The sequence below is a fragment of the Thalassobius vesicularis genome (assembly GCF_004799325.1).
Classification (GTDB): Bacteria; Pseudomonadota; Alphaproteobacteria; order Rhodobacterales; family Rhodobacteraceae; genus Thalassobius; species Thalassobius vesicularis.
Window position 1 is genome coordinate 110,780 of the sequence record NZ_SSMD01000003.1, and the last position, 227,230, is coordinate 338,009.

211 protein-coding genes and 9 tRNA genes (2 of these 220 cut by a window edge) are annotated in these 227,230 nt (G+C 63.8%); 95 read left to right on the forward strand and 125 right to left on the reverse strand.

What is annotated here, in order from left to right:
- Positions 1–884: the 5' portion of a LysR family transcriptional regulator gene (locus E7681_RS07050; protein ID WP_136338923.1), read on the reverse strand. The gene continues 22 nt to the left of window position 1, outside the view; 884 of the gene's 906 nt are visible here — the first part of the coding sequence; the start codon lies at positions 882–884; its stop codon lies off the left edge, out of view.
- 169 nt (positions 885–1,053) lie between these two features.
- Between E7681_RS07050 and E7681_RS07055 the strand changes: the two genes are divergently transcribed.
- The 8 genes from E7681_RS07055 (at position 1,054) to E7681_RS07090 (ending at position 10,740) form a co-directional block, all read left to right on the forward strand.
- A complete protein-coding gene (locus E7681_RS07055; protein WP_136338578.1) occupies positions 1,054–4,476 on the forward strand; it encodes an indolepyruvate ferredoxin oxidoreductase family protein in 3,423 nt (1,140 codons plus the stop codon).
- A 144-nt stretch (positions 4,477–4,620) separates the two neighbouring features.
- A complete protein-coding gene (locus E7681_RS07060) occupies positions 4,621–5,433 on the forward strand; it encodes a glutamate racemase (RefSeq protein WP_136338579.1) in 813 nt (270 codons plus the stop codon).
- A gap of 186 nt (positions 5,434–5,619) precedes the next feature.
- Positions 5,620–6,066, forward strand: a complete 447-nt coding sequence (ccmE, locus tag E7681_RS07065) for a cytochrome c maturation protein CcmE (RefSeq protein WP_136338580.1) — start codon at positions 5,620–5,622, stop codon at positions 6,064–6,066.
- A 236-nt stretch (positions 6,067–6,302) separates the two neighbouring features.
- Complete coding sequence (locus tag E7681_RS07070; protein ID WP_136338581.1) at positions 6,303–6,914, forward strand: holin-associated N-acetylmuramidase; 612 nt, start codon at positions 6,303–6,305, stop codon at positions 6,912–6,914.
- The gene (locus E7681_RS07075) at positions 6,905–7,402 is read left to right on the forward strand and encodes a holin family protein (RefSeq protein ID WP_136338582.1); all 498 of its coding nucleotides are present in this window, start codon (positions 6,905–6,907) and stop codon (positions 7,400–7,402) included. The genes E7681_RS07070 and E7681_RS07075 overlap by 10 nt, the downstream gene beginning before the upstream one ends.
- Positions 7,403–7,480: 78 nt before the next feature.
- The gene (locus E7681_RS07080; protein WP_136338583.1) at positions 7,481–9,445 is read left to right on the forward strand and encodes a heme lyase CcmF/NrfE family subunit; all 1,965 of its coding nucleotides are present in this window, start codon (positions 7,481–7,483) and stop codon (positions 9,443–9,445) included.
- Positions 9,442–9,894, forward strand: a complete 453-nt coding sequence (locus tag E7681_RS07085) for a cytochrome c-type biogenesis protein (RefSeq protein WP_136338584.1) — start codon at positions 9,442–9,444, stop codon at positions 9,892–9,894. The genes E7681_RS07080 and E7681_RS07085 overlap by 4 nt, the downstream gene beginning before the upstream one ends.
- A gap of 69 nt (positions 9,895–9,963) precedes the next feature.
- Complete coding sequence (locus E7681_RS07090) at positions 9,964–10,740, forward strand: enoyl-CoA hydratase-related protein (protein ID WP_136338585.1); 777 nt, start codon at positions 9,964–9,966, stop codon at positions 10,738–10,740.
- A gap of 43 nt (positions 10,741–10,783) precedes the next feature.
- On the opposite strand, the gene E7681_RS07095 is transcribed toward E7681_RS07090, so the two are convergent.
- The 3 genes from E7681_RS07095 to gltX all read right to left on the reverse strand — a co-directional run bounded on the left by E7681_RS07095 (position 10,784) and on the right by gltX (position 14,565).
- Entirely contained in the window at positions 10,784–11,587 is an 804-nt protein-coding gene (locus tag E7681_RS07095; RefSeq protein ID WP_136338586.1) for a calcium-binding protein, read from the reverse strand.
- A 186-nt stretch (positions 11,588–11,773) separates the two neighbouring features.
- Positions 11,774–13,072 carry a citrate synthase gene (gltA, locus tag E7681_RS07100; protein WP_136338587.1) on the reverse strand — a complete coding sequence of 433 codons (1,299 nt, stop codon included), beginning with the start codon at positions 13,070–13,072 and terminating at the stop codon, positions 11,774–11,776.
- A 92-nt stretch (positions 13,073–13,164) separates the two neighbouring features.
- The gene (gene gltX, locus E7681_RS07105; protein WP_136338588.1) at positions 13,165–14,565 is read right to left on the reverse strand and encodes a glutamate--tRNA ligase; all 1,401 of its coding nucleotides are present in this window, start codon (positions 14,563–14,565) and stop codon (positions 13,165–13,167) included.
- Positions 14,566–14,658: 93 nt separating this feature from the next.
- Here gltX and E7681_RS07110 point away from each other — a divergent pair, with 93 nt between their 5' ends.
- The gene (locus E7681_RS07110) at positions 14,659–16,650 is read left to right on the forward strand and encodes a ComEC/Rec2 family competence protein (RefSeq protein ID WP_136338589.1); all 1,992 of its coding nucleotides are present in this window, start codon (positions 14,659–14,661) and stop codon (positions 16,648–16,650) included.
- Here the strand turns inward: E7681_RS07110 and lexA are convergent.
- From lexA to E7681_RS07140, 6 genes are all read right to left on the reverse strand, one after another.
- Positions 16,644–17,336 (reverse strand): transcriptional repressor LexA, encoded by a 693-nt coding sequence (lexA, locus tag E7681_RS07115; RefSeq protein ID WP_136338590.1) that lies wholly within the window; start codon positions 17,334–17,336, stop codon positions 16,644–16,646. The two genes, E7681_RS07110 and lexA, sit on opposite strands and share 7 nt — an antisense overlap.
- A gap of 154 nt (positions 17,337–17,490) precedes the next feature.
- Positions 17,491–18,663 carry a molybdopterin molybdotransferase MoeA gene (locus E7681_RS07120; protein WP_136338591.1) on the reverse strand — a complete coding sequence of 391 codons (1,173 nt, stop codon included), beginning with the start codon at positions 18,661–18,663 and terminating at the stop codon, positions 17,491–17,493.
- Entirely contained in the window at positions 18,660–19,136 is a 477-nt protein-coding gene (gene moaC / locus E7681_RS07125; RefSeq protein ID WP_136338592.1) for a cyclic pyranopterin monophosphate synthase MoaC, read from the reverse strand. The genes E7681_RS07120 and moaC overlap by 4 nt, the downstream gene beginning before the upstream one ends.
- Positions 19,136–19,954 (reverse strand): indole-3-glycerol phosphate synthase TrpC, encoded by an 819-nt coding sequence (gene trpC, locus E7681_RS07130; RefSeq protein ID WP_136338593.1) that lies wholly within the window; start codon positions 19,952–19,954, stop codon positions 19,136–19,138. The genes moaC and trpC overlap by 1 nt, the downstream gene beginning before the upstream one ends.
- Positions 19,951–20,976, reverse strand: a complete 1,026-nt coding sequence (gene trpD, locus E7681_RS07135; RefSeq protein WP_136338594.1) for an anthranilate phosphoribosyltransferase — start codon at positions 20,974–20,976, stop codon at positions 19,951–19,953. The genes trpC and trpD overlap by 4 nt, the downstream gene beginning before the upstream one ends.
- Positions 20,973–21,554 (reverse strand): anthranilate synthase component II, encoded by a 582-nt coding sequence (locus tag E7681_RS07140; protein WP_136338595.1) that lies wholly within the window; start codon positions 21,552–21,554, stop codon positions 20,973–20,975. Before E7681_RS07140 ends, trpD begins: the two co-directional genes overlap by 4 nt.
- 149 nt (positions 21,555–21,703) lie before the next feature.
- Between E7681_RS07140 and E7681_RS07145 the strand changes: the two genes are divergently transcribed.
- Positions 21,704–23,059 (forward strand): divergent polysaccharide deacteylase family protein, encoded by a 1,356-nt coding sequence (locus tag E7681_RS07145; RefSeq protein ID WP_246032421.1) that lies wholly within the window; start codon positions 21,704–21,706, stop codon positions 23,057–23,059.
- Here the strand turns inward: E7681_RS07145 and E7681_RS07150 are convergent.
- From E7681_RS07150 to fabI, 6 genes are all read right to left on the reverse strand, one after another.
- Positions 23,056–23,631, reverse strand: coding sequence for an rRNA large subunit pseudouridine synthase E (locus E7681_RS07150; RefSeq protein WP_136338596.1), 576 nt, complete (start codon positions 23,629–23,631; stop codon positions 23,056–23,058). The two genes, E7681_RS07145 and E7681_RS07150, sit on opposite strands and share 4 nt — an antisense overlap.
- Positions 23,632–23,722: 91 nt before the next feature.
- Positions 23,723–25,234, reverse strand: coding sequence for an anthranilate synthase component I (gene trpE, locus E7681_RS07155; protein WP_136338597.1), 1,512 nt, complete (start codon positions 25,232–25,234; stop codon positions 23,723–23,725).
- 11 nt (positions 25,235–25,245) lie between these two features.
- On the reverse strand, positions 25,246–27,087 hold the full coding sequence (locus E7681_RS07160) for a peptidyl-prolyl cis-trans isomerase (RefSeq protein WP_136338598.1): 1,842 nt from the start codon (positions 27,085–27,087) through the stop codon (positions 25,246–25,248).
- Between the two features lie 41 nt (positions 27,088–27,128).
- Positions 27,129–28,319 (reverse strand): aminotransferase, encoded by a 1,191-nt coding sequence (locus E7681_RS07165; RefSeq protein ID WP_136338599.1) that lies wholly within the window; start codon positions 28,317–28,319, stop codon positions 27,129–27,131.
- A 120-nt stretch (positions 28,320–28,439) separates the two neighbouring features.
- Positions 28,440–28,946 (reverse strand): xanthine phosphoribosyltransferase, encoded by a 507-nt coding sequence (gpt, locus tag E7681_RS07170; protein ID WP_136338600.1) that lies wholly within the window; start codon positions 28,944–28,946, stop codon positions 28,440–28,442.
- Entirely contained in the window at positions 28,946–29,767 is an 822-nt protein-coding gene (gene fabI, locus E7681_RS07175) for an enoyl-ACP reductase FabI (protein WP_136338601.1), read from the reverse strand. Before fabI ends, gpt begins: the two co-directional genes overlap by 1 nt.
- 167 nt (positions 29,768–29,934) lie before the next feature.
- Between fabI and pdxH the strand changes: the two genes are divergently transcribed.
- From pdxH to E7681_RS07195, 4 genes are all read left to right on the forward strand, one after another.
- Positions 29,935–30,540 carry a pyridoxamine 5'-phosphate oxidase gene (gene pdxH / locus E7681_RS07180; RefSeq protein ID WP_136338925.1) on the forward strand — a complete coding sequence of 202 codons (606 nt, stop codon included), beginning with the start codon at positions 29,935–29,937 and terminating at the stop codon, positions 30,538–30,540.
- A 115-nt stretch (positions 30,541–30,655) separates the two neighbouring features.
- Complete coding sequence (locus E7681_RS07185) at positions 30,656–31,195, forward strand: cold-shock protein (protein ID WP_136338926.1); 540 nt, start codon at positions 30,656–30,658, stop codon at positions 31,193–31,195.
- An 86-nt stretch (positions 31,196–31,281) separates the two neighbouring features.
- The gene (locus E7681_RS07190) at positions 31,282–31,668 is read left to right on the forward strand and encodes a DUF192 domain-containing protein (RefSeq protein ID WP_342777050.1); all 387 of its coding nucleotides are present in this window, start codon (positions 31,282–31,284) and stop codon (positions 31,666–31,668) included.
- Positions 31,669–31,734: 66 nt separating this feature from the next.
- Positions 31,735–31,811 (forward strand) — tRNA-Pro (locus tag E7681_RS07195).
- 63 nt (positions 31,812–31,874) lie between these two features.
- On the opposite strand, the gene E7681_RS07200 is transcribed toward E7681_RS07195, so the two are convergent.
- Positions 31,875–32,099 carry a hypothetical protein gene (locus E7681_RS07200; RefSeq protein WP_168733171.1) on the reverse strand — a complete coding sequence of 75 codons (225 nt, stop codon included), beginning with the start codon at positions 32,097–32,099 and terminating at the stop codon, positions 31,875–31,877.
- Between the two features lie 259 nt (positions 32,100–32,358).
- On the opposite strand from E7681_RS07200, the gene E7681_RS07205 reads away from it, so the two are divergent.
- Positions 32,359–36,039 (forward strand): vitamin B12-dependent ribonucleotide reductase, encoded by a 3,681-nt coding sequence (locus tag E7681_RS07205; RefSeq protein ID WP_136338604.1) that lies wholly within the window; start codon positions 32,359–32,361, stop codon positions 36,037–36,039.
- Between the two features lie 229 nt (positions 36,040–36,268).
- Here E7681_RS07205 and E7681_RS07210 read toward each other — a convergent pair whose 3' ends face one another.
- Entirely contained in the window at positions 36,269–36,724 is a 456-nt protein-coding gene (locus E7681_RS07210) for a disulfide bond formation protein B (RefSeq protein WP_136338605.1), read from the reverse strand.
- Complete coding sequence (locus tag E7681_RS07215) at positions 36,721–37,299, reverse strand: YqaA family protein (RefSeq protein ID WP_136338606.1); 579 nt, start codon at positions 37,297–37,299, stop codon at positions 36,721–36,723. Before E7681_RS07215 ends, E7681_RS07210 begins: the two co-directional genes overlap by 4 nt.
- A 108-nt stretch (positions 37,300–37,407) precedes the next feature.
- Between E7681_RS07215 and E7681_RS07220 the strand changes: the two genes are divergently transcribed.
- Positions 37,408–37,493 (forward strand) — tRNA-Leu (locus E7681_RS07220).
- 71 nt (positions 37,494–37,564) lie between these two features.
- Here E7681_RS07220 and E7681_RS07225 read toward each other — a convergent pair.
- The 5 genes from E7681_RS07225 to E7681_RS07245 form a co-directional block, all read right to left on the reverse strand.
- Positions 37,565–38,941 (reverse strand): multicopper oxidase family protein, encoded by a 1,377-nt coding sequence (locus tag E7681_RS07225; protein WP_246032422.1) that lies wholly within the window; start codon positions 38,939–38,941, stop codon positions 37,565–37,567.
- Positions 38,942–39,031: 90 nt separating this feature from the next.
- On the reverse strand, positions 39,032–40,039 hold the full coding sequence (locus E7681_RS07230) for a glycosyltransferase family 4 protein (RefSeq protein ID WP_136338607.1): 1,008 nt from the start codon (positions 40,037–40,039) through the stop codon (positions 39,032–39,034).
- 15 nt (positions 40,040–40,054) lie between these two features.
- Positions 40,055–41,044, reverse strand: a complete 990-nt coding sequence (locus tag E7681_RS07235; protein WP_136338608.1) for a glycosyltransferase family 2 protein — start codon at positions 41,042–41,044, stop codon at positions 40,055–40,057.
- A gap of 8 nt (positions 41,045–41,052) precedes the next feature.
- Positions 41,053–41,976, reverse strand: coding sequence for a glycosyltransferase family 2 protein (locus E7681_RS07240; protein WP_136338609.1), 924 nt, complete (start codon positions 41,974–41,976; stop codon positions 41,053–41,055).
- A 9-nt stretch (positions 41,977–41,985) separates the two neighbouring features.
- Entirely contained in the window at positions 41,986–43,224 is a 1,239-nt protein-coding gene (locus E7681_RS07245; protein ID WP_136338610.1) for an oligosaccharide flippase family protein, read from the reverse strand.
- A 211-nt stretch (positions 43,225–43,435) separates the two neighbouring features.
- Here E7681_RS07245 and E7681_RS07250 point away from each other — a divergent pair, with 211 nt between their 5' ends.
- Positions 43,436–44,677: a polysaccharide biosynthesis/export family protein gene (locus tag E7681_RS07250; protein WP_136338611.1), complete on the forward strand. Its 1,242-nt coding sequence runs from the start codon at positions 43,436–43,438 to the stop codon at positions 44,675–44,677.
- 7 nt (positions 44,678–44,684) lie between these two features.
- On the opposite strand, the gene E7681_RS07255 is transcribed toward E7681_RS07250, so the two are convergent.
- The 3 genes from E7681_RS07255 to E7681_RS07265 form a co-directional block, all read right to left on the reverse strand.
- Positions 44,685–47,150: a hybrid sensor histidine kinase/response regulator gene (locus tag E7681_RS07255; RefSeq protein ID WP_136338612.1), complete on the reverse strand. Its 2,466-nt coding sequence runs from the start codon at positions 47,148–47,150 to the stop codon at positions 44,685–44,687.
- A 7-nt stretch (positions 47,151–47,157) separates the two neighbouring features.
- A complete protein-coding gene (locus E7681_RS07260) occupies positions 47,158–47,679 on the reverse strand; it encodes a putative pterin-binding protein (RefSeq protein WP_246032423.1) in 522 nt (173 codons plus the stop codon).
- A gap of 124 nt (positions 47,680–47,803) precedes the next feature.
- Entirely contained in the window at positions 47,804–49,219 is a 1,416-nt protein-coding gene (locus E7681_RS07265) for a WecB/TagA/CpsF family glycosyltransferase (protein ID WP_136338613.1), read from the reverse strand.
- A 267-nt stretch (positions 49,220–49,486) separates the two neighbouring features.
- Between E7681_RS07265 and E7681_RS07270 the strand changes: the two genes are divergently transcribed.
- From E7681_RS07270 to E7681_RS19265, 5 genes are all read left to right on the forward strand, one after another.
- The gene (locus E7681_RS07270; RefSeq protein ID WP_136338614.1) at positions 49,487–50,101 is read left to right on the forward strand and encodes a response regulator transcription factor; all 615 of its coding nucleotides are present in this window, start codon (positions 49,487–49,489) and stop codon (positions 50,099–50,101) included.
- Between the two features lie 123 nt (positions 50,102–50,224).
- Positions 50,225–51,697, forward strand: a complete 1,473-nt coding sequence (locus tag E7681_RS07275; RefSeq protein ID WP_246032424.1) for a GumC family protein — start codon at positions 50,225–50,227, stop codon at positions 51,695–51,697.
- The gene (locus E7681_RS07280) at positions 51,694–53,004 is read left to right on the forward strand and encodes an O-antigen ligase domain-containing protein (RefSeq protein ID WP_136338615.1); all 1,311 of its coding nucleotides are present in this window, start codon (positions 51,694–51,696) and stop codon (positions 53,002–53,004) included. The genes E7681_RS07275 and E7681_RS07280 overlap by 4 nt, the downstream gene beginning before the upstream one ends.
- Before the next feature lie 618 nt (positions 53,005–53,622).
- A complete protein-coding gene (locus E7681_RS07285; protein WP_246032425.1) occupies positions 53,623–55,884 on the forward strand; it encodes a Hint domain-containing protein in 2,262 nt (753 codons plus the stop codon).
- 329 nt (positions 55,885–56,213) lie between these two features.
- On the forward strand, positions 56,214–59,603 hold the full coding sequence (locus E7681_RS19265; RefSeq protein ID WP_136338616.1) for a Hint domain-containing protein: 3,390 nt from the start codon (positions 56,214–56,216) through the stop codon (positions 59,601–59,603).
- Positions 59,604–59,607: 4 nt separating this feature from the next.
- Here E7681_RS19265 and E7681_RS07295 read toward each other — a convergent pair whose 3' ends face one another.
- Both E7681_RS07295 and E7681_RS07300 read right to left on the reverse strand, forming a co-directional pair.
- The gene (locus E7681_RS07295; RefSeq protein ID WP_136338931.1) at positions 59,608–60,186 is read right to left on the reverse strand and encodes a nucleotidyltransferase family protein; all 579 of its coding nucleotides are present in this window, start codon (positions 60,184–60,186) and stop codon (positions 59,608–59,610) included.
- A 103-nt stretch (positions 60,187–60,289) separates the two neighbouring features.
- The gene (locus E7681_RS07300; RefSeq protein WP_136338617.1) at positions 60,290–61,600 is read right to left on the reverse strand and encodes an HlyC/CorC family transporter; all 1,311 of its coding nucleotides are present in this window, start codon (positions 61,598–61,600) and stop codon (positions 60,290–60,292) included.
- 67 nt (positions 61,601–61,667) lie between these two features.
- On the opposite strand from E7681_RS07300, the gene E7681_RS07305 reads away from it, so the two are divergent.
- The gene (locus tag E7681_RS07305) at positions 61,668–62,471 is read left to right on the forward strand and encodes a metallophosphoesterase family protein (protein ID WP_136338618.1); all 804 of its coding nucleotides are present in this window, start codon (positions 61,668–61,670) and stop codon (positions 62,469–62,471) included.
- Here E7681_RS07305 and E7681_RS07310 read toward each other — a convergent pair.
- The 3 genes from E7681_RS07310 to E7681_RS18795 are packed head-to-tail and all read right to left on the reverse strand — an operon-like array spanning position 62,438 to position 65,023.
- The gene (locus tag E7681_RS07310) at positions 62,438–63,376 is read right to left on the reverse strand and encodes a site-specific tyrosine recombinase XerD (RefSeq protein WP_136338619.1); all 939 of its coding nucleotides are present in this window, start codon (positions 63,374–63,376) and stop codon (positions 62,438–62,440) included. The two genes, E7681_RS07305 and E7681_RS07310, sit on opposite strands and share 34 nt — an antisense overlap.
- Positions 63,373–64,884, reverse strand: coding sequence for a hypothetical protein (locus E7681_RS07315; protein WP_136338620.1), 1,512 nt, complete (start codon positions 64,882–64,884; stop codon positions 63,373–63,375). Before E7681_RS07315 ends, E7681_RS07310 begins: the two co-directional genes overlap by 4 nt.
- Positions 64,874–65,023, reverse strand: a complete 150-nt coding sequence (locus tag E7681_RS18795) for a hypothetical protein (protein WP_168733172.1) — start codon at positions 65,021–65,023, stop codon at positions 64,874–64,876. The genes E7681_RS07315 and E7681_RS18795 overlap by 11 nt, the downstream gene beginning before the upstream one ends.
- Before the next feature lie 120 nt (positions 65,024–65,143).
- On the opposite strand from E7681_RS18795, the gene E7681_RS07320 reads away from it, so the two are divergent.
- The 7 genes from E7681_RS07320 (at position 65,144) to E7681_RS07350 (ending at position 73,239) form a co-directional block, all read left to right on the forward strand.
- Positions 65,144–65,692 carry a shikimate kinase gene (locus E7681_RS07320; RefSeq protein ID WP_136338621.1) on the forward strand — a complete coding sequence of 183 codons (549 nt, stop codon included), beginning with the start codon at positions 65,144–65,146 and terminating at the stop codon, positions 65,690–65,692.
- Positions 65,689–66,801, forward strand: a complete 1,113-nt coding sequence (aroB, locus tag E7681_RS07325) for a 3-dehydroquinate synthase (RefSeq protein ID WP_136338622.1) — start codon at positions 65,689–65,691, stop codon at positions 66,799–66,801. Before E7681_RS07320 ends, aroB begins: the two co-directional genes overlap by 4 nt.
- 42 nt (positions 66,802–66,843) lie before the next feature.
- Complete coding sequence (locus E7681_RS07330) at positions 66,844–68,595, forward strand: sensor histidine kinase (RefSeq protein ID WP_136338623.1); 1,752 nt, start codon at positions 66,844–66,846, stop codon at positions 68,593–68,595.
- Positions 68,592–69,827, forward strand: coding sequence for a sigma-54-dependent transcriptional regulator (locus tag E7681_RS07335; RefSeq protein ID WP_136338624.1), 1,236 nt, complete (start codon positions 68,592–68,594; stop codon positions 69,825–69,827). Before E7681_RS07330 ends, E7681_RS07335 begins: the two co-directional genes overlap by 4 nt.
- A gap of 254 nt (positions 69,828–70,081) precedes the next feature.
- Entirely contained in the window at positions 70,082–71,089 is a 1,008-nt protein-coding gene (locus E7681_RS07340; protein WP_136338625.1) for a DctP family TRAP transporter solute-binding subunit, read from the forward strand.
- Between the two features lie 79 nt (positions 71,090–71,168).
- Positions 71,169–71,858: a TRAP transporter small permease gene (locus E7681_RS07345; RefSeq protein ID WP_136338626.1), complete on the forward strand. Its 690-nt coding sequence runs from the start codon at positions 71,169–71,171 to the stop codon at positions 71,856–71,858.
- 4 nt (positions 71,859–71,862) lie between these two features.
- Positions 71,863–73,239, forward strand: a complete 1,377-nt coding sequence (locus E7681_RS07350; protein ID WP_136338627.1) for a TRAP transporter large permease — start codon at positions 71,863–71,865, stop codon at positions 73,237–73,239.
- A 97-nt stretch (positions 73,240–73,336) separates the two neighbouring features.
- On the opposite strand, the gene tpiA is transcribed toward E7681_RS07350, so the two are convergent.
- From tpiA to E7681_RS07375, 5 genes are all read right to left on the reverse strand, one after another.
- Positions 73,337–74,089 (reverse strand): triose-phosphate isomerase, encoded by a 753-nt coding sequence (tpiA, locus tag E7681_RS07355; protein WP_136338628.1) that lies wholly within the window; start codon positions 74,087–74,089, stop codon positions 73,337–73,339.
- 82 nt (positions 74,090–74,171) lie between these two features.
- Positions 74,172–74,534 carry a TfoX/Sxy family protein gene (locus tag E7681_RS07360; RefSeq protein WP_136338629.1) on the reverse strand — a complete coding sequence of 121 codons (363 nt, stop codon included), beginning with the start codon at positions 74,532–74,534 and terminating at the stop codon, positions 74,172–74,174.
- Positions 74,534–74,884, reverse strand: coding sequence for a HesB/IscA family protein (locus tag E7681_RS07365; protein WP_136338630.1), 351 nt, complete (start codon positions 74,882–74,884; stop codon positions 74,534–74,536). Before E7681_RS07365 ends, E7681_RS07360 begins: the two co-directional genes overlap by 1 nt.
- A 28-nt stretch (positions 74,885–74,912) precedes the next feature.
- Positions 74,913–75,275, reverse strand: coding sequence for an SUF system Fe-S cluster assembly protein (locus tag E7681_RS07370; RefSeq protein ID WP_136338631.1), 363 nt, complete (start codon positions 75,273–75,275; stop codon positions 74,913–74,915).
- A gap of 95 nt (positions 75,276–75,370) precedes the next feature.
- Entirely contained in the window at positions 75,371–76,126 is a 756-nt protein-coding gene (locus E7681_RS07375; protein WP_136338632.1) for an enoyl-CoA hydratase-related protein, read from the reverse strand.
- A gap of 111 nt (positions 76,127–76,237) precedes the next feature.
- Between E7681_RS07375 and tgt the strand changes: the two genes are divergently transcribed.
- The 4 genes from tgt (at position 76,238) to E7681_RS07395 (ending at position 82,213) form a co-directional block, all read left to right on the forward strand.
- Positions 76,238–77,368: a tRNA guanosine(34) transglycosylase Tgt gene (gene tgt / locus E7681_RS07380; protein WP_136338633.1), complete on the forward strand. Its 1,131-nt coding sequence runs from the start codon at positions 76,238–76,240 to the stop codon at positions 77,366–77,368.
- Positions 77,369–77,699: 331 nt separating this feature from the next.
- On the forward strand, positions 77,700–80,105 hold the full coding sequence (lon, locus tag E7681_RS07385) for an endopeptidase La (RefSeq protein ID WP_136338634.1): 2,406 nt from the start codon (positions 77,700–77,702) through the stop codon (positions 80,103–80,105).
- 122 nt (positions 80,106–80,227) lie between these two features.
- Positions 80,228–80,302: transfer RNA gene (locus E7681_RS07390), tRNA-Val, on the forward strand.
- Between the two features lie 165 nt (positions 80,303–80,467).
- Positions 80,468–82,213, forward strand: a complete 1,746-nt coding sequence (locus E7681_RS07395; RefSeq protein WP_136338635.1) for a sugar phosphorylase — start codon at positions 80,468–80,470, stop codon at positions 82,211–82,213.
- On the opposite strand, the gene E7681_RS07400 is transcribed toward E7681_RS07395, so the two are convergent.
- Together E7681_RS07400 and E7681_RS07405 are read right to left on the reverse strand one after the other, a co-directional pair.
- Positions 82,214–83,434: a glycosyltransferase family protein gene (locus E7681_RS07400; RefSeq protein WP_136338636.1), complete on the reverse strand. Its 1,221-nt coding sequence runs from the start codon at positions 83,432–83,434 to the stop codon at positions 82,214–82,216.
- A gap of 5 nt (positions 83,435–83,439) precedes the next feature.
- Positions 83,440–84,216 carry an HAD-IIB family hydrolase gene (locus E7681_RS07405; protein WP_342777053.1) on the reverse strand — a complete coding sequence of 259 codons (777 nt, stop codon included), beginning with the start codon at positions 84,214–84,216 and terminating at the stop codon, positions 83,440–83,442.
- 67 nt (positions 84,217–84,283) lie between these two features.
- On the opposite strand from E7681_RS07405, the gene E7681_RS07410 reads away from it, so the two are divergent.
- The 4 genes from E7681_RS07410 (at position 84,284) to E7681_RS07425 (ending at position 85,157) form a co-directional block, all read left to right on the forward strand.
- Positions 84,284–84,359 (forward strand) — tRNA-Val (locus tag E7681_RS07410).
- Positions 84,360–84,717: 358 nt separating this feature from the next.
- A tRNA-Asp gene (locus E7681_RS07415) sits at positions 84,718–84,794 on the forward strand.
- Positions 84,795–84,829: 35 nt separating this feature from the next.
- Positions 84,830–84,906 (forward strand) — tRNA-Asp (locus tag E7681_RS07420).
- Positions 84,907–84,935: 29 nt separating this feature from the next.
- The gene (locus tag E7681_RS07425; RefSeq protein ID WP_136338638.1) at positions 84,936–85,157 is read left to right on the forward strand and encodes an RND transporter; all 222 of its coding nucleotides are present in this window, start codon (positions 84,936–84,938) and stop codon (positions 85,155–85,157) included.
- 61 nt (positions 85,158–85,218) lie between these two features.
- Here the strand turns inward: E7681_RS07425 and E7681_RS07430 are convergent, their stop codons facing one another.
- Positions 85,219–85,959 (reverse strand): hypothetical protein, encoded by a 741-nt coding sequence (locus tag E7681_RS07430; protein WP_136338639.1) that lies wholly within the window; start codon positions 85,957–85,959, stop codon positions 85,219–85,221.
- 82 nt (positions 85,960–86,041) lie between these two features.
- Here E7681_RS07430 and E7681_RS07435 point away from each other — a divergent pair, with 82 nt between their 5' ends.
- Positions 86,042–86,911 (forward strand): glycosyltransferase family 2 protein, encoded by an 870-nt coding sequence (locus E7681_RS07435; protein WP_136338640.1) that lies wholly within the window; start codon positions 86,042–86,044, stop codon positions 86,909–86,911.
- Here E7681_RS07435 and E7681_RS07440 read toward each other — a convergent pair.
- Both E7681_RS07440 and E7681_RS07445 read right to left on the reverse strand, forming a co-directional pair.
- A complete protein-coding gene (locus E7681_RS07440) occupies positions 86,908–87,774 on the reverse strand; it encodes an alpha/beta fold hydrolase (protein ID WP_136338641.1) in 867 nt (288 codons plus the stop codon). The genes E7681_RS07435 and E7681_RS07440 overlap by 4 nt on opposite strands.
- Positions 87,775–87,839: 65 nt before the next feature.
- Positions 87,840–89,213 carry a M20/M25/M40 family metallo-hydrolase gene (locus tag E7681_RS07445; protein ID WP_136338642.1) on the reverse strand — a complete coding sequence of 458 codons (1,374 nt, stop codon included), beginning with the start codon at positions 89,211–89,213 and terminating at the stop codon, positions 87,840–87,842.
- A 142-nt stretch (positions 89,214–89,355) separates the two neighbouring features.
- Between E7681_RS07445 and hemA the strand changes: the two genes are divergently transcribed.
- From hemA to ispG, 3 genes are all read left to right on the forward strand, one after another.
- On the forward strand, positions 89,356–90,585 hold the full coding sequence (hemA, locus tag E7681_RS07450; protein WP_136338643.1) for a 5-aminolevulinate synthase: 1,230 nt from the start codon (positions 89,356–89,358) through the stop codon (positions 90,583–90,585).
- 110 nt (positions 90,586–90,695) lie between these two features.
- Positions 90,696–91,856 carry a helix-turn-helix domain-containing protein gene (locus tag E7681_RS07455; protein WP_136338644.1) on the forward strand — a complete coding sequence of 387 codons (1,161 nt, stop codon included), beginning with the start codon at positions 90,696–90,698 and terminating at the stop codon, positions 91,854–91,856.
- A gap of 69 nt (positions 91,857–91,925) precedes the next feature.
- A complete protein-coding gene (gene ispG / locus E7681_RS07460) occupies positions 91,926–93,059 on the forward strand; it encodes a flavodoxin-dependent (E)-4-hydroxy-3-methylbut-2-enyl-diphosphate synthase (protein ID WP_136338645.1) in 1,134 nt (377 codons plus the stop codon).
- On the opposite strand, the gene E7681_RS07465 is transcribed toward ispG, so the two are convergent.
- The 3 genes from E7681_RS07465 to E7681_RS07475 are packed head-to-tail and all read right to left on the reverse strand — an operon-like array spanning position 93,056 to position 95,622.
- Positions 93,056–93,562: a hypothetical protein gene (locus E7681_RS07465; protein ID WP_136338646.1), complete on the reverse strand. Its 507-nt coding sequence runs from the start codon at positions 93,560–93,562 to the stop codon at positions 93,056–93,058. The genes ispG and E7681_RS07465 overlap by 4 nt on opposite strands.
- Positions 93,552–94,301 (reverse strand): DsbA family protein, encoded by a 750-nt coding sequence (locus E7681_RS07470; protein WP_136338647.1) that lies wholly within the window; start codon positions 94,299–94,301, stop codon positions 93,552–93,554. The genes E7681_RS07465 and E7681_RS07470 overlap by 11 nt, the downstream gene beginning before the upstream one ends.
- Position 94,302: 1 nt before the next feature.
- The gene (locus tag E7681_RS07475; protein WP_136338648.1) at positions 94,303–95,622 is read right to left on the reverse strand and encodes a M48 family metalloprotease; all 1,320 of its coding nucleotides are present in this window, start codon (positions 95,620–95,622) and stop codon (positions 94,303–94,305) included.
- 59 nt (positions 95,623–95,681) lie between these two features.
- Between E7681_RS07475 and E7681_RS07480 the strand changes: the two genes are divergently transcribed.
- From E7681_RS07480 to E7681_RS07510, 7 genes are all read left to right on the forward strand, one after another.
- The gene (locus E7681_RS07480) at positions 95,682–96,830 is read left to right on the forward strand and encodes a pyridoxal phosphate-dependent aminotransferase (protein WP_136338649.1); all 1,149 of its coding nucleotides are present in this window, start codon (positions 95,682–95,684) and stop codon (positions 96,828–96,830) included.
- Between the two features lie 99 nt (positions 96,831–96,929).
- On the forward strand, positions 96,930–98,150 hold the full coding sequence (locus E7681_RS07485; protein WP_136338650.1) for an N-acetylmuramoyl-L-alanine amidase: 1,221 nt from the start codon (positions 96,930–96,932) through the stop codon (positions 98,148–98,150).
- A gap of 115 nt (positions 98,151–98,265) precedes the next feature.
- The gene (locus tag E7681_RS07490; protein WP_136338651.1) at positions 98,266–100,812 is read left to right on the forward strand and encodes a penicillin-binding protein 1A; all 2,547 of its coding nucleotides are present in this window, start codon (positions 98,266–98,268) and stop codon (positions 100,810–100,812) included.
- A gap of 87 nt (positions 100,813–100,899) precedes the next feature.
- Positions 100,900–102,027, forward strand: coding sequence for a peptide chain release factor 2 (prfB, locus tag E7681_RS07495; RefSeq protein WP_136338652.1), 1,128 nt, complete (start codon positions 100,900–100,902; stop codon positions 102,025–102,027).
- A gap of 73 nt (positions 102,028–102,100) precedes the next feature.
- On the forward strand, positions 102,101–103,510 hold the full coding sequence (locus tag E7681_RS07500; RefSeq protein ID WP_136338653.1) for an amidase: 1,410 nt from the start codon (positions 102,101–102,103) through the stop codon (positions 103,508–103,510).
- A gap of 71 nt (positions 103,511–103,581) precedes the next feature.
- Positions 103,582–104,364, forward strand: a complete 783-nt coding sequence (locus E7681_RS07505) for a DUF2189 domain-containing protein (protein WP_136338654.1) — start codon at positions 103,582–103,584, stop codon at positions 104,362–104,364.
- Positions 104,365–104,502: 138 nt separating this feature from the next.
- Entirely contained in the window at positions 104,503–104,796 is a 294-nt protein-coding gene (locus E7681_RS07510) for a hypothetical protein (protein WP_136338655.1), read from the forward strand.
- Positions 104,797–104,848: 52 nt separating this feature from the next.
- Here E7681_RS07510 and ilvN read toward each other — a convergent pair whose 3' ends face one another.
- The 4 genes from ilvN to E7681_RS07530 all read right to left on the reverse strand — a co-directional run bounded on the left by ilvN (position 104,849) and on the right by E7681_RS07530 (position 109,667).
- Positions 104,849–105,409: an acetolactate synthase small subunit gene (gene ilvN, locus E7681_RS07515; RefSeq protein ID WP_136338656.1), complete on the reverse strand. Its 561-nt coding sequence runs from the start codon at positions 105,407–105,409 to the stop codon at positions 104,849–104,851.
- Positions 105,410–105,474: 65 nt separating this feature from the next.
- A complete protein-coding gene (locus E7681_RS07520; protein ID WP_136338657.1) occupies positions 105,475–107,229 on the reverse strand; it encodes an acetolactate synthase 3 large subunit in 1,755 nt (584 codons plus the stop codon).
- A gap of 369 nt (positions 107,230–107,598) precedes the next feature.
- Positions 107,599–108,246: a response regulator transcription factor gene (locus E7681_RS07525; RefSeq protein WP_136338658.1), complete on the reverse strand. Its 648-nt coding sequence runs from the start codon at positions 108,244–108,246 to the stop codon at positions 107,599–107,601.
- Positions 108,243–109,667, reverse strand: a complete 1,425-nt coding sequence (locus E7681_RS07530) for a cache domain-containing protein (RefSeq protein ID WP_136338659.1) — start codon at positions 109,665–109,667, stop codon at positions 108,243–108,245. The genes E7681_RS07525 and E7681_RS07530 overlap by 4 nt, the downstream gene beginning before the upstream one ends.
- A 250-nt stretch (positions 109,668–109,917) precedes the next feature.
- On the opposite strand from E7681_RS07530, the gene E7681_RS07535 reads away from it, so the two are divergent.
- The 3 genes from E7681_RS07535 to E7681_RS07545 all read left to right on the forward strand — a co-directional run bounded on the left by E7681_RS07535 (position 109,918) and on the right by E7681_RS07545 (position 114,426).
- Positions 109,918–111,000 (forward strand): TRAP transporter substrate-binding protein, encoded by a 1,083-nt coding sequence (locus tag E7681_RS07535; protein WP_136338660.1) that lies wholly within the window; start codon positions 109,918–109,920, stop codon positions 110,998–111,000.
- Between the two features lie 124 nt (positions 111,001–111,124).
- A complete protein-coding gene (locus tag E7681_RS07540) occupies positions 111,125–112,051 on the forward strand; it encodes a TRAP transporter small permease subunit (RefSeq protein WP_136338661.1) in 927 nt (308 codons plus the stop codon).
- Positions 112,052–112,071: 20 nt separating this feature from the next.
- Positions 112,072–114,426, forward strand: a complete 2,355-nt coding sequence (locus E7681_RS07545) for a TRAP transporter large permease (RefSeq protein WP_136338662.1) — start codon at positions 112,072–112,074, stop codon at positions 114,424–114,426.
- A 68-nt stretch (positions 114,427–114,494) separates the two neighbouring features.
- Here E7681_RS07545 and E7681_RS07550 read toward each other — a convergent pair whose 3' ends face one another.
- The 4 genes from E7681_RS07550 to E7681_RS07565 all read right to left on the reverse strand — a co-directional run bounded on the left by E7681_RS07550 (position 114,495) and on the right by E7681_RS07565 (position 116,910).
- The gene (locus E7681_RS07550) at positions 114,495–115,304 is read right to left on the reverse strand and encodes an arginyltransferase (RefSeq protein ID WP_136338663.1); all 810 of its coding nucleotides are present in this window, start codon (positions 115,302–115,304) and stop codon (positions 114,495–114,497) included.
- Positions 115,305–115,390: 86 nt separating this feature from the next.
- Positions 115,391–115,834, reverse strand: coding sequence for an RDD family protein (locus E7681_RS07555; protein ID WP_168733173.1), 444 nt, complete (start codon positions 115,832–115,834; stop codon positions 115,391–115,393).
- Positions 115,835–115,892: 58 nt separating this feature from the next.
- Positions 115,893–116,330: a DUF2852 domain-containing protein gene (locus E7681_RS07560; protein WP_136338664.1), complete on the reverse strand. Its 438-nt coding sequence runs from the start codon at positions 116,328–116,330 to the stop codon at positions 115,893–115,895.
- Between the two features lie 112 nt (positions 116,331–116,442).
- Positions 116,443–116,910 carry a YbaK/EbsC family protein gene (locus E7681_RS07565; RefSeq protein ID WP_136338665.1) on the reverse strand — a complete coding sequence of 156 codons (468 nt, stop codon included), beginning with the start codon at positions 116,908–116,910 and terminating at the stop codon, positions 116,443–116,445.
- A 78-nt stretch (positions 116,911–116,988) separates the two neighbouring features.
- Between E7681_RS07565 and E7681_RS07570 the strand changes: the two genes are divergently transcribed.
- Positions 116,989–119,769, forward strand: a complete 2,781-nt coding sequence (locus E7681_RS07570; RefSeq protein WP_136338666.1) for a bifunctional [glutamate--ammonia ligase]-adenylyl-L-tyrosine phosphorylase/[glutamate--ammonia-ligase] adenylyltransferase — start codon at positions 116,989–116,991, stop codon at positions 119,767–119,769.
- Positions 119,770–119,772: 3 nt separating this feature from the next.
- Positions 119,773–120,042, forward strand: a complete 270-nt coding sequence (locus E7681_RS07575; protein WP_136338667.1) for a hypothetical protein — start codon at positions 119,773–119,775, stop codon at positions 120,040–120,042.
- A gap of 22 nt (positions 120,043–120,064) precedes the next feature.
- On the opposite strand, the gene eda is transcribed toward E7681_RS07575, so the two are convergent.
- Positions 120,065–120,706: a bifunctional 4-hydroxy-2-oxoglutarate aldolase/2-dehydro-3-deoxy-phosphogluconate aldolase gene (eda, locus tag E7681_RS07580; RefSeq protein ID WP_136338668.1), complete on the reverse strand. Its 642-nt coding sequence runs from the start codon at positions 120,704–120,706 to the stop codon at positions 120,065–120,067.
- A 7-nt stretch (positions 120,707–120,713) separates the two neighbouring features.
- Positions 120,714–122,513, reverse strand: a complete 1,800-nt coding sequence (gene edd, locus E7681_RS07585; protein ID WP_136338669.1) for a phosphogluconate dehydratase — start codon at positions 122,511–122,513, stop codon at positions 120,714–120,716.
- 123 nt (positions 122,514–122,636) lie between these two features.
- Here edd and E7681_RS07590 point away from each other — a divergent pair, with 123 nt between their 5' ends.
- Genes E7681_RS07590 through E7681_RS07600 form a run of 3 tightly spaced genes read left to right on the forward strand, consistent with a single transcriptional unit; the run spans position 122,637 to position 127,077 of the window.
- Positions 122,637–125,306 carry a CHAT domain-containing tetratricopeptide repeat protein gene (locus tag E7681_RS07590; RefSeq protein ID WP_136338670.1) on the forward strand — a complete coding sequence of 890 codons (2,670 nt, stop codon included), beginning with the start codon at positions 122,637–122,639 and terminating at the stop codon, positions 125,304–125,306.
- 41 nt (positions 125,307–125,347) lie between these two features.
- Positions 125,348–126,541, forward strand: coding sequence for an RSP_2647 family RNA methyltransferase (locus E7681_RS07595; protein WP_136338671.1), 1,194 nt, complete (start codon positions 125,348–125,350; stop codon positions 126,539–126,541).
- Positions 126,538–127,077, forward strand: coding sequence for an RSP_2648 family PIN domain-containing protein (locus E7681_RS07600; RefSeq protein ID WP_136338672.1), 540 nt, complete (start codon positions 126,538–126,540; stop codon positions 127,075–127,077). The genes E7681_RS07595 and E7681_RS07600 overlap by 4 nt, the downstream gene beginning before the upstream one ends.
- Here E7681_RS07600 and E7681_RS07605 read toward each other — a convergent pair.
- The 5 genes from E7681_RS07605 to E7681_RS07620 all read right to left on the reverse strand — a co-directional run bounded on the left by E7681_RS07605 (position 127,070) and on the right by E7681_RS07620 (position 131,673).
- Positions 127,070–127,756, reverse strand: a complete 687-nt coding sequence (locus E7681_RS07605; protein ID WP_136338673.1) for a M48 family metallopeptidase — start codon at positions 127,754–127,756, stop codon at positions 127,070–127,072. The genes E7681_RS07600 and E7681_RS07605 overlap by 8 nt on opposite strands.
- Positions 127,757–127,981: 225 nt before the next feature.
- Complete coding sequence (locus E7681_RS07610) at positions 127,982–129,166, reverse strand: vWA domain-containing protein (RefSeq protein WP_136338674.1); 1,185 nt, start codon at positions 129,164–129,166, stop codon at positions 127,982–127,984.
- 3 nt (positions 129,167–129,169) lie between these two features.
- Complete coding sequence (locus E7681_RS18800; protein WP_168733174.1) at positions 129,170–129,337, reverse strand: hypothetical protein; 168 nt, start codon at positions 129,335–129,337, stop codon at positions 129,170–129,172.
- On the reverse strand, positions 129,334–130,710 hold the full coding sequence (locus E7681_RS07615; protein ID WP_136338675.1) for a DUF2927 domain-containing protein: 1,377 nt from the start codon (positions 130,708–130,710) through the stop codon (positions 129,334–129,336). The genes E7681_RS18800 and E7681_RS07615 overlap by 4 nt, the downstream gene beginning before the upstream one ends.
- A 114-nt stretch (positions 130,711–130,824) precedes the next feature.
- The gene (locus E7681_RS07620) at positions 130,825–131,673 is read right to left on the reverse strand and encodes an AAA family ATPase (protein WP_136338676.1); all 849 of its coding nucleotides are present in this window, start codon (positions 131,671–131,673) and stop codon (positions 130,825–130,827) included.
- 516 nt (positions 131,674–132,189) lie between these two features.
- Here E7681_RS07620 and dksA point away from each other — a divergent pair.
- Both dksA and E7681_RS07630 read left to right on the forward strand, forming a co-directional pair.
- Positions 132,190–132,636 carry an RNA polymerase-binding protein DksA gene (gene dksA, locus E7681_RS07625; RefSeq protein ID WP_425471377.1) on the forward strand — a complete coding sequence of 149 codons (447 nt, stop codon included), beginning with the start codon at positions 132,190–132,192 and terminating at the stop codon, positions 132,634–132,636.
- Positions 132,637–132,708: 72 nt separating this feature from the next.
- On the forward strand, positions 132,709–133,881 hold the full coding sequence (locus tag E7681_RS07630) for an FAD-dependent oxidoreductase (RefSeq protein ID WP_136338678.1): 1,173 nt from the start codon (positions 132,709–132,711) through the stop codon (positions 133,879–133,881).
- A gap of 84 nt (positions 133,882–133,965) precedes the next feature.
- Here E7681_RS07630 and xth read toward each other — a convergent pair whose 3' ends face one another.
- Positions 133,966–134,772, reverse strand: a complete 807-nt coding sequence (gene xth, locus E7681_RS07635) for an exodeoxyribonuclease III (protein WP_136338679.1) — start codon at positions 134,770–134,772, stop codon at positions 133,966–133,968.
- A 173-nt stretch (positions 134,773–134,945) separates the two neighbouring features.
- Positions 134,946–135,269, reverse strand: coding sequence for a HesB/IscA family protein (locus tag E7681_RS07640; RefSeq protein ID WP_136338680.1), 324 nt, complete (start codon positions 135,267–135,269; stop codon positions 134,946–134,948).
- 85 nt (positions 135,270–135,354) lie between these two features.
- On the opposite strand from E7681_RS07640, the gene E7681_RS07645 reads away from it, so the two are divergent.
- The 7 genes from E7681_RS07645 (at position 135,355) to E7681_RS07670 (ending at position 141,978) form a co-directional block, all read left to right on the forward strand.
- Positions 135,355–136,542, forward strand: coding sequence for a deoxyguanosinetriphosphate triphosphohydrolase (locus tag E7681_RS07645; protein ID WP_136338681.1), 1,188 nt, complete (start codon positions 135,355–135,357; stop codon positions 136,540–136,542).
- A gap of 94 nt (positions 136,543–136,636) precedes the next feature.
- Entirely contained in the window at positions 136,637–138,382 is a 1,746-nt protein-coding gene (gene argS / locus E7681_RS07650) for an arginine--tRNA ligase (RefSeq protein ID WP_136338682.1), read from the forward strand.
- Between the two features lie 63 nt (positions 138,383–138,445).
- Positions 138,446–139,318 carry an SPOR domain-containing protein gene (locus E7681_RS19095; RefSeq protein ID WP_246032426.1) on the forward strand — a complete coding sequence of 291 codons (873 nt, stop codon included), beginning with the start codon at positions 138,446–138,448 and terminating at the stop codon, positions 139,316–139,318.
- A complete protein-coding gene (gene nagZ, locus E7681_RS07655) occupies positions 139,294–140,304 on the forward strand; it encodes a beta-N-acetylhexosaminidase (RefSeq protein WP_246032427.1) in 1,011 nt (336 codons plus the stop codon). The genes E7681_RS19095 and nagZ overlap by 25 nt, the downstream gene beginning before the upstream one ends.
- 5 nt (positions 140,305–140,309) lie before the next feature.
- On the forward strand, positions 140,310–141,095 hold the full coding sequence (locus E7681_RS07660) for a segregation and condensation protein A (protein WP_136338684.1): 786 nt from the start codon (positions 140,310–140,312) through the stop codon (positions 141,093–141,095).
- Positions 141,088–141,729, forward strand: coding sequence for an SMC-Scp complex subunit ScpB (gene scpB, locus E7681_RS07665; RefSeq protein WP_136338685.1), 642 nt, complete (start codon positions 141,088–141,090; stop codon positions 141,727–141,729). Before E7681_RS07660 ends, scpB begins: the two co-directional genes overlap by 8 nt.
- A 66-nt stretch (positions 141,730–141,795) precedes the next feature.
- Complete coding sequence (locus E7681_RS07670) at positions 141,796–141,978, forward strand: hypothetical protein (protein ID WP_136338686.1); 183 nt, start codon at positions 141,796–141,798, stop codon at positions 141,976–141,978.
- On the opposite strand, the gene E7681_RS07675 is transcribed toward E7681_RS07670, so the two are convergent.
- The 10 genes from E7681_RS07675 to E7681_RS07720 all read right to left on the reverse strand — a co-directional run bounded on the left by E7681_RS07675 (position 141,953) and on the right by E7681_RS07720 (position 149,824).
- Positions 141,953–143,113 carry an MFS transporter gene (locus E7681_RS07675; protein ID WP_136338687.1) on the reverse strand — a complete coding sequence of 387 codons (1,161 nt, stop codon included), beginning with the start codon at positions 143,111–143,113 and terminating at the stop codon, positions 141,953–141,955. The two genes, E7681_RS07670 and E7681_RS07675, sit on opposite strands and share 26 nt — an antisense overlap.
- Before the next feature lie 77 nt (positions 143,114–143,190).
- On the reverse strand, positions 143,191–144,267 hold the full coding sequence (locus tag E7681_RS07680) for a 2'-deoxycytidine 5'-triphosphate deaminase (RefSeq protein WP_136338688.1): 1,077 nt from the start codon (positions 144,265–144,267) through the stop codon (positions 143,191–143,193).
- A 99-nt stretch (positions 144,268–144,366) separates the two neighbouring features.
- The gene (locus tag E7681_RS07685; protein WP_136338689.1) at positions 144,367–145,167 is read right to left on the reverse strand and encodes a crotonase/enoyl-CoA hydratase family protein; all 801 of its coding nucleotides are present in this window, start codon (positions 145,165–145,167) and stop codon (positions 144,367–144,369) included.
- Positions 145,168–145,365: 198 nt separating this feature from the next.
- A tRNA-Pro gene (locus E7681_RS07690) sits at positions 145,366–145,442 on the reverse strand.
- A 70-nt stretch (positions 145,443–145,512) separates the two neighbouring features.
- Positions 145,513–146,400, reverse strand: a complete 888-nt coding sequence (locus tag E7681_RS19100; protein ID WP_246032428.1) for a MerR family transcriptional regulator — start codon at positions 146,398–146,400, stop codon at positions 145,513–145,515.
- Positions 146,401–146,418: 18 nt separating this feature from the next.
- Positions 146,419–146,721, reverse strand: coding sequence for an integration host factor subunit alpha (gene ihfA / locus E7681_RS07700; RefSeq protein ID WP_136338690.1), 303 nt, complete (start codon positions 146,719–146,721; stop codon positions 146,419–146,421).
- A 93-nt stretch (positions 146,722–146,814) separates the two neighbouring features.
- The gene (locus E7681_RS07705; RefSeq protein ID WP_136338691.1) at positions 146,815–147,789 is read right to left on the reverse strand and encodes a beta-ketoacyl-ACP synthase III; all 975 of its coding nucleotides are present in this window, start codon (positions 147,787–147,789) and stop codon (positions 146,815–146,817) included.
- A 4-nt stretch (positions 147,790–147,793) separates the two neighbouring features.
- Positions 147,794–148,894, reverse strand: a complete 1,101-nt coding sequence (plsX, locus tag E7681_RS07710) for a phosphate acyltransferase PlsX (protein ID WP_136338692.1) — start codon at positions 148,892–148,894, stop codon at positions 147,794–147,796.
- A gap of 23 nt (positions 148,895–148,917) precedes the next feature.
- Complete coding sequence (gene rpmF / locus E7681_RS07715; RefSeq protein ID WP_136338693.1) at positions 148,918–149,124, reverse strand: 50S ribosomal protein L32; 207 nt, start codon at positions 149,122–149,124, stop codon at positions 148,918–148,920.
- 145 nt (positions 149,125–149,269) lie between these two features.
- Positions 149,270–149,824 carry a DUF177 domain-containing protein gene (locus tag E7681_RS07720; RefSeq protein WP_136338694.1) on the reverse strand — a complete coding sequence of 185 codons (555 nt, stop codon included), beginning with the start codon at positions 149,822–149,824 and terminating at the stop codon, positions 149,270–149,272.
- A gap of 101 nt (positions 149,825–149,925) precedes the next feature.
- On the opposite strand from E7681_RS07720, the gene E7681_RS07725 reads away from it, so the two are divergent.
- The 3 genes from E7681_RS07725 (at position 149,926) to E7681_RS07735 (ending at position 153,087) form a co-directional block, all read left to right on the forward strand.
- Positions 149,926–150,381 (forward strand): outer membrane protein assembly factor BamE, encoded by a 456-nt coding sequence (locus E7681_RS07725; protein ID WP_136338695.1) that lies wholly within the window; start codon positions 149,926–149,928, stop codon positions 150,379–150,381.
- Positions 150,382–150,460: 79 nt separating this feature from the next.
- On the forward strand, positions 150,461–151,192 hold the full coding sequence (locus tag E7681_RS07730) for a GNAT family N-acetyltransferase (protein WP_136338696.1): 732 nt from the start codon (positions 150,461–150,463) through the stop codon (positions 151,190–151,192).
- Positions 151,193–151,275: 83 nt separating this feature from the next.
- Entirely contained in the window at positions 151,276–153,087 is a 1,812-nt protein-coding gene (locus E7681_RS07735) for an ABC-F family ATP-binding cassette domain-containing protein (RefSeq protein WP_136338697.1), read from the forward strand.
- A gap of 100 nt (positions 153,088–153,187) precedes the next feature.
- On the opposite strand, the gene E7681_RS07740 is transcribed toward E7681_RS07735, so the two are convergent.
- The 7 genes from E7681_RS07740 to E7681_RS07770 all read right to left on the reverse strand — a co-directional run bounded on the left by E7681_RS07740 (position 153,188) and on the right by E7681_RS07770 (position 158,996).
- Complete coding sequence (locus tag E7681_RS07740) at positions 153,188–153,943, reverse strand: SDR family NAD(P)-dependent oxidoreductase (RefSeq protein WP_136338698.1); 756 nt, start codon at positions 153,941–153,943, stop codon at positions 153,188–153,190.
- A gap of 54 nt (positions 153,944–153,997) precedes the next feature.
- A complete protein-coding gene (locus E7681_RS07745) occupies positions 153,998–155,068 on the reverse strand; it encodes an AbrB family transcriptional regulator (RefSeq protein WP_136338699.1) in 1,071 nt (356 codons plus the stop codon).
- 188 nt (positions 155,069–155,256) lie between these two features.
- A complete protein-coding gene (locus E7681_RS07750; RefSeq protein WP_136338700.1) occupies positions 155,257–155,940 on the reverse strand; it encodes an SGNH/GDSL hydrolase family protein in 684 nt (227 codons plus the stop codon).
- A 320-nt stretch (positions 155,941–156,260) separates the two neighbouring features.
- Positions 156,261–156,334, reverse strand: a tRNA-Gly gene (locus E7681_RS07755).
- A gap of 47 nt (positions 156,335–156,381) precedes the next feature.
- Entirely contained in the window at positions 156,382–156,768 is a 387-nt protein-coding gene (locus E7681_RS07760) for a potassium channel family protein (RefSeq protein ID WP_136338701.1), read from the reverse strand.
- Complete coding sequence (locus E7681_RS07765; RefSeq protein ID WP_136338702.1) at positions 156,765–157,409, reverse strand: DsbA family oxidoreductase; 645 nt, start codon at positions 157,407–157,409, stop codon at positions 156,765–156,767. The genes E7681_RS07760 and E7681_RS07765 overlap by 4 nt, the downstream gene beginning before the upstream one ends.
- A gap of 69 nt (positions 157,410–157,478) precedes the next feature.
- Positions 157,479–158,996, reverse strand: a complete 1,518-nt coding sequence (locus tag E7681_RS07770; RefSeq protein ID WP_136338703.1) for a class I adenylate-forming enzyme family protein — start codon at positions 158,994–158,996, stop codon at positions 157,479–157,481.
- A 64-nt stretch (positions 158,997–159,060) separates the two neighbouring features.
- Between E7681_RS07770 and E7681_RS07775 the strand changes: the two genes are divergently transcribed.
- Positions 159,061–159,684: a helix-turn-helix domain-containing protein gene (locus tag E7681_RS07775; protein ID WP_136338704.1), complete on the forward strand. Its 624-nt coding sequence runs from the start codon at positions 159,061–159,063 to the stop codon at positions 159,682–159,684.
- A gap of 26 nt (positions 159,685–159,710) precedes the next feature.
- On the opposite strand, the gene E7681_RS07780 is transcribed toward E7681_RS07775, so the two are convergent.
- Both E7681_RS07780 and E7681_RS07785 read right to left on the reverse strand, forming a co-directional pair.
- Complete coding sequence (locus E7681_RS07780; protein ID WP_136338705.1) at positions 159,711–159,824, reverse strand: entericidin EcnA/B family protein; 114 nt, start codon at positions 159,822–159,824, stop codon at positions 159,711–159,713.
- A 3-nt stretch (positions 159,825–159,827) separates the two neighbouring features.
- A complete protein-coding gene (locus E7681_RS07785; RefSeq protein WP_136338706.1) occupies positions 159,828–161,639 on the reverse strand; it encodes an extracellular solute-binding protein in 1,812 nt (603 codons plus the stop codon).
- 307 nt (positions 161,640–161,946) lie between these two features.
- Here E7681_RS07785 and E7681_RS07790 point away from each other — a divergent pair, with 307 nt between their 5' ends.
- The gene (locus E7681_RS07790; protein ID WP_136338707.1) at positions 161,947–162,720 is read left to right on the forward strand and encodes a 3-hydroxybutyrate dehydrogenase; all 774 of its coding nucleotides are present in this window, start codon (positions 161,947–161,949) and stop codon (positions 162,718–162,720) included.
- Between the two features lie 82 nt (positions 162,721–162,802).
- Positions 162,803–163,843 carry a patatin-like phospholipase family protein gene (locus E7681_RS07795; protein WP_136338708.1) on the forward strand — a complete coding sequence of 347 codons (1,041 nt, stop codon included), beginning with the start codon at positions 162,803–162,805 and terminating at the stop codon, positions 163,841–163,843.
- Positions 163,844–163,847: 4 nt separating this feature from the next.
- Here E7681_RS07795 and E7681_RS07800 read toward each other — a convergent pair whose 3' ends face one another.
- From E7681_RS07800 to E7681_RS07820, 5 genes are all read right to left on the reverse strand, one after another.
- Positions 163,848–164,777: a calcium/sodium antiporter gene (locus E7681_RS07800; RefSeq protein ID WP_136338709.1), complete on the reverse strand. Its 930-nt coding sequence runs from the start codon at positions 164,775–164,777 to the stop codon at positions 163,848–163,850.
- Positions 164,778–164,874: 97 nt separating this feature from the next.
- On the reverse strand, positions 164,875–165,585 hold the full coding sequence (locus E7681_RS07805) for a DUF502 domain-containing protein (RefSeq protein ID WP_136338710.1): 711 nt from the start codon (positions 165,583–165,585) through the stop codon (positions 164,875–164,877).
- Positions 165,586–165,672: 87 nt separating this feature from the next.
- A complete protein-coding gene (locus E7681_RS07810; RefSeq protein WP_136338711.1) occupies positions 165,673–166,584 on the reverse strand; it encodes a pseudouridine-5'-phosphate glycosidase in 912 nt (303 codons plus the stop codon).
- Positions 166,581–167,465 (reverse strand): PfkB family carbohydrate kinase, encoded by an 885-nt coding sequence (locus tag E7681_RS07815; RefSeq protein WP_136338712.1) that lies wholly within the window; start codon positions 167,463–167,465, stop codon positions 166,581–166,583. The genes E7681_RS07810 and E7681_RS07815 overlap by 4 nt, the downstream gene beginning before the upstream one ends.
- Before the next feature lie 48 nt (positions 167,466–167,513).
- Entirely contained in the window at positions 167,514–168,323 is an 810-nt protein-coding gene (locus E7681_RS07820; RefSeq protein WP_136338713.1) for a DUF4198 domain-containing protein, read from the reverse strand.
- Between E7681_RS07820 and E7681_RS07825 the strand changes: the two genes are divergently transcribed.
- The 3 genes from E7681_RS07825 to tsf all read left to right on the forward strand — a co-directional run bounded on the left by E7681_RS07825 (position 168,304) and on the right by tsf (position 171,337).
- Entirely contained in the window at positions 168,304–169,419 is a 1,116-nt protein-coding gene (locus E7681_RS07825; protein WP_136338714.1) for a HupE/UreJ family protein, read from the forward strand. The genes E7681_RS07820 and E7681_RS07825 overlap by 20 nt on opposite strands.
- A gap of 199 nt (positions 169,420–169,618) precedes the next feature.
- Positions 169,619–170,383: a 30S ribosomal protein S2 gene (gene rpsB / locus E7681_RS07830; RefSeq protein ID WP_136338715.1), complete on the forward strand. Its 765-nt coding sequence runs from the start codon at positions 169,619–169,621 to the stop codon at positions 170,381–170,383.
- Positions 170,384–170,461: 78 nt separating this feature from the next.
- On the forward strand, positions 170,462–171,337 hold the full coding sequence (gene tsf, locus E7681_RS07835) for a translation elongation factor Ts (RefSeq protein ID WP_136338716.1): 876 nt from the start codon (positions 170,462–170,464) through the stop codon (positions 171,335–171,337).
- Positions 171,338–171,765: 428 nt separating this feature from the next.
- Here the strand turns inward: tsf and E7681_RS07840 are convergent, their stop codons facing one another.
- The 3 genes from E7681_RS07840 to E7681_RS07850 all read right to left on the reverse strand — a co-directional run bounded on the left by E7681_RS07840 (position 171,766) and on the right by E7681_RS07850 (position 175,294).
- A complete protein-coding gene (locus E7681_RS07840; RefSeq protein ID WP_246032430.1) occupies positions 171,766–172,521 on the reverse strand; it encodes a helix-turn-helix transcriptional regulator in 756 nt (251 codons plus the stop codon).
- 196 nt (positions 172,522–172,717) lie between these two features.
- Positions 172,718–173,971 carry an NAD(P)/FAD-dependent oxidoreductase gene (locus tag E7681_RS07845; RefSeq protein WP_136338718.1) on the reverse strand — a complete coding sequence of 418 codons (1,254 nt, stop codon included), beginning with the start codon at positions 173,969–173,971 and terminating at the stop codon, positions 172,718–172,720.
- A 102-nt stretch (positions 173,972–174,073) separates the two neighbouring features.
- Complete coding sequence (locus E7681_RS07850) at positions 174,074–175,294, reverse strand: acyl-CoA dehydrogenase (protein ID WP_136338719.1); 1,221 nt, start codon at positions 175,292–175,294, stop codon at positions 174,074–174,076.
- 116 nt (positions 175,295–175,410) lie between these two features.
- Here E7681_RS07850 and E7681_RS07855 point away from each other — a divergent pair, with 116 nt between their 5' ends.
- Complete coding sequence (locus tag E7681_RS07855) at positions 175,411–176,319, forward strand: LysR family transcriptional regulator (RefSeq protein ID WP_136338720.1); 909 nt, start codon at positions 175,411–175,413, stop codon at positions 176,317–176,319.
- Positions 176,320–176,458: 139 nt separating this feature from the next.
- Here E7681_RS07855 and phoB read toward each other — a convergent pair whose 3' ends face one another.
- The 10 genes from phoB to E7681_RS07905 all read right to left on the reverse strand — a co-directional run bounded on the left by phoB (position 176,459) and on the right by E7681_RS07905 (position 185,896).
- Entirely contained in the window at positions 176,459–177,151 is a 693-nt protein-coding gene (gene phoB / locus E7681_RS07860; protein ID WP_136338721.1) for a phosphate regulon transcriptional regulator PhoB, read from the reverse strand.
- Positions 177,152–177,161: 10 nt separating this feature from the next.
- Positions 177,162–177,878 carry a phosphate signaling complex protein PhoU gene (gene phoU / locus E7681_RS07865; RefSeq protein ID WP_136338722.1) on the reverse strand — a complete coding sequence of 239 codons (717 nt, stop codon included), beginning with the start codon at positions 177,876–177,878 and terminating at the stop codon, positions 177,162–177,164.
- Between the two features lie 11 nt (positions 177,879–177,889).
- Positions 177,890–178,687 (reverse strand): phosphate ABC transporter ATP-binding protein PstB, encoded by a 798-nt coding sequence (pstB, locus tag E7681_RS07870; RefSeq protein WP_136338723.1) that lies wholly within the window; start codon positions 178,685–178,687, stop codon positions 177,890–177,892.
- A 15-nt stretch (positions 178,688–178,702) separates the two neighbouring features.
- The gene (gene pstA / locus E7681_RS07875) at positions 178,703–180,025 is read right to left on the reverse strand and encodes a phosphate ABC transporter permease PstA (protein ID WP_136338724.1); all 1,323 of its coding nucleotides are present in this window, start codon (positions 180,023–180,025) and stop codon (positions 178,703–178,705) included.
- Positions 180,022–181,428, reverse strand: a complete 1,407-nt coding sequence (gene pstC / locus E7681_RS07880) for a phosphate ABC transporter permease subunit PstC (RefSeq protein ID WP_136338725.1) — start codon at positions 181,426–181,428, stop codon at positions 180,022–180,024. The genes pstA and pstC overlap by 4 nt, the downstream gene beginning before the upstream one ends.
- A gap of 73 nt (positions 181,429–181,501) precedes the next feature.
- Entirely contained in the window at positions 181,502–182,557 is a 1,056-nt protein-coding gene (locus tag E7681_RS07885) for a substrate-binding domain-containing protein (RefSeq protein WP_136338726.1), read from the reverse strand.
- Positions 182,558–182,779: 222 nt separating this feature from the next.
- Positions 182,780–183,820, reverse strand: coding sequence for a sensor histidine kinase (locus tag E7681_RS07890; RefSeq protein WP_136338727.1), 1,041 nt, complete (start codon positions 183,818–183,820; stop codon positions 182,780–182,782).
- 19 nt (positions 183,821–183,839) lie between these two features.
- Complete coding sequence (locus E7681_RS07895) at positions 183,840–184,367, reverse strand: gamma carbonic anhydrase family protein (protein ID WP_136338728.1); 528 nt, start codon at positions 184,365–184,367, stop codon at positions 183,840–183,842.
- Complete coding sequence (gene gmk / locus E7681_RS07900; protein WP_136338729.1) at positions 184,364–185,002, reverse strand: guanylate kinase; 639 nt, start codon at positions 185,000–185,002, stop codon at positions 184,364–184,366. Before gmk ends, E7681_RS07895 begins: the two co-directional genes overlap by 4 nt.
- A 3-nt stretch (positions 185,003–185,005) precedes the next feature.
- The gene (locus tag E7681_RS07905; protein ID WP_246032431.1) at positions 185,006–185,896 is read right to left on the reverse strand and encodes a YicC/YloC family endoribonuclease; all 891 of its coding nucleotides are present in this window, start codon (positions 185,894–185,896) and stop codon (positions 185,006–185,008) included.
- 210 nt (positions 185,897–186,106) lie between these two features.
- On the opposite strand from E7681_RS07905, the gene E7681_RS07910 reads away from it, so the two are divergent.
- A complete protein-coding gene (locus E7681_RS07910; RefSeq protein ID WP_246032447.1) occupies positions 186,107–186,784 on the forward strand; it encodes a PAS domain-containing protein in 678 nt (225 codons plus the stop codon).
- 217 nt (positions 186,785–187,001) lie between these two features.
- On the opposite strand, the gene E7681_RS07915 is transcribed toward E7681_RS07910, so the two are convergent.
- Positions 187,002–188,372: a class II 3-deoxy-7-phosphoheptulonate synthase gene (locus E7681_RS07915; RefSeq protein WP_136338731.1), complete on the reverse strand. Its 1,371-nt coding sequence runs from the start codon at positions 188,370–188,372 to the stop codon at positions 187,002–187,004.
- Between the two features lie 172 nt (positions 188,373–188,544).
- Between E7681_RS07915 and E7681_RS07920 the strand changes: the two genes are divergently transcribed.
- From E7681_RS07920 to E7681_RS07950, 7 genes are all read left to right on the forward strand, one after another.
- Complete coding sequence (locus tag E7681_RS07920; RefSeq protein ID WP_136338732.1) at positions 188,545–189,546, forward strand: GlxA family transcriptional regulator; 1,002 nt, start codon at positions 188,545–188,547, stop codon at positions 189,544–189,546.
- A gap of 194 nt (positions 189,547–189,740) precedes the next feature.
- The gene (locus E7681_RS07925; RefSeq protein ID WP_136338733.1) at positions 189,741–190,940 is read left to right on the forward strand and encodes an ABC transporter substrate-binding protein; all 1,200 of its coding nucleotides are present in this window, start codon (positions 189,741–189,743) and stop codon (positions 190,938–190,940) included.
- A 93-nt stretch (positions 190,941–191,033) separates the two neighbouring features.
- Positions 191,034–191,816 (forward strand): ABC transporter ATP-binding protein, encoded by a 783-nt coding sequence (locus E7681_RS07930; RefSeq protein ID WP_136338734.1) that lies wholly within the window; start codon positions 191,034–191,036, stop codon positions 191,814–191,816.
- Positions 191,817–191,901: 85 nt separating this feature from the next.
- Positions 191,902–192,729, forward strand: coding sequence for an ABC transporter ATP-binding protein (locus E7681_RS07935; protein WP_136338735.1), 828 nt, complete (start codon positions 191,902–191,904; stop codon positions 192,727–192,729).
- A 3-nt stretch (positions 192,730–192,732) separates the two neighbouring features.
- Positions 192,733–193,191 (forward strand): hypothetical protein, encoded by a 459-nt coding sequence (locus tag E7681_RS07940; protein WP_136338736.1) that lies wholly within the window; start codon positions 192,733–192,735, stop codon positions 193,189–193,191.
- On the forward strand, positions 193,191–194,201 hold the full coding sequence (locus E7681_RS07945) for a branched-chain amino acid ABC transporter permease (RefSeq protein ID WP_136338737.1): 1,011 nt from the start codon (positions 193,191–193,193) through the stop codon (positions 194,199–194,201). Before E7681_RS07940 ends, E7681_RS07945 begins: the two co-directional genes overlap by 1 nt.
- Entirely contained in the window at positions 194,198–195,499 is a 1,302-nt protein-coding gene (locus E7681_RS07950) for a branched-chain amino acid ABC transporter permease (RefSeq protein WP_136338738.1), read from the forward strand. Before E7681_RS07945 ends, E7681_RS07950 begins: the two co-directional genes overlap by 4 nt.
- Before the next feature lie 63 nt (positions 195,500–195,562).
- Here E7681_RS07950 and E7681_RS07955 read toward each other — a convergent pair whose 3' ends face one another.
- The gene (locus E7681_RS07955) at positions 195,563–195,919 is read right to left on the reverse strand and encodes a hypothetical protein (RefSeq protein WP_136338739.1); all 357 of its coding nucleotides are present in this window, start codon (positions 195,917–195,919) and stop codon (positions 195,563–195,565) included.
- A 119-nt stretch (positions 195,920–196,038) separates the two neighbouring features.
- Entirely contained in the window at positions 196,039–197,589 is a 1,551-nt protein-coding gene (locus tag E7681_RS07960) for a helicase HerA-like domain-containing protein (RefSeq protein WP_136338740.1), read from the reverse strand.
- Positions 197,590–198,011: 422 nt separating this feature from the next.
- Between E7681_RS07960 and E7681_RS07965 the strand changes: the two genes are divergently transcribed.
- Positions 198,012–198,617 carry an invasion associated locus B family protein gene (locus tag E7681_RS07965; protein WP_136338741.1) on the forward strand — a complete coding sequence of 202 codons (606 nt, stop codon included), beginning with the start codon at positions 198,012–198,014 and terminating at the stop codon, positions 198,615–198,617.
- A gap of 69 nt (positions 198,618–198,686) precedes the next feature.
- On the opposite strand, the gene E7681_RS07970 is transcribed toward E7681_RS07965, so the two are convergent.
- The 4 genes from E7681_RS07970 to E7681_RS07985 are packed head-to-tail and all read right to left on the reverse strand — an operon-like array spanning position 198,687 to position 202,919.
- The gene (locus E7681_RS07970; RefSeq protein ID WP_136338742.1) at positions 198,687–199,895 is read right to left on the reverse strand and encodes a beta-ketoacyl-[acyl-carrier-protein] synthase family protein; all 1,209 of its coding nucleotides are present in this window, start codon (positions 199,893–199,895) and stop codon (positions 198,687–198,689) included.
- On the reverse strand, positions 199,892–200,152 hold the full coding sequence (locus E7681_RS07975) for an acyl carrier protein (RefSeq protein ID WP_136338743.1): 261 nt from the start codon (positions 200,150–200,152) through the stop codon (positions 199,892–199,894). Before E7681_RS07975 ends, E7681_RS07970 begins: the two co-directional genes overlap by 4 nt.
- Before the next feature lie 35 nt (positions 200,153–200,187).
- Positions 200,188–201,279 (reverse strand): UDP-3-O-(3-hydroxymyristoyl)glucosamine N-acyltransferase, encoded by a 1,092-nt coding sequence (lpxD, locus tag E7681_RS07980; protein WP_136338744.1) that lies wholly within the window; start codon positions 201,277–201,279, stop codon positions 200,188–200,190.
- A gap of 32 nt (positions 201,280–201,311) precedes the next feature.
- Positions 201,312–202,919 carry a L,D-transpeptidase family protein gene (locus tag E7681_RS07985; RefSeq protein ID WP_136338745.1) on the reverse strand — a complete coding sequence of 536 codons (1,608 nt, stop codon included), beginning with the start codon at positions 202,917–202,919 and terminating at the stop codon, positions 201,312–201,314.
- Positions 202,920–203,240: 321 nt separating this feature from the next.
- On the opposite strand from E7681_RS07985, the gene mepK reads away from it, so the two are divergent.
- Positions 203,241–203,810: a peptidoglycan L,D-endopeptidase MepK gene (gene mepK / locus E7681_RS07990; protein ID WP_136338746.1), complete on the forward strand. Its 570-nt coding sequence runs from the start codon at positions 203,241–203,243 to the stop codon at positions 203,808–203,810.
- 168 nt (positions 203,811–203,978) lie between these two features.
- Here the strand turns inward: mepK and E7681_RS07995 are convergent, their stop codons facing one another.
- Both E7681_RS07995 and E7681_RS08000 read right to left on the reverse strand, forming a co-directional pair.
- Positions 203,979–204,632, reverse strand: coding sequence for a cytochrome b/b6 domain-containing protein (locus E7681_RS07995; protein ID WP_136338747.1), 654 nt, complete (start codon positions 204,630–204,632; stop codon positions 203,979–203,981).
- Positions 204,625–206,262, reverse strand: a complete 1,638-nt coding sequence (locus E7681_RS08000; protein ID WP_136338748.1) for a tetrathionate reductase family octaheme c-type cytochrome — start codon at positions 206,260–206,262, stop codon at positions 204,625–204,627. Before E7681_RS08000 ends, E7681_RS07995 begins: the two co-directional genes overlap by 8 nt.
- Before the next feature lie 176 nt (positions 206,263–206,438).
- Between E7681_RS08000 and E7681_RS08005 the strand changes: the two genes are divergently transcribed.
- Positions 206,439–207,173: a glutamine amidotransferase gene (locus E7681_RS08005; protein WP_136338749.1), complete on the forward strand. Its 735-nt coding sequence runs from the start codon at positions 206,439–206,441 to the stop codon at positions 207,171–207,173.
- Here the strand turns inward: E7681_RS08005 and E7681_RS08010 are convergent.
- Positions 207,154–208,146 carry an LLM class flavin-dependent oxidoreductase gene (locus E7681_RS08010; protein WP_136338750.1) on the reverse strand — a complete coding sequence of 331 codons (993 nt, stop codon included), beginning with the start codon at positions 208,144–208,146 and terminating at the stop codon, positions 207,154–207,156. The genes E7681_RS08005 and E7681_RS08010 overlap by 20 nt on opposite strands.
- A gap of 57 nt (positions 208,147–208,203) precedes the next feature.
- Complete coding sequence (locus E7681_RS08015; protein ID WP_136338751.1) at positions 208,204–209,106, reverse strand: patatin-like phospholipase family protein; 903 nt, start codon at positions 209,104–209,106, stop codon at positions 208,204–208,206.
- Between the two features lie 126 nt (positions 209,107–209,232).
- Here E7681_RS08015 and E7681_RS08020 point away from each other — a divergent pair, with 126 nt between their 5' ends.
- Positions 209,233–209,580, forward strand: coding sequence for a CidA/LrgA family protein (locus E7681_RS08020; RefSeq protein WP_136338752.1), 348 nt, complete (start codon positions 209,233–209,235; stop codon positions 209,578–209,580).
- The gene (locus tag E7681_RS08025) at positions 209,573–210,295 is read left to right on the forward strand and encodes an LrgB family protein (RefSeq protein ID WP_136338753.1); all 723 of its coding nucleotides are present in this window, start codon (positions 209,573–209,575) and stop codon (positions 210,293–210,295) included. The genes E7681_RS08020 and E7681_RS08025 overlap by 8 nt, the downstream gene beginning before the upstream one ends.
- A gap of 5 nt (positions 210,296–210,300) precedes the next feature.
- Here the strand turns inward: E7681_RS08025 and E7681_RS08030 are convergent.
- From E7681_RS08030 to iscR, 13 genes are all read right to left on the reverse strand, one after another.
- Positions 210,301–210,377, reverse strand: a tRNA-Arg gene (locus E7681_RS08030).
- Positions 210,378–210,442: 65 nt separating this feature from the next.
- Positions 210,443–211,663, reverse strand: coding sequence for a cysteine desulfurase (locus E7681_RS08035; protein WP_136338754.1), 1,221 nt, complete (start codon positions 211,661–211,663; stop codon positions 210,443–210,445).
- Positions 211,664–211,666: 3 nt separating this feature from the next.
- Positions 211,667–212,242: a YIP1 family protein gene (locus tag E7681_RS08040; protein WP_168733176.1), complete on the reverse strand. Its 576-nt coding sequence runs from the start codon at positions 212,240–212,242 to the stop codon at positions 211,667–211,669.
- A complete protein-coding gene (locus E7681_RS08045) occupies positions 212,239–212,730 on the reverse strand; it encodes a YIP1 family protein (RefSeq protein WP_136338756.1) in 492 nt (163 codons plus the stop codon). Before E7681_RS08045 ends, E7681_RS08040 begins: the two co-directional genes overlap by 4 nt.
- Positions 212,730–214,019 carry a Fe-S cluster assembly protein SufD gene (gene sufD / locus E7681_RS08050; RefSeq protein ID WP_136338757.1) on the reverse strand — a complete coding sequence of 430 codons (1,290 nt, stop codon included), beginning with the start codon at positions 214,017–214,019 and terminating at the stop codon, positions 212,730–212,732. The genes E7681_RS08045 and sufD overlap by 1 nt, the downstream gene beginning before the upstream one ends.
- Positions 214,019–214,774 carry a Fe-S cluster assembly ATPase SufC gene (sufC, locus tag E7681_RS08055; RefSeq protein ID WP_136338758.1) on the reverse strand — a complete coding sequence of 252 codons (756 nt, stop codon included), beginning with the start codon at positions 214,772–214,774 and terminating at the stop codon, positions 214,019–214,021. The genes sufD and sufC overlap by 1 nt, the downstream gene beginning before the upstream one ends.
- Before the next feature lie 61 nt (positions 214,775–214,835).
- Positions 214,836–215,150, reverse strand: a complete 315-nt coding sequence (locus tag E7681_RS08060; RefSeq protein ID WP_136338759.1) for a heavy metal-binding domain-containing protein — start codon at positions 215,148–215,150, stop codon at positions 214,836–214,838.
- A 1-nt stretch (position 215,151) separates the two neighbouring features.
- A complete protein-coding gene (locus tag E7681_RS08065; RefSeq protein WP_246032432.1) occupies positions 215,152–215,361 on the reverse strand; it encodes a hypothetical protein in 210 nt (69 codons plus the stop codon).
- A 4-nt stretch (positions 215,362–215,365) separates the two neighbouring features.
- Positions 215,366–215,701, reverse strand: coding sequence for a DMT family protein (locus tag E7681_RS08070; RefSeq protein WP_136338760.1), 336 nt, complete (start codon positions 215,699–215,701; stop codon positions 215,366–215,368).
- Between the two features lies 1 nt (position 215,702).
- A complete protein-coding gene (locus E7681_RS08075) occupies positions 215,703–215,909 on the reverse strand; it encodes a hypothetical protein (protein WP_136338761.1) in 207 nt (68 codons plus the stop codon).
- The gene (sufB, locus tag E7681_RS08080) at positions 215,902–217,425 is read right to left on the reverse strand and encodes a Fe-S cluster assembly protein SufB (protein ID WP_136338762.1); all 1,524 of its coding nucleotides are present in this window, start codon (positions 217,423–217,425) and stop codon (positions 215,902–215,904) included. The genes E7681_RS08075 and sufB overlap by 8 nt, the downstream gene beginning before the upstream one ends.
- A gap of 27 nt (positions 217,426–217,452) precedes the next feature.
- The gene (locus E7681_RS08085; protein ID WP_136338763.1) at positions 217,453–218,496 is read right to left on the reverse strand and encodes a cysteine desulfurase family protein; all 1,044 of its coding nucleotides are present in this window, start codon (positions 218,494–218,496) and stop codon (positions 217,453–217,455) included.
- 85 nt (positions 218,497–218,581) lie between these two features.
- A complete protein-coding gene (gene iscR / locus E7681_RS08090; RefSeq protein WP_136338764.1) occupies positions 218,582–219,043 on the reverse strand; it encodes a Fe-S cluster assembly transcriptional regulator IscR in 462 nt (153 codons plus the stop codon).
- Between the two features lie 169 nt (positions 219,044–219,212).
- Between iscR and E7681_RS08095 the strand changes: the two genes are divergently transcribed.
- Genes E7681_RS08095 through E7681_RS08105 form a run of 3 tightly spaced genes read left to right on the forward strand, consistent with a single transcriptional unit; the run spans position 219,213 to position 220,701 of the window.
- Positions 219,213–219,869, forward strand: coding sequence for an alpha/beta hydrolase (locus tag E7681_RS08095; protein WP_136338765.1), 657 nt, complete (start codon positions 219,213–219,215; stop codon positions 219,867–219,869).
- Positions 219,870–219,881: 12 nt separating this feature from the next.
- A complete protein-coding gene (locus E7681_RS08100) occupies positions 219,882–220,127 on the forward strand; it encodes a hypothetical protein (RefSeq protein WP_136338766.1) in 246 nt (81 codons plus the stop codon).
- Entirely contained in the window at positions 220,120–220,701 is a 582-nt protein-coding gene (locus E7681_RS08105) for an HD domain-containing protein (RefSeq protein WP_136338767.1), read from the forward strand. The genes E7681_RS08100 and E7681_RS08105 overlap by 8 nt, the downstream gene beginning before the upstream one ends.
- Before the next feature lie 63 nt (positions 220,702–220,764).
- Here the strand turns inward: E7681_RS08105 and mfd are convergent, their stop codons facing one another.
- On the reverse strand, positions 220,765–224,220 hold the full coding sequence (mfd, locus tag E7681_RS08110; RefSeq protein WP_136338768.1) for a transcription-repair coupling factor: 3,456 nt from the start codon (positions 224,218–224,220) through the stop codon (positions 220,765–220,767).
- Positions 224,171–224,770 carry a component of SufBCD complex gene (locus E7681_RS08115; protein WP_246032433.1) on the reverse strand — a complete coding sequence of 200 codons (600 nt, stop codon included), beginning with the start codon at positions 224,768–224,770 and terminating at the stop codon, positions 224,171–224,173. Before E7681_RS08115 ends, mfd begins: the two co-directional genes overlap by 50 nt.
- 110 nt (positions 224,771–224,880) lie before the next feature.
- On the opposite strand from E7681_RS08115, the gene hemB reads away from it, so the two are divergent.
- From hemB to E7681_RS08130, 3 genes are all read left to right on the forward strand, one after another.
- The gene (gene hemB / locus E7681_RS08120; RefSeq protein ID WP_136338769.1) at positions 224,881–225,885 is read left to right on the forward strand and encodes a porphobilinogen synthase; all 1,005 of its coding nucleotides are present in this window, start codon (positions 224,881–224,883) and stop codon (positions 225,883–225,885) included.
- Positions 225,886–226,024: 139 nt separating this feature from the next.
- Entirely contained in the window at positions 226,025–226,585 is a 561-nt protein-coding gene (locus tag E7681_RS08125) for a lipid-binding SYLF domain-containing protein (protein WP_136338770.1), read from the forward strand.
- Between the two features lie 232 nt (positions 226,586–226,817).
- Positions 226,818–227,230: the beginning of a calcium-binding protein gene (locus E7681_RS08130; protein WP_136338771.1), read on the forward strand. Its footprint extends 2,470 nt past the window's final position; only the first 413 of its 2,883 coding nucleotides appear in the window; it begins with the start codon at positions 226,818–226,820; its stop codon lies beyond the right edge, outside the window.

Consider the following 227,230-nt stretch of genomic DNA (forward strand, 5'->3'; position numbering starts at 1 on the left):
ACTTGTTTACGATACGAGATGATTTCGTCCTGCACGAAGTCCCGGAAGGCCGCGATCCGCTTGGAGTGCCGCAATTCCTCGGGGTAGGCCAGAAAAACGGGGACTTCGATGGATTGCACGTCGGGCAGCACCCGCACGAGATTCGGAAAATCCTGCAGCAGATAGTCGGGCAGAACGCCAATCCCGAGGTGGTTGATGACCGCCTGAAGCACCCCGAAATAGTTGTTCACCGTCAGGGTCGAGTGGATTTCATAGGTCATCAGGTGCTGGACAAGGTTCGCCCCGGCCCCCACCTGCGCCGAGTTGGGGTTCTGGCAGATCAGGCGGTGGGTGCTGATCTCCTCGATGGTTTCGGGGGTGCCGTGGCGCTCCAGATATTCGCGCGAAGCATAGAGAAGCATGCGAACCGACATCAGGCGCTTGCGGATCAGGTCGGCCTGGCTGGGCTCTTTCATGCGGATGGCGACGTCGGCCTCGCGCATGGGCAGATCCAGAACGCGCTCTTCCAGCATCAGGTCGATTTTCAGATCGGGGTACTTTTCGTAAAGCGCGGGCAGGCGCGGGGCCAGCCAGAGCGAGCCGAAGCCGGTGGTCGTGGTCACGCGCAATTCGCCGAAGACTTCTTCTTCGCTGTCGCGGATCCGTGCGGCGGCGGCGTCCAGACGCTTGGTCATGGCGCGCGTGGCGTCGAACAGCAGCTCGCCCTGCTCGGTGAGAATCAGTCCGCGGGCGTGGCGGTGAAACAGGGTGGTGTTCAGGCTTTCCTCAAGCGCGCGCACCTGCCGGCTGACGGCGGATTGCGACAGATGCAGCGTGTCCCCGGCATGAGTCAGGCTGCCGGCATCCGCGACCGCGTGGAATATTCTTAGTTTGTCCCAATCCATCTCGGCAACTTTCGATTCGAGCAGCCCCAATACACGAAACACATTGTTCTCACAGGGGCCAGCATCGCTTAACGTGGCGCTATGTCAATTTTTTCTCTTTATAGGTCAGATTTTATGACCTAAAATTGCCCTATACTTGAGCAAGACATCCGACGATGGGAGACGCGGAATGACCAGCCAGAAAGTGACGTTGAACGATCGGTTCGACCTGACGAAATCGCCGGTGCTGCTGAACGGCACGCAGGCTCTGGTGCGGCTGATGCTGATCCAGAAAGAGCGCGACCGCCAGGCCGGACTGAATACCGCGGGCTTGGTGACGGGCTATCGCGGCTCGCCTCTGGGTGCGGTAGACATGCAGATGCAGCGCGCTGAAAAGCAGCTGAAAGTGGCAGACGTCCGGTTCCAGGAAGGGCTGAACGAAGATCTGGCCGCCACCGCGCTGTGGGGCAGCCAGCAGGCCGAGCTGCGCGGCGAGGGCAAGTTCGACGGCGTGTTCGGCCTGTGGTACGGCAAGGGCCCCGGCGTGGATCGCACCGGCGACGTGATGCGTCACGCCAACATGGCGGGCAGCTCGCAATTCGGCGGGGTGCTGATGGCGATGGGGGATGACCACACCGGCGAGTCCTCGACCGTGCTGCACCAGTCGGAATGGGCGATGGTGGATGCCTATATGCCCGTGGTCAGCCCGGCCGGCGTGCAGGAGATTCTGGATTACGGCGTCTATGGCTACGCGCTGTCGCGATTCTCGGGGCTGTGGGTCGGTCTGAAGACGATGAAGGACACGGTCGAGGCGACGGCGGTCGTTGATGGCCGCGCCGACCGGATGAACCTGGTGATCCCCGAGTTCGAAATGCCCGAGGGCGGGCTGAACATCCGCCTGATGGACACGCCCGTCGCCCAAGAGGCGCGGATGATCGAGTACAAACGCTTTGCCGCCGAGGCGTTCAGCCATGCCAACAAGATGGACAAGCGCATGTGGGGCAAGCCCGGCGCCAAGATCGGCTTTGTTGCGGCAGGCAAGAACTGGCTGGACCTGGTCCACGCGATGGCGCTGCTGAACATCGACGAGGCCGAGGCCGAGCGTCTGGGCATCACCACCTACAAGGTCGGCCAGACCTGGCCGCTGGATATGCGCGGCTTCCACGACTGGGCCGAGGGGCTGGACCTGATCATCGTGGTCGAGGAAAAGCGCAAGCTGATCGAGGTGCAGGTCAAGGAAGCGATCTTTGACGACCGCAAGGGCCGCCGCGTCTGGGGCTGGCACAAGGGGGGCGGCGCGGGCTCGATGCATGGGCCCGAGCTGTTCCAGACCAAGTTCGCACTGGACCCGATCCTGATCGCCGAACGTCTGGGCGCGATCCTGATCGAAGAAGGCCGCGGCACCGACGGGATCAAGGCCGGCATGGCCGCCCTGTCCGAGGCGCGTCGCAACGACAACGCGCAGGAAATCGCCAGCCGTGTTCCGTATTTCTGCTCGGGCTGTCCGCATAACAGCTCGACCAAGGTGCCCGAGGGCAGCCGCGCCTATGCGGGTATCGGCTGTCACTACATGGTGCAGTGGATGGACCGCTCGACCCTGGGCTTTACGCATATGGGCGGCGAGGGTGCGAACTGGATCGGCGAGGCGCCGTTTTCCAAAACCGGCCACGTGTTCCAGAACCTGGGCGACGGGACGTATAACCACTCGGGCATCCAGGCGATCCGGGCCGCCGTCGCGGCGGGCACCACGATGACCTACAAGATCCTGTTCAACGATGCTGTCGCCATGACCGGCGGCCAGAAGAACGAGGGCGGGCTGTCGGCCTATCGCATCGTCAACGAGGTCAAGGCGATGGGCGTGCAGAATATCGCCGTCGTCTATGACGAAAAGGAAGAGGTGGACCTGAACGCCTTCCCCTCGGGGGTGGAAAAACACGAACGGGCCGAGCTGGCCTCGGTTCAGGATAAATTCAGCAAAATCAAAGGCGTATCGGTCATTGTTTACATCCAGACCTGCGCCGCCGAGAAGCGCCGCCGCCGCAAGCGGGGCAAGTTCCCCGATCCGGATCGCCGCGTGTTCATCAACACCGACGTCTGCGAAGGCTGCGGCGATTGCGGCGTGCAATCCAACTGCGTCTCGATCGTGCCGGTGGAAACGGAACTGGGCCGCAAACGGGCAATCGACCAGTCCAGCTGCAACAAGGATTTCAGCTGTCTGAACGGGTTCTGCCCCAGCTTCGTGACGCTGGAAGGGGCCAAGGTCAAAAAGGCCGAGACCGCGCAACTGGATCTGCCGCACCTGCCGCAGCCCGATCTGCCCGCGATCAACGGCACCTATAACGTGGTGATCACCGGCGTTGGCGGCACCGGCGTGGTGACCATCGGGGCCGTGATGGCGCAGGCTGCTCAGATCGACGGCAAGGGCGCTGGCATGATGGAGATGGCGGGCCTGGCCCAGAAGGGCGGCGCGGTGCACATCCATTGCCGTCTGGCGAATGCGCCTGAGGATATCAGCGCCGTACGTGTCGCCACCGGCGAGGCGGATGCGCTGATCGGTGGCGATCTGGTGGTCTCGGCCGGTGCGAAAACGCTGGGCCTGACGCGGACCGGGCGCACCGGGGGCGTGGTCAACAACCACGAGATCATCACCGGCGATTTCACCCGCAATACCGAGTTTGCGCTGCCTTCCGACCGGTTGGAGCTGCAGCTGCAGGCGCGTTTGCAGGACAAGGTGATGCTGTTCGATGCGTCCGAGCTGGCTCGGGTCACGCTGGGCGACTCGATCTTCTCGAACATGATGATCTTCGGCGCGGCCTGGCAGCGTGGGCTGGTCCCGCTGAGCTATGAGGCGATCACCCAGGCGCTGGAGTTGAACGGCGCCGCGGTCGAGCGCAACATCCGCGCCTTTGAGATCGGTCGCTGGGCGGCGCTGCACCCGGCGGACGCGGCGGCGATGCTGTCGCCCAAGGTCGTGGCCAAGCCCAAGTCGCTGGACGAAAAGATCGGCTACCGCGAGATGCACCTGACCGCCTATCAGGGCAAGCGTCTGGCCAAGAAATTCCGCAAGCTGGTGGACCAGTTCGACGACCCGCGCCTGAAAGAGGCAGTGGCGAAGGGCTACGCCAAGCTGTTGGCCTACAAGGATGAATACGAGGTTGCCCGCCTGCTGCTGGAGACCGAGTCGAAAGCCCGCGAAGCCTTTGACGGTGACTTCACCATGAAGTTCCATCTGGCCCCGCCGATCCTGTCGAAAATGGGCGCAAATGGCCGCCCCGAGAAGAAGGAATTCGGCCCCGGCATGATGCGCTGGTTCGGTCTGCTGGCCAAGATGAAGGGCCTGCGCGGCACGCCGCTGGACCCGTTCGGCCGTACCGAGGAACGCAAGATGGAGCGCGCGCTGATCAAGCAGTACGAGGCCGACATGGCCGAAGTGCTGCAACGCCTGACGCCCGAAAAGCTGGACACCGCGGTCGCGCTGGCCGGATTGCCGCTGCAAATCCGCGGGTTCGGGCCGGTCAAACAAACGAACGAGGCCAAGACCGCCAAGCAGCGCGAGGCCCTGCTGGCACAGCTGCGCAGCTCGGGTGCCCCTACGGCACAAGCGGCTGAATAACGGGGGCGCTAGGCCCCAAAGCAGTGATGGATTTCCCGTCCAAAGCCGCGTAAAGGCTTTGTCCGACTCCTTGGCGTGCCTATAGTCGCGCCGAGGGGTTCGGATACCACCCGCGTTCGCGCGGCAAAAAGAAGGCCGAGGCACATGGCAGTAGGGATTTTCGACAGCGGTCTGGGCGGGCTGACGGTATGGAACGCGGTGCACAAGCGCCTGCCGGACGTGCCGCTGGTCTATTTCGGTGACAACGCCCATGCGCCCTATGGCGTGCGCGATGCCGATGACATCTTCAACCTGACCACGGCTGCCGTGGAACGGATGTGGGATGCGGGCTGTGATCTGGTCATTCTGGCGTGCAACACCGCCTCGGCCGCCGCACTGCGCCGGATGCAGGAAAGCTGGATTCCCCGGGAAAAACGGGTACTTGGCGTGTTCGTCCCGCTGATCGAGGCCTTGACCGAGCGCAAGTGGGGCGACAACTCTCCGCCGCGCGAAGTGGCGGTGAAACACGTCGCGCTGTTCGCCACGCCGGCCACCGTGGCCAGCCGCGCGTTCCAGCGCGAACTGGCGTTCCGCGCGATCGGCGTGGACGTCGAGGCGCAGGCCTGCGGCGGTGTCGTGGACGCGATCGAAGAGGGCGACCTGATCCTGGCCGAGGCGCTGGTGCGCAGCCATGTCGATGCTTTGAAACGGAAAATGCCGCATCCCGAAGCGGCGATCCTGGGCTGCACGCATTACCCGCTGATGCAGGACGTGTTCCAGGATGCCCTGGGCGCGAATGTGGACGTCTACAGCCAGGCCAACCTGGTCGCGGAATCGCTGGCCGACTACCTGCAGCGTCACCCCAAGATGATCGGCCCCGGCACCGAAAGCCTGTTCCTGACGACGGGCGATCCGCGCAAGGTCTCGGCCCGGGCGACGCAGTTCCTGCGCAGCAAGATCGAGTTCCAGTCGGCGTGAGCCAGACCTGACTTCGGTCAAGGCGACGGGGGCGGGGGCGTGACAGAACGGGCGCGTCTTCGGCCGCAGGCTGACAAATGGGCGCACCCCCGCAGGACTTGCATCGTGCGTCGTGAATGTTACCTCTGTGTGGCGGAAGATCGGGCCCCGTGTCTGGTTTTTCCTCTAACCCTTTGGGAGGATTGAATGAAAACTCTGAAGAAGAAACGCCGCATTCAGGTGATCCTGGTGGCTGTGGTGGCGCTTCTGCTGGCGACGGGGCTGATCGGATACGGCCTGCGCGATGGTATCAACTTTTTCCGCTCGCCCAGCCAGGTGATCGCGGAACCTCCGAAGGCGACCGAGACGTTCCGACTGGGCGGTCTGGTCGAGGACGGCAGCCTGCAACGCGGACAGGGCGAGGTGATCCGGTTCAGCGTGACCGATGGTGGCGGCTCGATCCCTGTCACCTACAAGGGTGTACTGCCGGATCTGTTCGCGGAAAACCAGGGCATGATCGGCACCGGGAAATACGTGAACGGCGTGTTCGAGGCGACGGAAATCCTGGCCAAGCACGACGAGAATTACATGCCCAAAGAGGTCATGGACGCGCTGAAAGAGCAGGGCATGTACAAGGAAGCCAAGAACGACTGAGCGCCCGTTCCGGGGGTTTTGTGGGGTTCTGGCCGCAAATCACAGGGATTGCCCGACGGGGCGGTCCCTTTTTTCATTTCCGGCGGTTGGTGGGCGGAGATGGCGGGATATTTTTGAGTATTTTCAATCAGAAAGAAGACAAGGTTGAGGTGAAGGAGCGGGCGGCGTGCGTTCGGGTGCGGGGGTGTTAACCTTTGCGGCTCAGTCTGGTGGGCAGATCAGGCAAGAGGTGGCGCATGCAGACGGTCCGGGAGATTGCAGAGCAGATTGTGGCCCGCGAAGGTGGGTTTGTGAATGACCCGGACGATCCGGGTGGGGCGACGAAATACGGGGTGACGCTGGCGACGATGCGGCGGCTGGGGCTGGATCTGGACGGCGACGGGCGGGTCGGCGAGGGCGATGTGCGGGCGCTGACGCGTGCGCGGGCCGTCGGCATTTTCATCGAGCAGTATTATGAACGGCCGGGGATTGCGGCGTTGCCCGAGGGGCTGCGGGCGAGCGTGTTCGACATGTATGTGAACGCGGGCGGCAATGCGGTGAAGATCTTGCAGCGGGTGTTGCGCGAGATGGGGCAGGCGGTGGCGGTGGACGGGGTGATCGGGCCGCAAACCGTGCGGGCGGCGCAATGGGCGTCCGGGGTGGCGCCGGGGCATCTGGTGGATGCTTACGGGATTGCGCGGCGAAATTATTACTTTGCGATTGCGGATGCGCGGCCGGCGTCGCGGAAGTTCGCAAGGACTCGGGCGGGCGGCAAGGGCGGGTGGATTCGGCGGGCAGAGGAGTTCATCGACCCGCGCTATCACCTGAGTGAGGCCGAGTTTGCGCGGAGGGTTGCGGGATGGGTGTGATGACGCATGTGCTGGACCTGGTGTTCGGCGACGGGCGCAATGCGCTGCGCGAGACTGCCGAGGTGTTTCGCGAGAATGCCGAGGCCGGGGCGGGGCGCGAGCTGGCGTTGCGGCAGGCGGCTCTGGCGCAGTTCGGGGCCGAGTTCGCGGTGCCTCGACGGGGTGTTTTTGACCGGGTGGTGGATGGGCTGAACCGTTTGCCGCGGCCCGGGCTGGCGCTGGGGACGCTGGGCCTGTTCGTGGCGGCGATGGTCGATCCGGTGTGGTTTGCCGCAAGAATGGAGGGAACCGCGCTGGTGCCCGAGCCGCTGTGGTGGCTGTTGGGGGCCATCGTCAGCTTTTATTTCGGGGCGCGGCATCAGGCCAAGGGGCAGGAGTTTCAGCAACGCATGTTGCAGGGCGTCGCGCAGATGCAGGCGCCGCCGCCCGAGAACGCCGCGCTGGAGGACTGGCGGCAAGGCGTGACGCCCGAGGTGCTGGGGCGCTGAGCGACCCCGCGACATTGTGATCAACGGTATAGGTCGAATCCGATTGGACGGGTTCGGCCTAAGCTTTATAACGGCCCCATGATTACAGAGCTTGGCCACTTCGCCCTTATCCTTGCCTTCCTGGTTGCCTGCGTTCAGGCAATCGTTCCCCTGATCGGCGCGCAAAAACGCTGGCCGGGCTGGATGGCCGTCGCAGAACCCGCGGCGAACCTGCAATTCCTGCTGACGGCGTTTTCCTTCGCCGCGCTGACCTATGCCTTTGTCACCTCGGACTTTTCGCTGCGTCTGGTGGTGCTGAACTCTCACTCGGCGAAACCGATGCTGTACAAGGTGTCGGGTGTCTGGGGGAACCACGAGGGCTCCATGCTGCTGTGGGTGCTGATCCTGGCGCTGTTCGGCGCGATGGCGGCCTGGTTCGGGGGCAACCTGCCGCCGACGCTGAAGGCGCGGGTGCTGTCGGTGCAATCGGCGATCGCGGTGGCGTTCTTTGGGTTTATCCTGTTCACCTCGAACCCGTTCCTGCGGGTGGGTGTGCCGCCGTTTGACGGGCAGGACCTGAACCCGCTGCTGCAAGACCCCGGTTTGGCGTTTCACCCGCCGTTCCTGTACCTGGGCTATGTGGGCCTGAGCATGGCGTTCTCGTTCGCCGTGGCGGCGCTGATCGAGGGGCGCGTGGACGCTGCCTGGGGGCGCTGGGTGCGGCCCTGGACGCTGGCGGCCTGGGTGTTCCTGACCATCGGTATCGCTCTGGGGTCGTGGTGGGCCTATTACGAGCTGGGCTGGGGCGGTTTCTGGTTCTGGGACCCGGTCGAGAATGCCAGCTTCATGCCGTGGCTGATCTCGGCGGCGCTGCTGCATTCGGCCATCGTGGTGGAAAAACGCGAAAGCCTGAAAAGCTGGACCATCCTGCTGGCGATCATGGCGTTCGGCTTTAGCCTGATCGGCACGTTCATCGTGCGTTCGGGCGTGATCACCAGCGTGCATGCCTTTGCCAACGACCCCGAGCGGGGCGTGTTCATCCTGTTCATCCTGGCGTTCTTCATGGGCGGCGCGCTGACGCTGTTCACGGCGCGGGCGACGGCGATGGAATCCAAGGGGATTTTCGGCATGATCAGCCGCGAAAGCGGGCTGGTGCTGAACAACATCCTGCTGGCCGTCAGCTGCTTTGTCGTGTTCATCGGCACGATCTGGCCGCTGATCGCCGAGATCGCCTTTGACCGCAAGCTGTCGGTCGGGGCGCCGTTCTTCAACATGGCGTTCACGCCGTTCATGCTGGTGCTGGGTCTGGTTCTGCCGATCGGTGCGATGATGCCGTGGAAACGCGCGGTGCTGGCGCGCTCGATCCGGCCGCTGCTGCCGGCGCTGGCGTTGGCGTTGGCCCTGGGCGGGCTGGCCTGGGCGGTGCAATCGGGCCGCACGCTGCTGGGGCCGGTGGGCGTGTTCCTGGGCGCGTGGCTGGTCATGGGTGCCGCGATTGACCTGTGGAGCCGTACGGGCCGCACCGGCCGCGTTGCGCGCCTGTGGCGTCTGCCGCGGGCTGACTGGGGCAAGGCCGTGGCGCATAGCGGGCTGGGCATCACCATGCTGGGCATCGCTGGCCTGATGGCGTGGGAGCAAGAGGACATTCGCGTCGTCAAGCTGAACGAGCCGTGGGTCGTCGCAGGCTATACGCTGGAACTGACTGAGGTGAACCGCGTGCAGGGGCCGAACTATATCTCGACCATGGGCACGATGAAGCTGTCGAAGGATGGCAAGGCGATCTCGACCCTGCACCCCGAGAAACGCCAATACCCGGTGTCGCGCATGCCGACGACCGAGGCGGCCATCGACAACGGGGTCCTGCAGGATGTCTACGCCGTGATCGGTGACCCGCAAGACGGCGGCGGTTACGCGGTGCGTATCTACTACAAACCGCTGGCGAACTGGATCTGGGGCGGGGCAATCCTGATGGCCCTGGGCGGGTTCCTGAGCCTGTCCGACCGCCGCTATCGCGTGGCCGCCGGCGCGCGCAAATCCGCAGCCGCAGGGGTGCCCGCAGAATGAAACGCCTGATCCTGACCCTTGCCCTGATCGCATCGCCCGTCTGGGCGGTGCAGCCGGACGAAATCCTGAGCGACCCGGTGCTGGAAGCGCGGGCGCGCGAGGTTTCTAAAGACCTGCGCTGCCTTGTGTGCCGGAACGAGAACATCGACGACTCGAACGCCGATCTGGCCCGCGACCTGCGCCTGCTGGTGCGCGAACGGATCGTTGCGGGGGACTCGAACGATGAGGTCAAGCAGTACCTGGTGGACCGCTACGGCGAATACGTGCTGCTGAAGCCGCTGACCGGCGGCGTCAACGGTGTGCTGTGGGCCGCGGGCCCGGCTATGTTGCTGCTGGCCCTGGGCATCGGCGGGCTGTACCTGCGCCGCCGCCAGAAGGGCACCGACGCCCCCGTCGAGGCGCTGAGCGAGGACGAGCAGAAGCGCCTGAAGGAAATCATGGGCGAGTGACGCGCGGTTTTCCTTTACCTGACCGCGTGGTCGGTTATTCTGCGCGCGAACAGGAACGGGAGGCCCCTCATGGACTATCAGACCATCACGCTGGACATCACCGACGGCGTGGCCGTGCTGCAGCTGAACCGCGCGGACAAGTATAACGCCCTGAACACCCAGATGCGGGCCGAGATAGCCGTGGCCGCGCAAGAGGCCGCGAAAACGGCGCGCGTGCTGGTGCTCACCGGGGCGGGCAAGGCGTTCTGCTCGGGTCAGGACCTAAGCGACCGGGGTACCGCCGCCAATGTCGATCTGGAGCGCACGCTGCGCGACGAATACATGCCGATGCTGAAGGCGATCTACGATTGCCCGATCCCGACGATCTGCGCGGTGAACGGCCCCGCAGCGGGGGCAGGGGCGAACCTGGCGCTGGCCGCCGATGTGGTGATCGCAACCGAAAGCGCCTATTTCATGCAGGCCTTCACCCGGATCGGGCTGATCCCCGACGCGGGCGGCACCTATTGGATGACCCGCAACATGGGCAGCGCCAAGGCGATGGGCGCGGCCCTGTTCGCCGACAAGATCAGCGCCAAGCAGGCGGATGACTGGGGCCTGATCTGGGAAGCGGTGCCGGATGCCGAGTTCGAGGCGGTCTGGAAAGCCCGCGCCGCGCATCTGGCGAACGGGCCGACGCTGGCTTATAGCCACGTCAAGGCCGCGATCCGGGGCAGCTGGGACAACACGCTAGAGGCTCAGCTGGGCGTCGAAGGGCGTAGCCAGGGCACCTGCGGCCAGAGCCGGGACTTCAAGGAAGGCGTTCTGGCGTTTCTGGAAAAGCGGACCCCGAAATACGAAGGGCGCTGAACGCGCCCTTCATTTTCGTTTCAAAAGGTGGGTCTGACCGGGGTCAGACCGCCTGGAACATCACGTCGCTTGCGAAGAACGGACCACCGTCGCCGTTCACACGCGCGACCAGCTGGCCATCCGCATAGACCAGACGGGTGTTGCCGTCATTGGCCAGCGTGATCTGCGGCAGCGAGCTGCCCGCCAGATAGCGCACGACGATCACGTCATCCTCTTCGTCGAAGTCGGTGACGGTGACGGCCTCGTCCTCGCCACGCACCCATTCGCCGATGAAGATGCGGTCTTCGCCTTCACCACCGGTCACGGTGTCCTGCGCGCCTGCGATGAACAGGTCGTTGCCGTCGCCGCCATCCAGGGTGTTGCCCTCGTCATCAGGGTTGCCCTCGTAGGGGTGGCTGAACAGGTCGCCGTTGGTCAGGTTGGGCAGGTCTTCGGGTTGCAGATCGTTCACGAAGATCTGCGAGCCGATCAGCACATCGTCGCCGCTGCCGCCCTGAAGCGTGTCGACGCCGTCGCCGCCCAGCATGATGTCGTTGCCGACACCGCCCTGAACCAGATCGTCGCCTTCGCCGCCCACCAGCAGGTCATCGCCGGTATAGCCGCGCAGCGTGTCGTCGCCATCGTTGCCAAAGATCGAGTCGCCACCCTGATAGCCAGTGATCAGGTTGTCTTCGTCGCCGCCTTCCAAAATCTCGGGGTCGCTGGTGCCGTCAATCACGACAACATCGCTGGGATCCGGATCGGGATCCGGGTCCGGATCGGGATCAGGTTCTTCGACCGAGGTGTCGTCTTCGAGAACCAGAAACAGCATTCCCAGCGCGGCCAATCCAAACAAAGCAAAAAACATCCATGCCTCCACCGTGCAAAATCAAGCACTTAGTAAACGCCTAGAAACGGTTTCTAGCAAGATAATTGGTTAATTTATGGTTAAGGCCGGGAAAATCCCCGCGCAATTCCGGTATTGTTCCGGGACTTGCAACAAAAAACGCCGCCCCCGAGGGGACGGCGTTGTCTTGCCCTAGGGACAAGAGAATCAGGCGCGATCTTCGACGTCGACGTAATCGCGGTAGGTTTCGCCCAGGTACAGCTGACGCGGACGGCCGATTTTCATCTGCGGATCCGAGAACTGCTCTTTCCACTGCGAGATCCAGCCCACGGTCCGCGACATCGCGAAGATCGGGGTGAACATCGAGGTCGGGAAGCCCATCGCCTCGAGGATGATGCCCGAGTAGAAGTCGACGTTCGGGAACAGTTTCTTCTCGATGAAGTAGGGGTCGTTCAGAGCGATGTGCTCCAGCTCTTTGGCGACCTGCAGCAGCGGGTTGTCTTCGACGCCCAGCAGCTCCAGCACTTCGTCGGCCGATTCCTTCATCACGGTCGCGCGCGGGTCCATGTTCTTGTAGACGCGGTGACCAAAGCCCATCAGACGGAACGGATCGTTCTTGTCCTTGGCGCGGGCGATGAATTCGGGGATGCGATCGACGGTGCCGATTTCCTTCAGCATCTCCAGGCAGGCCTGGTTGGCGCCACCGTGGGCCGGACCCCACAGGCAGGCGATGCCGGCAGCGATACAGGCGAACGGGTTCGCGCCCGAGGACGACGCCAGACGCACGGTCGAGGTCGAGGCGTTCTGCTCGTGGTCGGCGTGCAGGGTGAAGATACGGTCCATGGCGCGGGCCAGGATCGGGTCAACGTGGTAGGGCTCTGCCGGAACCGAGAAGCACATGTGCAGGAAGTTCGCGGCGTAATCCAGGTCGTTGCGCGGATACACGAAGGGCTGGCCGATCGAGTACTTGTACGCCCAGGCGGCGATGGTCGGCATCTTGGCGATCAGGCGATGCGCCGCGATTTCACGCTGCTTCTGGTCGTTGACGTCGGTCGAGTCGTGGTAGAAGGCCGACATTGCGCCAACCACGCCCACCATGGTGGCCATCGGGTGCGCGTCGCGGCGGAAACCACGGAAGAAATACTGCATCTGTTCGTGCAGCATGGTGTGGCGGGTGATCGTGGTCTCGAAGGTTTCCAGCTGGGTTGCGGTCGGCAGTTCGCCGTACATCAGCAGGTAGCAGACTTCGAGGTAGTGCGACTTGGCCGCCAGCTGGTCGATCGGGTAGCCACGGTGCAGCAGGATGCCCTCGTCGCCATCGATGTAGGTGATGGTCGAGTCGCAGGCCGCGGTCGAGGTGAAGCCCGGATCGTAGGTGAACACGTGGCCTTGCGCATAGAGCTTGCGAATGTCGAGGACCTCGGGGCCGACGGTCGGGGTCAGGATCGGCAATTCCAGCGTCTTGTCGTCAAGGGTCAGTTTAGCGGTTCTGGTGCTTTCAGTCATAGTGTTCCCTTCGTCACTGGCCTCATGCGCGCACCGCACGGGCGTTGGTAGTCCAACAGGCTTTCGGTGGTCGGCGGGGCCGTGTCCTACCTTCAGGCCGTTGCATCGGTCAGCCGGGCGATCGTTTCCTCGCGCCCAAGGACCAGCATCATATCGAAAACGCTCGGGGTTACACTACGCCCGGCTAGGGCCGCTCTCAAGGGGCCAGCAAGCTGTCCGAACTTGATTCCCTGCGCTTCCGCGACCTGATTGGCGGCTGCCTCCAGATCATCTCGCGCCCAGCTAGCATTTTGCAAGTGCGGCGTCAATTCTTTCAGTATACCACGGGATACATCATCCAGCGATTTGGCCGCCTTTTCGTCCGGCGAAATTGGCCGTTCAATCAGCGCAAATGTAGCTTTTTCAATGAGTTGCGGGAATGTCTTGGAGGCCGCCTTGAGGAAGGGCAGAGCCGCCGCCAGCCGCGTTTTTTTAGTGTCGCTCAACGGATCACTGCCGCTTACGTCAAGATATGCCAGCAACTCTTGCAGCAGTGCGGCATCGTCGGCCACCGAGAGGTGCTGCCCGCAGATATTTTCCAGTTTCTTGAAGTCCAGACGGGCGGGCGATTTGCCGATTCCCGACAGGTCGAACCAGTCCTTGGCCTGCGCGTCGGTAAAGAACTCGTCGTCGCCGTGGCTCCAGCCCAGACGGGCCAGGTAATTGCGCATCCCGGCGGCGGGGTAGCCCATCGCCTGGTATTCCTCGACCCCCAGCGCGCCGTGGCGTTTGGACAGTTTCTTGCCGTCCGGCCCGTGGATCAGCGGGATGTGTGCCCAGACCGGCACGGTCCAGCCCATCGCGGTGTAGATCATCATCTGGCGCGCGGCGTTGTTCAGGTGGTCGTCGCCCCGGATCACGTGGGTGACGCCCATGTCGTGGTCATCGACCACAACGGCCAGCATGTAGACCGGCGTGCCGTCCGAGCGCAGCAGGATCATGTCGTCCAGCTGGTCGTTGCGGATGGTCACGTCGCCCTGCACCTGGTCGCGGATCACCGTCTCGCCGTCCTGCGGGGCCTTGATGCGGATCGCATAGGGGCCGTCCGGGTGCGTCGACGGATCGGCATCGCGCCACGGGCTGCGGAACAGGGTCGAGCGTTTCTCGGCCTGTGCGGCCTCGCGGAAGGCCTGGATTTCCTCTTGGGTCGAGAAGCACTTGTAAGCCTTGCCTTGCGCCAGCAGCTCCAGCGCGACCTCGGCGTGACGGGGCGCGCGGTCGAATTGGCTGATCACCTCTCCGTCATGGTCCAGCCCCAGCCAGTCGAGGCCCTTGAGGATCGCCGCCGTTGCTTCGGGGGTCGAGCGTTCGCGGTCGGTATCCTCGATCCGCAGCAGGAACTTGCCGCCGCGACCGCGGGCGTAAAGCCAGTTGAACAGCGCGGTGCGGGCGCCGCCAATATGCAGATAGCCGGTGGGCGAGGGGGCGAAGCGGGTGACGACGTCAGAGCACATGCGGGTCTTAACCTTTCGGTAACCATGAGGGGGTTAGCGTTGCCGCCTGTCTAGCGGCCCCTCGGAGAGAGGACAAGGATAAGGACGGGCGCGATGCGCATTCCGGTCATCAGCGATGTCCTGCTGGGACAGCGCCTGCACCTGTTCCCCTGGGGGCCGGTGTGCATGGCGCTGGGGATCGGCCTGTATTTCCAGATGCCGGTTGAGCCGGACGCCCGGTTGATCGTTATTCTCGGTGCGCTGGCGCTGTGCGGGCTGGTCGGCGGTTGGCGGCTGGGCCCCGAGGTCTCGCCTTTGTTCTGGGCGGTGGGGCTGCTGGCGCTGGGGCTGTGCCTGGCGACGGCGCGCACGCAGATGCAGGCGGGGCCGGTGCTGGGCTTTCGTTACTATGGGCCGGTGCAGGGGCGTGTGATCGCGGTGGACAGATCCGGCTCGGACGCAGTGCGGATTACGCTGGATCGGATGGTGCTGTCCCGCGTCCAACAGGTGCCGCGGCGCGTGCGCCTGTCGCTGCATGGCGACTGGGGACAGCCCGCGCCGGTGCCGGGGCAGGTGGTGCAGCTGACCGGCCACCTAGCCCCCCCGAATGGCCCGACCGAGCCGGGGGGCTTTGATTTCCGCCGTCACGCCTGGTTCCAGCAGGTCGGTGCGATGGGCTATACCCGCAATCCGGTGGTGCTGTGGCAGGACGGCCCGGGCGGAGTTGCCGCCCTGCGCGCCCATCTGTCCGCCCGCATCCAACGCGCCCTGCCGGGGCGCGCCGGGGCCTTTGCGGCGGCGGTGATGACCGGCGATCGCGGCGGCATGGGGCAAGAGGTGCTGACGGCGCTGCGCCGCTCGAACCTGGCGCATTTGCTGGCGATTTCGGGCCTGCATATGGGGCTGCTGGCGGGCGTGGTCTTTGCGGCACTTCGGCTGATGCTGGTGGCGCTGCCGTGGCTGGGCCTGCGCCTGCCGGTCAAGAAAATCGCGGCGGGGGGCGCGCTGATCGTTGCGGCGGGCTATCTGGTCCTGTCCGGCGGCAGCATCGCGACCGAGCGCGCCTTTGTCATGGTCGCCGTCATGCTGGTGGCACTGATCTTTGACCGTCGCGCGCTGTCGCTGCGCGCCGTCGCGGTGGCCGCGCTGATCGTACTGGCCCTGCGCCCCGAGGCGCTGCTGTCCCCCGGTTTCCAGATGTCCTTTGCCGCGACGACCGCGCTGGTGGCAGTATTCGGCGCGATCCGCGACACCGGCTGGCGGATCGGCCCGCGCTGGATGCAGCCGGTGCTGGCGGTCGTGATTTCCTCGGTCGTGGCGGGGATGGCCACGGCCCCCTTTGGCGCGGCGCATTTCAACATGCTGTCGCAGTTCGGGCTGGCGGCGAACCTGCTGTCGGTGCCGCTGATGGGTATGCTGGTGATCCCGGCGGGCGTGGTGGCGATGGTGCTGATGCCGCTGGGGCTGGAGGCGTTGGCACTCTGGGTGATGGGGCTGGGGCTGGACTGGATCTTGGGCGTCGCCGAATACATCGCGGGGATGGAGGGTGCCGTCCGCATGGTGCCAACGCCCGGCAGCCCGGTTCTGCCGGTAATGACGCTCGGCGGGTTGGTCCTGTGCCTGTGGCAGGGGCGCGGTCGCTGGTTAGGGCTGGCGCCGATGTTCATCGCCCTGCTGATCTGGGCCGAGACGCAACGCCCGCTGCTACTGATCTCGGACCAAGGCGCGCTGGTCGGCCTGATGACCGATCAGGGTCGCGCGCTGGATCGCAGCCGGGGGCAGGGCTTCGTCGCCCGCAGCTGGCAGGAAAACGACGGCGGTCCTGCAGACCAAACTGCAGCCGCCGCGCTTTGGCCCGACACTCCCAAGGTCGCCGGCCTGCATCTGCGTGTGCTACGAGGGAAAAAGGCACAATCGGCAAGCTGCTCAGCGGATGAATGGCTGATCTCAGACCAGCCCTTGCCACCAGATTTACCTTGCCGCACCACCGATATCGCCGAATTGCGCCACACCGGCGCCCAGGCGCTCTATCGCCGTCAAGATCAACTCATCCACCGCAGCGTCCGGTCCGAGACCGGCTGCCGCCCGTGGATCCGTTGTCAGTAGGTCCGGATCAGCCCCACCAGCCGACCCTGCACCTTCACCATATCCTCAGGGAAAACGCGGGTCTCATAGGCGGGGTTCGCCGCCTCCAGCGCGATCGAGTTGCCACGCCGGTAGAACCGCTTCAGCGTCGCCTCGTGATCCTCGACCAGCGCCACGACGATATCGCCATTATCGGCCGCCGAAGTCTCGCGGATGATCACCACATCGCCATCGTTGATCCCGGCCTCGATCATCGAGTCGCCCTTGACCTCCAGCGCGTAATGTTCGCCCCGGCCAGACAGCATCTGGTTCGGCACGGCCACGTGATGCGACACATGGGCAATCGCTTCGATCGGCACACCGGCGGCAATCCGCCCCATCACCGGCAGCTCCACCGCCTGCACCACATCGACGGGCAACGCCGAAGGCAGCACGCTGTCGGGACGGTCTCCGTCGATCACGCGCGGCACGAACCCGGCCTCGCCGCCCAGTGCCTCGGGCAGTTTCACGATCTCGATGGCCCGCGCCCGATGCGCCAGACGGCGGATGAACCCGCGCTCCTCCAGCGCCGTGATCAGCCGGTGGATCCCGGATTTGGAGCGCAGATCCAGCGCCTCCTTCATCTCGTCGAACGAGGGCGGCACCCCGTCGCGCTGCATCCGTTTATGGATGAACTGCAACAGATCCAGTTGTTTTTTGGTCAGCATAGGCCACCTCCAATCCCGTCCGGTTTGGATTTGTTCTACGCATGTTCCCGTTTTGTGTCAACATATCCCCGCAAACCCGGTCTTCTTCTTTTTGAAAATATCCCGGGGGTGTGGGTGAAAATCCCGGATTTTCACCCGAGGGGGCAGCGCCCCCTTAGATCGGCAGGTACTCGACCAGGTCGCCGGTCTGGCGCGCGCCGTCTTCGGGCGGGCGGATGACCAGGGCGTTCGCCTCGGCCAGTACAGACAAAAGCGAGCTGTCCTGACGCTCGAACACCGTCATGCGTCCGTTCTCGACCCGTCCGCGCATATAATGCTCTCGCGGGCCGTTCGAGGGGATCGCGGCCGCCAGCGGGGCGGACTGGCGCGGGCGGGCGGCGGGGGGCAGGCCCTGCAGCGCGTCGACCACCGGCAGCACGAAGACATTGCCGCAAACCATCGCCGACACCGGGTTGCCCGGCAGTCCGATCATCAGCGCCTCGCCCATGCGGCCGGCCATCAGCGGTTTGCCGGGGCGCATCTTCACCTTATAAAAACTCTGCTGCATCCCCAATTCTTGCGCGACCTGGCCGACGATGTCGTAATCCCCGACCGAGGCCCCGCCGATGGTGATCACCAGATCGGCGCCCTCGGCCAGTTCGAACACGGTTTCCACGGACGCCGGATCATCCTTGGCAATCGGCAGGATCCGCGTCACAGCCCCGGCGCGGTCGAACAGCGCCTTCAGGCCAAAGGTGTTCGAGACGATGATCTGGTCGGGGCCTGGGGTGTCGCCGGGCATGACCAGCTCGTCCCCGGTCGAGATCAGCGCGATGTCAGGGCGGCGATAGACCGTCACTTCGGGGATGTTCATGGCCGCCAGCAGGGCCACCTCGTTGGGCGACAGGGTGCGCGGGGCGGTCAGGGTGAAACCGGCGGCGAAATCGTTTCCGGCGGGGCGGATATTGGCGTTGTCGCCGGGGTCACGCTCGATCGTGATGGTGTTGACGAAGCGGTCCACGTCTTCCTGGATCACCACGAAATCCACGCCTTCGGGAACCGGTGCGCCAGTGAAGATGCGCACGGCCTCGCCCGGGCCGACGAAACCGTCAAAGCCACGGCCAGCGGCGGATTCGCCGATGATCTTGAACTTGGCACCGACGGCGACCTCATCGGCGCGCACGCCGTAGCCATCCATCGCCGAGCCCGCAAAGGGCGGCTGAGTCCGAACGGCGGTGGCATCCTCGGCCATCACCCGGCCAACGGCCTGCGCCAGCGGCACGGTTTCGGTGCCCAGCGGGGTGACCAGGGAAAACAGATGCTCCAGCGCCTCGGAAACGGTGATCATTGTGCCTCGTAACGTCCTGATTTTCCGCCGTCTTTCAAGGTGACGCGGATGCCGCCGATCTCCATCGCCTTATCGACGGCCTTGCTCATGTCATAGACCGTCAGCGCGGCGGTGCTGACGGCGGTCAGCGCCTCCATCTCGACGCCGGTCTGGCCGGTGGTTTTCACCGTGGCCTCGATCCGGACGCCGGGCAGGTCGGGGTCCAGCGTCAGTTCGACCGCGACCTTGGTCACGGGCAGAGGGTGGCACAGTGGGATCAGGTCGGGCGTTTTCTTGGCGCCCATGATGCCGGCCAGCCGGGCCACGCCCAGAACGTCACCCTTTTTCGCGCGACCTTCGGCAATGATATCATAGGTTTGCGGGGCCATCTTGATCCAGCCCTCGGCCGTGGCGATGCGCGAGGTGACGGCCTTGTCGGACACGTCGACCATATGGGCGTCGCCCTTGGCGTCGAAATGGGTCAGGCCCGACATCACATTTGCCCCGGCATCAAGGGGTTGGCCAGCAGCGCGCGGGTGGCGGCGGCCACGTCGTCCTGACGCATCAGGCTTTCGCCGATGAGGAAGCAACGCGCGCCGTAGCGGGCGATGTCGCGCAGATCCTCGGGGGTGAACAGGCCGGATTCCGAGACCAGCAGACGATCCGCCGGGGCCAGACGGGCCAGACGGCGGGTGGTGTCCAGCGAGGTCTCGAACGTTTTCAGATTGCGGTTGTTGACGCCGATCATGCGCGATTTCAGCTTGGCTGCGCGCTCCAGCTCGGCCTCGTCATGCACTTCGATCAGGGCGTCCATGCCCCAGTCGGTGGCGGCGTCTTCCAGTTCTTGCGCCTGGGCGTCGCTGACGCTGGCCATGATGATCAGGATGCAGTCGGCCCCCAGCGCGCGGGCTTCGGCGACCTGGTAGGTGTCATACATGAAATCCTTGCGCAGCGCGGGTAGCGAGGTGGCGTTGCGCGCAGCGGTCAGGTAGTCCTTGGCGCCCTGAAAGCTGGGGGTGTCGGTCAGCACGGACAGGCAGGTCGCGCCGCCGTCCTCGTAGGCTTTGGCCAGCACGGGCGGATCGAAATCCGGACGGATCAAGCCCTTGGAGGGGCTGGCTTTTTTCACCTCGGCGATCAGGCCATAGCCTTCACGAGAGGCGGTAAAGAGCGCATCGGCAAAGGGGCGGACGGGGCTGGCCTCGCGGGCGGCCTCCTCGACGGCGGACAGGGGTTTGGCGGCCTTGTCGGCGGCCACTTCTTCCAGCTTGTAAGCCTTGATCTTGTCCAGAACGGTGCCGGTGTCGGTCATGCGCTTGCCTCCGAGGTGATGCGGGCCAGGGCCTCGATTTTCTGTTTGGCGGCGCCGGAATCGATGCTTTCGCGGGCCATTTCGACGGCGTCCTTCAGGTCTTCGGTCTTGCCGGCCACTTTCAGCGCGGCAGCGGCGTTCAGCAGCACCGCGTCACGATAGGCGCCGGGGGCGCCGTTCAGCAGCGCGCGGAAGGCATCGGCGTTTTCCGACGGATCACCGCCGACGATCGCCTCGAACGGGTGAACGGGCAGGCCGAAATCGTCGGGATGCACCTCGAAATCAGCGATGCTGCCGTCGGTGTCCAGTGCCGAGACCCAGCTGACGCCGGTGATGGTCAACTCGTCCGTGCCGTCCGAGCCATGTACCAGCCACGCGCGTTCCGAGCCGAGACGGCCCAGCGTTTCGGCCATCGGGCGGATCAGGGCGCGGGAAAACGCGCCGGTCAGCTGGCGCTTGACGCCCGCCGGGTTGGTCAGCGGCCCGAGGATGTTAAAGATGGTGCGGGTGCCCAGCTCGGCCCGGACGGGGCCGACATGGGCCATCGCGGGGTGGTGCATGGGGGCCATCATGAAGGCGATGCCACACTCGGCCAGCGCCTTTTCGACGACCTTGGGGCCGACCATGACGTTGACGCCCATCTGGCCCAGAGCGTCCGCCGCCCCGGATTTGGACGACAGGTTGCGGTTGCCATGCTTGGCGACCGGTACGCCCGCGCCTGCGACAACAAAGGCCGTGGCGGTGGATATATTCAGCGTGCCCTTGCCGTCGCCGCCAGTGCCAACGATGTCCATCGCGCCTGCGGGGGCGGCGACCTTGTGGCACTTGGCGCGCATCACGGCGGCGGCGGCGGCGTATTCGTCCACCGTTTCACCACGGGTACGCAGGGCCATCAGGAAACCGCCGATCTGGCTGGGCGTGGCCTCGCCTTCGAAAAGGATGGAGAAGGCTTTTTCAGCCTCGTCTCGGGTCAGGGGGCGGTCGGCGGCAGCACCGATGAGGGGTTTCAGCGCGTCGCTCATGCCGGGACTTTCATCACGTTGAGGAAGTTTTGCAGCATCTGGTGGCCATGCTGCGAGCGGATGGATTCGGGGTGGAACTGCACGCCGTGGATCGGCAATTCACGATGTTGCAGGCCCATGATTGTGCCGTCCTCTAGGTGGGCGGTGACCTCAAGGCAGTCGGGCAGGGTGGCGCGGTCCACCACCAGCGAGTGATAGCGCGTCGCCTCGAACGGGCTGGGCAGCCCTGCAAACACGCCTTTGCCGGTGTGATGGATGGTGCCCATCTTGCCGTGGACGATTTCGTGGCAGCGCACGACCTTGCCGCCGAAGGCCTGACCGATGGTCTGGTGGCCCAGGCACACGCCCATCAGCGGGGTCTTGGTTTCAGCCGCGGCCTGGGTCAGCGCCAGGCAGATACCGGCCTGATCCGGATCGCAAGGACCGGGCGACAGCAGGATGCCGGCGGGGTTCATCGCCATCGCGGCCTGCACATCCAGCGCGTCATTGCGTCGTACAACCACATCTGCGCCCAATTCGCCCAGATAATGCACAAGGTTGTAAGTGAAACTGTCGTAGTTATCGATCAAGAGCAGCATCGGGGCGGTCTTTTCCCTGTGGCAGTCGGTTTTCGGGGCTGGAGGCGCCCCCTCTGGTCGCGGTATACTTGTTCAGGGTTGGCCGGGACCGTCAAGGGGCAGGGTGCCAATCGCGACAAAGAGATGAGAAGAAACAAGAGGGCAGCAGCGTGGCAAAAGGCGTCTTTCGCGGGTTCGTGACGGGGATGATCGTGTCGGGATTGGGCATTGGCGCGATGTCGCTGATGTACCCGTTGCGCGATGGCCCCGCCCCGAAAACCGGCGCGGTCGAGGTGCCTGCGGGCTCGGATTTCGAGGGGAAGCGCGAGGACACCCAACCGACGCTGCCCGGAGGCGAGGCCGCGCCCAAGCCGGCCGAGGCCCCCAAGATCGAGCCGCCCGCGACCGAGGCCGGCAACCCGGTCAACGAGGACGCCACCCAACCCGCCAGCAAACCCGAAACCGGAGAACCCGAGGGCACGCTGACGCCGCCTGCCGATGCCGCGCCCCCCGCCGAAACGGGCAGGGACGACACTGCGCCCAGCCCGGTGACCGAGGTTGACCAGCCCGCAGCGCCCGCGGGCGACGACGCGCGGATCTCGACCGATCCGGCGCAGCCTGCGGCCCCCGAGGCGCCCGAGGAAAAGGCTTTCCCCGAACAGGACAAGGCCGCGGATGTCAGCCCCGGTGCTGAAGACGGCGCACCGCCCGTGCCGCCCCAGCGCGCCGAGCCGCTGCCCAGCGTGACAGACGAAGAGCCCGAGGCCGAGCGCCCGCGCATCGGCACTCCCGCAGGCTCGCTAACCGATAAGGACGAGCCCGCCCAAGTGGTGACCGAGGACACGACCCCGCCGATCCGCGCCAACGCCGTCGCCTTTGAAAATCCCGAAGCCAAGCCGCTGATGTCGGTGATCCTGCTGGATGACGGCACCGGCAGCGTCGGGGCCGAGGCGCTGGCCGCCTTCCCCTATCCGCTGACCTTTGCCGTCGACGCCTTCGCCCCGGACGCGCCTGACCGTATGGCCCGCTACCGCGCCGCCGGGTTCGAGGTGATGGCCCTGCTAGACATGCCGCAGGGCGCCACGCCCGCCGATGCCGAAACCCTGCTGCGCGGCGCGCTGAACAAGCTGCCCGAAACGGTCGCCGTGATGGAAGGCGATGCCACCGGCCTGCAAGAGACCAAGCCCGTCTCGGACCAGCTGGCCGCGATCCTGACGGAAACCGGCCACGGCCTGGTGCTGTTCCCCAAGGGGCTGAACACCGCCCAGAAACTGGCCGCCAAGGAAGGCGTGCCCTCGGCCACCGTGTTCCGCGATTTCGACGGTAAGGAGCAGGACGCCCAGGTCATCCGCCGGTTCCTGGACCAGGCTGCCTTCAAGGCTCGGCAAGAGGAAAACGGCGTCATCATGCTGGGTCGGATGCGGCCGGACACGATCTCGGCCCTGTTGCTGTGGGGATTGCAGGATCGCGCCTCCAGCGTGGCGCTGGCGCCGATCTCGGCACTGTTGCTGGCGCAAAAACCCTAAGCGTCGCGCCAGGTGCCGCTGTCCAGCCCGTCCAGGGTCCAGTCGCCTATGCGATAGCGGATCAGCCGCAGGGTGGGAAAGCCCACCGCCGCCGTCATCCGCCGCACCTGGCGATTGCGGCCCTCGGTGATGGTCAGCGCGATCCAGCCATCCGGCACCGATTTGCGAAACCGCACCGGCGGCACGCGCGGCCACAGCCCGGCCGGTTCCTCGATCCGCTCGGCCTGCGCGGGTCGCGTCATGCCATCCTTCAGCATCACGCCGCGCCGTAACTGCTCCAGCGCCTCGTCGGTGATCTCGCCCTCGACCTGCACCCAATAGGTTTTCGAGGTCTTGGCCTTCGGATCGGCGATCCGCGCCTGCAGCCGCCCGTCATCGGTCAGCACCAGCAACCCTTCGCTGTCACGATCCAGCCGCCCGGCGGCATAGACGCCCGGCACGTCAATGAATTCCGACAGCGTACGCCGCGCGGACCCTTCGGTGCCCTTGTCGGTGAATTGCGACAGCACATCGAACGGCTTGTTGAACAGAATGACCCGAGGCCGCGCGCCCGAACCTGTCTTCTTGCGCATCGTCCCTGTCCTTCTTCTTTTCCCAAATATCCCGGGGGGAGCGTTGAAAATCACAGATTTTCAACGTGGGGGGCAGAGCCCCCCGACGCCCTCAGTCGTTGCCCGACCGCACGAACCGCGCGGCATCGGCGGCCGCACGCCGGATCGCGTTGGATTTGTGCACGGTCTCCATGTACTCCGCCTCGGGATTAGAGTCGTAGACGACCCCGCCACCGGCCTGGATATACAGCTTTTCGTCCTTCACGATGGCCGTACGCAGGGCGATGCACATGTCCATATCGCCGCCCGCGCTGAAATAGCCGACACCGCCGCCATAGACGCCGCGTTTTTCCGGCTCCAGTTCGTCGATGATTTCCATCGCGCGGACTTTGGGCGCGCCGGACACAGTCCCCGCGGGCATCCCGGCAAAAAAGGCCGACAGCGCGTCCTGATCCTCGGCCAGTTCACCCACCACGTTCGAGACGATGTGCATCACGTGGCTGTAACGCTCGATGATGAATTGCTCGGTCGGGCGGACGGTGCCGATCTTGGCGACACGGCCCACATCGTTGCGGCCCAGGTCCAGCAGCATCAGGTGCTCGGCCAGTTCCTTCTGGTCGGCCAGCAGGTCCAGCTCCAGCGCCTTGTCCTCTTCGGGGGTGGCGCCGCGCGGGCGGGTGCCGGCGATTGGGCGGATGGTGACCTGACGGTCGAACACGCGCACCAGAATCTCGGGGCTGGCACCGATCACCTGGAAGCCGCCGAAGTTGAAATAGAACATGAACGGCGACGGGTTGGTCCGGCGCAGCGAACGATAGAGCGCAAACGGCGGCAGCGGGAAATCCTGCGTCCAGCGCTGCGAGGGCACGACCTGAAAGATATCGCCCGCGCGGATATAGTCCTTGGCCTTGTCGACCGCGTCCATATAGCCCTGCTTGGAGAAGTTCGAGACCGGCGCGCCGGCCTCGTGCGCCTGGCCCAGATCGCGGCTGGCCTGGGGCAGGGCGCGTTCCAGATCGCGCACCGCATCCATCACGCGCTCGGCGGCCTGGGCATAGGCGGCGCGGGCCGATTGGCCGTCGCTGACCCAGGCGGGGCTGACCACGGTCACCTCGCCCTTGACGCCGTCCAGCACCGCCACGACAGACGGCCGCAGCATCAGCGCATCGGGCAGGCCCAGAGGGTCGGGGTTGACGTCGGGCAGATGCTCGACCAGGCGGATCATGTCATAGCCCAGATAGCCGAACAGGCCGGCAGAGGCGCCGGGCAGATCCTCGGGCAGGTCGATCTTCGACTCGGCGATGATGCCGCGCAGGGCGGCCAGCGGGTCGGTCGTATCCTTGACGAAGGCCTCGGGGTCGAACCGCGCGGTCCGGTTCAGCCAGCTTTCGGTGCCGTGGCATTTCCAGACCAGATCGGGCTTCATCCCGATGATCGAGTAACGGCCGCGCACTTCGCCCCCGGTCACTGATTCCAGCATGAAGGCGTCCTTTTGGGCGCCAGCCAGTTTCAGCATCAGCGAGACGGGCGTATCCAGATCGGCGGCCAGGCGGGCGTAAACGACCTGGTTCTTGCCCGCATCATAGGCGCGGGAAAAGTCGTCAAAGGCGGGCGTCAGTTCCAAGGGGCCGCTCCTTACTGGAAATTCGCGTGGACCGCGTTGATTGCGGCCTGATCCAGCGTGATCCCGGCGCGGGCCTGAATCTCGGACGCGTAGGCCGCGTAAAGGTCCTGCGCCAGCGAGGCGGCAACATCCTGCGACAGCTGCTTGCGGATCATCTGGACATCCGGGTTGTCGGCATCGGGCGCCAGCACGTCGTCAAGGCGTACGATGGTCACCAGCAGGTCACCGGCCACGACCGCGACATCGCCCTTGTTCATCTCGAACACCTTGGTCAGGAAGCCCGCCGGAGCGCCGGTCACGAATTGCTGACGCGTCACGCCGGTTTCGACCTGCGCGGTCAGGCCAAGCGCGGCCATGTCGCCGGTGGTGGCCAGTTGGGTGACCAGATCGTCGGCCAGCGCCTTCAGCGCGGTCGAGGTCTGCTCGGCCTTCCAGCCTTCGATCACGGCGTCGCGGACCTCGTCCAGCGGTTGCAGGCGCGGATCAACGATGCCTTCCATGCGCAGCGCGGCGATGCCGCCGTCGTCCAGTCGGATCACCTGCGGATAGTCGCCCTCGGCCACGGCCTCGGCCGCATCGCGGAACGCGGCGAAACCGTTCACCGGCGCATCCGCATCGGCGTGCCAGTCCAGCGTTGCCAGCTGCATATGCGCCTCGGTCACCAGTTCTTCGAGCGTTGCGCCACCGGCCAGCAGGTCGTCGATCTGCTCGGTCACGGTTTCGATCTGGCGGCGCGCGCGGTCGGCGGCCAGGTCATCGCGGATTTCCTGACGGGCATCCTCGAGCGAGGTTTCCTGCGCGGCCAGAATGCCGTTCACGCGGAACAGGGCCGGGCCCAGGTTGGTGTCAAACGGGCCGACAACATCACCAACAGCGGCGTTGAAGACCGCGCCACCGGCGGCGTCCAGCTCTTCCTTGGTGACGTCGCCCAGGTCGATGTCCGACAGTTGCAGGCCACGCTCGGTCACGATGGCTTCGAAATCGGTCTCGCCGGTTTCAATCCGCGCCTTGGCGGCCGATGCGGCCTCGGTGTCGGCAAAGGCCAGACGTTCGACTAGGCGACGCTCGGGGCGCATGTACTCGGCCTTGTTCGCCTCGTATTGCGCGACGACAGAGGCGTCGTCCACCTCGACCTTGTCCAGCAGCATGTCGGGGGTCAGCCAGACATAGGTCAGCTTTTTCATCGCCGGGGTGGTGAAATCGGCCTTGTGATTGTCGTGATAGGCGATCAGCTGCTCTTCGGTCGGGTCCAGCAGCACGACGGGCATCGTGTTGGCATCCAGCACGGCCCAGGTAAAGTTGCGGCGCTCGGCGATGAAGCCCATCAGTGTGTCCAGATAGGTTTCCGGCATCGAGGCCCCGGCGATGATCGCGCCCTGCAGCAGCGAGCGGGCGGATTCGCGGCGCATCTCGTCTTCGAATTCGCTTTCCGACAGGCCGGTCTGCGACAGCGCGAACTTGTAGCTTTCGCGGTCGAACTTGCCGTCCGGCCCCTTGAAGCCGGGGATTTGCAGGATCTGGCGGCGCAGGATTTCGTCGCCCATGGACAGGCCGATCTGCCGCGCTTCGTTATCCAGCGCGGCGGCGCCGATCATCTGGCCCAGAACACCCTTGTCGATGCCGCGCGCCTGCGCGTCCGCCAGCGACAGGCGCTGACCGGTGCGGGCTTCGATGTTGCGCAGCTCTTCTTGCAGGGCGCGACCGTATTGCTGAACGCTGATCTTTTCTTCGCCGACGGACCCCACGGTCCGCACGCTGCCCGAAAGGTTGATCACCCCGAAGCCGCCAAGGCCCAGAATGAGCATCGCCATCAGGATCCAGATCAGAATTTTGGTCGTTCCACCGCGCGCCATGTGCTTCCCTTTTCCGGGTCAATTTCATTCGTCGTGCGTGTCTACGACGAGACCCCGCGCGGGGCAAGGGCTGCAAGGCGCTCAAACAGCTGTGTGATCCCTGTGCGATCAATATTGGCAAAGGCAATCCGCAGCTGACGCTCGCCTGCCGGGTCGTCCGAGGGCATGAACATGGTGCCAGGCAGGGCAAGAACCGCGGCTTCGTCCACCATGTCCTGCGCCAGTTGCAGGGACGAGCGGCGGAACGGGTGCTGGACATAGGCGAAATAGGCGCCGGCCCCCAGCAGTTTCCAGCCTTTCTCCTCTAGCTTGGGGAAATGCTCTTCGATCGCGGCGCGGCGGTCCAGGATCTCGGCGCGTTCACCGGCCAGCCATTGGCGCAGGTTGCGCATCCCCCACAGCGCCGCGTGCTGCGCAAGCTGGTTGGGGCAGATCGTGACGGTATCGAGGAATTTCTCGACCTCGGCCAGACGCGCCGGGCTGGAGATCATCGCCCCCACGCGGTGGCCGGTCAGACGATACGCCTTGGAGAACGAGTAGAGCTGAATCACCGTGTCATCCCAGTCGGGGTCGGAGAACAGATCATGCGGGGCGCCGTCGCAGCTGTGGAAATCGCGATAGGTCTCGTCCACGATCAGCGCGATTCCGGCCGTGCGGGCCACGTCGCGGAAGGCGGCGATCAGCTCGGGCGGGTATTCCGCGCCGCCCGGATTGTTGGGCGTGACCAGCACGATGGCGCGGGTGCGCGGTGTGATCAGCGCCTGTGCGACGTCCGGGTCGGGCAGCAATCCCTGGCCGGTGGGCAAAGCGACGGCGCGCACGCCGGTCATGTCCAGCCACATTTTATGATTGAAATACCAAGGGGTTGGCAGGATAACTTCATCCCCTTCGGTGGTCAGCGTGACCAAGGCCGCGCAAAAGGCCTGATTGCAGCCCGAGGTGATGCAGACGTTTTCCGCCTCGATCTGGCCGCCGTAGCTGGCGCTGAACTGGCTGGCCACCTCGGCGCGCAGATCGGGCAGGCCCAGCACCGGCCCATACAGATGCGCCGAAGGCAGGTTCAGCGCGGTGTCGGCAATCGCCTCGCGCAGGGCCAGCGGGGGCTGTTCCACGGGGGCAGCCTGGCTGACATTGATCAGCGGTTTCTCGGGGCTGAACGTCTTGCCCGCGATCCAGCGCCGCGCCTCCATCACCGGAGAGGGGAAGGTCGTGGCGGTCCGCGAAATGGTCATCTTATGCTCCTGATCTATCGGAGGGCCGGGTATTGCGATCAGTTAGAGCAATGAAAAAACGGGCGTGCAATCGCTTTCGCCCGTTTTTCTGTCTTGTCTTGTGTCGGAGCGTTGGTCCGGTCAGTCCTTGCCGCGGTAGGGCTCGACATATTGCAGGGCCATGTCCCACGGGAAGAAGATCCACGTGTCCTGGCTGACTTCGGTGATGTAGGTGTCCACCTGCGGACGGCCCTTGGGCTTGGCGTAGACGGTGGCGAAATGCGCCTTGGGGTACATCGCGCGCACCAGTTCCAGCGTCTTGCCGCTGTCCACCAGATCGTCGATCACCAGAATCCCGGTGCCGTCGCCCATCAGGCCCGCGTCGGGCGCTTTCAGCACCTGTGCCTCGCTTTGTGACTGGTGGTCGTAGGATTTCACGCTGATCGTGTCGATGGTGCGGATGTCCAGCTCGCGCGCGATGATCATCGCGGGGGCCATGCCGCCACGGGTAATCGCGACGATGGCCCGCCAGTCCCCATTGTCCGGCCCGTTGCCGTCCAGACGCCATGCCAGCGCACGGCTGTCGCGGTGGATCTGGTCCCAGCTGATGTGGAAGCCTTTTTCGTGGGGCAGGCGGGTTTCGGCCATCAGTCCTTCCTTCCGGTCACAACGTCGATATCGGGGGCATCCACGGCTTTCATGCCGACCACGTGATAGCCCGCATCCACATGCAGGTTCTCGCCGGTTACGCCGCTGCCCAGGTCGGACAGCAGGTAAAGCGCCGATTTGCCCACGTCGTCAATGGTCACGTTGCGGCGCAGGGGCGAGTTCAGCTCGTTCCACTTCAGGATATAGCGGAAATCGCCGATGCCGCTGGCGGCCAGCGTCTTGATCGGGCCGGCGCTGATCGCGTTGACGCGGATGCCGTCCTTGCCCAGATCTTCGGCAAGGTACTTCACCGATGCCTCAAGTGCGGCCTTGGCCACGCCCATGACGTTATAATGCGGCATGACCTGCTCGGCGCCGTAATAGGTCAGCGTCAAGGCGCTGCCGCCCTCGGTCATCAGTTTCTCGGCGCGCTGCATCACGGCGGTGAAGCTGTAGCAGCTGATGTCCAACGTCATCAGGAAGTTGTCGCGCGAGGTTTCGACATAGCGGCCGCGCAGCTCGTTCTTGTCGGAAAAGCCGATGGCATGGACCAGGAAGTCCAGCTTGCCCCACTTGGCCTGGATCTCGGCAAAGGCCGCGTCGATCGAGGCCGGGTCCGACACGTCGCAATCGATCAGCGTGTCGACGCCCAGTTGGTCGGCCAGCGGAACGACGCGCTTGCGGAAAGCATCGCCCATATAGGTAAAGGCCATCTCGGCGCCCGCGTCGGCGCATGCCTTGGCGATGCCCCAGGCGATCGACTTGTCGTTCGCCAGCCCCATGATCAGACCGCGCTTACCGGCCATCAGTTGATTTGACATATCGCATTCCCTGACGTGCTTATCTGGTTAAGAGTGCTTTAGGGGATTGCCTCTTGCGCTTCAAGTGCAGCCTTTACGCCGCGTCTGGACGCAGGGGTAGAATACACCATATCGGGTGGGCAGGATGCCACGCACCGTTAACGATGATCGAGAAGCAGGAACGACAGATGACCGACAGGACCGGAATTTTCGCAGGGGATGACCCGTTCGAGATCGCCCGCCGCTGGCTGGCCGAGGCTGAACAGACCGAGGTGAACGATCCCAATGCGATCGCGCTGTCGACGGTTGACGCCAACGGGCTGCCCAATGCGCGCATGGTTTTGCTGAAGGAAATCGAGGACGCGGCCTTTGTTTTCTACACCAATTACGAAAGCGCCAAGGCCCAAGAGATCGAGCAGGATGGCAAGGCCGCCTTTGTGATGCATTGGAAATCCCTGCGCCGCCAAATCCGCGTGCGGGGCACCGTCACTCGCGAGGAAGGGCCCCAGGCGGACGACTATTACAAGTCGCGCTCGCTCAAAAGTCGGCTGGGCGCGTGGGCGTCCAAACAGTCGCGCCCGCTGAGTTCGCGCACCGCGCTGATGGCCGAGGTTGCAAAAATCACCGCGCAACATGGACCGAACCCGCAGAGACCATCCTTTTGGGGAGGTTACAGAATCACTCCGGTTGAGATTGAGTTCTGGGCAGACGGGGCGTTTCGGCTGCACGACAGGTTTGTCTGGCGGCGAGAAGGGCCTGAATCAATCTGGGAAATTACACGTCTAAACCCCTGACACTCACGTGACGCGAAATGCAACCGGTTGAAAAAAGTCAATTTTTGACTTGCGGCGGGGGCATGATATGTATCACTAATGTCATGGGGATGACGTTCAAGTGGGTACCAACGCTGTGAATACTGAGACTGACGGCGCTCGTAGGGTACACGGGCACGTTAAATGGTTTGACCCTGTTAAAGGGTTTGGTTTCGTGGTCGCCGAATCCGGCGGGCCTGATATCCTGCTTCATGCAAACGTGCTTCGCAATTTTGGGCAAAGCTCGGTTGCGGATGGCGCATTTATCGAGATTTCCGTTCAGGAAACGGGTCGGGGTGTACAAGCCACAGAGGTACACCGTGTCGATCCGCCGAAACCTGGCGAAGGGTCTGCGCTTGCGGATTTCGAGGAAATCGATCCCGAACTGATCCGCAACGCTCCGCTAGAGCCGGCGCGGGTGAAATGGTTCGATAAGGCAAAGGGATTCGGCTTTGCCAACGTGTTTGGCTTGGGCGAAGACGTGTTCGTGCATATCGAAGTGCTTCGGCGCTCGGGTCTGTCCGATCTTCAACCCGGAGAGGCCGTTGGCCTGCGGGTGATCGACGGCAAACGCGGACGCATGGCCACCGAGATCTTGGCCTGGGAAGCAGCGCTGAAATTCACGGTCGACGCGTGATGTCGGTGGGGCGGCACCTGATTGCTGCCCTGCTGGTCATTGCCGGGCCAGGGTCTGCACTGGCTGGCGCTTGCCGAACAGATATCGTGGACTTGTCCGGCGACTGGGGACACGCCCAGTTCCGCGTCGAGCTGGCCGACGATGCCGAGGAACGGGCGCAGGGCCTGATGCACCGAGAGGCGATGCCGCGCGGTAGCGGAATGCTGTTCGTTTATCCGCGCCCGCAGCCCGTGGCTTTCTGGATGCGCAATACGCTGATCCCGCTGGACATGATTTTCATGGATGAAACCGGCACCGTCACGGCGCTGCACGAGAACGCGCAACCCGGCGACGAAACACCTGTGCCGGGGGGCACGCAGGTGCGTTTCGTGCTGGAGATCAACGGCGGCATGGCCCAGATGTTGGGCCTGAAACCGGGCACACGGATGCGTCACCCCGCGGTGCCGCAGGCGATTGCGGCCTGGCCCTGTTGACTGGGTGCAAGCGGCACGATTTTAGCTTTTCAATCCGGCAACAGGTCTGTATGTGGTGCTTCGGTCCGGGGCGTAGCGCAGTCTGGTAGCGCATCTGTTTTGGGAACAGAGGGTCGGGAGTTCGAATCTCTCCGCCCCGACCATTTTCTGAAAATCACGATTTCAATGGCCGCGCCGGTTACGATCTGGCGCGACGATTCGGAGTGCTACCGCATCTTGTGGCAGGGCTTGATGAAATAACCACCAATAGATAAATTTGTTAATCTTTTGATTTGCTGCATCGCCGCAAGTTCATGTTGCGACTGCAGAAATTCCGCTAAAGCTGCCGGTTTGTTGGGAAAATCGAGGATATCCACAAACATGCCCACAGGGTGGCTTGCTGTGACGTTAACCAATTGAATCACCCGCTGTTCGCCGGGGGTGCCGGTCAACAGCAAAAACCCGGAAAATTCGAAAAAATGGCGTTGACCCTTTAGGGGTACCTGCTTCAAATTGTGGGGGCCGACCAAAACGTCCACAACATATAGTGGGCTGTGGGCAGGGGACAGAACTTAGCAAGATCAGGGGCATCAGGCCCCGACGGGCCGGACCGCACAGGCGCCGGACGGGGTTGCTTTGCCTGCCGTTTTGAAGAGGCCCGGGTGCAACGACATCCGGTCGAGGGAGAAGCTGAATCATGGGGCAGCGCAAATGAAGATTGAACGCAAATTCACCAAGGCCGGGCAGGACGCATATTCCGAGCTGGATTTCCGCACCACCGCGTCTGAAATCCGCAATCCGGACGGCACCATTGTTTTTCGCCTGGACGAAGTCGAAGTGCCGACCAGCTGGAGCCAGGTCGCATCGGACGTGATCGCTCAGAAATACTTCCGAAAGGCCGGCGTTCCGGCGCGTCTTAAGAAGGTGAAGGAAGCGGGCGTGCCCGAGTTCCTGTGGCGCTCGGTTCCGGCCGCCAAGGGCGCGGAAACCGGCGGTGAGACCAGCGCCAAGCAGGTGTTCGACCGTCTGGCCGGCGCCTGGGCCTATTGGGGCTGGAAGGGCGGCTATTTCTCGACCGAGGAAGACGCGCGCGCCTATTACGACGAGATGCGCTTCATGCTGGCCACGCAAAAGGCCGCGCCGAACAGCCCGCAGTGGTTCAACACCGGCCTGCACTGGGCCTATGGCATCGACGGCCCGTCGCAGGGCCACTACTACGTCGATCACCAGTCCAAGACCCTGACCAAATCCGCCAGCGCCTATGAGCATCCGCAACCCCATGCGTGCTTCATCCAGTCGGTGGCCGATGATCTGGTCGGCGAGGGCGGCATCATGGACCTGTGGGTCCGCGAGGCGCGCCTGTTCAAATACGGCTCGGGCACGGGCACCAACTTCTCTAGCTTGCGTGCCGAGGGCGAGCGTCTGTCGGGCGGCGGCAAGTCGTCGGGCCTGATGGGCTTCCTCAAGATTGGTGATCGCGCCGCTGGCGCGATCAAGTCGGGCGGCACCACCCGTCGCGCGGCCAAGATGGTGATCTGCGACGTCGATCACCCCGATATCCAGGACTTCGTGAACTGGAAGGTGAAGGAAGAGCAGAAAGTCGCCAGCATCGTTGCAGGCAGCAAGATGCACGAGGCCAAGCTGAACGAGATCTTCGACGCGATCCGCGCCTGGGACGGCTCGTCCGAGGATGCCGTCGATCCGGCCAAGAACGAGACCCTGAAAACCGCGATCCGCAGCGCCCGCAAGGTGCAGATCCCTGAAACCTACGTCAAACGGGTGCTGGACTACGCGCGTCAGGGCTATGAAAGCATCGAATTCCCGACCTACGACACCGATTGGGATAGCGAAGCATACGCCTCGGTCTCGGGCCAGAACTCGAACAACTCGGTCCGCGTCACCGATGCCTTCCTGAAGGCGGTCAAGGACGATGCCGATTGGGAGCTGCTGCGCCGCACCGATGGGGCCGTCGCAAAGACCGTCAAGGCGCGTGATCTGTGGGAAGACATCGGCCACGCCGCTTGGGCCTGCGCCGATCCGGGCATCCAGTTCCATGACACCGTCAACGCCTGGCACACCTGCCCGGAAGACGGTGAAATCCGCGGCTCGAACCCGTGCTCGGAATACATGTTCCTGGACGATACCGCGTGCAACCTGGCCTCGATGAACCTGCTGACTTTCCTGAAGGATGGAGAGTTCCAGGCTGACGACTACATGCACGCCACCCGTCTGTGGACCGTGACGCTGGAAATCAGCGTGATGATGGCGCAGTTCCCGTCCAAGGAAATCGCTCAGCTGTCCTATGACTTCCGCACGCTGGGTCTGGGCTACGCCAACATCGGCGGTCTGCTGATGAACATGGGCTTTGGCTATGACAGCAAAGAGGGTCGCGCCCTGGGTGCCGCGCTGACCGCGATCATGACCGGCGTGGCCTACGCGACCTCGGCCGAGATGGCGGGCGAGCTGGGCGCTTTTGACGGCTACGAGCGCAACAAGGCGCACATGCTGCGCGTGATCCGCAACCACCGGACGGCCGCCTATGGCGCCTCCGAAGGCTACGAGAAACTGGCCGTGAAGCCGGTGCCGCTGGATCTGGCCAATGTGCCCGATCAACGTCTGGCCGAGCTGGCTATGACCAGCTGGGACGAGGCGCTGAAGCTGGGCGAAAAGCACGGTTACCGCAACGCGCAGGTCTCGGTCATCGCGCCGACCGGCACGATCGGTCTGGTCATGGATTGCGACACCACCGGGATCGAGCCCGACTTCGCGCTGGTGAAGTTCAAGAAGCTGGCCGGTGGCGGCTACTTCAAGATCATCAACCGCTCGGTTCCTGCCGCGCTGGAGAAGCTGGGCTATTCCAGCGCCCAGATCGAGGAAATCGTCAGCTACGCCGTCGGTCACGGCACCCTTGGCAACGCGCCGGGGATCAACCACGCCAGCCTGATGCAGCACGGGTTCACCGAGACCGAGCTGGACAAGGTGGAACGCTCGCTGGCCTCGGCCTTCGACATCCGTTTTGTGTTCAACCAGTGGACCCTGGGCGAGGAATTCTGCACCAACGTGCTGAAAGTCCCCGCCGCCAAGCTGGCCGACCCGACCTTTAACCTGCTGACCCACTTGGGTTACAGCAAGAAGGACATCGAGGCCGCCAACGACCACGTCTGCGGGACGATGACGCTGGAAGGCGCGCCCTTCCTGAAGGAGGAGCACTACGCGATCTTCGATTGCGCCAACCCCTGCGGCAAGAAGGGCAAGCGCTACCTGTCGGTGAACAGCCACATCGACATGATGGCCGCCGCGCAGTCGTTCATCTCGGGCGCGATTTCCAAGACGATCAACATGCCGAACTCGGCCACGATCGAGGATTGCCAGGCCGCGTATGAACGCAGCTGGCAGATGGGCATCAAGGCGAACGCACTGTACCGCGACGGCTCGAAGTTGTCGCAGCCGCTGGCTGCCGCCCTGATCGAGGATGACGACGACGCTGCCGAGGTGCTGGAAACCGGCACCCCGCAGGAAAAGGCCGCCGTTCTGGCCGAAAAGATCGTCGAGAAGATCGTGGTCAAGGAAATCGTCCGCGCGCATCGCGAAAAGCTGCCCGAGCGCCGCAAGGGCTACACCCAGAAGGCCGTGGTCGGCGGGCATAAGGTTTACCTGCGTACCGGCGAATACGGCGACGGTACGCTGGGCGAGATCTTCATCGACATGCACAAGGAAGGGGCCGGTTTCCGGGCGATGATGAACAACTTCGCCATCGCCGTGTCCGTGGGCCTGCAATACGGCGTGCCGCTGGAGGAGTTCGTGGACGCCTTCACCTTCACCAAGTTCGAGCCGGCCGGGATCGTGCAGGGCAACGACTCGATCAAGAACGCGACCTCGATCCTGGACTACATCTTCCGCGAGCTGGCCGTGTCCTATCTGGACCGCACCGACCTGGCCCATGTGAAACCGCAGGGCGCCTCGTTCGATGACCTGGGTCGTGGGGTCGAGGAAGGCGTGTCGAACGTCGAAGAGCTGAGCGAAACCGCTGCCACCCGCAGCCTGGAGATGCTGAAGCAGATCAGCTCGACCGGCTACCTGCGCAAGCGCCTGCCGCAAGAGCTGGTGGTGCTGCAGGGCGGCCAATCTCTGGGCGGCGTGGCTTTCGGGCGCGATCCCGAAGCGGCGTTGCAGACGCTGGTGCCCGAGACGATGGGCACCGGGACGGGCGGTGCGATGCTGGCGGGCTCGACGGCGGTCAGCTCGGGCGCGGTGTCGATGGACGCGCGCACCAAGGCCAAGATGCAGGGCTACGAGGGCGAGGCTTGCGGCGATTGCGGCAACTACACGCTGGTGCGCAATGGCACCTGTATGAAGTGCAACACCTGCGGCGCAACGTCGGGCTGCAGCTAAGGATGGTGGCCGGTCCCTCGGGGCCGGCCCAAATTCTTTCAAAGAATTTGGTCAAGAATTTTAAAAATTCTTGACCGCGACGACCACCAAGGACGGTGCAAACTGTCAACGGAACTCGGGGCGGGTGCGCTCGTCCCGGCGACGCTCAGGCCGCAGGCATAAAACACCGAGCGGTATCAATGATCGAGCTTGAGCGGCGAAACTGGCCCCCCTTGCGGGGGCCTTTTCTTTAGCGGCGGGCGCGGGCGGCCATGATCCAGATGACCATCAGCCCGAACGAGAAAATCGCGTTCCAGCTGGCCATCGAGATGCCGAACAGCTCCCATGCCACCTGATCGCACAGCACGATCTTGGGGCCGTCCATCGCCAGAAGGTTATTGGCATCCATCCCGCCCGAACCGGTGCAGCTGGTGGGGCCTTGCCACCAGGCGCGCTCGACCCCCGTATGGTAGACCCCCAGCGCGCCGGTGATACCGGCCGCCAGCGCGCCCAGCCAGCACAGGGCCCGCGATGCCGTTGCCAGGGCGATCACCCCGATCAGGATCGCCGCCGCATGGGGCCAGCGTTGCCACAGGCACATCTCGCACGGGGCGTAGCCGAGGAACTGGAACACGAATGCCCCGCCCAAAAGGCCCGCAGACCCGGCCGCTGCTAAGGAAATCAGTGTTTTACGGTCAAGGATCATAGGAATTTCACCAGATAGAAGCCGCCCAGCAGGATGACGACGAAGAGGGTGAACATCAAGCCCAACCGCTTTTCGATGAAGTCACGAATTGGTGCGCCGTATTTCCACAAGAGCGCGGCGACCACGAAAAACCGCAGGCCACGTGCGAGGATCGAGGTCACGATGAATACGCTCAGTGGCAGGCCGGTCCAGCCGGACATGATGGTGATGACCTTGAACGGGAAGGGGGTCACCCCGGCGATCAGCACCGGCCAGAAGCCGAAGTCGTTGAAGCGGGTGTTGAACTCGGCCATGGCGTCGGCCTTGCCCATGGTTTCCAGAATGGGGCGGCCGATTTGTTCATAGAACTGCGCGCCGATCAGGTAGCCCAGCAGCCCGCCCGCCACAGAGGAGACAAGCGCCACGCTGGCAATCAGCCAAGCCCGGCGCGGGGCGGCCAGAATCATCGGGATCATCAGCACATCCGGCGGGATCGGGAACACCGACGCCTCGATGAACGAGATTGCCGCCAGCACCCACAAGGCGCGGGGATGGTCGGCCATGGACATGGTCCAGCGGTATAGCGAATGCAGCATGTGCAGGGTCCTGTTGCTTGCCCCCGTTACGCCACGGACACGCCGCGCCGTCAACCGCGCTTTTGCCTCTGGACGGGGCGCAAACGGTTGGGTAGAGGTGTGCGACGTGCCCAAGTGGCGGAATGGTAGACGCAGGGGATTCAAAATCCCCCGGCCTAACGGTCATGTCGGTTCGAGTCCGACCTTGGGTACCACCTTGAAAGACAAGGTATATCCCGCACGTTTGCGAAGTTTTCCTCGTGAAACCCGATGCTTTGCACCGCCCTCAGGCGACGTTGATCCATGTGGTCATGCCGCTGGCCGCATGGGCCAGCATGTGGCAGTGAAACAGCCATTTGCCCGGATTGTCGGCGGCAAAGGCGATCTCGAGCGGTTGGTTCGGGACGCTCAGGATGGTGTCGCGCAGGGGGCCGAGGCTGCCGTCGGCGTGCACTTCGCGGAAATGTGTGCCGTGCAGGTGCATCCCGTGCGGAAAAACCGTGCGGTTGATCAGTTTCAGGCGCACCGGTTCGCCGATCGAAAGCTTCGCAAACGGGGTGTCGGATAGCCCGGCCTGACCAGCCAGCGCCCAGAACTGGCCGCGTTCGATCATCTCGCGAAAGCTCAGGCGCTCGCCCTGATAGACGGCGCTTTCCATGCCAGCCATGGCACCGCCTTCCATTACCATCTCCAGCTTGCGGGCATCGGCCAGCGCGGGCAGCTCCATCCGCGGATTGGGCGGCAAGGCCGAGGGGGCGGGCCGCGCCGCGCGCGCCGACTGGCCGCTGACCGTGACATCGGCCAGCAGCTGCCAGTTGTCTTCCTGCATCCACATCAGCAGCCCGGCCTCTTGGGCGACAATGTCCACGATCAGGTCGATGCGTTGCGCCGGTGCCAGCGTGATCACGTCCGTCACCGGAACCGGAGCGTCCAGCGGCATGCCGTCCAGCGCGATGGCCCAGCCGGTCATCCCCTCAAGCCGCAGATCGAAGATCCGCGCGTTGGCGGCATTGATCAGGCGCAGCCGCAGCCGTTCGTTCTGTTGGGCGGTCAGGGTGAAATCGTAGCGCCCGTTCACGCCGACCAGATTGCCGGTGCGGCCGCCGTGGCTCATCATCATGGGGTGGTTGAAGGGTTCGGCAAAGCCGCCCGTGGCCGGGTCCAGCAGCCAGTCGTCCAGCACCAGCACCTCGTCCCGGTCCACGTCGAGGGCGTCGGGTTCCTCGACGATCAGGGCACCGGACAGGCCGCGCGCGACCTGCTCCATCGAGTTGGTGTGGGCATGGTACCAGTAGGTCCCGGCATCGGGCAGGGCGAAGTCATAGTCGAAGGTGCCCCCCGGCGGCACCGCGTCTTGCGTCAGGCCCGCCACGCCATCCATCGCGTTGTCGATGCGAATGCCGTGCCAATGGACCGAGGTCGGCACGTCCAGTTCGTTCACCAGCTGGCGGGTGATCCGATGACCCTGCCGCGCCCGCAGGACCGGCCCGGGGACCGAGCCATCATAGGACCAGACCTGGGTCGCGCCGTAGCCTTCGGGTGCCAGTTGGACGTCTGCCTTGCGGGCGATCAGGGTCTCGGGGCTGGCCAAAGCCGGGCGTGCGACCGTCGCTGCCGCCATCGCCGCGCAAAATCCCCGTCGCGTCATCGAAAATTGCGTCATTTCGGGGACTCCATCCGCTTGTTGCCTGTCGCGAACATAAGCGAGGATGGAGGCGGCGTCACTACGACTCAGCCGCCTTGAGGGATCAAATCAGGCCGCCAGTTGGGTATCGTCCGATGTCAGAACCGCGTGCAGCATTTGCTGCCAATTCTGTGCAAAGTCGCGTTCCAGTTCGGCCGGGTCAGGGCGGGCCGGTACGGCGATGTCGCCCTGCAACAAGGCGGTCAGCGCCTCGGTCCATGCCTCAACCGTGAACGACTGGACCGGGATCGCGCCAGCGGCGACCTGATCCTTCAGCCCATCCTGAGGCGAGACCAGCACGGGCCGTCCTGCCATGCGTCCCTCCAGTGCGACCAGACCATAGGCCTCCCAGCGGGAAGGCATCGCCAGGGCGTCGACGCTGGCCATCGCGGCCACCGGATCGGCGGCATGACCGGCAAAGGTGATGCGGCGATCCCCAGCGGCCAGATGTTTCAACTGCTCGGTTTCCGGCCCTTCGCCGAAGAACATCAACTCGGCGTTCGGGTCTTTGACCGCGCGGAAGGCCGAGATCAGCAGGTCAAACCCCTTCTGGCGGTCGTGCCGCCCGATGGCGCCGATCCGGCGGGGGGTGCTGGCCGCGGGGGCGGGCAGGGCGGCAAACCGCTCCAGCCCCACCATCGGCGGGATGACGGTCAGCTTGCCCAGATCCACCAACCGACGGCGGAACATCCAACGCGCCTGCGCATGGCTGACGGCGACCTGATGGTCGAACAGCGAATAGCCGATGCGCAGCAGGCTGAAGAACCGCTCGCGGTTGGGCACGTTCAACGCGGTGAAGCTTTGGGTGTAGCTATGCTCGACATGGATCAGCGGCGTGCCCGGATGCACCGCCCGCAAAGAGATCAGAGAGGGCAGCGTGCGCCAGCTGATCGACAGATGAGAGACGATCACATCGGCCTGAATCCGGCGCATCGACAGCGCGCCGCGTTTGACCGGGCGCATAATGTGCTGCGCGGTGCGGTTCATTTCGGGGTCGGCGCAGATATGCTCCAGCAGGCGCATCACGCCGCCGGCATTGGTGTCGTCGATCAAGTGAACGATGGTGGGGCGGTGCATGGCAAAAATCCTCAATCAAACTTCGGACGCGGTGTGGTCGGTCAGGCCCAGACGTTTGCGCACGGTGCGCGTGCCCAGCCCGACCAGCAGCAGCGAGGCGGCCAGCGTGATCAGCGTCTTGGCCGGTTCTTCCAGATAGGGTCGCAGCGAGGTGGTGTTGGACAGGCGCATCAATCGGCGCGCGGTCGAGCCGTCCAGATCGCTGATCGCGCGGCGCGCCAGATAGCGCAGCTGATAGGCCCGCGCCGCCGGGGAGTGCGTGGCGAAAAACGTGGGGTCCAGCGGGGTCAACTTGTGGATCATCCGTTCCCACGACTGCAACTGTTGCGCGGTGTTGGCCGACAGCCCACCCGGATTGACGCGGTACAGTGTCAGATCGCCGGGGACGCCCTCGATATCCCAATCGGTGGTTAGTGCCAGGCGCAGCCAGCATTCGATGTCCTCGGACTGGCGAAACGTTTCGTCGAAGACCCAGTCGCGTTCTGTTTCGTGCAGCGGGCGCCAGGCGATCGCGGCCAGGGTCGAGCGGCGCAGAACAGGCGCCGATCCGTTGCCGATCGGGTTCCGCTTGAGGATATGCGCGGCGGTCACATCCGTCAGGCGCGGGCGTTGCCGGTGGCGTGTGGGGCTGCCATCCGCGGCGATCAGGCGCGAGCCAGAGTAGCTGAGCCCGACCGAGGGGTTGGCTTCCAGATGCGCGACATGGGCGGCCAGCTTGGTCGGCATCCACAGGTCATCCGCGTCGCAGAACCCGATATAATCCCCCCGTGCGGCCGCAATGCCGGAATTGCGTGCGCCTGCCAGGCCACGGTTTTTCTGGTGAATAACCCTGACGCCCGGTTTTTGCGCCAGCGTGTCGGCCAGGGCAGGGGTCGCGTCGGTCGAGCCATCATTCACGATGATGATCTCGTAGTCGTCATAGGTCTGGGCGCGCAGCGCGGCGATGGTTTGCGACAGGGTAGCGGTGACGTTGTAGGCGGGGACAACAATGGAGGCTTTGGGCATATCGGGTCTCAGTGGCTGAAAAGGGCGCGGCGGACAGAGCGCGGCAGGAACGGGGCGGCCATCGACGCCAGCGCCGTCACCAGCCCCCGTCGTGCAGGGGAACAGAACCCGCGCGGGCTGATCCACAGGCCGCGCAGCGACAGGCGCAGCGCCTCGGCCCGGCCTAGATCCAGCCGCAGGGCGCGACGCGCCAGGTAGCGAAGGTAGATCGCCTCGGTCATGGGCGAAGCGGCATAGCCATAGCGGCGGGCGGTTTTCAGAACCCGCGCCCGGCTGGATCGCATGGCCGGCAGGTCCGAGGACAGCCCGCCATGGGACGTGCGATACCAGACCTGCACGCTGTCCATGGCCCGCAGCTCGACGCCCGCGCCGACGGCGCGGATCAGCCAGTCCAGATCTTCGTTATGCACGAAGCTGGGATCGAAGCCGCCGGAGATCAGGAAGACCTCGCGCCGAACGGACAGGTTGGACAGAGTGCAGACCGGGTTTTCGCCCATCAATTGGGGAATGCTCAGCGGGCCGTCGGGCAAGTTCGACAGAGTGCGTGCATCGGTGGTGTTTCGCGAAAAGAACGCAACTTTGCCAAAGGCCCCGTCGCAGCCCAGGGGCGCCATGGTCAGGGCGACCTCGGCCAGTTTGGTGTGCACCCACAGGTCATCGGCATCACAAAAGGCCAGGATCTCGCCCCGTGCCCTGTGGAAGGCCGCGAAATTGCGCGCATCGCTGGGGCCGTTGCCGGGGTGCCCCATCAGCCGGATCCGCGCATCGCGCGAGGCCCACTGGGCAACCATTTCGCGCGTCGCATCGGTCGAGCCGTCATCGACGACCAGCGCCTCCCAGTCCGGGCAGGTTTGCGCGATCAGGCTGCTGAGGGTGTCGCCGATCGTGTCGGCGGCGTTGAAGGCGGGGATGATGATCGAAAAACGGGGCATGGGAAGCTCTCAGGCGGTGACCATAGGGCGGGAGAAGGCAAAGATCAGGGCGGGCAGCGAGGCGATCGTCAGGACCACCGAGGTCAGGACCACATAGCCGATGGCAATCGGCATCAGCCCGTGCGGCGCCATCACGACGGTGTTCAGAACCAACAGAACGGTCAGCAGGGTGGTGACGGTGAACTCGGTCTGCGGGCGATCGTTCGAGCGCAGCCAACCTGCGGCCGAGGTCCACAGCAGCGTGGGAATGGCGGCTAGGCACAGAACCGAGACGATCCCGGCGTGATCCGCCCAATCCGCCCCCAGCAGCAGCGGCACATAGATCGGGGCCAATGCGGCCTGGGCCAGAACGACGGGCGTGATCAGCCCCATGCTCAGCAGTACGCCTTGGCGAAGGGCACCAGCGCGGTCGGTGGCGTTGCACAGATGCGGGAACAGCACGTTGGCAAACGCGACCGAGAACGAGCTGGCGATGCTCAGGCCTGCGTTGAACGCCATGAAGTAGACGCCCAGGGCTTCGGTGCCCAGAAGCAGGCCCACGACCAGCTTGTCGGCCTGCATCCGCAGTGCCTTGACGATTTCGACCCCGAGGACCGCCCAACCATAGGAGAGAAAGGGACCAAGCTCGGCCGGACGGACCTCGGGGTTACGCCGCCAAGGCTGGAGGCGGCGCATGGCAATTAGCCAGTAGGGGGCGGTCAGCAGACGCGGCAGGATCAGCGCAAGCGCCGAGGGCCAGGCCAGCGTCAGGACGACCGCCAGAATATTCGACAGCACGATCTGGCTGCCAGCGATGGCGGCGGTGCGGCTGAGTTTGCCCGCCCGCATCGCCAGACCGGCCTGAACCAGCCCACCGGGCATGAACAGGTATTCCCCGGCCAGGAGCAGGATCAGCAGCGGCACCAGTGGTTCAGCGGTGGCCATCCAGACGGCCCCGGCCACCAGCGATTGCAGGCCAAACAGGCCCAGACACCAGACCCAGAAAATGCGATGTGCTGCGGCGCAGGTTGCCTCCAGCCGGTCGGCGGGGGCGGCGATGATACGCTGGATCACACCGTTTTCGGTAAACGCTTTCAGGATGTCAGCCGCGGCCAGCGCGGTGGCGGCCAGCCCGATCTGCCCCACATCCAGACTATGTGCCACGGCCACGACCACGAACAGCCGAGATCCCTTGGCGGCGATTTCAGAGGCTCCATAAGCCGCCAATGAGCGGGCCAGATGGCCAAGGGGGGAAAACTGCGTGTTCATGATCGTAACCGTGCTTGGGGTGTTTCCAACCTATCCGCGTGCCCTCTGGATTGCTTCTGCGCGGAGGGCTTGATGGGGCGGGTGTTCGGGTGATGTCCTATCCAACCGGACACATTCCATAACCGCTTGCCGGTTGGGGCGTGACGCCTGTTGCCTTGTCAGGGCCCCCCGCACTAAACTACAGAAAAGCCACGAGCAGACCGGAGCCTTCATGCCCAAATCCCGCATACCGACGACTCTGGCCGGGTTTGGGCTTGCCCTTCTTGGGGCCTGTGGTGCGGTCGTTCCCCCCGGAAATATCGAGCCCGTGGCCCAGGGTGGTGCCTATCAGGCGCAGTACCGCGAACCACCTGCGCGGGTGCCTGACGCGCCGCTCTTGGTCTCGGCCCGGATGAATGCGGAACGCTGCATGACACCGCTTGGCGGGCATCTGGGCGACGGGCCAGGCAGCCGTCTGGCCAAGGGCGCGCATCTGGCGACTCGCTCTCTGATGGGCGAATGGCTCAGCCGGGGCGATCTGGTCGATATCCGCGTGGATTCCGACGAAACGCTCAGCGGCCCTTACGTTGTCTCGCGTGATGGCACGCTGAAGTTGCCGTTCCTGAAACCGATCCCGGCGCAAGGCCGCAGTCCCGCGCAGGTCGAGGCGGATCTGGGCCGCGCCCTGATCGAAGAAGGCTTCTACGACGCCCTGCCGCGCCTGTCTGTGCGGATGACCGACTTCGCCTCGGTCTCTGTTGGGGTGAAAGGCGCGGTGTTCGAACCCCACGCGGTCGAGATCGGCGGCACCTCGGGTGACAGGGTGGATTCGGCGCGGCAAGCGGCGCTTGGCTCCTCGACTGAGGGGCGCAATCTGTCCGTTGCGATCCGGGCCGTGGGCGGTGTGCGTCCCGATGCCGACCTGTCGGCGGTCAAGTTGACCCGCGCGGGGCGGACCCATGTTCTGGACCTGCGCGATCTGTTCGACGGCCAGACCGGCGAGGACATCATGCTGCTGACTGGCGATCAGATCGAAGTGCCCAGCCGCGGCTGTTTCCAGGACGAGTTGATGAAACCCGGCCCGCTGTCGCCGCCGGGGATCAGCCTGTACCTGTCGAACCTGACGCAGCCGGCCTCGAACAACGCGTCCTCGGCCATCGGTCGAGAGGTCCGCGAAGTGCCCTATGGCACCCGCTACATCCAGGCCGTCGTCGATGCCAACTGTGTCGGTGGTGCGCGGGCGACCAGCGCCAACCGCTCGGCCATTCTGGTGTCGCGCAACCCGATCAGCCAGGTCTCGACCGTGATCGAACGGGACATCGAGCCGCTGCTGCGCCGTGCGGACCGGGACGATTACGATCCCTACCTGCTGCCGGGCGATGCCGTGGCCTGCTACGACAGCAATGTCACCAACGTGGCCGAGGCCGCGCGGGTGCTGGGCATCGTGGGTGCTGTGTTCCTGCTTAACAACTAAGGGCCGATCAGGCGTCCGACCAGATCTGGCGCACCTCTGCGATGTGGCGTTCCAGTACGGCGCGCTCTGCCCGCTGTTCGGCGGCCTGTTCCAGACGGATCAAACCGTTGCGCAGGTCCAGATTGCCAAAGGCCGCCGCACTGCCCGCCACCATGTGGCTGCGCGCGGCGATCTCGGCATGATCCTCGGGCAGGGTTTCAAGCCAGTCCAGCAACTCATCGGTTTCGCGCTCGAACCTGTCTTGCAGCTCGGACAGCACGCCGGGTTGGGGCGAGTTGCTGGCAGGGTTTGCGGGAGCATCCTCGCTCAGCGGGTCCAGCACGTTGAGCAGATCCTGCTGCTGGTAGGGTTTGCCGACAAAGCCCGTCATGCCAGCCTGCGTGATGCGTTCCCGCATTTCAGGTAAGACGTTCGCCGACAGGGCGATGATTGGCACGTCATGGCTGGCGCCACCCCCGGCGCGTATCCGCCGCGCGGCTTCCAGCCCGTCCATCACCGGCATGCTGATATCCATGAAGATCGCGTCGAACCGGGTTGCCGCGGCCGCATCGACGCCTTCCTGACCGTTATGTGCCACGCTGACGGTATGTCCCAACAGCGCCAGATGCTCTTGCAGGATTTGCAGGTTGATCTCGTTATCCTCGACCGCCAGTACTTGCAAAGACCGCGAGCCCGACCGCACCGAATCGTATGCCACGCGGGTTTCGGGTTCCGCTGTTTGGGCGAAATCCAGGCGGACCCAGAACACGCTGCCTTCGCCCGGCTCGCTTTCGACGCCGAGCTCGCCGCCCATGCCATGCACAAGGCGCTGCACGATTCCCAGACCCAGTCCCGTGCCCCCGGCACTGCGCTGGTACGAGGCATCAACGGTTTGGAAGTCGTTGAAAATCCGCGCCTGATCCGCCTCCGCGATGCCGATCCCGGTGTCGATGACCCGGAACTCGATCCGCGCCGTCTGCGGGGCGGGGGCGTCCAGACACTCGGCCTCCAGCGTGATCTGGCCGCCATGGGTGAACTTGATCGCGTTGCCCACAAGGTTCAGCAATACCTGCTGCACCTGCGCCGCGTCGGCCATCACCCAGCCCGGAGGTTCGCCTTCCCAACGGCTGCTTAGGGTGTTGCGGTTGGCCGCGGCATACCCGCTTTGCGAGGCGACGATGTCCTGCAACATCGCGCCCAGATCGGTCGGCGCCCGCCGGACCGAGTGTTTGCCGGCCTCGTAGCGGGCGATGTCCAGCACCGCGTCCACATGCGCCATCAGCTGCCGCGCCGAGATTTGCATGTTCTGCGCAAACCGGGTCTGCCGGTCGTTCAGCTTGGTGCCCTCCAACAGGGACAGGTTGCCCAGCACACCATTCAGCGGCGTACGGATTTCATGGGTCATCACCGCAAGAAAATCAGCCTTGGCCTTTTCACCGGCCAGCGCATGGTCGCGCGCCTCGACCAGCTCCTGCTCGGCGGCTTTCACGCTGGTGATGTCGCGCAGGAACCCGATGACGATACGGTCTTTGCCGCTGCCCGCGCTTTCCAGCGCCAGTTCGCAGGGGAACACCTCTTCGTTGGCGCGCATCGCGCGCAGTTCGATCCGCCCGTGGCCGACGACGCGGGTTTCGCCGGTCAGGTTCATGCGGGCGATGCCTTCGCGGTGGCGGTTGCGCAAATCCGGCGGGATCAGGAAATCGGCCAGCGGCAGTCCCAGAACCTGATCCAGACTGTAGCCGAATATCTTTTCCGCGGCTTTGTTGAAATCCAGCACCCGGCCCTGATAATCCGACACGATCACCGCATCCAGCGAGGCGTTCACCACCGTGTTCAACCGCGTATACGCCGCCTCCAGCTCGCGCTTGGAGCGTTCGGTCTGCTGGCCCATCCAGTGCGAATAATATGCCAGCAGCCCCAGCGCCGCGATCAGCGAGGTGGTGACAAAGGCCAGCCGCATCAGCGACACCGAGATCGACTCGCGCTGATTGTCAGAAAGTTTGGCAAAATAGTACAATCCCGAGGTCGACAGGTGGCGCACATCATTCGAAAGCGCCTCGGCGTCGGTCTCCAGTTGCAGCATTTCCGCCTCTGTGGCGCTGTCCAACCGGTCGATCAGATCGACGTTACCGTCCAGAAACACGCGGATATTCGCCAAGGCCTGGTTGAACTCGGCCGTATTGCGCAAGTCCTTGTATAGGGAACCTGTCTCAAGCGTCGTGATCCGGCTGTAGAAGATGTCGAACCCGCGCTGAATCTGGTCGCGCGACACCGAGCGGGCCGCCAGCGCGTGGTCCAACGACCGTTCAAAGGACAGGTATTCCACCTCGGCCTGCGACAGGGTCCATTGCACGTTGTCCGAGTTCGCGGATTCCAACAGGTCCAGATCGCGCGATACCGCCTGGGTCAGCGACACGATCGCCATAATGCACAACAGTGCCGCCGTCAGCAGCACCGTGTATCCCTGTCGTCGTAAGGTCCAGCCTTTCCGCATGACGCGCTCAGTCGTGCACGACGATCCGGTCCAATTGCCAGATACTGCGCGAGTAAATCACCTCGGTCCGGAAATCCGACGAGGAATCATAGGGATAGACGATCCAGAGCGGCCCCTTGTTGCGCACCGACATCTCTTCGCCGTTCTGCAGGTAGGCGATGATCGGCCCGCCCGGGGCAGCATCCGTCACGGGGATTTCAACGGCGTAATCGTTGATCGCGGTCGCGCGCAGATGGCTGCCCTGGGCATCGATCGCCTTCAGGAACGTGTCCAGCGAGACGCCGACGAACGTCTTCTCACCCGTGGTCCAGATCGTCGTGGTCCGGATCTGGGTCGCGGGCAGGTCTTGCAGCATCTCCAGATCAAAGCGCGCCGCACCCTCTGCGTTTGTCTCGCCAATCTTGCCCGTCACCGTTAAGATGACATTACCACTCGGCTGCGCCATCTCGGCCAGCAGGGGGGCGCTTGTCAGCCCCAGCACAGTGGCCACGATCATCATCGCACGCATCCCGGCACGCAGTAGAGACATCGGCGGAAACTCCCTTTGATAGAAACCAACGCTGGTGGTTATCGCACACGGCGGTCAAACTGTGAGGCAGTCAATAGGATATAAATATACCCAAACGGATATATTAGTACGCCAAAAGGATGGGTCAGTAGGCACCCCGGCCGCTGACCACGACGCGGAAGGTCAGCGTCAGCAGCAGCAGGTAAGGCAGAACCGAGCGCGAGCGGGCAAAGGCGATGTCCATGTCCACCATCTTGTCAAAGCAGATGTCGGCGCGGCCGGACACTTGCCACAGGCCGGTCAGGCCCGGACGGACGCTCAGCCGTTCCAGGGCCGCGCTTGGGTAGGCGGCCACTTCCTCGGGCAGGGCGGGGCGAGGGCCGACCAGCGACATTTGCCCCATCAGGACGTTGATGATCTGCGGCAGTTCGTCCAGCGAGCTGCGCCGCAACAGGCGACCCACGCGCGTGATTCGGGGATCATTGCGCGACTTGAAGCAGATGCCGCCCCGGTCCGAGCTTGCCAGCAGCGCCGCCCGCCGTTCCGCCGCATCAATGTACATCGAGCGGAATTTCATCATCCGGAAACCGCGGCCATCCTTGCCCACGCGAATCTGCGAGAAGAACACGGGCCCGCGGCTGTCCAGCTTGATCGCCAGCGCCACCAGCAGGAACAGCGGGGTCAGCAGGGTCAGCCCGGCCAGGCTAAAGGTGAAATCCATGGCCCGCCGGATCGGCGTGACCTCGGGGGTGCGGCTGGCCATCGCAGCCCCGGCCGCGCGCGCCATGAAGGTCGCGTTGCCGACCAGATAGCGGTGTGCCATGCGGCGCGGCTCCATCGCCAGGCGCCACAGCCATTCGCACCGCGCCTTGCGCACCAAAACCGGAGCGCGTTTGACATTGCCCGCCAGGAAATCCAGCAGCGCACCGACGGCCAGTTGCAGACGCGGGGCCAGGCGGTGGCGGTTGCGGGTCAGCCACAGCTCTTGCAGGGGCACGCCCAGGGCAACCAGCAGGATATCCGCGCCCGAGTCGTTGATCCGTGCAACGGCGACGGTTTCGTCGGCGGCGTCCTCATATCCATTCATCGTTCCCGCGATCCGCAGGCCGGGGATGGACAGGCACAGCTTGTCCGCGGCGGCCTCGGCGGTGCCGGGTTTGCCCCCCATCAGGAACACCGACAGCCCGCGCCGGGCCGCTTCGCGCAGCAGGGTCGGGGTGAAATCGGTGCCGTTCAGGTTCTCGGTCAGTTTGTGGCCAGACAGGCGGGCGGCCAGATCGATGCCCAGCCCGTCGGGCAGGATCACATCGGCACGGGACACCGCATTCGCATAGTCCTCATTCTTCGCCCGGATGTTGGCGCAATGTGCGTTCATAAAGAACACCTGCTGCGTTTGCGTCGCATCCAGCAGGTGGCCCACCGTGGTTTCGGTTCCTGCGTCCACGATCTGCATACCCATCACCGGCAGCGTCGGCAGCGGGGTGCGTTTCGTTGCAACGGTTGCGAAACGGTCGGTTTCAGTGGCTTCAGGCCGAAAGGCACGGACGGGGTAGTTCAGCATGACAAGCACCAGATACTTGAGGGTGAGTGGATTAACCGTAGAAACACCGCTCAGGCCCTTTTGGTCCACCGCGAGGCCGGACAGGATCGGCGTACGGGGGGATGCTGTCCCGTTCGTCAGGTGGGGTCAGTGGCATCATTTCGATACCGCATCAATCCGTACGGATATATAATTGGCCCGAATGGGGCGGGCGTCAGTTTTCGTATCTCCTTGAGTTTTCAGACCACTGACGCTTTAATCCATCATAGATAGAGAGGGCAGACCAAATTGCGCATCCTGATTGCCGACGACCACGAGTTGCTGCGTGACACGCTTGTTGCGTTCCTGCATGCCGAAGGCGGGCTGGAGACCGAGACGGCTGCCACCTTTGACGAGGCTTGCGCCCGCATCCGCACGTCCGACCGGTTCGATCTGGTCCTGCTGGATTACAAGATGCCGGGCATGAACGGTCTGGACAGTTTGCGCCAGGCGTTGACCCTGAACGGCGGGCAGCGTGTTGCCCTGATCTCGGGCGAGGCGACGCGCAAGATCGCCGAACAAGCGCTGGAGGTCGGCGCGGCCGGCTTCGTGCCCAAGACGCTGCCGGCGAAATCTCTGGTCAACGCGATCAAGTTCATGGCGATGGGCGAACAATACGCCCCCATCGCCTTCATGACCGCGGACGAGGCAGGCCCCACCGGCCCCTTGGCCGAAAAGCTGACCACCCGTGAAATGCAGGTGCTGCAAGGGCTGACCGAGGGCAAATCCAACAAGGAAATCGCCCGCGATCTGGACCTGACCGAGCCGACGATCAAGCTGCATATGAAAACCCTGTATCGCAAGCTGGACGTGGCCAACCGCACCCAGGCGGCCATCGTCGCCCGCGACGCCGGGCTGTTCTGACCGGGCGATGGCGGTGCACACCCGTTCGGATAGGCCCGCATCCGTTTCCACCTTTCCCTGATACCCCGGCGCAGCATCGGCTGTTCAACTTTTGCGCTACTCCTTCGGAAAAGGAGAGTGCTCATGGTATCCCAGTCCCGCCCGGTTACGGTCCCCTCGACCCCTTGGTACGCGCTGTGGCGCTCGCCCTTGGGCAAGTTGTCCCTGCGCCGCCTTCTGCGGGGCGGGAGGCTGAACGATGCCGGGCGCCTGCCGCGCTACGCGGGCATCCTGATGCTGGGCGCTTCGGCGATCTGGGCACCGATCCTGGGCTACCTGGGCTCGGCCCCCGTGCGCTATGCCTCGGACATGTCGCTGATCCTGCCGGGGGCAGGGGTGTCGGCCTCGGTGAACCTCAGCGAGATCGGGCAGGCGTCGTCCTACGCGACCTCGGCGTTTTCCAGCAATTCGATCAGCCCGACCGAGACCTACAAGCGCCTGATCGCCGCCGACCGCATCCTGTCCGCCGCCGCAGCGTCGATGAAGATGCAGACCCGCGATTTCGGCGCGCCGCGCATTACGCTGGTCGACCAGACCGGCCTGATCCACCTGCAGATGACCGGCAATTCGCCCCAGGATGCGCAGCAGCGCGGCCAAGCCGTCCTGCACGCCTTTTTCACCGAGCTTGACCGCCTGCGCGCCGACGAACAGCAAACCCGCGAGGGCGGCGGTTTGGGCGCGATCCGCGAATACCATGCCTCGGTTCAGGCGACGCGCGACGCGATTGCCAACCTGCAGCGCGAAAGTGGGCTGTACACCGCCGAGCAATACAAAGAGCAGGTCGCCGCCACCGACCGGCTGCGCGCCGACACCGACTCCCTTCAGGCCGAGCTGGACAAACGCACCGGCGCCGTCACCAAGCTGAGCGAGAAGCTGCGCCTCGGCCCGGATCAGGCGGCAGCGGCGCTGAAGCTGTTTGCCGATGCCGAATACCTGGCGCTGGTGCAGCAGATGTCCGACAGCGCGGCCGAACTTGCCGGCCTCAGCGCCCGTTTCGGCACCCGCCATCCCGAGGTCAGCCGCGCCACCGCCGCCTACCAGACCGAGCAGGCGAAATCCCTGGCGCGCGCCGTCACCCTGACTGAGCTGCCGATCGAGGTGCTGGAGCGTATCGACCTGGCCCCCGATGGCGCCCGCGCCGAATTGCTGGCCGAACTGGTGCGCCAAGAGACCGAGCGCGCCGGTCTGGCCGCGCAGGTCGCTGGCATGACCGCCCGCCTGAACCACGAGGATAGCCGCGTCAAACACCTGGCCCCGCTGGCCGCCCGGCTTGAGGATCTGCAACGCGATTTCGCCGTGGCCGAAGCGGTCTTTGCCTCGGCCATCGCGCGCCGCCAGTCGACCAAGTCGGACATCTACGCCTCGTACCCTCTGGTGCAGGTGCTGGAGGACCCGACCATGCCCGAGCGTCCCAGCTCTCCGAACCGCAAGCTGGCCTTGCTGGCGGGTATCGCGGCGACGTTTTTCCTGCTGATCAGTCTGGCGCTTGGCTGGGGTCGTGGGGCGATTATCGGATTGATCCTGGCCCCGCGTCCGACCCCCGAGGCGCCGAAATGACCCCGCAAAACCCGGCCGAGCGTATGGTTTGGCGTGCTATGACCTGGACCTGGCCGTTCTACGCGTTTGGCGCGCTCTATGTCGTGGGGCCGGTGCTGGGCTGGCTTCTGGCCGGGCTGGCCGGGCTGGCGCTGTACCTTGGCCCGGCGATTCGCCCCGATCTGCGCGCCACGGGGTCTATCCCCGGTATCGTCTGGCTGTGGATGCTGGGCATGGGCGCGATGCTGGTGGCGCTGTGGTTCGGGCACCTGAACTGGGATCTGGGCACGAAAGCCTCGATCAAGTCCTCCATCGGTTGGGCCAAGGGCTGGGCCTTGCTGCCGCTGTTCATCCTGGCCGGGGCCGTGCTGCCCATCCGTCGCGCGCTGATCGTGCGGGCGCATTGCGTTGTGGGGGCGTGGACGCTGGCGCTGGCCCCCCTGATGCTGGCCGCCCCCTATGTCGGCCTGCCCGAAAGCCTTTATACCTCGCCGCTGAAGGCCGTAGGCGGGCCGGGGCCTGAATATTTCCGCGTCTACCTGTTCACCTGGGATCCGGCCAGCTGGACCCCGCGTTGGCAATTCTACGCGCCGTGGTCGCCCTTTGCGGCGCTGCTGGGCGTGCTGGCCGTGCTTTTCGCGCTCGAGGAAAAGAACCGCCGTTGGATGCTGATTGGCGTGGGCGGGGGGCTGCTGATGATCCTCGCCTCGAAATCGCGGATGGGTCTGGTCGGGCTTATCGCCTGCACGCTAGGGCCACGGATGCTGTCGCTGATCGCCCGCGCCTGGGCGTGGCAGCTGGCGGCGGGGCTGACCGCCTCGATGGCGGTGTTCGGAACCTGGGTGCTGCAAAAGGCGCAGGACGGTGTGCATGCGTTCTCCAGCGCTCGGGCCGACAGCTCGCGCGTACGGGCCACGTTGCAGCGCATCGCCTGGGAACGCTGGCAGGGCGAGGCGGTCTGGTTCGGCCACGGCCGGGTCGAACCCGGCCCCCACCTGGTGGAATACATGCCCATCGGCAGCCACCACACCTGGTACGGCCTGCTATTCGTCAAGGGCCTGACCGGCGCGCTGGCGCTGGCGGTGCCGCTGCTGGCGCATCTGGGCGTGGTCCTGCACGACGCCGCGCGCAACCCGCGCGGATGGCTGCCGCTGGGCATCATGATGACGATCGTCCTGCTGTCGATGGGCGAGAATCTTGAGATCGAGGCCTACATGATCTGGCCCTCGCTGATCGTTCTGGGCCTGCACCTGCGCGAGATGGCCTCGGACCGCGAAACCGCCCCGCAGAGTGATTCGCTTGCCCAAGGGACCGCTCGCGCGATTTGACATCAGCGATCTGGTAATGTTCGGAATGGAACCTGATTGGTTCCATTTCCGAGACGACAGCCGTGCGCCCCGTGCCAATTCGGGCGAAAATGTGTCAGACGTTGGGCCGGGTGCTCGGCGGCCGGATTGTTTCACCAACGGCGACAAATTCCGACACCTTCGCGCAGATTTCACACAACTCACGCTGAATTTCCCAAGATTTTCGCAAAATCCTCTGCATTTTCGCACCAAGATCGCAGGGGATTATTTCCATTATTGTCGCCACCTGTCCGCGCGATTGGCAAAATCTGGCACAAGTTTGGCATTTGTGTGGAAATCCTGTCTTTTTCGGGGCCGAACCTGTGAGATACTTTTCACACAAGCCCGACTGGGGGGCGATTTTGGCCGGGGGCGGCCAATCACACCGTTGCGCATCGGATGATGCGAAGCTGCCGAATTGCTTTCGAACTGGGGGAAACCGGTCCAAAGCATCAGGATGATCGGGGCGGAACGCAGGTTCCTGCGCCTTCCCCCGTTTGCTTCGTTTTCGCTGGATGACTGCGGTCTGCACGGATCGGGCAGCGCGCTCGTCCGCTTGGCCAAGGGGCCGGGTCGCGCTGTGGGCGAAAGGGGTTTGAAATGGCTGATTTGTTTCTGGATTGGGCCGCGATCGGGGCACCGGGATCGACTGTTCCCGGCACGACCAGCGTGGACACCGGCGGCGTCAACGTGACGGTCGGCTTTGAAACCGTGCAGCCGGGCGCCGAGGGGTACATCATGGACACCTCGACCTATGTCGGCCCCGAGGAACCCTTTGACAGCTCCGTTCTGAAACTGCTGGGCGACGGCGGCGAGGGCGACACCTCGGTCGTCACCCTGTCCTTCGATTCCGCGAACGAGGAGTTCGGCGACGACGTGCAGAACGTCAGCTTCCGCATTCAGGACATCGACACCGGCACGGATCCGTTTACGATGCCCGGCAGCTCGATGGCCGATGTCGTCACTATCCGCGCCTATGATGCCGAAGGGAACCTAATCCCCGTCACCCTGACCCCGGGGGGCGGAATTTCCGTCAGCGGCGGCACCGCGTCCGGCATCGGCGGCAATGTGGCGCCGACGGACGTCAACGGCTCGCTTCTGGTCAATATCGCGGGCCCCGTGTCGCGGATCGAGATCGAGTATGCCAATAACGGCGACGGCGGGCAGATGGCCTATGTCACCGACGTGCATTTCCAGACCACCGACGCCTGCGATGACCCGGACGATCCGGGCACCCGCGATGGCATCGTCATGGGCACGGGCGGGGACGACCTGATCGACACCTCGTATGACGGTGACCCGGATGGCGATTTCGTCGACAATGGCGACAACATCTTTCCGGGCAACGATCCCGACGACGACATCATCTACGGCTACGAAGGTGATGACACGATCGAGGGCGGCAACGGCGAGGACACGATCCATGGCGGCGCAGGCTCGGACTCGATCCTGGGCGGCGAAAACCGCGATGTGATCTGGGGCGACGACACCGTCCTGAACCTGGATGACCGCCCCGACCTGGGCTATCCGGGCCTTTATGCGGGCGACACCGATCCCGACAACAACCGCGATTACATCGACGGCGGCGACGGCGCGGACGAGATTCACGGCGGTGACGATGCCGACACCATCTTTGGCGGGCTGGGCAGCGATTTCATCGACGGCGGCATCGACGCGGACGAGATCGACGGCGGCTCGGGCAATGACACCATCATCGGCGGCGAGGGGTCGGACACGATCGACGGCGGCTCGGGCGACGACCTGATCTATGGCGGGCTCGATCCGATCTATCCCGACGTGCTGAACCTGCCCGATGACGAGGATCTGGTCCCCGATAACGGCCGCGACCTGATCCACGGCGGCTCGGGCAACGACACTATTTACGGCGCTGATGACGACGACACGATCTATGGCGACGCCGGCAACGATTTCCTGGACGGTCAGATCGACGACGACCTGGTTGTCGGCGGCAACGGTGACGACACGATCTATGGCGGCGACGGCAACGACACGCTGGTCGGTGGCTCGGGCATCGACAACATGACCGGCGGCGCGGATCGCGACACCATCATCGGGATCGAGGCGGGTGAACACGCCAGCGGCGACGAGGATGGCGACGACTGGGATACGCTGATCCTGACCGGCGGCCGCAGCCGCGTCGGCACCACCACCGTTGACAGCGATGGCAACGGCTTTGACGGCACAATCGAATTCCTGGACGACCAGGGCAACGTGATCGGGACCGCGACCTTCGAGAATATCGAAGAGATCGTGCCCTGCTTCACCCCCGGTACGCTGATCGCGACGCCGCAGGGCGCCCGTCCGGTGGAGACCTTGAAAGAAGGAGACAAGGTCATCACGCGGGACAATGGTCTCCAGGAAATCCGCTGGATCGGGGCGAAACAGCTGTCCGGTCTGGATCTGACCCGCGCCCAGTACCTGAAACCCGTTCTGATCCGGGCCGGGGCGCTGGGGAACGACCTGCCCGAGCGGGACATGATGGTCTCCCCGAACCACCGTGTTCTGGTCGCCGGAGATAAGACTGCCCTCTACTTTGACGAACGCGAGGTGCTGGCTGCCGCCAAGCATCTGGTCGGCATGGACGGCATCCAAAGCGTCGACGTGCTGGGCACCACCTACATCCACTTCATGTGCGACCGCCACGAAGTGGTTCTGTCCGACGGCGCTTGGACCGAAAGCTTCCAGCCCGGCGACTACACCCTCGGCGGCATCGGAGAGGATCAGCGCCGCGAAATCCTGACGCTGTTCCCCGAACTGGCCACGCCGCGTGGCTTGCACGATTACCAGGCCGCCCGCCGCTCTCTGAAGGGGTACGAGGCGCGCCTGCTGGTCAACGGCTAGTTGACCTGAGAGTTTTGCAGCGACCTGTCCGGCTGTCCGGGCAGGCCGGGAAAGGGGGCGGGGCTGTCCTCTTTTCCTGAACAGGGCCCGTCTCGCCAGACGCGGGACGGGCCAAACCTTGGAAGTGGAAACAATTCGCCTTATTTCCGCGTATTTCTGCGGAAATGTCCCATTCGTGCCCCATTCTTGCCGGGAAACCGGTGTTTAACGCCCGTAGGAATTCAATACCGGGCACGATGGGGCAACGCACTGCAGGTGGGGCAGAGTGTTTGAAGAACCAATTTTGAACCGTCTCTCCCTCGGGACGGTCCAGTTGCAGGAGTAGGTCGGTGAGTGTGACCTTTGTTTCTTATGGTATCGACATTGTCAGCGATCCGTCGCTGGGCACTTTGTCAGGTGCAGGCAACGATGGGGCCGGTCAGATCACGCTGGACGGTGGCACCCAGATCTTCGGCGACACTCAGATCGTGGAATTTGTGGTTGAGAACGTGGCCGCCAATGGCGAATTGTCGGGCACCTCGCAGATTATCGGCCTGCGCGTCTATGACAGCCTGGCCGATTACCAGGCTGGCACCACGCTTTACACCTACGAGCCGATGAACCCCGGCCAATACGCCAATATCCAGGACGATCTGTCGGGCATCGGCGACACCTACCTGCGGTTCAACGCCAACGTGCTGGTCTCCTCGGACGCGGGCGCGCCTGCGCTGACCTCGCTCTTCGTGGCGCCGGGGACGGATGCCACCGACAATATCGGCAGCCTGACGCTCGACCGGGATACCGACGTGGATTACTCGGGCGACGGCTCGATCCAGGCGGGCACGATTGAAGAGGGCAACACCTATTTCAACATCGCCTTCCCCGAGGCCGCCTATGGCCCGATCCCCGACGATGTCGTCACCGGCACCGCCGGCGGCGAGGTGATGGGCCTTGGCTACACCGACCCCTCGGATGGCGACATGATCACCACCGGCGACGACCAGATCGACGGTTATCTGGGCGACGACACCATTGACGGTGACACTGGCAATGACGGCGTATTTGCAGGCGGCGGCGACGATCTGGCCACCGGCGGCGCGGGCGACGACTGGGTGCTGGGCGAGGGCGGTAACGACACGCTGACCATCGCCGACAACTGGGGCCACGACATCATCATCGGCGGCGACACCGAGGAAACCACCGGCGACACCCTTGACGCCAGCGCCGTGACTGCGGGCCTGACCGTGGATCTGTCCGGCGCGGATGCCGAGGCGGGCACCATCACCGACGGCACCAACACCGTCGATTTCAGCCAGATCGAAACCATCGTTCTTGGCTCGGGCGACGATACCGTGATCCTGGGCGATGGCGGCGGCGCGCGGATGCTGTCCGGGTTCGCCGGACCCACGGCCAATGGCGACGGCACCTTTACCGGCATCGACGTGCTGGATGTTACGGGCTTGTCCAACGGCTCGGGCTTCGGCGTCACCTCGGCCGATGTCACGTTGACCGACGATGGCAACGGCAACGCGGTTCTGACCTTTCCGGGCGGCGAAAGCCTGATCCTGCTGGGTGTCGACCCCGCCAGCCTGAACTCCATCGCCGCGCTCGAGGCGATCGGCATTCCCGCTGGTGCCACGCCCCCCGTGACGCCCCCCGCAGGCCCCGATTACGTGGTCGAAGGCACCACCGGCGACGACTTCATCGACGAATGGTACACCGGCGACCCCGAGGGCGACCGGGTGGACAACTCCGACGCCGCTGACGGCTCGAACGACGACCACATCCAGGCCGGGGACGGCAACGACACCGTGCTTGGGGGCGAAGGCGACGACCTGATCGAGGGCGAGGGCGGCAATGACCACCTCGAAGGCGGCGCGGGCAACGACACCATGTATGGTGGCGACGGCGACGACATGTTCTGGGGCAACGATGGCGACGACGTCATCATCGGCGGCGCCGGTAACGACACGTTCGAGGGCAACTACGGCGCCGACTATATCGAGGGCGGCGACGGCGACGATTCCATCCTGGGCGACACCGGCGACGACACGCTGATCGGCGGCGCGGGCAACGACTGGATGCGCGGCTCGGTCGGCTACGACTCGATGCTGGGCGGCGAGGGCGACGACTACATCTGGTCCGGCTTTCAGGACGACACCATCGTTCTGGAGGACAACTTCGGCAACGACACGATCGAGATGGAAGACATCGACGAGACCTATGGCGACGTGCTGGACACCAGCCGCGTCACCTCGGATCTGGTGTTCGATCTGCGCGCCGACGTGCGCGGCGTCGGCTCGATCAGTGATGGTGTCTCGACCGCGACCTTCGAGGGCGTCGAGAACCTGATCCTCGGCGGCGGCACCAACACGATCCTGCTGGGCCTGACCTCGGGCAGCGACACGGTGCAGGGCTTTACCGGCCCTGACGATAACGGCGACGGCACCTTTACCGGCCATGACCAGATCGACCTGACCAACATGGTCGACGACACCGGCGCGCCGGTGAACACCTCGCACGTGACCGTGCTGGACGACGGCAACGGCAACGCCATCCTGCATTTCCCGGGTGGCGAGCAGCTGACCCTGATCGGCATCAGCCCGGCCTCGCTGTCCACCCCCGCAGCCCTGCACGCCATCGGCATCCCGCTGGCCCCCGGCAGCTCGGACGGCGTGGTGTCGGGCACCACCGGCGACGACCTGATCGACACCACCTATACCGGCGACCCGGACGGCGACGTCGTCGACGGCGCGGATGGCGACAATGACGTGATCGTGGCGGGCGACGGCGACGACACCATTTTCGCAGGCGCAGGCAACGACACCGTCCACGGCGGCGCGGGGGATGATGTGATCGACGGCGGCGCGGGCTCCGACAGCCTGACCGGCGGCGCGGGCAATGACAGCTTTGCCATGGGCGCGGGCGACATCGCACAGGGCGGTGACGGCGACGACAGCTTTACCGCATCGGGGCAGGGCGGTGGCGCCATGACCCTCGACGGCGGCGAAGCGGGCGAAACCGCTGGCGACACACTGACGATCCGCGGACAAGCCACCATCACCTACGATCCGCTGAACAGCGAAAACGGCCATGTCGAATGGCAGGACGGCACCACGCTCGACTTCACCAATATCGAGACGGTGCACTACGTCCCCTGTTTCACCCCGACCACGCTGATCAAGACCCTGCGCGGCGAAGTGCCCGCCGGACTGCTGCGTGTCGGCGACCGCGTCCTGACCCGCGACAACGGCTTCCAGTCGGTCTCGTGGACGGGGCATCGCGCCCTCAGCGTGGCGCAACTGGCGCAATCGACAAACCTGCGCCCGGTGCTGATCCGCAAGGGCGCCCTGGGCAATGACATGCCCGAGCGTGATCTGCTGGTGTCTCCGCAGCACCGGATGCTGGTCGTCTCGCGTCAGGCCCAGCTGTGGTTCGGCGAGGCCGAGCTTTTCGCCCCCGCCATCGCGCTGACCTGCCTGCCCGGCGTCGAGCAGATCCAGACCCCCGGCGTGACCTATGTCCACTTCATGGCCGACCGCCACCAGGTGGTCATGGGCGACAACGCCTGGAGCGAAAGCTTCCAGCCCGGCGACCAGACCCTCTCCGGCATGGACGCCGCCCAGCGGCAAGAGCTGTTCACCCTGTTCCCTGAATTGGCAAAGGGCCAGGCCAGCCTGACCTATCCGGCGGCCCGCAAAACCCTGACCACCCGCGAAACGCGCCTGTTGGCAGGCTAAGGGCTTAGCTGCGGCGCGCCCGCCACGCGGCCCAGGCCTCGGGCGTGTCCAGATCGGTCAGCGCGTGCTCTTCGGGCAGGGGCACCAACAGCACCCGCGCGCGATGCCGCACGATGACTGAGCGCGCGCCTTCGTCGCCACGCAACTCCTGCAACTCGCGCAACAAATCCTGCGGAAAGATCACCGGATGCCCCGGTACGCCCCCGGCACTGGCCCCACGAGTAATCGCGCCCGGCCGATGCGCCGCCCAAACCTTGGCCAGATCGGCCGCCTCAAGCTCAGGCATATCCGCCGGCAGGATCATCACCTCACCCGCATCCGCCAGCACCGCCACCCCACGCCGGATCGAGGCAGACATCCCCTCATCGGCATCCGGTACCCAAACCGGCTCGACCCCGCCCAAACAGGCCACACGCGGATGCCCCGGCCCCGGTAAACAGACCAACACACGCCCAGCCACCGCCTCAGCCCGCTCACGCATAAGCTGCAGCAAAGGCACACCGTCCACATCCTCCAGCAACTTGTCGCGCCCATCTCCCATCCGAGACGACCGCCCCGCCGCCAGGATCAGCACATTCCGCATCATCACTGCCTTCTTTCTGATCACAAATACTCCCGCCGGAGGCCCGGAAAATCACCGATTTTCCGGTCAAAATTCTTTGCAAGAATTTTGCACCCAACCGAACTCACAAGGGCCGTATCTTCAGCTTGGTGACACGGTTGCCCTCGCGGCTGCGCACCTCGAAGCGGAAGCCGTGGAAGTTGAAGACCTGCCCCACCTCGGGGATCATCTGCGCCTCGTGGATCACCAGTCCGGCGATCGTGTTGGCCTCTTCGTCGGGCAGCGCCCAGTCGGTGGCGCGGTTCAGGTCGCGGATCGTCATCGCGCCTTCGACCACGTATTGGCCGTCCTTCGTTTTCTGGATCGGGTGGGCGGCGTCCGGGTCGAACTCATCCGTGATCTCGCCCACGATCTCTTCCAGGATGTCCTCCAGCGTGATCAGCCCCTCAAGCGAGCCATACTCGTCCACCACCATCGCGAAATGGGTGCGGCGGCGAAGGAACTGGCGCATCTGGTCGTCCAGCGTCGTGGTGTCGGGCACGAAATAGGGCGGGCGGATCACGTCCTGGATCTTGAACGCGTCCAGCCCCTTCGCCTCGGGCCCATAGGCCAGCTTGTGCATCGCGCGCAGCAGGTCCTTGGCGTGGACCACGCCGATGATGTTGTCCTGATCGCCCTTGAAGACGGGCAGGCGGGTGTAATTGCTCTGCAGACATTGCGACAGGATCGCATCCGGCGCGTCGTCGGCGTTGACCATCTCGATCTGGCTACGGTGGAGCATGATTTCCTCCACCGCCCGTTCGCTCAGGTCCAGCGCGCCCAGGATACGGTCGCGGTCTTCTTTTTCGACCACGCCTTCGGAGTGGCCCAGATACAGCGCGCCCGCGATTTCCTCGCGCACGGCCAGGATGTGGCTGTCAGGATCGGCCTGCACGCCAAAGACGCGCAAAACGCCCCGGACCAGCCAGCGCACGGCCGTCACCACGGGGGCGAAGACCATGATCAGCGCCTGAATGGGGCGCGACACGCCTGCCGCGGCACGTTCGGCATTGGTGATGGCATAGGTCTTGGGCAGCACCTCGGCAAAGATCAGCACCAGCAGCGTCATCACCAGCGTCGCCAGCGCCACGCCGCTTTCGCCAAAGGCCCGCGTGAACAGCGAGGTCGCCAGCGACGCCGCCAGGATGTTCACCATGTTGTTGCCCAGCAGGACCGAGCCGATCAGCCGCTCGTTATCCTCGGTGATTTTCAGTGCGCGTTCCGCCCCGGCCGATCCCTTATCGGCCTGCGCGCGCAGTTTCCCGCGCGAGGCGGCGGTCAGCGCGGTCTCGGAGCCCGAGAAAAACGCCGACAGCAACAGCAACAGCAGGATCGACGCGGCGGTGATCCAGAAGGCACTGTCATACACGGTGTCCAGAACGGGGGCGGTTTCCATCTTTGTCCATCTCTTTGGCTTCGCTAGGGTTATGGGGGGCAATGCCCCCCGGTTCAAGGGAGTCGCCATGAAGATCAGTGATTTGGGACGGCTGGAGGGCCCGATCGTGCTGTTTGGCGGGCCCTATTCCAACCGGCACGCCTTGTCCGCGCTTTTGGCGATCGGGCAGGGGCAGTCGCTGCTGTGCACCGGCGACATCTGCGCCTACGGCGCCGACGCCCGCCCTTGTGTCGATCTGATCCGCGCCAGCGGGATGCCCGTCGTCGCCGGCAATGTCGAGCACCAGCTGGCCACCCGCGCCCAGGATTGCGGCTGCGGGTTTGACGAGGGCACGGCCTGCGATCTGGCCTCGCGCGGGTGGTTCGCCCATGCCGACGTCCAGATGACCGACGACGCCCGCGCCTGGATGGCGGGGTTACCCGACATCGCCGTCTTTACCCACTCCGGGCGGCGCTATGCGGTGATCCACGGCGGGGTCAGCGCCAACAACCTGTTCCTGTGGTCCTCCACGCCCGAGGACGTGCTGAGGCACGAACTGGACCAGTTGCACGCCCATGTCGGCCCGGTCGATGGCGTGATCTGCGGCCATAGCGGCATCGCGTTCCAGCGCCGCGTGGACGGGGTCGACTGGATCAATGCCGGGGTGATCGGGATGCCCCCGAATGATGGTGATGCGCGCACGGAATATGCCGTTCTCAGCGATGGGCAGGTCAGCTTTCACCGTCTGGCCTATGACCACCACGGCGCGGCACGGGCGATGCAAGAGGCCGGTCTGATCCAAGGCTATGAACAGGCGCTGCTGACCGGCCACTGGCCCTCGCAGGACATCCTGCCGCCTCAGCTGCGGCGCGGCTCTTTCGCCAGCGGGTGATGCGTCAGCACCAGATCCTTCAGCCGCTCGTCCAGCACATGGGTGTAAATCTCGGTGGTCGAGACATCCGCATGCCCCAGCAGCGTCTGGATCGCCCGCAGATCGGCCCCGTTGGCCAGCAGATGCGTGGCAAAGGCATGGCGCAGCGTGTGCGGCGTCACCATCGCGGGCGACAGGCCCGCGGCCACGGCCAGCTCCTTGATCAGCGCGAAAAAGCGGTGCCGGGTCAGGTGCCCCGCCTTACCCCGCCCGGGGAACAGGAATTTCGAGGGCGTGCGCCCCTCGGTCTTGGCGATCTCGGCCTCGGCGGCCAGATGGGCACGCCAATCGGCCAGCGCCGCGCGGGCGGGCGGGGATAGCGGCACCATCCGCTCCTTGCCGCCCTTGCCCATGATCAGCAGCATCCGCGGATCGCCGTGCGTGGCCGCCAGAGGCAGGCTCACCAGCTCGCTCACGCGCATCCCGGTGGCATAGAGCAGCTCCATCAGGCAGGTGTTGCGCAGCTGATCGGCAGGGCTGCGCCCGGTCTGGCGGGCGGCGGCCAGCAGACGGTCGACGTCCTCGACGCTCAGCACCTTGGGCAGCTTGCGCGCCCGTCCGGGGCCGCGGATCTGGATCGCCGGGTTGTCGCTGCGCCAGCCTTCCTCGAACGCGAAACGATACAGCTGCTTGATCGCCGACAACCGCCGCGCCCGCGTCGCTTGTGACAGGCCCTGCGCGTCGCAAAACACCAGGTATGCCTCGATATCCGCGCGGGCCAGCGTGTCGAATGCCAGCGATTTTCCGGCGCACCACTCGGCGAAATCCTTCAGGTCGCGGCCATAGGCCAGCAGCGTGTTGGTGGCGGCCCCCAGCTCGGCGGCATGGGCCTCCAACAGGGCCGAGATCCAGCGATCCGTGCTCATGGGCGTCGCCGCAGCAACAGCGCCTGCAGGGCGGCCTGACGGGCGGTATCCTCCAGCCCCAGCGCGCGGAATGCGCCCAGAGCGGCCACCAGATCCTTGGTTTCGCCCCGCATTGCACGGCCATACGCCTGCATCGCCATCAGGATCAGTTCCCCGATCCGTCCCTCGCTCAGCGCGGCCTGCATGTCGGCGGGCAGCGTGCGCGACTGGAACCCGCTGACGATCGCGCGTTCCTGCGGCAAGGCGGCGGCGGCCGGGCGGGGGGTGCCTGCCGCGACCGAGATCAGAAAGGTCATGCCCACAAAGCGCGCCCCGTTGGTCTGGGCGATCTTCTCGTAATCTGGTGACAGCAGGCCAACCTCAAAGGCCAGCGCGGCGGCCTCGCCGGTCAGGGGCAGCTTGGCCAGATCGGCGGCGTAAAGCCGGGCAAACGGCACCTCCAGCCGGGCCGCCTGCATCGCGCGCCACGCATTCGGCAGTGCCCGCGCGACCGAGCCGGGATCGGACGCCCGCAGCGCCGTGTCAAAGCGTTGCACCGCCTCGACCCGATCCCAGATGCCACCCGACGCGGCCGGTAGCCGTTCCGAGTAGATGCCAAGCAGCCGGTTTTCCGGCAGCGCGGCTGTCTGGGCCAGCCGTTCGGCCGCCTCGATCCGGGCCTTCCAGCCCGCAATGTCGCGCAGATCGGCCACGGCAAAGGCGCGCGGCAGCGGCGCGGTGGGCAGCGGCTCTCCCAGGGCCTCCCACAGGCGGAACACCAGCGGCGTCGGGCGCACCGGGGGCAGGGGCAATGGCTCGCCCTCGAACTCCTCGGGGTCCAGGAAATGCGTCAGCAGCGCCTCTTCCTGCTCATTCAGCTCGCCCAGGGCGCGGGCGGTGTTCAGCGTCAGCGCCGCGGCGCGCCAATCCCCTGTCCGCGCGGTGCAAAAGATCCGCGCAGCCCAGGACGGAGCCAGCCCCTGCGCCTTCATCAACTCAGCGCAGGCCAGGTCTTCGTCCCCGGTCAGCAGCGTGGCGTTGAACCAGCGGGCGAACAGCGCCTTGGTGCTGGGTCCGGCCCGTTGCACCAGCGCCTGCGCGGGTTCCACCGCGCCCATCTCCATCAGCAGGTCCAGCCGCGTGGCTAGGAACGTGCCGTCAGGGCCGGATTGCGCGGGCGGCTCGGCCTCGGCCAGCAGCAGGGTGTAGAACAGCGACTGCATCGCCGGCAGATCAGCCAGCTTTTGCGCGCGCAGCAGCTCTTCGATGATCGGGGCGGCGCTGGCTTGCCACAGGCTGGCGGGCAGGCCGGTGACGGCGGGCGACAACAGCCCTACCGAATCGCGAGTCGAGGCGCCCAGCGGGCTGACGGCCACCTCGGGCGTGGTCACACCCCCGGCAACGGGCGGTTCATTCGTGCGTGGCTGGATCACCGGCACCGGGTCGTTCAACCAGTCGATCGCCGACAGCGGAGGCCCCGCCAGAGCCGTCGCCGGCCATAACAGCAGCGCCAGCCACCTAGCTTGCATCCAGCTGCACCTTTTCGCGGACCTCAGTTTGCTTGGGGGAAAAATCGGCGCCCAGGAAGGGGCCCACATAGGCGTAGGCCGTCAGCCCCAGAACCCCAAGGATGACCAGGATGAACAACCATTTGATAAGACGCCCCATGTTTCTGCCCGTATTGCCGTGAGTGCATTTTTCCGAACTTATAACTGGCCTTTTCCCGAAGATCACGTCATTCATCCGTGAACATTGAAAAACGGCGCAAGATGGCCGAAAAGCGCGGCGATGAGCTGGAAATTGAAAAAGACGGTTGCCCTTGTGGGCATGATGGGGGCGGGCAAGACCGCAGTTGGCAAAGTACTGTCAGCGCGGCTGGGTGTGCCCTTTCTTGATTCGGACGCCGAGATCGAGGCCGCCGCAAACCGCACCGTGGCCGAGATTTTCTCGCGCGATGGCGAGCCGTTTTTCCGCGAAAAAGAAAGTCAGGTCATCCAGCGGCTGCTAGAGAACGAGCGCTGCATCCTGTCCACCGGCGGTGGTGCCTTCATGGCCGAGCGGAACCAGCAGATGATCGCCCAGAAAGGCGTGGCCGTCTGGCTGAACGCCCCGCTGGACGTGCTGTGGACCCGAGTGCGCCACAAGGATTCGCGCCCGCTGCTGCGCACACCCAACCCGTACCAGACGCTCAAGGGGCTCTATGAAAAGCGCACCCCGGTGTATGCCCGCGCGGACCTGAGCGTCGATGTGTTGCCGAAATACTCGATCGAGGACACCGCCGAGCTGGTCATTCAGGCGCTGCAGACCCGTCCCGACGTGCTGGAGATTGCCGAATGATGGAAACCGTTCATGTTGGGCTGGAAGGTCGTGAATACGACATCCACATCGGCCCCGGCCTGCTTGCGCGCTCGGGCGAGTTGATCCGCCCCTTCCTCAAGCGTCCGCGTGTCGCCATCGTGTCCGATGAAAACGTCGCGGCCCTGCATCTGGATAGCCTTAAGAATGGGCTGCAAGCTGCTGGTATCTCAAGCGTTTCCATGACGCTGCCGGCGGGCGAGGGCACCAAAAGCTGGCCGCATTTCACCCGCACCGTCGAATGGCTTCTGGAACAGAAGATCGAACGTAACGACGTCGTTCTGGCCTTTGGCGGTGGCGTGATTGGCGACCTCGTGGGCTTTGCCTCGGCCGTGTTGCGCCGGGGCGTGCGCTTCGTGCAGCTGCCCACCAGCCTGCTGGCACAGGTCGACAGCTCGGTCGGGGGCAAGACCGGCATCAACGCGCCGCAGGGCAAGAACCTGGTCGGCGCGTTCCACCAGCCCTCGCTCGTGCTGGCCGATACCGCCGTTTTGGGCACCCTGACGGAACGCGATTTCCTGGCTGGTTACGGTGAGGTCGTGAAATACGGACTTCTGGGAGATTTTGAATTCTTTCAATGGCTTGAGGCAAATGCTTCACGTGCCGCGGCCGGTGATATGGACGCCCGTATCCACGCCGTGAAACGCTCGGTCCAGATGAAGGCCGAGATTGTCGAGCGTGACGAGACTGAACAGGGCGACCGCGCCCTGCTGAACCTGGGCCACACCTTTTGTCACGCGTTCGAGGCCGCCACCGGCTATTCCGATCGTCTTCTGCACGGCGAAGGCGTGGCGATCGGCTGTGCGCTGGCCTTCGAGGTTTCCGCCCGCATGGGTTGGTGCAGCCAAGAGGACCCCAGCCGCCTGCGTGCCCATCTGCGCGACATGAAGATGAAGGTCGATCTTGCTGATATTCCTGGGGAATTGCCGGATGCCGACGGTCTGATCGCGCTCATGGGGCAGGACAAAAAGGTCGTCGATGGCCAGATCCGTTTCATCATGGCGCGCGGCATTGGCGAAGCCTTCGTGACGCAGGACGTGGACATCGCCATCGTCCGCACCGTCCTGCAAGAGGCGCTGGCCGCCCGCTAAGCCTCTGGTCTTTCCGATCCGGTGCGCGCTAGATTGCCCGCCATGACACGGGATCTGCGCAGACGTATCGCGGTGGTGATGATCTTCCTTGCGGCCGTTCTAGGTGCCGCCGGAGGGGTCTGGCGCTATGGCTACCTGCAGGCGCTGGATCAGCTGGCCCAACGCGGCGAGGCTGACCTGACGCTGGCCGCCGACCGTCTGACCGGGCAGCTGCAACTCTACCAGCAACTCGCCGTGCTGATGGCCAAACACCCCGCTGTTGCCGGCTACCTGTCCGGCATCCAGTCCGGCCCCTCGGATGAACTGATGCAGCAGGCCGCCGACAAGACCTCGGCGCTGGATGTGCTGCTGGTCGATCATGCCGGCTGGGTTCTGGCCTCGGCGCATGGGACCGAGCCCGCCAATCTGGCCGCCACCCCGTATTTCCGCCGTGCCATGCAGGGTGCCCTGGGCGAGGCGCATGGCCTGAACACGCAGACCGGCCGCCGCGCCTATTACTTCGCCGCCCCCGTGTTCCGTCGCAGCGGGCAGGTCGGTGGCGCGCTGATCGTCGTCGCCGATATCGACCGGGTCGAGGCCGAATGGCGCGGTGCCCGCCCCGCCGTGTTCTTCACCGACGACAAGGGCGACGTTTTCATCACCAACCGCTCCGAGTTGCTGTTCTGGCGGCATACCCGCGCTGGCGGCCTGATGCCCCCCGATGGTCCCGAGCCGCCTTTTACCCGCCGCGACGTGGGCGGCTATGACATCTGGTCCGAACGCTGGTCGCCTTACGTGCCGACCCGCGCGCTATATCTGCGGCGCGACCTGCCGCGCATTGGCATGACCGCCGAGGCATTGATCGACGTCGATCCCGCCATGCGTCTGGCCTGGTTGCAGGCGTCGGCCGTGGCCGTGGTGCTGCTGGCCTTTGGCGCCGTGCTGTTCCTGACGCTGGAACGCCGCCGCACGCTGGCGCTGGCCAACGCCCAGCTGGAAACCCGCGTCATCGAGCGCACCGCCGAGCTGACCCTCGCCAACGAGGCCCTGCGCCACGAAGTCGTCGAACGCACCGCCGCCGAGGCCGCGCTGAAGAAGGCGCAGGCCGATCTGGTGCAGGCGGGCAAGTTGTCTGCGCTGGGACAGATGTCGGCGGGCATCAGCCACGAGCTGAACCAGCCCCTGATGGCGATCCAGCAATATGCCGACAACGCCACCGCCTTTCTGGAACGCGGTAAGCCCGAGACCGCCGCTCAGAACCTGACCCGCATCAGCGCGATGGCCCGCCGCATGGCTCGCATCATCAAGAACCTGCGCGCCTTTGCCCGGCAGGAATCCGAACCCGTGGCCCGCGTCGATCTGGTCGGCGTCGTGGAATCGGCGCTTGAGCTGTCCGAACCCCGCCTGCGGCAGGACGGTATCACGCTGGACTGGACGCCCCCTAGCACCCCGCTCTACGTCATGGGCGGCGAGGTGCGGCTGGGCCAGGTCCTCGTCAACCTGATCGGCAACGCCGCCGACGCCATGTCCGGCGCGCCCGTCCGCCGGATCGAGATCGCCCTGCGCCGCGAAGGCGCGCGCATCTGCATGGACGTGGCCGACACCGGCCCGGGCATCCGCGAACCCGAACGCATCTTCGACCCGTTCTATTCCACCAAAGAGGTCGGCGCGTCTGAGGGGATGGGCCTGGGCCTTTCCATTTCCTACGGTCTGGTCCAAAGCTTCGGCGGCGCGATCCGTGGCCGCAACCGGGCGACGGGCGGCGCGATCTTTACGGTCGAACTGACCGCCGCAACAGAGGAGCAAGCAGCATGATCCGGCGCGTTCTGGTGGTGGATGACGATCTGGCCGTCCGAGAGGCGCTGGCCCAGACGCTGGAACTGGCCGACCTGCACCCGCTGCCCGCCGGCAGCTTTGTCGAGGCCAAGGACCACATCACCGCCGATTTCGCGGGCGTCATCCTGTCCGACATGCGTATGCCGGGGCGCGACGGGTTCCACCTGCTGGATTTCGCCCGCACCGCCGACCCCGAACTGCCCGTGATCCTGCTGACCGGCGAGGGCGACATCCCCATGGCCGTGCGCGCCATGAGCCAGGGCGCCTTTGGCTTTCTGGAAAAACCCTGCGCGCCCTCCGATCTGCTGGCCGTCATCGAGCGTGCGCTGAAAACCCGCGCGATGGTGCTGGAAAACCGGCGGCTCAAGGCGCAGCTGGAAACCGGCGATCCGGCTGCGCGGCTGATCTTCGGCTCGTCCGAGCAGGCCGAGGGGCTGCGCGCCCGCGTCCGCATCGCTGGCCACGCCCGGACCGAGGCGCTGGTCACCGGCGCGCCCGGCTCGGGTGTTTCCAAGGTCGCCGAGGTGATCCACCTGATGTCGCCGTTGGCCAAGGGGCCCTTCGTCAAGCGCACCGCCACCGGCATGACCCGCGACGCGCTGGACGCCGCCTATGACGCCGCGCAGGGCGGCAGCCTGTTTCTGGACGACATCGGCACTCTGCCCGCCGACACGCAATTCGCGCTGCTGGAACGGTTGGAACGCGAAGACCCCGTGCGCCTGATCGCCGGCACCACCGCCGAGCTGTCGCAGGCCGTCGGGGCAGGGCGGCTGAACCCGGATCTGTTCTATCGCCTTGACGTGATGCGCGTCCGCATCCCCTCGCTTGCCGAACGGCCCGACGATATCCCCGTGATGTTCCGCCAATACGTCGCGCAGGCCAGCGAACAGGCCGGGTTGACCCCGCCGCCGATCACGCCCGAGATTATCGCCAGCCTGATGGCGCGCGACTGGTCCGGAAATGCCCGCGCGCTGATGTCCGCCGCCATGCGCTTTGCCCTTGGTCTGGGCGATGCCGAGGCGGACGACCAGCAGGTCGAGGAACTGTCGCTGTCCGAACAGATGGCCCGCGTCGAACGCTCGCTGCTGATCGCGGCACTGCGGCGGGTGCAGGGACGCGCCACCGAGGCCGCGCAAAACCTGAAGCTGCCGCGCAAGACCTTCTACGACAAGCTGGCACGCTACGGCATCAAGCCCGAAAACTACCGCTGAGTCGCCGCAATGCAGCTTGTGCGGATTTCCGCACAACCCCGGTTTCGGCCTGTGCGGAATCTCGCACACCTGCGCGCCGCCGCATAGCCGCCATGCGTTTTCTGCAAGCTCATGCAGTTGAAAAATAACCGGTTTTTCAGATCGCATGAATTTTTTGCACTTTTTCTTGTCTGCGCCTTGAGACGTGGCACCTTGATCCCACCGCGCCCAACGCGGCGCTTTCAACGTCTCAAGATCTCTGGGAGGAGACAGACATGAAATTCCTGACCACCGCCGTATCGGCTCTGGCCCTTTCCGTGACCGCCCAGGCGGCTTTTGCTTCGGCAGGCTGCGACGAAGGCGAGATCGTCATCAAGTTCAGCCACGTCACCAACACCGACAAGCACCCCAAAGGCATCGCCGCGTCGCTGCTGCAAGAGCGCGTGAACACCGAGATGGACGGCAAGGCGTGCATGGAAGTGTACCCCAACTCGACCCTGTACAACGATGACCAGGTTCTCGAAGCGATGCTGCAGGGCAACGTGCAGCTGGCGGCGCCCTCGCTGTCGAAGTTCGAACAGTTCACCAAGCAATTCCGCATTTTCGACCTGCCCTTCATGTTCAAGAACATCGCCGCCGTGGACGAGTTCCAGAACAGCGACACCGGTCAGGCGATGAAGGAATCGATGGTGCGCCGCGGCCTGCTGGGTCTGGGCTTCTGGCACAACGGCATGAAGCAGATGTCGGCCAACAAGCCGCTGAACTCGCCGGCTGACGCATCGGGCCTGAAGTTCCGCGTGCAACCCTCCGAGGTGATCAAGGCCCAGATGGAAGCGATCGGCGTCAGCCCGCAGCCGATGGCCTTCTCCGAGGTGTACGGCGCGCTGCAGACCGGCGTTGTGGACGGTCAGGAAAACACCTGGTCGAACATCTATGGTCAGAAGTTCTTCGAAGTGCAGGACGGCACCACCGAAACCAACCACGGCATCATCGACTACATGGTCGTGACCGGCGCGGATTGGTGGGACAGCCTGCCCGAGGATGTCCGTACTCAGCTGAGCACGATCATCGCCGAAGTGACCACTGCACGTAACGCCGCCGTGGGCGACGTTGATGCACAGGCACGTCAAGCAATTCTGGACGCGGGCGGGGTTATCCGCGAGCTGTCCCCGGAACAACGGGAAGAGTGGGTGACCGCGATGAAGCCCGTCTGGGAACAGTTTAAAGGCGACGTCGGTCAAGAGAACATCGACGCGGCACAGGCGATCAACGCCAAACACTGAGCCTGGCTAACAGGCCGAACTTCCCGGCCCCAAGCACGGGGCCGGGTTTTTCATATCCTCGGGGGAAAGGGGATACACCATGTCCACCCATAATGAACCGAAGTCGGCCCTGGGCCGTATGGTCAACGAGTTCGAGGAAACCGGCATCGCGCTGATCCTTGGCCTGATGACCGTCATCACCTTCATCAACGTCATCCTGCGCTACGGCTTCAACCACTCGCTGATCTGGGGGCTCGAGGCGGTTACTTACCTCTTCGCCTGGCTGGTGCTGTTCGGCATCTCCTACGCGGTCAAGGTTACTGCGCATCTGGGTGTGGACGCGCTGCTGGTCTATTTCAGCCCCGCGCTGCGCAAGGTTCTGGCGCTGGTCGCCGCTGCGCTGTGCCTCTTCTACGCGGTTCTGCTGTTCAAGGGCGCCTGGGATTACTGGGCCAACTTCGCGAACCTGCCGGCCACCACCGGGCGCTGGCTGCCCACCGGTTTCGAAGAGATGAAGCGCACCTCTTATCGCGGCTGGTACGAGGTGGTGGACATTCCCTTCCCTGAATTCCTGCGCTGGATCGAACCGATCATGAATGAAGGCGAGCATTACGAAAAGCTGCCCCGCTTCATTCCCTATTTCATCCTGCCCTTCGGGATGTTCCTCCTTCTGTTTCGCTTCGTGCAGGCCACCATCCGCCTGATCACCGGCGAGGCCGAGTCGCTGATCGTCAGCCACGAAGCCGAGGACGCCGTCGAAGACGTCAAACACATGAACGCCGGAGACTGAGACCATGGAAGTCGCAATCCTTTTTGCCGTCGTCGTCGGCCTGATGCTGATCGGCGTCCCGATCGCGGTGTCGCTGGGCCTCAGCTCGATCCTGTTCCTGCTGGTTCTGTCTGACACCTCCTTGTCTGCCATCGCGCAGACCATGTTCCAGGCCATGGCGGGCCACTACACCCTGCTGGCCATCCCGTTCTTCATCCTGGCCTCGTCCTTCATGTCGACGGGCGGCGTGGCGAAGCGGATCATCCGTTTCTCGATCGCCATCGTCGGCCATTTTCCCGGCGGCCTGGCCATCGCAGGCGTGTTTGCCTGTATGCTCTTCGCCGCACTGTCCGGCTCGTCGCCCGCCACCGTGGTCGCCATCGGCTCCATCGTGATCGCGGGGATGCGTCAGGTTGGCTATTCCAAGGACTTCGCGGCCGGCGTCATCGCCAACGCGGGTACCCTGGGCATCCTGATCCCGCCGTCGATCGTCATGGTCGTCTACGCTTCGGCCACCGATGTGTCGGTCGGGCGGATGTTCCTGGCGGGTGTCATCCCGGGCCTGATGGCCGGGACCATGCTGATGGTCACCATCTTCGCCATCGCCAAGATCCGCAACCTGCCCAAGGGCGAGTGGAAGGGCTGGGGCGAGGTGTTCTCGGCCGGGCGCGAGGCAGGCTGGGGTCTGTTCCTCATCGTCATCATCCTGGGCGGCATCTATGGCGGGATCTTTACCCCGACCGAGGCCGCTGCCGTCGCCGCCGTCTACGCCTTCTTCATCGCCAACTTCATCTACCGCGACATGGGTCCGCTGGCCCGTCCCGAAGGTCAGCGCAACCTGTCATTCCTGCAAAAGCCTGCCTCGCTGATCACGGTGTTCTTCCACCGCGACACCCGCGACACGCTGTTCGAAGCCGGCAAACTGACCGTCACGCTGATGTTCATCATCGCCAACGCGCTGATCCTGAAGCACGTGCTGACCGATGAACAAATCCCGCAGGCCATCGCTGGCGCGATGCTGGACGCAGGCTTCGGTCCGCTGATGTTCCTGGTGATCGTCAACGTCATCCTGCTGATCGGCGGGCAGTTCATGGAACCCTCGGGCCTGATCGTCATCGTGGCGCCGCTGGTTTTCCCGATTGCCATTCAGTTGGGCATCGACCCGATCCACCTGGGTATCATCATGGTCGTGAACATGGAGATCGGCATGATCACCCCGCCGGTTGGTCTGAACCTGTTCGTCACCTCCGGCGTGGCCGGGATGCCGATGATGCGCGTGGTCCGGGCGGCGCTGCCCTTCCTGGCGGTGCTGTTCGTCTTCCTGATCCTGGTGACATACGTGCCGATCCTTTCCACCTGGCTGCCGACCACCTTCATGGGGCCCGAGATCATCACCAAGTGATCGCACGGTCAGGTTGACAATAAGTTACGGCGCCCGCGAAGGGCGCCGTTTTTCTTTGTACGGTTTTGGCCGGGAATCGTACGAAATCGCGGGTTAATCAGGCGTAAGCTTCCAGTGCCGAGATGATCGGGCAAAAGTCCTGCGCGCTCAGGCTGGCACCGCCAACCAGCGCGCCATCGACGTTGGACACGCCGAAAATTTCGGCCGCATTGTCCGGCTTGACCGAGCCGCCATACAGGATCCGCACCCCGTTTGCCATGTCGGTGCCGAAGCGTTCCGTCAGTTTTTCACGAATGAAATCATGGACTTCTGCGATTTGCTCCAACGAGGGCACCAACCCGGTGCCAATGGCCCAGATCGGCTCGTACGCGATGACAAGCGTGTCGGACGTGGCGCAATCGGGCACCGAGCCCGCCAGCTGCGCGCCGATCACTTGCAGGGTCTCGCCGCTTTCGCGCTGCTCCAGGCTTTCGCCCAGGCAAACCACTGAAATCAGGCCATTTTCCATTGCGGTTTGGGTTTTTTTGCAAACGATTTGATCGGTTTCGTTATGATCTTGGCGGCGTTCGGAATGGCCTAGGATGACCGCCAAGGCCCCGGAATCACGCAACATTTCGGCCGAGATGTCGCCGGTATGCGCACCGGAAAGGTTAACGTGGCAATCCTGTCCACCAATCATCATGGCAGAGCCTCGGGCGTGTTTGGCAGCAGAGGCGATCAGGGTCGCGGGCGGGCAAATCAGCAAGTCGACGGCGGGGTTTTCGTTTGATTTCAGGATGTTGTCCAACTCGACCAGCTGGGTTGTCAGCCCGTTCATCTTCCAGTTGCCGGCGGCAAGCTTGCGTCGCATCCAAATGACCCCATTTTTATTGATATTCTGAACCCGCGCATCATTGCGAACGGCCCGCCAAGGTCAAGCCCCAAGCGGCGATTCATCGCGCCTTGCGGCGTTTCTGAACAGCTGCTGCCTGAGCCGCGGGAAGAGACAGTCGTGCCCAGCGAAGTGCTTCGTCCGGGTCATCCAGGGCACTTTCAGGAAGGCTCATAAAGCTATGAACTTGCGTGATTTTCCCGCCGCGTGCGTAGCTGAATGGTTCCGATCCGGCGGCCAGATATTCGACTCCCGACTGCGCGTCTGTCTTCATGAAAACGCGGCCTTCGCCGGTCAGCATGGCGAACATCGCGTCACCATCTGCGTAGATACCGAAGCCGGAAAACATCCGCGCCTTGCGCAATGGGCCCAGTCCCGAGAACAGCTCCAACAGGTGTTCCAGAAACTCGGCGTCGACGGCCATCACATGCCAGCGAACTTGATGGATTCGCCGCAGCCGCAGGCCTCGGTCACGTTGGGGTTGTTGAACTTAAACCCAGATTCCAAAAGGGAAATTTGATAGTCGATCTCGGTTCCGAACAGGAACATCTGTGCCATCGGGGCGATCATCACCCGCGCGCCGTCCTGTTCGATCACCTCGTCGTGGGGGTCGATTTCCGAGGCATATTCCATCGTGTATTCCATGCCTGCGCAGCCGCCTTTCTTGACGCCGATGCGCAGGCCCTTAGTGCCGTCTTTCGCCATCAGTTTGGCGATCTGACGGGCCGCGGCCGGTGTCATGGTGACTGCTTGCTTGCCGGGAATTCCGAACATGAAGTTAGCCTTTCAACCCACTGTTATTTCACATGAACCCAAGCTCAAGCCGGGCTTCGTCGCTCATCATTTCCATGCCCCAGGGCGGATCCCAGGTCAGTTGGACGTCGACGGTTTTGACCCCCTCGATCGGCGAGACGGCATCAACCACCCATCCGGGCATGTCGCCCGCAACGGGGCATCCGGGGGCAGTCAGGGTCATGATGATGATGACGTCATTTTCCGCAGAGATATCAATCGTGTAGATCAGCCCAAGGTCATAGATGTTGACCGGAATTTCCGGGTCATAGACGGTGCGGCAGCCATCCACCACGCTGTCGAACAGCGGATGGTCGATTGACGAGGGCGCGATTAGCGGGATGCCCTCCAGGGGCTCGGCGTTTTGGGTCATGGACCTGTCCTGTATTTCCTGAGCGAAGATATAAGGAATGTCGTCCGCTTCGTCCAGAGTGAGAGGCTAGGTCTTTTTGCATATGCGGCAAGGCGCTAGCGTGATTTTTCCTTGGCGATGCGGGCGGGATCCATGAAATGACCGATCATCACGCGCGTGGCCATGTCATAGGCCTGATCCAGCGGCAGGGTCAGGTGTTGGTACAGCGCCTGTTTGCCTTGCGCGATGGCGCTGCTGTTCCGCGTGGCCAAGGTTCGGGCGAAAGTCATCGTGAAATCAAGCAGTTCGTCCGCGGGCAGAATGCGGTTGATCAGCCCGTTTTCCTGCGCCCAACGGGCGTCAAAGGCGTCGCCGGACAGGGCCAGCTCCATGATATGTTTGCGCGACAGGTTGCGCGACACCGCGACGGCAGGGGTGGTGCAGAAGCCGCCATTCCTGACCCCCGGCAGGCAGAAGGTCGCATTTTCAGAGGCATAGGCCAGATCGCAGGCCGCAACCAGTTGCAGGCCGCCCGCTGTGGCGATCCCCTCGACCACGGCGATCACGGGCTGCGGCGCGTTGGTGATGTCCTGCATCATGGCGCCGCAGGTCTCGAACAGCTCGGTCAGGTAGGCGCGTCCCTGGTCGGGGTCGGTCCGGTGGGCGGCGATCTCCTTGAGGTCATGGCCCGCGCAGAAGATCTTGCCGGGGCCGTGCAGGATGATCACGCGGGCGTCGGGGTTGCTGGCGGCGTCCCGCAGGTGAGTGTGCAGCTCGGCGATCATCGCCAGCGACAGCGGGTGCGCGACGCCATTGCCCAAGGTCAGCGTCAAGACGCCCTCGCTCAGGTCTGACTGGATCAGCTGGGTCATGATTTTCCTCCGGTTCCGCACAGTATGTGGCGTGCAGAATGCTTTTCAATGCTTGGCATTTCTTGTGCGGAGTGGGAAAAGCGGCGGGTTGTGCAGACAATGGGGGCTGAAATGGCCGAAAAATTCTCGTTCCAGCTGATGGCGACCGATGGCAAGGCCCGGCGCGGGGTGATCCGTACGCCGCGGGGCGAAATTCGTACGCCCGCCTTCATGCCCGTCGGGACAGCTGCGACTGTCAAGGCGATGATGCCGGAAAGCGTTGCAGCGACCGGGGCGGATATCCTGCTGGGCAACACCTATCACCTGATGCTGCGCCCCACGGCCGAGCGGGTGGACCGTCTGGGCGGGCTGCACAAGTTCATGAACTGGTCCAAGCCGATCCTGACGGACTCGGGCGGGTTCCAGGTGATGAGTCTGTCGGACCTGCGCAAGCTGACCGAGGAGGGCGTGACCTTCAAATCCCACGTCGACGGCTCGCGGCATTTCCTGTCGCCGGAACGGTCGATGGAAATTCAGCGTCTTTTGGGCTCGGACATCGTTATGTGTTTCGACGAATGCCCGGCGCTGCCGGCGGATGAAAAGCGCGTGGCCCAGTCGATGCGCCTGTCGATGCGGTGGGCGCAACGCTCGCGCGATGCGTTCGGCGACCGGCCGGGGCATGCGTTGTTCGGGATCATGCAGGGCGGCGTGACGCCTGAGTTGCGCGAGGAAAGCGCCAAGGCGCTGGTCGAGATCGGGTTCGACGGCTATGCGGTTGGCGGTCTGGCCGTTGGCGAAGGGCAGGAGGCGATGTTCGGCGTGCTGGACTATGCGCCGGATTTCCTGCCGCAGGACAAGCCGCGCTATCTGATGGGCGTGGGCAAGCCCGATGACATCGTGGGCGCCGTCAAGCGCGGCATCGACATGATGGATTGCGTGCTGCCGTCGCGCTCGGGGCGGACGGGGCAGGCGTGGACGCGGCACGGCATGGTCAACATCAAGAATGCTCGCCACCAGGACGACCCGCGCCCGCTGGACGAGGACTGCACCTGCCCGGCCTGCCGCAACTACAGCCGGGCCTATCTGCACCATGTGTTCCGCGCGAAAGAGATGATCTGCGGGATGCTGCTGACCTGGCATAACCTGCATTATTATCAGGAGCTGATGCAGGGCATGCGTGACGCAATCGAGGCCGGTCGGTTCGCCGCGTGGGAAGCGGAGTTCCATGCTCAGCGCGCGCAGGGAGATATTGCGCCTTTGTGATCGGGGGCGGGGCCTGTGGCTGTTCCGGGATATGAGTATTTTTATCAGAAAGAAGCCAAGGGGCGGGGCGCCCGGGATGGCTTATCTGGTAGGTAGGGCGGCCAGAGGGGGCGCAATTTGTGGCGTTGCGCCGAATTTGCCCCATTTGACAGGAAATGGCGGCGTTGTTGCCTTGCCCCTGTGAACGGGCTTTGGCACCATGGTGTCAGAAAACTGTGACATGGTTGAATTCCGGGTCGGACCGCCCCAGATTAATCAACAGGAAACGGAGTCTGCCGTGGTTGCCGATGGTCGGGGCCGGTGCGGATTTGCCAAGAACTAAGGAAGACGTATGCAAGAGCCTCTCAACGCATCCTATCCCGTCCTGCCACTGCGCGACATCGTCGTGTTTCCGCATATGATCGTGCCGCTGTTCGTGGGGCGCGACAAATCCGTGCGCGCGCTGGAAGAGGTGATGAAGGATGACAAGCAGATCCTGCTGTCCAGCCAGATCGACCCGTCGGTGGACGATCCTTCGGCGGAGGGGATCTATCGCACCGGTGTGCTGGCCAATGTCCTGCAGCTGCTGAAACTGCCCGATGGCACTGTGAAGGTGCTGGTCGAGGGGCAGGCGCGCGTGCAGATCACTGAATTCCTGGACAATGACTCGTTCTTCGAGGCGCGGGCCGAATTTCTGCCTGAGGCCGAGGGTGATCCTGCGGCAATCAAGGCGCTGCTGCGCACTGTCGCGACCGAGTTCGAGCGCTATGCCAAGGTCAAGAAGAACATCCCCGAGGAGGCGCTGGTCGCCGTCTCGGAAACCACTGAGCCGGCCAAGCTGGCCGATCTGGTGGCCGGCCATCTGGGGATCGAGGTTGCCCAGAAGCAAGAGCTGCTGGAAACGCTGGAAATCAGCGAGCGGCTGGAAAAGGTCTATGGCCTGATGCAGGGCGAAATGTCCGTGCTGCAGGTCGAGAAGAAGATCAAGACCCGCGTGAAATCGCAGATGGAGCGCACCCAGCGCGAGTACTATCTGAATGAGCAGATGAAGGCCATTCAGAAGGAGTTGGGCGACGGCGAGGACGGCGCGAACGAGATCGCCGAGCTGGAAGAGAAGGTCGCCAAGACCGAACTATCCAAAGAAGCGCGCGAGAAGGCCGAGGCCGAGGTCAAGAAGCTCAAGAACATGAGCCCGATGAGCGCCGAGGCGACCGTCGTGCGCAACTATCTGGACTGGTTGCTGGGCATTCCGTGGGGCACGCGCTCGCGCGTCAAAAAGGACCTGCACAAGGCGCAAGCCGTGCTGGATGCCGATCATTACGGGCTGGAAAAGGTCAAGGAGCGGATCGTCGAGTACCTGGCGGTGCAGCAACGCTCGGCCAAGCTGAAGGGGCCGATCCTGTGCCTCGTTGGCCCTCCGGGTGTGGGTAAGACCAGCTTGGGCAAGTCGGTTGCCAAGGCCACGGGGCGCGAATTCATTCGCATCTCGCTGGGTGGTGTGCGCGACGAAAGTGAAATCCGCGGCCACCGCCGGACCTATATCGGCTCGATGCCCGGTAAGATCGTTCAGGCGCTGAAAAAGGCGAAGACGACCAACCCGCTGATCCTGCTGGATGAAATCGACAAGATGGGCCAGGATTTCCGAGGCGACCCGGCCAGCGCGATGCTGGAGGTGCTGGACCCGGAACAGAACTCGACCTTCGTCGATCACTATCTGGAGGTCGAGTATGACCTGTCGAACGTGATGTTCCTGACCACGGCGAACTCGTACAACATGCCGGGGCCGCTGCTGGACCGGATGGAGATCATTTCGCTGGCCGGCTACACCGAGGACGAAAAGCGCGAGATCGCGAAACAGCACTTGGTGCCCAAGCAGATCAAGAACCACGGCCTGCGCAAGGGCGAGTTCGAGGTCACCGACGGTGCGCTGAACGAGATCATCCAGCGTTACACCCGCGAGGCGGGCGTACGGAACCTGGAGCGCGAGATCGGCAAGCTGGCCCGCAAGGCGGTGACGCAGATCGTCAAGTCCGAGGCCAAGCATGTCACGGTGACGGATGAAAACATCGACAACTTCCTGGGCGTGAAGAAATTCCGCTACGGCCTGGCCGAGAAGGAAGATCAGGTCGGTGTCGTGACCGGGCTGGCCTGGACCTCGGTCGGTGGTGATCTGTTGCAGATCGAGGCGCTGCGCCTGCCGGGCAAGGGCCGGATGAAGACCACCGGGAAACTGGGCGAAGTGATGAAGGAATCCATCGACGCGGCCAGTTCCTACGTGCGCTCGATCGCGCCGCAGATCGGGGTAAAGCCGCCCAAGTTCGACAAGTGGGACATCCACGTCCACGTGCCGGACGGGGCGACGCCCAAGGATGGCCCCTCGGCGGGTCTGGCGATGGTGACGGGCATTGTCTCGGTCCTGACGGGCATCCCGGTGCGCAAGGACATCGCCATGACGGGCGAGGTCACCCTGCGCGGCAACGCTACTGCCATCGGCGGGCTGAAGGAAAAACTGCTGGCCGCCCTGCGCGGCGGGATCACCACCGTGCTGATCCCCGAGGAGAACGAGAAAGACCTGGCCGATATTCCGGACAACGTGAAGGAAGGGCTGAAGATCATTCCCGTGACCCATGTCAGCGAGGTTCTGAAGCTTGCCCTTGTCCGCGCGCCCGAGCCGGTGGAATGGGATGAGGAGGCCGAAGAGGCCGCCGCAGCCGCCGCCCTGGCGCAGAAAACCGGGGCAGGGGCCGTGGCCCACTAAACCTGCGAAACCGATCGAAAAGGCGCCCTTTGCGGCGCCTTTTCTTTTGTCGCAAAAACGTCGGAAAGGCGGGCCGAAGCCTCTTGCACATCACCGCGCCAGAGTCTAAAAGCCGCGCTACCGGGTGATTAGCTCAGTGGTAGAGCGCTTCGTTCACATCGAAGATGTCAGGAGTTCGAATCTCTTATCACCCACCATTATTCCCGAAAACGCGCCCCACGTGAGGCGCGTTTTTCTTTTGCGCGGTTTGCCCGGTCCTTGGGCAGTCATGACGGGTTTTCGGACATTTGGCGCCGGATCGGGCCCTGCGGGTTGCCTCGTTGCCCCTGAGGCGGGCAAAACAGGGGAAAAGACGTTGATCCATGGCCGCACAGAACCAGTCCTTCAGCCTGAAACTCGCCGCTCTGCTAGAGCAGATCTATCCCGACCTCGATTGCACGATCCTGTCCAGCCAGGTGATCGAGGCATTCTGGCCCGACGGCGCCCATCGCCGTAAACGCGGCCGTGTGCCGGGCAACAACCAATGGTCCGAGCGCGACTCGCTGTTGATCACCTATGGCAATTCAATCGTGGACGGGCAGCATAAGCCGCTGGATCTGCTGCATGATTTCCTTGGACGGCATCTGAAGGGCGTGATCGACGGGGTGCATATCCTGCCGTTCTTTCCCTACACCTCGGACGATGGTTTCGCGGTGACGGATTATCGCGCGGTGAACCCGGTGCTGGGCGACTGGGCCGACATTTCCCGCATCGGGGCCGAGTTCAAGCTGATGTCGGATTTGGTGCTGAACCACGTTTCGAGCCAGTCGATGTGGTTCAACGCCTACCTGCAGGGGCACCAGCCGTTTGACCGCTTCTTTTTCGAGGCCGAGCCGACCGACGACCTGTCCAGCACCGTCCGCCCGCGCACCCATCCCTTGCTGCGCGAGGTCGAAACCGCCAACGGCACGCGTCATGTCTGGTGCACGTTCAGCCACGATCAGGTCGATCTGGATTTCCGTAACCCACAGGTTTTGCTGGAATTTTTTCGGGTCATGCGCCTGCATATCGACAAGGGCGTGCGGATCATCCGGCTGGATGCGGTGGCGTTTCTGTGGAAACAGATCGGCACGACCTCGATCCACCTGCCGCAGACCCATGCGATAGTGCGGCTGATGCGTCTGCTGGCTGATTACGCGGTAGAACCGGTGATCCTGCTGACCGAAACCAACGTGCCCAAGGCCGAGAACCTGTCCTATTTCGGCAACCGGAACGAGGCGCACGCGGTCTACAACTTCTCTCTGCCGCCCCTGGTGCTGCACGCAATGCTGTCTGGCACCGCCGAGGTGCTAAATCGTTGGCAAGGCGCGATGCCACCCGCGCAAATGGGCTGCGCTTACCTGAACTTCACCGCCAGCCATGACGGCATCGGCATGCGCCCCGCCGAGGGGCTGCTGAGCAGTGACGCCATCGCTCAGGTCATCCAGTCGGTGCGCGATTTCGGCGGGCGCGTTTCGATGCGGGCGCTGCCGGGCGGAGGCGAGGCACCGTATGAGCTGAACATCACCTGGTACGAGGCGATGAAGGGCACGTTCGCCGGCCCCGACGGCTGGCAATTCGACCGATTCATGGCCAGCCAGACGCTGGTTATGGCGCTGGAAGGGATACCCGCGATCTATATTCACGCGCTTCTGGGCACGAAGAACGACTTGGAAGGCATTGAAAAGTCAGGGCATAATCGCGCGATTAACCGGCATCGCTGGGATTATAGCGTGTTGAACACTGCGCTGGCCGACCCCGAAAGTGATCAGGCCCGCGTGATGACCGAACTTCTGCGGCGCATGACCATCCGGCGTAAACAGCCCGCGTTCCACCCCAATGCCACGCAATTCACCCTGCACGGAGACGCGCGGATTTTCGGCATCTGGCGGCAAAGTCTGGAGCGTGACCAGTCGATTTTCGCGCTGCACAACGTCAGCGCGGATATGCTGACGATCTCGCCTCAAACGATCAACCTGATCGACGGAGAGGACTGGATCGACCTGCTCAGCGGCCAGCGGATCGACCCCGCCAGCCCTGAAATCAGTTTCGCCCCCTATCAATGCCGCTGGATCAGCAATCGGGCGTGATCAGCTGATCTCGGCATAGTCCAGCTCGGCCGCGGCCTTGCGGTCGCGCATCAGGTCCGGATCGGCCGCGTGAACGCGTGCCCAGGTCGGAATGAAGGGAGTCTCGGCGGGGTTTTCCAGGTAGATGCGGCCAGCCAAGGTGATGTTCTCGGCGAACATCTCGACGCTGCGTTCTTCTTGGTGGCGGTCGACGGTCAGTCCGTTCATGCGGGCGTCGTGATAGAAATCCTCCAGCAAATCCAATGCGGTACGGTAGTAGGTGGCTTTCAGCGTGCGAAAGGTTTCCTCGGTGAAAACGGTGCCATCGGTGGCCAGCTTGCGGAAAATCGACTTGCAGATGTCGATCGACATGCGGCTGAGGCCGGTCGATTTGTCCTCGGGCGAGAGATCCTGATGCTTGTGGTCATAATTGTCCGCGATTTCCACCTGACAGACCGATTTGCGCGCCAGATTGCGCCAAGCTTCGGACAGCAGGCCGATTTCCAGCCCCCAGTCCGATGGCATCCGCAAATCCGGCAGGATCGAGGTGCGCATGGCGAATTCGCCGGACAGCGGATAGCGGAACGAGCGTAGGAAATCGATGTAATCGCGGTCCCCAATCACCTTTTTCAGCGCGATCAGGATCGGCGAGACCAGCATCCGGCTGACGCGGCCGTTGATTTTGCCGTCGCCGATGCGCGGGTAAAAGCCCTTGGAGACCTGGTAGGGGAAGTTCGGATTGGCCACCGGATAGACCAGTCGGGCCAGCATGTCCTTCTCGTAAGTCACGATGTCACAATCATGAATCGCCACGACGGCGCTGTCCTGACAGGCCATCAGGTAGCCAAGGCAGGACCAGACATTCTTGCCCTTGCCCGGCTCGCACGGGCCCAGGCCGAGGCCGGCCAGGCGGGCGTCGATGGCTTGCATGCGGGGGCTGTCGTTCCAGATGACGATGTGCTGCTGCGGCAGGCGTGAAAAGAACTGCTTGGCAGAGCGGAACTGCTCTTCATTGGCGCGGTCCAGGCCGATGATGATGCGGTGCAGATAGGGCACCTGCGCCAGCTCGTGCAGGATGTTGGGCAGGGCGTCGCCCTCTAATTCCGAGAACAGAGAGGGCAGGATCAAGGAAATTTTTCGTGACGTAGCAAAGGATTGCAGGTCGCGGCTCAGGCTGGCGGAGTCGTTGGTGCGCAGGTTGTGTAGGGTCGTGATGTTGCCGTTCTGATGAAAATCCGCCACTGGGATCAGTCTCCTTCTTGGGAATGGGTCAGGGTTGGGACGATTTTCTGGATCATCTCGTTCCAACCAGCGGGGCCGGTCAGGGTGCTGCGCATCAGACGGGCGTTTTGGGGGGCGGTCAGGCCGCTGAGGGGGGCGGCGTCGGGATTGCGGATCAGCACCGGGATGTCCGCCGCCAGCAACATCTCAAGGTCATTGGGCGCATCGCCGAGCGCGATCACCTTTGGATTTCCGTAGCGATTACATATGCTTGCCAAATGATCCGCCTTGGTTTTCCCACGGCTCAGGGTCAGGAAGCGGCCGCCTTGACGGGCGCTGATGTCGTGGTCGGCGAGGTGCGCGAGGAATGTTTCGCGTTGCTGGTTGGTGCCAGTCCACAGTCCGGGTTCCGAGAAGCAGCGCTGCCGGGCCAGGCGGGCGTTGGCGAGGGGGAGACCGGTGATTTGGGCGACTTCTACATCAGAAATGTCTCCGAACCCGTTGAAATACTGGCGTAATTCAACTGGAGACTGGTCAAGCGTCGCGCGGATGTAGGCGTAGTCCTCGGACTGAATCGTGTCGGCGGATTCGTGGGGTTGCAGCACGCCGGCGCCGTTTTCGACGATCGCGGGACAGGCCACCAATCCGAGTTCGGCGCGCAAGGGGGCAAGCTCGGCCGCGGTTTTGGAGCTGGCCAGAACGACAGGAATATCAAGTGATTTCAGCAGGTTCAGCGCCGGAATTGCGGCAGAATAGTCATAGCTGTGATGATCCAGAAGGGTGCCATCCAGGTCGGTGAACACAATTGCGGCGGGGGCGTACGTCAATGGGCTTGCACCCCGCGCGGGCTTTGGGTAACAGGAGCGCCACGGGTGATTAGCTCAGTTGGTAGAGCGCTTCGTTTACACCGAAGATGTCGGGAGTTCGAGTCTCTCATCACCCACCATTTTCCTATGATTACAAACACTTGTGGTCTGGTTCCCGCTATGGTTCCGCTAATACGGTAACGTGCCGGTCTGGTGACAGACAGGCTTGCCCCCCTTATTCGTGCATGTTTTTTCGCCGCTTTGTGGGGAATGCCTAATTTTCGGTCAAACAGGCGGGCGCGCAAACCGACACAGGCGCAACGCATGTCCCGCGATTGTAAGATTTTCCCCGGTTTTCGTACGAGTCGTTTGGGGGCCAAAACCACCCAAAACCGCGTGATGAATTATTTGCGAAAATTCGGGTCAGAGGCGCTTGACGCCCGCCACCGCTGCGCATAAACACCCCCTCACGCTCAGGACGTTTTGAGCGGGCAGCGAGCGGTTGTAGCTCAGTTGGTTAGAGTACCGGCCTGTCACGCCGGGGGTCGCGGGTTCGAGCCCCGTCAACCGCGCCACCGCTGTCCGATCAAAAGTCCGATGCTGAAAATGCGCGGTTGTAGCTCAGTTGGTTAGAGTACCGGCCTGTCACGCCGGGGGTCGCGGGTTCGAGCCCCGTCAACCGCGCCACTTTTCCCCCCCCTCGTAAGGAAAGCAAGATGCATCGCCTGGACGCCATTTCCTGGACCACGGTGATCTTGGTGTGCGCGACGCTAGGTATGGCGCCGTTCGTGCCCGAGCCGCATGTCTGGGAAAAGCTGAAGATGCTGGTGACGGGGACGCTGGTCAAACCGATCGACATCTTTGATCTGCTGTTTCACGGGCTGCCGTGGCTGCTGGCCGCGCTGAAAGGCGTGCGGGAGCTGAGCCGGAAGGGCTGAGGGGGCGCTGCCCCCGTCGTGCGGGGCGCGACTCCCCCGGGATATTTTCAAAAAGAAGAAGTCAGTAGGTGTAGCCGAGCGAGGATTCGAGCGGCAGGTCCAGATGTGCGCGCAGGTAGGCAAGGGCCTCGGGCGGGAGTTGGCCGGGATGCGGCGGGCGCGGGGCGGCGGCATTGAAGCGGGTGCCGAGGCGCTTGACGACGGGGCGCAGCGGGGTGTCGGGCGTCGGCAGGTGCAGGGTGTTACGCAGGGTGGCCAGAAAGGCGGCGGGGTCGGCCAGCACGGTTTCATGGCGGGCGATGAGCAGGGCGCAGCCTCGGTTCAGCAGGCTGAGGTGGCTGTGCAGTTTCCCGGTGCGCAGGGCGCAAAGATTGGCGTAGGGCAGGCCGGTCAGGGGATCGCGGTCTTGTTGCAGTGGCTGGCCCACCATCAGTGGCCCGGCATTGGCGAAGTATTTCGGGTGGTCCACGATAGTGTCCCACGGTGCCTGCAGGAAATCCATGAAGGGCAGCGCCTGCATGTCGGGCGGCGTGTGCCAGGGCTTGGCGAACATCGACAGCGCCCAATCGGCGGCGTTGCGTAGCGAGACCACCACCAGCATGTCGCGTGGGATCGCCAGGGTCTGGATATGGCCGTGTTTCCATCCCAGCGCCTCGCTTGGGGTCAGGGGGGTGTTACGGCCCAGCAGACGCTTGAGGTAGTTGGTGCCGCTGCTGCGTTCGCCCAGCACCTGGAACCGCGTCGGCGGCTGTGCGCCGGGGCGGATCATAAGGCCGGATTTGGCGAAGGTGTCAGGCAGCATCGGGTAACGGTCCAGAAATCGATTCTCTTGTACCTACAAAATGGTTAGGGTTCCCGAAAGGCAGTAGAGCAGAAGGCGCCTCATGCAGTCCACCGTTGCGGTCGTCACCATGGTGCGGGACGACCTGTTTTTCCTGAAGATCTGGCTGGCCCATTACGGCGCGCAGTTCGGGCGCGAAAACCTGTACATCATCAACCACGGACGCGGAGAGGACGTGGCCAGGCTGGCCGAGGGCTGCAACATCATCGGCATTCCGGGCGAGGCGCAGAAGAACTTTGACATGAAGCGGTGGCGGCTGCTGAACAACCTGGTGAACGGGCTGCGCGGCTATTACACCCACGTCATCGTCGGCGATATCGACGAGCTGGTGGTGATCGACCCCGCCGATGGGCGCAGCCTGCTGGAGTTTTTGCAGCAGGCCCGCAAGGGGCGCGTGCTGACGCCGATGGGGCTGGAGGTGATCCACCGGATCGACCAGGAGGATGCGCCGATCGAAGGCGCCGTTCTGGGCCCGCGCAGGCATGTGCGTCTGGCGCCGCATTACTCGAAACCCTGCATCGTGTCGGTGGGCACCAAGATCGCGCGCGGAGGCCATTTTACCCAGTTCGATCAGCTGTTTACGCCGGATTGCCTGTACCTGCTGCACCTGAAATTCTGCGATTTCGAGGAATATGTCTCGGCGATGAACCGGCGCAATGCGGTGACCGAAGGGATGAGCGTGCAAGAGGCCGCGATCGGCAGGCACTGGTTCGCCGAGGCGCGCGGCGAGGATCGCGCCCTGTTCGACGGATTCGCCGCGTTGGAGATGGTCGAGGGCTTCGACATGCGCCCCTATCGCAAGAAAATGCAGCGCAGCTTTGGCCCGCGCGGCGAGACCGGGTTCTATGCCTTTGACCGGCCCGACTATCAGCTGCAGTTCGTGCTGCCAGAGCGGTTTAACGGCACCGTCTAAAGCTTTGTCAGAAAACGCAAAACTGCGTTTGCGGTCTGCTGTGGCGCGGTGTCGGGAAAGAAATGCCCCCCCGGAACGCCCGCCGCCTGCATCTTCGCACAGCGCCAGCGCCATGTGCCGGGCACGTCATAGGCCCGCGCCATCGCCCCGTCCGCGCCATAGAGGATCAGCGCAGGCGCCTCGATCACCCGCTCCAGATCGGCGTCGTCCAGCGCGAAATCCACCTCCAGCGCGGCACGGTAATCGTTGCACATGCCGCGGATCGTATCGGGGTCACGCCAGGCTGCGCGGTACTGCGCCAGCAGGTCGGGATCGAAATCCGCAAGCTTGGCGGCACCCCAGCCCAGCAAGCAGCTTTCGAAATAGTAATCCGGGTCCGCAGCGATCAAACGCTCGGGGAATGGCGCAGGCTGAGCCAGGAAAAACCAGTGATAATAAGCCTTTGCGACCTGTTGTGAAAGTTGGTCCAGCAACAAATGCGTCGGCACGATGTCCATCAGCGTCACCGACTGCACCGCATTCGGATGATCCAACGCCATCCGATGCACCGTCCGCGCGCCCCGATCATGGCCGACCGCGTGAAACCGCGCAAACCCCAACGTCGCCATCAACGCCACCTGGTCCGCCGCCATCGCGCGGAACGAACAGTCCGCCACCGCCTCAGGCTTCGAGGACGCCCCATAGCCGCGCAAATCCGCGCAAACCACGGTGAACCGCTCTGCCAGAACCGGCGCGATATGCGTCCACATCGCGCGCGTCTGCGGAAACCCGTGCAGCAACAGAACCGGCGGCCCCTCGCCACCGACCGAATAGGCGATCCGCGCCCCGTTCACCTCGGCAATCCCGTCCTGAAATCCCTGCACGCGGCCCTCCCTTCTTCTTTTTCCAAATATCCCGGGGGTCTGGGGGCAGCGCCCCCAGCCTTTCCTTATCGCGTCAACGCCTCCAGGATGCGTGCCCAGGACCGGATTCCATGATGGAAACTCGACAGATCGTACTTTTCATTCGGCGAATGGATCTGGTCGTCATCTTTCCCGAATCCGATCAGCATCGCGTCGGTGCCCAGGATGTCCTTGAAATACCCCGCAATCGGGATTGACCCACCACAGCCCACATAGGCCGCCGCGTTGGGCCATTCGTCGGACAGCGCCAGCCGGGCCTTGTCGAACATCGGGTTGTCGATGGACATTTGCGACGCCGGAGAGCCCTTGTCGGCGCGGTATTCGATGGTGAACCCTTCGGGCAGGCGCGATTCCACGTACGAGCGGAACGCGGTGCGGATCTTGTCGGGGTCCTGCTGGCCCACCAGACGGAACGAGACCTTGGCGCTGGCCTGGCTGGGCAGCACGGTCTTGAAGCCCGCGCCGGTATAGCCGCCCCAGATGCCGTTGACGTCGCAGGTGGGGCGCGACCAGATCATCTCCAGCGGGGTGCGGTCTTGCTCGCCTGCCGGCGCTTTCAGCCCCACGTCACCCAGGAAGGACGCGTGGTCGAAGTTCAGCGATTGCCATTGGGCGCGCACTTCGTCGGGCAGTTCGGGCACGTCGTCGTAGAAACCGGGCAGGGTGATCGCACCGGTCTCGTCGTGCAGGTCGGCCAGGATGCGGGTCAGCACGCGGATCGGGTTCATCGCGATGCCGCCATACATGCCCGAGTGCAGGTCACGATCGGGGCCGGTGATGGTGAAATCCTCGCCCAACAGTCCGCGCAGCATGGTGACGATGGCGGGGGTGCTGTCGCCGAACAGGCCCGTGTCGCAGATCAGGGCGATGTCGGATTTCAGCTCGGCGGCGTTGTCTTTCATGAACGGGATCAGCGAGGGAGAGCCCGATTCCTCCTCTCCTTCGAAGAAGAAGGTGATTTTGCAGGGCAGGGTGCCGTGCACCTCTTTCCACGCGCGGCAGGCTTCGACGAAGGTCATCAACTGGCCCTTGTCATCGGACGATCCACGCCCGCGGATGACCTTTTTGCCGTTCTCATCCTCGATTGCGGGGTCGAAGGGATCGCGGTCCCACAGGTTCAGCGGGTCCACCGGCTGCACGTCGTAATGGCCGTAGAACAGGATGTGGGGGCCGTCGCCTTCGACATGGCCGACGACCATCGGATGGCCCGGTGTCTGGCGTTTTTCTGCTGCAACGCCAATGCTTTGCAGGTCCGAGACCAGCCAGTCGGCGGCGGTCTGGCAATCGCCCTTATAGGCGGGGTCGGTCGAGATCGAGGGGATGCGCAGCAGTTCCAGCAGGCGGTCCAGCGCCTGGGGCAGATCGGCGTCGATGCGGGACAGGACGGGGTCCAGGGTCATGGTCGCTCCTTTTGTTCACCGCGCGCAGCGTAGCACCGGGCGCGAGACTGTCCAGAGGCGCAACTTGACGGAAATCAAGGAATCACATGGACGCGATCCCTAGAGGTAACCTCAGCGAACAGAAGACCAAAGGATACCCACTATGGATTACTCGGCCCAACTGGACACCGCCCTCAACCGTCTGCACGAGGAAGGCCGCTATCGGACCTTCATCGACATCGAGCGTGAGAACGGCAACTTCCCGCATGCAATGTGGCGCAAGCCCGACGGGTCCGAGCAGCCGATCACCGTCTGGTGCGGCAACGACTATCTGGGCATGGGGCAGCACCCCGTGGTTCTGGCCGCGATGCACGAGGCGCTGGATGCCACCGGCGCGGGCTCGGGCGGGACGCGCAACATCAGCGGCACCACGGTCTATCACAAGCGGCTGGAGGCCGAGCTGGCCGACCTGCATGGCAAGGAAGCCGCGCTTCTGTTCACCAGCGCCTATATTGCCAACGACGCGACGCTGAGCACGCTGCCGAAACTGTTCCCGGGCCTGATTATCTATTCGGATGAACTGAACCACGCCTCGATGATCGAAGGGGTGCGCCGCAATGGTGGGGCCAAGCGTGTGTTCCGTCACAATGATGTGGCGCATCTGCGCGAGCTGCTGGCGGCCGACGATCCCGCAGCGCCCAAGCTGATCGCGTTTGAATCGGTCTACTCGATGGATGGCGATTTCGGCCCGATCGAAGCGATCTGCGATCTGGCGGATGAATTCAACGCCCTGACCTATATCGACGAAGTGCACGCCGTTGGCATGTACGGCCCCCGCGGCGCGGGCGTGGCCGAGCGTGACCGCCTGATGCACCGCATCGACATCATCAACGCCACCCTGGCCAAGGCTTACGGCGTGATGGGCGGTTATATCGCGGCTTCGGCCAAGATGTGCGACGCGGTGCGGTCCTACGCGCCGGGCTTCATCTTTACCACCTCTCTGGCGCCGGTTCTGGCGGCAGGGGCGGCGGCCTCGGTTGCGTTCCTGAAAACCTCCGAAGGGCAGAAGCTGCGCGACAAGCATCAGGAGCAGGCCAAGAAGCTGAAGCTGCGCCTGAAAGGGCTGGGCCTGCCGATCATCGACCACGGCAGCCACATCGTTCCGGTCATCGTGGGCGACCCGGTGCACACCAAGAAACTGTCGGACATGCTGCTGGATGGCTACGGCGTCTACGTGCAGCCGATCAACTTCCCCACCGTTCCGCGCGGCACCGAGCGTTTGCGCTTTACCCCGTCGCCGGTGCATGGGGCGTCCGAGATGGATCACCTGATCCGCGCGCTGGACGGGCTGTGGTCGCGGTGTGAGCTAAATCGTGCCGAAATGTCTGCCTGAGACCCAACCCGCTGCATTTGCCCTTGAGTTGTGGTAGCTTGCAGGAAAGAAAGGTCGCGTCTCGAATCGAGCTGGTTCGGTAAGCGAATAGCTTTAAGGGCAGGATGGGGATGATCAGGCGCAGGACACCGCGTATCGTTGAAGATCCGCAGGCAGAGCCGAAAGGCTTTGATGCATTCGAACTGCGCTTGGGTGATGCCATGCGCGGCGAGCGGGCCACCATGGGGAAATCCCTGCTGGATGTGCAGCGAGAGCTGCGCATCAAGGCCTCTTACATCGCCGCCATCGAGAACGCCGATCCGACTGCTTTTGACACCCCCGGTTTCATCGCTGGCTACGTGCGGTCCTACGCGCGTTACCTGGGGATGGACCCGGATCAGGCCTTTGCCGATTTCTGCCGCGAAAGCGGGTTCGCCACGGCGCACGGCATGTCTGCCGAGGCGTCCTCGATCCGCAAGAAGGATGTCGTCGCAGCGCCGGTGAAGGCGCGCGATCCCTTCATGGGGTCCAACACGCCGTTTGCCCCCGCCCGCGAAGGGTTCTTGTCGCGCATCGAACCGGGTGCCATCGGCTCGGCCATGGTGCTGATGCTGCTGATCGGCTCGATCGGGTTCGGCGGCTATACGGTTCTGAACGAAGTGCAGCGCGTGCGCTTGGCGCCGGTGGAAAACACCCCCGACGTGCTGGCCGATCTGGACCCGCTGGCAAATCGTGTGCAAGGCGGCCAACAGGTGGCCGGTGCCGGTCTGCAAACCCCGCAGGCCGAGGCGCTGGATCGTCTGTACCGCCCGCAGGCGCTGGATGTGCCGGTAATGGTGGCGCGTGACGCCCCGATTTCGACGCTGGACCCCGACGAGGTCGGCAGCTTCCAGAGCGTGGCCCCGGTGCAGGTCGCCGATGCGGCCAGCCCGCGCGAGCCGTCCTCGGTGCCGCAGGTGGTGGAACAGGCTGCGCCCGAATTGCAGATGGTCGCGGTGCGTCCGGCCTGGGTGCGCGTGCGCTCGGCCGATGGCAGCGTGATTTTCGAGGGCATCATGGAGGCGGGCGACCGCTGGACCGTGCCTCAGACCGAAGACCCCGCCACCCTGCGTGTCGGCGAGTCGAGCGCGATCTATTTCGCGGTGAACGGCCAGCACTACGGCCCGGCGGGCACGCGTGGCACCGTCACCAGCAACCTGTCGCTGACCGCCGAGAACCTGACCGCCACCTACACGCTGGCCGATCTGACAAGTCATCAGGATTTGGCGCGCACCGTGGCGCAGGCAGACTGACAGCGCCATTGAAGCGCCCCGCCGGGGGCGCTATCTAGCCCACAGAACCGACAACACAGGACGGGACGCATGTCGCTGAACCATGTTCGCCCGTGGCGCAATATCTATCGCCGCGAAAGCCGGAAAATCCATGTGGGCCCCGTGGCCGTTGGGGGGGATGCGCCGATCTCGGTGCAGACGATGACCAACACGCTGACCACGGATGTGAAGGGCACGCTGGACCAGGTGATCCGCTCGGCCGAGGCTGGGGCGGATATCGTGCGCGTCTCGGTGCCCGATCAGGAAAGCGCGCGCGCGCTGAAGGAAATCGTGCGTGAAAGCCCGGTGCCGATCGTGGCGGACATCCATTTCCACTATAAGCGCGGGATCGAGGCCGCCGAGGCGGGCGCGGCCTGTCTGCGGATCAATCCGGGCAATATCGGCTCGCCCGCGCGGGTGAAGGAAGTGATTCAGGCGGCGCGGGATCATAACTGTTCGATCCGGATCGGGGTGAACGCGGGCTCTTTGGAAAAGCACCTGCTGGAGAAATACGGCGAACCGTGCCCCGACGCGATGGTCGAGTCGGGGATGGAGCATATCCGCATTCTGCAGGACAACGACTTTCACGAGTTCAAGATTTCGGTAAAGGCCTCGGACGTGTTCATGGCCGCGGCTGCCTATCAGCAACTGGCGGAACGCACCGATGCCCCCATCCATCTGGGGATCACCGAGGCGGGTGGGCTGATGTCGGGGACGATCAAATCCTCGATCGGGCTGGGGAACCTGCTGTGGATGGGCATCGGCGACACGATCCGCGTCAGCCTGTCGGCGGACCCGGTCGAAGAGGTGAAGGTCGGCTACGAGATCCTGAAATCGCTGGGCCTGCGCCATCGGGGCGTCAACATCATCAGCTGCCCCAGCTGCGCACGGCAGGGGTTTGACGTGATCAAGACCGTCGAGGCGCTGGAAAAACGGCTGGAGCATATCAAGACGCCCATGAGCCTGAGCATCATCGGCTGCGTCGTGAACGGCCCCGGCGAGGCGCTGATGACCGATGTGGGCTTCACCGGCGGCGGGGCGGGCAGCGGCATGGTCTATCTGGCGGGCAAGGCCAGCCACAAGATGTCCAACGACAAGATGATCGACCATATCGTCGAAGAAGTGGAAAAACGCGCGGCCGCCATCGAGGATGGCAAGGTCGACGTGATGGACGAGAACGTCTAACGGCGCTTGGCCAGGTATTTTTCCAGCACGGCGGCGGGGACGTCGCCGCGCACTACCATATCCGTGAAAACATAGCTGGGCGCAGTGTTCAGCCCCAGCGCGCGGGCGGCATCGCTGTCCAGCGGCAGGGTATAGAGCGCCAGCTGCCCCGCCTTGGCCGCGTCAGTCAGCTGCGCCTGCATTTCGGTGCAGGCGTCGCAGTCGGGGGCGGTGATCAGGGCGAGTTTCGGCGCGTTGTCCGGACCGGCGACAGGATAAGCGAAAATCTGCGGGGCCAGATCGGCCAGCAGGGTGCGGTCGGCCTCGATCTCGTCGGCATAGCCGGTGGCGTTGGGCGGTAGCATATCGGCCCCGAAGGCGGGGGCGACCAGCGCGGGCTGATCCAGCAGCAGCGCGCGGATTTCGCGGCCCAAAGCGGCGCGCTCGTCCGCGGTGAACAGCGGCTGCGCAAGGGTCGGGGCGGCGACCAGCGCCGCCACGACCGCGATGGCCTTAGTCCGCACGGGCGGCGGCGACCAGTTCTTGCATGTTGGCCAGCGGCACGTAGCCCTTCAGCAGGGTGTTATCCAGAACGAAGGTCGGGGTGCCGCTGATCTGCAGCACCTGCGCCAGGTTGTGGTTGTCGCTGAGGATCTTGTCGATCTCGGGGGCCGACATCTTGGCCAGGATGGCGTCGCCGTCCAGATCCAGCTTGTCGGCCATGCGGACCAGCGATTTCTCGGCGATGTTGCCCTTGAAGGTCATCAGCGCGTCGTGGACCTTGTGATAGGCCTCGTCGCCGGCGACCATGCGGGTGGCGATGGCAAAGCGAGAGGCCATCAACGACTGTTCACCCAGGATCGGGAATTCCTTGACGATGAAGCGGATGTTGCCGTCGGCCTCGAGCAGCTGGTTCACCTCGTCAAAGGCTTTCTTGCAGTAGCCGCAGCGGTAATCCATGAACTCGACCAGAACGATGTCGCCATCCGGGTTGCCGCCCACCCACGAGTTGGGGTCTTCGAAGATCTGCTTGGCATAGGCCTGCACCATCTGCTGTTCGGCCTTGGCCTGAATTTCAGCCTGACGGGATTCGAAGATCTGGTAGGCCTCGAGGATCACCTCGGGGTTGTCCAGCAGGTAGGCGCGCACCTCGGCCCGGAAAGCGGTTCGTTCCTCGTCCGACATGTTGGTGATGTCGAAGGCCTGCGCGGGCGCGGCAAAAGCGGCGGCGATCAGGGCGACAGAGGCGAGAAGACGTTTCATACTAATTCCTTTGGGTTTCGGCGGCTTCCGAGGCAGAAATCACATCCTGCGCCCGAAGCCAAGGGGCAGAGCCGCGGGGCAGCAGCCCCTCGGCGCGTTTTGCGTGAATCAGCGCATCCCGGGGGCGCCCGATCAGGGCATAACGCTCGGCGGTGACGACCGAGGCCATGCCGGTTTGCTTGGTCTGGGCATAGGCCTGGGCCAGGTCGCGCAGCAGGGCGGCGTTGGTGTCATCCAGGCGCTGCGCCTTTTCCAGAATGGGGATGGCGGATTTGGGTTGCTTGGCCACCAGCAGCGCGCGGCCCAGCTGGCCCAGGATCAGCGCGTTGTCGGGGGCCAGTTGGCTGGCGGTTTTGCACGCGGCGACGGACGCCTGCGCCTTCAGGCTTTCCAGCAGGATCTGGCAGCGCAGGTCGTGCACGTAGGCGTCTTTCGGGCGCTGTGCGACCAGCGCGTCGATGCGGGCCAGCGCGCCGGTGGTGTCCGAGTTGCGGTGATAGGCGACGGCCTCGCGCATCAGGCGGATATCCTCGGTCAGTGACGAGGGCGCGCGGCGCAGGGTCCATTTGGGCGGGCGTTCCCAGGCGGTCAGCTTGCCCTGGGCGCGTTCGAACCAGTAGTCGGCCTTGGGGTCGGGCTTGCCTGCGCGGGCGCCGGTCACCTGGGCCTGGATGGCGCGCAGTCGGTCGCGCGACAGCGGATGGGTGCGCGCGTAAGGGTCCTGGCGCAGTTCCGAGACCAGTTCCTGCCCGCGAAAGATGTCCAGCACCTGCAAGAACGCCTGCGGATCGGCCCCGGCGCCGGTCAGGTAGCGCAGGCCCGAGGCGTCGGCGGCGCTTTCCTCGGCGCGGGTATGGGCAAAGAACACCCGTTGCGCCGAGCCAGCCACGCCCAGCCCCAGCCCGCGCGCGGCGGCACTGTTGCCCGAGACGGCAGCGGCCGCGGCCAGCGCCATGCCCAGCCCGGCGATGGTGTTGGCGGCGCGCGCGTTGGCCATGCGGCGCGACAGGTGGCCGTTGGCGATATGCGCGGCCTCGTGCGCCAGCACCGATTGCAGCTGCGCGGCGCTGTCGAGCTTCATCATCAGCCCCGAAGTCACAAAGATGTGCCGGCTGTCCACCACGAAGGCGTTATATCCGCTGTCATCCACCAGCAGCACCTGGATCGTGCCGGGCAGCCCCGCCGCCGCCAGGATCGGGCGAGCGAGCTGGCCCAGGGCGTTCTCGATATCGGCATCGCGCAGCAAGGTGACGGCGCGCGCGGGGGCGGCCATGCTCAGGACGGTCAGCAGGGTTGCGGCGATCCGGGGCAGGAGGTGCATTGACGACAGGTCCGTTTCCTAGTGAATTGGCGGCTCTCGGGCAGTTTAGGAAGGTTGAGATGCGGAACTCAAGGCGTGGCGAGGTTGATCCCTTTATTGTGATGGACGTGATGGAGGCCGCCCGTGCCGCCGAGGAGGCTGGCCGCCACATCATCCACATGGAAGTGGGCCAGCCCAGCACCCCCGCGCCCGAGGCCGCGCGCAACGCGCTGGTGGGCGCGATGGAGCAAGATGCGTTGGGCTATACGGTCGCCCTAGGCCTGCCCGCTCTGCGCAAGCGGATCGCGCGGATGTATCAGGATTGGTACGGGGTTGATCTGGATTGGAACCGGGTCGTGGTGACCTCTGGCTCGTCGGCTGCGTTCATCCTGGCGTTCACCGCGCTGTTCGATCAGGGCGCGCGGGTGGGAATCGGAGAGCCGGGCTATCCCTCGTACCGCCAGATCCTAAGCGCGCTGGACCTGGTGCCGGTGGGCCTGCCCGCCAGTGCCGAGAACCGGTTGCAACCCGTGCCCGCGGATTTCGAGGGGCTGGAACTGGACGGGCTGATGGTGGCGTCGCCGGCGAACCCGTCGGGCACGATGCTGGACCGCGCGGCGATGGAGGCGCTGGTTGCGGCATGCCGTGCGGCGGGGACCACGTTCATCAGCGACGAGATTTACCACGGCATCGAGTATGACAAGAAGGCCGTGACCGCGCTGGAAGTGACGGATGACTGCTATGTCATCAATTCGTTCTCGAAGTATTTCAGCATGACCGGATGGCGCGTCGGCTGGATGGTGGTGCCGCCCGACCATGTCCGCCGGATCGAGCGGATCGCGCAGAACATGTTCATCTGCCCGCCCCACGCCAGCCAGGTCGTGGCGCTGCACGCGATGGATTGCGACGGCGAGTTGCAGGCGAACCTGCGGATTTACGCGAAAAACCGCGAGTTGATGCTGGAGGGGCTGCCCAAGGCCGGGTTCACGCGGATCGCGCCGCCGGACGGGGCGTTTTTCATCTATGCGGATGTGAGCGAGTTGACCGACGACAGCCGTGCCTTTGCAGCCGAGATTCTGGAAAAGGCGGGGGTTGCGGTGACGCCGGGGTTGGATTTCGATCAGGCGCGCGGGGCGGGGACGCTGCGGTTTTCCTATGCGCGCTCCACGGCGGATATCGAGGAAGGGCTGCGGCGACTGGCGCGCTTCATGGCGGAACGCGGTGCCTGAGGCGGCGTCGGATTTGAGTATTTGGATCAGAAAGAAGCAGGGGGCTGGGCAGGGCCCTCGGGCGTGCGTATGCTGCGGGCAAACAGCCGGGCAGGGCGGATGAGCAGAGTTCTACGGGTATTGGTGGTGATGCTGGCGATCTGGCCGGCCTTGGTGCGTGCGCAGGAGCTGAGCGGGCTGGCGCGCGTCGAGGTGGGCCATTCGCAGATCAGCGATGGCTGGGGTGGCGGGCTGTCGGTGGAACTGGCGCTGAGCCAGGGCGTGCCATTCCGGGTGTTCACGCTGGATGAGCCGCGCCGGTTGGTGCTGGATTTCCGCGAGGTGGATTGGAACGGGGTCAGCAAGGATGTGTTGCTGAATGCCGATCGGGCGCTGGATCTGCGCTTTGGCGCGTTCCGGCCGGGCTGGTCGCGCATGGTGATCGATCTGGCCGCGCCGATGTTGCCCAAGACGGTCGAGATGAAGGTGGAGCCGGACAGCGGCAAGGCGCGGCTGGAGGTGCGGCTGGGCGAGGTGAGCGCTGAGGCGTTCGCGGCGGGCTCGGGCGCGCCGCATGATCCGCGTTGGGACCTGCCTGCGCCGTCGCTGGTAGCCACGTCGCAAGAGCGCGGGGACGGGCCGCTGGTGGTGGTGATCGACCCCGGCCATGGCGGGATCGACCCGGGCGCCGAGCGCGACGGGCTGTCGGAGAAAGACCTGATGCTGGCGTTTGCGCGGCAGTTGAAGGAGGTTCTGGTGCGCTCGGGGCGGTTCCAGGTGGTGCTGACGCGCGAGGATGACAGCTTTGTCAGCCTGGAGCGGCGCATCGCCATCGCCCATGAGGCGGGCGCGCATGTGTTCCTGTCGCTGCATGCCGATGCGCTGGCCGAGGGTAATGCCCGTGGGGCGACGCTGCACCTGCTGCGCGAGAGTGCGAGCGACGAGGCCAGCCAGCAGCTGGCCGAGCGGCATGACCGTGACGACATCCTGTCGGGGGTGGACCTGAGCGGGCAGGATGATGTTGTGGCCGGTATCCTGATGGACCTGGCGCGGCAGGAAACGCAGCCGCGGGCCGAGCGTCTGGCAGCGGCGGTGGTCAAGGGGTTGCGGGCGGCCAAGGTGCCGCTGAACTCGCGCCCGGTGCGGCATGCCTCGTTCTCGGTGCTGAAATCGGCGGATATTCCGTCGGTGTTGCTGGAGGTGGGATTCATGTCCTCGGAGCGGGATCTGAAGAACCTGGCCGATGCGAACTGGCGGCTGGAAACCGCCGCCGCGATCCGGGATTCGCTGCGCAAGTGGATGGACGAGGACGACCGCCTGAAGGAACTGGTGCGGCGTTAAGGCGTTGGAACGGGGGCGGGACAGGGCGGCAAGTCACTGCCGGTTCAACGTAACTTGTTTTGACGCTAGCGGCCGTGACCAGTATAGAGACCCCAAAATCAGATAGGCGGTGGGCGTGATCAGGTTCATTCTTTCCTTTTTCGGGGCGATCTTCACGATGGTGACCCTGGGGCTGGCTGTTGTGGCCATCTCGATCGGGGCGATCTTCTGGATCTATGGGCGCGACCTGCCCAGCCACGAAAGCCTGGCGCAGTACAAGCCGCCGACCATCAGCCGCATCTATTCCGGCGAAGGCCAGATCATCGACGAATTCGCCAAGGAGCGCCGCCTGTTCGCGCCCTCGGACGAGATTCCGGACCTGGTAAAGCAGGCGTTCATCAGCGCCGAGGACAAGAATTTCTATACCCACAAGGGGTATGACGCGGGGGGCATGGTCTCGGCCGCGGTGGATGCGGTGAAATCGCGCGGCAAGAACGTGCGCGGGGCGTCCACGATCACCCAGCAGGTGATGAAGAACTTCCTTCTGGGCGGCGAGCGCAAGATCGAGCGCAAGATCAAGGAAATCATCCTGGCCACCCGCCTTGAGGAAACGCTGCCCAAGGACAAGATCCTGGAGCTGTACCTGAACGAGATCTTCCTGGGGCAGAACTCCTACGGGGTGTCGGCGGCGGCGCAGACCTATTTCAACAAGACCCTGAGCGAGCTGGCCCCGCATGAGGCGGCGATGCTGGCCTCGATGCCCAAGGCGCCGTCGGATTACCACCCGGTGCGCAATGCCGAAAAGCTGCTGACCCGCCGCAACTACGTGCTGCGCGAGATGAAAGAGAACGGCTATATCACAGCCGCGGTCTATGAGGCCGAGGTGAAAGCGCCGCTGCGCTCGGTCCAGAACGGCGATTTCGAAAGCTTCAAGACGGCGCTGCCGCCGCGCGACTATTTCACCGACGAAATCCGCCGCCAGCTGTCCGAGGAATTCGGCGAGGGCGAGTTTTTCACCGGTGGTCTGACCGTGCGCGCGACGCTGGACCCGGATTTGCAGGTGGATGCCGCCAATGCGCTGCGCCGTGGGCTGGAGAGCTATGACCGCGAGCGTGGCGTCTGGACCGGCACCGGCAAGTCGCTGCCCGCCGAGGCTCTGAAATCCGATGCCGCCTGGCGCGAGGCGCTGGCCGCCGTCGAGGTGCCGCGTGACATCACGCTGGACGGGCAATGGTATCCGGCCGTGGTGCTGGAAATCGGCAAGACCGACGCGCGCATCGGGATCGAAGGCGTGATGTCGAACCAGCCGCAATGGATTGAGGCCAAAGATGTCACCTGGGCCCGCAAGCGCGGCGAGGACGGCAAGCTGACCAAGAAGGCCAAGACGGCGGGCGATCTGCTGTTGGTGGGCGATGTCGTGCTGGTGCGCGCGCTGGCCGACAAAGAGGGTAAGTTCGTCCGCTGGACGCTGCGCCAGGTGCCAGAGGTGCAGGGCGCCTTCATGGCGATGGACGTGAACACCGGCCGCGTGATCGCGATGCAGGGCGGGTTCAGCTATCAGGACTCGGTCTTCAACCGCGCCACGCAGGCGATGCGTCAGCCGGGGTCGAGCTTCAAGCCGTTCGTCTATGCCTCGGCGCTGGACAGCGGCTATAGCCCCGCCACAATCGTGATCGACGCACCGATCGAGGTGAACACCCCGCAGGGTCTGTGGCGGCCCAAGAACTCGTCCAACGAATATTACGGCCCGACGCCGCTGCGGACCGGGATCGAGAAGTCGCGGAACCTGATGACCATCCGTCTGGCGCAAGAGGTCGGCATGGATGTCGTCGCCCGCTACGCCGAGAAATTCGGTGTCTACGACCACATGGGGCAGTATCTGGCGAACTCGCTGGGCTCGGATGAAACCACGCTGTTCCGCATGGTTGCCGCCTACGCCATGTTCGCCAACGGTGGCGAGCGGGTGGAGCCGACGCTGGTCGACCGCGTGCAGGACCGCTACGGCAAGACGATCTACCGCCATGACAAGCGCACCTGCACCGATTGCGCCGATCCCAGCCTGCCCGCTGGCGAAAGCCCGCATGTCGTGTCCAACCGCGAGCGGGTGATGGATGCGATCACCGCGTATCAGCTGACCTCGATGATGCAGGGCGTGGTGCAGCGCGGGACGGCGGCTGGCATCGTGAACCTGGGCGTGCCCACCGCGGGCAAGACCGGCACCACCAACGACGCCAAGGACGTGTGGTTCGTCGGCTTCACCAGCAATATCGTGGCGGGCTGCTATATCGGTTTTGACCAGCCGCGCGGTCTGGGTCGGGGTTCCTACGGTGGCACCATGTGCGGCCCGGTGTTCCAGGAGTTCATGAAGAAGGCCACCGCGAAATACGGCGGCGGCAAGTTCCGCGTGCCCCCCGGCGGCCATTTCATCAAGATCGACCGTTTCACCGGTGCGCGCCTGCCCGATGACGAAACCGGCGATTACGTTGTGGCCGAGTATTTCCGGGACGGCGAAGAGCCGATCTTTGGCATTACCTATGACGGTGGTTTCGGCATGGGGGCGAACCTGCCGCTGGTCAAGGAGATCCAGGAAGGCTCGCAAGAGGTGACGACCTCGACCGGCCAGAAGGCCGTTGTGGGACCGAAGGCCAGCTTTGGCTCGGTCTCGTCGGGCGGCCTGTATTAACACCCTTCGATCTGCAGCGCCCCGCCTTGCCCCGGCAGGCGGGGTAAGCTATCACGCAAGCCGGACTTGAAAGGATCGGACAGACCCATGCGCGCAGAGGTTCAGAACACGGTTGCCGCCATCGAGAAATCGCTTGCCCTGCTGCGGCAGCGGATGAACTGGGAAACCGTGAAATACCGGCTGGAGGAATTCGACGCCCGCGTCGAGGACCCGACCCTGTGGAACGATCCCGAGGGCGCGCAGAAACTGATGCGCGAACGTCAGCTGCTGCTGGACGCCTATACCGGCCATAACGAGATGAAGCAGGAACTGGCCGACAACATCGAGCTGATCGAACTGGGCGAGATGGAGGACGACAAGGGCGTCGTCAAAGAGGCCGAGGACGCCATCAAGGCGCTGGCCAAGAAAGCCGCCGAGAAAGAGCTGGAGGCGCTGCTGGATGGCGAGGCCGATGGCTCGGACACGTTCCTTGAGATCAACTCGGGCGCGGGTGGCACGGAATCGTGCGACTGGGCCTCGATCCTGGCGCGGATGTATGTCCGCTGGGCCGAGAAAAAGGGCTATGAGGTCGAGCTGCAGTCGATCAACTACGGCGAAGAGGCGGGGATCAAATCCGCCGCCTACAAGATTTCCGGCCACAACGCCTATGGCTGGCTGAAGTCGGAATCGGGCGTGCACCGTCTGGTGCGAATCTCGCCCTATGACTCGTCGGCGCGTCGGCACACCTCGTTCAGCTCGGTCTGGGTCTACCCGGTGGTGGACGACAACATCGAGATCGAGGTGAACCCCAGCGACATCCGCATCGACACCTACCGCTCGTCCGGTGCCGGTGGTCAGCACGTGAACACCACCGACTCGGCCGTGCGGATCACGCACATTCCGACCGGGATCGTGGTGACGTCCTCGGAAAAATCGCAGCACCAGAACCGTGATATCGCCATGAAGGCGCTGAAATCGCGCCTGTACCAGATGGAGCTGGACCGCCGGAACGCCGCGATCAACGCCGCGCACGAGGCCAAGGGCGACGCCGGTTGGGGCAACCAGATCCGTTCCTACGTGTTGCAGCCCTACCAGATGGTCAAAGACCTGCGGACGGGGTTCGAAACCTCGGACACCGCGGGCGTGCTGGACGGCGATCTGGACGGGCTGATGGCCGCCACGCTGGCCATGCAGGTCTCGGGCAAATCCCGCGCCGAGGCGAATGCCGAGGATTGATCCCGGGCGTGAAATACGAAATCGTCGGACGGGCAGGGGGAAACCTCTGCCCGTTTGCTTTGGGAGGGGTGGAATGGATTTGCTGAATCGCGACGCGCTGGCGCTGTCGGGGATGATTGAACGGCGCGAGGTCAGCGCCGCCGAGGTGATGCAGGCGACGCTGGCGCAGATCGCGGCGTGGAACGGGGCGGTCAACGCGATCGTCTCGATGCCCGACGAGGATACGCTGATGGCGATGGCGCATGAGGCCGACGCCACCCCGCGCAAGGGCTGGATGCACGGGCTGCCGCTGGCGGTGAAGGATCTGTCGAATGCGAAGGGGCTGGAGACGTCCTTTGGCTCGCCGCTTTTCACGGGGCAGGTGGCGGCTGGGGATGACCTGTTCGTCGCCCGGATGCGCGCGGCGGGGGCGCTGATCATCGGCAAGACCAATGTCCCCGAGTTCGGGCTGGGCAGCCACACCTACAACCCGGTGCACGGGCCGACCCTGAACCCCTATGACACCGGGCGCAGTGCCGGGGGATCGTCCGGCGGGGCGGCCGTGGCGCTGGCGACGCGGATGCTGCCGGTGGCTGATGGGTCCGACATGATGGGCAGCCTGCGCAACCCGGCGGGGTGGTGCAATGTCTACGGGTTCCGGCCCAGCTGGGGACGCGTGCCGTCCGAGCCGCTGGGGGATATGTTCCTGCACACGATGTCGACAAACGGCCCGATGGGGCGCAGCCCGGCGGATATCGCGGCGCTGTTGCAGGTGCAGCAGGGGTGGGACGCGCGTCAGCCCTTCGGGTTGGCCTCGGATGCGATGGCGCCGCTGGAGGTGCCGGTGCAGGGTCGCCGGATCGCGTGGCTGGCCGACTGGGACGGCGCCTATGCGATGGAGCCGGGCATTCTGGAGCTGTGCGAGGCGGCCTTGCAGGTGTTCCGCGATCTGGGTGTGCATGTGGACCTGATCCAGGCCCCATTCCCGGCCGAGAAGATCTGGGAGGCCTGGCAAACCCTGCGCTGGTTCGCGATGGCCGGCAAGTTCGCGCCGCTGCATGCCCAGCCGCGCACCAAGGCCATGCTGAAACCCGACGCCGTGTGGGAGATCGAAAGCGGCCTGACCCTGAGCGCCATGCAGGTGCACCGGGCCAGCGCGCTGCGCTCCGAATGGTTCCGCGCCGCTGCCGACCTGTTCACCCGTTACGACGCGCTGGCGTTGCCCACCGCGCAGGTCTGGCCCTTCCCGGTCGAATGGACCAGCCCCGCCCATATCGGCGCGCGCCAGATGGACACCTATCACCGCTGGATGGAGGTCGTGATCCCCGCCAGCCTGCTGGGTCTGCCCGCATTGGCGATCCCGGCCGGGTTCGGCGCAAACGGCTTGCCGATGGGGCTGCAACTGATCGGGGCCGCGCGAAACGACCTGGGCGTGCTGCAACTGGGGCACGCATACCACGCCGCCACCGAATGGCCGAACAAAATGCCCCCACGGCAACCGTGACGCTTGATTTTCAGCGCAAAACCCGCTCCCATACTTAACAAAATAAGAATATATCGCTTTGGGAGGAGTGAATGCCCTACGTGCTGGAGCACGGGGCGCCCGAGTTCGGGCGTGCCAGTTTTGCCATGCTGAAAGAGGCCCTGCGCCGCGCCTGGGCGGATATGAAACGCGCGCCGGGGTTCGGTTTCGTGTTTTCGTCCGTCTACGTGGTTCTGGGGCTGATCTTTGCCTGGGTGACCTTTGCCACCGGGAAAACCTATTGGCTGGTCTTCGCCGCCGTCGGTTTCCCTCTGCTCGGCCCGTTCGCCGCGGTCGGCCTTTATGAGGTCAGCCGCCGCATCCAGCAGGGCCGGGCGATGGACCTGTACCAAATTTTCGGCGTGATCGCGAAACAGTCGAAACGGCAGCTGCCCTCGATCTGCGCCATCGTAATTTTCATGTTCCTGTTCTGGTTTTTCATCGCGCATATGATCTTTGCGCTGTTCATGGGCCTCAGCACGATGACCAATGTCAGCACCTCGTACGAGGTGTTCCTGACCGGCAACGGGCTGATGATGCTGATCGTCGGCACCATCGTCGGCGCGGGCTTTGCGCTGTTGCTGTACATGATCACCGTGATCAGCCTGCCGATGCTGCTGGACCGCGAGGTCGATTTCGTCACCGCCATGATCACCAGCTTCCAGACCGTTGCGCGCAACCCGGTGCCGATGCTGGCCTGGGCGGCCTTCGTCGGCACGGTCACCTTCATCGGGATGATGCCGTGGTTCCTGGGCCTCTACGTGGTGCTGCCGCTGCTGGGGCATGCGACCTGGCACCTCTATCACCTGCTGATCGAGGCCGCCGAGGCCGAGTGAACACCCATAAGTTGTTGATCCGAGGCAACGGCACGGCCTGCCGGGCCGTGCTATCCTAAGGCTGACGCAATGGTTAACGATTTGCGTTGTTTGATGTGAAACCGTCATTTCAGAAGCCTTGAGGAGGAGGAAGACGAAATGCGGATTTCAGCAATTTCTTTGGTAGTGTGTGCATTTGGTGCGTTTGGCACCGCAGCTGCGGCCGATGACCTGACCGGACTGGCTGCGCGCAACGATGGCGAGTTTCCGATGCTGCAGGTGATCCATATCGTCGACGGACGTACGGGCCTGCGCGCGCATGGCGGCCCGATGCCGGTCTTTGGCGCGCTGTTCGACGCCGAAGCCGAAGCCGGCCCCTATGGCGGCCCGCTCTATACCCGCGGCAAGATCCTGTCGCTGGCCTATTACCTGGAATCGATCCAGCAGAAATAACGCAAAAGGGCCGGGATCATCTCCCGGCCCTTTTCGAAATCTTTCCAGTGCCTTAAAGCCCGCGCGACAGCGCCGCAACACCGGTGCGCGCCACCTCGACCAGGCCCAGCGGGCGCATCAGGTCGGCAAAGGCGTCGATCTTTTCCGGCGTGCCGGTGATCTCGAACACAAAGCTGGTCAGCGTGCTGTCCACCGCGTTGGCGCGGAAAATATCGGCCAGGCGCAGCGCCTCGACGCGCTTCTCGCCATCGCCCTGCACCTTGATCAGCGCCAGCTCGCGCTCGACCGAGGGGCCCTCGACCGTCAGGTCATGCACCTCGTGCACCGGCACGATGCGGCCCAGCTGAGCCTTGATCTGCTCGATCACCTGCGGCGTGCCGGTGGTGCAGATGGTGATGCGCGAGCGATGCCCCGCATGGTCGATCTCGGCCACGGTCAGGCTGTCGATGTTATAGCCGCGCGCGCCGAACAGGCCGATCACGCGGGCCAGCACGCCGGCCTCGTTGTCGACGATCACGGCCAGCGTGTGCTTCTCGATGACATCCGAGAAATTCGGCCGCAGGTTATAGGCGGAATGTTTCGACGAGCCTTTTTTGATCTGTAGCGCAGACATGTCTTCTTCTCTTTTTCAAAAATATCCTCGGGGGTCCGGGGGCAGACAGCCCCCGGGGCTCATCATCAGACCAGAACGGCGCCGCTGTTGCCGATCGCGTCCTTGGTGCTGGCATCGCCCAGCAGCATCTTGTTGTGCGGCTCGCCCGACGGGATCATCGGGAAGCAGTTCTCGTGCTTCTCGACCAGGCAGTCGAAGATCACCGGACCGTCGTAATTGATCATTTCCATGATCGCGTCGTCCAGATCGGCAGGGTTGTCGCAATAGATGCCCTTGGCGCCGAACGCCTCGGCCAGTTTCACGAAATCGGGCAGGGCCTCGGACCAGCTGTGCGAATAGCGCTCGCCATGCAGCAGTTCCTGCCACTGGCGCACCATGCCCAGGCGTTCGTTGTTCAGGATGAACTGCTTCACCGGCAGGCGGAACTGCACCGCGGTGCCCATTTCCTGCATGTTCATCAGCCACGACGCCTCGCCGGCCACGTTGATGACCAGGCTTTCCGGATGCGCCAGCTGCACGCCGATCGACGCCGGGAAACCATAGCCCATCGTGCCCAACCCGCCCGAGGTCATCCAGCGGTTCGGGTCCTCGAAGCCCAGGTATTGCGCGGCCCACATCTGGTGCTGACCCACCTCGGTGGTGATGTAGCGGTCATGCCCTTTGGTCAGCGCCTCAAGGCGTTGCAGCGCGTATTGCGGCTTGATCGTGGTTTCCGAGTGCTTGAACTTCAGGCAATCGACGGCCTTCCAGCTGTTGATCTTGTCCCACCACTTGGCCAGACCTTCCTTGTTGGTCTTGCGGCCACGGGCTTTCCAGACCTTCAGGATGTCCTCCAGCACGTGGGCGACGTCACCGACGATCGGGATGTCCACGCGGATCACCTTGTTGATCGACGAGGGATCGATGTCGATATGCGCCTTTTTCGAGTTCGGGCTGAACGCGTCGATGCGGCCGGTGATCCGGTCGTCGAACCGCGCGCCGATGTTGATCATCAGGTCGCAGTCGTGCATTGCCAGGTTCGCCTCGTAGAGGCCGTGCATCCCCAGCATCCCCAGCCAGCCCTTGCCCGAGGCAGGGTAGGCGCCCAGACCCATCAGGGTCGAGGTGATCGGGAAGCCGGTCTGGTCCACCAGCTCGCGCAGCAGTTGGCTGGCGGCGGTGCCCGAGTTGATCACGCCGCCGCCGGTGTAGAACACCGGGCGCTTGGCGGTCTCGATGGCGGCGACCAGCTCGGTGATCGACTCCATGTCGCCCTTCATCTGCGGCTTGTAGCGGCTGGTCGAGACCTTCTGCGGCGGGGTGTAATTGCCGTTGGCAAATTGCACGTCCTTGGGAATGTCGATCAGCACCGGACCGGGACGGCCGGCGGTGGCGACATGGAAGGCCTCGTGCAGAGTGGCGGCCAGCTTGTCGGTGTCCTTGACCAGCCAGTTATGCTTGGTCGAGGAGCGGGTGATGCCGACGGTGTCCGCCTCCTGGAAGGCGTCCGAGCCGATCATGAAGGTCGGCACCTGGCCGGTCAGCACGACGATCGGAATGCTGTCCAGCAGCGCGTCCGTCAGGCCGGTCACCGCGTTGGTGGCACCGGGCCCCGAAGTCACCAGCGCAACGCCCGGCTTGCCGGTCGAGCGGGCATAGCCCTCGGCGGCGTGCACGGCGGCTTGCTCGTGGCGCACCAGGATGTGACGGATGTCATTCTGCTGGAAAATCTCGTCGTAAATCGGTAGCACCGCGCCCCCGGGATATCCGAATACGACGTCCACGCCCTGATCCTTGAGGGCTTGAACCACCATTTTCGCTCCGGTCATTTGACGTGTCATTTGTTTGCTCCGTTTACGACGTCACTGTATCTGCCAAAGAAAAGCCCCCGATTTTCGGTCGGGGGCGCATGGGGGACCATTATGGTGTCCGTTACCGGCCCATGCGCCATTCACCTACGATTACGACTAGCGTGGTCATTGAAAGGCTCCTTCGTGCGAGCGCGACATTAGGAGTGTGCGGATGCAGCGTCAACCGCGAAAACACCGGGTAGGGGCGCTTTTTGCCCCCTAATTCTTTGCGAAAATTGCGCGCCCGGGTAATATTTGGAAATTTCCGTAAAAATCCGGGCGCATTTGCCGCGGATCGTTACGCCGAAATCTTGCAAAGATTTCGGACCGCTTTCTTTCAAAGAAAGCGAGGCGCTGCCCTCAGAGCTGGACGCCCGTTCCCTGAAGGACGCCATGTTCCAGCGCATAGCGTGTCAGCCCCGCCGTCGACGAGATCCCCAGCTTGCGCTTGATGTTCTTGCGGTGGGTCTCGACCGTGCGCACCGAGATATCCAGCGCCAGCGCCACTTCCTTGTTCGACTTGCCCTGCGCCAGTTGCAGCAGGATGGTCTGTTCGCGCCCGGTCAGCTGTTCGCGCTGATCGCTGGGCGTCGGCCGCAACGAGCCTTCGGCGCCGGTGCACAGGTACCGTTCGCCCTGCATCACCGTGTCGATCGCGGTCTTGATCTCGTCCGTGGGCACGTCTTTCAGCACGTATCCCTTGGCGCCGTGGCTGAGCGCCGAGGAGATGTATTCGGGGCTGTCATGCATCGACAGGATCAGGATGCGCGTCTCGGGGCGGCGTTCCAGGATCATCTCGGTCGCGGAGAGGCCGCCCAGTTCGGGCATGTTCAGGTCCATCAGGATCACGTCGGGGGCCAGATCCTCGACCCGGTCCACGATTTCGCGGCCGGTGCGCAGGGTGCACAGCACGTTGATGTCGTCATAGCTTTCCAGGATGGCCTGAATGCCTTCGGCGACCATCGGGTGGTCGTCTACGATCACGACCTTGATTTGCGGAGTGCTCATTCGGCGGCCCTCTTCGTCTCGTTTGCGTCGCCGGGTGGCAGCAGGTGGGTCAGCGGGACCTTGGCCTCGATCAGCGTACCGGTCCGGTTGCTGGTGATGGTCAGCGTGCCGTCCAGCTGGTCGATCCGCTCCTGCATGTTGCGCAGGCCAAGCCCCCCCTTGCCGCGATCCGAGGTGACGGATGGCGGGATGCCCGACCCATTATCCCAAATCCGCAGGCTAGCGCCAGTGCGATGTCCGCGCAGATCGACGCTGACCTTGGTGGCCCCGGCATGGCGTTCGATATTGGTCAGGGCCTCTTGGGCGATCCGGTACAGCGCGATCTTGGCGTCCTGGTCCAGACGGTTGCGGAACACCACGGTCGAGAAGGTGGCCTCGATCCCGGTGCGGGTGCTAAAATCCTCGGTCAGGGATTTGACGGCGGGGCCGAGGCCCAGATCGTCCAGCACACCGGGGCGCAGGTCGCGGCTGATGCGGCGGACCTCTTGAATGGCACCTGACAGGTGGCTGATGCCGCGGTCCAGCATGTCGACGCCGCGCTCGTCGCCCTGCACCAGGCGCCGCCGGGCGCTGTCCAGCGCGTAGCGCACGCCGACCAGGATTTGGCTGATGCCGTCATGCAATTCCCGCGCCACGCGATAGCGTTCCTCCTCTTGGGCGTCGAACACCCGTTGGGTCAGCTGTTTCAGCTTGGCATCGGCCAGACGGCGCTCGCGGATATTCAGCGCCATGCCCGAGACGAACACCAGCAGCAGCGCGGCCAGCGTGATCGCCCCGATATAGTAAAAGGTGACGCGCACCCGGTCTTCCATCTCGCGGCGGGCATAGGCGGTCTTTTCCATGACGTCGTCGATGAAGACGCCGGTGCCGATGGCCCATTGCCAGTCCTGCAGGCCCAGCACATAGGCGACCATCTGCGCCTCTTCCCCGGTCGAGGGTTTCTTCCACAGGAATTCGTGCCAGCCAGCGCCCTGACGGGCCAGGTCGATGAAGCGGTCAACGATGGGCGTGCCGTTGCTGTCGCGCAGCCCGCTCCAGTTTTCACCGATGAATTCGGTCTGGCGCGGGCTGACCAGGTTGGTGCCGTCATAATCGTAGACGAAAAAGAACCCGTCCTTGCCGTAGATCATCGCCGACAGGATCTGCGCGACCTTGGTTTTCGCCTCGGCATCGTCGGGGGCGGCCAGACCGTAGATGAAGTAGAACCCGTTGCGCGCCTGGGTGACGTAGTTGCGCAGCTCCTCTTTCTTGGCCTGCAGCATCTGGCGTTCCAGCGCCTGGATCTCGCGCTCGGCGAAGGCACGGGATTGGTAAGCCACCAGAATCGCGATCGCCGCCACCGCCACGACAAGCGGCAGCGTGGCCAGAAGAAACAGCTTCTGGGCATAAGAGGGGCGAAGGACTGAGCGTAGCCAGGACATGCCGCGAATCGTTACGGAATCTTGTGCGGAAAATCAAAGAATCATCGTCAAACCCTTTGTGATTCTCTGCCCGGTGTCGTTTTCCGAATGGCTGTATTTGCGGCCTTTTTTGGAATTTCTGGCAAAAAACTTAGCACCCTACGTAGTACTAGGTATTCCAATCAGAAAGTGGTCAGGTAGGTTGACCACACTGCAAACGATCCGTTCGCCCCACGGGGTGGACCACATAAACTGTCTGGGAGGATACCTGATGGATCGTCGTTCTTTTCTGAAAACTTCCGCACTGGGTGGCGCTGCTGCAGCCACGACCGCGCTGGCCGCTCCGGCCTATGCACAGGGTAACCGTACCCTGACCATGGTCACCACCTGGGGCCGTGGCCTTGCTGGCGTGTTCGACGCCGCTCAGCGTGTGGCCGACAACATCACCGCGATGACCGACGGCCAGCTGACCGTTGAAATCAAAGCCGCCGGCGAACTGGTGGGTGCATTCGAAGTGTTCGACGCCGTGTCGTCGGGCCAGGCCGACATGTACCACGGCGCCGACTACTACTTCGTGGGTCAGCACCCGGGTTACGCGTTCTTCACCGCAGTGCCCTTCGGCATGACCGCACAGGAACTGTCGAACTGGTACTACATGGACGGCGGCATGGAGCTGCACGACGAGCTGGGCCAGATCTTTGGTCTGAAGTCGTTCCTGGCCGGTAACACCGGTGCACAGGCCGGCGGCTGGTTCTCGAAAGAGATCAACAGCCCCGAAGACTTCAACGGCCTGAAGTTCCGTATGCCCGGTCTGGGCGGCAAGGCCCTGGGCAAACTGGGCGCATCGGTCCAGAACATCCCGGGTTCGGAAGTGTACCAGGCTCTGTCCTCGGGCGCGATCGACGGGACCGAGTGGATCGGCCCCTGGGCGGACGAAAAGGCCGGCTTCCAGGAAATCACCAAGATCTACTACACCGCAGGTTTCCACGAGCCGGGCGCAGGTCTGTCGGTTGCCACCAACCGCGAAGTGTTCGAGTCGCTGTCGCCGGCGCACCAGAAGGTGATCGAGATCGCTTCGGCAGAATGCCACCAGTGGAACCTGTCGCAGTTCCTGGCCAACAACGGTGCCGCACTGGCCCGTCTGCAGGCCGGCGGCGTGAAGATCATGGAATTCCCGGATTCGGTTTGGGATGCATTCGGCAAGGCCTCGAAAGAGGTGCTGGCAGAAAACATGAGCGACGAGCTGTTCAAGAAGATCCACGACAGCGCGATGGCCTCGATGAAGTCGTCCTCGGCCTGGATCGAGACCTCGTCGGGCGTCTACACCAAGCAGCGCGACCGCGTGCTGGGCTAATCGCCCGTCGCACATCGCTAACCAGATCCCCCGCCTTTGTGCGGGGGATCGCATTACCTCTTGCCGGACTGGGTGATACGGGCGCGATGCCTACCCGCGGCAAGCCAATTTTTCCGGGGGAAACATGCAGGAAGAAAGTGGCGCATCGGCCATTGGGGCCCTGTTTGAGGGGCTCTGGTGGGTCATCCAGAATATCGGCCTTGCCTTCTACAATCTGGGCTACGCCGTCACCCATCCGCAGCTGTGGCTGGACTGGTCGGACAAGCAGGCGATCATGCGCTTTGTCTATTACGGCGGGTCCAAGGAATTCTTCTTTGTGATTTTCACGACTTTCCTGGTCCTGACGGTCCTTGGCATCGTGTTCCGCCGCTTCATGTGGGGCATGGTCATCGGCCTGGAAGGGTTCGCCAACACGGTCGGCCGCTTCTTTGCCTGGGCCGGCCTGCTGATGGTGTTCCAGCAGATCGTGATCGTCTTCATGCAGCGCGTCTTTGCGCGGCCTGACATGTCCTTTGGCTTCGGCATCCCGCTGACGATGGACGTGTCCTGGTGGTCCGAAGAGCTGAAGCTGTACAACGCCCTGGTCGTCTGCCTGTGCGTCACCTACACCTTCGTGCAGGGCGGCCATGTGCGGGTGGACCTGGTCTATTCGGGCCTGTCGCATCGCGGCAAGCGCGTGGTCGACATGGTCGGCTCGCTGCTGTTCATGATGCCGATGGCCGCGCTGATCTGGCTCTATGGCTGGTTCTTCATGTGGCGCCACCTGATCGTGCCGAACCCCTCGGCCAGTGATCCGCTGGACCGGCTTCTGATGAAGTCGCGCGCCCTGCGCTGGAACGTGGAAACCATCGGTTTCTCGCCCAACGGCTTCAACGGCTACTTCCTGTTCAAGATCCTGCTGATCCTTCTGGCAGCCATGATCTTCCTTCACGCCATCGCCTTCTTCTATCGCTCGTATCTGGAATTCGTCGAAGGCGAAGACAGCATCGGCAAGCATCTCGACAAGGACACCCTTGGCGAGGGCGAAGAGGCCTACGAAGGCACGCACTAAGAGAATAAGGGTCCAAAAACATGCTCTTCGGTCTTGATGGCGTCGAAATCGGCCTGCTCATCGTCTTCATCTGCCTCTTCGGAGGCATCCTGTCCGGGTTCCCGGTGGCGTTTGCCATCGGCGGTGCCGGCATCATCTCTTTCGGGATCATCGCCGCGCTGGATAGTGCGGGTCTGCTGATCCACATGGCCATCGACACCTCGTCGCAGGCCTATCACGATCTGGTCAATTCGGGCGTGCGCCCGGATGCCGTGTCGATCTTCCGATACCCCGATTTGCCACGCATGGCGGAACACGTGTTCCCGTCGGGCTGGGAAACCGCGCTGGATCGCAACGTCTCGTTCATCGTGAACCGCATCAACGAGCGCGTTCTGGCGGGCCAATCCATCGAAACCCTGCTGGCCGTGCTGATGTTCGTGCTGATGGGGATCACGCTGGAACGCTCGAAGATCGCGAACGACCTGCTGACCACCATGGCGCGCGTCTTTGGCCCGCTGCCCGGCGGTCTGGCCGTGTCGGTTGTCGTCGTGGGCGCCTTCCTGGCCGCCTCGACCGGGATCGTGGGCGCCACCGTGGTGACGATGGGCCTGCTGTCGCTGCCCACCATGCTGCGCAACGGCTACTCGCCCGAGCTGTCGACCGGCGTCATCGCCGCGTCGGGCACGCTGGGCCAGATCATCCCGCCGTCGATCGTGATCGTTCTGCTGGGTACTCTGGCGGGCGACCTCTACTCGACCGCGCAGGAAAACCGCGCCACGCTGGCGGGGTGCTCGGACGCGCTGACCTATCTGGGTGAACCTGCCGTGGTTTCGGTGGGCACGCTGTTCCAGGCGGCCATGCTGCCCGGGATCCTGCTGGCCATCCTGTACGGTCTCTATGCGTTCGGTTATGCGCTGCTGAACCCGTCGAAGGCCCCGGCCGTCGAACTGGGCCACTCCTCGCACGAGCCGATCAGCCGCCGCGAAGGTCTGACCTGGTTCCTGTTCCTGCCGGTGGCGCTGATTGCTGGCACCCTTCTGCTGGGTCAGGTGAACATCGTCGGCAGCCAGGACACCACGGTGTCGGGCTTCTCCGAGGCGGGGCAGACCGCCAGCCTGCGCACCAATGTCGGTGAACAGTGCAAGGCCTCGATGATCGAGCTGCACGGTCAGGAAAAATGGGATCAGGCCATCGCCGAGCAAAAGGCCATCGACGCCGCCGGTGGTGTGCAAGAGGCCCACAAGCTGACCCAGGAAGAGATCGACCAGCTGCGCGCCGACAAGATCGCCAACGCAGCCCCGATCGGGACCGGCGTTGCCACGATCATCATCCTGCTGGGCCTGACCCTGCTGGTCGGCAAGGGCGTGGCACCTGCCGCTGATCCCAAGCCGCTGATCCTGGGCGCCCTGGGTCTGCTGCTTATGGCTGCGGCTGACATCCTGCTCATCTCTCCGGTGACCTCGTCGGGTGTGACGGTTGTGATCCTGGCCATTCCGCTGATCCTGGCGCTCTACGGCAGCAAACACGCCGCCGCACGCTCCGCCAAGAACGAGCTGATCCGCGTCGTGTTCCCGCCGCTGGTTCTGATCGTGGCGGTGCTGGGCTCGATCCTGGGTGGCGTGACCAACCCGACGCCCGCCGCGGCGCTGGGGGCAGGTGGTGCCGTGATGCTGGCGGCCTACCGCAAGCTTCAGGACCAAGGCAAATCCGGCAAGGTGATCCTGTGGGCGACCTTCGCGACCATCGGTATGCTGATCGTGGGCATGAACTTTGACCTGCGCATCAACAACCAGGTCGTGACGTTCGAAACCTGGGTGGCGTTCTTCGTCGCTTACGGTGCCTACCTGATCGCAGCCTTCGGCCTGATCTACGGCGCATGGGTTCTGTACACGGGCGGCGTTCTGGTGCCGATCGTGCGCGAAACCGCCAAGGTGACCTCGATGGTCTTCACCATCCTCATCGGCTCTCAGCTGCTGAACCTGGTGGTGATCTCCTTCGGGGGCGAGCATTACATCCAGGCCTTCCTGAAATCGTTCGACAACGAATTCACGGTGTTCCTGCTGGTGATGCTGGTGCTGTTCTTCCTGGGCTTCGTGCTGGACTTCCTCGAGATCATCTACATCGTGATCCCGATCGTCGGCCCCGTCATCTACGGCGGTACCTTCGATCCGAAATGGGTGACGATCATGATCGCGGTGAACCTGCAGACGTCGTTCCTGACCCCGCCGTTCGGCTTCGCGCTGTTCTACTTGCGCGGCGTGGCTCCGGCCAGCGTGACGACGGGCCATATCTACCGCGGGATCGTGCCCTTCGTGCTGATCCAGGTGGTGGGTCTGGGGATCTTGTGGTTCTTCCCGTCCATCGTGACCATCGTTCCGGCGCTGATCCCCAACTAAGGGGATCAGACCACCGCAAACAAAAAAGCCGCCCTTCGGGGCGGCTTTTCATTTGGCCGGGGGTGGGGTCAGCGCAGCTCGGGCAGGCTGATATTGGCCACCTGTTCGGCGATGGGATCGGTCGACAGCGGGTGCAGCTCGGCCGAGTATTCGTCCTCGCCCCGCATCTTTTCCCAGGTGCCGCCGACATACAGCTCCAGCCCCGAGAACTTGGCCTTGTAGCCCATCTTGGGGCTGCCGGGCACCCAGTAGCCCAGGTAGACAAAGGGCAGGCCGGCCTCTTGCGCGATGCGGATATGGTCCAGAATGATGAACGTCCCGGTCGAGTTCTTCTCGCTGTCGGGTTCGTAGAAGGAATAGACCATGCTGACCCCGTCATCCAGGATGTCGGTCAGGCAGGTGGCCACCAGCTCTCCGGTCAGGCGGTCGGAATATTCGATGACGCGGGTGCGGATCGGCGTTTCCTCGATCATCGCGGCGAATTCGAACACGTCCATATCGGCCATGCCGCCATCGGCATGACGGCTGTCCAGATAGCGGCGGAACAGGGAAAACTGCTCTTCGGTGGCCCAGGGCGAGGTCGCCTTGCGCTTCAGTCGCTCGTTGCGTTTCAGCACGCGGCGCTGGCTTTTCGAGGGCTGGAAATCCGCCACCCTGATGCGCGCCGACATGCAGGCGGCGCAATCGGTGCACGAGGGCCGGTACAGCACGTTCTGCGACCGGCGGAACCCTTGTTTCGACAGCGCATCGTTCAGCGCGCTGGATCCTTCGCCCTGCAGCGCGGTGAACAGCTTTCGCTCCATCCGGCCAGACAGGTACGGACAGGGCTGTGGGGCAGTCACATAGAACTGCGGAACAAGGGGAAGCGTATGGCGCATCACGGACGTATCTTTACGGGTGCCCGAACGATAGCAACCAGATCGCGATGCGCCAAGGGGTGATTGTATCCAGCCTTAATGCCGGATCAGTAGCGGGCCGGGCGGTTGATCGCCACCGAGCCCAGCACCATGTCGCTCAGGCCCTGGCCGCGTTCCGTGGTGGCCATCAGGATGACCGAGACCAGCTGCAGCGGGAACACCGCGAAGGACACATTCAGGCCCACCGTATGCAGGAACGCCTCGGTCAGGCCGAACCGCGCGCCGGTGGCGGTGCGGAACTCGATCGACAGGATGCGCATACCCCAGGTCGCCGATCCGGTGGCGATCGTGATGACGCGGTAGACGAACCCCACAACGGCCATCAGCGCGGGGAAAAAGAACAGCCCCGTGAAGGCGGTGAACGGCACGATCATCAGGCTGACCAGCGCCACGATCACCGTGTCGATGACAAAGGCCAGCAGCCGTTTCGAGGCCACGTCCGAGTAGAACTCGGGCTGCGAATGCGGGTCGGGCAGGTGCCAGGTGTTCATATCCGTGATCCTGTGGAAAAAGGGGGCAGGGGCCCGGTCAGTCCGGGCCCCGTCCAGCTTAGGCGTCTTCGCGCTCGTCCGACTGCGACTCGTTGGCCTTGCGGGCGCGGTCGTCCATGAACTGGTCGAATTCTGCCTTGTCCTTGGCTTCGCGCAGACGCTGCAGGAAGGCTTCGAACTGTTCCTGTTCGTCTTCCAGGCGGCGCAGGGTGTCAGCCTTGTACGCATCGAAGGCCGAGTTGCCCGACGGCCGCATCGCGTGGAAACCGTGGCGGGTCATGTGGGTGCGGTGGCGGCATTTGTGTCCGAACATTTTCTTGCTCCAGATCATGTAAAAGAGAAGGGCCAGGCCGACAGGCCAGACAAAGACGAAGCCCAGGACCATTGCAGCGATCCATGCGCCTTTGCCCTTGCTGTCCAGCCAGCTTTCAGCGCGCGAGAACCAGCCCATACGCGGGGTGGTGGTCGGGGCAGTAAAGGCGGCGGCGGGGGTCATCGGTGTTCTCCGTTGTTGCTGTGTCGATGTGAATGTTTTTCACATTGCATAGATTGGCACCGACAGGGCCCTGCACAAGGGTCGATGTAAATGTTTTTTACATTATTTTGGATTATCGCGTAAAATCAGCGGGTTGAGCGCCGGTAATCCGGGGTAGGTCAGCCGGATTCATCGGGAAAATATGGTGCGGCGTGCCCGCTGCGGCCCAGATTTCGCTGAATTCCAGCAGGCGCGGGTCCAGAAAGGCGCGGATCGGGTGCAGATGCCCCACGGGCGCGACGCCCCCGATGGCAAACCCGGTCTGCGCCCGGATCAGCGCCGCATCCGCCTTGCCCAGCGGTTCGCCCGCGACCGCGCTGGCCTTGGCCTCGTCCACGAAATTGCCGCCCGCGGTCAGGAACAGGATCGCCTCGCCGCTGTTCTCGCCGCGAAAGATCATCGACTTGGCGATCTGGTCCAGCGCGCAGCCCGCCACCTCCGCCGCCTGCTGCGCGGTGCGCGCCAGGCCCAGTTCCTTGATTTCGGTGTCGATCCCGGCCTCGTGCAGCGCACGCGTGACGCGTTTCAGGCTTTTGCTCATCCCGCTCTCCTTTTTGGCGCAGCTTAGCCGCCACCAAGACCCATTGACCAGCCCCCGCCGCCGCCGCATCTTGCGCCTATGAATTTCGCATCGCGCATCACCCGCTCGCCCCGTCCGTTCGACCCTGATCGTGGGGCCGAAGCCCGCGCCCTGTTCCCCGGTCAGCCCCCCGAAGTCATGCAAGTGATCGCGGGCACCGCCGGCTGCGCGCCCTATCTGAAAACCCTGATGGAGAAAGAGCGCGACTGGCTGCCCGAAGCCCTCGACGACCCCGAGGGCGCCATTCAGGCGCTGTTCCAGGCCGCGCGCGACTGCCCGCACGACCAACTGCCGACCCATCTGCGCCAGTCCAAGCGCCGCATTGCCTTGCTGACCGCGCTTTGCGATCTGGCCGGTGTCTGGCCGCTGGAGGAGGTGACCGGAACCCTGACCCGTTTCGCCGATCTGGCCAGCGACGTGGCGCTGAAGGCCTGCATCGCGGCCGAGATCAAGCGCAACAAACTCCCCGGTGCGACCGAGGATGACATCGCCACCGCGGGCGGCATGGTCTCCCTCGCGATGGGCAAGATGGGCGCGTACGAGCTGAACTACAGCTCGGACATCGACCTGATCTGCCTGTTCGACGAGACCCGTTTCGACCCCTCGGATTACCATGACGCGCGCGCCTCTTTCGTGCGGGCCACGCGGAAAATGTCGGGCATGCTCAATGACCTGACCGCCGATGGCTACGTTTTCCGCACCGATCTGCGCCTGCGTCCCGATCCCTCGGTCACGCCCGTCTGCATGGCGATGGCCGCCGCCGAGACCTATTACGAATCGCTGGGCCGCACATGGGAACGCGCCGCCTATATCAAGGCGCGCCCCTCGGCGGGGGATCTGACCGCGGGCGAGGGGTTCCTGAAAACCCTGCGCCCCTTCATCTGGCGCAAGCATCTGGATTTCGCCGCCATTCAGGACGCCCACGACATGCGCCTGCGCATCCGTGAACACAAGGGCACCGGCGGCCAGCGCGCCCTGCCGGGGCACAACATGAAACTGGGCCGGGGCGGCATCCGCGAGATCGAGTTCTTCACCCAGACCCGCCAACTGATCGCCGGTGGCCGCGATCCAGACCTGCGCCTGCGCGGCACGGTCGAGGGGCTGTCCGCGCTCGCCGCCAAGGGCTGGATTCCCGAAGACGTCGCCGCCACGTTGACGACCCACTACCGCTACCACCGCGAGGTCGAGCACCGCGTCCAGATGATCAACGACGCGCAAACCCACCTGCTGCCGCAATCGCCCGAAGGGTTTGAACGCCTCGCCTGCTTCATGGACACCAGCGTAGACGCCTTCCAGACCGACCTGCGCGCCCGGCTGGAAGAGGTGCACGATCTGACCGAGGGGTTCTTTGCTCCCGACACCAGCCCGAAAACCAAGCCCGTGCCCGAATTCGACGCCCAGATCCTGCAACGCTGGGCGACCTATCCGGCGCTGCGTTCGGAACGGGCGATGAGCATTTTCAAACGCCTCCGCCCCGAACTGCTGTCCCGCCTGCACCGCGCCGCCAAACCCGAAGAGGCGCTCTTGGCGCTCGACGGCTTCCTGTCGGGCCTGCCTGCGGGGGTGCAGTTGTTCTCGCTGCTGGACGCCAATCCGCAGCTGATCGACCTGCTGATCGACATCGCCGGAACCTCGCCCGCGCTGGCCGCGCACCTGTCGCGCAACGCGGGGGTGTTCGACGCGGTGATCGGCGGGGGATTCTTTGCCGATTGGCCCGGCCACGACTCCCTGCGCGCCGAACTGACCGAGCGGATGGATGCCGAGCCGGACTACGAGGGTAAGCTGGATACCGCCCGTCGCTGGGCCAAGGAATGGCACTTCCGCATCGGCGTGCACCATCTGCGCGGATTGATCGACGCCGCCCGCGCCGGGGCGGAATACGCCGATCTGGCGCAGGCCGTTCTGGGTGCGCTCTGGCCCGTGGTCGTAGACAACTTCGCGGCCAAGCACGGTGATCCGCCGGGGCGCGGCGCGATGGCGCTGGGGATGGGCAGCGTGGGGGCAGGGCGCATCAACTCGGCCTCGGATCTGGACCTGATCGTGATCTATGACGCCGACGGGGTCGAAAGCTCGGACGGGCGCCGCCCGCTGGCTGCGCGCACCTATTACGCCCGGCTGACGCAGGCCATGGTCACCGCCGTCACCGCGCTGATGTCCGAAGGCCGCCTCTACGAGATCGACATGCGTCTGCGCCCCTCGGGCACACAGGGGCCCGTCGCCGTCAGCCTGCCCGCCTTCACCGACTACCAGCTGACCGAGGCCTGGACCTGGGAACACCTGGCGCTGACCCGCGCGCGTGGCGTTGCGGGCTCGGACACCGTGGCGGACGAGGTAGAGCAGGTCCGCATCCGCGTTCTGGGCCTGCCGCATGACGCCGCCAAGGTGCTGGCCGATGTCTCTGAGATGCGCGGCCGGATCGCCGCCGCCAAGGCCCCCGCTGGCCCGTGGGACGCCAAGATCGGCCCCGGCCGCCTGCAGGATATCGAGCTGCTGGCCCAGGCCGGCGCCCTGCTGACCCACCACACCGGCCCCACGATCCACGGCGCGCTGGCCTCGGCCGTTACGGGCGGATTGCTGAGCGAGGCCGAGGGCGACACCCTGATCCGTGCCTATGATCTGTGTTGGCAGGTGCAAATGGTGTCGAAATTGCTGACCGATAAGCCGCTGGACGCCGACAGCATCGGCGAAGGCGGGCGTAAGATGTTGCTGCGCGAGACGGGATTTGACACAGTGGACGCGCTGGAAACCGCCATGGGCGATGCCAGCCAGGCCGCTGCCACGGTCATCGACACGGTGCTCGACCGTCCGTTCGGGGGATGAAGAATGAAGAATAACCCATTGGATCCAAAGGGTTTGATCCGTGAATCCTATCTGATCGAGGGGATCACTCCGGGCGAATGCCGCTCGGTCTTTCTGGATTGGGCGCTCAGCCTGCCCGCAGGCACCGACAGCCAAAAGGCCCTGGCCGAGCTGCACCCGCTTTACGCGGCCAGCCACCCGGATCATCCGATGACACAGGTGATGGCGGACGGTTTGCAGCAGATGATGGCACCGCGGCGTCGCGGCGGATGGCGCAGCCGGGAACGCAACTAAAACAGTTGGTTGTGCGGCGAAGTTAACGCAGTTTGGCCGCCGCTGAGGCCAGATCTCGGATGGCCTCCCACTCGCCGTTCGCGACCAGATCGGCGGGCGCCACCCAGCTGCCGCCAACGCAGCGCACATTGGGCAGCGACAGGTAGTCGGGCGCGTTTTTCGCGCTGATCCCGCCGGTCGGGCAGAACAGGATTTGCGGCAGAGGACCTGCCAATGATTTCAACGCCTTGGCGCCCCCTATAGCCTCGGCCGGAAAGAACTTTTGCACCGTGTAGCCGCGCGCCAGCAGGGCCATCGCCTCGGTCGCCGTTGCGGCACCGGGCAGGATCGGCAGATCAATCGCCTCGCACGCGTCCAGTAGCGCGTCGGTAGCACCCGGAGACACCGCGAACTGCGCCCCGGCGGCGCGGGCGTTGCGCGCGTCCTCGGGCGTCAGCACGGTGCCGGCGCCGACGATGGCCCCCGGAACCTGCGCCATTTCGCGGATCACCGACAGCGCAGCGGCGGTGCGCAGCGTCACCTCCAACACCGGCAGCCCGCCCGCGACCAGCGCCTTGGCCAGTGGGGCGGCGGTGGTCGGGTCTTCGACCACCAGCACCGGGATGACCGGCGCGGTTTCGCATAGGGTTTGCGTAAATGTTGAGGCTTCCGAGGGGGTTATCATGCGTTCCTCATCCAAGACTGCTGGCGCCGTCCGTGGCCGGGCCGACATTCTGGCGGAACACTTCGAACAGCTCGCGCCCCAATCCGTGGCCGTTGGCGGACAGGTCCGGCACCACCGGATCACGTGTGGCAAAGCCTTCGGTCAGGTTCTCCAGCGTTCCGGAAACCGCATCGACGCGCAGCAGATCGCCGTCGTGCACCCGCGCCAGCGGGCCGCCCATCGCCGCCTCGGGCGTGACGTGGATCGCCGAGGGCACCTTGCCCGACGCGCCCGACATCCGCCCGTCCGTCACCAGCGCCACGCGCAGCCCGCGGTCTTGCAGCACCGACAGGGTCGGCGTCAGCCCGTGCAGCTCGGGCATCCCGTTGGCGCGCGGGCCCTGGAACCGCACGACGACCACGGTGTCGCCGGTAAACTCGCCCGCCTTGAACGCCGCCTTGACCGAGTCCTGATCGTGGAACACCCGCGCCGGGGCCTGGATCACATGCCGTTCGGGGGCGACGGCCGAGACCTTCATCACCCCGGTCCCCAGATTGCCGCTGAGCGCGGCCAGACCACCGGTCGGCTGGAACGGGTCGCTGGCGGGGCGCAGGATACGGTCGTTTTCGCTGCGGCGCGCGCCCTCGGACCAGCCCAAAACGCCGCCCTTCAGGCGCGGCTCATGCGTATACCGCTCCAACCCCGGGCCAGCGACGGTTTGCACGTCGTCGTGCAGCAGACCGGCCTCCAGCAGTTGCGCGATCAGATAGCCCAGCCCCCCGGCGGCGTGGAAATGGTTCACATCGGCCAGCCCGTTCGGGTAGATCTTGGCCAGCAGTGGGACGACCGAGGATATCTCGGAAAAATCCTGCATCGTCAGCTGGATCCCGGCGGCCTTGGCCATCGCGGGCAGGTGGATCAGCAGGTTGGTCGAGCCGCCCGTCGCCATCAGCCCGACGATGCCGTTCACAAAGGCGCGTTCATCCAGCACATCGCAGGCGGGGGTTCGGTCTGTCGTGGCGATCTGCACCGCGCGTTCCACGCCCGCGCGGGTCAGTGCCTCGCGCAGTGGGGTGCCGGGGTTGACGAAGGACGCGCCGGGCAGGTGCAGGCCCATCACCTCCATCAGCATCTGGTTGGAATTGGCGGTGCCGTAGAAGGTGCAGGTGCCGGGCGCGTGGTAACTGGCCATCTCGGCCGCCATCAGTGCTGTGCGATCGACCTCTCCGGCGGCGAATTGCGCGCGGACATGGGCCTTTTCGTCGTTCGGCAGGCCCGAGGGCATGGGGCCAGCGGGCAAAAACACCGCGGGGATATGCCCGAACGTGGCGGCGGCGATCACCAGACCCGGCACGATCTTGTCGCACACGCCCAGAAACAGCGCCGCGTCATAGGTGTTGTGCGACAGCGCGACCCCGGCGGCCAACGCGATGACATCGCGGGAAAACAGCGACAGTTCCATCCCCGTCTGGCCTTGCGTGACGCCGTCGCACATCGCCGGAACCCCGCCCGCCACCTGCGCCGTGGCGCCCAGCGCGCGGGCGGTCTGGCGGATCAGTTCGGGGTAGGCCTCATAGGGCTGGTGTGCCGACAGCATGTCGTTATAGGCGGTGACGATGCCCAGATTGGGGGCGCGCCCCTCGGCCAGGCGGGGTTGGTCTGTGACCATCCCGGCATAGGCATGGGCCTGGTTGCCACAGGTCAGATGCGCGCGCGCCGGGCCTTGCTGGCCCGCATCCCGCATTCGCGCAAGATAGGCCCCGCGCGTCTGGGCGCTACGCGCGATGATCCGGTCGGTAACCCGGGCAATCGTGTCGTTCAGACTCATGCAATTCTCCTGCCTGTTTTGGCTATACCGCGTTAGCGATAACGCTTCAAGCCGCGACGCCTGACGGCATTTGTCATGCAAAACCTGTGGACCGCGCGGGGGCAGGGCGCCTAAATTCGGGGCATGACACGTATTCTGTTTGCCCTGCTGATCGCCCTGTTCACCCATCCCGCCGCTGCCCAGGTGCTGGGCGAGCCGATGGACACCTACGTCGCCGAGCAAGAGGCCGCGATGGACGCGCGCTTTCGCATTGGGGATTTCGCCGGGGCCGAGGCGATCCTGCGCCCGCTGATCGCCAAGGCGACCGAGGCCGGCGGCCCCACCCACGTCAAGGTGCTGCGCCTGCGGCAGGCCCTGTCCAACACCATGCGCCTGCAGGGCCGCAACGCCGAAGCCCTGCAAGAGATGGAGGACGCCTACAAGATCTGGACCGAGAACTATCCCAAGTTCAATCCCTACCGTCTGGACGCCTCGATGCAGCTGGCCGTGCACCTGTCGCGCATGGGCTATTCCAACGACGCGCTGCCGCTGGCGCTGGAGGCGACCAAGTTCGCCGAAACCATGTGGGGGCCCAAGAACCAGACCACGCTGTTGTGGCAATTCAACACCGCCGGCATCTTCAAGGATCTCGGCTATTGGGACGAGGCGTTGGCCAGCGTCACCGATCTGCTGCCCAAGCTGGATGCGGTGGGCAATGATCGCACCGCCTATTACGCCTGCTCGGTCGCCAAGGAAAAGGCCCGCATCCTGCGCGATCTTGGCCGTCTGGACGAAGCGGCCGAGGCCTATGCCGACACCCTGCGCCGGATGCAGGGCTATTACGTGCCGCACCACCCCGAAACCGTCTACACGCAGGGCGAATACGCGCTGGTTCTGTATAAAACCGGCGACTTCGACGGCATGGCCCGCGTGATGGAGGACTGGCACGAGGGGCTGATGACCACCTTCTCGGACACCTCGCTGCCCTATGCCGAATACCTGGCCTACCGCGCCTTCATGAAGGCTCAGGGCACCGTCGGCACCCCCGCCTTCGACGCCGCGGTTCAGGATATGCGCGCCTCGGTCGCCCTGCGCGAACAGCTGCTCTCGCCCACGTCGGAATTCGTCGGCAAGGCCTATCTGGACCTCGCCGCGATGGAAAACGACCGCCAGAACTATGCCGAGGCGTGGCGCCTTGCCCTCAAGGCCGAGGCGGCGGGCATGAACAGCCGCATGGTGCTGATGGAAAACCTGATGCTGGCGCGCAACCAGGGCCAGATCCCCGAGGACGAAGTGCTTCCGCAGGCCTTTCGCCTGAGCCAGGAAAACGGCAACGGCGCGGCGCGGGCGGCCTATGCGATGCTGGCCCAGCGCGTGCAGATCGCCGACGCCTCCAAAACCACCAAGATGCGCGACTTCACCGACATGCAGCGCCGCCAAAGCGCCCTGCAGCAGGAAATCTCGTATTACGCCGGCCTGCCCAATGCCGAGCGGAACCCCAGTCTCGAACGCCAGATCCGTGCCGAGATCGAGGCGCTTTCGACCCAGATCAACGATCTGGGCGCCGAGCTGCGCAAGCAGGATCTGCCCTTTGCCTCGATGTATGAAACCAGCCCGCTGACTCTGCCCGAAGTGCAGGCCATGCTGGGCGCAGACGAGGCGCTGGTGATCTTCGATATTGGCGAGCTGGAAAACGACTGGGATTACGTGCTGGTCGTCACCCATGACACCGCCGTCTGGCGCGAGATGCCGGTCAGCAAGGATAACCTGGCCATGGCCGTGTCCGAGCTGCGCGACTCGATCGACCTGCGGATGGGGGTGCGCGCCGGTGTGTCGCTCAAGAAAAAGGACACGCCCAAGCGGGACGACTACAACCTCTATGCCGCGCACTGGATCTACGACAACACCTTCGGCACCGTGGCCGACCTGCTGGATGGCAAGACCCACATCTACGCCGAGCTGCGCGGCGCGCTGTCCTCGATCCCGCCGCAGCTGTTGGTGCGCAATGACACCACCGACATCGCGCAGGCCGACTGGCTGGTGCGTCATCACGCGATCACCGTCATCCCCTCCATCGATTCGCTGCGCCTCACCACGCTGACCCGCCAGACCGCCCGCGCCGCGCACCCCTTCCTGGGTTTTGCCGACCCGGTCTTTACCGGCACCGGCGAACAATTGGCCGCCGCTGGCACCCGTGCCGCCCTGCGCGGTGCGCTGGCCCCGCTGCCCGAAACCGCGATCGAGGTGCGCGCCGTGGCCGAGGCGGTCGGCGCCCCCGCCGATCAGGCCGTCCGCGCCCAGTCCGCCGCCAGCGAGGCCGAGATCAAGGCCCAAGACCTGTCCGATTACCGCGTGCTGTACTTCGCCACCCACGGTCTGGTCGCCGGTGACATGGTGACCGCCGATCAGCAACTCGACGAACCCGCGCTGGCGCTGACGGCCGGGCAGGGCGAAGATGGGCTGCTGACCGCCTCGGAAATCGCCTCTTTGCGGCTGAATGCCGATTGGGTCGTGCTGTCCGCCTGTAACACCGCCGTCGGGGATGAACCGGGGGCCGAGGCGCTGTCCGGCCTGGCCGAGGCGTTCACCTATGCCGGGGCCCGCGCCCTGATGGTGTCGCACTGGCCGGTGGAAAGCCGCTCGGCCGTGGCGCTGATGACCGATCTTTTTGCCCGTCGCGCCGCCGATCCCACGCTGACCGCCGCGCGCGCCCAACAACAGGCGATCCTGGCGATGATCGACGACCCCCGCCGCCCCGAATGGCATCACCCCGCATTCTGGGCACCGTTCATCCTGGTGGGCAATCCCGACTGATCCCGCTTCCCAGCACCCGCAAACCCGGCTATGAGGGCGCCATGACACAAGACCTTCCCATCGTCCGCATGAAGCCCAAATCCAACGCCCGCGCCATCCGGCACGGTTTCCCTTGGGTTTATGACAACGAAATCGTCACCGACCGGCGCACCCGTTCGCTGGATCCGGGCACGATTGCCCTGCTGCAGGACGAGAACCGGCAAGAGCTTGGCATCGTCGCCTTCAACCCCAACTCCCGCATCATCTGCCGGATGTTGGAGCGCGACCTGACCGCCAAGATCGATCGCTACTGGCTGGCCGACCGCATCGAAAAGGCGCTGCGCCTGCGCGAACGGCTCTATGACCAGCCGTACTATCGCCTGATCCACGCCGAGGCCGACGGCCTGCCCGGCGTCGTCATCGACCGCTTTGGCGACACTGCCGTGGTGCAACCCAACGCCGCCTGGGCCGATGTGCTGATGGATGACCTGACCGCCGCGCTGATCGCTGTCACCGGCGTCAAGAACGTGCTGAAAAACGCCTCGGGCCGCGCCCGCACCCTCGAAGGGCTGGACGAAGATACCCGCACCGTCGCCGGAACCGTGCCCTCGGAACCGATTCCCGTTCCCATGAACGGCGCCACCTACATGGCCGATCTGGTCGGCGGGCAGAAAACCGGCCTGTTCTTTGACCAGCGCCCCAACCACGCCTTTGCCGCCAGCCTGTGCAAGGACGCCCGCGTGCTGGACGTGTTCAGCCATGTCGGCGGCTTCTCTCTGGCCGCGCTGGCCGGTGGCGCCAAGTCGGCGCTGGCCGTCGACGGCTCGGAACCCGCGCTGGAGCTGGCCGCCAAGGGTGCCGCCGCGATGGGCATGGCCGACCGCTTCACCACCCGCAAGGGCGATGCCTTCGACACGCTGGCCGCACTGGCCGATGAGGGCAAGAAGTACGAGGTCGTGATCTGCGATCCGCCCGCCTTCGCCCCCAACAAACAGGCGCTCGAGGCTGGTCTGCGCGCCTATGAGCGCGTCGCCCGTCTGGCCGCCCCGCTGGTGGCCGAGGGTGGCTACCTCGTGCTCTGCTCCTGCTCGCACGCGGCCGATCTGGTCCGCTTCCAGGGCGCTTGCGTCCGTGGCATCGGCCGTGCCGGGCGCACCGCGCAGCTGATCCGCACCGGCTATGCCGGCCCCGACCACCCGCTGATGCCGCAACTGGTCGAAAGCGGCTACCTCAAGGCGCTGTTCTTCCGCCTATGAGGGCGCTGCTGGACACCTGCGTCCTGTACCCCACGGTGATGCGAGAGATCCTGCTGGCCGTCGCGGCCACCGGGGCCTTTCGCCCGCTCTGGTCCGCCCGCATCCTCGAGGAATGGGCCCGCGCCGCCCGCAAACTCGGCCCGACCGGCGAGGCGCAGGCCCGAGGCGAGATCGCATTGCTTTCCGCTGCGTGGCCCGACGCGGTCGTGACCTGGCCGCCCTCGCTGGAAAACCGCCTGTACCTGCCCGATCCCGCCGACATCCACGTGCTGGCCGCCGCCATCGCGGGCCATGCCGACACGCTGATCACCCTGAACGCCGCCGATTTCCCGCGCCAGACCTTGGCCGAAGAGGGGCTGACCCGCCAAGCCCCGGACGAGTTCCTCTATGCTTTCTGGCAGCAAAACCCCGACGCCGTCGCCGCCGCGGTCGAGGGCGTGCGCCAACAGGCCGACCGCTTGTCCGGCCAGACATGGGAGACCCGTCAGCTTTTGAAAAAGGCGCGCCTGCCGCGTCTGGGCAAGGCGCTCAGCTAAGGTTCCACTTGGCCTCGTGCCGCTCGATCATCGCGATCCGTTCCGGCGTCGCCGGGTGGCTCATCAACCACGCTGGCACCACACCCGCGCGGGCCCCCGTCAGCGCCTCCAGCTTGGTGAACAGCGACTTTTGTGGCCCGGTGCCGAACCCCGCCTTCACCATCAGCGCGCTGGCATATTCGTCGGCCTCATATTCATCGCTCCGCGACATCCGCGCCGCCAGCAGCCGTGTCAGCCCGTTGGCGATGTAGATCCCGATCCCCGGCAGCAGCCGCGACAGCACCATCCCCAGCGCCGCCCGCATCGCGTTCTGCCCGGAAAAGTCGATCATCCGCCGCCGCGTATGCCCCAGCGCCACGTGTCCCAGCTCATGCGCGATCACGCTGCCGATTTCCTCGGCGCTGACCTCGCCCGACTGGAACCGCTTGTAGAACCCCCGGGTCAGGAACACCCGCCCATCCGGCGCCGCCAGCCCGTTGACTGGCTCGACCTCATAAAGGAACACCCGCACGCGCGGCACATCCAGCGCTTGCGCCAGCCGGTCCAGCACGGGTTGCAGCTTTGGGTCCACCAACTCGGTCGAGCGCGCATCCAACTCCTTGCGCGTTCGCCAAGCGGAGAACCAGTACATCGCCAGCGCATACATGATCGCCAGCAGGATCGGGGTAAATCTGAGCATGAGGCTAATATGGGGCCGCGCGCGAGCCGGGAAAAGGGGCGAAAACCGTTGTACGAAAATCGACGGGAATCATACAATTTCGCGGGTTAAGCGGGCGTCACACCCCCGCAAGCAAAGTTAACCGGATCGGGCGACATGGCCCGCAATCCGGCTAGTTTTCACGTGAAGTTTCAAGCAATTCCAAAGGGTAGGGCGGCAAAGTTAAAGCTGGACGATAGGATTAACCTATTTCGTAAGCTCTTTCATGCCCTTTTCCAGCCCTTCCAGAGTCATCGGAACCATGTTGTTCTCGAAGATTTCTTTAATGAGTCCAATGGATTGCGTGTAGCCCCAGTAGCGTTCCGGCACCGGGTTGATCCACAGGTTCGAGGGCCACTGCTCCCGCGCGCGCTCCAGCCAGACCTGGCCCGCCTCGGGGTTCCAATGCTCGTTCGCGCCGCCCGGATACGAGATTTCATAGGGCGACATCGAGGCGTCTCCGATGAAAATGCATTTATAATCAGGGCCATAGGTCCGCAGAACCTCCCATGTAGGGGTCTGCGCATCCCAGCGGCGTTTGTTGTCCTTCCACACGCCTTCGTACAGGCAGTTGTGGAAATAGAAGTATTCCAGGTGCTTGAACTCGGATTTCGCGGCCGAGAACAGCTCCTCCATGACCTTGATATGCGGGTCCATAGATCCGCCAACGTCCAGAAACAAAACAACTTTTACCGCATTGCGCCGTTCCGGGCGCACCTTGACGTCAAGGTAGCCATGTTCGGCCGTGGCGCGGATGGTGCCGTCCAGATCCAGCTCCTCATGGGCGCCGTCACGGGCCCAGCGCCGCAGGCGCTTCAGCGCGACCTTGATATTGCGCGTGCCCAGTTCAACTGTGTCATCCAAGTTCTTGAATTCTCTACGATCCCAGACCTTGACGGCACGTTGGTTGCGGCTTTCCTTCTGGCCGATCCGCACCCCTTCGGGGTTATAGCCATAGGCCCCGAACGGCGAGGTGCCCGCCGTGCCGACCCACTTGTTGCCCCCTTGGTGGCGGCCTTTCTGCTCTTCAAGACGTTTTTTCAACGTTTCCATGAGCTTATCGAAGCCTCCTAAAGCTTCGATCTCGGCCTTTTCCTCTTCGGTGAGGTACTTTTCCGCCATCTTTTCCAGCCAGTCCGATGGCAGCTCGATCGCCTCAAGGACGTCGCCCAGCTGGATTTGGTCCAAGCCTTTGAAAGACATGGCAAAAGCGCGGTCGAACTTGTCGATGTTCCGCTCGTCCTTCACCATGGCGGTGCGGGCGAGGTAGTAGAACGCCTCGACGTCATAGGTGACCAACCCGGCCTTCACCGCTTCGAGAAAGCTCAGATACTCGCGCAGCGAGACGGGAACACCAGTTTTTCTGAGGTTTTCGAAGAAAGGAAGGAACATGGATCAGATCGAGGCCCTGTGTATAAAGATGGTGATGAACAGTCCGATGATCATGAATAGCACGGCATAGGCCACCGCGTATTGTGCTATGTCCTTGCGGTTGCCCCCGCGGCGTTTTGCGCGGTAAGCCCCTATGATCAAACCCAAAATTGCGCCAGCGATGACGATCATGTCTGCCCGTTGCTCCTTTTCAGCGGTGACAGGGCGATGATTTCGCGCAATCTGGCGTGCACCGCCCCGTCCGAACCGAAGCCGTACCGCGCCCAGCCCAGACTGTCCAGTCTGACAGACTGTGCCTCAGAGGAGCGGCCCAGCAGGTCCAGCGCCTCGGCGCGCAGCAATTGCAGGGTCGACAGCAGCGCCGCGTTCTCATGTCGGGCAGCGACGGCCAGATAGGGGCCGGTCAGCAAAAGGGCTTCGTTTCCATTGCCTTCCGAGATCGCATAGGCCGCCAGTTGCGCCGCAACATGGGCGGCGTGCAACTGCGTCAGCGGGTTGCGGGTGTAGAACGATTGCGCCGCGCGGAAATGCGACAGGGCGACCTCGGCGTTGACGCCCTGGGTCAGCCGGCCAAGCGCGTAATGCGAAAACGCGCGGCGGTGATCCGTCCAGCCGGCGTTTTCAGCGATCGCCAGGGCACGGCGGGCGGCCTCTTGCCGTTGCATCGGGCTGGCGCCGGGGCCAAGCGCCGTCTGGATCGCGTTCACCCAGGCGGTTGGTGTGTCAGAAAGTTGTTGCGTACGAAGGGTTTGCCCGGCGGGGTTGAGGCGCGCCAACAGGCGGGGCAGGCGCTCGGCCACCTCGGCGCGGGACATGCCGTTGCGCAGCTCGGGCGCGTAATAGGCGCGCAGGATCAGCATGTCATAGCTGGTCAGAACCGTGTGGATATTGTCGTCGTTGAACACGGAATCAGGCAGGCGATAGAGGTCATTCAGCGGGCCTAACGCCTGTGCCAACTCCTCGTGCAGGCAGTCGCGGGTTTCCTGTGGGGGCGCGTCGGCGGGCACGAAAATCGCCATGCGCTGCCGGTCTTGCAGCAGCGCCCAATCGGTGCGGGCCGAGCCGGAGTTGCGCGCGTATTCAGACAGGCTCGAGACGTTCGGCACCACGAAACACGCGGCCTGAGGCAGGTAGCGCTGGATGTCGTTGCGGCTGACGGCGTTGATGGTGATGTTCGCGTCGGGTGCTTTTGTCAGGCGAATATCGATCCCGGCCTCGTTGCGCAGGCGGCTGATCAGCCGATCCAGATCGCGCTGCATCTGCTCGGGCGCGCGGCCGCTCAGGCGCAGGGTAATGGGCCCCTCGAAGCGGGTGAAATAGGGCAGCTCCCGGCCGGATTCGAGCACGAAACTGAGATCCAGGAAATCCCGCGCGATGTCCGCGTTCGATGTCTGAACCCGTTCAAGTGTCTGGCCCGAAAAGGTTTTCATCGGGGGCAGCCCGCCCACCGGAGAGGAGGATGCGCGGGTAGTCGCCTCGCCGTCCGGGGACATGCAAGAGGCCAGACTGGTGACCAGGGCAAGGCTGAGCAGGATGTTTTTCATGCGACTATCCTGCCTGTTCGACCGCGCGGCGACAACGGGTTTCGGCGGCTTTTGGCGCGGCAGGCATAAGACTGCCAAAGCGGGGGGCAACACCCGCCCGCTTTGGCAAAGGGGTCAGCGACGCGGCTGCTGGCTGCGCGCCATGAAGGCCAGCCGCTCGAACAGGTGCACGTCCTGCTCGTTCTTCAGCAGGGCACCGTGCAGCTTGGGCAGGGCGTTCGCGCCGTCGCGTTTCAGGTCTTCGGGGGTCATGTCCTCGGCCAGCAGCAGCTTCAGCCAGTCCAGCACTTCCGAGGTCGAGGGCTTTTTCTTCAGCCCGGCGGTTTCACGGATTTCGTAGAACTGGGTCAGCGCGGTGGTCAGCAGCTTTTCCTTGATGCCGGGGTGGTGGACCTCGACGATCTGCTTCATCACCTCGGGCTCGGGGAAGCGGATGTAGTGGAAGAAGCAGCGGCGCAAAAACGCATCCGGCAGTTCCTTTTCGTTGTTCGAGGTGATGATGACGATGGGGCGCACCTTGGCCTTGATCGTCTCGCCGGTCTCATAGACGTGGAACTCCATCTTGTCGAGTTCCTGCAGCAGGTCGTTCGGAAACTCGATATCTGCCTTGTCGATTTCGTCGATCAGCAGAACGACCTTTTCGTCGGCCTCGAACGCGGTCCAGAGCTTGCCCTTCTTGATGTAGTTTTTCACATCATGGACGCGTTCTTCGCCCAGTTGGCTGTCGCGCAGGCGGCTGACGGCATCGTATTCGTACAGACCTTGTTGCGCCTTGGTGGTGGATTTGATGTTCCACTCGATCATGCGCAGACCCAGCGCCTGAGACACCTGCCGCGCCAGTTCAGTCTTACCGGTGCCCGGCTCGCCCTTGACCAGCAGCGGCCGTTCCAGCGCCACGGCGGCGTTGACGGCGACCTTCAGATCGTCGGTAGCCACATAAGCGTCTGTGCCTTGGAATTTCATGCTTTCATCACCCTTTTGCCCTGTTCGGGGCGCACACTAACGTGATCAAACGTGCACCGCAATGTGTGGCGTTTAAGGGTATCAAAAGGACCGAAGTCTTGCGTCAAGACGGTGGCGCGTGCCACTTTTTTGGTCCGTCAGGACGGCAAGGGACAGGTGTATGAACCGATCAGACGCTGCGCTTTACAGACACGGTTATGCAATTTCCGGCAGAGCAAACAGGCTGCGCCCACAGCCGAGAGTATATGCCGCGAAACAGGGTGGTTCGGTCGTTCATAAACGTCGGGGGCGCTGCTGCACATGCAGCATTTTTCAGCAGATTTCTGGTGTCTTTGTCGATTTTCGACACGAAAAAGTGAAAGAAAACACTGTACTGCGCGGACTGCGGACCTTGGGTCACATTGCTTTGGTTCGTGGTGCCAGAAACTGTGCATTGGCTAGTGACAATTTCTGGTCATTGGTTTATTCGGGCGGCGGGAGGGTACCATAGTGTCAGACGAAAATTCCTTGACTGAGATGGACCTTATTGAGGGAAAAGAGATGAAGGCTGAAACCTTTATTGCCGACGACTATCGTCCGGCAGAAGATGAGCCGTTCATGAACGAGCGGCAGCTGGAATATTTCCGGCGCAAACTTATCACCTGGAAACACGAGCTTCTTGAAGACAGCCGCGACACGATCGAGGGCCTTCAGGACAGCACGCGCAACATCCCCGATATCGCGGATCGCGCGTCCGAGGAAACCGATCGCGCGCTGGAACTGCGTACCCGCGATCGCCAGCGCAAACTGGTGTCCAAGATCGACGCGGCCCTGCGCCGGATCGAAGAAGGCGAGTACGGCTACTGCGAAGTCACCGGCGAGCCGATCAGCCTGAAACGTCTGGATGCACGCCCCATCGCGACCATGAGCCTTGAGGCGCAAGAGCGCCACGAGCGTCGCGAAAAGGTTCACCGCGACGACTGATCGCGGGCAGACATGCCGACATTCCAAACGCCGGGGGTTTTCCTCCGGCGTTTTTTGTTTTCAAAGGGAAGCATGAGTCTTCTGGGTATGAAAATCGCCGTTATCGGCGGCGGAATCGCGGGTCTGGCCGTGTCGCGCGCACTGGCAATGCGCGGTGCGTCGGTCACCGTTCTGGAACAGGCCCCCGAAATCACCGAGGTGGGCGCCGGCCTGCAGATCAGCCCCAATGGATTCGCGGTTCTGGATGCCTTGGGGTTGGGGGATGCGCTGGCCCAAACCGCCGTCCGCGCCAATGCCGTCAGCTTGCGCGATTATCGTAAGGCAGAGGTCGTCCGACTGGACCTGACCCGCCTGCAAAACCGCAATTACTTTTTCGTGCATCGGGCCGACCTGATCGAGGTTCTGGCCACTGGTGCCCGCGAGGCGGGCGTGAAAATCCGCCTGCTGCAACAGGTTGACCAGGTGATCCCGGGCGATCCACCGACGATCCGCATGTCAAATGGCACGGAATTGCACCCCGATCTGGTGATCGGCGCGGATGGTTTGCACTCCAAGGCCCGCGTTGCGCTGAACGGCGCGGACCGTCCGTTCTTCACCGGGCAGGTCGCATGGCGTTGCGTCATCCCGAATATCCTGAACCTTCCGCCCGTCGCCCGGGTCCATATGGGGCCGGGACGGCACGTCGTCAGCTACCCGTTGCGCCGGGGTGAGTTGATCAACATCGTCGCCGTCCAGGAACGCGCGCAATGGGTCGACGAAGGCTGGCATCACGAGGACGACCCGGCCAATCTGCGCAACGTGTTTGCCGACTTCGGGCCCGAGGTTCAGCAAATGCTGTCTCTCGTGGACAAGGTGAACCTCTGGGGGCTGTTCCGTCACCCGGTCGCACGCCAGTGGCACGGGCAGAACGTGGCTATTCTGGGCGACGCTGCCCATCCGACACTGCCTTTTCTGGCACAAGGCGCTTGCATGGGGCTTGAAGACGCTTGGGCGCTGGCCGAGGAACTCTCTGCTTCAGAAAGCACCGCAGTCGGCCTCTCCGCCTATCAGCGACGCCGCCAGGCGCGCGCAACCAAGGTGATCAACGCCGCCACGCGCAATGCCTGGAAATACCATCTCGGTTTCGGCCCCCTGCGTTTCGCGGCACATACCGCGCTCAGGCTTGGCGGCGCCTTGGCCCCGGACCAGATGCTGCACCAGTTCGACTGGCTCTATCTGCACGACGAAACCCAGCACCCCTCCTGATCTTCTTCTTTTTACAAATATCCCGGGGGAGTCGTTGAAAATTATTAATTTTCAACGGCGGGGGCAGCGCCCCCTTTGCTGCCCTCAGGCATCCAGCTCCACCCAGACAGGCACGTGGTCCGACGGTTTTTCACGCCCTCTAATCCCCCGGTCGATTTTGCAGTCCACCAACAAGTCGGCGCATTGTGGGCTCAGAAGAAAGTGATCAATGCGAATGCCATCGTCCTTTTGCCAGGCGCCGGCTTGATAATCCCAAAACGAGTAATGCCCTGGCCCACGGGTCAGCGCCCGGAATGCCTCGGTAAAGCCAAGGTTCAGAATGCGTCGGAACGCTGCGCGGCTCTCGGGCCGAAACAGGGCATCCTGCCGCCAGGCGTCGGGGCGTTTGGCGTCCTCGGCTTGGGGAATGATGTTGTAATCGCCGGCCATGAGCGAAGGCATTTCGCTGTCCAGCAACTCTTGCGCGCGGTCGCGCAGCCGTTCCATCCAGGCCAGCTTGTAGGCGTATTTGCCGCCCTCGACCGGCGCGCCGTCCTCCTGCAGCTCGACCGGGTTGCCGTTGGGCAGGTAGAGGCCGCAAATACGGATCGCCGTTTTGCCCACCACGGTCGCCTCGATCCAGCGGGCCTGTTCGTCACTGTTATCGCGGGGCAGGCCGCGCGTTACGTCCTCCAGAGGAAGTTTCGACAGGATCGCCACGCCATTGAAGCTTTTCTGACCGTGGGTTTCCACGTTGTAGCCCATGTCTTCGAAGACCTCTCGGGGAAAGGCTTGGTCGACCGACTTGATCTCTTGCAGCAGGGCGACGTCGGGCTGCGCCTCGGTCAGCCAATCGGTCAGAGCTTTCTGGCGCGCCTTGATGCCGTTGATGTTGAATGTGGCGATTTTCATGGCGCGTCTCCTGTAGCTTCGGGTCTTTTTGCCCTGCTCCTGCCCCATGGTGCAACCCCATGCTTGGGGCGGAACGTGTGGGGAGGGGAAAATTCTTGCAAAGAATTTTAAACGGAAAATTTGAAATTTTCCGTGCCTCCGGCGGGAGTATTTTGGTCAGAAAGAAGAACGGGTCAGATTGAGAAGGAGGTGCCGCAGCCACAGGACGAGGTGGCGTTGGGATTGTCGATCACGAAGCGCGCGCCGATCAGTTCCTCGGTGAAGTCGATCGTGGCGCCGGTCAGGAAGGGCAGGGACACGGTGTCGACCAGAACTTTCTCTCCAGCGCCCTCGAGCACGATGTCATCCTCGGCGGGGGTGTCGAGCTTGATATCGTATTGGAAGCCAGAGCAGCCGCCGCCCTCGACAGCGACGCGCAATGCCATGCCCTGGGCGGCCGCGCCGATCTCGGACAGGCGGGCAAAGGCGCGATCGGTCACTTTTGGCGGCAAATTCATGGGTTTGAGGCTCCTGCGCGGTTCCTTTGACAGATAGAGTGGAATATATGGAGGGCAAGGACAGGCGACAAGGGACAGTTGAACCATGCAAGCTCCATTCGCATCGGATCCGGCCCGCAGCCGTGGCCGCCTTTTTCCCGAAGATGAAAGCGCGTTCCGGTCGTGTTTTCAGCGGGATCGGGATCGCATCATTCATGCCAGCGCGTTTCGGCGGCTGAAGCACAAGACCCAGGTGTTCATCGAGCATGAGGGCGATTATTTTCGCACCCGTCTGACGCATTCCATCGAAGTGGCGCAGGTGGCGCGGACCATTGCGGGGACGCTAGGGCTGAACCCCGAGTTGACCGAGGCGGTGGCGCTGGCCCACGATCTGGGGCACACGCCCTTTGGCCATACCGGCGAGGACGCGCTGGCCGAGCTGATGGCACCTTTTGGCGGATTCGATCACAATGCGCAGGCCATTCGCATCGTCACCAATCTGGAGCGGCACTATGCCGAATGGGACGGGCTGAATCTGACCTGGGAGACGCTGGAAGGCATCGCCAAGCATAATGGCCCCGTCACCGGCGACATCCCCTGGGCGCTGGCCGAGTACAACGCGCGCCACGATCTGGAGCTGCACACCCATGCCAGCGCCGAGGCTCAGGTGGCCGCTTTGTCCGACGACATCGCCTATAACAACCACGATCTGCATGACGGGTTGCGGGCCGAGTTGTTTTCCACCGACGAGCTGGCCGAGATGCCTATTCTGGATGGCTGTTTCGCCGAGGTGGATCACAAATATCCCGGCTTGAACTATTATCGCCGTCGTCACGAGGCGCTGCGCCGGTTCTTTGGGGTGTTGGTCGAGGACGTGATTGCCGTGACCCAGGCCAATCTGCGCGCGGCTGATCCGCGCTCGGTCGAGGAGGTGCGTGGGGCGGGGCGGATGATGGTGCAGTTCTCGAAGCCGCTGTGGGAGGATCTGAAGGTCATCCGCGAATTCCTGTTCCACCGCATGTATCGCGCCCCCGAAGTGGTCGAGGTGCGCAGCTACGTGACGGACGTGGTGCGGGTGCTGTTCGGCATCTACATGGACAAGCCTGATCTGTTGCCGCGTCAATGGCGCAAGGATGTGGACGAGGCGCAGACCGACACCGCGCTGGCGCGGATCGTTTCGGATTATATTGCCGGGATGACCGATCGCTTCGCCCTGCAGGAACACGAACGACTGACCGGCCGCGCGGCCATTCCCGCCGGACGTCGTGCGACCCCGATCCAACGCGGCGGCTGAACGCCTCGTGACGTGACAGAAGGCAGCGCCCCAAGGGGCGTTGACCTTTGGCCTTTGCGTGGTAAACCCCGCGCAAGCGGAAAGGAATGAACCCATGAACCTCTTCACCGAAATGCGCGCACTGGTGCTGGATACGTTGCAGCAGATGGCCGAGGCTGGCGAGCTGCCTGCCGGGCTGGATTATGCCAACGTGGCGGTCGAGCCTCCGCGTGATGCCGCACATGGGGACATGGCGACCAACGCCGCGATGGTGCTGGCCAAACCCGCCCAGATGAAGCCGCGCGACATCGCCGAGAAACTGGCCGAGCGGCTGGGCGCGAACGAGCGCATCACCAGCGCCGAAGTGGCTGGTCCGGGCTTTCTGAACCTGCGTCTGAACGCGGGTCTGTGGCATGGCATTGTCAAGGCCGCACTGACCTCTGGCACCGCATATGGCCGTTCGGACATGGGCGCGAGCAAGCGCGTAAACGTGGAATTTGTCAGTGCGAACCCGACTGGCCCGATGCATGTGGGCCATACCCGCGGTGCGGTGTTCGGTGACGCGCTGGCTAGCCTGCTCGATTACGCGGGCTACGAGGTGACGCGCGAATACTACATCAACGACGGCGGTGCGCAGGTCGACGTGCTGGCTCGCTCGGCCTACGAGCGTTACCGCGAGGCCAACGGGCTGGAACCGGCGATCCGCGAAGGCCTGTATCCCGGGGACTACCTGATCCCCGTCGGCGAGGCGCTGAAGGCGAAATATGGCGCCGATCTGCTGGACAAGCCCGAAGAGGACTGGCTGGTCGACGTGCGTGAATTCGCCACCGAGAAGATGATGGAGATGATCCGCGAAGATCTGGCCTCGCTCGGCGTCAAAATGGACGTGTATTACAGCGAGAAATCGCTCTATGGCACCGGCCAGATCGAGGCGGCGCTGGAGCGGCTGAAATCTCTGGGCCTGATCTATGTCGGCACGTTGGAGCCGCCCAAGGGCAAGCTGCCCGACGATTGGGAGCCGCGCGAACAGACCCTGTTCAAATCCACCGCCTATGGCGATGACGTGGATCGTCCGGTGATGAAATCCGACGGTGCCTGGACCTATTTCGCGCCGGATATCGCATACCACTACACCAAGGTCGAGCGCGGCTTTGACATGCTGATCGACGTGTTCGGCGCGGATCACGGCGGCTATGTGAAGCGGATGAAGGCGGCTGTTGCGGCCCTGTCCGAAAACCGCGTGCCGCTGGACATTAAGCTGATCCAGCTGGTCAAACTGTTCAAAAACGGCGAGCCGTTCAAGATGTCCAAGCGGGCAGGAACGTTCGTGACCCTGCGCGATGTGGTCGAGCAGGTCGGCTCGGACGTGACCCGGTTCCACATGCTGACCCGCAAGAACGACGCGCCGCTGGATTTCGACTTTGACAAGGTGCTGGAGCAATCCAAGGACAACCCTGTTTTCTACGTGCAGTACGCGCATGCGCGGGTGTGCTCGGTTCTGCGGAAGGCGACCGAGGCGGGGATCGCCCATGACGACGCGACGCTGGCCTCGGCAGACCTGTCGGGCCTGACCCACGAGGCCGAGCTGACCGTCGCCAAGAAGCTGGCCGAATGGCCGCGTTTGGTGGAAATCGCAGGCCGCACCAATGAACCGCACCGGATTGCGTTCTACCTGTATGAGATCGCCTCGGATTTCCATTCGCTGTGGAATCGCGGGAACGAGGATGCTTCGCTGCGCTTCCTGCAAGAGGGTGATGCGGCAGCAAGTCAGGCGAAAATCGCCCTTGCGCGGGCCGTGGCCGTTGTCATTTCCGCAGGTCTTGGTATTCTGGGCGTGAAACCGGCGGAAGAGATGCGCTAACGCACAAACCCGCCGGCAACGCAGAGCAGAATGCCGGGCCCTCCCGGCAGAGCAGAGGCGAGCATGGCGGAGATACAGGCAGACGGGGGCTTTGATGTCCCCGCGCAAGGTTCAACATTCGGGACATTGGCCAACTGGGCCGGGGCGGTGACGTCTCTGGCGCTGGTCGTTGGAGTCGGCGTCTGGGGCTATCAGCTGGTGACACGCGATGTCAGCGGCATCCCCGTTGTGCGCGCCGCCGAAGGGCCGATGCGGATACAGCCTGAAAACCCGGGCGGTGCTGCGGCGATGAACCAGGGGCTGGCGGTGAACATGGTCGCGGCCACGGGTAGCGCCCAAGAGCCTGCCGATAAACTGATCCTGGCACCCAAACCCGTGGACCTGACGACCGACGATCTGCCGCAAGGAGAACTGTCTGCGACGACCGAGGCCGTTGCCGCAGATGCGCCGCAGACCGGAAGCGCCGTGGACAAGCTGGTTGCCGATCTGGTGCGCGACGCTCAGCCGTTGGACCCCGTAGAGCCGGTTCGCGTGAAAGCCGTCGATACCGCCGAGGCCGGTGCTTTGCATGGTCTGGCAACCTCTCTGCGGCCACAGATGCGCCCGGAAGGCGGGCAAGTCATCCTGGCCGCCGCGCGCCCCGATGTGTCGCAGACGGTCGATGTGGATGCCGATAGCCTGGCCGCCGGAACCCGTCTGGCTCAGCTTGGCGCCTATGAAAGCGCAGAGATCGCCAAGAAGGAATGGGAGCGCCTGTTCGGTCGCTTCGGCGACTACATGCAAGACAAGAAACGCGTGATCCAAAAGGCCGAAAGCGGCGGGCGCACCTTCTATCGTCTGCGCGCGCACGGGTTCGAGGATATCAACGATGCGCGGCGGTTCTGCTCGGCGCTGGTGGCCGAAAAGGCCGAGTGTATCCCGGTGACCACGCGGTGATCGGCGCCACTATTCTTGACCCGCTGGGCCTGCGTCTGAGCACCGAGGAAAAGGCGTTCTTTCGCGATGCGAACCCGTTTGGGTTCATCCTGTTCGCCCGCAATTTGGACAGCGCCGATCAGATCCGTGCGCTATGTGCTGACCTGCGCGAAGCCGTGGGCCGCGATGCCCCGATCACCATCGACCAAGAGGGCGGACGCGTGCAGCGACTGCGCGCTCCGAACTGGACCGAATGGTTGCCGCCGCTGGATCATGTGACCACGGCAGGCGAGAATGCCGAAGAGGCGATGTACCTGCGCTATCGCATTATTGCTGATGAATTGCGGGCACTTGGCATCGACAGCAACTGTGCGCCGCTGGTCGATGTGGCCCATACGGTGACGCATCCTTTCTTGCAGAACCGCTGCTATGGCATGGACCCGGACACCGTTTCGCGCATGGGCCGTGCGGTGGCGAATGGTCTTCTGGATGGCGGCGTGCTGCCGGTGCTGAAACACATCCCCGGGCACGGGCGCGCGGTGGCCGACAGCCATCTTGAGCTGCCCCGGGTGGACGTGGACCACGCTGAATTGACCGCGATCGATTTCGCCCCCTTCAAGGCGCTGAACGACCTGCCGCTGGGGATGACCGCGCATCTGGTCTATGACCGGATCGACCCGCGCCCGGCGACGATCTCGCCCGTGATGATGCGGCTGATCCGTGATGAGATCGGCTTTGACGGGCTGATCATGACCGACGACATCTCGATGAAGGCGCTGTCGGGCGATCTGGCCAGCCTCAGCGCCGCGTCGCGTGCGGCGGGCTGCGATGTGGTGCTGCATTGCAATGGCTCTTTGGACGAGAAACGCAAGGTGGGCGAAGCCGCAGGCCGGTTGGATGCAGACGGCCAACGCCGGGCCGATGCGGCAATTGCGGCGCGAAAACAGCCCGATCCTGTTGACATTCGCGCCCTGCGGGCCAAGCTGGACGCCTTGATGAACGGGTAAGGCGCATGGCCGAAGATACGACCGAGCAGACAGTTGCCGAACGGCTGGCGGCCGAGGCGCTGATCGTCGATGTCGAGGGGTTCGAGGGGCCCCTGGACCTGCTGCTTATGCTCAGCCGGACGCAGAAGGTGGATCTGCGCAAGATCTCGATCCTGCATCTGGCGAACCAGTATCTGGCCTTTGTGGAGCGCGCGAAAAAGCTGCGGTTGGAACTGGCGGCGGATTATCTGGTGATGGCGGCCTGGCTCGCCTTCCTGAAATCGCGCCTGCTGCTGCCGCCCGATCCCTCCGAAGAAGGCCCCTCGGGCGAAGAACTGGCCGCACATTTGGCGTTCCAGCTGGAGCGTCTGCAAGCGATGCGCGACGTGGCGGCGCGCTTGATGGCGCGCGACCAGAAGGGGCGGGATTTCTTTGTCCGTGGCATCCCCGAGGACGTCGCCCGGATCAAGCGCGTCACCTATACCGCCAACCTGCTGGACCTGATGCAGGCCTATGCCCGCATACGCACCAAGGATGAATTCCGGCCTTTCGTGATGGACCGCGATTCTGTCTTCACGATGGAGCAGGCGCTGGAACGGATGCGCGGGCTGATCGGCTTTGCCGGGACATGGACCGACATCGTCAGCTACCTGCCGCCGGGTTGGGAGAATGACCCAGCTAAGCGGCGCTCGGCCACTGCGGCGACCTTTGCCGCCTCGCTGGAGCTGGTCAAGGAAGGCAAGGCCGAAATCCGCCAGTCCGGCACGTTCGAGCCGATCCACCTACGCAAGAGAGAGGGCCGAGATGGCTGACGCGACCCAAAGCAATGACAGCCTGTTCGAAGCGCCGCCGATGGCCGAACAGGAGCGTATGGTCGAAGCGATCCTGTTCGCCACCGCCGAGCCGATCTCGGTGCGCGAGCTGGAGGCACGGATGCCCCACGGTTGCGACGCCGCCGAGGCGCTTGTCTACCTGCGCAAACGCTATGAGGGTCGCGGGGTGAACGTGGTCAAGGTGGGCGACGCTTGGGCGATCCGCACCGCGCCCGATCTGGGGTTCCTGATGCAAAAGGAAACCGTCGAGACCCGCAAACTGTCGCGCGCGGCGATCGAGACGCTGGCGATCATCGCCTATCACCAACCCGTCACCCGCGCCGAGATCGAGGAGATCCGGGGCGTGTCCGTCTCGCGCGGGACCATCGACCAGCTGCTGGAGATGGAGTGGATCCGGTTTGGCCGCCGCAGGATGACTCCGGGCCGTCCGGTGACATTTGTCGTGACGCAGGAATTCCTGGATCATTTCGGCCTAGAAAGCGCGCGCGATCTGCCGGGGCTGAAGGAGCTGCGCTCGGCCGGGTTGCTGGAAAGCCGCCCGCCGCCTAGTCTGGGTGCAGCTGGCGAGGAGGACGAGGACGACGGCGATCAAAGTGAATTGTTCGACGACTGACGTCTTGGCCCTTAAATCGGCACAATCATCACCTACCTTCTGGCACAAGCCAAAGGAGGCAGAGCTATGAATGTGAACCAACTGGTGAATATGATCTTTCGGATGTTCGTGCGCAAAGCGGTGAACAAGGGCGTCAACGCAGGCATCAATCATTTCGCCAAAGGCGACGGGCAAGGCAAACAGGCCCGTCAGGTCACCAAACGCGCGCGGCAAGCGATGAAGGTCACTCGGCGATTGAACAGGTTTTGACCGGGCGCGAAGGCCAGATCGCCTCGGCTGCTGCGATGGCCGCAAAAAGGGCGGAGATGCCCAGACACATGGCCAAGCCACCGTATTCAAACGGATACCGGAAAAAGACCGAGCCGCCCATCACCGTGCCATAGGTGACCGCGGCGTTCAGGCCCATGATCGCGCCACGGCGGTTCGGGTCGAGGCTGGTCAGGCGATCGACGACAGTGTTCAAAGCAAAATGCTGGAAGATGCCCCAAAGGAATGCCAGGGGCAGCAAGACTGCCATCTGCAGCGAAAACTGGTCCATGGCCAGATAGGTGACGGCAAGGCCGCCAAAGGCCAGCAACCCGATCCAGCGCGCTGGCAGGCCTTCGAGGAAGCGGTTGAAGATCACCGCCCCGCCAAATCCCAGACCGTAAAGCATGGTCAAAACGCCTGTCGCAGAGGTCGTCAGCCCCATGTTCTGCACAACATGGGCGCCTAGATAGATGTAGGCTCCGTTAAAGGCCATCATCAGCATCGCGTTGGAAAACAGTGCCCGCAGGATGCCCGGTTGGCGCAGGGCGCTCAGCGGGCTGGAAACGGGGCCTTCGCGTCTGCCGACCTGCATGTCGCATTGCTTCAGCAGAAACAGAACGCCAAGGGTCAGCACCGTCATCAGGCCGTAGACAGCCCGCCAGCCGATCATGTCCGCAATGACCGCCGCGAAGGTGACGCCAAAGATCAGCGAAAGCGTCCAGCCCGTCAGAACGGTGCTGATCGTCTTGCGCTCGCGCCCCTTGGGGGACACATGCGCGGCCAGCGAATAGATCGAGGGCAGAGCCAGCCCCGCCCCTACGCCGGCAATCGCCTGGCCCAGGATCAGGAACCGGACGTCCGTCCCGAGGGTGCACATCAACAACGCGAACAGCAGCAACAGGCAGGCATGTTTCAGCGCCCTGTCAGACCCGATCACATCCGCGCGCGGCGCAAGCGTCAGGGCAGAGATGGCCGTTCCGGCCCCGTAGGCAGCGACGGCCTTCAGGATGGTGGTCGTGTCCGACGACAGATCGGCTGCTACCGCCGGTGCGATTGGCGACAGGACAAGCGAGTTTGCCCCGATCACACCGATGGCCGCCGTCAAAAGAGGAACAGGCCGGTTGAAAACTCTCATAGGTAGAGAGTTACGCGCGCGTAAACCATCCGGTCAAGTGTTAACCAACTGGTCAAGAAGTTGACCTAGCGTTGGCTTCACGACACCCGGAAATGTTTGCTGAGTTTCAGACCCTGGCCCTGGTAGTTGGAGGCAATCCCGGCACCATAGAGCTGGTCCGGAATCTCGGTCATGCGTTCATAGACCAGACGCCCGACGACCTGGCCATGTTCCAGCACAAAGGGCGCTTCGTGGCAGCGCACCTCAAGCACCCCGCGCGAGCCTGCGCCGCCCGCAGCGGCATGGCCAAACCCGGGGTCGAAGAAGCCTGCGTAATGGACACGGAATTCGCCCACCATGGCCAGATAGGGGGCCATCTCGGCGGCATAGGCGGGGGGAATGTGCACCGCTTCGCGGCTGACCAGAATGTAGAACGCGCCGGGGTCCAGAATGATTTGGCCGGACTTGGTGTGAATCTCCTCCCAGAAATCCACCGGATCGTATTGGCCGATGCGGTCCAAGTCGATCACGCCGGTATGCGGTTTCGCGCGATAGCCGACCAGATCGCCCGACTCGGGCCGCAGATCGACCGAGAAGCCCAGACCGTCGTCGATCACAGCCTCGCCGTCCACCAGCGGGGACTGGGCGTGCAGGGTGCGCAGCTCGTCATCCGCCAGAACGGCCTGACCGGCGCGAAAGCGGATCTGGTTCAGGCGCATCCCCGGACGCACCAGGACGGAAAATGACCGCGGGCAGATTTCAGCGTAAAGCGGCCCGGAATAGCCGGGCTGGATACGGTCGAATTCCTCGCCGCCATCGGTGATCGTGCGCGTCAGCAGGTCCAGCCGCCCGGTCGAGCTTTTGGCGTTGGCCACGGCCTGAATGCCCACGGGCAGGGCTAGGCTTTCCATCAACTCGACAACGTAGACGCAGCCCTTTTCCAGGACGGCGCCGTTTGTCAGGTCGATCTGGTGCATCTCGAATTCATCCAGCCGCTGCGCAACTGTCCGGCCGTGCCCGGCCAGGAATGACGCGCGCACCCGCCAGGCCCGCAGGCCAAGTCGCAGATCAAGGCTGGCTGGCTGAATCTGTTCAGGGATGACTGGCCGGACGCCCGCAATCTGGCCGTAGGCAATCATCGTCTTGAGGCGCTGGCTTGGCAGGACACCGGTCATGGGAACTCTCCCTTTGAATTGACCTGTCTTAGCAAAGGCAAGGCGCTGAACGGAATAGAAAAAGGTCGCCGAAGCGACCTTTTCCCGTTGGATGTCCGATTATTCGGGGCGAACGCGCGCCGCAGTCTTGTTGGCGAACGCCTCCAGCCGCCCGCGTGAGGCCGGCTGCGTGTTCACGATGCCCGCGACCACGGATTCGGCATAGGCGGCGTCCAGCGCCGACATGTTCTGCATATGGCTGATCGCCGAGCAGATCGCGAAGTTGGACAGCGGCGGATTGGTGGCAGCCGCGCGGGCGATTTCATAGGCCTTGGCCTCGGAATCCTCGACCAGGTACTGCGCCAGGCCGACCGAAATCGCCTCGTCCTGCTTGTAGACGCGACCGGTCAGCATCATGTCGATCATGCGCGCCTTGCCGACCAGATCGGCCACGCGGATCGTGGCGCCGCCACCGGTGAACAAGCCACGCTGGCCTTCGGGCAGGGCGAAATAGGTGCTTTGATCCGCCACTCGGATATGGGCCGAGCTGGCCAGTTCCAGACCGCCACCGACGACGGCCCCCTTGAGCGCGGCGATGACCGGAACCCCGCCGTATTCCATCTTGTTGAAGGCTTCGTGCCAGCGCAGGCAGACATGCATGAACTCTTCGGGGCGGCGGTCTTCTTTGTGGTGTTCCACCAGATCCAGACCCGCGCAGAAATGCGTACCCTCGGCGCGCAGCACGACCGCGCGTGCGCCCATGCGCGGCAGGCCCGAGAAGACCTCGATCAGTTCCTCGATGGTTTCGGCGTTCAGGGCGTTACGTTTGTCAGCACGGTTCAGGGTGACGGTGGTGATTCCGTCCTCATCCATATCAACAAGCAGATTTTGCAGGGAAAAATCGTCTACTGTCTTGGCCATGCTATCCTCCGGTCGCAATCCAAACGTGCCTATGGCACTGTTGGGTCATGCTTTTCCGGCACGGATTGGAAGTCAAGAACTGCAGAGCGAAAATCGACCGCATGGACGGTTTTGCCGCAACGGAACAGTTCAGAGCACCGCGAAAAAGAAAAAGGTCGCCCAAGGGCGACCCTACCATCGTATTCGCAGGGGAAGATTTGGTCGGGCTAGCAGGACTCGAACCTGCGACCTTCCGTCCCCCAGACGGACGCGCTACCAGGCTGCGCTATAGCCCGACGGTTCGCTCTTCATACTGATTTCTCTGGCAGGGGCAAGCCCGTTTCGCGGAATTTTTCGCCTAATCCGTCAGTCGGCCAGAAGCCTTTGGCGAAGCGTCCGAAACTGGTCGCGAAGATCCTCAAGCGCACCGGTTTCTCCGGTCCACCCAGTGGCGCGGACAGCACGCAAGCGTGACAGCGGGCCGGGGCCAGCGTCCGAGGTCGCATCGACCGGTACATCGGGTTGGCGTGGGGCAGGGACGTCCTCAACCGGGGTTTCGATGGTCGCGGCGGCGGGTTCGGCTTGCTCTGGCTCGGGGATGGCGTCCGGCTCGGGCTCTGGGGCCATATCCGGCTCAGTCTCGGCCACAGTGTTGGGTTCGGCTTCCGGCTCGACCTGATCGAACATCGAAAAGAAGTTCGGAGCGTCGAACGCTTCATTCGCGGCGGGCTGTGGTGCAGCAGTTGGCGCAGACTGTTCCGGTGCCTCGGGCGCTGCCGGTTCTTCCGCGGGCAGGTCGTCCGTAGCGTGGTATTCGTCGAGGGCGCCGTCGAAATCCGTGCTCGCCAGTTCGTCTTCGGCGTCGTCCGTCTGGCGGCGGAATTGAAGCAGTTGCGCCGACTCGGGCACAGGTGCTGCCGCTTTCAAAGCCGCCACTTTTTCGGGCGAGGGGACCAGCGCCCCCGTTTCGGTCACTTCATCCAAGGGTTGTGACAGGGACGAGACATGCTCAACGCCGCGGTCACGCAACATCTTCTGCACGCCTTTGATTGTCAGTCCGTCATCGTGAAGCAGTTTCTTTATGCCGCCAAGCAACAGCATGTCCTGCGGGCGGTAGTACCGCCGCCCGCCAGCGCGCTTGATCGGCTTGACCTGGGTGAACTTGCTTTCCCAGAATCGTAGCACATGGGCCGGACGGTCCAACCAATCGGCAACTTCGCTGATCGTGCGAAAGGCGTCGGGGGATTTGGTCATCTCACCGCCCCCGGCCTATCAGGACTTGTTCCCTGCGGCGACCCGCTCTTTCATCAGGTGCGACGGACGGAACGTCAGAACGCGGCGCGGGTTGATCGGAACCTCTTCGCCGGTTTTCGGGTTGCGCCCGACACGGGCGGCTTTCTCGCGCACCGAAAACGTGCCGAACGACGAGATTTTCACCTGTTCGCCCGCAACCAGTGCGTCAGACATGTGTTGCAGCACGCTTTCGACCAGCTGGCTGGCATCGTTGCGCGAAAGACCGACTTCGCGGAAGATGGCATCGCTGAGGTCCATGCGCGTCAGAGTTTTTTCACTCATTTCCGTCCCCTTGTTTTGTCCAACATGGGCGAAGGCAAATTCCGAGTCAATATCAACGGTTTGCGCGGTGCTTTTTCAGCAAGAATTCCACGCTTACCAGCGCAGAACGACCGATCCCCAGGCCAGACCGCCGCCGATCGCCTCGGCAACCAGCAGGTCACCCGTCTTGATCTGGCCACGTGACACGCCCACGGACATCGCCAGCGGGATGGATGCGGCCGAGGTATTGCCGTGGTCCTGAACGGTGACGATCACCTGATCCATCGGCAGATCCATCTTCTTGGCCGTGCCCTGAATGATGCGGATGTTGGCCTGGTGCGGCACGATCCAATCGACATCGGATTCCGCAAGACCTGCCTTTTCCAGCGCGGCATGCGCGGTCGAGGTCAGCTTTTCGACGGCCTGACGGAACAGCGGGTTGCCCTGCATCCGCAGCTTGCCCGAGGTGCCGGTCGAGGACACGCCGCCGTCGACATAAAGCATCTCGCGATAGCGCCCGTCCGAGTTCAGGTCAGTCGCCAGCACGCCGCGATCATCGGTTGTACCAGTGGCCTCTTCGGCCTTCAGAACCAGGGCACCGGCGCCGTCACCGAACAGCACGCAGGTCGAGCGATCGGTCCAGTCCATGATGCGAGAGAAGGTCTCGGCCCCGATCACCAGTACGGTTTTCACCTGGCCAGCCAGAATCAGCGCGTTCGCATTGGCCAGCGCAAAGATGAATCCGGCGCAGACGGCTTGCACGTCAAAGCCGAACCCGCGGGTCATGCCCAGCTTGCCCTGCACCATGGTTGCAACCGACGGAAAGGTCAGGTCGGGGGTCGAGGTGGCAACAACGATTGCGTCGATGTCATCGGGCTGCATCCCGGCATTGGCCAGCGCCGCCTTGGCGGCATGGACAGCCAGATCCGAGGTCGTCTCGCCCTCGGCGGCAAAATGGCGCCGCTCGATTCCCGAACGGGCGACAATCCATTCATCGCTGGTTTCCAGGGATTTCTCGAACTCGCTGTTCGGAACCACTTTTTCCGGCAGGTAATGGCCGACGCCCTGCACTACGGCGCGTATAGTCATGACTTTATTCGCTGCTTTCCGCTTGGTCAGTCCCGGCATTCTTAGCGGCTGCGGTGGCGGATGCAACCCGTGCTGCAAGTTTCTGCGAAAAGCCGGTCTGCGAAAGCTGGAAAGCAAGCTTGACGGCGGCGGCGATGCCGGTCGCATCGGCCGAACCGTGGGATTTCACGACGGTGCCGTTCAGCCCCAGGAACACGCCGCCATTGACGCGGCGAGGGTCCATGCGCTTTTTCAGGCGCCGCAGCGAGGTGTAGGCCAGCAAGGCCGCCAGCTTGGACAGCGGCGAATGCATGAAAGAATCTTTCATCAATTCGCTGATCAGGCTGGCCGTGCCTTCGCCGGTTTTCAGGGCGACGTTGCCGGTAAAGCCATCGGTCACGATGACGTCGCAGACATCGCCGGGGATGTCCCCGCCTTCGACGAAGCCGACAAATTCGAAATTGGCGTTGGGGCCGGTGGCCGCCATCAGTTCATGCGCGGCTTTCAGCTCAGCGCGGCCTTTGTGTTCCTCGGTGCCGACGTTCAGCAGGCCGACGCGGGGGCGTTCAAGTTGCAGGCCGTTACGGGCGTAAGACGCGCCCATCAGCGCGTATTGCAGCAAGTCCTGCTCGTCCGCGCGGATATCGGCGCCGACGTCCAGCATCACGTTGAACCCCTGCGGATTGCGCGAGGGCCACAGAATCGCGATGGCGGGGCGGTTGATACCGGGCAGCTTGCGCAGGCGGATCATGCTCAGCGCCATCAGTGCGCCGGTGTTGCCGCAGGACACGCAAACATCGGCCTCGCCCGAGCGGACCGATTCCAGCGCCGACCACATCGACGTTTCCTTGCCATGCCGCATGACGTGGCTGGGCTTGTCCGTCATCAGGACGGTGTCTTTGGCGTCGCGAATCTCGACCCGGCCGGTCAGGGCCTTGCGTTTGGCGACCAGCTTTTCCAGCTCGTCACGCGGGCCATGGAGAACGAACCCGATCTGGGGATTCTCTTCGGCGGACATGGAAATACCGGCGACAACTGCCGCCGGTCCCCGGTCTCCGCCCATCGCATCAACAGAGATGACGATGCGCTCGGAACCCGCCTTCGACTGATCGTTTGCAACGGACATGCGAAGGCCGGTCTCCGAAATGCTTATGCCGCGTCTTCGTCCAGCTCGACTTCGTCGGCCATAGCGACGACTTCACGCTCACCGTAGTGACCGCAGGACGGGCAGACGTGGTGCGGGCGCTTCAGCTCGCCGCAGTTGCCGCATTCGTTGGGGTTTGCCGCGACCAGCGCGTCATGTGCGCGGCGGTTGTTGCGGCGCGACTTGGATACTTTGTTCTGCTGGACAGCCATGTCACAACCTCAATTTCCAAAGGGCCCATCGGCCCGGTTTCACGTGGGTGAGCGGCACATAGTCGGTCAAGACCGAGATGTCCAACCCAAAATTCGGATGAGGGCCGGAAAATACTGCGAATCCTGAAAGGCGCAAGTAGTTTTTTCACCCCTCGGCCGGATCATCGCCCGCCAGTTTGTCCCGCAAGGCAGCCAACCCCGCAAAGGGTTTCAGGTCCGCATCGCTCAGGGCTTCTTTGCCCGGTTCCGTATAGGCCGTAGCACCCATTTCGGCACCATCGGCGCGCGGGTACAGCGGCAGGGCCAGGGCAAGCGTCTCGATCATGACGGCGGCCGGGTCGATGGTGGCGCCCAGCTCCTCGATCGAGTCGTCCTCGGCCATCTCGACCTCTTCCTCGCTCTCCTCGGGGATTTCGGCAAGGTATCGCCGAGTTACGGGTTCCTCGATCCGGGTGGTCACGGGGGCCAGCGTCACGACACAGGGCTGCACGACCGTCGCCCCAAGGGTGCCGTCCAGGCGCCAGTCCCGCTTTCCATCGGCTTTGATTTCCCCCTCGAAGCGCAATTTGCGCAGACCAAGAAGGCCGAGTTCTTCGGCAAGTGCCCCCAGTTCCGACGAATCCGGGATCAGAGAGAAGCGAGTAGGGCGGTTTTGTGAAAGCTCCTGGACCTTCAGGGCTTGGCTGGACGGATTTGTCATCGGGCGGCAGGTTTCCTTTGCTTGAACCGGGGGCATTCCTTCTGTAATCGAATTAGAAGGCACGCGGTGCCAAGACAAGAGGGCAGCGCAAGGGGGCAGCCATGGCGGGCATTCCAGGGAAACTCAAATTCGCGGTTGTTGGGGGCATGATGCTGGTCTTGGCCGGTTGCTCGGCCCAGTATCGCAACCACGGCTATGTCCCGCCCCAAGAAGAGCTGGCCAACATCGTCGTCGGTGTCGACAGCCGCGACAGCATCGCCGAATCCATCGGCACGCCCACCACCAGCGGCGTTCTGAACGACAGCGGCTATTACTACGTGCGCAGCAAAGTCCGGCATTACGCCTATCGCGCCCCCGAAGAGATCGAGCGCGAGGTCGTCGCGATCACCTTCGACAAGCGCGGCGTCGTCCGCAACATCGAGCGGTTCGGCCTGCAGGATGGGCGCGTCGTCGTGCTGGAGCGTCGTGTGACCAGCTCCAGCATCGCGGACAAGAGCTTCATCCGTCAGTTGCTGGGCAACATCGGCCGGTTCACCGCCTCCGACTTCGTGGAATGATCGCGCCGTCACCGGCTTGACATGACTGGCATGGTAATGGCTGCCTAAATGCGCAACCGCGCATCATGGAGTGTGTGAAATGCTGTCCCTGTCCAAAGGCCGCTACCTGACCAGACTGGCCCAGAGCGATGCCGATCTGGCAGCGGCGCAGGCGTTGCGGCACCTGTGTTTTTACGGGACCGAAGGGCTGGACGCTGACGCATTCGATCCCATCTGCAACCACGTCCTTGTCGAAGAGGCGAAGACCGGGCGCCTTGTCTGCTGCTTTCGCATCCTGCCGCTGTCCGGCGGTGGCGAGATCAGCCAAAGCTACTCGGCCCAGTATTACGAGCTGTCCGCGCTGACCGCTTTCCCCGGCCCGATGGCCGAGATGGGGCGCTTTTGCATCCACCCCGAGGTCAAAGACCCCGACATCCTGCGCGTGGCCTGGGGCGCGATGACCCGCTACGTCGACGACAACGGGATCGAGCTGCTGTTCGGCTGTTCGTCCTTCCGGGGCACGGACGAGCAGGAATACCTCGACGCCTTTGCCATGCTGAAGGAACGCCACCTGGCCCCGCGCCGCTGGTTGCCCCGGGTGAAGGCTCCGCAGGTGTTCCGCTTTGCACAAAAACTGCGCCGTAAGCCCGACGCCAAGCTGGCCATGTTGCGCATGCCGCCTCTGCTGCGGACCTATCTGCTGATGGGCGGCTGGGTCAGCGATCACGCGGTAGTCGACGCCGACATGAACACCCTCCACGTCTTTACCGGGCTCGAGATCAACGCGATTCCCCCCGCCAGAAAGCGCCTGCTGCGGGGCGTGGCAGGCTAAGTCTCCCCCGGCTTTGAGGGATTATTGCGCAACGAGCCGAGGCAGCGCTTGACGCCGAAAGGCGGCATGGTTAGCTGCGCCGCATGGCACGCGCTCCTCTTCTTCAATTGACCGATATCTCGCTGACCTTTGGCGGCGAGCCTGTTTTTCACGATCTGTCCCTTGTGGTGCAGCCCGGCGACCGGGTCGCCCTGGTCGGGCGCAACGGGTCGGGCAAGTCCACCCTGATGAAGGTGATGGCCGGTCTGGTCGAGGCCGACGCCGGATCGCGCGTCGTCCCGCCGGGCGTCACCGTGGGCTACATGGAGCAGGATCCCGGCATGGAGGGCTTTGCCACGCTGGGCGATTACGCTGCCAGCGGGCTGGACCCGAACGAAACATATCGCGTCGAGATGGCTGGCGAAGGTCTGAAATTCGACCCGGCACGCGCGGTTTCGACCGCGTCGGGCGGCGAGCGTCGGCGCGCTGCCTTGGCCAAGCTGATGGCCGAAGCGCCCGAGTTGATGCTGCTGGACGAACCGACGAACCACCTGGACATCGAGGCCATCGCCTGGCTGGAAACCCAGCTGAAAGAGACCCGTGCGGGCTTTGTCCTGATCTCGCACGACCGTGCATTTTTGCGTGAACTTACCCGTGCAACCCTCTGGATTGACAGGGGAAATGTTCGCCGTCACGAAAGGGGTTTCGACGGGTTCGAGGAGTGGCGCGACAAGGTCTGGGACGACGAGGACATGCAGCGCCACAAGCTGGATCGCAAGATCAAGTCCGAAGGACGTTGGGCCGTCGAAGGGATCAGTGCGCGGCGCAAGCGGAACCAGGGACGGGTACGGGCGTTGCAGGCGCTACGGGCCGAGCGGGCGTCGCAGATCCGGCGGCAGGGGACTGCCGCGATGGAGCTGGCCTCGGGCCCGAAATCCGGCAAGAAAGTTGCCGAAGCCAAAGGTATTTCAAAGGCTTATGGCGATAAGGTTATCCTTAAAAACTTCTCGATCAAGATCGAGCGCGGGGACCGCGTGGCCTTTGTCGGGCCGAACGGCGTTGGTAAAACAACGCTTCTTAAGATGTTGATGGGACAGGAAAATCCCGATAGCGGAGAGATCAGCCTGGGCACCAACCTGTTGCCCGCCGTGTTCGATCAGGCGCGCGCGCAGTTGGACCCGGAAATGAGCCTGTGGGAAAGCCTGACGGGTGACCCGGACATGCGCGTTTCGGGCAAGGCGGACCAGGTGCTGGTGCGCGGCCAACCCAAGCATGTCGTGGGCTATCTGAAGGAATTCCTGTTCGACGAGCGCCAGGCAAGAGCGGCGGTTAAGTCCTTGTCAGGTGGGGAAAAAGCGCGTCTGCTGCTGGCTAAACTGATGGCCCGTGAAAGCAATATCCTGGTGCTGGACGAACCGACGAACGACTTGGATATCGAGACGCTGGACCTGTTGCAGGAACTGCTGGACGACTACGACGGGACGGTTTTGCTGGTCTCGCACGACCGGGATTTCCTGGACCGGGTGGCGACGCAGACCGTAGCGATGGAGGGAGATGGCAAGGCCACCGTCTATGCGGGCGGCTGGACGGATTACCAGACGCAGCGTGGCGCTGTTGCGGAAGAAAAGGTAGAAAAAACAGCGACTAACGAGTCAAAGCTAAAGTCGGAAAAGAAACCGGAAACCAAGCCCTCGGGGCTGAGTTTCACCGAAAAACACCGGCTGGAGGCGCTGCCGGGGATCATCGAGCGGCTGGAGGCGGAGATCGCCAAGCTCGAAGAATTCCTTATGAATCCAGAGCTTTACACGAAAGAGCCGGTGAAGTTCCAGAAAGCCACCGACGCGCTGGTCGAGCGCCAGAATGCGCTGTCCGCGGCCGAGGAAGAGTGGATGGAGCTGGAGGAAAAGGCCGGCTGAGGCGGGCAGTTCCACAGGGTTTGTGTGGATTGGCCCTCAGACCACAGGGATTGGTCAGACGCGTCGGGCGCCCCGGAAAACAGGGCGCCCGTTGCCGTTTTTACTGCATGCGCAGGGCGCCGTCGATGCGGATGACTTCGCCGTTCAGATAGCCGCATTCGCAGATGAAGCGCGCCAGCGAGGCGTATTCACGCGGATCGCCCAGACGCTTGGGGTTTGTCACGTCCTGGGCCAGCTGTTGGCGGACTTCTTCGGGCAGGGACATCAGCATCGGGGTCAGGAAGATGCCGGGCGCGATGGCCATAACGCGGATGCCCTCGCGGGAAAGATCGCGGGCCATCGGCAGCGACGAGGCAACGACACCGCCCTTGGAGGCGGCATAGGCGACCTGACCCTTTTGGCCGTCAAAGGCGGCAACCGAGGCGGTCGAGATGATGACGCCGCGCTGGCCGTCCTCGGTGGGTTCGTTCTTGGCCATCTCGACGGCTGCCAGACGGGCGACGTTGAAGCTGCCCATCAGGTTGACGTTCAGGATGCGCTGGTAGTGTTCCAGGCTGTGGGCGCCGGCCTTGTGGATGGTTTTCTCGGCGGTGCCGATGCCGGCGCAGTTCACGACGGTGTTGATCTTGCCCATCGCGGCGACGGCGGCGTTGACGGCGTTCTGGACCGACTCTTCGCTGGTGACGTCGGTCAGCACGAAGGTGCCGCCCAGCTCGGCGGCGACGGCCTGGCCGCGGGCTTCGTCGCGGTCCAGCAGGGTGACCTTGGCGCCGGATTCGGCGAACAGGCGGGCGGTGGCTTCGCCCAGGCCGGAGGCGCCGCCGGTGATGATGGCGCAGGTGTCTTTCATTTGCATGGTGGTTCTCTCCTCTGGGATATTGGCGGTGTATTACGGGGTTCGGCCCGACAGTTATTGTGGCGAGTCGCCGTCCGGCGGCAGCAGGCGCGCGGCAAAGGTCATTTCGACCACGGTCAGGATGATGCGGTAGATGTGGTGCAGGGTGACGATGGCGGGGTTGGCGTGCAGCGACAGCGCGACAAGGGCCATCTCGGTCACGCCGCCGGGCGCGAAGGAGATCAGCAGCACGTCCAGATGCAACCCGGTCAGCGGGCGCAGGATCAGCGCGCAGATCAGGCCAAGCGCCAGCATCCCGGCGACGGACAGCAGCGCCAGCCAGGTGGCGCGGATCATGGAACGCCCGCCCAGACCGGCAAAGCGCATGCCCAGCGAGGCTCCGATCACCACCTGCGCCAGGTTCACCAGCCATTGCGGCACGGGCAGATCGGCCCAGCCGGTCACGGTGACGATAGCGGCGGCCAGCAGCGGGCCGGTCAGCTGGTAGGCGGGCAGGCGGATGGCGCGACCGATGAGCAGGCCGACAAGGCCGATCGCCATCACCAGCGGCAGGGCGTGCAGATCGGCCCCCGCGCGCGCCAGCGTCTGACCCGAGGCAGAGCCCACGGGCGCGCCGTACCAGATCGACAGGCCGACGGGCACCAGCGTGATGACGGCGATGATGCGCAGGAATTGCTGCATGGTCAGGATGGCGATATTGGCGCCGGCGGCCTCGCCCATGGCGATGGATTCCATCAGCCCTCCGGGCGTGCCGGAATAGAAGGCGGTGGCGCGGTCATAGCCGCCAAGCCGCCGGAAAATCACGTAATTCAGCCCGTGTGCCGCCGCCACGAACACCGTCAGCAGCGCGAACGAGGTCAGGTAGGAGGGCAGGGCCGAGATCACCTCGGGCGTGACGCGGGTACCGATCATGACGCCGATCACGATCATGAACAGCATCCGGAATTTCATCGGGAACTTGTAATCTGCGGGCAGTTTGTCGACCCAGATCAGTGCGATCGCGCCCGAGGTCAGCAGGCTGCCCAGCATGAACGGCAGCGGCGTGTGCACGAATGCGGCCAGCAACCCGCCAAGCCCCGAAAGGGCGGTCAACATCAGGGTGATGAGTGCGGTTCTGAGCAACATGAGGGCGCCGTTCGTCTGTAGATAGCTATATGGCATAACATTTTGCGCATCGCAAGCGGATGCGAGGCTGTTGCGCCATGCGTGACGCGGGCAGGCTTTGATTGCAAGGCCTCAAAAACCGCAATCAACCATGTGATGCGGCCTCTGACGTGCGCAGGTGCAGGCCGTTGAGTCAGTGGACAGGTCGATCAGCTGCTTGGCATCTGCAAGGGGATCAGCTGACGCAGTTGTCGGGTGAGGGCGGCATAGCCTGTGGCGTTGGGGTGGAGGCCGTCACTGGTGCCGTCTTGTGGCGAATAGCCCTCAGGTGCGGGTAGGAATATGCAATTGGGCAGACGGGCACAGGCGGTGCGGATCAGGGCGTTCAGGGCCTGGCGGTGGGCCTCTTGGGTATCGGACCAATCTGGACGGACGACAGGCAGGGCTTCGCGCCAGATCAGCTGCTGGGCGGGGCCAAAGCGATCTGCCAAGCGGGTGATCTGATCGGGCAGGGCGGCGGGATCATGGCCGCGCAGCACGTCATTGATGCCGATGGCCAGATACCAGACCGGGACCTGCTGCACGGTCTGCGGCGTGATCCGGACCAGCAGCCCGTCAATCGTGTCCCGCCCCACGCCCAGATTGATTGAGGCCGGGATGTGGGCTGAGGTCAGCCAGCCCTCGATGATCGAGTCCCCGGCAAAGCCGATCTGAACAGGGCTGTCAGCCGTGATCTGCTGCAACCGTCGCGCATGGATGGCCTGCATCTCGCGGTAGTGCGCGGTCTGGGTGACAGGGGTAGGGGTGCCGGTGAGAGTGCGGAGCAGCCGGGCGGGATATCCTTCGCGGAGCAGTACGGCCAGGCATGCCGTCAGGATAACTCCTTGAAACACTGGCCAGATAAAGCTGTTAAACTTTAGCAAGAAAAGCACCACTGAAAAAACAATGAGGGAGAGAAACACCCTTGGGAGGAGAAAGTCAATGACACAACACGTGCGGTGATAGAGAAATTCCCCAGCCCTGCGGCGGGGCTGATCCGTCTGTGATCCTTCAAAGCCAGAGGCATTCACTGCCGGTCGCTTCGGGATTCAGGCTCTCGAAGCCTACCGAATGTTCCTGAATGTGCCCGACACAAAGCTGTATGGGCAAAGCATCCGAAGTGCGGAGCCAACGCGTAGGTTGCTGTCAGGATTAAAAAAATATGGAAGGTTGGTGGAGCGGGTAGCGGGAATCGAACCCGCGCGTTCAGCTTGGGAAGCTGACAGGCTACCATTACATCATACCCGCAATGGTGGCCCGAGATATACAAGCTGCTTGGCCGAGTTCAAGCGCAATTATGCGTTCGGGGTGTCGTGTTTCGGCGGCTCGGGCTGGTCGTCGGCGTTGGCGGCGTGGGGTTCGTCGCGCTGGTGGCGGTGGCCCAGATGGGCGATCAGCCATTCGGTGTGCTCTTCCCGTTTGCGCAGGGTGAAGGCGCCGAATTGCTGGATGGTGACGGCAAAGACGCCGAGGCCCACAAAGATGAAAACCGTGGTGCCGATCTTGCCGACCGTGGTGACGGGGACGATCTCGCCGTAGCCGACGGTGGACAGGGTGACGACCGTGAAGAAATAGGCGTCGAGGTAGTTCCACCCCTCGACATGATGAAAGAAGAGCGTCCCCCCGGTGATGACCAAAGCCAGGGTCAGGAACAGGGTGACGATCTTCAGAAAGCTGCTCATTCTTCGGCGGCGCGTTGTTCCAGGATTTCGTCCATCACCTTGAGCCACAGATCGGTGGGCTGCGCGCCCGGAACGGCGTGGCGCGAGGCGACGATGAAAGTGGGGACCGAGTTGACGCCCATTTCGCGCGCCGAGGCGTCCTTGTCGCGGATCAGCTGGGTGTCCTCGTCGGTGGCAAGCAGGCGAAGGATCACGCTGGCATCCAGTCCGCAGCTGTCTGCGATGTCGGCCAGGGTGTCACGGTCGCCGATGTCGCGGCCATCGGTGAAATAGGCGCGGAACAGGGCCGAGACGACGGCGGTCTGGTGGCCTTCGATGCCGGCCCAGTGGATCAGGCGGTGGGCGTCCAGCGTGTTCGGGGTGCGCTGCATCGCCTCGAGGTTGATGGTCACGCCGGCCTGCGCGGCATGTTCGACCACGGGCGCATAGGCGCGGATGGCGCCGTCCTTGCCGCCGAACTTTGCCTCAAGATAGGCGCGGCGATCCATGCCTTCGCGGGGCATGTCGGGGTTCAGCTGGAACGGGTGCCATTCGATCACGAAGGGATGGTCCGGGCGCTGTTCCAGCGCGCGATCGAGGTTCGTCTTGCCGATAAAGCACCACGGGCAAATCGGGTCGGACAGGATATCAAGCTTGACCATCGGGGCCTCCGGTTTTGGTCCCGTATTGGTACTGTGTGCCGTCCGGAAGGGAAAGGCCGATTTGGCCCGTCAGCGGCGCGGAAACAGGGGTTTGAGTGCCTTGCGCGACAGTTTTCCGTTGGGATTGGTCGGCATCGCGTCGATCCGGACCCAGGCGCGGGGCTGCTTGTAGCGCGCCAGACGGCTGTCGGCGTAGGCGGTCAGCTCCTCCTGCGGGATCTCGGCGTCCGAGGTGTAGAAGGCGGCGATGATGGCGGCGTCCTCCTTGATCTCGATGTCGGTGACGCCGATCTCGCGAATCCGGGGATGGGGCAGCAGGGCGGCCTCGACCTCGAGCGGGGAAACGCGGTAGCCGCCGGCGTTCATCATGTCGTCGACACGGCCGTGGAAGGTGATGTCGCCCGCCTCGGACATCTCGGCGTGATCGCCGGTCAGGAACCAGTCGCCCTGAAAGCGGGCGGCGGTGTCCTCGGGCGCGCCGTAATAGCCCAGCATCAGGCCCTGATCGCTGCGGTGGACGGCGATTGTGCCGTCTTTTCCGCACTCTACGGGGCCTTCTTCATCCACGATGGCGATCTTGCGGCCGGTCTGCGGACGGCCCAGAGTGCCGGGCAAAGCGGGGTTCGCGGGGCCAGCCGAGATGAAGGTCGAGCATTCGGACATGCCATACGCCTCGAAGATCAGCTTGCCGCCGGTGGCCTCGGCCCAGTGCTGGCGGATGGTGTCGGAGAGTTTCTCTCCGGCGGCCAGACCGTGGCGCAGCTTGGGCAGGTCCAGCTTGGCGTGGTGGCTGAGGATCTTTCGGTAAACCCCCGGCGCGGCTGCGAAAATCGTCGCGTCATGGCGGCGCAGCAGCAGCGGCAGTGCGTCCAGCGGCACGCCCTCGGCGGGGATCAGGGCGGTGGCGCCGACGCTCCACGGGTCCATCAGGCCGGTGCCCAGGGTGAAGGTCCAGTTGAAGGCACCCGCGTGCAGCAGGCGGTCGTCAACGCCAAGGCCGTACCAGCCTTCGTGCATCATCTGGCGGGCCCAGATGGCGCGGTGGGCGTGCATCACGGCGCGGGGCTGGCCCGAGGTGCCGGAGGTGTAGATGATGTAGGCCAGCCGGTTCGGATCGCCCATCGCGTAGTCCGCCGGGGGCAGGTCGCGCATGGCGGTCAGCTCGGCACTGGAGACGGTGGGCAGCGTGGTTTCGGGGCATGCGACGGCGGGGTCGTGCAGGATGCCAGCGGGCGACAGCTGATCGACCATCTTTTGCACTTCGGGCGCCGTCAGCATCGAGGAGGTCGGCACCGGCACCAGACCCACGGCAATCGCACCCAGGTAGGCCAGCGGGAAATCGACCGTATTGCCCAGCCGCATCAGCAGGATGTCACCGGGTTTGAACCCGCGCGCCAGCAGGCCCGTCCCGGTGCCCAGCACGGCGGATTTCAGGCGGCCGTAGGACCAGCGCTCGGACCCGGTTTGCGACAGCACCGCCAGCGCGATCTTGTCGGGCGCGTCATCGGCCCGCGCCAGCACATGAGCGGTGAAGTTGAAGGGCGTGGGGCAGGGCGCAAAGGCGCCGCGATCGAAAATAGATAGCATGAGAACGATTTATGCGTGTCCGGGATCAGTTGCAAGCGACCTTGGCTGCGAATAAGACTTTGCCATGACCCAGCGCGATCCGAAAGCCATCATCCGCATTGCCCGTGAAACCGGGGCCGAGGAACAGGCCGAACCCCTGGACCTGTCCAGCCGCGTGCGCGAGTTGCGCAAGGCGCGCGGGCTGACGCTGGAACAGGCCGCGCAACAGGCCGGGCTGGCGCGATCCACTCTGTCGAAGATCGAGAACGGGCAGATGTCGCCGACCTATGAGGCGCTGAAAAAGCTGGCGACGGGGCTGGATGTCTCGGTGCCGCAGCTGTTCACGCCGCCGGTCAAGGATCAGGTGAACGGGCGGATGTCGGTGACGCGCTCGGGCGAGGGGGCGGCTCATGCGACCGCCACTTACGAGCACGAGCTGCTGGCCAACGCCTTGGTGAAAAAGCAGATGCTGCCGTACCGGGCACGGGTGCGCGCGCGCTCGATGGAGGAGTTCGACGGCTGGGTACGCCATGACGGCGAAGAATTCCTGTACGTGCTGACCGGGGTGGTCCGACTGTATACCGAGTTCTACGAGCCCGTGGAAATGCGCCGCGGCGACAGCGCCTATTACGATGCCACGATGGGGCATAACGTGGTCTCGGTCAGTGACGAGGATGCACTGATCCTGTGGGTCACGTCGCTGACGTGACCGCCTGAACGCCAAGGTTTAGCGCGTCAGAACCAGTTGCGAACGGTGCGCGCGCCGCCCGAGATGTCGTTACCGATGCCTTCGATCGTGCCGCAGCTGGCCAGCAGGCCCAGCATGGCAATCAGGAACAGTTTTTTCATTGCTCACTCCTCGTACCACCAGACGTCGGGGATCCATCCGTTGCGGCCCCCGTAGATCGGGATGTGTTCTGGATATTTCAACTCTTTGGCATGGGCAATCCGGTCCGGGCCGAAGCTCCAGATCGGAATCACGTAGCGACCGGCCATCAGCACCCGATCCAGCGCGCGAGCGGCGGAAGTCAGCTCATCATTGGTGGTGGCGGTCAGCATGGCGTCGATCATCGCCTCGGCGGCGGGGCTGTCCATGCCCATCAGGTTGCCGGTGCCGGGCAGGGTGACACCGGTCTTGCCCCAGTAGAGTTTCTGTTCATTCCCCGGTGACAGCGACAGATCGCGGCGGAACGGGGTCATGTCGAAGTCATAGTCCCGCTGGCGGGCGGCGTATTGGGCGTTGTCGACGACGGTGGTGGTCATCTCGATCCCCAGCCGCTCCAAAGCGGGGCGGTACATGTCGAAGACCGACTGGTTCAAAGCGTCGCCCTGGCGCAGCAGGACGGTGAAGCGGAAGGGCGCGCCGTCCTTGACCAGGGCGCCGTTCTCGACGTGCCAGCCGGCTTGCTCCAGCAGGTCGACGGCGCGGCGCAGGTCTTTGCGGTTGCGCGGGCTGGTGTCGCCGTCGGGCAGGGCGTAGCCGTCCAGCGCGCCGGGGGGCAGGTCGGCAGCGAAGGGGGCCAGCAGCGCGGCCTCGCGTCCCGTGGCGGGGCCGGGGCGCAGGCCCAGCTGGCTTTCCGAGAAATACGAGGTGATGCGCGCCTGCCGCCCGCCGGTGATGGTGTCGTTGATATAGGGGAAGTTGAAGGCCAGGATCATCGCCTCGCGCACGCGCCAGTCATCAAAGGGCGCGCGGCGGGTGTTCATCACGTAGCCGGTCATGCCCGAGGGGCGCTGGTGCGTGACCTCGGATTTGAAGATGCGGCCGTCGCGGATGGCGGGGAAATCGTACTGGGTGGCCCAGGTCTCGGCGTTGGCCTCGCGGTAGAGGGTGACGAGGCCGGATTTGAACGCCTCGAACAGCACGCTGTCGTCGCCGAAAAACTCGATCCGCAGCTCATCAAGGTTGTTGGTGCCGCGCCGGGCGGGCAGATCGGCGCCCCAGTAGTTGGGATCGCGTTTCAGCACGACAAAGCGGCCCGGATCGTAGTCGGACACCACATAAGGGGCCGAGCCGATGGGGATGTCGTGCAGCGACGCTTCGCTGAACTCTTTGCCGTCCCATTGTGCCTTTTTCAGGATCGGGCGCAGGCCGGCGATCAGGGGCAGCTCGCGATCCGCGGTGTTGAAGGCGATGCGGACAGAGCGCGGGTCGGTCTGGGTGATCTGGGCCACTTTCTGCTGGAAGCCCAGATAGCGGGGATGGCCCTGCGTGCCGAGGGTTTCAAAGGACCAGATCACATCCTCGACCGTCACCGGGCTGCCATCCGAAAACCGTGCGGCCGGGTTCAGCGTGAATTCCACCCAAGAGCGATCCGCCGGAACCTCGACCGATTCGGCCAGTAGCCCGTATAGGGAGAAAGGTTCATCCATGCTTCGCGTCATGAGGGATTCATGGGTATAGAATCGCAACTGCCACGGCACCGTTCCCTTTCTTATGAACGGGTTGAGCGAATCGAAACCGCCGGTGTTGCCCTCGACCAGACGGCCGCCTTTGGGGGCGTCGGCGCGTGCATAGGGCAGGGACACAAAATCTGGGGGCAGGGCCGGGTCGCCGTACATGGCTATACCATGGCTGGGTTCCGCCGATGCCGCAGATGCCAAGAAAACAAGAGCCAAACCGGCGGCGAACGCCCTGACGCTGGGGAAATTGTGTGATCTCATTTGTAGGACAATCCTGCTCGGCCCTTTGTTTGTTGGAGCCTAGCGTAACGGTGAATTGACGTGTTTTCAAACTTTTGGCTTGGAGTCGCGCGGCGGATTGCTTATAAAGAGGTCACTGCTCGATAGGTTTCTTGCCTGTATGAAACCTGCCTCAATAACTTAACGCCGGCTTCGTGCCGGCGTTTTTTTTTGGCGTGAAATGCAGATTGTACGCATTTGTACGTGACCACTTTTTTCCCCCACCCGCTGGCCCCGTGTGGTATTTGCTGCGTGTAATGCTGCAAGTGCAAAAGGAAGGAGCTGGCAGATGACGCTGAAGGGCAAGACCGCCGTAATCACCGGATCGAACTCGGGCATCGGCCTGGGTGTGGCGCGCGAACTGGCGCGGGCCGGGGCGAATGTGGTGCTGAACTCTTTCACCGACCGGGACGAGGATCACGCGCTGGCCGCCAGCATCGCCGAGGAATTCGGCGTTGAGGCGAAATACGTCAAGGCGGACATGTCCAACGGCGACGAATGCCGTGCGCTGATCGAGAAGGCTGGCGGCTGCGATATTCTGGTGAATAACGCGGGCATCCAGCACGTGTCGCCGATCGACGAATTCCCGGTGGACAAGTGGAACGCGATCCTGGCGATCAACCTGAGCTCGGCGTTCCACACCACGGCGGCGGCGCTGCCGGTGATGCGCGCGCGCGGCTGGGGCCGGGTGGTCAACATCGCCTCGGCCCACGGTCTGACGGCGAGCCCGTACAAGTCGGCCTATGTCGCGGCCAAGCACGGCGTTGTCGGCCTGACCAAGGTGACCGCGCTGGAGACCGCCGAAGAGCCGATCACCTGCAACGCGATCTGCCCGGGCTACGTGCTGACCCCGCTGGTCGAGGCGCAGATCCCCGATACGATGGCCAAGTACAACATGGGCCGCGAGGAAGTGATCAAGAAGGTGATGCTGGAGCGCCAGCCCTCGCGCGAGTTCGCGACGGTGGAGCAGCTGGGCGGCACCACGGTGTTCCTGTGCTCGGACGCAGCACAGCAGATCACCGGCACCACGATCAGCGTGGACGGCGGCTGGACCGCCCTCTGACACAGCGGAGTGGGGGGCGTTGCCCCCCGCGCCATTGGGCGCTCCCCCCAGGATATTTGTAAAAAGAAGAAGGCAAAGAGTTTTGGCGAAAAAGCGGATCAACCTGGCGCTTCAGGGGGGAGGAGCGCACGGGGCATTTACATGGGGTGTGCTGGACCGGCTGCTGGAAGAGGGCGATATCGAGATCGCCGCGATCTCGGGGACCTCGGCGGGGGCGATGAACGGGGCGGCGCTGAAATCCGGCTGGATCGAGGGCGGTGCCGAGGGCGCGCGCGAGAAGCTGGACTGGTTGTGGGGCAAGCTGGGGGCTGTGCATGACATGCGCATGACGACCTGGCTGGCGGGGCTGATGCCGGACACGACCGATCTGCTGCACACCGCGCTGGAATATTCGTTGCCGTTTACCTTTGCCGATACGGTGTCTCGGATGTCCTCGCCCTATGCGTTCGGGCCGTTTTATCAGAACCCGCTGCGCAAGATCGCCGAGGCGTTCGAGTACGAGAAGGTCTGTGCCGATGCCGGGCCGCGGCTGTTCGTGGGGGCCACGAATGTGCGCACGGGCCGGATCCGGGTTTTTTCGGGCGAGGAGATGTCGGCGGATGTGCTGCTGGCCTCGACCTGCTTGCCGACGCTGTTTCAGGCGGTGGACATCCTGGATCCGCAGACCGGTCAGACCGAGGCGTTCTGGGATGGTGGCTATACCGGGAACCCGGCGCTGTTCCCGCTGTTCGGCAAGGAGTTTCCGGACGACATTCTGATCGTCAACATTAACCCGCTGGAGCGCGCCGAGGTGCCGGTGACGCCGCAGGAAATCCAGAACCGGATCAACGAGATCAGCTTCAACTCGTCGTTGCTGCGGGAGTTGCGGGTGATTTCCTATGCCCAGCAGATGCGCAAGACATGGGACAGCAATGCGGATGGGATGAAGAACATCAACATCCACATGATCGCCGATGATGCGCTGATGAACGAGCTGTCGGCCTCGACCAAGGTGGTGCCCAGCCCGTTCCTGCTGGTGCGGCTGAAACAGGCGGGGCGTGCGGCGGCCGAGGGGTTTCTGGCCGCGCACAAGTCGGACCTGAACACGCGCAGCAGTGTCGATCTGAACGCGATGTTCTTGTAATCGCTCAGATCTGCGCGGCCAGCACGCCGATATAGGCGGCGTAGCCGGCCAGCAGCAGGCCGCCCTCGCGGCGAGAGATGCCGTGGCCGGTGATCGCGGCCAGAACCAGCGCCAGGGTTGCGGCCAGCATGACCCAGATGTCCAGCTGCAGGATCGGGGCAGGGATCGGCATCGGCTCGATGATTGCGGTGATGCCCAGGATGCCGCAGACGTTGAAGATGTTGGAACCGACGATGTTGCCGAAGGCGACCTCGCTCTGGTGGCGGCGGGCGGCGATCAGCGAAGTGACAAGTTCAGGGAGCGAGGTGCCGACGGCGACGACGGTCAGGCCGACCAGCGTTTCGCTGACGCCCATCGTGCGGGCCAGTCCGACGGCGCCGTCCACCAGCCAGTTCGCGCCCAGCAGGGTGATGCCAAGGCCAACCGCGAACAGGGCCAGACCTTGCCAGGTCGGAAGGATGGAGGCTTCTTCGGGTTCGTCTTCGGCTTGGGGGATCGGCCCGCTGCGCAGGGTGATCGCCAGGAACAGGCCCAGACCCGCGACCAACGCCAGACCGGCGGGCAGGCCGATATGACCGGGAATCAGCAGCACGGCGCAAAGCGTGGCCGAGCCCATCAGGAACAGCGCGTCATTGCGAAAACGCAGCCGGTTCACGGCCACCGGCCACAGCAGCGCGGCCAGGCCAAGGATCAGCAGGATATTCGCGATGTTGGAGCCGACGACGTTGCCAAGGGCCACACCGGGCGATCCGTTCAGGGCGGCGTTCACCGAGGTGACAAGCTCGGGCATGGATGTGCCGAAACCGACCAGCGTCAGGCCGATCACCATGGGCGAAATCCGCAAGCGGCGGGCCACGGCGACGGCGCCCGATACGAGAGATTCACCGCCGATCAGCAGGGCGATAAAGCCCCCGGCAATAAGTAGGAAATCCATGATGAGAGTGCTGCTCCTGATTCAAGGGCGGGTGCCGTTTCGTGTCAGATCGGGATGGCCCTGACAAATTCAAGAGAGCCAACCCTGCGCGATAAAACTATTTTTTTGCGGACTTGGCGGCCAGCTCGCGCGCGGCTTTTTGCGCGTCTTTCGGGGTGGGATAGACCAGCCCGGCCGAGATCACCAGCTTGGCGGCGTCCTCGACGGTCATGTCCAGCTCGATCACGTCGGATTGCGGCAGGAACAGCAGAAAGCCCGAGGTCGGGTTCGGCGTGGTCGGCAGGAAAATCGTCATCAGCGTGTCGCCGGTGGGCGCGCGTTTGGAGATTTCGCCCTTGGCCTGGGTCGAGACAAAGCCGATCGCCCAGATGCCCGGACGGGGGTATTCGATCAGGCAGGCTTTTTCAAAGCTGCGCTCGGATTGGGCAAAGACGGTCTCGGCGATCTGCTTGGCACCCGAGTAGATCGAGCGAACGACCGGCATGCGTTCGACCAGCGATTCCGCCCAGCGGATCAGCGAGCGGCCGATCAGCCCCTTGGCGATCCAACCGATGATGATGGTGAAGACGATGCCGAAGATGATGCCGGCACCGCGCAGGTTGATGCCGATATAGGGCTCGGGTTGGAAGCGTTCGGGCACCAGCGGCAGCACCACGCTGTCGATCCAGCCCATCAGGGTCCAGACCAGCCAGATCGTCAGGCCGACCGGCGCGATCACCACCAGCCCTGTCAGAAAGCTGGAGCGCAGGCGGGCAAACAACCCCGGACGGCGATGCGGGGTGTGGTCTTCGTCGAAAGGCGTGGTCATCGGGTTCTGTGTCCCAGTTGGGTTTGCCCCCGGTATGTAAGGGGTTTGCCCCGGCGTCACAATGGCCGGGACTGGCGGGGGCCGGGATTATTCCTGCGCGAGCATTTCCGCGGCGATTTGAGCGGCAAGCGCGGCGTTGTTCAGCACCAGCGCGATATTGGCTTGCAGCGATCGCCCCCCGGTCAGGTCGAAGATGCGGCGCAGCAGGAAGGGGGTGACCTCTTTGCCGGTGACGCCCAGTTCCTCGGCGTTGGCGGTGGCCTCGGCGATGATGGGGTTCATTTCCGAGGGCGGGATCTCGTGCTGGGCGGGGATCGGGTTGGCCACCAGCTGGCCGCCGGGCAGGCCCAGTTTCGCGCGCATCAGGTGGGCGCGGGCGATGTCGGCGGGGGTGTCCATGCGCAGCGGCGATTTCAGCGGCGAGGACGCGGACCAGAACGCCGGAAAGCTGTCCTGCCGGTAGGAGATGACCGGCACGCCAAGGGTTTCCAGCACCTCCAGCGTTTTGGGCACGTCCAGAATGGCCTTGGCCCCGGCGGCGATGACGGCCACGGGGGTCTGGGCCAGTTCTTGCAGGTCGGCGGAGATATCAAAGGACAGCTCGGCACCCTTGTGGACGCCGCCGATGCCGCCGGTGGCAAAGACACGGATGCCCGCCAGCGCCGCCGCGATCATGGTCGAGGCGACGGTGGTCGCGCCGGTGCCACCCGTGGCCATGCAGGCGGCCAGATCGGCGCGCGACAGCTTGGCCACGTTCTTGGCCTGGGCCAGCGTGGTCAGTTGTTCGTCCGTCAGGCCGACATGCAGGGTGCCGTCCAAAACGGCGATGGTGGCGGGGATGGCACCCATGTCGCGGACGATCTCTTCGACCGCGAGGGCGGTTTCGTAGTTCTGCGGCCAAGGCATCCCGTGGGTGATGATGGTGCTTTCCAGCGCGACGATGGGCTGGCGGCTGGCCTTGGCGGCGGCGACTTCGGGGGACAGGACGAGGGGGATCATGCGGGGGCTTCTCCGGAGACGTAGCGGGCGGCGGCGGTCAGCGCGCTGCGCAGCGCGGTTTCGCCGGTTTGGCCCATGCGTTCGGCAGCGATATGCGCCGCCATGAAAGTGTCGCCCGCGCCGGTGATGCGGGTCACCAGCACCTGCGGCGGGGTGGCCGAGACGACGCCAGCCGCGCTGCCCTCGGCTGCCGGGTTGCCGCCATCGGTGACCAGCACGCGCGCGGCCCCACGGGTCATCATACCCTGCGCGGCATCGGCGGCGGTGGCGAATTCGCGCTGGCACAGCAGGCCGGCCTCTTCGAGATTCACGTAAAGCACGGCGCGGGGATGGCGCAGGAAGGGCGTCAGACGCTCGGCCTTGCCGGGCGAGGCGGGGGCCACGCGCAACTCGGCGCGCGCAAAGGCGGGGGATAGGGCGATCTGCTCCAGCAGGGCCTGGGTCAGGTTGCCGTCCAGCGCGATCTGGCCCTTGTAGGGGGTGTCGGGGCTTCCAAGGCGGCCGTCATAGAGGGGGGCCAGAATCTTGGCACCCGCCAGTTCCAGCGAATGCGCGTCGGCGATGGCCGCGATCAGGCCGTTCGCGCCCTCGACCGCCATGTAGCGATCGGTGGGCAGGTCGTCCGAGCGGTAGGCCAGCGCGGTGTCCACGCCCAGCCGTTCGCAGGCGGCGATCAGCTCGTCGCCTTCGGCATCACGCCCGACCGAGGTCAGCACCGAGGGCCGCAGCCCGAACCGCACCAGTGCCATCGCGATGTTCATGGCAACCCCGCCGGGCAGGCGGGTGATGCGCCCCGGCACGTCGGATCCCTGCCGCATCACCAGAGGCGAGCGACCGATCACGTCCCACAGGACCGAGCCAATGCACAAGATATCCGTCATGCCCCAGCCTTTGCGCGGAATCAGGGGAATGGCAAGCCTGCCTTTCGGTCAGTCGGCGGGCGGCACGGCAAAGGTCAGCGCGGCCCAGAGGGTTTGCCAGTCAACGCGGTAGCGCTCGGCCAGATCGGGGGCAGGGGGGCGCAGGACCACGGCGTCGGCCAGATAGGTGTGGCCGGGAGTGACGGGCAGCAGGGCCTCTCCGCTCGCGTCAGTGCGGTGCAGGGTGATCGAGACGGTGCCATCGGGGGCGCGGTCGAACAGCTCGATCTGCGCATCGGGGCGGGGGGTGCCTTGGTAAAGCAGGCGCACCGGCAGGCCAGAGGTCAGGTCATCGCGGTAGGGGTTGGCGAGGGCGACGAACTCGGTCTCAAGCCCGAAGGCGATGTCGGCGCCCTTGGCGTGGCCGACGCCGATCAGGGACTTGGAGTGGCGGGTATAAACCTCGCGGATCGGGGGGGCGTAGGGGGCGGTGTGGATCGTGGCGGCGGCGGGGATCAGGTCCTTATGTGTCAGGAATGTCTGGAACTTTTCCTCGGTCTCATAGGTCAGGACGGTGGGTTTCGACTGGTAGGCCAGCACGGTCAGGCCCGGCTTTGTTTTCAACCCTTGCACCGCCGGAATGTCGCCCGCGCGGCCCGTCAGATCGCGCGTTTCCCCGCCGGAATGGACCTGAAACGAACGGATCGAGCCATCGAACCAGGCCAGATCCGCGCCGGTGAAGTTCTGGCCGTTGCGCAGGCTGGCCGAAATGGTCGCGCCCTTTTCGACTTGATACGCCTGCGGTTCGATCCATAACTCATGGGACGACGCAGGCAGGGCAAGGCACAGAAGGGGCAGGATGAGACGGGCGATTTTCATAGCGATGAAGCTGGCATGGATGGCGATCTTGTCAAGCGCCGCGCTGGCGCATGAGGTCGTGCCCTCGATCGGGAATTTCCAGGTGGTCGGCCCCCGGCTGGAACTGGCGATGCGCGTCAACGCCGAGGCGCTGCTGGCGGGCATCAATCTGGACGGGTTGGAGGACACAAATCAGGCCGAGGGGGCCGGGGATTATGACGCCCTGCGCGCCTTGCCTGATGCGGCCTTGGCCGAGCGGGTCGAGCGGGCCTATGCGCAGGTGTTCGGGCCGATGACCCTGACGGTGGACGGCGTCGCGGTGCAGGCCGAGTTGCACGGGGTCGAGGTGCTGCCCGCCGTCTCGGACGAGGTGGCGCGGGCCACGGTGGTGCGCCTGCTGGTGCCCGAGGTCGGGGGCGGCGTGTTCTCGCTATTCTGGCCGGCGGGCTACGGCACGCTGGTGCTGCGCCAGAACGGCGTGGACGAGCCTTATACCGGCACATTGCAGGGCGGAGATACCGCGCAGGTGCCGTTGGCGGGTGGCACGCATCTGAGCGGCTGGCAAGCCTTTGCGCAGTATATTCCGGTGGGGTTCGACCATATCCTGCCCAAGGGGCTGGACCATATCCTCTTCGTGCTGGGGTTGTTCTTTCTGTCGATCCGGATGCGGGCGCTGCTGTGGCAGATCTCGGCCTTCACGCTGGCGCATACGGTGACGCTGGCGGCGGGCGCGCTGGGGTGGGTCTCGGTGCCCGCCAGTATCGTGGAGCCGTTGATCGCGGCCTCGATCTGTTTTGTAGCGGTCGAGAATATCCTGGCCAAGGGGCTGACCCCGTGGCGGCCGGTGGTGGTGTTCGGGTTCGGGCTGCTGCACGGGCTGGGCTTTGCCAGCGTGCTTGGGGAATTCGGGCTTCCCGAGAACCAGTTCATCCCGGCGCTGCTGGGGTTCAACGTCGGGGTCGAGTTCGGGCAGATCACCGTGATCGCCATCGCCTTTCTGGCCGTGGGCGCGTGGTTCGGGCGCAAAGCCTGGTATCGGACGCGGATTACGGTGCCTGCCTCGGGCGTGATCGCGCTGATCGGGGCGTATTGGGTGGTGGAACGCGTGTTTCTTTGAGTATTTGCATCAGAAAGAAGCGAAAAGCCGTGATTTTGATGGGAACCGGGCTTGTGCGGGCAGGGGGATTGGTTTAGAGGACGCGCACTCAAACCCGCAGGCGGGGTTGGGCCTATGGGAGAGACATCCCCATATGTCCGCCGGTTGAAGCATCCGCTTCTCACCCCCGCCGAGGCGAAAACCGGAAAAGGAAAAAGACATGGCTCTTCCCGAGTTCACCATGCGCCAGCTGCTGGAAGCAGGCGTTCACTTCGGCCACCAGACTCAGCGTTGGAACCCCCGTATGGGTCAGTACATCTATGGTAGCCGCAACGGCATCCATATCATGGACCTGACGCAGACTGTTCCGATGCTGGACCAGGCGCTGAAAGTCGTTCGTGACACCGTCGCAAAAGGCGGCCGCGTGCTGTTCGTTGGTACCAAGCGTCAGGCCGCAGCGCCGATCGCAGAAGCCGCTGAAAAGTCGGCTCAGTACTACATGAACCACCGCTGGCTGGGCGGCACCCTGACCAACTGGCAGACCGTTTCGCAATCGATCAACCGTCTGAAGATGATCGACGAGAAACTGGCTGGCGGCGCAGAAGGCCTGACCAAGAAAGAGCGTCTGAACATGGAACGCGACCAGGAGAAGCTGCAGGCTTCGCTGGGCGGCATCCGTGAAATGGGCGGCGTTCCGGACCTGCTGTTCATCATCGACGTGAAAAAAGAATCGCTGGCAATCGCCGAAGCCAAGAAACTGGGTATCCCGGTTGTGGCCGTCGTCGACACCAACTGCTCGCCCGAGGGTGTGGATTACGTCATCCCCGGCAACGACGACGCGGCCCGTGCGATCGCGCTGTACACCGACCTGGTGGCCCGCGCTGCCCTGGACGGCATGACCGCCCAGCTGGGTGCGGCCGGCGTTGACCTGGGTGCCCTGGAAGACGCACCCGTCGAAGCAGCCATCGAAGGCGAAGACGCGTAATCGCGTGTCATTAATCTGATACGGGGCGCGGGCATTGTCCGCGCCCGATGAATTCATTCCAATTCGAGGAGAGCCACAATGGCGATCACTGCAGCAATGGTGAAAGAACTGCGCGAAGCAACCGGCGCAGGCATGATGGATGCGAAGAAAGCCCTGACCGAAACCGACGGCGATTTCGAAGCCGCGAGCGACTGGCTGCGCACCAAAGGTCTGGCCAAGGCCGCTAAGAAATCGGGCCGTACCGCCGCCGAGGGCCTGGTGGCCGTCGCCGTGAACGGTGGCACCGGTGTCGCCATCGAAGTGAACTCGGAAACCGACTTCGTTGCCAAGAACGGCGAATTCCAGACCATGGTGAAAGACATCGCCAATGCGGCTCTGGGTGTGGCTGACGTCGAGGCGCTGAAAGCAGCGACCATCGGTGGCAAAGCGGTCGAGACCCTGATCACCGACAAGATCGCAACCATCGGCGAGAACATGGGCCTGCGTCGCATGGCCAAGATCGAAGCCGAGCAGGTCGTGACCTACATCCATAACTCGGCCGCTGACGGCATGGGCAAGATCGGCGTTCTGGTCGGCCTGACCGGTGGCGACGAAGCGTTCGGCAAGCAGGTCGCGATGCACATCGCCGCTGCAAACCCGGCAGCCCTGGGCGAAGCAGACCTGGATGCGGCCATCGTGGAAAAAGAGCGTCAGATCCAGATCGACATCGCGCGTGAATCGGGCAAGCCCGAAGCCGTGATCGAGAAGATGATCGAAGGCCGCATGAAGAAATTCATCGCCGAAAGCACTCTGCTGGGCCAGGCATTCGTGATCAACCCCGACCTGACCGTCGAAGCCGCTGCCAAAGAAGCTGGCGCCGTGGTGACCGGGTTCATCCGTCTGGAAGTCGGCGAAGGCATCGAGAAGAAAGAAGAAGACTTCGCAGCAGAAGTTGCGAAAGCTGCCAAGGGCTGATTTCAGCCTTTTGCAAGAGATTGGAAACCCCGGGTTCGCCCGGGGTTTTTTCTTTGCCGGTTGCCAAAAATAATGCGGTGCCATCCAGCCACAGGACGGCACCGCATGGGGATGATCGGCCCCCAGACTAAATGGGGATGAAGCGGGGGCCGATCTTTGGGGTGCCGACCCGCAGACGGAAATTCGCCTGCGGACCGACGTCCGGATAACTCCGGTTGAACAGAAAGAGCCCAGAAATCTCAGGGGTTCCCGCCCATTGTTCCCTGGCTAAAGCCACCACTCACGGAACGGGTGCAGATTGCCCCTTAACCCCGGGTTAAGAAAGTATGGGATTCCCTACCTTGAACGGGTCTATCCGTTTGAGAGGGGCAAAGGTAAGGAATACCTGACCTTCGGAGCGGTTGCTTTTCCTGAAAACAGGGCCGTCGTCAGACTTCCATCACGAACATCTGGTTCAGAAACGCCGCTTTCAGCACGGCCTGAGCGGTGGTTTCGACGCTCAGCGCCTCTCGGGCCAGGCGTAGGTGTTTCTCGACCGTCGCGGGCGTCAGGCCCATCAGCAGCGCGATATCCTGCGTGGTTTTGCCGTCGCCAACCCATTCCAACGCCTCGCGCTGGCGCTTGGTCAGCTGCCGGGATGGGCCGGAGTAGGGCAGGGTCATGATTTTCAGGTGCGCCACGTTGTTGCTGACCAGAATGTCGTCCCCATGCTTCGCCCAGATCCGGTCAACCTCGTCCTGTGTCAGGCCCGGCTGCGCGGTCAACGCGATCGCACCCTTCGAGCGCGGCGAGATCGAGCGGAAGCTGATCGAGTAGCCAGCGGTCACTTGCATGGACTGGTTGAAGGCAATCACCTTACGCTCGGCATCCGACAGCGCGCCGTTCTGCATCATCAGCGGCAGGATGTTCCAGCTGCACGCACCTTCGTTTTCCAGAACCCATTTGACCATCGGCGCGTGGAAATACAGGCCTTGGCCCATGAACACGTCGGTATAGGCGGGGTTGTGGTTGCTGAGGATCACGTAATCCTCGGGGTCGCCAAGCGAGGTGCCAGAGCGATAGCGGGTAAAGCCGTAGAGAAGACGGTCAAACCCGTAGGTCGCCATCTTCTTGGTATGCATGTCCCAAAGTTCTTCGATGCTCTGCGTGTTGGACAGAGCGGTCAGATATTGGGAAATCGTCACGACAGACTCCTGAGGTTGCGTGTGCTGGCCAGAGTGATGACGGCGCGGCATCCAGGATTGTATTGAGTGTGTTTGTCCAAGCTTTACACGCTCAGGCCGAATGGAGTCAGCAAAGTTCCGACCAAAAAGTAAAAAATCAGGAAATGTCGTTGCAGGACAACATCACTTTGGCAACATAATACCGATTATACGAAACCTAGATGCGATGCCACAGCGCATGGATCAGCCGCGCCCCTGTCTCGTAATACAAGCCTTTCAGCGTGCTGAGCGGCTCTGAATGGCTATCCACTGGTGCGATCGGCAAATGCGTTTCATCGCCGCTGAGCAAGGTTTGCGCGCAGGCTGCGCCGAACACCGTCCCCGGCGAAATCCCGCGCCCGGAATAGCCGTAGACCGCCAGCGCGTTCTGGCCGAGGCGTTGGATCTTGGGAATGTGATCCGTGGTCATGCCGATGCGCCCCGACCAGAATTGCTGGAACGGTTGACCGGAAAGTTTCGGGAACAAGCGCCCCAGCGCGCGTCTGGCCCAGCTTTCGTGGATGCCAAGGCGATCCGGCAGCCCCATCGCGCCCAGGATCAGCCGGCCGGCCTGATCCATCCGGAACGACGTCATGACCAGACCGGTGTCCCAGCAGCCCTCTTTGTTGGGCAGGATATCGGCGCGCAGCGTGTCCGGCAGCGGCGCGGTCGCCAGCTGGAAGTAATGCACCGGCGTCAGCGTCGCGCGCTGCAAGCCGTTGAAATCCTTGTGATATGCGTTGGTTGCCACAAAAAGCGCCGTCGCGCGGACCGTGCCAGTTTCCGTCTGGACGACCCAATCGCCGTCGTGGCGAACCGAGCGTACCTGCGTGCTTTCGTGGATGGATGCGCCCTGATCGGCGGCCGCCCGTGCCAGACCCTTGGCATAGGCCAAAGGCTGGATGGTGCCGGCCCGATGGTCCTTGAGCGCGCCAAAAAACGATTTGGAACCAGTGGCTTGCTTGGCAGAGTTCATGTCAAGAAGTTTGACCGGCGCTTTGCGGGCGGCCTGTTGGTCGTAGCGGTTCTGCAGGTCTTTCAGCCCCGCTGCAGAATGCGCGCAATGCAGGGTGCCGTTGCGGACAGGCTCGCACTGGATGTCGTGCTGCTCGATCAGGCGATAGACGTGGTCTGGCCCGACCGCCAGGGCGTTGTTCAGGCGGATGCCGGCGCCCTGCCCCAGTTCCTGCATCACCTGGTCCGGCGGCAGCCACAGCCCGGCATTCACCAGCCCGACATTGCGCCCCGAGCCGCCATGGCCAATCGTCTCGGCCTCCAGCAGCACGACGCGCGCGCCTTGCTTTGCCGCCTCTAGCGCGGCCGAGCAGCCGCTGAACCCGCCGCCGACAATGACCAGATCGGCCGTGACATCGCCGGTCAGAGGCGCGCCGACGAAGGTTTCCGCACAGGTATCCGCCCACAGATTACGCATGGATAACTCCTTGTTCCCAAAGGGGTACTGCGGGTTTCGCGGTCGCGCAACGAAAAACGGGGGCGCAACATGGCGCCCCCGTTCGATCTGTGTGCGGATGCCTCAGAAGAATGCCTGCAGGCCGGTCTGGGCGCGGCCCAGGATCAGCGCGTGGACGTCATGCGCGCCCTCGTAGGTGTTCACGGTTTCCAAGTTAACCATGTGGCGGATCACGCCGAATTCCAGGCTGATGCCGTTGCCGCCGTGCATGTCGCGGGCCAGACGCGCGATGTCCAGCGCCTTACCGCAGTTGTTGCGCTTGACGATCGAGATCATCTCGGGCGCGGCCTGGGCTTCGTCCATCAGGCGACCGACGCGCAGGCTGGCCTGCAGGCCCAGGGCGATTTCGGTCTGCATGTCGGCCAGTTTTTTCTGGTAGAGCTGCGTCGCGGCCAGCGGGCGTTTGAACTGGTGGCGGTCCAGACCGTATTGACGGGCGGCGTGCCAGCAGAACTCGGCGGCCCCCAGAACGCCCCAGGAAATGCCGTAACGCGCGCGGTTCAGACAGCCGAACGGCCCTTTCAGACCCTCGACATAGGGCAGCAGCGCATCCTCGCCGACCTCGACATTGTCCAGCACGATTTCCCCGGTGATCGAGGCGCGCAGCGACATTTTCTTGCCGATCTTGGGGGCGCTCAGACCCTTCATGCCCTTCTCCAGCACGAAGCCGCGGATCTTGCCGCCATGCGCTTCGGACTTGGCCCAGACCACGAACACATCCGCGATCGGGCTGTTCGAAATCCACATCTTCGAGCCGGTCAGCACATAGCCGTTTTCGGTTTTCACGGCGCGGGTTTTCATGCCCGCCGGGTCCGAGCCCGCATCGGGTTCGGTCAGGCCAAAGCAGCCGATCCATTCGCCGCTAGCCAGCTTCGGCAGGTATTTTTTGCGTTGTTCTTCAGTGCCATAGGCGTAGATCGGGTACATCACCAGCGACGATTGCACCGACATCATCGAACGGTAACCGCTGTCCACACGTTCGACTTCGCGCGCCACCAGGCCATAGCTGACATAGCCCGCGCCGATGCCGCCGTAGGCCTCGGGGATGGTGGTGCCCAGCAGGCCCATCTCGCCCATTTCGCGGAAGATTTCGGGGTCGGTGGTTTCGTTCTGGAACGCCTCAAGCACACGCGGCTGCAGCTTTTCCTGGCAATAAGCACGAGCGCTGTCGCGGATCATGCGCTCGTCTTCAGTCAGCTGGTCTTCGACGCGGAACGGATCGTCCCACACAAAAGAGTTAAGATCAGGTGCATCCTTGGCGCGCAGGGTCGGTTTGTCGGTCATTTTCGGGGTCTTTCTGCTGGAAATATGAGTTTTCGGCGGGATTTCCTTGACCTTACCCCCCGAGATGCCGCTAAAACAGCAAATCTTTCGCATCATATCATGAGTTTTACGCATACATGATCGCTCCGCGCCGTTTTCTGCCCTCGATTGCCTCGCTGCGCGCACTAGAGGCGCTGGACCGTCTTGGCAGCGCCACCGCCGTCGCCGAAGAGCTGAGCCAGACCCAAAGTGCTGTTAGCCGACAGTTGCAGGCGCTAGAGACCCAGCTTGGGACCGAGTTGATCCTGCGCGAACGCAAGAAGATGCGGCTGACGCCCGCCGCTCAGGATTACGTGGCCGAGATCCGCGCCGCCCTGCAACAGATTGCACAGGCCAGCCTGAAATTGCAGGTCAACCCGGATGGCGGCAGCCTGAATCTGGCGATCCTGCCGACCTTTGGGATGCGCTGGCTGGTGCCGCGCCTGGCCGAGTTTGCCCGCCTGCACCCCGATGTGACGATCAACATGTCTACCCGGCTAAATCGCTTTAATTTTGCGCTGGAACCATTTGATGCAGCTATACATTATGGAACACCAGATTGGTTGGGAACCGATCATTTGAAGCTGCTGGAGGAGCAGGTTCTGCCGGTTTGCGCCCCCGATTTGATTGCCCAGGATACCATTGCTCACCCGCGCGATCTGCTGTCGTTTCCGCTGCTGCAAATCCAGACCCGGCCCTATGCGTGGTCGCAGTGGTTTGCCTCGTACGGGGTCGAGGCGCAGGGGATCACGGGCACGGTTTACGATCAGTTCACCACGATCACACAGGCCGCGATCCACGGCTTGGGGATCGCGCTGTTGCCCGATTATCTGGCGCAGCCCGAGCTGCAATCGGGCCGTCTGGTTGCCGCTTATGGTACCGCGACGCGGTCGTTGGGCAGCTATTTCCTGATCTGGCCGCAAGAGAAATCGCGCAACAAATCGCTGCGGGTTTTCCGCGATTGGCTGGTGACGCAGGTGGAAACCGAGGACGGTCTGCCGCGCTAAGGCGTCATGCCAAAACGGAATGAACCATTTGGTAACACCTGTCGCGGTACGGTGATTTCATTCGTGCGCAACCCTGCCTTTTGTACGATTCTTGGAGGAAACCGTACGCAGGAAAAAGGGGCCTTGCGGCCCCCTGCCCTTATCCCAGCGCGTATCCGGCGCCGCGGACCGTGCGCAGCGGATCGTCGCCGCCGTGGCGGGTCAGCGCCTTGCGAAGGCGTCCGATATGTACGTCGACGGTGCGGGTGTCGACATAGATGTCGCGGCCCCAGACGCGGTCCAGCAGCTGTTCGCGAGACCAGACGCGGCCCGGCTTCTCCATGAAGGTCGACAGCAGGCGGAATTCGGTCGGGCCCAGTTTCAGCTCGTCCTCCCCGCGGGTGACGCGGTGGGTCTCGGCGTCCAGCACGATGTCGCCATATTCCAGCCGCTCGCCAACCGTGGCGGGACGGGTGCGGCGCAGCTGGGCACGGACGCGGGCCATCAGTTCGATCACGGAATAGGGTTTGACGACGTAATCATCGGCCCCGGTTTCCAGACCGCGGACCTTGTCCACCTCTTCGGAGCGGGCCGAGAGCATCAGGATCGGGATGCTGCGGGTGTCTGAGCGGGTTTTCAAGCGGCGGCAGACCTCGATCCCCGAGACGTTGGGCAGCATCCAGTCCAGGACGATGATGTCGGGGGTTTCTTCCTCGACCATCAGCAGCCCCTCTTCGCCGTTCGCGGCCCGGACCACGCGAAAGCCCTCGGCTTCGAGGTTATAGGCCAGGACTTCGCGCTGCGCGGGCTCGTCCTCGACGATCAGGACGGTGGGTTGCGGCGTCACAGACATCCGGGCGCCCTCAGATCTTGCCCAGTTCGGCGTTCGATGAGGTCTGATCGCCCTTGGGGCGGCCGTCCTCGGGGATCTTGCCGCGCACCAGGTAGACCACCTGCTCGGCGATCGAGGTGACGTGGTCGCCCATGCGCTCGGTGTTCTTGGCGATGAAATGCAGGTGCATGCACGAGGTGATGTTGCGCGGATCTTCCATCATGAAGGTCAGGAATTCGCGGAACAGCGCGTTGTACATCTGGTCGACGTCGCGGTCGCGCTGGATCACGTCCATCGCCAGTTCAGCGTCGCGGCGGATATAGGCGTCCAGCGCGTCCTTCAGCATCAGCTGAACTTCGCGGGCCATGCGGCGCAGGGCGGCGTGGCTGCCCGAGATCGGTGACATCTGGACCAGAACGCCGGTGCGCTTGGCCATGTTCTTGGCGTAGTCCCCGATGCGTTCCAGGTTGCCCGAGATCTTCATCACGGTCAGGATCACGCGCAGGTCGATGGCGGTGGGCGAGCGCAAGGCGATCAGGCGAGCGGAGTTCTCGTTGATCAGGTCCTCGAGCGCGTCGATGGCCTTGTCGCCAGCGCGCACTTTTTCGGCCAGTTCCTCGTCGCGTTCTTCCAGCGACTGGGCGGCGTCCAGGATAGCGGCCTCGACCAGACCACCCATCTTCATGATCTGGGCCTGAATGCCTTCGAGGTCACGGTCGAAGGCGGAAACGATGTGTTTGTCAGCCATGGGGTCCTCCGTCAGCCGATCCGGCCGGTGATGTAGCTTTCGGTGCGCGGATCGATCGGGTTGGTGAAGATCTGCGTGGTGTCGCCGTATTCAACCAGGTTGCCCAGGTGGAAGAAGGCGGTTTTCTGGCTGACGCGGGCGGCCTGCTGCATCGAGTGGGTCACGATGACGACCGAGAAATTCTCGCGCAGTTCGTCGATCAGTTCCTCGACCTGTGCGGTCGCGATCGGGTCCAGCGCCGAGCATGGCTCGTCCATCAGCAGCACTTCGGGGGCGGTGGCGACGGCGCGCGCGATGCACAGACGCTGTTGCTGGCCGCCGGACAGGCCGGTGCCGGGGGCGTCGAGGCGGTCCTTCACCTCGCCCCACAGGGCGGCGCGGCGCAGGGCACTTTCGACGATCTCGTCCAGCTCGGATTTGCCGCGGGCCAGGCCGTGGATGCGCGGGCCGTAAGCGACGTTATCGTAGATCGACTTGGGGAACGGGTTGGGTTTCTGGAACACCATGCCGACCTTGGCGCGCAGTTGCACGGGGTCGACGCGCTTGTCGTAGATGTCTTCGCCGTCCAGCCGGATGTCGCCCTGCACACGGCAGATGTCGATGGTGTCGTTCATGCGGTTCAGGCAGCGCAAGAAGGTGGATTTGCCACAGCCCGACGGGCCGATGAAGGCGGTGACGGTGTTGGCCAGAAGATCGACCGAGACGTCCTTGATGGCGTGGGTGTCGCCGTAATAGACCTGAACGTCCTTGGCGGCGATCTTGGTTGCTTTCTGGTCCACGTTTTTCTCCAGACTTGGTGCGTCGTACATGGTTGCCCCCTTCTCTTACCAGCGGCGCTCGAAGCGGCGGCGCAGGATGACGGCGATGGTGTTCATGGTCACAAGGAAGACGAGCAGAATGATGATACCGCCCCAGGCGCGTTCGTAAAAGGCCGGGTCGGCGCGTTTGGCCCACTCGTAGATCTGCGCGGGCATGGCCGAGTTCGGCGACAGCAGGCCCTCGGCCACGCCACCGGGGGCGTTCGAGGCGATGAAGCCGATCATCCCGATCAACAGCAGCGGCGCGGTTTCCCCCAGTGCCTGGGCCAGGCCGATGATGGTGCCGGTCAGGATGCCGGGTGCGGCCAGCGGCAGGACGTGGTGGAACACCGCCTGCATGCGGCTGGCGCCCAGCCCCAGGGCCGCGTCACGGATCGAGGGCGGCACCGATTTCAGCGCCGCGCGGGTCGAGATGATGATGGTCGGCAGGGTCATCAGGGTCAGCACCAGACCACCGACCAGCGGGGCCGATTGCGGCAGGTGCATGGTGTTGATGAACACGGCCAGACCAAGGATACCGAACACGATCGACGGCACAGCGGCCAGGTTCGAGATGTTCACCTCGATGATGTCAGTGATCCAGTTCTTGGGGGCGAATTCCTCGAGGTAGATCGAGGCGGCGACGCCGATGGGCAGCGCCAGCACCAGCACGACCAGCATCATGAAGAACGAACCGGCCATCGACACACCGATCCCGGCGGCCTCGGGGCGTTGGTCGGAGGCGTCGGCACCCAGAATGAAGGCCGGGTTGAAGCGTTTCTCGATCACGCCGGCCTTGACCAGCTGATCGACCAGATCCAGCTGGGCGGCGTTGATGTTCTTGTCGTTGGCGATGGATTCGCGGGTGACGCGGCCCTTCAGGTAGCCATCCACGCGCGAATTGGCGAGGAAGGTGAACTCGATCGTTTTGCCGATATGTTCGGGGTTGGCCAGCACGTAGTTGCGCAGGTCGGCCGCGGCGGATTTCGACAGCAGGGCAGCCTGATCCTTGGGCTTCAGCTTGGTCTCGACATTCGCCTCTTTCACGGCCTTGTCGAAGGCGGCTTTCATCAGCGGGTCATAGCCAAAGGTGGTGACCTTTTTCAGGTCCTCGGGGTCGCGGTTGCCCTTCTTGTCCAGCTTCTTTTCCTGAAGCTCGACATGCAGCGTGACAAAGGTCTGCTGGAAGGCGCCCACGCCGTTGCCCAGAATGGTGACCAGCAGCAGGATCAGCATGGCGACGCCGATCCCGATCGCGGCAATGCCGTACAGCTTGAAGCGGGCCTCGGCGGCGTTGCGCTTTTTGGTGCGCGCGTCCTGCGTCAGCAAAGAGGTGGTTGCGTCGGTCATTCGTACTGCTCCCGGTACTTGCGGACGATGAAGAGCGCCAGGACGTTCAGGCCCAGCGTCAGGACGAACAGGGACAGGCCCAGGGCAAAGGCGACCAGCGTTTCAGGGCTGGAGAAGTCGCCGTCGCCGGTCAGCTGGCTGACGATCCGGGTGGTGATGGTGGTCATCGATTCCAGCGGGTTGAGCGAGAATTTCGCCAGCGCCCCTGCCCCCATCACCACGATCATCGTTTCACCGATGGCGCGGCTGGCGGCCAGCAGGATCGCACCCACGATGCCCGGCAGGGCGGCGGGAATGACGACCTGGCGGATGGTCTCGGAATGGGTGGCGCCCAGGCCCAGGCTGCCGTCGCGCATGGATTGCGGCACGGCGTTGATGATGTCGTCGGACAGCGAGCTGACGAAGGGGATCAGCATGATGCCCATTACCACACCCGCGGTCAGAACGGAGGTGGCGCCCTTCATCCAGTCAACGCCCAGCAGGCCGCCTGCGCTGAACAGGGTGGTCAGCATCGGGCCCACGGTCAGCAGCGCGAACAGGCCGTAGACGATGGTGGGGATGCCAGCCAGGATTTCCAGCAGCGGCTTGGCAAAGGCGCGGGTCTTGGGGCCGGCGTATTCGGACAGGTACACGGCCGCGAACAGGCCGGTCGGCACCGCGACGATCAGCGCGATCAGCGAGATGTACAGCGTGCCCCACAGCAGCGGCAGGATCGACAGATCCGAGTCGCCGCGGAAGTTGGGCGCCCAGGTCGTGCCGAAGAAGAAGTCGGTCCAGGAATGCAGGCCGAAGAAGTTGATCGTCTCGAACAGCATCGACAGCACGATGCCGACGGTGGTCAGGATCGCCAGCGATGCAGCGGCGATCAGCAGGGCCATGATGGTGCGCTCGACCGTGTTGCGGGCGCGGAATTCAGCGTTGATCGGGCGCAGGGCCAGACCGCCCATGACCAATGCGACAAGGATGACGGCGATGCTCATCCACAGGTGGCCGGTATGGGTGTTGGCGACGTAAAGCTCGATCGCAGGGATCAGTTCGGCGGTGGTGCCAGCGGGCACCAGAGCGGCCAGCGGGCCGGTGACGCCCTGATCGACCAGCTCAGCGCCGACGCGGTGGACCTCGGCCATCAGCAGGCCGGCGGAGGCGTCGGCGGTCAGCAGCGCCTGGGGCAGCACCGCCTCGGCGGCGCTTGAGACGACTAGGGGCTGCACGAACAGCCAGATCGCCATGACCAGCAGGGACGGAACGATCACGCTGATGGCGGCATGGGTGCCATAATACGGCAGGCGGGAATGCAGATTGCGCGAGTCCCCTTTGGCACTGGCCAATGCGCGCTGGCGTCCAATGAAAAATCCCGACCCCGTGAGGGCCAGGACGACGAGGAAGAGCCACAGAACAGGCATGTCCGCTCCGATAGTTGGTTTGCCTTACGGCGAGAAGGTGGAGAGAGCGGCGCTCCGCTCTCTCCGGGGTCGATTACATGTTCGAGCCGATCACGGCTTCGTCGGCGACGATCGCCTGGGTCTTGGCCAGCTCGGGGTCCGAAACCAGGCCATACTCGGCCAGCGGGCCATCGGGGCCTGCCAGCTCGTCCGAGACGAAGAACTCAGCGTATTCCTTGATGCCGGGGATCACGCCGATGTGGGCCTTCTTGATGTAGAAGTACAGCGGACGCGACACCGGGTATTCGCCGGTTGCGATCGATTCAGTCGAGGGAACGACGCCCGACATGGTGGCCACTTGCAGCTTGTCGGTGTTGTTTTCGTAGAAGGCCAGACCGAACACGCCGATGCCGTCCTTGTTGGACTCGATGCGGGCCAGGGTCTCGGTGTAGTCGCCGTCGATGTCGACCGACAGGCCGTCGGTGCGCAGCGCCATGCAGGCCTTTTCAGCGGCTTTTTTCTTGGCTTTCTCGTCGTCGCCTGCGGCACCGGCCAGTTTCGCTTCGAAATCGCCGGTGGCTTCGCAGCCGGCCAGGATCACTTTTTCTTCGAACACTTCACGGGTGCCGTGCTTGGTGCCGGGGATGAACGCCTGGATCGGCTGAGCCGGGAAGGCGGGGTTCACGTCGGCCCAGGTCTTGGCGGGGTTGGCGACCAGCTTGCCGTCGACGACGACTTCGGCGGCCAGGGCCTTGTACCAGTCAGCAGGGGTGAATTCGAAGGTTGCGCCGTTCACGTCCGAGGCAAACACGATGCCGTCGTAGCCGATCTTGACTTCGATGATGTCGGTGACGCCGTTTTCAGCGCAGGTGGCCAGTTCCTTGTCCTTGATCTGACGCGATGCGTTGGCGATGTCGATGGTGTTCTCGCCGACGCCTTCGCAGAAACGCTTCAGGCCGGCCGACGAACCGCCCGATTCCACGACGGGGGTCGGGAAGTCGAAGTTTTCACCAAAGGCTTCGGCCACGATCGAGGCATAGGGCAGAACGGTGGACGAACCGGCGATCTGCACCTGGTCACGGGCAGCGGCAGCGGTGGCGGAAACGGCAGCGATCGCCAGGGTCGAGGCGGTCAGTTTCACGAACGACATGAGGAAACTCCTGATTTCGGTTGCGGGCCAGACTTGGTGCCGGCCTCTGTGCCGCGATTTAAAAGTCGTTTGACAACCTTTTGTGACGCCAATGTAACAGACAAATGACAGATGGTCTTTACGCTGGGGTAACGTGTCACAAATCGGGGCGCAGGTGCCGGATTAAGACACCTTTGCGAGAGTGAGCGAATGCTGCACACGCAAAGGTCGCGTTCAGGCGACTCAGAGCGGCAGAATCACCGTGAAGCGGCTGCCATGCCCCAGTTCGCTTTCGATCTTCAGGCGGCCGCGGTGGCGATTCACGATGTGTTTGACGATCGCAAGCCCCAGCCCTGTGCCGCCCATCTCGCGCGAGCGGTGGCTGTCGACACGGTAGAACCGCTCGGTCAGGCGCGGCAGGTGGACCGGGTCGATGCCCGGGCCGGTGTCGCTGACCGAGATGCGGGCCGCCGGGGCGCGCAGGGCGGGGTCGCGGTCCATCTCGGACAGAGAGATCGTGACGGTGCCGTTCTGGCCGCCGTACTTGATCGCGTTCTCGGCCAGGTTGGTCAGCACCTGGCGCAACTGGTCGCTGTCAGCGGGCAGTTTGACCGGGGTGTCGGGCATGTCCGTCTTCAGCGCCACGCCGGATTTTTCGGCCAGCGGGGTCAGGTTGCGCAGCACCGAGGTGATGAGGTCGTTCAGCACCACGACCTCGCCCGGGCGGATGCGTTCCTGCGCCTCGACATGGGACAGCGACAGCAGATCGCGGACAAGGCGGTTCATGCGGCCGGCCTCGTTCGCCATGATGCCAAGGAAACGGTCGCGCGCGGCGGCGTCGTTCTTGGCCGGGCCCTGCAGCGTTTCGATGAAACCCAGAAGTGCGGTCAGCGGTGTGCGCAGTTCGTGGCTGACATTGGCGACGAAATCGCGGCGCATTTGTTCCGCGGTTTCCAGGTGGGTGACGTCCTCGAACGTGACCAGAACGCCGGTGCGCGCCACGTCGCGGATAAAGCCGCAATGCACGCGATAGGTCATGTCGTTGCGGCCCTGCGTGGTCAGGTAGCGCGTGGTGCGCGCCTCACCCGAGGCGCGGCACGCCTCGATCGCGTCCAGAACCGAGGGCTGGCGCAGCACCGTCAGCAGGTGCCGGTCGGCCAGCTGTTCGATCCCCAGAAGGTTGGCTGCAAGGGCATTGCCGCCGACGATGCGTTCACCGGCAGCAACCAGCAGGGCAGGCATGGGGATCGCGGCCAGCGTATCCTGTATCAGCGTCTCGGACATGCGCGCCCCCTGCCCCGGATCAGGCCGGTTTCAGACCAGCGCGGAACCGGCGGGCGTTGGCCTGATAGCCAAGCGCGCTGAGGGTCAGGCGCTTGATCGCGGCCTCGTCCAGCTCGCGCACGACCTTGCCGGGGGAGCCCATGACCAGGCTGCCATCGGGGATGACCTTGTTTTCAGTCACCAGCGCACCGGCACCGATCAGGCAGTTCTTGCCGATCTTGGCGCCGTTCAGGATGGTTGCGCCCATGCCGATCAGGCTGTTGTCGCCAATGGTGCAGCCGTGCAGCATCGCCTTGTGGCCGATGGTGCAGTTGACGCCCACGGTCAGCGGAAAGCCCATGTCGGTGTGCATTACGGTGTTTTCCTGCACGTTCGTGCCGTCACCGATGTCGATCAGTTCATTGTCGCCACGCAGGGTGCAGCCAAACCAGACCGAGGCCCCCTTGCCGATACGCACCTTGCCCAGCACGTTGGCGTCGGGTGCGACCCAGAAATCGCCGTCTTCAGGGGTTTGCGGGACGATGCCATCCAGGGCGTATAGGGTCATTTCAGCTCCTCGAACTCGGTTTGCAATTGGCGCACATGGGCCACAAGCGCGGGCTGTTGCACACGGCGCAGGCGGGTGGCCTGAACGATAGTCTTCAACTCCTCGGTCGTCTTGTCCAGATCGTCATTGACCAGCACGTAATCGTAGCTGTCCCAATGGCTGATCTCGTCCCAGCTTTTGGCCATGCGCTTGGCGATGACCTCGGGCGCGTCCTGACCACGACTGACCAGACGGCGGTGTAGCTCGGTGATCGAGGGGGGCAGGATGAAGATCGACAGCGTGTGCATCCCCAGCGAGGAGTTGCGGATCTGCTGGGCGCCCTGCCAATCGATGTCGAACAGAACGTCCTGGCCTGCGTCGATTGCCTCTTTCACCGGCCCCTTGGGCGAGCCGTAGTAATTGCCGAAGACCTGCGCGTGTTCCAGCATTCCGTCCTGATCGACCGAGGCGCGGAAGGCGTCGTGCGTCATGAAGTGGTAGTGCTCTCCGTCCACCTCTCCGGGGCGGGGATCGCGGGTGGTGGCGGAGACCGAGAAGCTCAGCCCCGGGTCCCAGGCGCGCAGGCGGGTCGTCAGGGTGGATTTGCCAGCCCCCGAGGGCGAGGACAGGATGATCAGAAGGCCACGTCGCTGCATGGGTTACTCCACGTTTTGCACTTGTTCGCGCATCTGGTCGATGACGGTTTTCAGCTCCAGCCCGATGCGGGTCAGATCGGCGTTCTGCGACTTGGAGCACAGGGTGTTGGCCTCGCGGTTGAACTCCTGCATCAGGAAGTCCAGCTTGCGCCCGACGGGGCCGGTTTCACCCAGCAGCGCGCGCGCGGCGGCGACATGGGCGTTCAGGCGGTCCAGCTCCTCGGTGATGTCGGTCTTGACCACGATCAGCGCCAACTCTTGCGCCAGGCGCGCCTCGTCCATCTCGGCCACGTTGGCCAGCACCTTGTCCAACGCGGTGCGAAGGGCGCGCTCCATCTCCTCGCGGCGGGCGGCGGTGGCGGCTTGTGCCTGCGCCACCAGATCAGAGATGTGATCGACCTGGCGGGTCAGGATGACATGCAGGGCGCGGCCTTCGTCGGCGCGCATCTTCAGGAATTGCGCCAGCACGGTCTCGAAATCGGCCAAAAGCGCGGTGCGCAGCGCGGCGGTGTCATCTTCGGTCGCGCGGGTTTCGACGACGCCCTTGATCGCCAGCACCTCGGCCGCCGTGGCGGGGGTCAGAGAGACACCGGCAGCCATCGCCACCTCCTCGATCTGGCGCATCGCCTCCAGCGCTGAGGACAGCACGCCCGCGTTCAGCGCCATCGCCCCGGCGGTTTCCTCGCGCGCGAGTTTCAGTGACAGCGACACGCTGCCCCGACCCAGGGCACGCGTCAGCGCGGTCCGCAGGCCGACCTCCAGCCCGTCGATCCAGTCGGGCACCCGCAGACGCAGGTCCAGCCCCTTGGCGTTCACCGAACGCAGCTCCCAGCCCCAGGAAAACGGCGCGGTCTCGCCCGTCCCCGAGGCAAAACCGGTCATCGACTTGATCACGGCTCTCTCCTTCGATTGCTGGCACAGCCCTACGCCATTCCGCCCCGCATGGGCAACCCGGGCTTTCAACGGTTAACCATTTGAGGCGATTTCACCGGCAATTTTAGCCAAACGAAGGTATATTAAGTCTTGGGTAACCTTTCGCTCCGTAACCTTGGTTAACAAACGGTTGCGGCGCGCAGGGGGGCGATGGAACCGTGGGTGAACGCGATGATTTTCGGTGGGCGAGATAACGAGAAGGTGGTCGAGATCGGCCAGCATCTGATGCAGAACAGGTTTCCCGAAATATCCGAGGTGGATGCCTATTGGACCGCGCTGAAAGGCACGCGGCTGGTGCCCGGACGGCTGGACATCGACCCGCGCGGCATCGAGGGCGCCCTGGGCCACGTCATGCTGCTGGAACGCATCGCGCCGGGTATCGCGCGCATCCGGCTGGCGGGAAACCACCTGAACGACCTGATGGGCATGGACGTGCGCGGCATGCCCATATCCGCCCTGATCGCCCCGCAAGACCGCGCGCGCTTTGCCGACTACCTGGAGCAGGTCTTTACCGCCCCTGCCAAGATGGTCGCGGAACTGGCGGCCGAACGGGCGATTGGCAAACCAAAGCTGGACGCGCGTCTGCTGGTCCTGCCGCTAAGTGACGGAGACGGCCGCATCACGCGCGCGCTGGCCTGCCTGTCGACCCACGGCACCCTGGGCCGCGCGCCCCGCCGCTTCGGAATGGAGGCACAGCAATGCCGTCCCCTGAGCGGCGCCATCCCCCTGCCCCGTCCGCGCATCTACGCCATGGCCGAAGCCCCCCAACCCTTCGATCGCCCCGACCTGCGCCACGCGGACAGCGCGCCGCGCAAACCCTATCTGCGCTTGGTGGCGTCCGACGACTGACCGACCGTCGCGCATCTGGTGGGTCGGTGCGACGTGAGTATTTGGATCAGAAAGAAACAAAAATGCGTGCGCCCTCCATTCAGTTCAGTTCTTAGGCTTCTTTCTGATGAAAATACTCATGGCCGTGCGATCAGGGCTGCGGGACACTGATAAAACGCTCCAAACAAAAAGGCGCGCCGGGGGATCGGCGCGCCTTTGAGCTTTAGTAACTGGTGTTTCAGACCGCTTCGGCCTGCAGCTTTTCGGCGCGGTAGGCCGACAGTTCCTCGGCCACGAGGAAAGCCAGCTCCAGCGACTGCGAGGCGTTCAGGCGCGGGTCGCAGGCGGTGTGGTAGCGGTCCGAGAGGTTTTCCTCGGTTACGGCGCGGACGCCGCCGGTGCATTCGGTCACGTCCTGGCCGGTCATCTCGAAATGCACGCCGCCGGGGATGGTGCCTTCGGCTTTGTGGATGGCGAAGAACTCGCGCACTTCGCGCAGCACCGATTCAAACGGACGGGTCTTGTAGCCGGTGGCCGATTTGATCGTGTTGCCGTGCATCGGGTCGCAGGTCCAGACCACGTTGGCGCCTTCTTCCTTCACGGCCTTGATCAGGCGCGGCAGGTTTTCACCGACTTTACCGGCGCCGAAGCGGGCGATCAGGGTCAGGCGGCCGGCCTCGTTCGTCGGGTTCAGCTTGTGCAGCAGCACCTTCAGGTCTTCGGCAGTGGTGGTGGGGCCGCATTTCAGGCCGATCGGGTTCAGCACGCCGCGCAGGAATTCGACATGGGCACCGTCGGGCTGACGGGTGCGGTCACCGATCCACAGCATGTGGCCGGAGCCTGCCAGCCATTTGCCAGAGGTCGAGTCGAGACGGGTCAGCGCCTCTTCGTATTCCAGCAGCAGCGCCTCGTGACTGGTGTAGAAATCCACCGTCTGCAGCGAGTGATTGGAGGCGCTATCAACGCCGGCTGCCATCATGAAATCCAGCGTGTCGCTGATCCGGTTGGCCATCTCGCGGTACTTGGCAGCTTTTTCGCCCTCGGTGAAGCCCAGCGTCCACTGGTGCACCTGGTGGATGTCCGCATAGCCGCCGGTCGAGAAGGCGCGCAGCAGGTTCAGCGTGGCGGCCGACTGGGTGTAGGCCTGCAGCATCTTCTTGGGGTCCGGGATGCGGGCCTGGCTGGTGAAGTCCAGCTCGTTGATGATGTCGCCACGGTAGCTGGGCAGCTCCACGCCGCCGACAGTTTCGGTGGGGGCCGAGCGCGGCTTGGCGAACTGGCCCGCCATGCGGCCGACCTTGACCACGGGCACCTTGGCGCCGAAGGTCAGCACCATCGCCATCTGCAGCATCACCTTGAAGGTGTCGCGGATCGCATTCGCGCTGAATTGTTCAAAGCTTTCGGCGCAGTCGCCGCCTTGCAGCAGGAAGGCCTCGCCGCGCGAGGCGGCACCGAGGGCTTTCTTCAGCTTGCGGGCCTCGCCGGCAAAGACCAGGGGCGGATATTTGGACAGCTGTGCCTCGACGGCGGTCAGCTCGGCCGCATCCGTATAGTCGGGCATTTGAACCCTGGGCTTGGCGCGCCAATCGGTTTTTTGCCACTCACTCATCGTTCCACTCCGGTTGGTCTAAAATTGGTGGGCCATCTATACAGAAGGCCCCGCCCCTGCGCCACACAGAATTGCCCGTACGTTTGCGACAAAAGTCTGTCGCGTTCAGTGCCTCTTGCGGGGCGCGCGCAAAGGTGCTGATACTGTTCGGCAAAGCTTTGGGGATGCCTAAATGGAAATTGATCAGATCATCGTGGAGGTAGAGCCGCTGGGCCCCAAGCCGCGGCGTTTCGTGTTTGTGCTGTTGCCCAATTTCACGTTGCTGAGCTTTGCCTCGGCTCTGGACAGTCTGCGGATCGCCAACATGATGTCTGGGCGTCAGCTGTATAGCTGGACGCTGGTCGGCGAAGGCGGCGGGACGATCCAGTGCTCGGCCGGGACCGAGTTCAAACTGGACGGTGATCTGGGCGAGTTGAGCCGCGATGACACCGTTGTGGTTTGCGGCGGCATCGACGTGCAGGCGGCGGCGACCAAACGGATGCTGAACTGGCTGCGCCGCGAGGCGCGCAAAGGGCTGATGATGGGCGGGCTGTGCACTGCCAGCTACGTGCTGGCCAAGGCCGGGCTGCTGGACGGCAAGCGCGCCACGATCCACTGGGAAAACCACGACAGTTTCCTGGAGGAATTCGACGAGGTGGACCTGACCAAGTCGGTCTTTGTCATCGACGGCACGCGGTTCAGCACCGCCGGGGGTACCTCGTCCATCGACCTGATGCTGGCCTTCATCGCCTCGGACTACGGCGAGGAACTGGCCAACGCGGTGGCGGATCAGCAGATCTACAACTCGATCCGCACGGACCGGGACGCGCAGCGGCTGTCGACGCCGACGCGGATCGGGGTGCGGCACCCCAAGCTGGCGCAGGTCATCCAGAAGATGGAGGCCAATATCGAGGATCCGATCAGCCCCGCCGCGCTGGCGACTCAGGTCGGCATGTCCACCCGCCAGTTGGAGCGCCTGTTCCGCCGCTACCTGAACCGCAGCCCGAAACGCTATTACATGGAGTTGCGGCTGCAAAAGGCGCGCAATCTGCTGATGCAGACGGATATGAGTGTGATCAACGTGGCGCTGGCCTGCGGATTCGCCAGTCCCTCGCATTTTTCCAAGTGCTACCGGGCGCATTACAACACGACCCCCTACCGCGAACGTGGAAGCCACGCGAGCGGCAAACCCTGAGGCGTGGAAAGCGACGGAATCGAGTCGCAATCGGGCGCGCCTGCGTTATTGTGTGCCTTAGACCATCCGGTCAGAAAACAAATCGGAAAGGTGCCCTTACGCCGGTCAGAGTGACTGTTTCGAAGGCGCTTTTCTTTTCTAAAAACGAGGTCTAGGGTCGAGCCCGGACAATCGTTCCAACTTGGGAGTAAAATATGAAAAAATTTCTGATGGCGACTGCCGCAACCGCGCTGATGGCTGGCTCGGCTTTTGCAGGTAGCCACGGCAACGAGGTCAAACTGGGCGTGATTCTGGGCTTTACCGGCCCCATCGAATCGCTGACCCCGGCGATGGCCGCGGGCGCAGAGCTGGCGATGGCAGAAGTGTCGGCCAGCGGCAAGCTGATGGGCGGCGCCAAGGTCACCCCCGTGCGTGCCGACTCGACCTGCGTCGATGCCGGTGCCGCAACTGCCGCCGCTGAACGCCTGATCACCTCGGAAGGCGTCAAGGGCATCATGGGCGCGGACTGCTCGGGTGTGACCGGCGCAATCCTGGCCAACGTCGCCGTGCCGAACGGTGTCGTGATGATCTCTCCGTCGGCAACCTCGCCGGCGCTGACCGCAGCCGAAGACAACGGTCTTTTCTTCCGCACCGCGCCGTCTGACGCGCGTCAGGGCCAGGTTCTGGCCGACGTGCTGATGGAAAAAGGCATCAAGTCGGTGGCCGTGACCTACACCAACAACGACTACGGCAAGGGTCTGGCGGACAGCTTTGCAGCCGCATACGCAGCTGTTGGCGGCACCGTGACCACCACCGCAGCCCACGAAGACGGCAAGGCTGACTACTCGGCCGAAGTCGGCGCACTGGCAGCTGCCGGTGGCGACGCGCTGGTCGTGGCGGGCTACGTCGACCAGGGCGGCCCGGGCATCATCCGCGCCTCGCTGGACGCGGGTGCGTTTGAAACCTTCGTTCTGCCCGACGGCATGATCGGCGGCGCGCTGGAAACCACCTTTGGCGCGGAAATCAACGGCTCGATCGGCACCGTTCCCGGCACCGAGAGCGAAGGCGCGACGATGATGGCCAAGATGATCGCGGATGCTGGCATTGCCGGCGGCGACGGCCCCTATGTCGGCGAAAGCTATGACGCAGCAGCCCTGATCCTGCTGGCAATGCAGGCCGCTGGCTCGACGGAGCCGGGCGACTACAAAGCCAAGGTCATGGACGTGGCCAACGCACCGGGCGAAAAGATCTATCCCGGTGAACTGGCCAAGGCGCTGGAAATCCTGGCCGGTGGCGGCGACATCGACTATGTCGGCGCAACCGCAGTTGAACTGATCGGACCCGGTGAAGCCGCAGGCGGTTACCGCGAGATCGAGATCAAGGACGGGAAGCTGACCACGGTTAAGTACCGCTAAGTCACGCTTGACGACACAGGACAGCCCGGCCAAACGCCGGGCTGTTTCCAATAAAACAGCGCAAAAATCGCGCTTACAAGACGGGGGATGCCTATGATTGTCGTCGAAGACCTTCATAAGCACTTTGGTGGGTTCCATGCCGTGGACGGCGCGAGCCTGCGGATCGAGACCGGCTCGATCACCGGGCTGATTGGCCCCAATGGTGCCGGAAAAACCACTCTTTTCAACGTGATCGCCGGCGTTCTTGAACCAACCAGCGGGCGCGTCATCATGGACGGCGAGGACATCACGGGCCTGCCGCCGCACGCGCTGTTCCACAAGGGGCTGCTGCGGACGTTCCAGATCGCGCACGAGTTCGGCTCGATGACCTGCCGGGAAAACCTGATGATGGTGCCGGGCGGGCAGCTGGGGGAAACCCTGTGGAACACCTGGTTCGGGCGCAAGCGCATCGCCGACGAGGAACGCGCCCTGCGCGCCAAGGCCGACGAGGTATTGGAGTTCCTGACGATCGAGCATATCGCCGATCTGAAGGCGGGCGAAGTGTCCGGCGGGCAGAAAAAGCTGCTGGAGCTGGGGCGCACCATGATGGTGGACGCCAAGATCGTGTTCCTGGACGAGGTCGGCGCGGGCGTGAACCGCACGTTGCTGTACACCATCGCCGACGCGATCAAGCAACTGAACAAGGAGCGTGGCTATACGTTCGTTGTGATCGAGCACGATATGGATTTCATCGACAAGATCTGTGACCCGGTCATCTGCATGGCCGAGGGCAAGGTTCTGGCCGAGGGCTCGCTGGCCGAGATCAAGGCCAATGAACAGGTGATCGAGGCCTATCTGGGCACCGGCCTGAAGAACAAGGACAAGGTGGGCGCATGATCGGACTCTGTGCCTTTGGGGACGGGTGGACTGGGGCTCTGCCCCAGACCCCGGGATATTTGCAAAAAGAAGAAGGGGGGCGCGGATGAGCAAGAACCCTTATCAGGACGATCACGGCAACAAGGATGCCTCGATCACCAATCCGCAGGGTCGGGCTGAGTTTCAGCCGGCGCCCGGGACCGGGGCGGCGGCGCATACGGGCGACGCGTTCCTGATCGGTGACAGCATGACGGGCGGCTATGGCAAGACCGGGCCGGACATCCTGCATGATTGCACCATCGCGGTGAACAAGGGTGAGATCGCCGTCATCGTGGGGCCCAATGGCGCGGGCAAGTCGACGGCGATGAAGGCGACGTTCGGCATGCTGAACCTGCGCAAGGGCTCGGTCCGGCTGGATGGCGAGGACATCACGGGCCTGAGCCCGCAGGACCGGGTCATCAAGGGCATGGGGTTTGTGCCGCAGACGCACAACATCTTTACCTCGATGACGGTCGAAGAAAACCTGGAAATGGGCGCGTTCATTCGGCGCGACGATTACAAGGGGACGATGGCGCAGGTTTATGACCTGTTCCCGATCCTCAAGGAAAAGCGTCGCCAGCCGGCGGGTGAGCTGTCAGGCGGGCAACGCCAGCAGGTGGCCGTGGGGCGTGCGCTGATGACGCGGCCCAAGGTGTTGCTGCTGGACGAGCCGACCGCGGGTGTCAGCCCGATCGTGATGGACGAGCTGTTCGACCGCATCATCGAGGTGGCGCGGACCGGGATTTCCATCCTGATGGTGGAGCAGAACGCCCGCCAGGCGCTGGAGATCGCAGATAAGGGCTATGTGCTGGTGCAGGGGGCAAATGCCCATACCGGCACCGGCAAGGACCTGCTGGCGGACCCGGAAGTGCGCCGCTCGTTCCTGGGAGGGTAAGTGATGCTGTTCAAGCTTTGCCTGTCCTCTGTTGGCGCTCTGGTTGCCACAGGTGCGATGGCGCTGGATTTCGCCTCGGCCCCCGGCTGGTCGTTTGAGTGCGAAGTCGCCGTTGTCGAGCGCGAAGGGTATTTTCCGCCCCGGAAAACCGGCGCTTTCCGGTTGCTCTGGCCGCGTGAGAGCGGCTCGGCCCGCCTGATCGGCCAAAGCGGCACGGGGTATGACCTGCGCGAGATGCCCGGATATTCCACGCCGACAGCGCATGGGGTCGCGCATTTTTACGCCTTGCCGCAGACCGCAGCCTTTGGCGTGAACGGGGATGTCCTGCGCGCCCGGATGGTGTCGGTCCGCAGTGACGGTTTCATCGCGCTCACCGAGCACATGATTGAATACGGCGACATGCGGGCCGCGTCGGCGGAAGGAACCTGCAAGATTGCCCCCCTGAAAGCGGAGGACCTGTAATGGACCTGTTGCACGCATTTCTGACCCTGGCGAATTTCGTGCTGGTGCCTGCGATTGCCTATGGCAGCCAGCTGGCGATCGGCGCGCTGGGGGTGACGTTGATTTACGGCATCCTGCGGTTCTCGAACTTTGCGCATGGTGACACGATGGCGTTTGGCACGATGGTCGTCGTGCTGGTGACCTGGTGGTTCCAGTCGATGGGCATCCATCTGGGCCCCCTGCCCACTGCCCTGCTGGCGCTGCCTGTTGGTATTGCGGCCTGTGCGGCGCTGGTGCTGGTGACGGACCGGGCGGTCTATCGCTTTTACCGGGCGCAAAAGGCCAAGCCGGTGATCCTGGTGATCGTGTCGATGGGCGTGATGTTCATCATGAACTCGTTGGTGCGCTTCATCATCGGGCCGGATGAGCAGCGGTTCGCGGATGGCGAACGCTTCATCCTGAGCGCGCGTGATTTCAAGGCAATGACCGGGCTGGACGAGGGTCTGACCATCAAGACCACGCAAGGCATCACCGTGATCACCGCCGTGGTCGTGGTGGCCGCCCTGTTCTGGTTCCTGAACAAGACGCGCACCGGCAAATCCATGCGCGCCTATTCGGATAACGAGGATCTGGCGCTGCTGTCGGGCATCAACCCCGAGCGCGTGGTGGTCATCACCTGGCTGATCGTGGCCGCGCTGGCGACGGTTGCGGGCACTCTGTACGGGCTGGACAAGAGCTTCAAGCCGTTCACCTATTTCCAGCTGCTGCTGCCGATCTTTGCCTCGGCCATCGTGGGGGGCTTGGGCAATCCGCTGGGCGCCATCGCGGGCGGGTTTGTCATCGCCTTTTCCGAGGTGACGGTGACCTATGCGTGGAAAAAAGTGCTGGCCTATCTGGGGCCCGAGGGCTGGTCGCCCGATGGCTTGGTGCAGTTGCTGTCCACGGATTATAAATTCGCCGTCAGCTTTGCGATCCTGCTGGTGGTGCTGCTGTTCAAGCCCACGGGCCTGTTCAAGGGGAAATCGGTATGAGCGATACGGGTAAGAAAATCGGCCTTTTCGCGATTGTCGGCGGCCTGATCCTGCTGACGGGGGTGATGCAAAGCTGGAACTCGGCGCTGCTGATCCTGAACATGGGCCTGATCAGCGCGATCATGGCGCTGGGGGTGAACCTGCAATGGGGCTTTGCCGGGCTGTTCAACGTCGGCGTCATGGGCTTTGTGGCACTTGGCGGGTTGGCGGCGGTTCTGGTTTCCTCCAGCCCGATCCCCGAAGCGTGGAGCGCGGGCGGGTTCCAGATCATCGGCGCGCTGGTGCTGGGTCTGGCGGTCATCGTGGCGGCTGCGGTGCTGTACAAGAAGATGCCCAAGGGTATCGCGCGGACGCTGGCCCTGTTGGCGCTGCTGATCGTCGGCTTTGTCGTCTACCGCGCGGTGTTCGATCCGGCGGTTGAGGCGGTTGAAGCGATCAATCCGGCGGCGGCGGGCAACATTGGCGGCCTGGGCTTGCCGGTGCTGCTGGCGTGGCCCGTGGGTGGCCTGCTGGCCGCGGGCGCTGCGTGGGTGATCGGTAAGACCGCGCTGGGTCTACGCTCGGATTATCTGGCGATTGCCACGCTGGGCATCGCCGAGATCATCATCGCCGTGATGAAGAACGAGGACTGGCTGGCGCGCGGCGTGAAGAACGTCATCGGCCTGCCCCGCCCCGTTCCCTATGAGGTGGACCTGCAGAACTCGGCCAGCTTTGTCGAGCGTGCGGCCAGCCTGGGGATGGACCCGACGACGGCCTCGACACTGTGGGTCAAGGGCCTGTACGCGGTGCTGTTCACGGTGGTGCTGCTGATCATCCTGTGGATGGCGCAGATGGCGCTGCATTCGCCCTGGGGCCGGATGATGCGTGCGATCCGCGACAACGAAACCGCGGCCGAGGCGATGGGCAAGGATGTCACCCGCCGTCACCTGCAGATCTTCATCCTGGGCTCGGCCGTTTGCGGCATCGCGGGCGCGATGATGACCACGCTGGACGGGCAGCTGACGCCGGGCACCTACAACCCGCTGCGCTTTACCTTCCTGATCTGGGTGATGGTGATCGTGGGCGGCTCGGGCAACAACCTGGGTGCGGTGCTGGGCGGGTTCCTGATCTGGTTCCTGTGGGTCCAGGTCGAACCGATGGGCCTGTGGGTGATGCAGACGATCACCAGCGGCATGTCCGATGGCCCGCTGAAAAACCACCTGCTGGACAGCGCCGCGCATATGCGCCTGCTGACGATGGGTGTGGTGCTGCTGGCGGTGCTGCGGTTCAGCCCAAGGGGCTTGATCCCCGAAAAATAAGGCCGTCCTGTCGAAACAAGAAGGCGCCCGGTGTTCCGGGCGCCTTTTGTGTTTCGGATCGGATCAGTATTGAATCTCGATCTCGATTTTCGAGTAGCTGGCGGCCACGGGTTTATCCGGGCACAGGTACAGCGTGGTCCGGGCCGGGATGAACGCGCCCACCCCGTCTGCGCCATTCGGGAAGGCCAGCGTGGCCATGTACCCGTTCGCGTTCGGGCTGAGGTAGAACCCCTTGGTGCCCGAAATCCAGTAACGCGTGATAGTGCCGTTGGTGGGCAGGTTCAGCGCGCGGCAGTTCATGCGGGCCTGATTGGTGGGGCTGGTGCCCAGCCACTGCTCGCCCACCAGTCGCATCGTGTCGGCCTGAGCGGAGATGGCCGTGACGGCTGCGGTGATAATTCCAAGTGCAAATGCTTTCATGAGAAGTCCCCTCTCCCTATCGTCGAGAGGCGGGCTGCCCCCCGACCCATGATGGCTGGCCGTCTGACCAACCATGAGGAAAGTGTAATCCTGAAAGCGGTTTGTCGCCTTGACGCAGATCAGCGGGATCTGAACAGGCTGCCCAAGATCCCGCGCACGATGCGGCGGCCCGTGGTGCCTTTCAGCTCTTTGACCAGCGCCTTGCCCAGGGCCTCTCCCATCGTGTCCCCGCGTGAATTCGATCGGGTTTCGCGCGATGACGAGCGGCTGACGCGGGTGCCGGAATAGCGGCGGGCGGATTTGTATTCGCGCTCGGCGGCTTCGGCCTCGGCCTCGCGGCGTTCGGCCTCTTCGGCTTCGCGGGCGGCGTCTTGGGCGCGCTTGGTCAGGATTTCGTAGGCCGAGTGGCGGTCCTTCAGGGTCTCGTACTTGCCAGCGATGGGCGAGGTGTCGATGAAGCGACGGCGCTCGGCAGGCTCAATGGGCCCCAGTTGAGACGAGGGCGGACGGATCAGAGTACGCTCGACCACGCCGGGGACGCCCTTTTTTTCCAGAAACGAAGTCACGGCCTCGCCGACACCGACTTCGCGGATGGCTTGCTCGGTGTCGAAACGCGGGTTGTCGCGGTAGGTTTCGGCGGCCAGGCGCAATTCCTTGCGGTCCTTGGCGGTAAAGGCGCGCAGGGCGTGTTGGACGCGGTTGCCCAGCTGGCCCAGGATATCCTCGGGCACGTCCGCCGGGTTCTGGGTGATGAAATAGACGCCGACGCCTTTCGATCGGATCAGGCGCGCGACCTGTTCAACCTTGTCGACCAGCGCCTTGGGGGCGTCGTCGAACAGCAGGTGCGCCTCGTCAAAGAAAAATACCAGCTTGGGTTTGTCGGGGTCGCCCACCTCGGGCAGTTCCTCGAACAGTTCCGACAGGAGCCACAGCAGGAAGGTCGCGTAAAGGCGCGGGCTGGCCATGAGTTTGTCGGCGGCCAGGATGTTGATGCGGCCGCGCCCGTCCAGATCGGTGCGCATGAGGTCTGCCAACTCCAGCGCTGGTTCGCCGAAAAGGTTGGTCGCGCCCTGGTTTTCCAGCACCATCAGGCGGCGCTGGATTGCGCCGACCGAGGCCGGGGAAATGTTGCCATAGCGCAGGTTCAGATCGGCGCGGTTTTCGCCCATCCAGACCAGCAACGCCTGCAGATCCTTCAGGTCCAGCAGCGCCAGACCCTGTTCGTCGGCCAAGCGGAAAGCGATGTTCAGGATGCCCTCTTGCGCCTCGGACAACTCCAGCAGGCGCGACAGCAGCAGCGGGCCCATCTCGGCCACGGTGGTGCGGACGGGGTGGCCCTGTTCGCCGAACATGTCCCAGAAGGTGACCGGAAAGGCGCTGTAGGCGTAGTCGGTCAGGCCGATCTTGCCGGCGCGCTCGGTAAAGGCGCCGTGCAGTTTGAACGCCTCGGACCCGGCCTTGGCGATGCCGGACAGATCGCCCTTCACGTCGGACATGAAAACCGGCACCCCGGCGGCCGAGAACCCCTCGGCCATGATCTGCAGGGTCACGGTCTTGCCGGTGCCGGTGGCGCCCGCAATCAGGCCGTGCCGGTTGGCGTATTTCAGCGCCAGAACCTGCGGGTCGCCGTAATTTTCACCACCGCCACCAATGAAAATCGAGTCCTGCACGTGCGCCTCCTGTCAGCTGTCCGGTGTGAAAATACACCGTTAACCCTTTTATGCCACAGTGAAATCCGTTCCCGCCTTTCATGTCCATTGCGGGCGGGACGGACTTCCTCCCTGTCAGACTGGCCGCACCTTTGCTGGTGCGGTCTTTTTTTGTCGAGACGCTGGGAATCGCGGTTGACCATCCCCGGCAACTGTCCTAGCGTCTGCTCAATGACTAAGTCGGCCAGTCCGACGGGGAGCAAAAAAATACGGAAAGGGGACCCTTGTGGTCCCTTTTCTTATTTCCGCGGACTCGTTGACCCGTTCGGCCCAAGCGGCGGCAGGTTTTCGCGCGTGGGGCGGCATGGTCAGGATAATGTGACCTGACAGCCCTGTCCGGGCGTGGTAAGTCCGCAGCAAATTGAACCCAAAAGGGAATAACGATGTTGAACCTCCGCTCTGCCCTGCCCTTCGCTCTGGTTGCGGCCCTTGCTTCGCCGCTGATGGCACAGGATGCCACCAAGACCGAGAAGCCCGCCGAAGATTCCGGTCTTGCCATGGGTCAGGAAGTGAACGCCGGCCCGCAGCCCTATTTCCGTGAAGAGTCGGGCGACTGGAAACTGGAATGCCTGAAGACCGGCACCGCGGACGAGCCCTGCCAGCTGTTCCAGGAGGCCTATGGCGCAGATGGCAAGCCGCTGTCCAACATCCGCCTGTTCCGTCTGCCCGAAGGTAGCCCCGCCGTTGCCGGTGCCGTGATCGCTGTCCCGCTGGAGGTGCTGCTGCCCGCGCAGCTGACCATGACGATCGACGATGGCGCAACCAAGCGTTACCCCTACTCGGTTTGCGATCCGCTGGGCTGCTACGCCCGCATCGGCCTGACCGCCGAGGAAGTGACCGAGATGAAGAGCGGCGCCAAGGCGGTTCTGCAGGTGGTTCCGTTCGTGGCCCCGAATGAACGCATGACGGTGACCTTCTCGTTGAAAGGCTTCACCGCAGGGTTCGACAAGATCAAGCCGATCGAAATGCCCGGCGCGCCCAAGCAATAAGCCAGCGCGAAGCTATGAAATGACAGAGGCGCCCGGGAAACCGTGGCGCCTCTGGCTCGTTTCAGGGGATCAGAACCGTTTCAGCGCAAGGACCGAGTTCAGCCCGCCAAAGGCAAAGGCGTTCGACAGCGCGTAGTCGATCCTGGCCTCGCGGGCCTCGTTCGGGACGACGTCCAGCGCGCATTCGGGGTCGAATTCCTCGTACCCGATGGTGGGCGCGATCACGCCGTCGCGCAGGGCCATGATGCAGGCCAGCAGCTCGACAGCGCCGGTGCCGCCGATCAGGTGGCCGTGCATCGCCTTGGTCGAAGAGATCATCACCTTGTCCGCGTGGTGGCCGAACACGTCCGATACGGCGGCGCATTCGGTCTTGTCATTGGCGGCGGTGCCGGTGCCGTGCGCGTTGATATAGCCGACCTGATCGGGCGTGATCTTGGCGTCGTTCAGCGCCCCGGCGATGGTGCGGGCGGCGCCCATTTTCGACGGCATCACGATGTCGGACGCGTCCGAGGTCATGGCAAAGCCCACAACTTCGGCCAGGATGGTTGCGCCGCGTTTGCGGGCGTGCTCGTATTCCTCGAACACGAAGACGCCTGCGCCTTCGCCCTGCACCATGCCGTTGCGGTTGGCGCTAAAGGGGCGGCAGGCGTCCTTGGACATCACGCGCAGCCCTTCCCAGGCTTTCACACCGCCAAAGCACAGCATGGATTCCGAGCCGCCGGTGATCATCGCCCGGCAGAACCCGCCATGGATCATCTGAAATGCCTGGCTCATCGCGTGGTTCGAGGACGCGCAGGCCGAGGACACGGTGAAGCTGGGGCCGCGCAGGTTGAACTCCATCGAGACATGGCTGGCAGCGGCGTTGTTCATCAGTTTGGGCACGACGAAGGGATGAACGCGGTTCTTTCCCTCTTCGTAGACGCTGCGATAATTCTCATCCAGCGTGGTCATGCCCCCGCCGGAATTGCCCAGAACGACGCCCGCGCGGGCCGACAGCTCGTCGGTGAATTCCAGACCGGATTGCGCGATGGCTTCGCGGGCGGCGATCAGCGTAAACTGGGTGAAACGGTCGTACAACGCCAGTTGCTGGCGGTTGAAGCGTTCGTTCTCGTCGAAATTCTTGATCTGGCCGCCGATGCGGATCGACAGACGCTCGACATCCGGAAATTCCAGATCGGTGATGCCGCAGCGCCCTTCGCGCATGGCCTCCAGCGTGTCGGGGACGTTCTGACCCAGCGCGTTGACGGTGCCAGCCCCGGTAATGACGACGCGCCTCATGCGGCTTGCTCGGTCACCAGTTTTTCGATGCCGGCAACGATCGAGGCCACCGATGAGATGTCGAAATCGCTTTGATCGGGTTCGTTGGCGTTGAAGGGCACCGTGATGTCGAATGCCTCTTCGATGGCAAAGATCGATTCCACCAGGCCCAGGCTGTCGATCCCCAGACTTTCCAGCGTGCTGTCCATCGTCACGTCCGACGGCTCCAGCACGGCTTGTTCAGCGATGATTGCGATCACTTTATCCTTGATGCTCATGATCCCGGCCCTTCTATCCTCTCTCAGAGGAATAATTAGTCATTGTCCGGCGAGCTTTTAAGGCCCTTTTGTAACACAGAGACGTCACGGAACAGGCGCGGCAGTCTGCGCAGGTATTTGTAGATCTCGATATGCTGGTCCATTTTCATCGCCGGATAGCCCAGCATGACACGGCCCGCGGGGATATTCGACAACACCTTGGTGGCGCCGCCGGTGATGACGTGATCGCCGATAAACAGGTTGTCCGAGACGCCGGTCTGCCCGCCCAGCACGACGTTATTGCCGATCCGGGTCGAGCCCGCGACGCCGACCTGCGCGCAGATCAGGCAGTCGTTGCCGATCTCGACGTTGTGGCCGATCTGGGCAAGGTTGTCGAATTTCACGCCGTTGCCGATGCGGGTGTCACGCACGGTGCCCCGGTCGATACAGCTGTTGGCGCCCAGTTCAACATCGTCGCCGATGGTGACATTTCCAAGCGAATGAATGCGGGCATAAGACTGGCCGTGCAGCTCGGTTTCCTTGCCAAGGGTTTCGCGGACCTTTTCGACCGCCGACACCTCGGGCGTGACAAAGCTGAAGCCATCCGCGCCGACGGTTGCCCCCGGCTGGCCGATGAATCGCTTGCCGATGCGGACGCGGGCGCCCAGCTTGACGCCTTCGCGCAGGAATGCGCCTTCACCCAGAGTGACATCGGCGCCAATGAAGCATTGCGGCCCAATGACCGAGTTCGCGCCGATCTGTGCGCGGGGGCCGATCACGGTCAGCGGGCCGACGCTGACATTTTCACCCAGTTGGGCAGAGGGGTCGATGACGGCCGAGGGATGGATGCCCGCCGCATAGCCCTGCCCCTGATCCATCATCGCGGACAGGCCGGACATTGCATAGCGCGCACGGTTGGGCACGATCGCGGCCTCAAGGCCAAGCGCCTGCCAGTCGGCGCCGGCCCAGACCATCGCGGCGCGTGCCTTGCCTGCGCTCAGGCCCTCGGCGTATTTCGGGCTCATGGCCAAGGCCAGATCGCCCGGCCCTGCCATCGCGGGTTCCGCCACGCCGGAAATCGGCAGATCTACAGCGCCGAAAGCCTGAGCCCCCAGCGCCGCAGCGATGTCCTTGACCGTGTGCGTCATGTGTCCGCCTCCAGATAGTGCTGGGGCGTGATTTACCCCCGATTGGCGATCAACGCCACCCCTGCCGCATCCAGAGCGTTCCAAATCTTGGCGTCGCGGCCATAGACGTCACGGCGGAACTCTAGCTGGCCGCGCGGAGTGGTCAGTGCGGTGCGGTAGATGATGTGCACGGGGATGTTCTGTTCCAGATCAATCTGGGTTTCCCGCCCGGTTTTCAGCACCTTGTGGAACACGCCCTTGGGATCGTCGGTCTGGCGGGCCAGCAGCGTGTAAGCAAAATCGAAGGGCTGCGCCAGACGAATGCAGCCGTGGCTATAGGCGCGGGTTTCGCGGGCGAACAGGCTTTTGGCCGGGGTGTCGTGCAGGTAGATGTTATAGCGGTTCGGGAACATGAACTTCACCAGACCCAGCGCGTTCGAGTTCGACGGCGCCTGCTTCATGTCGAAGGGGAAGTTCTTTTCGGTGTACTGGTTGAAGTCGACATTGGCCCGGCTGACCGCGCGGCCGCTGGAATCCGTGATGTTCAGATGACCCGCAGCGTTTGGGTTCTTCTTGAGCATCGGCAGGTATTCCTTGACCGCGATCGAACGGGGCACGTTCCACGTCGGGTTGACGATCATGTGCTCCATCTCGTCCGAGAATTCCGGGCTGCGGCGGTCATGCTGATTCATGCCCACGACCGAGCGCGTGACGAAGGTCAGCTTGTTGTCGTCCATCACCTTGGCGGTGAAATCGGTCAGGTTGACCAGGATGTGACGCTTGCCACGCTCCATATTCATCCAACGCTCGCGCTCCATCGCGACGATGACGGATTTCAGGCGTTCTTCGGGCGAGACGTTGATTTCCGTCAGGGTGCCGCCGCCGGCAACGCCGTCGGTGTCCAGACCATGTGCCGCTTGGAATTTCTGAACGGCCACCATGATCTCGGCGTCATAGCTGCGCGTGGCGGTGCGGGTCAGATAGCCCATCGCGATCAAACGGTCGCGCAGCGCCACGACGGCGGGGCCGGAATCACCCTGCTCCAGCTTCTTGCCGGGCACGGTGGCGCCCCAGCCGCCACGCTCGATTGTGCGTTCAAGTGTCAGTTTGCCCTTCATCAGGCGGGTGTATTCGGGATTATGCGGCGGCAGGGCCCGCAGGAACGCGTCGGGCGAAGCTTGGACGAAATCCGTCAGATAGCCCTTGCGGTTGCGCAGCGGAACTTCGCGCTTGATGTCATCGTCGACGGCACCGGGTTTCAGAATGCCGGTCTGCACGTCGCGCGCGTAGGTCAGGAACGCCTTGGACATGGCGACTTCGACCTTGCCCAGATCACGGGCGCTGCGGACATCAGCCAACATGGCCAGCAGACCCGGCACATCATAGCGCGCGGCGGGCAAACCGTGGGCTGCAGCGGTGTCCAAAGCGGCCAGCAAGGCGCGGCGGCGGCTTTGATCCAGTGCCTCAGGGCCGGTCCAGATCGGGGCATATTCGGTCTCGCGGTAGAAATCCGCGATGTCGCGATCCAGCGCGGCGGCCTCGGCCACGGCTTGCTTGAAAGCCGGGATTTCGGCCCGAATCTGGGCCGGAAGTGCAATCAGCACCATGGAAGCAAAGGCAAAAACAAACCGGACAATGCCGGAACGGGTCAGCGTGCGCATGATCTCGTCCCTCTTATTTTTCTGAACGCGCGAAGTATCTCTAACTGTCTCAAGCAGTCTAACCATCTGTCTAATCACATTTCCTTCAGAAGAAAAAGGTGCCGCAGAGTGATGCAAGCGGGCATCGCATCTCACGAGTTTGCCACAAAACGGAAACATTCAGCAATTTTTCGCCGACTCCTCTTGATTTCAGAAAATTTGCGAAAAAACGGGTTTGGTCACGGGGAAAACCTATGGCATAAAACCCGTGCATCTGGGGATGACATAGGCAGGGGCTGCGCAACGTCGCGGCCAAGCAAGAACGACGGGACGGCGTTACTGATGACGAAAGACGGCTCCACGGGCATTTCGCGGCGTGCACTTCTCGGTGCCTTCGCGGCGACCACGCTGACGGCAGCACCGACTTTTTCCAATGCAGCAGGGTTTCTGCGCGGCGCAGGCGACATTCGCCGCGTGCGTATGTACTCGGGGCGCACCGGTGAAAAACTCGACATGATCTACTGGATCGAGGGCGAATACGTCAAAGACGCCCTGAAAGAGATCAACTTTTTCATGCGCGACTGGCGTACCAACGAAACCAAGTCGATGGACACCCGCACGCTGGACATCATCGCGGCCACGCATAACCTGTTGGACGTGAACGAGCCCTACACTCTGCTTTCGGGCTATCGCTGCCCGGCAACCAATGCGATGCTGCGTTCGTCGTCGCGCAAGGTGGCCAAGAACTCGCTGCACATGCAGGGCCAGGCCGCAGACCTGCGTCTGGGCTCGCGCTCGGTCAGCCAGATCTACCGCGCTGCATCCGCTTGCCATGCTGGGGGCGTTGGCAAGTACAGCCGGTCGAACTTCGTGCACATGGATTGCGGTCCGATCCGCAGCTGGGGTGCCTGAGGCCCCAAATCCGCGTTACGCCGCAAAGCCCGCCATTGGCGGGTTTTTCATTTTCTGTGGTGTGTGATCACCTCCCCAGGTTCCTACACTGTCAGAACGCAGACCCGCGCGGATGGTTCCGAAAAAAAACCCCAGCCGAAGCCGGGGTCAGTAACGCACAGGGGGAAGTCATTCGGCTGGCAACAGCCGGTCGGGTTCGTTCTGTTCAAGATAGGCCAGCTGTTCGGGGGTCAGGTCGACCTCGTCATAACCGGTCAGCATCGGGCGGACGTGGCTGCGGAAGCCGTGGCCGACGGTCAGCAGGTAGACGTGGACGATCACGAAGGCGGCGATCACATAGGCGGCCAGCAGGTGGATATTGGCCACGATTGTGATGATCTGCGCGCCCTGCCCCCAGAAATTATAGGTCAGGTACAACACGCCCGAGACCCAGATCGCCGGAAAGACGAACCATTTCAGCCCGAAATACGTCGCGGCTTGCAGCGGGTTGTGCTTGCGCCAGAAGATTTTTTTGTAGGGATGCTCCTGCCCGCTGAAGACGCCGTAAGCGTAGAACTTGGCCACCTCGATCATGCCCTCGATCTTGGGGATGAACTGTTTCCATGTGCCGGTGGTGAACAGCCAGAAGGTGGCAAAGATCCACAGCGTCAGCAGCGCCAGAGCCGCGATCGTGTGCAGCATCACCGCCGGACCGAACGGGATGACCGAGTGTACCCCGTTCAGCCCAAGCCCTGTGAACAGCAATGCCATAATCAGCAGAACCTGCATCCAGTGCCACAGCCGTTCGAAGCGGGGGTAAACCTTGACGAAACGCTTAGTCATGGTGAGTTCCTTTCTTGCCGGTGAACAGCCGCAGCGCGCCGTGCATCAGCACACCCGCCAGCGCGCCCAGCACCAGCAGTTTGCCCAGGATGCCGATCCAGCTGTTGGTGTCGGTGCCCGGCATGAAGATGCCCGCGATGTTTTGCATCCGGCCGTCCTTGGCATGGCATTCCTCGCACTCGACCGCCTGTTCAGAGGGGGCGACCATGTGGGTGATCGGCCAGTACATATAGGTGTCGACGAAATCGAACTTGCCTGAGTACGGCTGCTTGGCGGCCTTCATGCCCGCATCAATCGCCTTGGCCCAGTCGAAGTTGGTCCAGAACGCTGTGTCGGTTTTCGGGCCCCAGACATGGGTGTAGACGAGGTTCTTGTTCTCGACGTCATAGGCCTGCCGCCCCTCCATCCGTTTGAACGGCCAGATGCGGCTGTCGGGCTGACCCGGGTGGCCGTTGATCGAGTTCACCTCGACCGTTTGCGTCGGGTCGATCTTGCGGTCGATGGTCGAATATTCCACCTGCCCGTCGAACCACGCGTAGTAGGGCGTGACGTCCTCGCCGTATTCAAAATTGCCCTTGGTGGACAGGTACGTGTGCAGATGCTTGCCGGTGGACGAGACGAACCCGTCCTCAGAGATCGGCTTGCCGTCCTTGTCCAGCTTGCCGGCCGTCGACCAGTCCCACAGGGTTTTGGTGGGCACGCCGCCGCGGGCAAAGCTGGGGATGTGACAGGTCTGGCAGGCCAGCTTGTCGGTGTGGTCGTTCAGCTTCACGCCCTTCAGGGTGACGGGGTGGGGTTCGGTTCCGTGGCAGCTTTGGCAACTGGCCGAGTAGCGATGCTCGCCCGGTTTGCCGGTGCCGGTGGTGTCCGCCGCCTCGACATTATAGCGCGATCCGGCCCAGGCGTGTTCCTCCGAGGCGTGGCAGGTCGAGCAGGTCATCCCCTCGCCGCCGTCTTCTTTCGCGGACATGTGCACGTCCACATCATGCGACGGGTTATACAGGGCCGAGGACAGATCCCCGTGCTTCACGTTATCCCCGCCACCGCCGTAGAAGTGGCAGTTGCCGCAATTGTCCCGCCCCGGCATCCCAACGCTTTGCGCGGCCTTGGTCAGGTCAACCGCCCAGGCCTTGGCCCCGGTGATAGTGGTGCCTTTTGCCTCCATCGGCGGGTGCCCCGCCCCGGTGGCCAGTTTCGTGTAATTCGCCGACCGGTCGTGGCAGACCAGACAGTCCACCGCGTTCGCCTCTTGCGGTGGGGGCTGGTTCATATCGGTCCAGCCATAGCCCGCATGGCACGAGGTGCAGCGCGGCTCGTTCCCCGCGACCGAGCCGCAAAACGAGTTGATGACGTTACGCTTACCCAGTTTCTGGCCGGTCTCGGGGTGCTCATAGTCCCAGTCGAAGTGGATAGAGTGCATCTTGACCTGATCGTCCGCCTGGTTGTGGCAGGACAGGCAGGCTTCGGTCACTTCCGGGCCCGAGGCGAAAGGTTTGTTCAGGATCTCGAACTTGGAATGGTCAGCCGTGCTTTGCAGGCTGGGTTCCGGTGTGGATTGCTGTGCCAAGGCCCCCAGAGGCATGGCCACGCCAAGCCCCGCTGCCAAGGCAAACAGGCGAATGATACCCATGATCTTGCCCCCTCCTCCGCGGCTAGATTCGTATTCTGGTATTAGAATGTGACAAAAGAGGGTACTTTGTTGATCCAGATCAAATGAGCGCAAAAACCTATGCCGAAGATTGATCTTTCTTCCTGGAACCAGTTCTTTTATCCCCTGCCCAGTCCGGAACCAGTGGAACAGCGCCGATGAAACCCTTTCTGATCCTGCAATTGCGCCCCGAGGCCGAAGCGTCCGACGACGAATACGCGGCCTTTCTGGCCAAGGGCGGCCTCAGCGCCGATCAGACCCGGCGTATCCGGCTGGAATCCGAGGACATGCCCGATCTGGATCTGGCGGATTATTCCGGCGTGATCGTCGGCGGCGGTCCGGGCTGCGTGTCCGATGCCCCAGAAAAGAAAGACCCGTTGGAGGCGAAGATCGAGGCGGAAATCCTGTCGCTGATGCCACAGATCACCGCGCAGGACGTGCCCTTCATGGGCTGCTGCTATGGCATCGGCATTCTGGCGCATCACCTGGGCGCGACGGTCAGCAAGGCGCAATATGGCGAACCGGTCGGCCCCTCGCTGTGTGTGCAAACCCCCGAGGGCGCGGCGGATCCGATCTTGGCGGGGCTACCCGATCAGTTCCACGCCTTTGTTGGCCATAAAGAGGCCGTGCAGCACCTGCCCGAAGGCGCGGTGCATCTTCTGTCCTCCGGCCCCTGCCCGTTCCAGATGATCCGCTATGGCCAGAACGTCTATGCCACGCAATTCCACCCCGAGGCCGACAGCGCCGGGTTTGAGCTGCGCATCCGCATCTACAAGAACAAGGGCTATTTCCCGCCCGAAGAGGCCGACAGCCTGATCCATATGTGCCGCGCGGCGGACGTGCACGCGCCCGACCGCATCCTGCGCAACTTCGTCAGCCGTTACGCGCGCTAAGGATTTCCGCCGCGATCTTGAACGAGGCAATCCGTTTTCCGATGTCGTGGATTTGTCCGTTCACGATCAGCTCGTCAGGCTGGAAGCGGTCGATCAGAACCTCCAGGTGCGCCGCCACCGTGTCGCGTGATCCATAGGCGCTGATCGCCAGCTGTTGGTTCACCATGCGCAGCAGCGCGGGCTCGATATGGTCCTCGATCCGGTCCACGGGCGCGGGCAGCTTGCCACGTTTGCCGGTCCGCATCTTCGCAAAGGCCTGCTGCATCGAGGTGCGCAGATACGCCCCCTCGGCATCATCCGCCCCGGCGAACACGTTCACGGCCATCATGAAGTACGGTTTTTCCAGAAAATATGACGGCTGAAAGGTCGCGCGATAGATTTGCGAGGCTTCCTCCAGATCCGCCGGCGCGAAATGCGAGGCAAAGGCGTAGGGCAGCCCCAGATAGGCCGCCAGCTGCGCGCCATAGAGGGACGAGCCCAGAATCCACACAGGTACCCGCGTGCCGACGCCCGGAAAGGCACGGACGCGCTGGCCCTCTTTCTCGTCCTGGAAATATTGCACCAGCTCCATCACGTCCTGCGGAAAGCGATCCGGCCCGGACATGTTGCGGCGCAGGGCCTGCATGGTTTCCTGATCCGTCCCCGGCGCGCGCCCCAGCCCCAGATCAATGCGGTCGGGATAGAGCGTCGCCAGCGTGCCGAACTGCTCGGCAATCACCAGCGGCGAGTGGTTGGGCAGCATGATCCCACCGGCACCCACGCGGATATGCCGCGTCTTGCCTGCCACATGCCCGATCAGCACCGAGGTCGCCGCAGACGCGATTCCCGGCATGTTGTGATGCTCAGCCATCCAATAGCGCCCATAGCCTGCTGCCTCGGCCTCTTGCGCCAGATCGACGGTGTTGGCCAGCGCCTCGGCGATCTCGTGCCCTTCGGGGACGGGCGACAGGTCGAGAACGGAGAATGGGATCATCGTGGGCTCCTTAAGTGTGCCGGGCAAACCTAGCACGCAGCGCACCGGGGTCCAGTGTCAGGACAGGATTGCCTGCAGCCCCGGCATTTGTGCCTTCATCGCCTCGTACCCCTCGCGGATCGCCAGATCGGCCTTGGTGAAATCCAGCACGGTCATCTTGTCCATCAGGGTCAGGTTGACCATGACATGTGGCGGCTCTCCGGCCAGGCGGGCGCGGCGGATGTGATCGGTCATCACGTCGATCGAGGTCGAGAGCACGTCCAGATAGGCCGGAGGGCGCTGGCGTTTGCGGGTCTTGTCACTCAGGTAGCTGCGCAACAGCGGCTGTACGGCGGCGGGCAAGGTGTCGACCACCTGATCCAGCCCGAATCCCGGTGTTTGCGGCTGCGGCGCGTCCCGGCGGATGCTGTAGAGTTTCGAGTTCGGATCGACCGCAATCACCACATCCGCCCCCAAGGCCCGCGCGCAGGACACCGGGATCGGGTTGCTCATCCCGCCGTCCAGCAGCCAGCGGCCGTCCTTGTGATACGGCGCAAAGATACCGGGTATCCCGATCGAGGCGCGGATCGCAGGCAGCAACGGGCCGTCCTGCAGCCAAACCTCGCGCCCGGCGTAAAGGTCGGTCGCCACGGCCATGAAGGGACGGTCCAGCGCCTCGATCCGCTCGCCATAGCCGAGGCCCTGCAATGCCTGCACGATCCTGTCGCCGGTGATCAGCCCGCCCGAGGTCACGTCGATATCCACCATCCGCGCGACGCTCAGCTGGGTCAGGTTGCGGGCGAATGCTTCCAGCTTGTCCAGCGCGCCCGAACACGCCGCCGCCCCCACCAAAGCCCCCATCGAGGTGCCGCAGATCACGTCGGGGGTGATCCCTTCTTCGGCCAGGGCGCGCATTACGCCGATATGGCACCACCCGCGCGCGCCGCCGCTGCCTAGGGCCAGTCCGATCCGTGGTTTCATGGGCCACCTCCTGTTGCATTCAGCGTCCTGCTGCGCGCGGTCCAATGCAAGCCTGCCGCAACGGAACGGCGCTTGATTGCAGGCGGAGCCGGTGAAACAGTTCCAGACAGACCACCGGAGGACACGATGATCGCCTATCTGACACTGATCTTGGGCTGCCAGCTGGCTGGCGAAGTTTCCGTCACCTTACTGGGCCTGCCGGTTCCGGGGCCGGTTCTGGGCATGGTGCTGCTGTTTGTCATCCTGCTGATCCGGGGCGGCATCCCAGAGGGGCTGGGCCAGACGGCGGACGGGTTGCTGCGCGCGATGTCGCTGCTGTTCGTGCCCGCCGGCACCGGGATCATGATGCACTTCACCCTGCTGGGTCAGGCGTTGCTACCGCTGGGTGCCGCGTTGATCGTCAGCACGCTGGCCACGATTGCCGTCACCGCCGGTATGATGCGCCTCTTGGCGAAGGAGGCGGGCGATGCGTGATCTGCAACAAATCTGGGTCTACCTGAACGCCCTGCCCCTGTTTCACCTGACCCTTACGCTGGTCGCATTCCAAGCAGCGACGTGGGTGTTCGAGAAATCCGGCCGCAAGCCGCTGCTGAACCCGGTGCTGATCGCGGTCGCGGTGATCGTCGCCGTCCTGCTGGGTACGGGGACCGAATATGCGACCTATTTCGAGGGCGCGCAGTTCGTCCATTTCCTACTGGGTCCGGCCACCGTTTCGCTGGCGATCCCGCTCTATCGGCAATGGCACCGGGTGCGGGCATCTGCGCTGGCAATCGCGGTCAGCCTGCTGAGCGGCTCTGTGGTGGCGGCACTGTCGGCGGTGGGCGTGGCGTGGGTCATGGGCGCCTCGCCTGCGCTGATCGCCTCCATCGCGCCAAAATCGGTGACCGCGCCGGTCGCCATGGCAATTTCGGAACAGCTGGGAGGCCTGCCCTCGCTGACAGCGGCGCTGGTCATCGCCACGGGGATCATCGGCGCGATCCTGGGGCCGATCCTGCTGAACCTGATGGGCATCACCGATTGGAAGGCGCGCGGCCTTGCGCTGGGGACGGCCAGCCACGGGATCGGCACCGCGCGGGCCTTGCAGGTGAACGAGGTCGCAGGCGCCTTTTCCGGCCTCGCCATGGGGCTGAACGCGCTGGCGACGGCGATTTTGCTGCCAGTGCTGTGGGTGCTGCTGTTCGGGGGGTAGGTAAGTGGCGCACCCAAGAGGATTCGAACCTCTGGCCTTTGCCTTCGGAGGGCAACGCTCTATCCAGCTGAGCTATGGGTGCGTAGAGCCGTCTTTATGCCAAGCCCGCGCGAGGTGCAATCGGTAACACCGCGCGGGCCAGCGATTTTATCCCAGCAGATCGTGCGCCAGTTCCAGCGCATCGACCAGCACGTCCACCTCGGCGCGGGTGTTGTACATCGCGAACGAGGCGCGGCAGGTCGCCGAGACGCCCAGATGCTCCATCAGCGGACCGGCGCAATGGTGGCCCGCACGAACGGCGACGCCCTTCTTGTCCAGGATGGTCGAGATGTCATGCGCATGCGCCGCCCCGTTCATGGTGAACGAGAAAATGGCAGCCTTTCCAGACGCATGGCCCTGCACGTTCAACCAGTTCAGCCCGGCAAGGCGCTGGCTGGCATAGGCATTCAGGTCGGCCTCGTGCGCGGCGATCTTGTCCATGCCGACACCCATCAGGTAATCCAGCGCGACGCCCATGCCGATGGTCTGGACGATGCCGGGGGTGCCGGCCTCGAACTTCATCGGCGGGTCGTTATAGATGACGTGGTCGCGCGTGACCTCTTTGATCATGTCCCCGCCGCCCAGGAAGGGGCGCATCTCGTCCATGCGGTCGCGCTTGATGTAGATCGCTCCGGACCCCGAGGGGCCGTACAGCTTGTGCCCCGTGATGGCGTAGAAATCGCAGCCGATTTCCTCGACATTCACCGGCATGTGGACCGAGCCTTGCGAGCCGTCCACCAGAACCGGCACGCCCTTTTCGCGCGCCGCGTGGCAGATGGTTTTCACGTCCACGATGGTGCCCAGCACGTTCGAGCATTGCGTGATCGCCACCAGTTTCGTCTTGGGTCCGATCGCGTCGATCACCTTGCCCGCGTCGATCGAGCCGTCCAGCTCGGGCTCGACCCATTTCAGGACAACGCCCTGACGTTCGCGCAGGAAATGCCACGGCACGATGTTGGCGTGATGCTCGACCACGGACAGGACGATCTCGTCCCCTGCCTGCAGACGCGGCGCGGCCCAGCCGTAGGACACCAGGTTGATGCCTTCGGTCGTGCCCGAGGTGAACACGATCTCGTCTTCGTCACGCACACCCAGAAACCGCGCAACGATGCCGCGCACGGATTCGTATTTCTCGGTCGCCAGGTTCGACAGGTAGTGCAGCCCGCGGTGGACGTTGGCGTATTCGTGTTCATAGGCGCGGGTGATCGCGTCGATCACGACCTTCGGCTTTTGCGCGCTGGCGCCGTTGTCCAGATAAGTCAGCGGCTTGCCATTCACCGTCCGCGACAGGATCGGGAAATCGGCCCGGATTTTTTCGACATCATACATGGATCACATCCCCATGGAGGAGGCCCCGATCAGGAGCACGAAAATTGACAGGGCCAGCACAAAGCCCACCCCTGCAAGAACCAGCGACATGATGGCCTTGCCAAGCGAGTCCCACCCCTGCGCTGTCTTCACGAACTGCGCCATCAGCCACAGGCCATACAGACCCAGGGCCAGTGCCGCCAGGTTCGCCAGGCTGGTCGAAACCATCATCAGGGCGATCAGCGCGGCCTGCGCGACGGCCCGCAGACCCTGCAACCAAGCCAGCAGCACCAACAGGTCCAGAAACTCGGCGGTGCCGCCCATCATCTTGCCGATCCATTGCAGGACCAGCGCGCCTATCACCATCGCCGCCGACAGCAGCGCCAGGTACAGGATCGGCAGATTCATCCCGGTCTGGGCGCCGGTCATCCCCTCGAACTGCAGGATCGAGAGCGAGTAGAGCAGCGTGTTCACCACTGCCACAAGCGCGACACCCGTCCAGATCGCCTGCGAAGACAGGCCCATCGACAGGATGCGGCGCGCGGCCGAGGCCGGGTCACGCAGCGTTTCCAGCGCCAGGTCCTTCAGCAGCGGGTTCATTCCTGCGGCCCCCATTCGGCCTGACGCAATCCCGCCAGCCAGAACCATGCGAAGATCACCAGCCAGATGAACCCGACCGCAGACAGGGCCGGCCCCGCGCCGATGAAACCGGCAACCAGCCCCTGCAACAGGATCAGCGGCGAGGATGCCAGCAAGGCCCAGAACAGCGCGATCCGTGCGCCGAAACCGGTGCCCCTGCCCCGCAGCGCCTTGGCCACCAGATGCGAGACAAGCGCCAGCACGTACAGGATCAGCGGTGCAATCATCACCCATGCCAGCAGGGTCGCGCCCAGCAGCATGTTCAGCTCGATCTCGGGGTTCAGATGGGCCTCGCGGGCCAGACGGGGCCATTGCGCGACGAAGACCACCACGCAGCCAGCCATCAGGATGGCCAATGCGCGGTCCTCGCGCTGCCCCATCGCCAGAAGGCGGGCCACCACGCGGCCCGGCCCCCGGTAGGTCGCCACGATATCGCGGGTGACAGCCATCAGTCGCGCCGACGCTCCAGCCAGCCTTCGAGCCGGCTGACGATTTCGTCCTTCAACGCGTCGGCCTCGATCTCGTCGACGGCCTCGGCCAGGAAGGCCAGAACCAGCAGGTCGGTCGCTTCATGTGCGGGCACCCCACGCGAGCGCAGGTAGAACAGCGCTTCGTCGTCGATCGCACCCGAGGTCGAGCCGTGCGAGCACGCCACGTCATCGGCGTAGATCTCCAGTTCGGGCTTGGCCAGGAACTGGCTGTCATCGTCCAGCAGCAGCGATTGGCTGATCTGGTAGCCGTCGGTTTTCTGCGCGCCTTCCTTGACCAGGATCTTGCCCTGGAACACGCCGGTCGCCCCGTTGCGCAGCACCTTCTTGAACACCTGACGGCTTTCGCAGTTCAGGGCGTCATGGGTGATGAACACGGTGTCGTCGTGGTGGAAATCGCCGTCGCCCATGCAGGCCCCGGCCACATGCGCGACCGAGTCGTCGCCCAGCAGCTCGATCACGCATTCGTTGCGCGTCATCACGCCGTTGGCGGTCAGGGTAAAGGACTTGAACAGCGACTCGGCACCCAGTCGGGCAAAGATATGCGTGGCGGCACGGCGCTTGTGGTCGCGGCCTTGCGCGCGGACATGGTGGAACCTGGCGCCATCGGCCACGTCCACCTCCAACACCTTGTTGAAGCGCGACGCGGCGGGGCCGTTTTCCAGCAGCGTCAGCTCGGCGCCCTCTTCCAGCTTCACCACGTGATGCAGGATCGCGTCCGAGGTTTCGGAGCGGTGGAAATAGATCAGGCTGACGGGCTTCGAGGGCTTCCCGGTGACCCGGATCAGTGCGCCATCGGTGGCGAATGCGCTGTTCAGCGCGGCCAGAGGACGCTCGACCGGCGATTGCCCGCGCGCTTCGAGCACGCCGTACAGATCACGCGCCCAGTGGATGTCGGCGCTCCCGGCCTCGGCCAGACGCTCGATCTCGACGCCTTCCATGCTCAGATCGTCGCTCAGATCGGGCGCAAAGACGCCATCGACGAAGACGATCTTCAGGCGGTCGATGCCCGAGAACACCGGCGGCTCGCCTTGCGTGTCGAACAGCGCGGCGGGGGTGGCCTCGACGGCAGTCAGGCTGTCGGGACGGGTGTATTTCCAGTACTCATCGCGGCGCGTCGGCAGGCCCATCGCCCGCACGCGCGCCAGTGCGTCCTGACGCGGGGCCGCCAGCCAGCCACCCTCGGCGGGCAGGGTCAGCACGGCCAGGCGCGTCTCGGTCGCGTCCAGTTTCGCTTGTGCCAGCGCCATTACTGCACCTCCGCCAGAATGTCGGCATAGCCGTTCTGTTCGACCTCCAGCGCCAGCTCGGGGCCGCCGGATTTCACGATGCGGCCATTGGCCATGATGTGCACCACGTCGGGCTGGATGTGGTCCAGCAGGCGCTGGTAGTGCGTGATCACCAGGAACGAGCGTTTGCCGTCGCGCAGCGCGTTCACGCCCTCGGCAACCAGTTTCATCGCGTCGACGTCCAGGCCCGAGTCCGTCTCGTCCAGGATGCACATCTTGGGTTCCAGCATCGCCATCTGCAGGATCTCGTTGCGCTTTTTCTCACCACCCGAGAAGCCGACATTGACCGGACGCTTCAGCATCTCGGCGTCGATCTTCAGGGTCTTGGCTTTCTCGCGCACGACCTTCAGGAACTCGGCTGCGGACATTTCCTCTTGGCCGCGCGCCTTGCGCTGTGCGTTCACCGCGGTGCGCAGGAAGGTCATGTTGCCGACGCCGGGGATTTCGACCGGGTACTGGAACGCCAGGAACAGGCCGGCAGCGGCGCGCTCTTCGGGCTCCATCTCCAGCAGGTCAACGCCGTCCAGCGTGGCCGAGCCGCCAATCACCTCGTAGCCGTCCTTGCCCGACAGCACATAGCTGGTCGTGGACTTGCCCGAGCCGTTCGGGCCCATGATCGCATGCACCGTGCCGGGTTCGATCACCAGGTCGACCCCTTTCAGGATCTGCTTGTCTTCTTCTTCAAGTTTGACTTGCAGGTTCTTGATTTCCAGCATTTTTCTTCCTTCCGATACGGTTTGCCTGCCCCACGGGGCGGCGAATTTCTTTTGGCCGGGATCAGTCGATCACAACGGCCGTGCCCGAAGCCGAGACCATCAGCATCGACTGTCCCACAACTTCGTAATCCAGATCCACGCCGACCACGGCGTTCGCGCCCAGCAGCTGCGCGCGTTCCTGCAGCTCGCGCAGGGCGGTTTCGCGGGCGTCGGCCAGCTTGGATTCATACGCGCCCGAGCGCCCGCCGACGATATCGGTGATGCTGGCGAACAGGTCGCGCACCACGTTGGCGCCCATGATCGCCTCACCGACCACGATGCCCTTGTAGGCGGTGATCCGGTGTCCTTCGATGGTAGGTGTCGTCGTCACGATCATGTCAGTTCATCCCGAAATAGGTCATGGTCATCATGACCGCCATGCCCAGTGCCCCGGCGACCAGCGCCGTCAGCACGACCGAGCCAGCCAACAGCCCCTCGGTCTTGCCCTTTTGCTTGCGCAGGCCCAGCCCGATCAGCGTGCCCACGAAAATCCCGATGCCGACACCGGCGGATTTCATGGCCAACAGTTGCAGCAATGCCAACGTCATTCCCTCAACCCCTGAACACGAAAGCCGCACCAACGGCGATAAATCCAAAGCCGATCAGCGTGTTCAGGCTGAGCTGCTCTTTCAACCAGAAGGCCGAGAACCCGGCAAAGACCACCAGCGTGATGACCTCTTGGATGGTTTTCAGCTGCGCGGCCGAGTAGACCTGATGCCCGATCCGATTGGCCGGCACTGCCAGCCAGTATTCGAAAAAGGCGATCCCCCAGCTGATCAGCACCACAAGGTACAGTGGCACGGCCTTGAACTTCAGATGGCCGTACCACGCGAAGGTCATGAAGACATTCGACAGACCAAGCATCACGATCGGCGCGACGAAGTTCATCTCACCACCTGCGGCTCATCAGGGCCAGGATCACACGAGAGGCCAGCCAGCCGATAAAAACCCCCAGCGGAATCCAGAACACGGGGCTCAGGAATTCCATCCGGTGCATGTTGACCCACAGCATGCCACCTGCCCCGCCGATCACCGGCAGGACATAGGGCACCGCTGCGGCGATGCGCGCGGACAGGGGGATTTTCGGATCAGCCAACGGAACCCTCCAGGCTGATCGCGACCAGCTGCTGGGCTTCCATCGCGAATTCCATCGGCAGCGCCTGCAGCACGTCCTTGCAGAACCCGTTCACAACCAGAGCCACGGCGGCCTCTTCGTCCATGCCGCGCTGACGGCAATAGAACAGCTGTTCGTCATCCACCTTCGACGTGGTTGCCTCATGCTCGCAGCGGGACGAGTTATTCTTGACCTCGATATAGGGCACCGTATGCGCCCCGCACTTATCCCCGATCAGCAAGCTGTCGCATTGGGTATAGTTGCGGCTGTTCTTGGCCTTGGGGTGCATCGAGACCAGACCGCGGTAAGTATTCTGCGCCCGGCCCGCGCTGATGCCCTTGGACACGATGCGCGATTTGGTATCGCGGCCCAGGTGGATCATCTTGGTGCCAGTGTCGGCCTGCTGGAAATTGTTGGCGATGGCGATCGAGTAGAACTCGCCCTGGCTTTCATTGCCGCGCAGAATGCAGGACGGGTATTTCCACGTCACGGCGGACCCGGTTTCGACCTGCGTCCACATCACCTTGGACCGATCACCTCGGCAATCGGCGCGCTTGGTCACGAAGTTGTAGATGCCGCCCTTGCCGTTCTCGTCGCCCGGATACCAGTTCTGGACGGTCGAGTATTTCACCTCGGCGTCTTCCTCGACGATGATCTCGACCACGGCGGCGTGCAGCTGCGCGGTGTCACGTTTCGGCGCGGTGCAGCCCTCAAGGTACGACACGTACGAGCCCTTGTCGGCGATGATCAGCGTACGTTCGAACTGGCCGGTGTTTTCGGCGTTGATACGGAAATAGGTCGACAGCTCCATCGGGCAGCGCACCCCCGGCGGCACATAAACGAACGAGCCATCCGAGAACACGGCGCTGTTCAGCGTCGCATAGAAGTTGTCCGACTGCGGCACGACCGAGCCAAGGTATTTCTTCACCAGCTCAGGGTGTTCCTTGATCGCCTCAGAGATCGAGCAGAAGATCACGCCAGCCTTCTTCAGTTCAGCCTGAAATGTGGTCCCGACGGACACGGAATCGAACACCGCATCCACGGCCACCTTGCGGCCCTCGGCAGGCATATCCTCTGCGCCCTCAACACCGGCCAGGATCATCTGTTCCTTCAGCGGGATGCCCAGCTTTTCATAGGTCGCCAACAGCTTGGGGTCGACCTCGTCCAGCGACTTGGGCTTCACCTCCATCGATTTTGGACGCGCATAGTAATACAGGTCCTGGAAATCGATTTCCGGGTAATGGACCATCGCCCATTTCGGCTCGTCCATCTTTTCCCAGCGGGTCAGCGCCTGCAGACGCCATTCGGTCATCCACTCAGGTTCGTCGTTCTTGGCGCTGATCAGGCGGACGATCTCGTCGTTCACGCCCTTGGGCGCGTATTCCATCTCGATCTCGGTTTCCCAGCCGTACTTGTACTTGCCGCCCACCTCGCGCACGGCATCGACGGTGCCCTGATCGACACCTTCCTTCACGTCGCTCTGATCCAAAGCAGCCATGGCCCTACTCCTGTTCGCGTCTTGCTCTCACGCCACGCGGGCGCGGAAAATCTTCTGTTTCGCCAGCCACGCCTCAGCGAAGCGCAGCACATCGTCCCGAGAGGTCTCCAACCCCAGCGACACGCGGATCGCGCCCCTGGCCTGGTCCTCTGTATATCCCATCGCCCGCAGCACCGGGCTGGCCCGCAACTTGCCCGACGAACAGGCCGAGCCCGCCGAAATGGCAAACCCCGCCAGGTCCATCTGCATCACCTGCGTCTCGCCTTTCCAGCCGGGCGTGGCGAAGCAGGAGGTGTTGGGCAGGCGTTCCGCACCTTTCCCGACAAAAATAGTATCTTTGGCTTCGGCCTCAATGGCCTCTTCCAGCAAATTCCGCAACCCTAGAACCGCCTCCCAGCGACCATTGGACAGGTCACGCGCTGCGGCTTCTGCAGCGGCACCGAAACCGGCGATGCCGATGATGTTCTCGGTTCCGGCCCGGCGCCCCATTTCCTGCCCGCCGCCTCGCAGCTGCGCGGCCACATCGGTGCCCCGCTTGACGACCAGCGCGCCCACACCCTTCGGTCCGCCCAGCTTATGCGCCGAAACCAGCGCCGCCGTGACCCCCGACCAGTTGAACGCCACCGGCAGCTTGCCAAAGGCCTGCGTCATGTCACTGACCGCCAGTCCCTCCGGCAACTTTTGCACCACGCCCGTCTCGGAATTCGCCAACTGCAACGCCGTGCGCTCCGGTTCCGCCACCGACACCCGCCCCAAAGCATCCACTGCCAAAACCGGGTCAACCCAGGCCAGCACAGCATCATGCTCGACCGGAGCCCCCAGTAACCCGCGCCCCGCACAGGCCAGCGCCGCCGCCTCGGTCGCCCCCGAGGTAAAGATCACATCCGCCCCGTCCGCGCCCAACGCCGCCGCCACCTGCGCCCGCGCCCGCTCCACCAGCCCCTTGGCCGCGCGCCCTTCGGCATGCACGCTGGACGGATTGCCCACGACATCCATCGCCGCACTCATCGCCGCGCGCGCCTCGGACCGCAGGGGCGCCGTCGCATTATGATCCAGATAGACCCGGCTCACCGCGCCCCATCCCTTCTTCTTTTTCCAAATATCCCGGGGGTCTGGGGGCTGGCCCCCAGTCCGCACCCGGACAAAGGCGCGCCACTCATTCCTCGTCCACCACGGCAAACAGGTTCGGCACTGCCGGGCACGGTGCCAGCGTATTGCCGATCACATCCGACAGCCGCGCGTTGTGCAGGAACACGTAGACATGCGCGCTCAGGCTCTGCCACAGCCGGTTGGTCATCGACTGCGCCTTGGACCCCGACAACGCGCCCGTCGCCCCGGCCCCCTTGTGCATCGCGTCCACCGTCTCATCGACCGCCGCCAGTACCTCGACCACGCGAATGTCCGAGGCCCCGCGCGACAGCTTGTAGCCGCCCCCCGGCCCACGCACGGATTCGACCAGCCCGGCGCGACGCAGCTTCACGAACAACTGCTCCAGATACGGCAAAGAGATGTCCTGCCGCTTCGAGATATCGCCCAGCGAAACCAGCGTCCCGGCGGGTTGCAGCGCGATATCTGCCAGCGCAACCATTGCATAGCGGCCTTTTGTGCTGAGTTTCACGGCGCGAATCCCTATATGAACGGTGTGAACAGATTGACGACACGGGCGTCAGGTCTTATCTCCCATGAAGCCCGCAGGCCCCGAAAGGCCGCCTGTTAGAACCGTTCTAAGGTGCTTGAGCAAATTCGTCAAGAATTAAGCCGCACCCCGCAGGAGAGACGCAAGACATATGCCTGAGGTTATTTTTCCCGGTCCCGAAGGTCGGCTCGAAGGTCGTTATCACCCTCAGAAGGACCGCGATGCGCCTATCGCCATTGTCCTGCATCCGCATCCGCAATTCGGCGGCACCATGAACAACAAGGTGGTGTATAATCTGCACTATGCCTTCTACAACATGGGCTTCACCGTTCTGCGCTTCAACTTCCGCGGCGTCGGCCGCAGCCAAGGTGAATATGACCAGGGCGTGGGCGAGCTGTCGGATGCCGCCTCGGCTCTGGACTACCTGCAGTCGATGAACTCCAACTCCAAGCATTGCTGGGTCGCTGGCTTCAGCTTTGGCGCCTGGATCGGCATGCAGCTGCTGATGCGCCGGCCTGAAATCACCGGCTTCGTTTCGGTGGCCCCGCCCGCCAACATGTACGACTTCTCGTTCCTGGCGCCCTGCCCGGCCTCGGGTCTGGTCATCAACGGCACCGCCGACCGCGTCGCGCCGCCCGCCGATACCAGCAGCCTGGTCGGCAAACTGCGCGAGCAGAAGGGCATCTACATCTCGCACGAGCAGGTCGAAGGCGCCGGTCACTTCTTTGAGAAACCCGACCACATGGATCAGATGATCGGGACCGTCTCGTCCTACGTCAAACGTCGCCTGACCGAGACGACACGCTAAGGATCAATTGCGATGGGGATCACCGAGGATCTGGCCGACGCCCTGGCGAAAGACGTCATCGAGGCCGCCGAGGCGCTGGGGGATGACCTGCTGGTCGAGCAGATCTCCAAGGTCCTGGGCTCCAGCTCGATCCCCACGCAAGAGGCCTTCATGACCTCGGTTCGTGTCCGCATGGCCGAACAGCGCGCCCGCAAGGCGCTGAATGCCCGGCTTGAGGCGGCCATGAAGGCAGCGCAAAGCGCCAAGTCAAATGACTGAGCGTCTGGACGCGCAGATGGCCTTCCTCGTGGAGGCGTGCAAGCTGAAATCGGTGAACCGCGCCACGCTGCTATGTGACGCCTCGCGCCGCGAAAACTCGGGCGAGCACAGCTGGCACCTGGCGCTTTACGCGCTGGTGCTGGGCGAGCACGCGCCCGAAGGCGTGGACATGAACCGCGTCATCCGGATGCTGCTGATCCACGATCTGGTCGAGATTGACGCGGGTGATGCGCCTATCTTTGGTACCCATGACGCCGCTTCGACCGAGGCCGATGAATTGGCCGCCGCGCACCGCATCTTTGGCATGCTGCCCGCCGATCAGGGCCGCGACCTGCTGGCTCTGTGGTTGGAGTTTGAGGCGAACGAGACGCCGGACGCGCGCTTTGCGAAATCGCTGGACCGGTTCCAGCCACCGAACCAGAACCTCGCCTCGGGGGGCGGCAGCTGGGTCGAGTATAACGTGGATTATGACACCGTGGCGACGCGGGTCGGCGCCAAGATCGCAAACGGTGCGCCCGGGCTGTGGGCGTGGATTTCCCCCAAAATTCAGGCGTTTTTCCAGTCCCGAGGGTGATGGGGGCGCTGCCCCCGCCGCCCTGCGGGCGACTCCCCCGGGATATTTGGAAAAAGAAGAAGATCAGGTTTTCTGTTTCTTCTCGGCCGCGATGACCTTTTCGGCCAGATAGCGCGCGATGGAGAAGGCGCCCTTGATCTTGTCGGCGTCCGAGGCCCAGTCGCGGCGGATGACGATCTTGTTGTCCTTGATCTTGGCCAGGCCGCGCTGATCCTGGATGAATTCCACCAGCCCCTGAGGCGAGGCGAATTTGTCGTTGTGGAACTGGATCGTGGCGCCCTTAGGTCCGCCGTCGAGTTTGGCGATACCGGCGCGTTTGCACATCGCCTTGATGCGTACGATCAGCAGCAGCGTGTTCACCTCGCGCGGGAGTTTGCCAAAACGGTCGATCAGTTCGGCGGCGAAGCCTTCGAGTTCGACCTTGTCGTGTAGGTTGCTGAGGCGGCGGTAGAGGCCCAGGCGGACGTCCAGATCGGGGACGTAAGTTTCGGGGATCAGCACCGGCACGCCCAGGTTGATCTGGGGTGCCCATTGGCCGTCGGCCTCGGGCAGGCTTTCCAGCTCGCCGGATTTGATGCGGGCGATCGCCTCTTCGAGCATCTGTTGGTAGAGTTCGTAGCCGACGTCGCGCATCTGGCCGGACTGTTCCTCGCCCAGCAGGTTGCCGGCGCCGCGAATGTCCAGATCCTGTGAGGCCAGTGTGAAGCCAGCACCCAGCGTGTCGAGCGAGCCCAGAACGCGCAGGCGTTTCTCGGCCGCCGAGGTCAGCGGGGTGCGCGGCTTGGTGGTCAGGTAGGCATAGGCGCGGGTTTTCGAGCGCCCCACCCGGCCCCGGATCTGGTAGAGCTGCGCCAGGCCAAACATATCGGCGCGGTGCACCACCATCGTGTTGGCGGTGGGAATATCCAACCCGGATTCTACGATCGTCGTGGCCAGCAGCACATCGTATTTGCCGTCGTAGAAGGCGTTCATGCGTTCGTCCAGATCGCCCGCCGCCATCTGGCCGTGGGCGGTGATGACCGACACTTCGGGGACTTGATCGCGCAGGAAGGCCTCGATCTCGGGCAGGTCGCTGATCCGCGGCACCACGTAGAAGGACTGCCCGCCGCGATAATGTTCGCGCAGCAGCGCTTCGCGGATGGTCACGCCGTCGAACTCGCTGACATAGGTGCGGATCGCCAGACGGTCCACGGGCGGCGTGCCGATGATCGACAGGTCGCGCACACCGCTGAGCGACAGCTGCAGCGTGCGGGGGATCGGCGTGGCGGTCAGGGTCAGCACGTGCACGTCGCTGCGCATCTGTTTCAGGCGTTCTTTATGGGCGACGCCGAAATGCTGTTCCTCGTCGATGATCAGCAGGCCGAGGTTTTTGAAACGGATGTTTTTCGCCAGAAGGGCATGGGTTCCGACCACGATATCCACCGTCCCGTCGGCCATTCCGGCGCGGGTGGGGGTGGCGTCGGCTGCTTTAACAAAGCGCGACAAGGGGCTGACTTGGATAGGAAATCCCCGGAACCGTTCGGCGAAGCTCTTGTAATGTTGGCGCGCCAGCAGCGTGGTTGGCGCGATCACCGCGACCTGCACGCCCGACATCGCCGCCACAAAAGCCGCGCGCATCGCGACCTCGGTCTTGCCAAAGCCCACGTCGCCGCAGACCAGCCGGTCCATCGGCTGGCCCGAGTCCATATCCGCGATCACGTCCTCGATCGCCTTCAGCTGATCGTCGGTTTCCTGATACGGGAAGCGCGCGCAGAAGCTTTCCCAAGCGTGGTGTTCCGCCTCCAGCACCGGTGCGGTGCGCAGGGCGCGCTCGGCGGCGACGCGGATCAGGCGGTCCGCCATCTCGCGGATGCGTTCCTTCAGCTTGGCCTTCTTGGCCTGCCATGCGCCCCCGCCCAGCCGGTCCAGCAGTCCCTCTTCGTGGCCGTAACGCGACAGCAGTTCGATGTTTTCGACCGGCAGGTACAGCTTGGCGTCTTCGGCGTATTCCAGCAGCAGGCATTCATGGGCGGCCCCGGCGGCGGCGACCACTTCCAGCCCCTTGTAGCGCCCGATGCCGTGGTCCACGTGCACGACCAGATCGCCGGGGGACAGCGACTGGGTTTCGGTCAGGAAATTCTCGGCCCGTTTCTTGCGTGCGGGTTTGCGGATCAGCCGGTCGCCCAGCACATCCTGTTCCGAGATCACCGTCAGGCCCGGCGCTTCGAACCCGTGTTCCAGCGGCCAGACCGCCAGATGCAGCCCGCGTTTGCCGACCGCGCGCATGTCCTTGACGGGGACGGCGCCCAGCAGGCCCTCGTCCTCCAAAAGCCCGTCCAGACGTTCGCGTGCCCCCTCGGAGTATGAGGCGACGACGACCGGCCCACCCGCCAGTTTCGCATTAACATGATCCGCCAATGCACTGAAAAGGTTTACGTTCTCCAACTGGCGCTCGGGCGAGAAGTTGCGCCCGATCCGCCCGCCCGCATCCGCCACGTTCGGCCCGCTGGCTTGTGGCAGCGGATGGTATTGCACCACGCGCCGCGCGCTCAGCGCCTTGGTCCAGGCGGTGTCGTCCAGATACAGCAGACCCGGCGGCACGGGTTTATAGACCGTGTCCAGCCGCCCCTTTTGCGTCATGGCGATCTTGCGGGTTTCGTACTGGTCCGCGATGCCGTCCCAACGGCTCAGGCGTTGCGGGGTGCTTTGGTGATCCATCGTCACCGTCGCCCCCGGCAGGTAGTCGAACAGCACTTCCAGTCGCTCGTGGAAGAACGGCAGCCAATGCTCCATCCCCTGATGTTTGCGGCCCGCGCTGACCGCTTCGTACAGAGGATCATCGGTGCCCGCCGCGCCGAACTCGATCCGGTAATTCTGGCGGAATCGCAGGATCGCCGCCTCGTCCAGGATCACCTCGGACACCGGGGCCAGCTCGACCAGATCCAGCTTTTCGATGGTACGCTGGCTGACCGGGTCAAAGCGCCGCGCCCCGTCCAGCACGTCGCCGAACAGGTCCAGACGCACCGGCCCGGATTCGCCCGGCGGGAAGATGTCGATGATGCCGCCGCGCACGGCGTAGTCGCCCGGCTCCATCACCGTGGGGGCTTGGGTAAAGCCCATCCGCACCAGGAATTGCCGCAGCGCCGCCTCGTCGATGCGTTCATCGACACGAGCGGTGAACGCCGCCTCGGCCAGCACCTCGCGGGCGGGGACGCGTTGCATGGCCGCGCTCAGCGTCGTCAGCAGCACGTATTTGGGTGGCATCCCGTGGACCAGCCCCGCCAGCGTCGCCATGCGCGCGGCTGAAATATCGGCATGCGGGCTAACCCGGTCATAGGGCAGACAATCCCAGCCCGGAAAAATCACCACCGGCATTTCGGGCGCAAAGAAGCGCAAGGCGGCCTCGGTGGCCGCCAGGCGTTTGTCGTCGCGGGCGATGTGGATCACCGGCCCGCCGGATTTCTCGACCTCGGAAAGGATCAGGCTTGCATCAAAGCCCTCGGGTGCGCCCCCGATCGTCACCGATTGGCTGTTCGACATGAGAAAGTTGCCCCAAATGTCTGAAATTGTTCGGAACATTTACCGTCAGGTTCTGGTAGATGCCCCATATCGTGGTCATGAAGATCGCCACCATGCCCAGCACCTGCACCCAGATCCGGTGGCGCGTCAAGCGTTTGCGCAGGGCCGGGCCGGCCAGCCCCTCGTCGCGGATGCGGCGGGCGGTGTTCAGGCTCATCAGGCCGACCATCGACAGCGGGAACAGCAGGCAGAACACGGCCTGCGCCAGCTGCACGTCATAGACAAAGCCCAGCATGATCAGAACGGTGAAGAAAAAGAACCCCAGCCCCAACAGCCACAGCCCCGACACGCCCGAGATATACAGCAGCCGGTTGATGTTGGCGCGGACCACCGCCTCAAGGTCATCCTGGGCCTGGCCTTCGTGGCGGGCGGCGCGCATGACCATATCGAAGGGAACGCCCAGCACCCAATGGCTGGTCGTCGACCACATGACCGCCAGCGCGATCCAGAACCACAGGTTCGAGAACGACCGCATGTCGATCATTTCGTTGAGGAGTTCGTACCAGCTCACGCCTATGCTCCGCCGTTTTGGCCTGCTTACCCGGCCCGCGCGGCAATTCCTACCCTTGAGTGTGGGGAAATTCCATGCCACCCAATATGAAACCGCACAGGAAAGACCCAATGCCCCATAACGCCCAGGCCCCGTTCCCGATCACCCGGTTCCGTCGCACCCGCCAGTCCGCCCAGATTCGCGCGCTGGTGCAGGAAAACACGCTGACTGTCGGCGATCTGATCTGGCCGGTGTTCGTGCGTGACGGCGAAGGCGTGGTCGAGCCGGTGAACTCGATGCCCGGCGTCAACCGCCTGTCCGTCGACAAGATCGTCGAGGCCGCGCGCGAGGCCGCCGATCTGGGCATTCCGGCGATCTGCCTGTTCCCCTACACCGACCCCTCGCTGAAAACCGCCACCTGCGAGGAAGCGTGGAACCCCAACAACCTGTCCAACCGCGCCAGCCGCGCCATCAAGGACGCCGGGATCGAAATCGCGATCATGTCCGACGTGGCGCTGGACCCGTATAACTCGATGGGTCATGACGGCTTCGTGGTGGACGGCAAGATCCTGAACGACGAAACCGTGGACGCGCTGGTCAAACAAGCGGTCGAGCAAGCCCGCAACGGCGTCGACATCATCGGCCCGTCCGACATGATGGACGGCCGCATCGGCGCGATCCGTCAGGCGTTGGAGGCCGAGGGCCACAAGGACACCATGATCCTGTCCTACGCCGCCAAGTATGCCAGCGCCTTCTACGGCCCGTTCCGCGACGCGGTGGGCGCATCGGGTGCGCTGAAGGGCGACAAGACCACCTACCAGATGAACCCCGGCAACAGCGACGAGGCCCTGCGCCTGATCGAGCGTGACCTGTCCGAGGGTGCTGACATGGTGATGGTCAAACCCGGCATGCCCTATCTGGACATCTGCCGCCGCGTGAAGGACGGCTTTGGCGTACCGACCTATGCCTACCAGGTCTCGGGCGAATACGCGATGATCCAGGCCGCGGCCCAGAACGGCTGGATCGATGGGCACAAGGCGATGCTGGAAAGCCTGCTGTGCTTCAAGCGTGCGGGCTGCGACGGCATCCTGACTTACTTTGCCCCCGCCGTGGCGCGTCACCTGCAAGGGGCCTGACAGGATCGCGCGCCAAATCCCGCGCATCCTGCATCCTGTATAGTGACAGGTGCCCTGCCCCCATCTATAGTTTCGCCCAATGACCCGGCTTCGAAAAGGCCGGGCAGCAGTTCAGGCAAACAATACAGGCGACAGTGACATGACCCAACTTTCCCGACGCAGCTTTACCCTGGCCGCGCTTGCCGGCGCAGGCATGACCGCCGCTTGCGGCAACGGCGTGGGCACCGCCAATGCTGAAACGATCGACGCGCGCGTGAACTCGACGCTGGATTATCTGTACAGCAAGTACCCCGGCACCCGCGCCGTCGCGGACAAATCCGTGGGCCAGCTGGTGATGCCGTTGGTGACCGAAGCCAGCATGTTCTTTGGCGGCGGCTACGGGCGCGGCGCGCTGCGTGTGAACGGCGTGTCGGTGGATTACTACTCGTCCGCCAAGGGCAGTGTCGGCTTCCAGTTCGGCGCGCAGCAATACGCGCATGTCCTGTTCTTCATGACCGAGGAAGCGTTGGAGAAATTCCGCCGCAGCGCCGGTTGGGCCCTTGGGGCGGATGCCGAATACGTCTTCTCGGACGTGGCTGAGAACGTCCGCGCCGAGACCACCACCGCCACCGCTCCGATCCTGGCGGTCGTGTTCGGCCAGGCCGGCCTGCTGTTCGGCGCCAGCCTCGAAGGTCTGAAATACACCCGCATCGTGCCCTGATCCGCACGATCAGCGCGACCGGCAAAGGCACCCGCACCGGGTGCCTTTTTCGTTGCGCGCAGGCGTGGAAACATTGAATAAAACCTGTTTTAAATCAGCGTGTTAAGAACGTTTTTCGCCTTGATTTGGGGCCATCCAAACACATTTCAGCCCGGATTGAGGCGTCAACTTTCGTCAATAGTTGCGACGGCATCCTGTCTGGCCGTCCCGTCCCTGACAGAAAGTAACGATCATGACCTTCCATAAATCCGACCCTAAAATCCTGACCACGCTCAGCCGCACGCTCGCGGAACTCGAGGACGCCACCGCGCGCTTCCGATCCCTGGCCGACGTGCTTGGCACCAGCAAATCCGAACTGATCGAGGGCGACGAGAACGACGACCGCCTCGCTGGCCGTGATGGCGCCGACACGATCTGGGGCTATGGCGGCGACGATACGATCTGGGGCGAAGACGGCAACGACCTGATCTATACCGGCGCGGGCAACGATCTGGCCTATGGCGGGCAGAACGACGACACGATCTATTCGCTCAGCGGCTATGACACGATCTCGGGCGGGTCTGGGAACGACAGCATTTCCGGCGTTCTGGACGGCCATGCCAACATGAAAACCGTCAGCATCTACGGCTATGATGGGCACGACAC

Bases quoted from the DNA above. Each gene is read 5' to 3' on its own strand.
- E7681_RS07505 (WP_136338654.1), top strand. From the start codon at position 103,582: ATGCCCTACGTGCTGGAGCACGGGGCGCCCGAGTTCGGGCGTGCCAGT.
- E7681_RS07565 (WP_136338665.1), bottom strand. From the start codon at position 116,910: ATGAGCAAAAGCCTGAAACGCGTCACGCGTGCGCTGCACGAGGCCGGG.
- E7681_RS07970 (WP_136338742.1), bottom strand. From the start codon at position 199,895: ATGAGGCGCGTCGTCATTACCGGGGCTGGCACCGTCAACGCGCTGGGT.
- trpC (WP_136338593.1), bottom strand. From the start codon at position 19,954: ATGACCGACACCGGCACCGTTCTGGACAAGATCAAGGCTTACAAGCTG.
- E7681_RS07890 (WP_136338727.1), bottom strand. From the start codon at position 183,820: ATGTCCGAGACGCTGATACAGGATACGCTGGCCGCGATCCCCATGCCT.
- mfd (WP_136338768.1), bottom strand. From the start codon at position 224,220: ATGTCGAACAGCCAATCGGTGACGATCGGGGGCGCACCCGAGGGCTTT.
- E7681_RS07935 (WP_136338735.1), top strand. From the start codon at position 191,902: ATGAGCAAGAACCCTTATCAGGACGATCACGGCAACAAGGATGCCTCG.
- E7681_RS07245 (WP_136338610.1), bottom strand. From the start codon at position 43,224: ATGAACACGCAGTTTTCCCCCCTTGGCCATCTGGCCCGCTCATTGGCG.
- E7681_RS07640 (WP_136338680.1), bottom strand. From the start codon at position 135,269: ATGAATTTGCCGCCAAAAGTGACCGATCGCGCCTTTGCCCGCCTGTCC.
- E7681_RS07550 (WP_136338663.1), bottom strand. From the start codon at position 115,304: ATGCGCCATACGCTTCCCCTTGTTCCGCAGTTCTATGTGACTGCCCCA.
- E7681_RS07485 (WP_136338650.1), top strand. From the start codon at position 96,930: ATGAGCAGAGTTCTACGGGTATTGGTGGTGATGCTGGCGATCTGGCCG.
- E7681_RS07525 (WP_136338658.1), bottom strand. From the start codon at position 108,246: ATGAGCACTCCGCAAATCAAGGTCGTGATCGTAGACGACCACCCGATG.
- E7681_RS07230 (WP_136338607.1), bottom strand. From the start codon at position 40,039: ATGCACCGCCCCACCATCGTTCACTTGATCGACGACACCAATGCCGGC.
- E7681_RS08015 (WP_136338751.1), bottom strand. From the start codon at position 209,106: ATGAAACCACGGATCGGACTGGCCCTAGGCAGCGGCGGCGCGCGCGGG.
- E7681_RS08100 (WP_136338766.1), top strand. From the start codon at position 219,882: ATGGGGATCACCGAGGATCTGGCCGACGCCCTGGCGAAAGACGTCATC.
- eda (WP_136338668.1), bottom strand. From the start codon at position 120,706: ATGATAACCCCCTCGGAAGCCTCAACATTTACGCAAACCCTATGCGAA.
- pdxH (WP_136338925.1), top strand. From the start codon at position 29,935: ATGACCGACAGGACCGGAATTTTCGCAGGGGATGACCCGTTCGAGATC.
- E7681_RS07780 (WP_136338705.1), bottom strand. From the start codon at position 159,824: ATGAAAAAACTGTTCCTGATTGCCATGCTGGGCCTGCTGGCCAGCTGC.
- E7681_RS08005 (WP_136338749.1), top strand. From the start codon at position 206,439: ATGAAACCCTTTCTGATCCTGCAATTGCGCCCCGAGGCCGAAGCGTCC.
- rpsB (WP_136338715.1), top strand. From the start codon at position 169,619: ATGGCTCTTCCCGAGTTCACCATGCGCCAGCTGCTGGAAGCAGGCGTT.
- E7681_RS07555 (WP_168733173.1), bottom strand. From the start codon at position 115,834: ATGAACACCTGGCACCTGCCCGACCCGCATTCGCAGCCCGAGTTCTAC.
- E7681_RS19100 (WP_246032428.1), bottom strand. From the start codon at position 146,400: ATGACCAAATCCCCCGACGCCTTTCGCACGATCAGCGAAGTTGCCGAT.
- ccmE (WP_136338580.1), top strand. From the start codon at position 5,620: ATGAAAACTCTGAAGAAGAAACGCCGCATTCAGGTGATCCTGGTGGCT.
- E7681_RS07885 (WP_136338726.1), bottom strand. From the start codon at position 182,557: ATGTCGTTCGTGAAACTGACCGCCTCGACCCTGGCGATCGCTGCCGTT.
- moaC (WP_136338592.1), bottom strand. From the start codon at position 19,136: ATGTCGGGCCTGACCCATTTCGACGCCAAGGGCGACGCCCATATGGTC.
- E7681_RS07820 (WP_136338713.1), bottom strand. From the start codon at position 168,323: ATGAAAATCGCCCGTCTCATCCTGCCCCTTCTGTGCCTTGCCCTGCCT.
- E7681_RS07210 (WP_136338605.1), bottom strand. From the start codon at position 36,724: ATGATCCTTGACCGTAAAACACTGATTTCCTTAGCAGCGGCCGGGTCT.
- E7681_RS07120 (WP_136338591.1), bottom strand. From the start codon at position 18,663: ATGATCACCGTTTCCGAGGCGCTGGAGCATCTGTTTTCCCTGGTCACC.
- E7681_RS07300 (WP_136338617.1), bottom strand. From the start codon at position 61,600: ATGGAAACCGCCCCCGTTCTGGACACCGTGTATGACAGTGCCTTCTGG.
- E7681_RS07305 (WP_136338618.1), top strand. From the start codon at position 61,668: ATGAAGATCAGTGATTTGGGACGGCTGGAGGGCCCGATCGTGCTGTTT.
- gltA (WP_136338587.1), bottom strand. From the start codon at position 13,072: ATGACTGAAAGCACCAGAACCGCTAAACTGACCCTTGACGACAAGACG.
- E7681_RS07425 (WP_136338638.1), top strand. From the start codon at position 84,936: ATGCATCGCCTGGACGCCATTTCCTGGACCACGGTGATCTTGGTGTGC.
- E7681_RS07330 (WP_136338623.1), top strand. From the start codon at position 66,844: ATGACACGGGATCTGCGCAGACGTATCGCGGTGGTGATGATCTTCCTT.
- E7681_RS07675 (WP_136338687.1), bottom strand. From the start codon at position 143,113: ATGAGAGTTTTCAACCGGCCTGTTCCTCTTTTGACGGCGGCCATCGGT.
- E7681_RS07920 (WP_136338732.1), top strand. From the start codon at position 188,545: ATGGAAATTGATCAGATCATCGTGGAGGTAGAGCCGCTGGGCCCCAAG.
- E7681_RS07470 (WP_136338647.1), bottom strand. From the start codon at position 94,301: ATGAAACGTCTTCTCGCCTCTGTCGCCCTGATCGCCGCCGCTTTTGCC.
- E7681_RS07975 (WP_136338743.1), bottom strand. From the start codon at position 200,152: ATGAGCATCAAGGATAAAGTGATCGCAATCATCGCTGAACAAGCCGTG.
- E7681_RS07945 (WP_136338737.1), top strand. From the start codon at position 193,191: ATGGACCTGTTGCACGCATTTCTGACCCTGGCGAATTTCGTGCTGGTG.
- E7681_RS07480 (WP_136338649.1), top strand. From the start codon at position 95,682: ATGCGGAACTCAAGGCGTGGCGAGGTTGATCCCTTTATTGTGATGGAC.
- E7681_RS07925 (WP_136338733.1), top strand. From the start codon at position 189,741: ATGAAAAAATTTCTGATGGCGACTGCCGCAACCGCGCTGATGGCTGGC.
- E7681_RS08065 (WP_246032432.1), bottom strand. From the start codon at position 215,361: ATGACGTTGGCATTGCTGCAACTGTTGGCCATGAAATCCGCCGGTGTC.
- phoB (WP_136338721.1), bottom strand. From the start codon at position 177,151: ATGTCTGTGACGCCGCAACCCACCGTCCTGATCGTCGAGGACGAGCCC.
- E7681_RS07775 (WP_136338704.1), top strand. From the start codon at position 159,061: ATGACCCAGCGCGATCCGAAAGCCATCATCCGCATTGCCCGTGAAACC.
- E7681_RS07985 (WP_136338745.1), bottom strand. From the start codon at position 202,919: ATGCGCACGCTGACCCGTTCCGGCATTGTCCGGTTTGTTTTTGCCTTT.
- E7681_RS07075 (WP_136338582.1), top strand. From the start codon at position 6,905: ATGGGTGTGATGACGCATGTGCTGGACCTGGTGTTCGGCGACGGGCGC.
- E7681_RS08010 (WP_136338750.1), bottom strand. From the start codon at position 208,146: ATGATCCCATTCTCCGTTCTCGACCTGTCGCCCGTCCCCGAAGGGCAC.
- E7681_RS07955 (WP_136338739.1), bottom strand. From the start codon at position 195,919: ATGAAAGCATTTGCACTTGGAATTATCACCGCAGCCGTCACGGCCATC.
- E7681_RS07530 (WP_136338659.1), bottom strand. From the start codon at position 109,667: ATGTCCTGGCTACGCTCAGTCCTTCGCCCCTCTTATGCCCAGAAGCTG.
- E7681_RS07815 (WP_136338712.1), bottom strand. From the start codon at position 167,465: ATGACGGATATCTTGTGCATTGGCTCGGTCCTGTGGGACGTGATCGGT.
- E7681_RS07240 (WP_136338609.1), bottom strand. From the start codon at position 41,976: ATGCCCCGTTTTTCGATCATCATCCCCGCCTTCAACGCCGCCGACACG.
- E7681_RS07805 (WP_136338710.1), bottom strand. From the start codon at position 165,585: ATGACCACGCCTTTCGACGAAGACCACACCCCGCATCGCCGTCCGGGG.
- E7681_RS07785 (WP_136338706.1), bottom strand. From the start codon at position 161,639: ATGAGATCACACAATTTCCCCAGCGTCAGGGCGTTCGCCGCCGGTTTG.
- E7681_RS07225 (WP_246032422.1), bottom strand. From the start codon at position 38,941: ATGACGCAATTTTCGATGACGCGACGGGGATTTTGCGCGGCGATGGCG.
- E7681_RS07965 (WP_136338741.1), top strand. From the start codon at position 198,012: ATGTTGAACCTCCGCTCTGCCCTGCCCTTCGCTCTGGTTGCGGCCCTT.
- E7681_RS07725 (WP_136338695.1), top strand. From the start codon at position 149,926: ATGGCGGGCATTCCAGGGAAACTCAAATTCGCGGTTGTTGGGGGCATG.
- E7681_RS07235 (WP_136338608.1), bottom strand. From the start codon at position 41,044: ATGCCCAAAGCCTCCATTGTTGTCCCCGCCTACAACGTCACCGCTACC.
- tpiA (WP_136338628.1), bottom strand. From the start codon at position 74,089: ATGCGACGCAAGCTTGCCGCCGGCAACTGGAAGATGAACGGGCTGACA.
- hemB (WP_136338769.1), top strand. From the start codon at position 224,881: ATGCCCCATAACGCCCAGGCCCCGTTCCCGATCACCCGGTTCCGTCGC.
- E7681_RS07915 (WP_136338731.1), bottom strand. From the start codon at position 188,372: ATGAGTGAGTGGCAAAAAACCGATTGGCGCGCCAAGCCCAGGGTTCAA.
- E7681_RS07445 (WP_136338642.1), bottom strand. From the start codon at position 89,213: ATGACCCTGGACCCCGTCCTGTCCCGCATCGACGCCGATCTGCCCCAG.
- E7681_RS07265 (WP_136338613.1), bottom strand. From the start codon at position 49,219: ATGCTGAACTACCCCGTCCGTGCCTTTCGGCCTGAAGCCACTGAAACC.
- E7681_RS07260 (WP_246032423.1), bottom strand. From the start codon at position 47,679: ATGTCTCTACTGCGTGCCGGGATGCGTGCGATGATGATCGTGGCCACT.
- E7681_RS07895 (WP_136338728.1), bottom strand. From the start codon at position 184,367: ATGACCCTATACGCCCTGGATGGCATCGTCCCGCAAACCCCTGAAGAC.
- dksA (WP_425471377.1), top strand. From the start codon at position 132,190: ATGGACCTTATTGAGGGAAAAGAGATGAAGGCTGAAACCTTTATTGCC.
- E7681_RS08095 (WP_136338765.1), top strand. From the start codon at position 219,213: ATGCCTGAGGTTATTTTTCCCGGTCCCGAAGGTCGGCTCGAAGGTCGT.
- E7681_RS07630 (WP_136338678.1), top strand. From the start codon at position 132,709: ATGAGTCTTCTGGGTATGAAAATCGCCGTTATCGGCGGCGGAATCGCG.
- sufD (WP_136338757.1), bottom strand. From the start codon at position 214,019: ATGGCGCTGGCACAAGCGAAACTGGACGCGACCGAGACGCGCCTGGCC.
- E7681_RS07605 (WP_136338673.1), bottom strand. From the start codon at position 127,756: ATGCTCAGATTTACCCCGATCCTGCTGGCGATCATGTATGCGCTGGCG.
- E7681_RS07520 (WP_136338657.1), bottom strand. From the start codon at position 107,229: ATGACACGTCAAATGACCGGAGCGAAAATGGTGGTTCAAGCCCTCAAG.
- E7681_RS07275 (WP_246032424.1), top strand. From the start codon at position 50,225: ATGGTATCCCAGTCCCGCCCGGTTACGGTCCCCTCGACCCCTTGGTAC.
- E7681_RS07740 (WP_136338698.1), bottom strand. From the start codon at position 153,943: ATGCAAATGAAAGACACCTGCGCCATCATCACCGGCGGCGCCTCCGGC.
- E7681_RS07085 (WP_136338584.1), top strand. From the start codon at position 9,442: ATGAAACGCCTGATCCTGACCCTTGCCCTGATCGCATCGCCCGTCTGG.
- E7681_RS07395 (WP_136338635.1), top strand. From the start codon at position 80,468: ATGGCCGCACAGAACCAGTCCTTCAGCCTGAAACTCGCCGCTCTGCTA.
- E7681_RS07705 (WP_136338691.1), bottom strand. From the start codon at position 147,789: ATGACTATACGCGCCGTAGTGCAGGGCGTCGGCCATTACCTGCCGGAA.
- E7681_RS07500 (WP_136338653.1), top strand. From the start codon at position 102,101: ATGGATTTGCTGAATCGCGACGCGCTGGCGCTGTCGGGGATGATTGAA.
- E7681_RS08125 (WP_136338770.1), top strand. From the start codon at position 226,025: ATGACCCAACTTTCCCGACGCAGCTTTACCCTGGCCGCGCTTGCCGGC.
- E7681_RS07810 (WP_136338711.1), bottom strand. From the start codon at position 166,584: ATGATCCCCCTCGTCCTGTCCCCCGAAGTCGCCGCCGCCAAGGCCAGC.
- E7681_RS07365 (WP_136338630.1), bottom strand. From the start codon at position 74,884: ATGTTCGGAATTCCCGGCAAGCAAGCAGTCACCATGACACCGGCCGCG.
- E7681_RS08035 (WP_136338754.1), bottom strand. From the start codon at position 211,663: ATGTATGATGTCGAAAAAATCCGGGCCGATTTCCCGATCCTGTCGCGG.
- E7681_RS07110 (WP_136338589.1), top strand. From the start codon at position 14,659: ATGCGCATTCCGGTCATCAGCGATGTCCTGCTGGGACAGCGCCTGCAC.
- E7681_RS07950 (WP_136338738.1), top strand. From the start codon at position 194,198: ATGAGCGATACGGGTAAGAAAATCGGCCTTTTCGCGATTGTCGGCGGC.
- E7681_RS08105 (WP_136338767.1), top strand. From the start codon at position 220,120: ATGACTGAGCGTCTGGACGCGCAGATGGCCTTCCTCGTGGAGGCGTGC.
- gpt (WP_136338600.1), bottom strand. From the start codon at position 28,946: ATGGCCGAAACCCGCCTGCCCCACGAAAAAGGCTTCCACATCAGCTGG.
- phoU (WP_136338722.1), bottom strand. From the start codon at position 177,878: ATGGCTGACAAACACATCGTTTCCGCCTTCGACCGTGACCTCGAAGGC.
- ispG (WP_136338645.1), top strand. From the start codon at position 91,926: ATGTCGCTGAACCATGTTCGCCCGTGGCGCAATATCTATCGCCGCGAA.
- E7681_RS07765 (WP_136338702.1), bottom strand. From the start codon at position 157,409: ATGGTCAAGCTTGATATCCTGTCCGACCCGATTTGCCCGTGGTGCTTT.
- E7681_RS07730 (WP_136338696.1), top strand. From the start codon at position 150,461: ATGCTGTCCCTGTCCAAAGGCCGCTACCTGACCAGACTGGCCCAGAGC.
- E7681_RS07455 (WP_136338644.1), top strand. From the start codon at position 90,696: ATGATCAGGCGCAGGACACCGCGTATCGTTGAAGATCCGCAGGCAGAG.
- E7681_RS07430 (WP_136338639.1), bottom strand. From the start codon at position 85,959: ATGCTGCCTGACACCTTCGCCAAATCCGGCCTTATGATCCGCCCCGGC.
- E7681_RS07315 (WP_136338620.1), bottom strand. From the start codon at position 64,884: ATGCAAGCTAGGTGGCTGGCGCTGCTGTTATGGCCGGCGACGGCTCTG.
- E7681_RS07250 (WP_136338611.1), top strand. From the start codon at position 43,436: ATGCCCAAATCCCGCATACCGACGACTCTGGCCGGGTTTGGGCTTGCC.
- ihfA (WP_136338690.1), bottom strand. From the start codon at position 146,721: ATGAGTGAAAAAACTCTGACGCGCATGGACCTCAGCGATGCCATCTTC.
- E7681_RS07575 (WP_136338667.1), top strand. From the start codon at position 119,773: ATGAAGAATAACCCATTGGATCCAAAGGGTTTGATCCGTGAATCCTAT.
- aroB (WP_136338622.1), top strand. From the start codon at position 65,689: ATGATGGAAACCGTTCATGTTGGGCTGGAAGGTCGTGAATACGACATC.
- E7681_RS07855 (WP_136338720.1), top strand. From the start codon at position 175,411: ATGATCGCTCCGCGCCGTTTTCTGCCCTCGATTGCCTCGCTGCGCGCA.
- lon (WP_136338634.1), top strand. From the start codon at position 77,700: ATGCAAGAGCCTCTCAACGCATCCTATCCCGTCCTGCCACTGCGCGAC.
- E7681_RS07995 (WP_136338747.1), bottom strand. From the start codon at position 204,632: ATGACTAAGCGTTTCGTCAAGGTTTACCCCCGCTTCGAACGGCTGTGG.
- E7681_RS07375 (WP_136338632.1), bottom strand. From the start codon at position 76,126: ATGACCCAGCTGATCCAGTCAGACCTGAGCGAGGGCGTCTTGACGCTG.
- E7681_RS07850 (WP_136338719.1), bottom strand. From the start codon at position 175,294: ATGACCGACAAACCGACCCTGCGCGCCAAGGATGCACCTGATCTTAAC.
- tgt (WP_136338633.1), top strand. From the start codon at position 76,238: ATGGCCGAAAAATTCTCGTTCCAGCTGATGGCGACCGATGGCAAGGCC.
- E7681_RS07070 (WP_136338581.1), top strand. From the start codon at position 6,303: ATGCAGACGGTCCGGGAGATTGCAGAGCAGATTGTGGCCCGCGAAGGT.
- ilvN (WP_136338656.1), bottom strand. From the start codon at position 105,409: ATGTCTGCGCTACAGATCAAAAAAGGCTCGTCGAAACATTCCGCCTAT.
- E7681_RS07680 (WP_136338688.1), bottom strand. From the start codon at position 144,267: ATGACCGGTGTCCTGCCAAGCCAGCGCCTCAAGACGATGATTGCCTAC.
- E7681_RS07845 (WP_136338718.1), bottom strand. From the start codon at position 173,971: ATGCGTAATCTGTGGGCGGATACCTGTGCGGAAACCTTCGTCGGCGCG.
- sufB (WP_136338762.1), bottom strand. From the start codon at position 217,425: ATGGCTGCTTTGGATCAGAGCGACGTGAAGGAAGGTGTCGATCAGGGC.
- E7681_RS07620 (WP_136338676.1), bottom strand. From the start codon at position 131,673: ATGAAATTCCAAGGCACAGACGCTTATGTGGCTACCGACGATCTGAAG.
- E7681_RS07560 (WP_136338664.1), bottom strand. From the start codon at position 116,330: ATGACCCCCGCCGCCGCCTTTACTGCCCCGACCACCACCCCGCGTATG.
- E7681_RS08020 (WP_136338752.1), top strand. From the start codon at position 209,233: ATGATCGCCTATCTGACACTGATCTTGGGCTGCCAGCTGGCTGGCGAA.
- E7681_RS07060 (WP_136338579.1), top strand. From the start codon at position 4,621: ATGGCAGTAGGGATTTTCGACAGCGGTCTGGGCGGGCTGACGGTATGG.
- E7681_RS07930 (WP_136338734.1), top strand. From the start codon at position 191,034: ATGATTGTCGTCGAAGACCTTCATAAGCACTTTGGTGGGTTCCATGCC.
- E7681_RS07335 (WP_136338624.1), top strand. From the start codon at position 68,592: ATGATCCGGCGCGTTCTGGTGGTGGATGACGATCTGGCCGTCCGAGAG.
- E7681_RS07370 (WP_136338631.1), bottom strand. From the start codon at position 75,275: ATGACCCAAAACGCCGAGCCCCTGGAGGGCATCCCGCTAATCGCGCCC.
- E7681_RS07310 (WP_136338619.1), bottom strand. From the start codon at position 63,376: ATGAGCACGGATCGCTGGATCTCGGCCCTGTTGGAGGCCCATGCCGCC.
- E7681_RS07660 (WP_136338684.1), top strand. From the start codon at position 140,310: ATGGCCGAAGATACGACCGAGCAGACAGTTGCCGAACGGCTGGCGGCC.
- E7681_RS07255 (WP_136338612.1), bottom strand. From the start codon at position 47,150: ATGCGGAAAGGCTGGACCTTACGACGACAGGGATACACGGTGCTGCTG.
- sufC (WP_136338758.1), bottom strand. From the start codon at position 214,774: ATGCTGGAAATCAAGAACCTGCAAGTCAAACTTGAAGAAGAAGACAAG.
- E7681_RS07570 (WP_136338666.1), top strand. From the start codon at position 116,989: ATGAATTTCGCATCGCGCATCACCCGCTCGCCCCGTCCGTTCGACCCT.
- E7681_RS18800 (WP_168733174.1), bottom strand. From the start codon at position 129,337: ATGATCGTCATCGCTGGCGCAATTTTGGGTTTGATCATAGGGGCTTAC.
- E7681_RS07205 (WP_136338604.1), top strand. From the start codon at position 32,359: ATGAAGATTGAACGCAAATTCACCAAGGCCGGGCAGGACGCATATTCC.
- E7681_RS07160 (WP_136338598.1), bottom strand. From the start codon at position 27,087: ATGGCGCGCGGTGGAACGACCAAAATTCTGATCTGGATCCTGATGGCG.
- E7681_RS07670 (WP_136338686.1), top strand. From the start codon at position 141,796: ATGAATGTGAACCAACTGGTGAATATGATCTTTCGGATGTTCGTGCGC.
- edd (WP_136338669.1), bottom strand. From the start codon at position 122,513: ATGAGTCTGAACGACACGATTGCCCGGGTTACCGACCGGATCATCGCG.
- xth (WP_136338679.1), bottom strand. From the start codon at position 134,772: ATGAAAATCGCCACATTCAACATCAACGGCATCAAGGCGCGCCAGAAA.
- lpxD (WP_136338744.1), bottom strand. From the start codon at position 201,279: ATGACGCACACGGTCAAGGACATCGCTGCGGCGCTGGGGGCTCAGGCT.
- prfB (WP_136338652.1), top strand. From the start codon at position 100,900: ATGCGCGCAGAGGTTCAGAACACGGTTGCCGCCATCGAGAAATCGCTT.
- E7681_RS07910 (WP_246032447.1), top strand. From the start codon at position 186,107: ATGATTTTCGGTGGGCGAGATAACGAGAAGGTGGTCGAGATCGGCCAG.
- fabI (WP_136338601.1), bottom strand. From the start codon at position 29,767: ATGTCAAATCAACTGATGGCCGGTAAGCGCGGTCTGATCATGGGGCTG.
- plsX (WP_136338692.1), bottom strand. From the start codon at position 148,894: ATGTCCGTTGCAAACGATCAGTCGAAGGCGGGTTCCGAGCGCATCGTC.
- E7681_RS07600 (WP_136338672.1), top strand. From the start codon at position 126,538: ATGAGGGCGCTGCTGGACACCTGCGTCCTGTACCCCACGGTGATGCGA.
- scpB (WP_136338685.1), top strand. From the start codon at position 141,088: ATGGCTGACGCGACCCAAAGCAATGACAGCCTGTTCGAAGCGCCGCCG.
- E7681_RS07090 (WP_136338585.1), top strand. From the start codon at position 9,964: ATGGACTATCAGACCATCACGCTGGACATCACCGACGGCGTGGCCGTG.
- E7681_RS07770 (WP_136338703.1), bottom strand. From the start codon at position 158,996: ATGCTATCTATTTTCGATCGCGGCGCCTTTGCGCCCTGCCCCACGCCC.
- E7681_RS19095 (WP_246032426.1), top strand. From the start codon at position 138,446: ATGGCGGAGATACAGGCAGACGGGGGCTTTGATGTCCCCGCGCAAGGT.
- E7681_RS07350 (WP_136338627.1), top strand. From the start codon at position 71,863: ATGGAAGTCGCAATCCTTTTTGCCGTCGTCGTCGGCCTGATGCTGATC.
- hemA (WP_136338643.1), top strand. From the start codon at position 89,356: ATGGATTACTCGGCCCAACTGGACACCGCCCTCAACCGTCTGCACGAG.
- argS (WP_136338682.1), top strand. From the start codon at position 136,637: ATGAACCTCTTCACCGAAATGCGCGCACTGGTGCTGGATACGTTGCAG.
- E7681_RS07590 (WP_136338670.1), top strand. From the start codon at position 122,637: ATGACACGTATTCTGTTTGCCCTGCTGATCGCCCTGTTCACCCATCCC.
- E7681_RS07790 (WP_136338707.1), top strand. From the start codon at position 161,947: ATGACGCTGAAGGGCAAGACCGCCGTAATCACCGGATCGAACTCGGGC.
- E7681_RS08060 (WP_136338759.1), bottom strand. From the start codon at position 215,150: ATGATCGTGACGACGACACCTACCATCGAAGGACACCGGATCACCGCC.
- E7681_RS07720 (WP_136338694.1), bottom strand. From the start codon at position 149,824: ATGACAAATCCGTCCAGCCAAGCCCTGAAGGTCCAGGAGCTTTCACAA.
- E7681_RS07760 (WP_136338701.1), bottom strand. From the start codon at position 156,768: ATGAGCAGCTTTCTGAAGATCGTCACCCTGTTCCTGACCCTGGCTTTG.
- E7681_RS07825 (WP_136338714.1), top strand. From the start codon at position 168,304: ATGAGACGGGCGATTTTCATAGCGATGAAGCTGGCATGGATGGCGATC.
- lexA (WP_136338590.1), bottom strand. From the start codon at position 17,336: ATGCTGACCAAAAAACAACTGGATCTGTTGCAGTTCATCCATAAACGG.
- E7681_RS07095 (WP_136338586.1), bottom strand. From the start codon at position 11,587: ATGTTTTTTGCTTTGTTTGGATTGGCCGCGCTGGGAATGCTGTTTCTG.
- gmk (WP_136338729.1), bottom strand. From the start codon at position 185,002: ATGCAGCGACGTGGCCTTCTGATCATCCTGTCCTCGCCCTCGGGGGCT.
- E7681_RS07510 (WP_136338655.1), top strand. From the start codon at position 104,503: ATGCGGATTTCAGCAATTTCTTTGGTAGTGTGTGCATTTGGTGCGTTT.
- E7681_RS07540 (WP_136338661.1), top strand. From the start codon at position 111,125: ATGCAGGAAGAAAGTGGCGCATCGGCCATTGGGGCCCTGTTTGAGGGG.
- E7681_RS08040 (WP_168733176.1), bottom strand. From the start codon at position 212,242: ATGAACCCGCTGCTGAAGGACCTGGCGCTGGAAACGCTGCGTGACCCG.
- E7681_RS07685 (WP_136338689.1), bottom strand. From the start codon at position 145,167: ATGGCCAAGACAGTAGACGATTTTTCCCTGCAAAATCTGCTTGTTGAT.
- E7681_RS07215 (WP_136338606.1), bottom strand. From the start codon at position 37,299: ATGCTGCATTCGCTATACCGCTGGACCATGTCCATGGCCGACCATCCC.
- mepK (WP_136338746.1), top strand. From the start codon at position 203,241: ATGACGAAAGACGGCTCCACGGGCATTTCGCGGCGTGCACTTCTCGGT.
- E7681_RS07295 (WP_136338931.1), bottom strand. From the start codon at position 60,186: ATGCGGAATGTGCTGATCCTGGCGGCGGGGCGGTCGTCTCGGATGGGA.
- E7681_RS08025 (WP_136338753.1), top strand. From the start codon at position 209,573: ATGCGTGATCTGCAACAAATCTGGGTCTACCTGAACGCCCTGCCCCTG.
- E7681_RS18795 (WP_168733172.1), bottom strand. From the start codon at position 65,023: ATGGGGCGTCTTATCAAATGGTTGTTCATCCTGGTCATCCTTGGGGTT.
- pstA (WP_136338724.1), bottom strand. From the start codon at position 180,025: ATGACCGACGCAACCACCTCTTTGCTGACGCAGGACGCGCGCACCAAA.
- tsf (WP_136338716.1), top strand. From the start codon at position 170,462: ATGGCGATCACTGCAGCAATGGTGAAAGAACTGCGCGAAGCAACCGGC.
- E7681_RS07475 (WP_136338648.1), bottom strand. From the start codon at position 95,622: ATGCACCTCCTGCCCCGGATCGCCGCAACCCTGCTGACCGTCCTGAGC.
- E7681_RS07940 (WP_136338736.1), top strand. From the start codon at position 192,733: ATGCTGTTCAAGCTTTGCCTGTCCTCTGTTGGCGCTCTGGTTGCCACA.
- E7681_RS07345 (WP_136338626.1), top strand. From the start codon at position 71,169: ATGTCCACCCATAATGAACCGAAGTCGGCCCTGGGCCGTATGGTCAAC.
- E7681_RS07320 (WP_136338621.1), top strand. From the start codon at position 65,144: ATGAGCTGGAAATTGAAAAAGACGGTTGCCCTTGTGGGCATGATGGGG.
- E7681_RS07645 (WP_136338681.1), top strand. From the start codon at position 135,355: ATGCAAGCTCCATTCGCATCGGATCCGGCCCGCAGCCGTGGCCGCCTT.
- E7681_RS07340 (WP_136338625.1), top strand. From the start codon at position 70,082: ATGAAATTCCTGACCACCGCCGTATCGGCTCTGGCCCTTTCCGTGACC.
- rpmF (WP_136338693.1), bottom strand. From the start codon at position 149,124: ATGGCTGTCCAGCAGAACAAAGTATCCAAGTCGCGCCGCAACAACCGC.
- E7681_RS07535 (WP_136338660.1), top strand. From the start codon at position 109,918: ATGGATCGTCGTTCTTTTCTGAAAACTTCCGCACTGGGTGGCGCTGCT.
- E7681_RS07545 (WP_136338662.1), top strand. From the start codon at position 112,072: ATGCTCTTCGGTCTTGATGGCGTCGAAATCGGCCTGCTCATCGTCTTC.
- E7681_RS07735 (WP_136338697.1), top strand. From the start codon at position 151,276: ATGGCACGCGCTCCTCTTCTTCAATTGACCGATATCTCGCTGACCTTT.
- E7681_RS07610 (WP_136338674.1), bottom strand. From the start codon at position 129,166: ATGTTCCTTCCTTTCTTCGAAAACCTCAGAAAAACTGGTGTTCCCGTC.
- E7681_RS07745 (WP_136338699.1), bottom strand. From the start codon at position 155,068: ATGTTGCTCAGAACCGCACTCATCACCCTGATGTTGACCGCCCTTTCG.
- pstC (WP_136338725.1), bottom strand. From the start codon at position 181,428: ATGCCTGTTCTGTGGCTCTTCCTCGTCGTCCTGGCCCTCACGGGGTCG.
- pstB (WP_136338723.1), bottom strand. From the start codon at position 178,687: ATGTACGACGCACCAAGTCTGGAGAAAAACGTGGACCAGAAAGCAACC.
- E7681_RS07595 (WP_136338671.1), top strand. From the start codon at position 125,348: ATGACACAAGACCTTCCCATCGTCCGCATGAAGCCCAAATCCAACGCC.
- trpD (WP_136338594.1), bottom strand. From the start codon at position 20,976: ATGAGCGACGCGCTGAAACCCCTCATCGGTGCTGCCGCCGACCGCCCC.
- E7681_RS07165 (WP_136338599.1), bottom strand. From the start codon at position 28,319: ATGACCATTTCGCGGACCGCCACGACCTTCCCCTCTCCGGTGATGGAG.
- E7681_RS07615 (WP_136338675.1), bottom strand. From the start codon at position 130,710: ATGAAAAACATCCTGCTCAGCCTTGCCCTGGTCACCAGTCTGGCCTCT.
- E7681_RS07360 (WP_136338629.1), bottom strand. From the start codon at position 74,534: ATGGCCGTCGACGCCGAGTTTCTGGAACACCTGTTGGAGCTGTTCTCG.
- E7681_RS07140 (WP_136338595.1), bottom strand. From the start codon at position 21,554: ATGCTGCTCTTGATCGATAACTACGACAGTTTCACTTACAACCTTGTG.
- E7681_RS07435 (WP_136338640.1), top strand. From the start codon at position 86,042: ATGCAGTCCACCGTTGCGGTCGTCACCATGGTGCGGGACGACCTGTTT.
- E7681_RS07280 (WP_136338615.1), top strand. From the start codon at position 51,694: ATGACCCCGCAAAACCCGGCCGAGCGTATGGTTTGGCGTGCTATGACC.
- E7681_RS07800 (WP_136338709.1), bottom strand. From the start codon at position 164,777: ATGGATTTCCTACTTATTGCCGGGGGCTTTATCGCCCTGCTGATCGGC.
- E7681_RS07150 (WP_136338596.1), bottom strand. From the start codon at position 23,631: ATGCGCAAGAAGACAGGTTCGGGCGCGCGGCCTCGGGTCATTCTGTTC.
- gltX (WP_136338588.1), bottom strand. From the start codon at position 14,565: ATGTGCTCTGACGTCGTCACCCGCTTCGCCCCCTCGCCCACCGGCTAT.
- E7681_RS07055 (WP_136338578.1), top strand. From the start codon at position 1,054: ATGACCAGCCAGAAAGTGACGTTGAACGATCGGTTCGACCTGACGAAA.
- E7681_RS07285 (WP_246032425.1), top strand. From the start codon at position 53,623: ATGGCTGATTTGTTTCTGGATTGGGCCGCGATCGGGGCACCGGGATCG.
- E7681_RS08045 (WP_136338756.1), bottom strand. From the start codon at position 212,730: ATGGCTGTCACCCGCGATATCGTGGCGACCTACCGGGGGCCGGGCCGC.
- E7681_RS07080 (WP_136338583.1), top strand. From the start codon at position 7,481: ATGATTACAGAGCTTGGCCACTTCGCCCTTATCCTTGCCTTCCTGGTT.
- E7681_RS08070 (WP_136338760.1), bottom strand. From the start codon at position 215,701: ATGAACTTCGTCGCGCCGATCGTGATGCTTGGTCTGTCGAATGTCTTC.
- E7681_RS08000 (WP_136338748.1), bottom strand. From the start codon at position 206,262: ATGGGTATCATTCGCCTGTTTGCCTTGGCAGCGGGGCTTGGCGTGGCC.